The 223,790-nt window shown below is 70.4% G+C and carries 203 protein-coding genes, 4 tRNA genes and 18 pseudogenes (2 of these 225 cut by a window edge); 84 read left to right on the forward strand and 141 right to left on the reverse strand.

Annotated elements, in window-relative coordinates:
* From ACQ86L_RS08835 to ACQ86L_RS08845, 3 genes are all read left to right on the forward strand, one after another.
* Window positions 1–443, forward strand: partial view of a MarR family winged helix-turn-helix transcriptional regulator gene (locus ACQ86L_RS08835; RefSeq protein ID WP_434318549.1) — the 3' portion only. 43 nt of this gene lie to the left of the window's left edge; the window shows 443 of its 486 coding nt (coding positions 44–486); its start codon lies beyond the left edge, outside the window; its stop codon occupies window positions 441–443.
* Window positions 444–694: 251 nt separating this feature from the next.
* Window positions 695–1,246, forward strand: coding sequence for an RNA polymerase sigma factor (locus ACQ86L_RS08840; RefSeq protein ID WP_434318550.1), 552 nt, complete (start codon window positions 695–697; stop codon window positions 1,244–1,246).
* 147 nt (window positions 1,247–1,393) lie between these two features.
* Window positions 1,394–3,028, forward strand: a complete 1,635-nt coding sequence (locus ACQ86L_RS08845) for a glucoamylase family protein (protein WP_434318551.1) — start codon at window positions 1,394–1,396, stop codon at window positions 3,026–3,028.
* Between the two features lie 80 nt (window positions 3,029–3,108).
* On the opposite strand, the gene ACQ86L_RS08850 is transcribed toward ACQ86L_RS08845, so the two are convergent.
* Window positions 3,109–3,918 carry a COG4705 family protein gene (locus ACQ86L_RS08850; RefSeq protein WP_434318552.1) on the reverse strand — a complete coding sequence of 270 codons (810 nt, stop codon included), beginning with the start codon at window positions 3,916–3,918 and terminating at the stop codon, window positions 3,109–3,111.
* A gap of 160 nt (window positions 3,919–4,078) precedes the next feature.
* Entirely contained in the window at window positions 4,079–4,291 is a 213-nt protein-coding gene (locus ACQ86L_RS08855; RefSeq protein WP_434318553.1) for a hypothetical protein, read from the reverse strand.
* Window positions 4,292–4,416: 125 nt separating this feature from the next.
* On the opposite strand from ACQ86L_RS08855, the gene ACQ86L_RS08860 reads away from it, so the two are divergent.
* Window positions 4,417–4,644 carry an RNA-binding S4 domain-containing protein gene (locus tag ACQ86L_RS08860; protein WP_434318554.1) on the forward strand — a complete coding sequence of 76 codons (228 nt, stop codon included), beginning with the start codon at window positions 4,417–4,419 and terminating at the stop codon, window positions 4,642–4,644.
* A gap of 102 nt (window positions 4,645–4,746) precedes the next feature.
* On the opposite strand, the gene ACQ86L_RS08865 is transcribed toward ACQ86L_RS08860, so the two are convergent.
* From ACQ86L_RS08865 to ACQ86L_RS08875, 3 genes are all read right to left on the reverse strand, one after another.
* The gene (locus ACQ86L_RS08865; RefSeq protein WP_434318555.1) at window positions 4,747–5,787 is read right to left on the reverse strand and encodes a LuxR C-terminal-related transcriptional regulator; all 1,041 of its coding nucleotides are present in this window, start codon (window positions 5,785–5,787) and stop codon (window positions 4,747–4,749) included.
* A 335-nt stretch (window positions 5,788–6,122) separates the two neighbouring features.
* Complete coding sequence (locus ACQ86L_RS08870; RefSeq protein ID WP_434318556.1) at window positions 6,123–6,926, reverse strand: hypothetical protein; 804 nt, start codon at window positions 6,924–6,926, stop codon at window positions 6,123–6,125.
* Window positions 6,923–7,558: an ATP-binding protein gene (locus ACQ86L_RS08875; RefSeq protein ID WP_434318557.1), complete on the reverse strand. Its 636-nt coding sequence runs from the start codon at window positions 7,556–7,558 to the stop codon at window positions 6,923–6,925. The genes ACQ86L_RS08870 and ACQ86L_RS08875 overlap by 4 nt, the downstream gene beginning before the upstream one ends.
* 145 nt (window positions 7,559–7,703) lie before the next feature.
* Here ACQ86L_RS08875 and ACQ86L_RS08880 point away from each other — a divergent pair, with 145 nt between their 5' ends.
* The 4 genes from ACQ86L_RS08880 to ACQ86L_RS08895 all read left to right on the forward strand — a co-directional run bounded on the left by ACQ86L_RS08880 (window position 7,704) and on the right by ACQ86L_RS08895 (window position 11,977).
* Window positions 7,704–8,618, forward strand: a complete 915-nt coding sequence (locus tag ACQ86L_RS08880; RefSeq protein ID WP_434318558.1) for an alpha/beta fold hydrolase — start codon at window positions 7,704–7,706, stop codon at window positions 8,616–8,618.
* Window positions 8,619–8,779: 161 nt separating this feature from the next.
* A complete protein-coding gene (locus tag ACQ86L_RS08885; protein ID WP_434318559.1) occupies window positions 8,780–10,000 on the forward strand; it encodes an epoxide hydrolase family protein in 1,221 nt (406 codons plus the stop codon).
* Complete coding sequence (locus ACQ86L_RS08890; RefSeq protein ID WP_434318560.1) at window positions 9,997–10,944, forward strand: alpha/beta fold hydrolase; 948 nt, start codon at window positions 9,997–9,999, stop codon at window positions 10,942–10,944. The genes ACQ86L_RS08885 and ACQ86L_RS08890 overlap by 4 nt, the downstream gene beginning before the upstream one ends.
* The gene (locus tag ACQ86L_RS08895; protein ID WP_434318561.1) at window positions 10,937–11,977 is read left to right on the forward strand and encodes a redoxin domain-containing protein; all 1,041 of its coding nucleotides are present in this window, start codon (window positions 10,937–10,939) and stop codon (window positions 11,975–11,977) included. Before ACQ86L_RS08890 ends, ACQ86L_RS08895 begins: the two co-directional genes overlap by 8 nt.
* A gap of 9 nt (window positions 11,978–11,986) precedes the next feature.
* Here the strand turns inward: ACQ86L_RS08895 and ACQ86L_RS08900 are convergent, their stop codons facing one another.
* The gene (locus ACQ86L_RS08900) at window positions 11,987–12,475 is read right to left on the reverse strand and encodes a response regulator transcription factor (protein ID WP_434318562.1); all 489 of its coding nucleotides are present in this window, start codon (window positions 12,473–12,475) and stop codon (window positions 11,987–11,989) included.
* A 416-nt stretch (window positions 12,476–12,891) separates the two neighbouring features.
* Window positions 12,892–13,964: pseudogene (locus tag ACQ86L_RS08905) on the reverse strand (alkene reductase).
* Between the two features lie 127 nt (window positions 13,965–14,091).
* Between ACQ86L_RS08905 and ACQ86L_RS08910 the strand changes: the two are divergent.
* Entirely contained in the window at window positions 14,092–14,520 is a 429-nt protein-coding gene (locus ACQ86L_RS08910) for a hypothetical protein (protein ID WP_434318563.1), read from the forward strand.
* Window positions 14,521–14,551: 31 nt separating this feature from the next.
* Here ACQ86L_RS08910 and ACQ86L_RS08915 read toward each other — a convergent pair whose 3' ends face one another.
* Complete coding sequence (locus ACQ86L_RS08915; protein ID WP_434318564.1) at window positions 14,552–15,310, reverse strand: PASTA domain-containing protein; 759 nt, start codon at window positions 15,308–15,310, stop codon at window positions 14,552–14,554.
* A gap of 211 nt (window positions 15,311–15,521) precedes the next feature.
* On the opposite strand from ACQ86L_RS08915, the gene ACQ86L_RS08920 reads away from it, so the two are divergent.
* Complete coding sequence (locus tag ACQ86L_RS08920; protein WP_434318565.1) at window positions 15,522–16,166, forward strand: DUF1269 domain-containing protein; 645 nt, start codon at window positions 15,522–15,524, stop codon at window positions 16,164–16,166.
* Between the two features lie 316 nt (window positions 16,167–16,482).
* Here ACQ86L_RS08920 and ACQ86L_RS08925 read toward each other — a convergent pair whose 3' ends face one another.
* Window positions 16,483–18,093, reverse strand: coding sequence for a S53 family peptidase (locus tag ACQ86L_RS08925; protein ID WP_434318566.1), 1,611 nt, complete (start codon window positions 18,091–18,093; stop codon window positions 16,483–16,485).
* A gap of 206 nt (window positions 18,094–18,299) precedes the next feature.
* Here ACQ86L_RS08925 and ACQ86L_RS08930 point away from each other — a divergent pair, with 206 nt between their 5' ends.
* Window positions 18,300–18,611, forward strand: a complete 312-nt coding sequence (locus ACQ86L_RS08930) for a hypothetical protein (RefSeq protein ID WP_434318567.1) — start codon at window positions 18,300–18,302, stop codon at window positions 18,609–18,611.
* A gap of 112 nt (window positions 18,612–18,723) precedes the next feature.
* Here the strand turns inward: ACQ86L_RS08930 and ACQ86L_RS08935 are convergent.
* Window positions 18,724–18,813: transfer RNA gene (locus tag ACQ86L_RS08935), tRNA-Ser, on the reverse strand.
* A gap of 102 nt (window positions 18,814–18,915) precedes the next feature.
* On the opposite strand from ACQ86L_RS08935, the gene ACQ86L_RS08940 reads away from it, so the two are divergent.
* The gene (locus ACQ86L_RS08940; RefSeq protein ID WP_434318568.1) at window positions 18,916–19,680 is read left to right on the forward strand and encodes an SGNH/GDSL hydrolase family protein; all 765 of its coding nucleotides are present in this window, start codon (window positions 18,916–18,918) and stop codon (window positions 19,678–19,680) included.
* Here the strand turns inward: ACQ86L_RS08940 and ACQ86L_RS08945 are convergent.
* The 6 genes and pseudogenes from ACQ86L_RS08945 to ACQ86L_RS08970 form a co-directional block, all read right to left on the reverse strand.
* The gene (locus ACQ86L_RS08945) at window positions 19,677–20,615 is read right to left on the reverse strand and encodes an alpha/beta hydrolase (protein WP_434318569.1); all 939 of its coding nucleotides are present in this window, start codon (window positions 20,613–20,615) and stop codon (window positions 19,677–19,679) included. The genes ACQ86L_RS08940 and ACQ86L_RS08945 overlap by 4 nt on opposite strands.
* 179 nt (window positions 20,616–20,794) lie before the next feature.
* A complete protein-coding gene (gene radA / locus ACQ86L_RS08950) occupies window positions 20,795–22,156 on the reverse strand; it encodes a DNA repair protein RadA (RefSeq protein ID WP_434318570.1) in 1,362 nt (453 codons plus the stop codon).
* A gap of 114 nt (window positions 22,157–22,270) precedes the next feature.
* On the reverse strand, window positions 22,271–22,903 hold the full coding sequence (locus ACQ86L_RS08955) for a hypothetical protein (RefSeq protein ID WP_434318571.1): 633 nt from the start codon (window positions 22,901–22,903) through the stop codon (window positions 22,271–22,273).
* A gap of 45 nt (window positions 22,904–22,948) precedes the next feature.
* Window positions 22,949–23,460: pseudogene (locus ACQ86L_RS08960) on the reverse strand (amino-acid N-acetyltransferase).
* A 135-nt stretch (window positions 23,461–23,595) separates the two neighbouring features.
* Complete coding sequence (locus tag ACQ86L_RS08965; protein WP_434318572.1) at window positions 23,596–26,124, reverse strand: ATP-dependent Clp protease ATP-binding subunit; 2,529 nt, start codon at window positions 26,122–26,124, stop codon at window positions 23,596–23,598.
* A 104-nt stretch (window positions 26,125–26,228) separates the two neighbouring features.
* A complete protein-coding gene (locus ACQ86L_RS08970) occupies window positions 26,229–26,660 on the reverse strand; it encodes a hypothetical protein (protein ID WP_434318573.1) in 432 nt (143 codons plus the stop codon).
* A gap of 41 nt (window positions 26,661–26,701) precedes the next feature.
* Between ACQ86L_RS08970 and ACQ86L_RS08975 the strand changes: the two are divergent.
* From ACQ86L_RS08975 to ACQ86L_RS08985, 3 genes and pseudogenes are all read left to right on the forward strand, one after another.
* Window positions 26,702–27,678: pseudogene (locus ACQ86L_RS08975) on the forward strand (pirin family protein).
* A gap of 102 nt (window positions 27,679–27,780) precedes the next feature.
* Entirely contained in the window at window positions 27,781–28,107 is a 327-nt protein-coding gene (locus tag ACQ86L_RS08980) for a FitA-like ribbon-helix-helix domain-containing protein (protein WP_434318574.1), read from the forward strand.
* Window positions 28,104–28,565, forward strand: coding sequence for a type II toxin-antitoxin system VapC family toxin (locus ACQ86L_RS08985; RefSeq protein ID WP_434318575.1), 462 nt, complete (start codon window positions 28,104–28,106; stop codon window positions 28,563–28,565). The genes ACQ86L_RS08980 and ACQ86L_RS08985 overlap by 4 nt, the downstream gene beginning before the upstream one ends.
* Here the strand turns inward: ACQ86L_RS08985 and cls are convergent.
* Window positions 28,546–30,023 (reverse strand): annotated as a pseudogene (gene cls / locus ACQ86L_RS08990) (cardiolipin synthase). The gene ACQ86L_RS08985 and the pseudogene cls overlap by 20 nt on opposite strands.
* A gap of 86 nt (window positions 30,024–30,109) precedes the next feature.
* Window positions 30,110–30,283, reverse strand: a complete 174-nt coding sequence (locus ACQ86L_RS08995; protein WP_370054798.1) for a hypothetical protein — start codon at window positions 30,281–30,283, stop codon at window positions 30,110–30,112.
* A gap of 113 nt (window positions 30,284–30,396) precedes the next feature.
* Between ACQ86L_RS08995 and ACQ86L_RS09000 the strand changes: the two genes are divergently transcribed.
* Window positions 30,397–31,221, forward strand: a complete 825-nt coding sequence (locus ACQ86L_RS09000; protein ID WP_434318576.1) for a cytochrome c oxidase assembly protein — start codon at window positions 30,397–30,399, stop codon at window positions 31,219–31,221.
* Window positions 31,222–31,311: 90 nt separating this feature from the next.
* Here the strand turns inward: ACQ86L_RS09000 and lysS are convergent, their stop codons facing one another.
* From lysS to ACQ86L_RS09060, 12 genes and pseudogenes are all read right to left on the reverse strand, one after another.
* Window positions 31,312–32,838: a lysine--tRNA ligase gene (gene lysS, locus ACQ86L_RS09005; protein ID WP_434318577.1), complete on the reverse strand. Its 1,527-nt coding sequence runs from the start codon at window positions 32,836–32,838 to the stop codon at window positions 31,312–31,314.
* Between the two features lie 51 nt (window positions 32,839–32,889).
* Window positions 32,890–33,764, reverse strand: a pseudogene (gene panC / locus ACQ86L_RS09010) (pantoate--beta-alanine ligase).
* Between the two features lie 73 nt (window positions 33,765–33,837).
* Window positions 33,838–34,644, reverse strand: coding sequence for a Rossmann-like and DUF2520 domain-containing protein (locus ACQ86L_RS09015; RefSeq protein WP_434318578.1), 807 nt, complete (start codon window positions 34,642–34,644; stop codon window positions 33,838–33,840).
* Window positions 34,641–36,317 carry a PH domain-containing protein gene (locus tag ACQ86L_RS09020; protein WP_434318579.1) on the reverse strand — a complete coding sequence of 559 codons (1,677 nt, stop codon included), beginning with the start codon at window positions 36,315–36,317 and terminating at the stop codon, window positions 34,641–34,643. The genes ACQ86L_RS09015 and ACQ86L_RS09020 overlap by 4 nt, the downstream gene beginning before the upstream one ends.
* Window positions 36,314–36,799 carry a PH domain-containing protein gene (locus ACQ86L_RS09025; protein WP_434318580.1) on the reverse strand — a complete coding sequence of 162 codons (486 nt, stop codon included), beginning with the start codon at window positions 36,797–36,799 and terminating at the stop codon, window positions 36,314–36,316. Before ACQ86L_RS09025 ends, ACQ86L_RS09020 begins: the two co-directional genes overlap by 4 nt.
* Window positions 36,783–37,262: a DUF3180 domain-containing protein gene (locus ACQ86L_RS09030; RefSeq protein WP_434318581.1), complete on the reverse strand. Its 480-nt coding sequence runs from the start codon at window positions 37,260–37,262 to the stop codon at window positions 36,783–36,785. Before ACQ86L_RS09030 ends, ACQ86L_RS09025 begins: the two co-directional genes overlap by 17 nt.
* The gene (folK, locus tag ACQ86L_RS09035) at window positions 37,259–37,807 is read right to left on the reverse strand and encodes a 2-amino-4-hydroxy-6-hydroxymethyldihydropteridine diphosphokinase (RefSeq protein ID WP_434318582.1); all 549 of its coding nucleotides are present in this window, start codon (window positions 37,805–37,807) and stop codon (window positions 37,259–37,261) included. The genes ACQ86L_RS09030 and folK overlap by 4 nt, the downstream gene beginning before the upstream one ends.
* The gene (gene folB, locus ACQ86L_RS09040; protein WP_434318583.1) at window positions 37,804–38,202 is read right to left on the reverse strand and encodes a dihydroneopterin aldolase; all 399 of its coding nucleotides are present in this window, start codon (window positions 38,200–38,202) and stop codon (window positions 37,804–37,806) included. Before folB ends, folK begins: the two co-directional genes overlap by 4 nt.
* Window positions 38,195–38,998, reverse strand: a complete 804-nt coding sequence (folP, locus tag ACQ86L_RS09045; RefSeq protein ID WP_434318584.1) for a dihydropteroate synthase — start codon at window positions 38,996–38,998, stop codon at window positions 38,195–38,197. Before folP ends, folB begins: the two co-directional genes overlap by 8 nt.
* Window positions 38,995–39,588, reverse strand: a complete 594-nt coding sequence (gene folE / locus ACQ86L_RS09050; protein ID WP_434318585.1) for a GTP cyclohydrolase I FolE — start codon at window positions 39,586–39,588, stop codon at window positions 38,995–38,997. Before folE ends, folP begins: the two co-directional genes overlap by 4 nt.
* Window positions 39,589–39,600: 12 nt before the next feature.
* Window positions 39,601–41,604: an ATP-dependent zinc metalloprotease FtsH gene (ftsH, locus tag ACQ86L_RS09055; RefSeq protein ID WP_434318586.1), complete on the reverse strand. Its 2,004-nt coding sequence runs from the start codon at window positions 41,602–41,604 to the stop codon at window positions 39,601–39,603.
* Window positions 41,605–41,714: 110 nt separating this feature from the next.
* A complete protein-coding gene (locus ACQ86L_RS09060) occupies window positions 41,715–42,065 on the reverse strand; it encodes a nuclear transport factor 2 family protein (RefSeq protein ID WP_434318587.1) in 351 nt (116 codons plus the stop codon).
* 116 nt (window positions 42,066–42,181) lie between these two features.
* On the opposite strand from ACQ86L_RS09060, the gene ACQ86L_RS09065 reads away from it, so the two are divergent.
* Window positions 42,182–42,451 carry a type II toxin-antitoxin system Phd/YefM family antitoxin gene (locus ACQ86L_RS09065; RefSeq protein WP_434318588.1) on the forward strand — a complete coding sequence of 90 codons (270 nt, stop codon included), beginning with the start codon at window positions 42,182–42,184 and terminating at the stop codon, window positions 42,449–42,451.
* Window positions 42,448–42,708, forward strand: a complete 261-nt coding sequence (locus tag ACQ86L_RS09070; protein WP_434318589.1) for a type II toxin-antitoxin system RelE family toxin — start codon at window positions 42,448–42,450, stop codon at window positions 42,706–42,708. Before ACQ86L_RS09065 ends, ACQ86L_RS09070 begins: the two co-directional genes overlap by 4 nt.
* Before the next feature lie 18 nt (window positions 42,709–42,726).
* On the opposite strand, the gene hpt is transcribed toward ACQ86L_RS09070, so the two are convergent.
* Both hpt and tilS read right to left on the reverse strand, forming a co-directional pair.
* On the reverse strand, window positions 42,727–43,278 hold the full coding sequence (hpt, locus tag ACQ86L_RS09075; RefSeq protein ID WP_434318590.1) for a hypoxanthine phosphoribosyltransferase: 552 nt from the start codon (window positions 43,276–43,278) through the stop codon (window positions 42,727–42,729).
* A gap of 16 nt (window positions 43,279–43,294) precedes the next feature.
* The gene (tilS, locus tag ACQ86L_RS09080) at window positions 43,295–44,398 is read right to left on the reverse strand and encodes a tRNA lysidine(34) synthetase TilS (RefSeq protein WP_434318591.1); all 1,104 of its coding nucleotides are present in this window, start codon (window positions 44,396–44,398) and stop codon (window positions 43,295–43,297) included.
* Window positions 44,399–44,442: 44 nt separating this feature from the next.
* On the opposite strand from tilS, the gene ACQ86L_RS09085 reads away from it, so the two are divergent.
* On the forward strand, window positions 44,443–44,934 hold the full coding sequence (locus ACQ86L_RS09085) for an inorganic diphosphatase (protein WP_434318592.1): 492 nt from the start codon (window positions 44,443–44,445) through the stop codon (window positions 44,932–44,934).
* Window positions 44,935–45,034: 100 nt separating this feature from the next.
* On the opposite strand, the gene ACQ86L_RS09090 is transcribed toward ACQ86L_RS09085, so the two are convergent.
* Together ACQ86L_RS09090 and ACQ86L_RS09095 are read right to left on the reverse strand one after the other, a co-directional pair.
* A complete protein-coding gene (locus ACQ86L_RS09090) occupies window positions 45,035–46,342 on the reverse strand; it encodes an NlpC/P60 family protein (protein ID WP_434318593.1) in 1,308 nt (435 codons plus the stop codon).
* Window positions 46,335–47,594, reverse strand: a complete 1,260-nt coding sequence (locus ACQ86L_RS09095; protein ID WP_434318863.1) for a M23 family metallopeptidase — start codon at window positions 47,592–47,594, stop codon at window positions 46,335–46,337. The genes ACQ86L_RS09090 and ACQ86L_RS09095 overlap by 8 nt, the downstream gene beginning before the upstream one ends.
* Window positions 47,595–47,936: 342 nt before the next feature.
* Here ACQ86L_RS09095 and ACQ86L_RS09100 point away from each other — a divergent pair.
* From ACQ86L_RS09100 to ACQ86L_RS09110, 3 genes are all read left to right on the forward strand, one after another.
* Window positions 47,937–48,009 (forward strand) — tRNA-Glu (locus ACQ86L_RS09100).
* Between the two features lie 38 nt (window positions 48,010–48,047).
* Window positions 48,048–48,124 (forward strand) — tRNA-Asp (locus ACQ86L_RS09105).
* A 62-nt stretch (window positions 48,125–48,186) separates the two neighbouring features.
* Window positions 48,187–48,262 (forward strand) — tRNA-Phe (locus tag ACQ86L_RS09110).
* Window positions 48,263–48,335: 73 nt separating this feature from the next.
* On the opposite strand, the gene ACQ86L_RS09115 is transcribed toward ACQ86L_RS09110, so the two are convergent.
* Both ACQ86L_RS09115 and ACQ86L_RS09120 read right to left on the reverse strand, forming a co-directional pair.
* Window positions 48,336–49,436: a tyrosine-type recombinase/integrase gene (locus tag ACQ86L_RS09115; RefSeq protein ID WP_434318864.1), complete on the reverse strand. Its 1,101-nt coding sequence runs from the start codon at window positions 49,434–49,436 to the stop codon at window positions 48,336–48,338.
* A gap of 209 nt (window positions 49,437–49,645) precedes the next feature.
* Window positions 49,646–49,960, reverse strand: coding sequence for a hypothetical protein (locus ACQ86L_RS09120; protein WP_434318594.1), 315 nt, complete (start codon window positions 49,958–49,960; stop codon window positions 49,646–49,648).
* Between the two features lie 141 nt (window positions 49,961–50,101).
* Here ACQ86L_RS09120 and ACQ86L_RS09125 point away from each other — a divergent pair, with 141 nt between their 5' ends.
* Window positions 50,102–50,587 (forward strand): MarR family winged helix-turn-helix transcriptional regulator, encoded by a 486-nt coding sequence (locus ACQ86L_RS09125; protein ID WP_434318595.1) that lies wholly within the window; start codon window positions 50,102–50,104, stop codon window positions 50,585–50,587.
* Window positions 50,588–50,701: 114 nt separating this feature from the next.
* Complete coding sequence (locus tag ACQ86L_RS09130; RefSeq protein WP_434318596.1) at window positions 50,702–51,520, forward strand: MIP/aquaporin family protein; 819 nt, start codon at window positions 50,702–50,704, stop codon at window positions 51,518–51,520.
* A gap of 454 nt (window positions 51,521–51,974) precedes the next feature.
* Here the strand turns inward: ACQ86L_RS09130 and ACQ86L_RS09135 are convergent, their stop codons facing one another.
* Genes ACQ86L_RS09135 through ACQ86L_RS09160 form a run of 6 tightly spaced genes read right to left on the reverse strand, consistent with a single transcriptional unit; the run spans window position 51,975 to window position 58,485 of the window.
* On the reverse strand, window positions 51,975–52,700 hold the full coding sequence (locus tag ACQ86L_RS09135) for an alpha/beta fold hydrolase (RefSeq protein WP_434318597.1): 726 nt from the start codon (window positions 52,698–52,700) through the stop codon (window positions 51,975–51,977).
* 44 nt (window positions 52,701–52,744) lie between these two features.
* Window positions 52,745–53,896 carry an enolase C-terminal domain-like protein gene (locus ACQ86L_RS09140; RefSeq protein WP_434318598.1) on the reverse strand — a complete coding sequence of 384 codons (1,152 nt, stop codon included), beginning with the start codon at window positions 53,894–53,896 and terminating at the stop codon, window positions 52,745–52,747.
* On the reverse strand, window positions 53,886–55,715 hold the full coding sequence (locus ACQ86L_RS09145) for a thiamine pyrophosphate-requiring protein (RefSeq protein WP_434318599.1): 1,830 nt from the start codon (window positions 55,713–55,715) through the stop codon (window positions 53,886–53,888). Before ACQ86L_RS09145 ends, ACQ86L_RS09140 begins: the two co-directional genes overlap by 11 nt.
* A gap of 36 nt (window positions 55,716–55,751) precedes the next feature.
* On the reverse strand, window positions 55,752–57,383 hold the full coding sequence (locus tag ACQ86L_RS09150) for a GMC family oxidoreductase (RefSeq protein ID WP_434318600.1): 1,632 nt from the start codon (window positions 57,381–57,383) through the stop codon (window positions 55,752–55,754).
* Window positions 57,380–58,015, reverse strand: a complete 636-nt coding sequence (locus ACQ86L_RS09155; RefSeq protein WP_434318601.1) for a gluconate 2-dehydrogenase subunit 3 family protein — start codon at window positions 58,013–58,015, stop codon at window positions 57,380–57,382. The genes ACQ86L_RS09150 and ACQ86L_RS09155 overlap by 4 nt, the downstream gene beginning before the upstream one ends.
* The gene (locus ACQ86L_RS09160) at window positions 58,012–58,485 is read right to left on the reverse strand and encodes a hypothetical protein (protein WP_434318602.1); all 474 of its coding nucleotides are present in this window, start codon (window positions 58,483–58,485) and stop codon (window positions 58,012–58,014) included. The genes ACQ86L_RS09155 and ACQ86L_RS09160 overlap by 4 nt, the downstream gene beginning before the upstream one ends.
* Window positions 58,486–58,651: 166 nt before the next feature.
* Between ACQ86L_RS09160 and ACQ86L_RS09165 the strand changes: the two genes are divergently transcribed.
* A complete protein-coding gene (locus tag ACQ86L_RS09165; RefSeq protein ID WP_434318603.1) occupies window positions 58,652–59,128 on the forward strand; it encodes a MarR family winged helix-turn-helix transcriptional regulator in 477 nt (158 codons plus the stop codon).
* A gap of 62 nt (window positions 59,129–59,190) precedes the next feature.
* Complete coding sequence (locus ACQ86L_RS09170; protein ID WP_434318604.1) at window positions 59,191–59,511, forward strand: pyrophosphatase; 321 nt, start codon at window positions 59,191–59,193, stop codon at window positions 59,509–59,511.
* 759 nt (window positions 59,512–60,270) lie between these two features.
* On the opposite strand, the pseudogene ACQ86L_RS09175 reads toward ACQ86L_RS09170, so the two are convergent.
* The 5 genes and pseudogenes from ACQ86L_RS09175 to ACQ86L_RS09195 all read right to left on the reverse strand — a co-directional run.
* Window positions 60,271–60,393: pseudogene (locus tag ACQ86L_RS09175) on the reverse strand (IS21-like element helper ATPase IstB); the annotation flags it as partial.
* Window positions 60,394–60,438: 45 nt separating this feature from the next.
* A complete protein-coding gene (locus ACQ86L_RS09180; RefSeq protein ID WP_434318605.1) occupies window positions 60,439–60,735 on the reverse strand; it encodes a transposase in 297 nt (98 codons plus the stop codon).
* A gap of 52 nt (window positions 60,736–60,787) precedes the next feature.
* Window positions 60,788–62,122 (reverse strand): NAD(P)/FAD-dependent oxidoreductase, encoded by a 1,335-nt coding sequence (locus ACQ86L_RS09185; RefSeq protein WP_434318606.1) that lies wholly within the window; start codon window positions 62,120–62,122, stop codon window positions 60,788–60,790.
* Window positions 62,119–63,945, reverse strand: coding sequence for a glycoside hydrolase family 15 protein (locus ACQ86L_RS09190; protein ID WP_434318607.1), 1,827 nt, complete (start codon window positions 63,943–63,945; stop codon window positions 62,119–62,121). Before ACQ86L_RS09190 ends, ACQ86L_RS09185 begins: the two co-directional genes overlap by 4 nt.
* Window positions 63,942–64,709: a glucose 1-dehydrogenase gene (locus ACQ86L_RS09195; RefSeq protein WP_434318608.1), complete on the reverse strand. Its 768-nt coding sequence runs from the start codon at window positions 64,707–64,709 to the stop codon at window positions 63,942–63,944. Before ACQ86L_RS09195 ends, ACQ86L_RS09190 begins: the two co-directional genes overlap by 4 nt.
* Before the next feature lie 293 nt (window positions 64,710–65,002).
* Here ACQ86L_RS09195 and ACQ86L_RS09200 point away from each other — a divergent pair, with 293 nt between their 5' ends.
* A complete protein-coding gene (locus tag ACQ86L_RS09200) occupies window positions 65,003–65,173 on the forward strand; it encodes a hypothetical protein (protein ID WP_434318609.1) in 171 nt (56 codons plus the stop codon).
* Between the two features lie 181 nt (window positions 65,174–65,354).
* On the opposite strand, the gene ACQ86L_RS09205 is transcribed toward ACQ86L_RS09200, so the two are convergent.
* On the reverse strand, window positions 65,355–65,894 hold the full coding sequence (locus ACQ86L_RS09205) for a DUF488 domain-containing protein (RefSeq protein ID WP_434318610.1): 540 nt from the start codon (window positions 65,892–65,894) through the stop codon (window positions 65,355–65,357).
* A gap of 244 nt (window positions 65,895–66,138) precedes the next feature.
* Here ACQ86L_RS09205 and atpB point away from each other — a divergent pair, with 244 nt between their 5' ends.
* The 4 genes from atpB (at window position 66,139) to ACQ86L_RS09225 (ending at window position 71,608) form a co-directional block, all read left to right on the forward strand.
* Window positions 66,139–66,918 carry a F0F1 ATP synthase subunit A gene (atpB, locus tag ACQ86L_RS09210; RefSeq protein ID WP_434318611.1) on the forward strand — a complete coding sequence of 260 codons (780 nt, stop codon included), beginning with the start codon at window positions 66,139–66,141 and terminating at the stop codon, window positions 66,916–66,918.
* Window positions 66,919–67,691: 773 nt separating this feature from the next.
* Window positions 67,692–67,967, forward strand: a complete 276-nt coding sequence (locus ACQ86L_RS09215; protein ID WP_434318612.1) for a hypothetical protein — start codon at window positions 67,692–67,694, stop codon at window positions 67,965–67,967.
* Between the two features lie 653 nt (window positions 67,968–68,620).
* A complete protein-coding gene (locus ACQ86L_RS09220) occupies window positions 68,621–71,233 on the forward strand; it encodes an AAA family ATPase (protein ID WP_434318613.1) in 2,613 nt (870 codons plus the stop codon).
* 87 nt (window positions 71,234–71,320) lie between these two features.
* Window positions 71,321–71,608 carry a hypothetical protein gene (locus tag ACQ86L_RS09225; protein ID WP_434318614.1) on the forward strand — a complete coding sequence of 96 codons (288 nt, stop codon included), beginning with the start codon at window positions 71,321–71,323 and terminating at the stop codon, window positions 71,606–71,608.
* 1,545 nt (window positions 71,609–73,153) lie between these two features.
* On the opposite strand, the gene ACQ86L_RS09230 is transcribed toward ACQ86L_RS09225, so the two are convergent.
* Window positions 73,154–73,870, reverse strand: coding sequence for a sirohydrochlorin chelatase (locus ACQ86L_RS09230; RefSeq protein ID WP_434318615.1), 717 nt, complete (start codon window positions 73,868–73,870; stop codon window positions 73,154–73,156).
* The gene (nirD, locus tag ACQ86L_RS09235) at window positions 73,867–74,238 is read right to left on the reverse strand and encodes a nitrite reductase small subunit NirD (RefSeq protein ID WP_434318616.1); all 372 of its coding nucleotides are present in this window, start codon (window positions 74,236–74,238) and stop codon (window positions 73,867–73,869) included. Before nirD ends, ACQ86L_RS09230 begins: the two co-directional genes overlap by 4 nt.
* Window positions 74,239–74,460: 222 nt before the next feature.
* Here nirD and nirB point away from each other — a divergent pair, with 222 nt between their 5' ends.
* Genes nirB through ACQ86L_RS09250 form a run of 3 tightly spaced genes read left to right on the forward strand, consistent with a single transcriptional unit; the run spans window position 74,461 to window position 78,966 of the window.
* On the forward strand, window positions 74,461–77,058 hold the full coding sequence (nirB, locus tag ACQ86L_RS09240) for a nitrite reductase large subunit NirB (RefSeq protein WP_434318617.1): 2,598 nt from the start codon (window positions 74,461–74,463) through the stop codon (window positions 77,056–77,058).
* Complete coding sequence (gene cobA, locus ACQ86L_RS09245; RefSeq protein ID WP_434318618.1) at window positions 77,055–77,840, forward strand: uroporphyrinogen-III C-methyltransferase; 786 nt, start codon at window positions 77,055–77,057, stop codon at window positions 77,838–77,840. Before nirB ends, cobA begins: the two co-directional genes overlap by 4 nt.
* A 1-nt stretch (window position 77,841) precedes the next feature.
* On the forward strand, window positions 77,842–78,966 hold the full coding sequence (locus ACQ86L_RS09250; RefSeq protein ID WP_434318619.1) for a uroporphyrinogen-III synthase: 1,125 nt from the start codon (window positions 77,842–77,844) through the stop codon (window positions 78,964–78,966).
* 209 nt (window positions 78,967–79,175) lie between these two features.
* Here ACQ86L_RS09250 and ACQ86L_RS09255 read toward each other — a convergent pair whose 3' ends face one another.
* From ACQ86L_RS09255 to ACQ86L_RS09265, 3 genes and pseudogenes are all read right to left on the reverse strand, one after another.
* Window positions 79,176–80,744 (reverse strand): FAD-dependent oxidoreductase, encoded by a 1,569-nt coding sequence (locus tag ACQ86L_RS09255; protein WP_434318620.1) that lies wholly within the window; start codon window positions 80,742–80,744, stop codon window positions 79,176–79,178.
* Window positions 80,741–82,818 (reverse strand): annotated as a pseudogene (locus ACQ86L_RS09260) (molybdopterin oxidoreductase family protein). The gene ACQ86L_RS09255 and the pseudogene ACQ86L_RS09260 overlap by 4 nt, the downstream one beginning before the upstream one ends.
* 59 nt (window positions 82,819–82,877) lie before the next feature.
* Window positions 82,878–84,313 (reverse strand): annotated as a pseudogene (locus tag ACQ86L_RS09265) (MFS transporter).
* Window positions 84,314–84,840: 527 nt separating this feature from the next.
* Between ACQ86L_RS09265 and ACQ86L_RS09270 the strand changes: the two are divergent.
* From ACQ86L_RS09270 to ACQ86L_RS09280, 3 genes are all read left to right on the forward strand, one after another.
* Window positions 84,841–85,536, forward strand: a complete 696-nt coding sequence (locus tag ACQ86L_RS09270) for a DUF805 domain-containing protein (RefSeq protein WP_434318621.1) — start codon at window positions 84,841–84,843, stop codon at window positions 85,534–85,536.
* 108 nt (window positions 85,537–85,644) lie between these two features.
* The gene (locus ACQ86L_RS09275; protein WP_434318622.1) at window positions 85,645–85,854 is read left to right on the forward strand and encodes a DUF1918 domain-containing protein; all 210 of its coding nucleotides are present in this window, start codon (window positions 85,645–85,647) and stop codon (window positions 85,852–85,854) included.
* 11 nt (window positions 85,855–85,865) lie between these two features.
* Complete coding sequence (locus tag ACQ86L_RS09280; RefSeq protein WP_434318623.1) at window positions 85,866–87,194, forward strand: phosphoribosyltransferase family protein; 1,329 nt, start codon at window positions 85,866–85,868, stop codon at window positions 87,192–87,194.
* Between the two features lie 40 nt (window positions 87,195–87,234).
* On the opposite strand, the gene ACQ86L_RS09285 is transcribed toward ACQ86L_RS09280, so the two are convergent.
* Both ACQ86L_RS09285 and ACQ86L_RS09290 read right to left on the reverse strand, forming a co-directional pair.
* Window positions 87,235–87,918: a BON domain-containing protein gene (locus ACQ86L_RS09285; protein ID WP_434318624.1), complete on the reverse strand. Its 684-nt coding sequence runs from the start codon at window positions 87,916–87,918 to the stop codon at window positions 87,235–87,237.
* An 80-nt stretch (window positions 87,919–87,998) separates the two neighbouring features.
* The gene (locus tag ACQ86L_RS09290) at window positions 87,999–89,069 is read right to left on the reverse strand and encodes an alcohol dehydrogenase catalytic domain-containing protein (RefSeq protein ID WP_434318625.1); all 1,071 of its coding nucleotides are present in this window, start codon (window positions 89,067–89,069) and stop codon (window positions 87,999–88,001) included.
* Between the two features lie 197 nt (window positions 89,070–89,266).
* Here ACQ86L_RS09290 and ACQ86L_RS09295 point away from each other — a divergent pair.
* A pseudogene (locus tag ACQ86L_RS09295) lies at window positions 89,267–91,236 on the forward strand (erythromycin esterase family protein).
* A gap of 13 nt (window positions 91,237–91,249) precedes the next feature.
* On the opposite strand, the gene ACQ86L_RS09300 reads toward ACQ86L_RS09295, so the two are convergent.
* Window positions 91,250–91,468 (reverse strand): hypothetical protein, encoded by a 219-nt coding sequence (locus tag ACQ86L_RS09300; RefSeq protein WP_434318996.1) that lies wholly within the window; start codon window positions 91,466–91,468, stop codon window positions 91,250–91,252.
* A 248-nt stretch (window positions 91,469–91,716) separates the two neighbouring features.
* Between ACQ86L_RS09300 and ACQ86L_RS09305 the strand changes: the two genes are divergently transcribed.
* Entirely contained in the window at window positions 91,717–92,250 is a 534-nt protein-coding gene (locus ACQ86L_RS09305; protein ID WP_434318865.1) for a hypothetical protein, read from the forward strand.
* On the opposite strand, the gene ACQ86L_RS09310 is transcribed toward ACQ86L_RS09305, so the two are convergent.
* Both ACQ86L_RS09310 and ACQ86L_RS09315 read right to left on the reverse strand, forming a co-directional pair.
* Window positions 92,204–92,965 (reverse strand): SDR family NAD(P)-dependent oxidoreductase, encoded by a 762-nt coding sequence (locus ACQ86L_RS09310; protein ID WP_434318626.1) that lies wholly within the window; start codon window positions 92,963–92,965, stop codon window positions 92,204–92,206. The genes ACQ86L_RS09305 and ACQ86L_RS09310 overlap by 47 nt on opposite strands.
* Window positions 92,966–92,980: 15 nt before the next feature.
* Window positions 92,981–93,412, reverse strand: coding sequence for an Hsp20/alpha crystallin family protein (locus ACQ86L_RS09315; RefSeq protein ID WP_434318627.1), 432 nt, complete (start codon window positions 93,410–93,412; stop codon window positions 92,981–92,983).
* Between the two features lie 144 nt (window positions 93,413–93,556).
* Between ACQ86L_RS09315 and ACQ86L_RS09320 the strand changes: the two genes are divergently transcribed.
* Entirely contained in the window at window positions 93,557–94,006 is a 450-nt protein-coding gene (locus ACQ86L_RS09320) for a BON domain-containing protein (RefSeq protein ID WP_434318866.1), read from the forward strand.
* A 23-nt stretch (window positions 94,007–94,029) separates the two neighbouring features.
* Here ACQ86L_RS09320 and ACQ86L_RS09325 read toward each other — a convergent pair whose 3' ends face one another.
* Both ACQ86L_RS09325 and ACQ86L_RS09330 read right to left on the reverse strand, forming a co-directional pair.
* Complete coding sequence (locus ACQ86L_RS09325; RefSeq protein ID WP_434318628.1) at window positions 94,030–94,308, reverse strand: hypothetical protein; 279 nt, start codon at window positions 94,306–94,308, stop codon at window positions 94,030–94,032.
* Between the two features lie 558 nt (window positions 94,309–94,866).
* Window positions 94,867–95,313: a DUF4232 domain-containing protein gene (locus ACQ86L_RS09330; RefSeq protein ID WP_434318629.1), complete on the reverse strand. Its 447-nt coding sequence runs from the start codon at window positions 95,311–95,313 to the stop codon at window positions 94,867–94,869.
* 219 nt (window positions 95,314–95,532) lie between these two features.
* On the opposite strand from ACQ86L_RS09330, the gene ACQ86L_RS09335 reads away from it, so the two are divergent.
* From ACQ86L_RS09335 to ACQ86L_RS09350, 4 genes and pseudogenes are all read left to right on the forward strand, one after another.
* On the forward strand, window positions 95,533–97,269 hold the full coding sequence (locus ACQ86L_RS09335) for an ABC1 kinase family protein (RefSeq protein ID WP_434318630.1): 1,737 nt from the start codon (window positions 95,533–95,535) through the stop codon (window positions 97,267–97,269).
* A 90-nt stretch (window positions 97,270–97,359) separates the two neighbouring features.
* Window positions 97,360–98,538, forward strand: a complete 1,179-nt coding sequence (locus tag ACQ86L_RS09340; protein WP_434318631.1) for an epoxide hydrolase family protein — start codon at window positions 97,360–97,362, stop codon at window positions 98,536–98,538.
* Between the two features lie 54 nt (window positions 98,539–98,592).
* Window positions 98,593–99,117 carry a beta-class carbonic anhydrase gene (locus ACQ86L_RS09345; RefSeq protein WP_434318632.1) on the forward strand — a complete coding sequence of 175 codons (525 nt, stop codon included), beginning with the start codon at window positions 98,593–98,595 and terminating at the stop codon, window positions 99,115–99,117.
* Between the two features lie 26 nt (window positions 99,118–99,143).
* A pseudogene (locus tag ACQ86L_RS09350) lies at window positions 99,144–100,027 on the forward strand (alpha/beta hydrolase).
* A gap of 47 nt (window positions 100,028–100,074) precedes the next feature.
* Here the strand turns inward: ACQ86L_RS09350 and ACQ86L_RS09355 are convergent.
* From ACQ86L_RS09355 to ACQ86L_RS09405, 11 genes and pseudogenes are all read right to left on the reverse strand, one after another.
* On the reverse strand, window positions 100,075–101,556 hold the full coding sequence (locus ACQ86L_RS09355; RefSeq protein ID WP_434318633.1) for an FAD-dependent oxidoreductase: 1,482 nt from the start codon (window positions 101,554–101,556) through the stop codon (window positions 100,075–100,077).
* A gap of 169 nt (window positions 101,557–101,725) precedes the next feature.
* Window positions 101,726–101,992, reverse strand: coding sequence for a UBP-type zinc finger domain-containing protein (locus ACQ86L_RS09360; RefSeq protein WP_434318634.1), 267 nt, complete (start codon window positions 101,990–101,992; stop codon window positions 101,726–101,728).
* Window positions 101,979–102,482 (reverse strand): thioredoxin, encoded by a 504-nt coding sequence (gene trxA / locus ACQ86L_RS09365; protein ID WP_434318635.1) that lies wholly within the window; start codon window positions 102,480–102,482, stop codon window positions 101,979–101,981. Before trxA ends, ACQ86L_RS09360 begins: the two co-directional genes overlap by 14 nt.
* Window positions 102,479–105,129: pseudogene (gene clpB, locus ACQ86L_RS09370) on the reverse strand (ATP-dependent chaperone ClpB). Before clpB ends, trxA begins: the two are co-directional and overlap by 4 nt.
* A complete protein-coding gene (locus ACQ86L_RS09375) occupies window positions 105,120–105,437 on the reverse strand; it encodes a chaperone modulator CbpM (RefSeq protein WP_434318636.1) in 318 nt (105 codons plus the stop codon). Before ACQ86L_RS09375 ends, clpB begins: the two are co-directional and overlap by 10 nt.
* Entirely contained in the window at window positions 105,434–105,574 is a 141-nt protein-coding gene (locus tag ACQ86L_RS09380) for a hypothetical protein (RefSeq protein ID WP_434318637.1), read from the reverse strand. The genes ACQ86L_RS09375 and ACQ86L_RS09380 overlap by 4 nt, the downstream gene beginning before the upstream one ends.
* Before the next feature lie 11 nt (window positions 105,575–105,585).
* Entirely contained in the window at window positions 105,586–105,966 is a 381-nt protein-coding gene (locus ACQ86L_RS09385) for a J domain-containing protein (protein ID WP_434318638.1), read from the reverse strand.
* Complete coding sequence (locus tag ACQ86L_RS09390) at window positions 105,939–106,370, reverse strand: DnaJ domain-containing protein (RefSeq protein ID WP_434318639.1); 432 nt, start codon at window positions 106,368–106,370, stop codon at window positions 105,939–105,941. Before ACQ86L_RS09390 ends, ACQ86L_RS09385 begins: the two co-directional genes overlap by 28 nt.
* Window positions 106,371–106,374: 4 nt before the next feature.
* The gene (locus tag ACQ86L_RS09395) at window positions 106,375–106,905 is read right to left on the reverse strand and encodes a nucleotide exchange factor GrpE (protein WP_434318640.1); all 531 of its coding nucleotides are present in this window, start codon (window positions 106,903–106,905) and stop codon (window positions 106,375–106,377) included.
* An 11-nt stretch (window positions 106,906–106,916) separates the two neighbouring features.
* Window positions 106,917–108,803 carry a molecular chaperone DnaK gene (dnaK, locus tag ACQ86L_RS09400; RefSeq protein WP_434318641.1) on the reverse strand — a complete coding sequence of 629 codons (1,887 nt, stop codon included), beginning with the start codon at window positions 108,801–108,803 and terminating at the stop codon, window positions 106,917–106,919.
* Window positions 108,804–108,824: 21 nt separating this feature from the next.
* The gene (locus ACQ86L_RS09405) at window positions 108,825–109,286 is read right to left on the reverse strand and encodes an Hsp20/alpha crystallin family protein (protein ID WP_434318642.1); all 462 of its coding nucleotides are present in this window, start codon (window positions 109,284–109,286) and stop codon (window positions 108,825–108,827) included.
* 133 nt (window positions 109,287–109,419) lie between these two features.
* On the opposite strand from ACQ86L_RS09405, the gene ACQ86L_RS09410 reads away from it, so the two are divergent.
* A complete protein-coding gene (locus ACQ86L_RS09410) occupies window positions 109,420–111,093 on the forward strand; it encodes a PucR family transcriptional regulator (RefSeq protein WP_434318643.1) in 1,674 nt (557 codons plus the stop codon).
* Between the two features lie 2,588 nt (window positions 111,094–113,681).
* Here the strand turns inward: ACQ86L_RS09410 and ACQ86L_RS09415 are convergent.
* From ACQ86L_RS09415 to ACQ86L_RS09425, 3 genes are all read right to left on the reverse strand, one after another.
* Window positions 113,682–114,080, reverse strand: a complete 399-nt coding sequence (locus ACQ86L_RS09415) for a hypothetical protein (RefSeq protein WP_434318644.1) — start codon at window positions 114,078–114,080, stop codon at window positions 113,682–113,684.
* 128 nt (window positions 114,081–114,208) lie between these two features.
* Window positions 114,209–114,517 carry a putative quinol monooxygenase gene (locus ACQ86L_RS09420; protein WP_434318645.1) on the reverse strand — a complete coding sequence of 103 codons (309 nt, stop codon included), beginning with the start codon at window positions 114,515–114,517 and terminating at the stop codon, window positions 114,209–114,211.
* Window positions 114,518–114,680: 163 nt separating this feature from the next.
* A complete protein-coding gene (locus ACQ86L_RS09425) occupies window positions 114,681–114,968 on the reverse strand; it encodes a MerR family transcriptional regulator (RefSeq protein WP_434318646.1) in 288 nt (95 codons plus the stop codon).
* Window positions 114,969–115,396: 428 nt separating this feature from the next.
* Here ACQ86L_RS09425 and ACQ86L_RS09430 point away from each other — a divergent pair, with 428 nt between their 5' ends.
* Window positions 115,397–115,816 carry an Hsp20/alpha crystallin family protein gene (locus tag ACQ86L_RS09430; RefSeq protein WP_434318647.1) on the forward strand — a complete coding sequence of 140 codons (420 nt, stop codon included), beginning with the start codon at window positions 115,397–115,399 and terminating at the stop codon, window positions 115,814–115,816.
* Window positions 115,817–116,079: 263 nt separating this feature from the next.
* Here the strand turns inward: ACQ86L_RS09430 and ACQ86L_RS09435 are convergent.
* A pseudogene (locus ACQ86L_RS09435) lies at window positions 116,080–117,141 on the reverse strand (fatty acid desaturase family protein); the annotation flags it as partial.
* A 166-nt stretch (window positions 117,142–117,307) separates the two neighbouring features.
* On the opposite strand from ACQ86L_RS09435, the gene ACQ86L_RS09440 reads away from it, so the two are divergent.
* Together ACQ86L_RS09440 and ACQ86L_RS09445 are read left to right on the forward strand one after the other, a co-directional pair.
* Window positions 117,308–117,955, forward strand: a complete 648-nt coding sequence (locus ACQ86L_RS09440; protein WP_434318648.1) for a GAF and ANTAR domain-containing protein — start codon at window positions 117,308–117,310, stop codon at window positions 117,953–117,955.
* A 22-nt stretch (window positions 117,956–117,977) separates the two neighbouring features.
* Entirely contained in the window at window positions 117,978–118,694 is a 717-nt protein-coding gene (locus ACQ86L_RS09445; protein ID WP_434318649.1) for a GAF and ANTAR domain-containing protein, read from the forward strand.
* Between the two features lie 22 nt (window positions 118,695–118,716).
* Here the strand turns inward: ACQ86L_RS09445 and ACQ86L_RS09450 are convergent, their stop codons facing one another.
* On the reverse strand, window positions 118,717–119,010 hold the full coding sequence (locus tag ACQ86L_RS09450) for an ATP-dependent DNA ligase (protein ID WP_434318650.1): 294 nt from the start codon (window positions 119,008–119,010) through the stop codon (window positions 118,717–118,719).
* A gap of 299 nt (window positions 119,011–119,309) precedes the next feature.
* Between ACQ86L_RS09450 and ACQ86L_RS09455 the strand changes: the two genes are divergently transcribed.
* Window positions 119,310–120,065 carry a phosphatase PAP2 family protein gene (locus ACQ86L_RS09455; protein WP_434318651.1) on the forward strand — a complete coding sequence of 252 codons (756 nt, stop codon included), beginning with the start codon at window positions 119,310–119,312 and terminating at the stop codon, window positions 120,063–120,065.
* Entirely contained in the window at window positions 120,062–120,820 is a 759-nt protein-coding gene (locus tag ACQ86L_RS09460) for a phosphatase PAP2 family protein (protein WP_434318652.1), read from the forward strand. Before ACQ86L_RS09455 ends, ACQ86L_RS09460 begins: the two co-directional genes overlap by 4 nt.
* On the opposite strand, the gene ACQ86L_RS09465 is transcribed toward ACQ86L_RS09460, so the two are convergent.
* The 4 genes from ACQ86L_RS09465 to ACQ86L_RS09480 form a co-directional block, all read right to left on the reverse strand.
* Window positions 120,796–121,470, reverse strand: coding sequence for a glycosyltransferase (locus tag ACQ86L_RS09465; RefSeq protein ID WP_434318653.1), 675 nt, complete (start codon window positions 121,468–121,470; stop codon window positions 120,796–120,798). The two genes, ACQ86L_RS09460 and ACQ86L_RS09465, sit on opposite strands and share 25 nt — an antisense overlap.
* Window positions 121,467–122,732, reverse strand: coding sequence for a PIG-L family deacetylase (locus tag ACQ86L_RS09470; protein ID WP_434318654.1), 1,266 nt, complete (start codon window positions 122,730–122,732; stop codon window positions 121,467–121,469). Before ACQ86L_RS09470 ends, ACQ86L_RS09465 begins: the two co-directional genes overlap by 4 nt.
* The gene (locus ACQ86L_RS09475) at window positions 122,726–123,739 is read right to left on the reverse strand and encodes an acyl-CoA dehydrogenase family protein (protein ID WP_434318655.1); all 1,014 of its coding nucleotides are present in this window, start codon (window positions 123,737–123,739) and stop codon (window positions 122,726–122,728) included. Before ACQ86L_RS09475 ends, ACQ86L_RS09470 begins: the two co-directional genes overlap by 7 nt.
* 156 nt (window positions 123,740–123,895) lie before the next feature.
* Window positions 123,896–124,465, reverse strand: a complete 570-nt coding sequence (locus ACQ86L_RS09480; RefSeq protein WP_434318867.1) for a Dps family protein — start codon at window positions 124,463–124,465, stop codon at window positions 123,896–123,898.
* Window positions 124,466–124,674: 209 nt separating this feature from the next.
* Between ACQ86L_RS09480 and ACQ86L_RS09485 the strand changes: the two genes are divergently transcribed.
* A complete protein-coding gene (locus tag ACQ86L_RS09485; RefSeq protein WP_434318656.1) occupies window positions 124,675–125,337 on the forward strand; it encodes a DUF1345 domain-containing protein in 663 nt (220 codons plus the stop codon).
* A gap of 60 nt (window positions 125,338–125,397) precedes the next feature.
* Here the strand turns inward: ACQ86L_RS09485 and ACQ86L_RS09490 are convergent, their stop codons facing one another.
* A complete protein-coding gene (locus ACQ86L_RS09490) occupies window positions 125,398–125,718 on the reverse strand; it encodes a hypothetical protein (protein WP_434318657.1) in 321 nt (106 codons plus the stop codon).
* Between the two features lie 522 nt (window positions 125,719–126,240).
* Between ACQ86L_RS09490 and ACQ86L_RS09495 the strand changes: the two are divergent.
* The 8 genes and pseudogenes from ACQ86L_RS09495 to ACQ86L_RS09530 form a co-directional block, all read left to right on the forward strand.
* Window positions 126,241–126,764 (forward strand): annotated as a pseudogene (locus ACQ86L_RS09495) (cupin domain-containing protein); the annotation flags it as partial.
* 204 nt (window positions 126,765–126,968) lie between these two features.
* A complete protein-coding gene (locus ACQ86L_RS09500) occupies window positions 126,969–127,202 on the forward strand; it encodes a helix-turn-helix domain-containing protein (RefSeq protein WP_434318868.1) in 234 nt (77 codons plus the stop codon).
* Between the two features lie 107 nt (window positions 127,203–127,309).
* Entirely contained in the window at window positions 127,310–127,657 is a 348-nt protein-coding gene (locus ACQ86L_RS09505) for a hypothetical protein (RefSeq protein ID WP_434318658.1), read from the forward strand.
* 16 nt (window positions 127,658–127,673) lie between these two features.
* Entirely contained in the window at window positions 127,674–128,162 is a 489-nt protein-coding gene (locus ACQ86L_RS09510) for a hypothetical protein (RefSeq protein WP_434318869.1), read from the forward strand.
* Entirely contained in the window at window positions 128,159–128,800 is a 642-nt protein-coding gene (locus tag ACQ86L_RS09515; protein WP_434318659.1) for a gluconate 2-dehydrogenase subunit 3 family protein, read from the forward strand. The genes ACQ86L_RS09510 and ACQ86L_RS09515 overlap by 4 nt, the downstream gene beginning before the upstream one ends.
* Window positions 128,797–130,425 (forward strand): GMC family oxidoreductase, encoded by a 1,629-nt coding sequence (locus ACQ86L_RS09520; RefSeq protein ID WP_434318660.1) that lies wholly within the window; start codon window positions 128,797–128,799, stop codon window positions 130,423–130,425. Before ACQ86L_RS09515 ends, ACQ86L_RS09520 begins: the two co-directional genes overlap by 4 nt.
* Window positions 130,426–130,438: 13 nt before the next feature.
* Window positions 130,439–132,277, forward strand: a complete 1,839-nt coding sequence (locus tag ACQ86L_RS09525; RefSeq protein ID WP_434318661.1) for a thiamine pyrophosphate-requiring protein — start codon at window positions 130,439–130,441, stop codon at window positions 132,275–132,277.
* Complete coding sequence (locus ACQ86L_RS09530; protein ID WP_434318662.1) at window positions 132,267–133,403, forward strand: enolase C-terminal domain-like protein; 1,137 nt, start codon at window positions 132,267–132,269, stop codon at window positions 133,401–133,403. The genes ACQ86L_RS09525 and ACQ86L_RS09530 overlap by 11 nt, the downstream gene beginning before the upstream one ends.
* A gap of 72 nt (window positions 133,404–133,475) precedes the next feature.
* Here the strand turns inward: ACQ86L_RS09530 and ACQ86L_RS09535 are convergent, their stop codons facing one another.
* The 3 genes from ACQ86L_RS09535 to ACQ86L_RS09545 form a co-directional block, all read right to left on the reverse strand.
* Entirely contained in the window at window positions 133,476–134,891 is a 1,416-nt protein-coding gene (locus ACQ86L_RS09535; RefSeq protein WP_434318663.1) for a DUF1254 domain-containing protein, read from the reverse strand.
* An 86-nt stretch (window positions 134,892–134,977) separates the two neighbouring features.
* Complete coding sequence (locus ACQ86L_RS09540; RefSeq protein ID WP_434318664.1) at window positions 134,978–136,681, reverse strand: SulP family inorganic anion transporter; 1,704 nt, start codon at window positions 136,679–136,681, stop codon at window positions 134,978–134,980.
* A gap of 101 nt (window positions 136,682–136,782) precedes the next feature.
* Window positions 136,783–137,034 carry an SHOCT domain-containing protein gene (locus tag ACQ86L_RS09545; RefSeq protein WP_434318665.1) on the reverse strand — a complete coding sequence of 84 codons (252 nt, stop codon included), beginning with the start codon at window positions 137,032–137,034 and terminating at the stop codon, window positions 136,783–136,785.
* A gap of 140 nt (window positions 137,035–137,174) precedes the next feature.
* Here ACQ86L_RS09545 and ACQ86L_RS09550 point away from each other — a divergent pair, with 140 nt between their 5' ends.
* Both ACQ86L_RS09550 and ACQ86L_RS09555 read left to right on the forward strand, forming a co-directional pair.
* Window positions 137,175–137,630, forward strand: a complete 456-nt coding sequence (locus ACQ86L_RS09550; RefSeq protein WP_434318666.1) for a DUF6153 family protein — start codon at window positions 137,175–137,177, stop codon at window positions 137,628–137,630.
* Window positions 137,631–137,715: 85 nt separating this feature from the next.
* Window positions 137,716–138,312: a DUF305 domain-containing protein gene (locus ACQ86L_RS09555; protein WP_434318667.1), complete on the forward strand. Its 597-nt coding sequence runs from the start codon at window positions 137,716–137,718 to the stop codon at window positions 138,310–138,312.
* A 76-nt stretch (window positions 138,313–138,388) separates the two neighbouring features.
* Here the strand turns inward: ACQ86L_RS09555 and ACQ86L_RS09560 are convergent, their stop codons facing one another.
* The 7 genes from ACQ86L_RS09560 to ACQ86L_RS09590 all read right to left on the reverse strand — a co-directional run bounded on the left by ACQ86L_RS09560 (window position 138,389) and on the right by ACQ86L_RS09590 (window position 144,059).
* Window positions 138,389–138,709, reverse strand: a complete 321-nt coding sequence (locus ACQ86L_RS09560) for a hypothetical protein (protein WP_434318668.1) — start codon at window positions 138,707–138,709, stop codon at window positions 138,389–138,391.
* A 57-nt stretch (window positions 138,710–138,766) separates the two neighbouring features.
* Window positions 138,767–139,087 carry a hypothetical protein gene (locus ACQ86L_RS09565; protein WP_434318669.1) on the reverse strand — a complete coding sequence of 107 codons (321 nt, stop codon included), beginning with the start codon at window positions 139,085–139,087 and terminating at the stop codon, window positions 138,767–138,769.
* A 132-nt stretch (window positions 139,088–139,219) separates the two neighbouring features.
* A complete protein-coding gene (locus ACQ86L_RS09570; RefSeq protein WP_434318670.1) occupies window positions 139,220–140,161 on the reverse strand; it encodes a helix-turn-helix transcriptional regulator in 942 nt (313 codons plus the stop codon).
* 66 nt (window positions 140,162–140,227) lie between these two features.
* Window positions 140,228–141,169, reverse strand: coding sequence for a helix-turn-helix domain-containing protein (locus ACQ86L_RS09575; protein ID WP_434318671.1), 942 nt, complete (start codon window positions 141,167–141,169; stop codon window positions 140,228–140,230).
* A gap of 84 nt (window positions 141,170–141,253) precedes the next feature.
* The gene (locus ACQ86L_RS09580) at window positions 141,254–141,826 is read right to left on the reverse strand and encodes a signal peptidase I (protein WP_434318672.1); all 573 of its coding nucleotides are present in this window, start codon (window positions 141,824–141,826) and stop codon (window positions 141,254–141,256) included.
* A complete protein-coding gene (locus ACQ86L_RS09585; RefSeq protein ID WP_434318673.1) occupies window positions 141,823–143,370 on the reverse strand; it encodes a fibronectin type III domain-containing protein in 1,548 nt (515 codons plus the stop codon). Before ACQ86L_RS09585 ends, ACQ86L_RS09580 begins: the two co-directional genes overlap by 4 nt.
* A 107-nt stretch (window positions 143,371–143,477) precedes the next feature.
* The gene (locus ACQ86L_RS09590) at window positions 143,478–144,059 is read right to left on the reverse strand and encodes an alternate-type signal peptide domain-containing protein (RefSeq protein ID WP_434318674.1); all 582 of its coding nucleotides are present in this window, start codon (window positions 144,057–144,059) and stop codon (window positions 143,478–143,480) included.
* A gap of 304 nt (window positions 144,060–144,363) precedes the next feature.
* On the opposite strand from ACQ86L_RS09590, the gene ACQ86L_RS09595 reads away from it, so the two are divergent.
* Window positions 144,364–144,894: a DUF2127 domain-containing protein gene (locus tag ACQ86L_RS09595; RefSeq protein WP_434318675.1), complete on the forward strand. Its 531-nt coding sequence runs from the start codon at window positions 144,364–144,366 to the stop codon at window positions 144,892–144,894.
* Here the strand turns inward: ACQ86L_RS09595 and ACQ86L_RS09600 are convergent.
* Together ACQ86L_RS09600 and ACQ86L_RS09605 are read right to left on the reverse strand one after the other, a co-directional pair.
* On the reverse strand, window positions 144,860–145,381 hold the full coding sequence (locus tag ACQ86L_RS09600) for a gluconokinase (RefSeq protein ID WP_434318676.1): 522 nt from the start codon (window positions 145,379–145,381) through the stop codon (window positions 144,860–144,862). The two genes, ACQ86L_RS09595 and ACQ86L_RS09600, sit on opposite strands and share 35 nt — an antisense overlap.
* 1 nt (window position 145,382) lies before the next feature.
* Window positions 145,383–146,825 (reverse strand): GntP family permease, encoded by a 1,443-nt coding sequence (locus ACQ86L_RS09605; RefSeq protein WP_434318677.1) that lies wholly within the window; start codon window positions 146,823–146,825, stop codon window positions 145,383–145,385.
* A 137-nt stretch (window positions 146,826–146,962) separates the two neighbouring features.
* Between ACQ86L_RS09605 and ACQ86L_RS09610 the strand changes: the two genes are divergently transcribed.
* Window positions 146,963–147,664, forward strand: coding sequence for a FadR/GntR family transcriptional regulator (locus tag ACQ86L_RS09610; RefSeq protein WP_434318678.1), 702 nt, complete (start codon window positions 146,963–146,965; stop codon window positions 147,662–147,664).
* 12 nt (window positions 147,665–147,676) lie between these two features.
* On the opposite strand, the gene ACQ86L_RS09615 is transcribed toward ACQ86L_RS09610, so the two are convergent.
* Genes ACQ86L_RS09615 through ACQ86L_RS09630 form a run of 4 tightly spaced genes read right to left on the reverse strand, consistent with a single transcriptional unit; the run spans window position 147,677 to window position 150,397 of the window.
* Window positions 147,677–148,195 carry a hypothetical protein gene (locus ACQ86L_RS09615; RefSeq protein WP_434318679.1) on the reverse strand — a complete coding sequence of 173 codons (519 nt, stop codon included), beginning with the start codon at window positions 148,193–148,195 and terminating at the stop codon, window positions 147,677–147,679.
* Window positions 148,192–148,683 (reverse strand): alpha/beta hydrolase, encoded by a 492-nt coding sequence (locus ACQ86L_RS09620; RefSeq protein WP_434318680.1) that lies wholly within the window; start codon window positions 148,681–148,683, stop codon window positions 148,192–148,194. The genes ACQ86L_RS09615 and ACQ86L_RS09620 overlap by 4 nt, the downstream gene beginning before the upstream one ends.
* Before the next feature lie 59 nt (window positions 148,684–148,742).
* The gene (locus ACQ86L_RS09625; RefSeq protein ID WP_434318681.1) at window positions 148,743–149,975 is read right to left on the reverse strand and encodes a serine/threonine-protein kinase; all 1,233 of its coding nucleotides are present in this window, start codon (window positions 149,973–149,975) and stop codon (window positions 148,743–148,745) included.
* On the reverse strand, window positions 149,972–150,397 hold the full coding sequence (locus ACQ86L_RS09630; protein ID WP_434318682.1) for a hypothetical protein: 426 nt from the start codon (window positions 150,395–150,397) through the stop codon (window positions 149,972–149,974). The genes ACQ86L_RS09625 and ACQ86L_RS09630 overlap by 4 nt, the downstream gene beginning before the upstream one ends.
* Window positions 150,398–150,524: 127 nt before the next feature.
* Between ACQ86L_RS09630 and ACQ86L_RS09635 the strand changes: the two genes are divergently transcribed.
* Window positions 150,525–151,211: a hypothetical protein gene (locus ACQ86L_RS09635; protein ID WP_434318683.1), complete on the forward strand. Its 687-nt coding sequence runs from the start codon at window positions 150,525–150,527 to the stop codon at window positions 151,209–151,211.
* A gap of 9 nt (window positions 151,212–151,220) precedes the next feature.
* Here the strand turns inward: ACQ86L_RS09635 and ACQ86L_RS09640 are convergent, their stop codons facing one another.
* From ACQ86L_RS09640 to ACQ86L_RS09655, 4 genes and pseudogenes are all read right to left on the reverse strand, one after another.
* Window positions 151,221–151,541: an alpha/beta fold hydrolase gene (locus tag ACQ86L_RS09640; protein WP_434318684.1), complete on the reverse strand. Its 321-nt coding sequence runs from the start codon at window positions 151,539–151,541 to the stop codon at window positions 151,221–151,223.
* Complete coding sequence (locus ACQ86L_RS09645; RefSeq protein ID WP_434318685.1) at window positions 151,508–152,023, reverse strand: alpha/beta fold hydrolase; 516 nt, start codon at window positions 152,021–152,023, stop codon at window positions 151,508–151,510. The genes ACQ86L_RS09640 and ACQ86L_RS09645 overlap by 34 nt, the downstream gene beginning before the upstream one ends.
* 27 nt (window positions 152,024–152,050) lie before the next feature.
* Window positions 152,051–152,677, reverse strand: coding sequence for an FAD-binding oxidoreductase (locus ACQ86L_RS09650; RefSeq protein WP_434318686.1), 627 nt, complete (start codon window positions 152,675–152,677; stop codon window positions 152,051–152,053).
* A pseudogene (locus ACQ86L_RS09655) lies at window positions 152,659–153,444 on the reverse strand (FAD-binding oxidoreductase); the annotation flags it as partial. The pseudogene ACQ86L_RS09655 and the gene ACQ86L_RS09650, both read right to left, overlap by 19 nt.
* 74 nt (window positions 153,445–153,518) lie before the next feature.
* On the opposite strand from ACQ86L_RS09655, the gene ACQ86L_RS09660 reads away from it, so the two are divergent.
* Window positions 153,519–153,677 (forward strand): hypothetical protein, encoded by a 159-nt coding sequence (locus ACQ86L_RS09660; RefSeq protein ID WP_434318687.1) that lies wholly within the window; start codon window positions 153,519–153,521, stop codon window positions 153,675–153,677.
* Window positions 153,678–153,684: 7 nt separating this feature from the next.
* Here ACQ86L_RS09660 and ACQ86L_RS09665 read toward each other — a convergent pair whose 3' ends face one another.
* Window positions 153,685–154,062, reverse strand: a complete 378-nt coding sequence (locus ACQ86L_RS09665; RefSeq protein ID WP_434318688.1) for a hypothetical protein — start codon at window positions 154,060–154,062, stop codon at window positions 153,685–153,687.
* A 125-nt stretch (window positions 154,063–154,187) separates the two neighbouring features.
* On the opposite strand from ACQ86L_RS09665, the gene mgrA reads away from it, so the two are divergent.
* The 5 genes from mgrA to ACQ86L_RS09690 all read left to right on the forward strand — a co-directional run bounded on the left by mgrA (window position 154,188) and on the right by ACQ86L_RS09690 (window position 161,203).
* Complete coding sequence (gene mgrA / locus ACQ86L_RS09670) at window positions 154,188–155,225, forward strand: L-glyceraldehyde 3-phosphate reductase (RefSeq protein WP_434318689.1); 1,038 nt, start codon at window positions 154,188–154,190, stop codon at window positions 155,223–155,225.
* Window positions 155,226–155,531: 306 nt separating this feature from the next.
* Window positions 155,532–157,124, forward strand: coding sequence for a glycosyltransferase family 39 protein (locus ACQ86L_RS09675; RefSeq protein ID WP_434318690.1), 1,593 nt, complete (start codon window positions 155,532–155,534; stop codon window positions 157,122–157,124).
* 75 nt (window positions 157,125–157,199) lie between these two features.
* Window positions 157,200–158,297 carry a DUF998 domain-containing protein gene (locus tag ACQ86L_RS09680; RefSeq protein WP_434318691.1) on the forward strand — a complete coding sequence of 366 codons (1,098 nt, stop codon included), beginning with the start codon at window positions 157,200–157,202 and terminating at the stop codon, window positions 158,295–158,297.
* Window positions 158,298–158,657: 360 nt separating this feature from the next.
* The gene (locus ACQ86L_RS09685; RefSeq protein ID WP_434318692.1) at window positions 158,658–160,175 is read left to right on the forward strand and encodes a DUF4082 domain-containing protein; all 1,518 of its coding nucleotides are present in this window, start codon (window positions 158,658–158,660) and stop codon (window positions 160,173–160,175) included.
* 101 nt (window positions 160,176–160,276) lie between these two features.
* Window positions 160,277–161,203, forward strand: coding sequence for a glycosyltransferase family 2 protein (locus ACQ86L_RS09690; RefSeq protein ID WP_434318693.1), 927 nt, complete (start codon window positions 160,277–160,279; stop codon window positions 161,201–161,203).
* Here ACQ86L_RS09690 and ACQ86L_RS09695 read toward each other — a convergent pair.
* The 3 genes from ACQ86L_RS09695 to ACQ86L_RS09705 are packed head-to-tail and all read right to left on the reverse strand — an operon-like array spanning window position 161,142 to window position 163,874.
* The gene (locus ACQ86L_RS09695; RefSeq protein ID WP_434318694.1) at window positions 161,142–162,617 is read right to left on the reverse strand and encodes an O-antigen ligase family protein; all 1,476 of its coding nucleotides are present in this window, start codon (window positions 162,615–162,617) and stop codon (window positions 161,142–161,144) included. The genes ACQ86L_RS09690 and ACQ86L_RS09695 overlap by 62 nt on opposite strands.
* A gap of 43 nt (window positions 162,618–162,660) precedes the next feature.
* The gene (locus ACQ86L_RS09700) at window positions 162,661–163,479 is read right to left on the reverse strand and encodes a hypothetical protein (protein ID WP_434318695.1); all 819 of its coding nucleotides are present in this window, start codon (window positions 163,477–163,479) and stop codon (window positions 162,661–162,663) included.
* Window positions 163,476–163,874, reverse strand: coding sequence for a hypothetical protein (locus ACQ86L_RS09705; RefSeq protein ID WP_434318696.1), 399 nt, complete (start codon window positions 163,872–163,874; stop codon window positions 163,476–163,478). The genes ACQ86L_RS09700 and ACQ86L_RS09705 overlap by 4 nt, the downstream gene beginning before the upstream one ends.
* 66 nt (window positions 163,875–163,940) lie before the next feature.
* Between ACQ86L_RS09705 and ACQ86L_RS09710 the strand changes: the two genes are divergently transcribed.
* Entirely contained in the window at window positions 163,941–164,063 is a 123-nt protein-coding gene (locus ACQ86L_RS09710; protein WP_434318697.1) for a hypothetical protein, read from the forward strand.
* 192 nt (window positions 164,064–164,255) lie between these two features.
* On the opposite strand, the gene ACQ86L_RS09715 is transcribed toward ACQ86L_RS09710, so the two are convergent.
* From ACQ86L_RS09715 to ACQ86L_RS09725, 3 genes are all read right to left on the reverse strand, one after another.
* On the reverse strand, window positions 164,256–164,834 hold the full coding sequence (locus ACQ86L_RS09715; protein WP_434318698.1) for a polysaccharide deacetylase family protein: 579 nt from the start codon (window positions 164,832–164,834) through the stop codon (window positions 164,256–164,258).
* Window positions 164,835–164,904: 70 nt separating this feature from the next.
* Window positions 164,905–165,513 (reverse strand): hypothetical protein, encoded by a 609-nt coding sequence (locus ACQ86L_RS09720; RefSeq protein ID WP_434318699.1) that lies wholly within the window; start codon window positions 165,511–165,513, stop codon window positions 164,905–164,907.
* Complete coding sequence (locus ACQ86L_RS09725) at window positions 165,432–165,938, reverse strand: glycosyltransferase (protein WP_434318700.1); 507 nt, start codon at window positions 165,936–165,938, stop codon at window positions 165,432–165,434. The genes ACQ86L_RS09720 and ACQ86L_RS09725 overlap by 82 nt, the downstream gene beginning before the upstream one ends.
* 56 nt (window positions 165,939–165,994) lie before the next feature.
* Here ACQ86L_RS09725 and ACQ86L_RS09730 point away from each other — a divergent pair, with 56 nt between their 5' ends.
* Entirely contained in the window at window positions 165,995–166,732 is a 738-nt protein-coding gene (locus ACQ86L_RS09730) for a hypothetical protein (protein ID WP_434318701.1), read from the forward strand.
* Window positions 166,733–166,734: 2 nt separating this feature from the next.
* Here the strand turns inward: ACQ86L_RS09730 and ACQ86L_RS09735 are convergent, their stop codons facing one another.
* From ACQ86L_RS09735 to ACQ86L_RS09775, 9 genes and pseudogenes are all read right to left on the reverse strand, one after another.
* Window positions 166,735–168,468: an asparagine synthase-related protein gene (locus ACQ86L_RS09735; protein WP_434318702.1), complete on the reverse strand. Its 1,734-nt coding sequence runs from the start codon at window positions 168,466–168,468 to the stop codon at window positions 166,735–166,737.
* Window positions 168,469–168,472: 4 nt separating this feature from the next.
* A complete protein-coding gene (locus tag ACQ86L_RS09740) occupies window positions 168,473–168,727 on the reverse strand; it encodes an acyl carrier protein (protein WP_434318703.1) in 255 nt (84 codons plus the stop codon).
* A gap of 28 nt (window positions 168,728–168,755) precedes the next feature.
* Window positions 168,756–169,982, reverse strand: a complete 1,227-nt coding sequence (locus ACQ86L_RS09745; RefSeq protein WP_434318704.1) for a pyridoxal-dependent decarboxylase, exosortase A system-associated — start codon at window positions 169,980–169,982, stop codon at window positions 168,756–168,758.
* Window positions 169,979–171,535: an acyl-CoA ligase (AMP-forming), exosortase A system-associated gene (locus tag ACQ86L_RS09750; RefSeq protein ID WP_434318705.1), complete on the reverse strand. Its 1,557-nt coding sequence runs from the start codon at window positions 171,533–171,535 to the stop codon at window positions 169,979–169,981. The genes ACQ86L_RS09745 and ACQ86L_RS09750 overlap by 4 nt, the downstream gene beginning before the upstream one ends.
* Complete coding sequence (locus ACQ86L_RS09755; protein WP_434318870.1) at window positions 171,535–172,884, reverse strand: glycosyltransferase family 4 protein; 1,350 nt, start codon at window positions 172,882–172,884, stop codon at window positions 171,535–171,537. Before ACQ86L_RS09755 ends, ACQ86L_RS09750 begins: the two co-directional genes overlap by 1 nt.
* Window positions 172,885–172,898: 14 nt before the next feature.
* Complete coding sequence (locus ACQ86L_RS09760) at window positions 172,899–174,140, reverse strand: rhamnosyltransferase WsaF family glycosyltransferase (protein ID WP_434318706.1); 1,242 nt, start codon at window positions 174,138–174,140, stop codon at window positions 172,899–172,901.
* Window positions 174,141–174,405: 265 nt separating this feature from the next.
* A pseudogene (locus ACQ86L_RS09765) lies at window positions 174,406–175,530 on the reverse strand (glycosyltransferase); the annotation flags it as partial.
* A complete protein-coding gene (locus ACQ86L_RS09770) occupies window positions 175,527–176,987 on the reverse strand; it encodes an oligosaccharide flippase family protein (RefSeq protein ID WP_434318707.1) in 1,461 nt (486 codons plus the stop codon). The pseudogene ACQ86L_RS09765 and the gene ACQ86L_RS09770, both read right to left, overlap by 4 nt.
* Entirely contained in the window at window positions 176,984–177,994 is a 1,011-nt protein-coding gene (locus ACQ86L_RS09775; protein WP_434318708.1) for a glycosyltransferase, read from the reverse strand. Before ACQ86L_RS09775 ends, ACQ86L_RS09770 begins: the two co-directional genes overlap by 4 nt.
* A gap of 174 nt (window positions 177,995–178,168) precedes the next feature.
* Here ACQ86L_RS09775 and ACQ86L_RS09780 point away from each other — a divergent pair, with 174 nt between their 5' ends.
* A complete protein-coding gene (locus ACQ86L_RS09780; protein ID WP_434318709.1) occupies window positions 178,169–178,882 on the forward strand; it encodes an SOS response-associated peptidase in 714 nt (237 codons plus the stop codon).
* A 16-nt stretch (window positions 178,883–178,898) separates the two neighbouring features.
* On the opposite strand, the gene ACQ86L_RS09785 is transcribed toward ACQ86L_RS09780, so the two are convergent.
* The 12 genes and pseudogenes from ACQ86L_RS09785 to pip all read right to left on the reverse strand — a co-directional run bounded on the left by ACQ86L_RS09785 (window position 178,899) and on the right by pip (window position 195,218).
* On the reverse strand, window positions 178,899–179,912 hold the full coding sequence (locus ACQ86L_RS09785; protein WP_434318710.1) for a TolB family protein: 1,014 nt from the start codon (window positions 179,910–179,912) through the stop codon (window positions 178,899–178,901).
* Between the two features lie 95 nt (window positions 179,913–180,007).
* Window positions 180,008–180,619: a hypothetical protein gene (locus ACQ86L_RS09790; protein WP_434318711.1), complete on the reverse strand. Its 612-nt coding sequence runs from the start codon at window positions 180,617–180,619 to the stop codon at window positions 180,008–180,010.
* Entirely contained in the window at window positions 180,616–181,269 is a 654-nt protein-coding gene (locus ACQ86L_RS09795; RefSeq protein WP_434318712.1) for an acyltransferase, read from the reverse strand. Before ACQ86L_RS09795 ends, ACQ86L_RS09790 begins: the two co-directional genes overlap by 4 nt.
* 48 nt (window positions 181,270–181,317) lie before the next feature.
* Window positions 181,318–182,850: a sugar transferase gene (locus tag ACQ86L_RS09800; protein WP_434318713.1), complete on the reverse strand. Its 1,533-nt coding sequence runs from the start codon at window positions 182,848–182,850 to the stop codon at window positions 181,318–181,320.
* 351 nt (window positions 182,851–183,201) lie between these two features.
* A complete protein-coding gene (gene lhgO / locus ACQ86L_RS09805; RefSeq protein WP_434318871.1) occupies window positions 183,202–184,356 on the reverse strand; it encodes an L-2-hydroxyglutarate oxidase in 1,155 nt (384 codons plus the stop codon).
* Between the two features lie 168 nt (window positions 184,357–184,524).
* Entirely contained in the window at window positions 184,525–185,628 is a 1,104-nt protein-coding gene (locus ACQ86L_RS09810) for a DegT/DnrJ/EryC1/StrS family aminotransferase (protein ID WP_434318714.1), read from the reverse strand.
* A complete protein-coding gene (locus ACQ86L_RS09815; protein ID WP_434318715.1) occupies window positions 185,625–186,254 on the reverse strand; it encodes a NeuD/PglB/VioB family sugar acetyltransferase in 630 nt (209 codons plus the stop codon). Before ACQ86L_RS09815 ends, ACQ86L_RS09810 begins: the two co-directional genes overlap by 4 nt.
* Window positions 186,251–187,384 carry a DegT/DnrJ/EryC1/StrS family aminotransferase gene (locus ACQ86L_RS09820; RefSeq protein ID WP_434318872.1) on the reverse strand — a complete coding sequence of 378 codons (1,134 nt, stop codon included), beginning with the start codon at window positions 187,382–187,384 and terminating at the stop codon, window positions 186,251–186,253. Before ACQ86L_RS09820 ends, ACQ86L_RS09815 begins: the two co-directional genes overlap by 4 nt.
* A gap of 14 nt (window positions 187,385–187,398) precedes the next feature.
* A pseudogene (locus ACQ86L_RS09825) lies at window positions 187,399–188,396 on the reverse strand (NAD-dependent epimerase/dehydratase family protein).
* Window positions 188,393–189,466 carry a Gfo/Idh/MocA family protein gene (locus ACQ86L_RS09830; RefSeq protein ID WP_434318716.1) on the reverse strand — a complete coding sequence of 358 codons (1,074 nt, stop codon included), beginning with the start codon at window positions 189,464–189,466 and terminating at the stop codon, window positions 188,393–188,395. The pseudogene ACQ86L_RS09825 and the gene ACQ86L_RS09830 overlap by 4 nt, the downstream one beginning before the upstream one ends.
* 69 nt (window positions 189,467–189,535) lie before the next feature.
* Window positions 189,536–193,966, reverse strand: a complete 4,431-nt coding sequence (locus tag ACQ86L_RS09835; RefSeq protein WP_434318717.1) for a DUF4082 domain-containing protein — start codon at window positions 193,964–193,966, stop codon at window positions 189,536–189,538.
* Between the two features lie 157 nt (window positions 193,967–194,123).
* A complete protein-coding gene (pip, locus tag ACQ86L_RS09840; protein ID WP_434318718.1) occupies window positions 194,124–195,218 on the reverse strand; it encodes a prolyl aminopeptidase in 1,095 nt (364 codons plus the stop codon).
* Window positions 195,219–195,293: 75 nt separating this feature from the next.
* On the opposite strand from pip, the gene ACQ86L_RS09845 reads away from it, so the two are divergent.
* Window positions 195,294–196,274, forward strand: a complete 981-nt coding sequence (locus tag ACQ86L_RS09845) for a malate dehydrogenase (protein WP_434318719.1) — start codon at window positions 195,294–195,296, stop codon at window positions 196,272–196,274.
* A gap of 254 nt (window positions 196,275–196,528) precedes the next feature.
* Window positions 196,529–197,236: a hypothetical protein gene (locus ACQ86L_RS09850; protein ID WP_434318720.1), complete on the forward strand. Its 708-nt coding sequence runs from the start codon at window positions 196,529–196,531 to the stop codon at window positions 197,234–197,236.
* A 70-nt stretch (window positions 197,237–197,306) separates the two neighbouring features.
* Here ACQ86L_RS09850 and ACQ86L_RS09855 read toward each other — a convergent pair.
* From ACQ86L_RS09855 to ACQ86L_RS09865, 3 genes and pseudogenes are all read right to left on the reverse strand, one after another.
* A pseudogene (locus tag ACQ86L_RS09855) lies at window positions 197,307–199,429 on the reverse strand (acyl-CoA dehydrogenase family protein).
* A 184-nt stretch (window positions 199,430–199,613) separates the two neighbouring features.
* A complete protein-coding gene (locus tag ACQ86L_RS09860) occupies window positions 199,614–200,066 on the reverse strand; it encodes a DapH/DapD/GlmU-related protein (protein ID WP_434318721.1) in 453 nt (150 codons plus the stop codon).
* Between the two features lie 160 nt (window positions 200,067–200,226).
* The gene (locus ACQ86L_RS09865) at window positions 200,227–202,032 is read right to left on the reverse strand and encodes a glycoside hydrolase family 3 protein (protein WP_434318722.1); all 1,806 of its coding nucleotides are present in this window, start codon (window positions 202,030–202,032) and stop codon (window positions 200,227–200,229) included.
* Between the two features lie 145 nt (window positions 202,033–202,177).
* Between ACQ86L_RS09865 and ACQ86L_RS09870 the strand changes: the two genes are divergently transcribed.
* The gene (locus ACQ86L_RS09870; protein ID WP_434318723.1) at window positions 202,178–202,753 is read left to right on the forward strand and encodes a dihydrofolate reductase family protein; all 576 of its coding nucleotides are present in this window, start codon (window positions 202,178–202,180) and stop codon (window positions 202,751–202,753) included.
* 2 nt (window positions 202,754–202,755) lie between these two features.
* Here the strand turns inward: ACQ86L_RS09870 and recQ are convergent, their stop codons facing one another.
* Window positions 202,756–204,768 (reverse strand): DNA helicase RecQ, encoded by a 2,013-nt coding sequence (recQ, locus tag ACQ86L_RS09875; protein ID WP_434318724.1) that lies wholly within the window; start codon window positions 204,766–204,768, stop codon window positions 202,756–202,758.
* A 184-nt stretch (window positions 204,769–204,952) separates the two neighbouring features.
* Between recQ and ACQ86L_RS09880 the strand changes: the two genes are divergently transcribed.
* Both ACQ86L_RS09880 and ACQ86L_RS09885 read left to right on the forward strand, forming a co-directional pair.
* A complete protein-coding gene (locus ACQ86L_RS09880) occupies window positions 204,953–205,798 on the forward strand; it encodes an EamA family transporter (protein WP_434318725.1) in 846 nt (281 codons plus the stop codon).
* A gap of 58 nt (window positions 205,799–205,856) precedes the next feature.
* Window positions 205,857–207,404: an amino acid permease gene (locus ACQ86L_RS09885; RefSeq protein ID WP_434318726.1), complete on the forward strand. Its 1,548-nt coding sequence runs from the start codon at window positions 205,857–205,859 to the stop codon at window positions 207,402–207,404.
* 98 nt (window positions 207,405–207,502) lie between these two features.
* Here ACQ86L_RS09885 and ACQ86L_RS09890 read toward each other — a convergent pair whose 3' ends face one another.
* Together ACQ86L_RS09890 and ACQ86L_RS09895 are read right to left on the reverse strand one after the other, a co-directional pair.
* Window positions 207,503–207,961, reverse strand: a complete 459-nt coding sequence (locus tag ACQ86L_RS09890) for a MarR family winged helix-turn-helix transcriptional regulator (protein ID WP_434318727.1) — start codon at window positions 207,959–207,961, stop codon at window positions 207,503–207,505.
* Entirely contained in the window at window positions 207,945–209,687 is a 1,743-nt protein-coding gene (locus ACQ86L_RS09895; protein WP_434318728.1) for an MFS transporter, read from the reverse strand. Before ACQ86L_RS09895 ends, ACQ86L_RS09890 begins: the two co-directional genes overlap by 17 nt.
* A 277-nt stretch (window positions 209,688–209,964) precedes the next feature.
* Here ACQ86L_RS09895 and ACQ86L_RS09900 point away from each other — a divergent pair, with 277 nt between their 5' ends.
* The 3 genes from ACQ86L_RS09900 to ACQ86L_RS09910 are packed head-to-tail and all read left to right on the forward strand — an operon-like array spanning window position 209,965 to window position 212,280.
* Window positions 209,965–211,140, forward strand: coding sequence for a glycoside hydrolase family 27 protein (locus tag ACQ86L_RS09900; protein WP_434318729.1), 1,176 nt, complete (start codon window positions 209,965–209,967; stop codon window positions 211,138–211,140).
* The gene (locus ACQ86L_RS09905; protein ID WP_434318730.1) at window positions 211,137–212,072 is read left to right on the forward strand and encodes an NPCBM/NEW2 domain-containing protein; all 936 of its coding nucleotides are present in this window, start codon (window positions 211,137–211,139) and stop codon (window positions 212,070–212,072) included. Before ACQ86L_RS09900 ends, ACQ86L_RS09905 begins: the two co-directional genes overlap by 4 nt.
* A gap of 19 nt (window positions 212,073–212,091) precedes the next feature.
* Entirely contained in the window at window positions 212,092–212,280 is a 189-nt protein-coding gene (locus tag ACQ86L_RS09910; protein WP_434318731.1) for a hypothetical protein, read from the forward strand.
* Here the strand turns inward: ACQ86L_RS09910 and ACQ86L_RS09915 are convergent.
* The 5 genes and pseudogenes from ACQ86L_RS09915 to ACQ86L_RS09935 all read right to left on the reverse strand — a co-directional run.
* Window positions 212,211–212,969: pseudogene (locus ACQ86L_RS09915) on the reverse strand (aldose 1-epimerase family protein); the annotation flags it as partial. The gene ACQ86L_RS09910 and the pseudogene ACQ86L_RS09915 sit on opposite strands and share 70 nt — an antisense overlap.
* 49 nt (window positions 212,970–213,018) lie before the next feature.
* Window positions 213,019–215,157 carry an alpha-galactosidase gene (locus ACQ86L_RS09920; RefSeq protein WP_434318732.1) on the reverse strand — a complete coding sequence of 713 codons (2,139 nt, stop codon included), beginning with the start codon at window positions 215,155–215,157 and terminating at the stop codon, window positions 213,019–213,021.
* A 5-nt stretch (window positions 215,158–215,162) separates the two neighbouring features.
* Window positions 215,163–216,056, reverse strand: coding sequence for a carbohydrate ABC transporter permease (locus ACQ86L_RS09925; RefSeq protein WP_434318733.1), 894 nt, complete (start codon window positions 216,054–216,056; stop codon window positions 215,163–215,165).
* Window positions 216,053–216,706 (reverse strand): carbohydrate ABC transporter permease, encoded by a 654-nt coding sequence (locus tag ACQ86L_RS09930; RefSeq protein ID WP_434318734.1) that lies wholly within the window; start codon window positions 216,704–216,706, stop codon window positions 216,053–216,055. The genes ACQ86L_RS09925 and ACQ86L_RS09930 overlap by 4 nt, the downstream gene beginning before the upstream one ends.
* A 249-nt stretch (window positions 216,707–216,955) precedes the next feature.
* Complete coding sequence (locus ACQ86L_RS09935; protein ID WP_434318735.1) at window positions 216,956–218,245, reverse strand: ABC transporter substrate-binding protein; 1,290 nt, start codon at window positions 218,243–218,245, stop codon at window positions 216,956–216,958.
* Window positions 218,246–218,497: 252 nt separating this feature from the next.
* Between ACQ86L_RS09935 and ACQ86L_RS09940 the strand changes: the two genes are divergently transcribed.
* Window positions 218,498–219,265 (forward strand): AraC family transcriptional regulator, encoded by a 768-nt coding sequence (locus tag ACQ86L_RS09940; protein WP_434318736.1) that lies wholly within the window; start codon window positions 218,498–218,500, stop codon window positions 219,263–219,265.
* Between the two features lie 34 nt (window positions 219,266–219,299).
* Here ACQ86L_RS09940 and ACQ86L_RS09945 read toward each other — a convergent pair whose 3' ends face one another.
* Window positions 219,300–222,683 carry a DUF5107 domain-containing protein gene (locus ACQ86L_RS09945; RefSeq protein ID WP_434318737.1) on the reverse strand — a complete coding sequence of 1,128 codons (3,384 nt, stop codon included), beginning with the start codon at window positions 222,681–222,683 and terminating at the stop codon, window positions 219,300–219,302.
* 265 nt (window positions 222,684–222,948) lie between these two features.
* On the opposite strand from ACQ86L_RS09945, the gene ACQ86L_RS09950 reads away from it, so the two are divergent.
* Together ACQ86L_RS09950 and ACQ86L_RS09955 are read left to right on the forward strand one after the other, a co-directional pair.
* Window positions 222,949–223,572, forward strand: a complete 624-nt coding sequence (locus tag ACQ86L_RS09950; RefSeq protein WP_434318738.1) for a hypothetical protein — start codon at window positions 222,949–222,951, stop codon at window positions 223,570–223,572.
* Window positions 223,569–223,790, forward strand: partial view of a PspA/IM30 family protein gene (locus ACQ86L_RS09955; protein ID WP_434318739.1) — the 5' portion only. It continues 534 nt past the right edge of the window; only the first 222 of its 756 coding nucleotides appear in the window; it begins with the start codon at window positions 223,569–223,571; the stop codon falls past the right edge of the window. The genes ACQ86L_RS09950 and ACQ86L_RS09955 overlap by 4 nt, the downstream gene beginning before the upstream one ends.

The following is a 223,790-nucleotide window of genomic DNA, read 5'->3' on the forward strand; positions in this document are numbered from 1 at the left end:
TCCGCGTCGTCGCATCGCTGCGGGAGTACCGCACCGCCGAGCAGGCCATGCGCCGCCGCACCCGCGAGTCGATGCGGATGGGCGAGGCCGACCTCAAGGCGCTGCGCTTCCTCCTGAAGGCCGAGGCGGAGGGCCGCCACGCGACCCCGGCCGCGCTCTGCGCGCACCTGAGCATCAAGTCCTCGTCGGTGACGGCGATGCTCGATCGCCTCGCCGCCGCCGGCCATGTCACCCGGCATCCGCACCCGCAGGACCGGCGCAGCCTCACGATCCGCGCCACGCCGGGAGCGGACGAGGAGGTCAGGCACACCCTGGCGGCGATGCACCGCCGCATGCTCGACGTCGCCGCGGGGCTCGACCCGCGGGCGGCGGCGGTCGTCGCCGGATTCCTGGCGCAGCTCACGGTGATCGCGGAGCAGGGCGAGCGGGGCTCGGCCGCCTGACGCCACGGACCGCGACGGCCGGTTCGAACGCCGTGGACCGACGTGTCCGAAACCGGCCATTCCGCTGTCCCGGATCGGCTTTCGAGCGCACGCGTACGGAAATTAGGTTCTTTCCATCCCGTAGCCGCCCGCCCCGCTGAGCACCCGATCCGGTACCCGCTCCGGACCTCTCCGCACCGGAGGGCGGCCTCTCCCGCATCGTCGGGGCGGCCTCCCTGTGTCGTGCATGGCCGTCCCCGGAAGGAACCGCCATGCGCCCGTACGCAGACACCACTGTCGACGACGACCTCGTCACCCGCAGCCGAGCAGGCGACACCGCGTCGTTCGCCGAGCTCTGGCGCCGCCACTCCGACGCCGGCCGCCGGTTCGCGGCCTCCGTGACCTCCGCCTTCGACGCGGACGACCTCGTCGCGGAGGCGTTCGCCCGGATCTTCCGGGCACTCCGTAACGGCAACGGCCCGGTCCGCGGCTTCCGCGCCTACCTCTACACGACCATCCGCAACGCAGCCGCCGCCTGGGGGTCCGCCCGGCAGGAGGTCGCCGTCGAGGACCCGGGCGAGTACAGCGACGAGCCGTGGACCGACGACCACCAGGACGTGGTCTGGGAGCGGTCGCGCGTGGCCGCCGCGCTCGGCGCGCTGCCGGAGCGGTGGCGGAGCGCCCTCTGGTACAGCGAGGTGGAGCAGCTGACCCCGACGGAGGTCGCCGGCGTGCTGGGCATCTCGCCGAACGCGGCCGCCGCCCTGACCTACCGCGCGCGCGATGGTCTGCGCCGCGCGTGGGACGCCCAGCTCGCCGCCTGACGGCCTCGGGCGGCCTGTCCCGATCCGGTTCTCCCAGGGTCTTGCGCGATTGAATGTATGCGCATACGGTGCGCGGGGTGATCGCTCGGCGGGAGTGCGTTCCCGTTCGAGCAGTTGTCGACGATGACACGAAACGGAGACCGTCCCATGAGAAGACCCCATCCGCCGCGGCGTTCACGCCGCACCACCGCGATCGTGCGGGCCGGCGCAGCAGCCGTCCTCGCCGTCGCGTCGCTCGCGACCGCGCAGACCGCGTTCGCGACGACCGCGCCGGGCGATCAGAGCGCCCCGGACCGGAGCGCCCAGAGCGCCCAGGGCATGCAGGGCATGAGCGCCCAGTCGCCGCTCACGCCGGCCCAGAAGGCGAGCCTCCTCCAGGTCGCCACGGACACCTGGGCCTTCTTCGAGAAGGACACCGATCCCGTCACCCACCTCCCGCTCGACAACCTCGGGCCGGGCGCCACCCGGGGCCAGTACAGCTCCGCCGCGAACATCGGCACCTACCTGGAGGCCGTGGTCTCCGCCGGCGACCTCGGCATCATCAAGCGGCCGCAGGAGCGCGCGCTGATCTCCTCCACGCTCGACACGGTGGCCACCCTGAAGCGCTCGCACGGCTTCCTGTTCCAGTGGTACGACACCACGAACGGGCACACCATCCTGAACCCGGGCGCCGCCGATTGCTCCACCGAGACGACCCCGCAGCAGGACAACTGCTCGTTCCTCTCGGCGGTCGACAACGGCTGGTACGCGTCCGGCCTGATGGTCGCGCGCCAGGCGCTCCCCGAGCTGCGCCGGCAGATCGACGCGCTCATCGCCCCGATGGACTTCTCGATCTTCTACGACGACCGGGCGCAGACAGCCTGCAACACCAACCCGGACATCGCGGGCAACCAGCCGACCGGCCAGATGTACGGCGGCTACTACGCCGGCCAGGGCCCGGCCGGCTACCACAACGGCGCAATCTACAGCGACCCGCGCATCGCGATGTACATCGGGATGGGCCTCCACCAGATGCCCGGCGACGTCTGGTGGCGCACCTGGCGCACCCTCCCGCCGAAGCAGTGCCCCACCGACCCGGACTTCTCGTGGCAGGGCCAGTGGCCGGTCGGCGGTGACTGGCAGAAGTACACCGACCCGCAGAGCGGCAAGGTCTTCAACGTCTGGGAGGGCCACTACACCTACCCCGGAACGTCGATGACCTTCCTCCCGACCTGGGGCGGCGGGATGTTCGAGGCGATGCTCGCGAACGAGATCGTCCCGGAGACCACGTGGGGCCAGAACGGCTTCGGCCTCGCGGACGTCCGCACGGCGCAGGTGCAGGAGAAGTACGCCACCCAGACCCTCGGCTACCCGGTCTGGGGCATGTCGCCGTCGAGCACCGCCGACGACACCGGCGGCTACGGCATCTACGGGGCGACCGGCCAGAAGTTCCCGGCCGGCCAGGCGCTCGCCCAGTGCCCCGGCTGCTCGACGGAGGACGTGGTCACCCCGCACGCCTCCTTCACGGCACTCGGCGTGATCCCGCAGGACGCATACGCGAACATCCAGAAGCTGCGCACGCTCTACCCGGGCATCTACACGGCGGACGGCGGCTTCTACGACGCGGTCAACCCCGTCTCGGGCTCGATCGGCCACCGCCGCCTCGTGCTCGACCAGTCGATGATCATGATGTCGCTCGACAACGCCCTCCAGAACGGCGCCATCCGCCAGCACTTCGCGGACGACCCCGCGTCGTGGGCGGCGAAGACGTACCTGGGGATGGAGACGATGACGCTGAAGTAGGGAGCCCCGCGGACCGGACGCCCGGTCACCGCCTGCGTGGCGGCGCCCGGGCGTCCGGTGCGTCCGGGGCCGGGCAGCGCTCAGGCGCGGACGCGCTCGTCCTCGTCGAGGCCGGCAGCGGCAGGCACCGGCGTGCGGTCGCGGCCGCTCACCGTCAGGTACACCACCAGCGCCAGGATCGCCGCGAGGAAGATCAGGCTGGTCACGATCGTCCCGAGCCCGAGACCGCCGTCCGAGGTCGGCTGCGAGAGCAGGTCGCCCAGCGAGGCGCCGAGCGGACGGGTGAGCACGTACGCGATCCAGAAGGCCACGATCGCCCCGAGCCGGAACACGAATTGCGCCACCGCGACCAGCGCGATCGCGACGGCGAACACGACGACCGACACCAGGTAGCCCAGGTCGAGCTGCTCGGCCACGAGGTCGCCGGCCGCCGTGCCGAGCGCGAAGGTGAACAGCACCGCCAGCCAGTAGAACGCCTCCCGGCGCCTGGTCACGATGTCATGGATCGACAGCGTGCGCTCGACGCCGTACCAGACCGCGAACGTGGCGATCAGCGCGACAGCGAAGACGCAGGTCGAGACCACGAGCGGGACACCGAGGCCGTCGGTCAGGTTGTCGGTGATGAGGGTGCCGACGATGCTGATGAGCACCACCGTCAGCCAGTAGACTGCAGGGATGTAGCGGCGGCTCCGGAACTGCACCACGAACACGACCAGGAAGACCGCGGCCATCACGACCGAGGTGAGCTGAGTGCCCAGGTGGAGGCTGGAGGCCAGCAGATCGGCCGCGGTCTCACCGACGGTCGTGGCCAGGATCTTGATGGCCCAGAACGAGGCGGTGGGCTCCGGGACTTTGTTCTCGCGGATGGCGGGATGGTTCGGCTCGGTCATGGGGCTCCCTTTCGGAGGTTCGGATGGATTGATCGGGTCGGACCTCTCGAACGCTAGGGACGGCCGTCCAAGGCTGCACTAAGAATCGTCCCGGCACCCTACGATCCATTGGGATGCTCGATCGGCATCGGCAAGCGCGGGGAGCTGCGCCCCCATCTCCTCACCCCGCGACCTCCGCCCGCCGCGCCAGCGCCCGAGCTCCCATCACGACATCCAGCACCGCGGCCGCGACGAAGCCGGCCGACATCAGGAACGACAACCACGCGCTGCCCGACATCATCGTCCCGACCCCGGCCAGGAAGGTGAGGACGATCACGACGAACGCGGCGAGCGCGGCCCGCTGGGCGACGTGCTCGCGCCGGGCCGTCAGCATGGGGGTCCCTTTCACTGGACGGATCGCAACGTTCGGCCCATCCTCGTGCGGGGCGCGTGCGCTGTCATCCGGCCGGTGGAGTAGCCGCGGTTACTCTCCCGGGAGTAGCGGCTACTCTACGTAACGTGACGAACCAGCCTCGACCAGACGACATCTCGATCGGCGGCGACATGATCCGTCTCGGGCAGTTCCTGAAGTTCGCCGGCCTCCTCGACTCCGGCGGGAACGTCAAGGAGGCCATCATCGACGGCTACGTGACCGTGAACGGCGAGGTCGACCGCCGGCGCGGGCGGCAGCTCCGGCTCGGCGACATCGTCGGCTTCGAGGACCGCCTCGTCCGCGTCTGCCCGTGAGCTGAGCAGATGAAGCTGACGCTCGACCTGCACGACAGCTACAACCGCGGCGGCGACATGTTCGTGCACCTCCGCTGGAAGTAGCGCCCGTCGCCGGCGGGATCACAGCACCCCCAGCCCCCGACCGCGCGACCCCACCGGCGACGTCCGCAGCTCCTTCCGCGTCGTCACGCCGAGCTTGGCGAAGACCTTGCCCAGATGCCACTCGACCGTGCGCGGGCTGAGGTAGAGCTGCTCCCCGATCTCCGGGTTGCTCCGGCCGTCCGCGGCGAGGCGTGCGATGAGCGCCTCCTGTTCGGTCAGGTCCACGACGGTGTCGGGGGTTCGCGCGCGCGCCGTCTCCCCTGTCGCCGCCAGCTCGCGGCGGGTGCGTTGCGCGAACCCCTCCATGCCCGCCTCGCGGAAGAACTCGTGAGCGGCGCGGAGCTGTTCGCGTGCGTCCGTCCGGCGGCCCTGCCTGCGCAGCCACTCGCCGTAGACCAGCCGGGTCCGTGCCAGCGCCACGCGGATGCGGGTGCGGCCGAGCCGCTCGATCGACTCCCGGTACGCGGCCTCGGGATCGTCGTCCCCGGCGAGGAGCGCCCGGCAGCGGGCCAGCACGCCCAGCGCCCAGTCGGTGTCCGCGGCGCGGGCGATCTCGGTCAGGCGCGCCAGCGCATCCGCGGCCCTGTCCGGCTCGTCCAGGCGGGATGCCGCCTCGATCAGCTCCGGGTAGACCCACGTCGACAGCCCCAGCTCGAACGGGTGCGCCGCCGCACGCTCCGTCACCGCGAGTGCCTCCTCGTACCGGCCGAAGGCGTTCAGGAAGACGGCGGTCGTCAGCTCGGTGCCCGCCAGCCAGAGTCCCTCGCCGCGAGCGGAGACGTCGGCGCGGCTCGCGTCGAGCAGTGCCCGTGCGTCGGCCTCGCGGCCTCCCCACGCGGCGCGGAGGAACCCGATGTGCGGGCTCAGCGCGTGGCCGGTCGCGGAGGTCACCGCCTCGGCCTCCGCGGCCAGCGCCAGCGCGGCCGGGAGGTCGCCGACGAAGAGCTCCGCTGTGAAACGCTCGGTCAGCGCGATCGAGAGCGTGCTCAGCGCGCCTGTCCGCCGGGCGAGCTCGACCTGCCGCGCGGTGAGCTCGAGCCAGGCGGCGTCGTCGCCCACGGCGCGGGCGGCGCGGGAGGCCGGCCACAGCCAACGCAGCGCCTCCTCGTCGGAGAGCGGATCGGTCCGTACGGCGTCGAGCGCGCGGTGCAGGACCGGGACTCCGGCGGCGTACCCGCCCGTGACGAGCGATGCGAGGCCGTCGAGCAGCAGGGCGCACCCGGACGGCGCGGCGGCGGCGTGCGTCAGCCCGGCCGCCGCGACCGCAGTCGCGACATCGGCGAGCGCCGCGCCGCCGTCAGCGAGCCGGCCGGCGAACAGGGCTGCCGTGAACGCGTCGAGGTAGGTGTCCCTGGCGACAGCGGCGTCCAGGGTCTCATACCGCTTCGCCGCGCTCAGCAGCAGCGCGGGGGCCTCCCTCCCCGGGTCGACGCGAACGAGAGCCGCGCGCCGAGGAGCTGGGCCCGTGCCTGGTCGGGCTCGCCGAGCGGCCCCGCCGACGCCGCCGCCAGCATGGCGCGGGCGGCGTCGGCGGCTCCCGCCTGCATGCGCGCGTCCGCCGCGTCGAGCGCCCGCCGCGCACGGAGGGCCGGGTCGGGGGTGAGCTCCATCGAGCGGGTCAGGAAGGAGCAGGCCGCCGACCAGCCGCCGCGGGCCCGCGCTCGGCCCGCTGACGCTTCGAGCTCGGCGGCGACCTCCTCGTCCAGGCCGACCGCCGCCTCCGCCCGGTGCCAGGCCCGGTCGTCGGCGTCGGCCTCATCGACGACGGCCTCCGCGAGGGCCAGGTGCGCCGCTCGCCGCTCCTGCGCTGTCGCGTCGCGGTAGACCGCCGACCGCGCGAGAGGGTGACGGAAGCGCACCTGTGCGCCGAGCTCCAGCAGCCCGGCCTCCTGCGCCGGCCCGATCGCGTCCGCAGCGATCTCGGCCTCCGCTGCCGCGCGCCAGACGAGCGCGGCGTCTCCCGACGGCTCGGCCGCCGCGATCAGGGCCAGCCGCCGGGTGTCGCCGGGGAGCAGCTCGAAGCGTCGGGCGAACCCGCGTTCGATCCGCGCGGCGAGCGCGCTGCGGCCCTCGCGCGCTTCCCAGCCCGGTTCGGGCGCATCCACCTCCCGCGGCAGCTCCAGCAGGGCGAGCGGGTTCCCTCGGGCCTCCGCGACGATCCGGCTGCGCACCCGGTGGTCGAGCGGCCGGGCCGTCACCGCGTCGAGGAGCGCCTCCGCGTCGGCGTCGGCGAGTCCGTGCAGGTGCAGCGTCGGGAGGCCAGCGAACGCCTCCGTGGTCCCGCCCCGCGGCTCGCTGCCGTCGCGACCCCCTCATCCCGCACCGCGAACAGCATCGCGACCCGCTCCGCCGCGAGCCGCCGCGCCACGAACGCCAGTGTCTGCGCCGAGTCGCTGTCCGCCCAGTGGGCATCGTCGACGACGCAGAGCAGAGGCGCGCCCTCCGCGGCCTCCGCCACCAGCCCCAGCACGGCGAGCCCGACCAGGAAACGGTCCGGCGGGCCGCCGCTCTGCGTGCCGAGCGCCGTCCGGAGGGCGTGACGCTGCGGCTCCGGGAGCCGGTCGGCGCCGTCGAGGAGCCGGGCGCACACCTGCTGGACGACCGCATTGGCGAGCTCGAACTCCGATTCGACACCGGTCGCCTGCACGACCGCGAACCCGGTCGCACGCTGTTCCGCGAAGCCGAGCAGCGCGGTCTTGCCGACGCCGGCCTCGCCGCGCAGCACCAGGACGCCGCTGCGGCCGGACGACGCCGCCGCCAGCAGCCGCTCCAGCTCTGCGCACTCGTCGCGCCGGCCGCGCAACGGGCCGAGCTCGTCCTCGATCCTCATGGCGCACCCGACCTTAGGGACTGCGGAGGGCGCTGGCAAGGGAGCGGCCCGGGCACGGACCCGGGGGTCTCCCTGGCGCGACGGGCCGCGACGGCGACGAGCATTGCCGTCATCGAAACGAGATCTCTGGAAAGGGGATTCGATCATGAACACCACAACGAACACCACCGCCCGCTCGGCCTTCGGGATCGGGGCCGACCTCCGGGACGGCTTCGCCGAGGTCGGCGACGGCGTGACCCTGCACTACGTAGAGGTCGGCACCGGCCCGCTCGTCGTGCTGCTGCACGGCTTCCCCGAGTTCTGGTACGGCTGGCGCGACCAGATCGCGCCGCTGGTCCAGGCGGGCTACCGCGTCGTCGCGCCCGACCTCCGGGGGTACAACCTGTCGTCGAAGCCGGCGGACTTCACCGACTACACCGCCGACAAGCCGGCGGCCGACATCGCGGCGCTGATCCGTGTGCTCGGCACCGGGACGGCGGCGGTCGTCGGGCACGACTGGGGCGGCTCGATCGCCTGGACGCTGGCGATGAACTCCCCGGAGGTCGTCGAGCGCCTGGTCATCCTGAACGCCGCGCACCCGCGCAAGCTGAACGAGGGACTGAAGAGCCCCCGCCAGCTGGAGCGCAGCTGGTACTTCTTCTACTTCCAGCTCATGGGGACTCCGGAGCGCCACGCCGCCAAGGACGACTGGGCCTTCTTCGCCCGGTTCTTCCGCGACGCCCAGCCGGCCTACACGGCCGACGAGCTGGACCGCTACCGGGAGGCCTGGTCGCAGGAGGGTGCGGCCACCGGGATGATCGACTACTACCGCGCGGCCGTGCGGCTGGGGTCGAAGCAGAAGGTGCTCACCGTCACCGCGCCGACGCTCGTCATCTGGGGAGAGCAGGACCGCTTCCTCGGCTCCGGCCTGGCCGAGCCGCACGCGGAGGACGTGCCGAACCTCGTCGCCGTGGAGCGGCTGGAGAACGCGTCGCACTGGGTGCACCACGACGAGGCGGACCGCGTGAACGGTCTGCTCATCGACTTCCTCGGCGGGGCCGGGGAGGGCGAAGGCCGCTGAGGCGGACACCCCCGGCGCCGCGGTTGGGGGTTTCCCTCAAATCATCCCCTCCGCCTCGCGGAGGTTGAGGGAAGCCCCGAAGCCGCGGCGCCGCCGATACGGAAAGGTCAGGGGCGGCGACGTCTGTTCACCGTCGCCGTCCCACCAGACAGGAGGACCACATGTCCATCAGCGAACACCCCGCACGGACCGGCCACGACGACGAGCACACCGCCGTCCGTCCGTTCACCATCGACATCCCGCAGGCCGACATCGACGACATGATGCGCCGCGTCCGCGAGACCCGGCTGCCGGAGCCCGAGACCGTCGACGACACGTCTCAGGGCGTGCGACTCCAGGTGATGCGAGACCTCATGGAGTACTGGAAGGACGGCCACGACTGGCGCGGCGTGGAGGCGCGGCTGAACAGCCTGCCGCAGTTCGTCACCGAGATCGACGGGCTCGACATCCACTTCATCCACGTGCGGTCGCGTCACGAGGGCGCCCTGCCGATGATCGTCACCCACGGCTGGCCCGGCTCGGTCATCGAGCAGCTCAAGATCGTCGGGCCGCTCACCGACCCGACGATGTACGGCGCGAGCGCCGACGACGCGTTCGACCTGGTCATCCCGTCGCTGCCGGGGCACGGCTTCTCGGCGAAGCCCGACCGGCCCGGCTGGGATCCGATCCGGATCGCCCGGGCGTGGGCCGAGCTGATGCGGCGCCTGGGCTACGACCGGTACGTCGCGCAGGGCGGCGACTGGGGCAACGCGGTCACCGAGCAGCTCGCGCTCCTGAAGCCGGAGGGCCTGATCGGCATCCACACCAACATGCCGGCGACGATCCCGGACGGCATCCAGGCCGCGCTCGACGCGCACGAGGACCCGCCGGCCGACCTGGACGAGGAGGAACGGTATGCATGGGACCAGCTCGCGTTCTTCTACGCGCACGGCCTGGCCTATGCGCAGGAGATGGGCAACCGCCCGCAGACGCTGTACGCGCTCGCGGACTCGCCCGTCGGCCTCGCCGCGTGGATGCTCGACCACGACGCCCGCAGCTACGACCTGATCGCCCGCGTCTTCGCCGGCGAGACGGAGGGCCTCACGCGGGACGACATCCTCGACAACGTGAGCCTGTACTGGCTGACCAACACGGCGGTGTCGTCGGCGCGGCTGTACTGGGAGAGCAAGCTGGCGTTCTTCGCGCCGAAGGGCGTCACCCTCCCGACCGGCGTGAGCGTGTTCCCGGACGAGATCTACGCCGCCCCGCGGAGCTGGGCGACCCGGGCCTACCCGAACCTCATCCACTTCAACCGGCTCGCGAAGGGCGGACACTTCGCGGCCTGGGAGCAGCCCGAGCTGTTCTCCCAGGAGATGCGGGACACGTTCCGCGCACTGCGATGAGCGGGACGCCCGGCGGCCTCGCGCACATCGCGGCGGGCGAACTGGAGGTCGAGTACGCGGAGTCCGGTCCGCAGGACGGACCGGCCGTGCTGCTGCTGCACGGCTGGCCGTACGACCTGCACGCCTTCGACGCGTCGGCGGCACTGCTCTCCGACGCGGGCTACCGCGTGCTCGTCCCGAACCTGCGCGGCTACGGCGGCACGCGCTTCCTCTCCCCGGAGACCACCCGCAACGGGGAGCAGGCCGTGCTCGCGACGGACGCGCTCGCGTTCCTCGACGCGCTCGGGGTGGCCGACGCGATCGTCGGCGGGTTCGACTGGGGCGCGCGCACCGCGAACGTGCTCGCCGCGCTCTGGCCGGAGCGCGTCCGCGGCCAGGTCTCCGTCAGCGGGTACCTGGTCGGGAGCCAGGCGGCGAACGCACAGCCGCTGCCTCCCGCCGCCGAGCTCTCCTGGTGGTATCAGTTCTACTTCGCGACCGAGCGCGGCCGGCTGGGTTACGACCGCTTCCGCGACGACTTCGCTCAGCTGATCTGGCGGACGGCCTCCCCACGGTGGGAGTTCTCCGACGAGACGTTCGCGCGCACGGCGGCGTCGTTCGCGAACCCCGACCATGTGGCGATCGTCATCCACAACTACCGGTGGCGGCTGGGGCTGGCGGACGGTGATCCGGCACTGGCGGAGCTGGAGGAGCGGCTTGCGGCACGGCCGCCGATCGGGGTGCCGACGATCACCCTCGAAGGCGATGCGAACGGGGCGCCGCATCCCGAGCCCGCTGCCTACCGGGACCGGTTCACCGGTCCGTACGAGCACCGGGTCGCCTCCGGCGGAATCGGCCATGACCTCCCGCAGGAGGCGCCGCAGGTGTTCGCGGACGCGGTCGTCGCCGTCGACCGGATGGCCCGCGAGGGCGGGCGGCAGCCGGAGGGGGTGCGCCGTGTCTGACGAGGATGGTCAGCGCCGGCCGTTCCGCTCGCTCCTGCACCGCCGGCCCGACGACGACCGGGACCATCTCCCGGACGAGGGCGCCCTCGCGCCGTTCACCCGCGCGACAGCCTGGCTGAACTCGCCGCCGCTGACCCCGGCCGGTCTCCGGGGCCGGGTCGTGCTGGTCGACTTCTGGACGTTCACCTGCGTCAACTGGCTGCGCACGGCGCCGTACCTGCGGGCCTGGCACGCGAAGTACGCGAGCGCGGGCCTGACCGTGATCGGGGTCCACACCCCCGAGTTCGGCTTCGAGCACGACCTCCCGACGGTGACCGACCGGGTTCGGCGGCTCGGGATCGAGTACCCGGTCGCGGTGGACAGCGACTACGGCGTCTGGGGCGACTTCGACAACCACTACTGGCCCGCCCTGTACGTCGCGGATGCGGACGGGCGCGTGCGCTACCACCGCTTCGGCGAGGGCGAGTACGCGATGACCGAGATGGTCCTCCAGGAGCTGCTGCGCGACGCCGGCGCGGACCTCGACGGCGCCCTCGTCACGCCGGACGCGCACGGCTTGGAGGTCGCGGCCGACTGGCCGACCCTCCGCTCGCCCGAGACCTACCTCGGCTACGGCCAGAGCAGCGGCTTCGTGTCGGAGGACGCCGGCCTCTACGACCTGTCGAGCGTCTACCCCGGCGGCGCGCGGCTGGCCCTGAACGAGTGGGACCTCACTGGCCGCTGGACCCAGACCCGCGCGGCCGCCGTGTCCGGCGGGGCGGACGGGCGCATCGCGTTCACCTTCCACGCCCGCGACGTCAACCTCGTCATGGGACCGCAGGCCGGCCGCGGCGCCGTGCCGTTCAGCGTGCTGCTCGACGGGAGGCCACCGGGCGACGCCCACGGCACCGACATCGACGCCCTCGGGAACGGCGTGCTCGACCGGCAGGACACCTACCAGCTCGTCCGCCAGCCCGGGGCGATCGCGACCCGGCTGGTCGAGCTGGTCTTCCCGGACGGAGGCGCCGAGGCCTACTGCTTCACCTTCGGCTGAGCCGGCCGCTCACACCACCCCGTGCCGCAGCGCGAACGCCGTGGCCTCGCTGCGCCGCGCGACCCCGATCTTGCGGTAGAGGGAGGTGATGTGCCGCTCGACGGTCCGGTCGCTCAGCCAGAGGACGGCCGCGATCTCCTTGTTGCGGAGCCCCTGCGCGAGCAGCCGGAGCACTTCGGCCTCCCGGTCCGTGAGGGCGGGCGAGCCGTCCCGCACCGCGGTCGTGTCCGGCAGTCCGGCATCGCGGATCGTGCGCGCGAGGGCGGCGAGCTCGGGCGCGACCTGGTCGGCGAGCGAGCGCAGGAGCTCCTGCTGGTGGAGCAGGGCGTCCTCGGCCGCCCGCCTCGCCGCCGCTTCCTGATCGAGTCGCTGCGCCGCATGGATCGCGATCGCCGCCTGGCCGACCGCGGCGCGCAGGAGCTGTCGCTCGTCGGCGGTCGGGAAGCCCGGCCGGGAGGCCGAGGCGACCACCACGCCGCTCTCCCACGGCAGCGCCACCGGCAGGGCGACCGTGCGTCGCGAGGCGATCTCCCCGGCTCCGCACCGGCGACCACGATCCCCTCGCCGCGCGCTGCGACGCGCTGCAGCATCCGTGCCAGCTCGCGCGGAGGACGCGGCCCGGCGGGCCGCCACACTTCGAGCGCGTCCCCGCCGACGTCCACGAACCGCGCGAAGGCGCTGTCGAGCTGCAGCACGCCGAAGAGGACGCTCAGCAGCCCGTTCGCGATCTCGCGCGGCTCGCGGTCGACCCACAGCGCCGGAAGCGCCAGGAGCGCGCTCAGGTCCCTCGCCCACCCCCGGGCGTCCGCCTCCAGCGAGTCCGCGCCCATCAGCGCCGTGCACCCTCCCGGGCCGCCGGTGTCGCGGTGCGGCCACAACGGACATCCTGGAGGGTGCGCGGCCGCGCGGCAAGGTTAAGCGCTCAGGCGCGGGTAGTCCGTGTAGCCCTCGGCGCCCGCCCCGTAGAACGTGGCCGCGTTGGGCTCGTTCTCCGGGTGCTCGCCCTTCCAGCGCTCCACCAGGTCGGGGTTCGCGATGGCGAGGCGACCGACGGCCACCGCATCCGCGTGCGCGTCCTCCACCAGCGCGATGGCCTCGTCACGCGAGGTGACCGAGCCGAATCCGCTGTTGACGATGAAAGGACCGCCGAAGCGCTCGCGCAGGTCCTGGACGAGCGGGCCGGTGGGGTCGCCGTGCAGCACGCTCACGTAGGCGAGGCCCAGCGGCGCGAGCCCGTCCACCACGGCCTCGTAGGTGGCGGTGGCGTCGGCGAGGTCGGTCTCGAAGACGTCCTGGATGTTGTGCATCGGCGACAGCCGGATGCCCACCCGCCCGGCGCCCACGGCCTCGGCGATCGCGGAGGTCACCTCGACCACGAAGCGCGCCCGCGCCTCCGGGGACCCGCCGTACTGGTCGTCGCGGACGTTGGAGACCGGCGAGAGGAACTGGTGCAGCAGGTAGCCGTTGGCACCGTGCACCTCCACCCCGTCGAGGCCGGCGGCGATGGCGTTCCTGGCCGCGAGGACGAACTCGTCGCGGACCGTCGCGAGCTCCTCGGTGGTGAGCGCGTGCGGCACAGGGAAGGCGACCTTCCCGGTCGTCGTGCGCGTCTCCCCGTCGATCGCGACGGCGCTCGGGGCGACGACGCGGTCCGTCCCGTTGATCAGCGGGTGCGAGACGCGGCCGCTGTGCATGAGCTGCATGACGATGCGGCCGCCCTCCGCGTGCACGGCGTCGGCGACGGCGCGCCAGCCGGCGATCTGCTCGTCCGTGACGATGCCGGGCTGACCCGGGTACGCACGCGACTCGTGGCTCGGGTAGGTGCCCTCCGTGATGATCAGGCCCACGCTCGCCCGCTGCGCGTAGTGTTCCGCCACCAGCGGCCCCGGGATGCCGGCCTCCCCGAACGCGTGCGGGTGAGCGGCGCCATCACGACGCGGTTGGGAAGGTGGAGGTCGCCGAGCGAAACAGAGGAGAACAGATCCATCGAGGCATGCCTTTCGGTGTGCGGACACGGAGCGGCTGCGCGGTCGGGCGCAGCCTTTGAGGCGAACAGCCGTCGCGGACGCTCTATTCCGATACCGGAGTCGGAATCGAGCCGCTAGGTTCGCACTATGGCGCAGTCGCGATGGAAGGCCCCTCTGATCGCCCTCGCGATCGTCGTCGGACTCGGCGGAACGCTCGTCGGCGGGGTCGCGCTGTGGAGCCTTCCCTCGCCCGCCCCGGCTCCGCACCATCCGGTCCCGGGCCCCGACGCCACGCTCTCCGCGACGGCGCAGGCCTATATGGAGGCGGCGAAGGATAACGACTGCGGCATGACCCTCGCCCTCACGACCTCGAACACGACCGCATGGTGCGACGGCCCACGGCTGCTCTCGTACCGGTTTCTCGGCCGCTCCGGCGACGACGGCGAATGCATGGGGTACTCGATCACCACCGACCGCGGCCTCGACGGCACCGACCAGGGCGGGACGGAAGGCTGGTCGTTCTGCTACCGCCTGACGAAGGCGGGCTGGCGGCTCTGGGATCAGGGCCAGGGCTGATCCCCGAACGGGCAGCGCACCAGGAAGACGACTAGACGACTCCGCGGAGGAGGCCGCTGACGATGCCGAGCGGTGAGACCGGGAGGGTCGGGAGCGTCGGAAGCGTCGGAAGCGGCAAGGGCGGCGCCGGCACGTGGACGACCGGCGGCGGGGCGACCGGCACCGCCGGTGCCGACGGGGCGGGTACCGGCGCCGGTGGGGCGGGCACGGGGCCACCGCTCCCTGCAGGGCCGCCGCCTCCGCTTCGTGCTGCTCCCGGGTTTCCGGTAACGCCGGTGCTCCCGGCTCCGCCCGTGGCCGGCGTCACGCCCGACCCGGCCGGCGCCGAGACGGTTCCCGGGCCCGTCGAGCCGGCCGCATTCTGAGGAGGCGTCGAAACGGTGGATCCCGCCGGTGCGACGGTCAGGGCGACCTTCGCGCCCTTCGCGGCGTGCGTTCCCGCGCCCGGGGACTGCCGGATCACCAGGTCGTCCGCCCGGCCCGTCGCGGGCTCCCCGGACTCGGTGCGGAACACCACCGAGAACCCGCGCTCGCGCAACGTATCCCTGGCGCGGGACTCCGACAGGCCGATCACGTTCGGCACGATCAGAGCGACAACAGGGGAAGCACCAGGCGCTTGAGCATCTGAGTGGGCAGGCGCCGGCACCAGGTCGGCCGTGACCAGTGGCGTGACGACGAGCGCCGCCACCAGCGCGGCGGTCGCGGCGGCACCGGCCCGGAAGGGGTGTTCGGCGATGACGTCGCCGACGCGGCGGAGGGCGCCGGCCCGCGCGCTGTGCCTGCCCGCCATTCTCTCTTCCCTACTGATGATCGAGACGGCGGGCGCAGCGCCAGCCGTCCGCGGCGACAGTACGCCTCGCGCGCCGGATCCGGGAGGGTCGCCCAGGAGGCTGCCAGGTCCGGCGGCCACCCAACAGGTCCCGGATCCGGCATAGCCGAGAGCGAAGCCCCCTCCTATACTTTCGCCCGAAACGGCAGACACCCACCCGAAGGAGACCGACATGACCGACGCAACATCCACTCCCGCCGACGGGACCGGCACGGATGACGAGGCCGTCAGCGTGACGGCAGCGGGCATCAGCGACGGCGCCTACACCCTGATCGCCGCCGATTTCTCGGACACCGACATCGCAATGGAGGCGTACGAGGCACTCAAGACGGTGGAGGACGGCGCGACCGTCAAGATCGACGGGGTCGTCGTCGTCAGACGGGACGCGGGCGGCAAGCTCGAAGTGCAGAAGGCCACCGACCACAGCACCCGCGACGGCCTCACCTGGGGCGCGGTCGGCGGCGCCGTCCTGGGTGTCCTGTTCCCGCCTTCGATCATCGGCAGCGCCCTCGTGGTCGGCGCGGGCGGCGGAATCATCGGCAAGCTGCGCGAGCGCCACCACAAGAAGGAGCTGGCGAAGGAGCTCGAGGACGCGATCGCCCCCGGCCACTCCGGCATCATCGCGCTGGTCTCCGACCCCGGCGAGCTCAAGATCCGCAAGGCCCTCGAAAAGGCCGACCGGATCGTCGAGAAGGCCGTCGACGACGCTGCCGCGGCGGACATCAAGGCGGCGGGCAAGGACGGGGACAGCGCCGCCGACTCCGGTGCCGCGGCGGATGCACGCGCCGCCGAGGGCGACTCCGCCGAAAAGAAGTAGAACGGCGGCGCGGAACCGCACGACACTCGCTCCGTGCCGGCCTAAACTCTCTCCTGGTCCCGCCTTAGTCGCAAGGCGCTCCCCGCTGAGCGGCCACCTGGAGAGGGAGGCAGCCGTTGTTCGAGCCGGGCCGGGATGGGGTGAACGTGAGGCGCGTCTTCCACGAACGCGAAAACCCCCGCGTCCCTGTCAACACAGGGATCGCGGGGGCTTGCACGTGGCGGTACCGGTGGGATTTGACTGCAGCGTTTACCGCGCCGACCTGCTCCAAGCCGTCGGTGCCGAGGCCATGCCTGCGAACCCCGGCCCTCCGCGGTTAGTCAGCACCGACGATCCGGCGGCCGCGCCGCGAAGGGCACGACCGCCGGACGTGTGGGAGAGGACTACTGCGCCGCCACCAGTTGGCCGACGTATCCGGGAGCGTTTGGGCTCCCCAACCGGTCGTCAGGTCGTAACCGGAGGTCGTCGGGTACCCCGGTACCGGGTCGGGCGTGACGAATCCGTCGGATCCGAGGTCCCAGATGCGGTTGTTCTGCAGCACGCCGCTCGGCGTCGTCCCGTAGGTGTGCGGGACGATGTCGTTGAACGCGGCCGACTTGTCGAACGAGGCACCGTAGATCACCGGGTTCAGGAATCCGATCGGTCCCTTGCCCGCTGCTGCGCGCTGCTGGTTGCCGATCGCGGTGATGGCGGCGAACTGCGGTGACGCAGCCGAGGTGCCACCGTACACGCCCCAGCGCGGGCCGCCGTAGAGCGTCGGGAAGTAGGTCTCGTACGTGAGCACGCCACCGTTCACCGCCGCGTTGAACGCCACATCAGGCACGCCGCGCTGTGCGCCGACCACGCCGGACACGGTGCTCTGGTAGGACGGGCGGGCGTAGACGGTCGAGAGGCCTCCACCCGTTCCGATTCCCTCGAAGCTCTCGTTCCAGACGTTCTCCGAGCTGCCACCGCTGGTCCACGACCAGTAAGCCGGGTTACGCGCACCCGATGCGAGGAACGGCATGTCCTGGGTCGGAGCCCACTGCCATCCCGACATCACCTGAGTGCCGCCGACCGACGTCACGTACGGCGAGACGTTCGGGTAGCTCACCTCGGGGGTCGAGCCGACCGTGGTCTGACGGTGCGACCGGGTGACACCGGTCGATCCATTGTCGCCGGCGGAGGAGAAGAACGTGTCGCCCTTTGCCAGGCCGCGCTGGAACGTCTGGTCGAACTTCGCGAACTGCGCGGCCGCGGCTCCCCCGAACGCCTGCTCGTCGGTGCCGAAGGACATCGAGAACACGGTGCCCGACGGGTACGCGCCGACGGCCCAGTCAATCGCTTTCATGAGGTTCGGCAGGCCCTGGACGCCCTGGGTTTCGGCGGGAGGAGTGGCGACGAGCACGATGTGCGCCTTGGGCGCCATGGCGTAGGCCCACTCGATGTCGAGGCTCGCCTCACCGGCCCAGCCCGCGGCCGAGTTCGGGCCGGACTGGCCGACTCCGTTTCCGGTGGGGTTCGTGTAGTTGGGCTGGCCGAGCGGGTACACCGCGCTGAAGTTCGGTGTGGGGCCACCGTAGGTGCTGGCGAAGAACGACAGGTCGTTCGCTCCCGTCGGCGTGCCGTACGCGTCGACCAGCACGATCGTCTGTCCGGCGCCGTCGTTGCTCGACGCGAGCGGACCGAGACCGTAGAACGAACGCAGCTGGTCGGGTCCGTAGCAGTGGAGCGTGGTCGACACCCGGTTGTCGGGTGCGGGCCGCTGGCACGAGACGGCACCCTGGGCGCTCGTCGCGTCGGTGAACGCCGAGTCGGGTGCGCGCAGCGCCATCGGCTGCACGGACGCGGAGGGCGCGACCGGCGGCGGAGTCGGAGCGCTGAACCCGGTGGCGCCGAGGGCAGCGATACCGAGTGCGGCGGCAAGGATTGCGGATCTATTCTTCATCGAACTTCACAACCTCCTCATGAGAGTCGCGCGGGGGCGCTGGCGCTTGTGACGCGGCGTTGCTCGGGCGCGCAATTGGCACGAAAGTATCACCGCTGAGAACGGCCTGTCTACGCCCGATCGAGGGCTTGCTGCCGCGTCCGTGAACCTTCCTCTCACCACCCGTCCTGGGCCACCCGCTTCACAGGTCAGGCCAGATGCGTTGTGTGACTCTCGATCCAGGAGACGACGTCGACGAGCCCGAGCCGGATACCGGCGACCGCCCGAACGAACGCATTGCCTGCCTGGACGGAGTCGGCGACGAGGTCGTGACCGTTGAGGCAAGGAAACCCTTGACCACCAGCCACGACAATCGTTTGTTGCCGTCCGAGAGCGGGTGGTCTCGGTTGATCGCCAGCTTCACGATCTCGGTCTTCGTGCGGCGCTCCTCTTTCGAGAGAGACCCCAACAGCTCCTCGTGGGCTGCATCAAGGCGAAAATTCATCGCCCATGGCCCGAGCGGTGCCAGAGTGACCTGACTCGACTCGACACTCAGTTCACGTGCGGGCAAATCATGGGCAAATCGCCTTTTCTGGGAAAGCGAAAACCCCCGCATCCCTTGTAAAAACGGGGATCGCGGGGGCTTGCACGTGGCGGTACCGGTGGGATTTGAACCCACGGTGGGCTTTCACCCACACAACTTTTCGAGAGTTGCACCTTCGGCCGCTCGGACACGGTACCGCCGACGAGTTTACTGGATGCGCGCGGTCACCGCGAATCGGCGGAGGACCGGGCGCGTCCGAAGCTCAGGGAAGCGCAAGAGGGCCGCAGTACGCTGCCGGGATGGGGATTCTGAAGCCGGTGGTCTGGCTGGGCGGCGCCGTGGTCGTCGCGGCGGGCGCGGTGGCCGGGCGGATGTGGGTCGCGCAGCAGCGCGCGTCGATCGCCGCCGGGAAGGAGCGCATCAACCAGACGCTGCCCGTGCACTCCGCGTGGTGGCGCGACCACGCCAAGGCGGAGGGCGAGATCCTGTACGTGGCCATCGGGGACAGCGCCGCACAGGGGATCGGCGCGTCCGTGCCGCGCAACAGCTACGTCGGCGTGATCGCGGACCACGTCCGCTCCGCGACCGGGCGCAGCGTCCAGGTCGTCAACCTGTCCGTGTCCGGAGCGACCGTCGCGCTGGCCGTCGCCGACCAGCTGCCGCGGCTCGCCGACCACGCACCTGACCTCGTCACCGTCTCCATCGGCGCGAACGACATCGCGGACTTCGACGCCGCGCGGTTCCGGGAGGGCATCCGCCGGGTGTTCGACGCGCTGCCCGCGGACGCGATCGTGGCCGACCTCCCGTACTTCTACCTGCCGCGAAACGAGCGCAAGGTCGCGGTCGCGAACGGCATCCTCCGTGAGGCGGCCGCCGAGCGCGGGCTCGCGGTCGTCCCGCTGCACGAGGCCATGCGGCGTGAGGGGTGGCGCGGGGCGCTGCACCAGTTCGCCGACGACTGGTTCCACCCGAACGACCACGGCTACCGGGTCTGGGCCTCCGCCTTCCTGCCCGCGGTCATCGAGCAGGCGACGGTCAAGTTCCCGCGGCGCGCAGCGCTCTAACCGGCGTCGTGCAGCGGCTCGGGATGCGGCGCGAGGAACGACAGCACCCGCGCCCAGGCCGGCGCGATGACGAGGTGGCCGGCGCCCGGAACCATCTCCATCCGGGCGTCCGGGATGGCCTTGCGGTACCAGGCGGCGTGCGCGTGGCCGGCGATCGGGTCGGCGTCGCCGCCGATGATGAGCGTCTTCGCCTGCACGGCGCCCGGATCGAAGCCCCACGGCCGCGCGGTGTAGCTCAGGATGTCGTCCGCCACGCCGCCGGGACCCTGACGGTAGGCGTCCTTCAGCATCCGGCCGAGCCGGTCCTCCAGGCCGCGGAGGCCGAGCACACCGGCGTCCACCGGCCCGACGCCGAGCGCGTCGAGGGGGACGCCGCTCTCCAGGTCGGCGGCCCGCATGGCGTCGGCCTGACCCTGAAGCATCGCCGAGAGCCGGCTCCTCGCCTCGTCGGGTGAGAGGCGGCCCAGCTCGTCGGACTGCTTCTGCAGCTCGGGAGGGATCCACGGCACGGCCTCGTTCGGAGCGGGCGTCGCGACCACCGCGACCCGGTCGACGAGCTCGGGATGCCGCGCGGCGAAGGCGAGCGCGACCCGGCCGCCGGCCGACCAGCCGGCGATGCCGATCGTCGGAGGACGGTTGACGCCGATCGGCGACTCCAGCCGCTTCATCTCGCGGATGTACTCGGCGATGTCGTCGGCGGCGCCCACGATGCTCGGCCAGGAGCCGGCCGGCCACGGGTCGCTGGAGCCATACCCCGGCCGGTCGAGCGACACGATGTGGACGCCGCGGTTCGCCGACGCGTCCGGGTCGGGGTCGAACACCGACGAGCCGGGGGCGGGATGGCAGAACACGATGACACGAGCGGCGAGCGGGTCGCCCAGCGTGGTGACGCCGACACGTCGGCCCGAACGGAGGGTGAACGTCAGGTTGGCCATGCGGCCCATTGTGGCCCGCGCGCCCCGCGGCGAGAACCCTCGCGTGGCTACGGGAGGAGATTCGGCTCGACACGCCGCGTGGGAGCAGTCAACGGAGGAGCCGCACCGCGTGTCGGGGCTGAACTCCTCCGTTAGCTGCGGGTCGGGGCGAGCGAGGCGGCGGGTGGTGAGGCCGGGGGTCAGAAGGCGGCGTCGAGCTCCCGCTCGCGCGGGGTGGCGGCAGCGGTGAACGCGACCCGCAGCGCTTCGCGGACGGTGGCGGCGCGCTCGTCGATGCGCGTCGAGAAGCCCAGCCGCGTCGCCTCGGTCGCGCGCTGCTTGCCGCTGGTCACCGGGCGGATCTCCCCCGCCAGGCTGATCTCGCCGAAGGCGACCAGCGTGTGCGGGATGGCCCGGTCCGTCGCCGCCGACGCCACGGCCAGCGCGATGGCCAGGTCCGCTCCCGGCTCGGCCAGCCGCACTCCTCCGACGGTGGACACGTACACGTCCTTGTCACCCAGCCGGATGCCGGCCCGCCGCTCCAGGACCGCCAGCAGCATCGCGACGCGCGAGGAGTCCACCCCGTTCGTCACGCGCCGCGGGTTCGGTGCCGTGGTCGCCACGACGAGCGCCTGCACCTCCACCGGCAGCGGCCGCCGGCCCTCCATCGCCACGGTGACGCAGGTGCCGGACACCGGCGTCGCCGTGCGGCTGAGGAACAGTCCGCTCGGGTCGGGCACCTCCGCGATGCCGTCGCCGGCCATCTCGAAGCAGCCGACCTCGTCCGTCGGCCCGAACCGGTTCTTCAGCGCGCGCACGAACCTCAGCGCCGTCTGGCGGTCCCCCTCGAACTGGCACACGACATCCACCAGGTGCTCCAGCAGCCGCGGCCCGGCGATCGAGCCGTCCTTGGTGACGTGCCCGACGATCAGGATGGGGAGGTCACGCTCCTTGGCCACGCGGATGAGCGTGCTGGCGACCTCGCGCACCTGGCTCGGGCCTCCCGCGATCCCCTCGGTTGACCCGCTCGACACGGTCTGCACCGAGTCCACGATCACGAGGGACGGACGCACGGCGTCGATCTGGCCGATGATCGTCGCCAGGTCGGTCTCGGACGCGAGGAACAACTGGTCGTGCATGGCTCCCGTGCGCTCGGCGCGCATCCGCACCTGGCTCACCGACTCCTCCGCGCTCACGTAGAGCACCGGCCGGCCCTCGCTCGCGGCGCGGGAGGCCACCTCCAGCAGCAGCGTCGACTTGCCGACGCCGGGCTCACCGCTCAGCAGGATGGCCGCCCCCGGCACGATGCCGCCGCCGAGCACCCGGTCGAACTCGCCGATGCCGCTCGGCCGGCGCTCCGCCGGCTCCGTGCCGACCGACGTGATCGCGCGCGCCGCCCGGTCCGCGCCGACGACGACCGGCTTCAGCGCGCGCAGTACGCCCGTGGGCGCCGAGGCCTCCGCGACCGTGCCCCACTCCTGGCATTCGCCGCAGCGGCCGACCCACTTCACGGTCGTCCAGCCGCACTCGGTGCAGCGATACGTCACAGCGGCCTTTGCCACGGAACCTCCTCAGTCGCGCTCCACACTACGGTCGGCCACCGTCATCCGCGGCAGGATCGCGGAACTCGTGGAGGAGTCACCGAGGAGCCCGAACCGTGGAGGACAACCACGCACTCAGTTCAGCGCGAACTGCTTCGTCGTCGCCGACGTGATCCCCGCGACCGACACCTGCAGGTGGTACGACGCGCCACCCGCGGGCACCTGCGCACGCTGCGCCTGGCACGTCGTCGGATCGGACCGCGTGCGGTCCCAGGTGATCGGGGTCTGCGACGAGATCGTCTTGCCGGGCTGCAGCAGCACCTGGGCGTCGACCTTCGAGCTCTGGCAGTCCGTCGACTTCCAGTAGACCTCCGAGCCGCTGGTGATCGTGAACACCTGCTGCGCGGTCCCGGCGTCGAGGACGCACGCGTTCGCGCCCGTGTTGGTGAGGGCGACGGAGAGCTGCGGGAGCTGGCCCGCGGAGTAGCTCGCGGCGTCGGTCACGGCCTCCACCTTGACGTCCGCCGGCTTGCACGGCTGGCCGCTCGCACTCGCACTGGAGGTCGGGATGCTCGTGGCGGCGGCGGTCGGGGCCGGCGTGTTCGTCGTCACGGGACCCTTGGCGGGCTCGCCGATCGACGAGCCGGGCCGGACCACGATCAGGACGATGACCACCACGACCGCGACCAGGCCGAGGAGGACGATGAGCCGACGGCGCCAATACACGCCGCTCGGCTTCGGGCCGACTGGGTGCTTGAACGTCGACATGCCCGCAGAGTAGCGCCGACCCGCGACACGCCGGGGCAGGCGCGCTCAGAGACGCTTCAACATGCGCGTGTTTCCCAGGGTGTTGGGCTTCACGCGGGCGAGGTCGAGGAACTCCGCGACACCCTCGTCGTGCGAGCGGACGAGCTCGGCGTAGAGCGAGGGGTCGACGGTCTCCGAGCCCATGTCCACGAAGCCGTTGCGCTCGAAGAAGCCGACCTCGAAGGTGAGGCAGAACAGCCGGCTCAGCCCGAGCTCCGCCGCGTCGTCCTCCAGCCGGCCGAGCAGCGCGCGGCCGACGCCGCGACCGAGCCACGGATCGGCGACGGCGAGCGTGCGCACCTCGGCGAGGTCGCTCCACATCACGTGCAGCGCGCCGCAGCCGATCAGCTCCCCTCCGGAGTCTCTGCGACGCGGAACTCCTGTACCGACTCGTAGAAGGTCACCGCCTCCTTGCCGAGCAGGATGCGTCGCTGCACGAGCGGCTCCACGAGCTCCCGGATGCCGGGCACGTCGCTGGTGCGCGCCCTCCGAACCACATACGCGCCCTCAGAACTCACGCTTCCCACCCTACCGACCCATCGCTTCCGGAGTTCTGCACGCGACACGCCGGCCAGGGGCGTACACAACTCCGGGATTGATTGCGAAAGGGCCGGCCCCGCGAGTGCGGAGGCCGGCCCTGGGACGCGGTGGTGTCAGTCGTTCGCGTTCGCGGCGAGGTCCGGGGTGGCCGGGCCGGTGCCGATGGCGGCGGTGGCGTTGACGCCGGCGCCGACCGACTCCTGGCGGGTGGTCGTGGTGAACACGAAGTCGCCGTCCTTGAAGTCGACGTGCACGTGGTCGCCCGCGTTCAGCTCGCCGTGGAGGATCTTCTCACTCAGCCGGTCCTCGATCTCGTGCTGGACCGCGCGGCGCAGCGGCCGGGCTCCCAGCGTCGGGTCGAAGCCGACCTCGATCAGGCGCTCCTTGGCGGGGACCGCGAGCTCGATCGTCATGTCGCGGTCGAGCAGCCGGTCGGAGAGGCGCTTGATGAACAGGTCCACGATCTGCAGCAGCTCCGCCTTGTTGAGCTGCGGGAACACGATGATCTCGTCCACGCGGTTGAGGAACTCCGGCTTGAAGTTCTTCTTGAGCTCCTCGTAGACCTTGCCGCGCATCCGGTCGTAGCCGGTGGTCGGGTCGCCCTCGATCTGGAAGCCGACGGGGCCGCCGGAGATGTCCTTCGTGCCGAGGTTCGTGGTCATGATGATCACGGTGTTCTTGAAGTCGACCACGCGGCCCTGGCCATCGGTCAGACGTCCCTCCTCCAGGATCTGGAGCAGCGAGTTGAAGATGTCCGGGTGCGCCTTCTCGATCTCGTCGAACAGCACGACGCTGAACGGCTTGCGGCGGACCTTCTCGGTGAGCTGGCCGCCCTCCTCGAAGCCGACGAACCCGGGAGGGGCGCCGAACAGCCGGGAGACCGTGTGCTTCTCGCCGTACTCCGACATGTCGAGGGAGATCATCGCCGACTCGTCGTCGAACAGGAACTCGGCGAGCGCCTTGGCCAGCTCCGTCTTACCGACACCGGTCGGGCCGGCGAAGATGAACGAGCCGGAGGGACGCTTCGGGTCCTTGAGCCCGGCGCGCGTGCGGCGGATGGTCTTCGAGAGGGCCGAGATGGCCTCCTCCTGGCCGATGACGCGCTGGTGCAGCGCCTTCTCCATGTAGACCAGGCGGGCCGACTCCTCCTCGGTGAGCTTGAACACCGGGATGCCCGTGGCCTGCGCCAGCACCTCCGCGATCAGGCCCTCGTCGACCTCGGCCGTCGTCTTCACGTCGCCCGAGCGCCACTGCTTCTCCAGCCGCAGCCGCTCGCCGAGGAGGTTCTTCTCCTCGTCGCGCAGGGACGCGGCCTTCTCGAAGTCCTGGTCCTCGATCGCGGCCTCCTTCTGGGAGCGCACGGCGGCGATCTTGTCGTCGAACTCACGCAGCTCCGGCGGCGCCGACAGGATCGACAGACGCAGGCGGGCGCCGGCCTCGTCGATCAGGTCGATGGCCTTGTCCGGGAGGAAGCGGTCCTGGATGTAGCGGTCGGCGAGGTTCGCCGCGGCGACGATCGCGCCGTCGGTGATGGACACCTTGTGGTGCGCCTCGTAGCGGTCGCGCAGGCCCTTGAGGATGTTGATCGCGTGGGGCAGCGACGGCTCGGCCACCTGGATGGGCTGGAACCTGCGCTCCAGCGCGGCGTCCTTCTCGAAGTGCTTGCGATATTCGTCCAGCGTGGTCGCGCCGATGGTCTGCAGCTCGCCGCGGGCCAGCAGCGGCTTGAGGATGCTGGCGGCGTCGATCGCGCCCTCCGCGGCACCCGCGCCGACGAGCGTGTGGATCTCGTCGATGAACGTGATGATGTCACCGCGCGTGCGGATCTCCTTGGTGACCTTCTTCAGGCGCTCCTCGAAGTCGCCGCGGTAACGGGAGCCGGCGATCAGGGAGCCGAGGTCGAGCGTGTAGAGCTGCTTGTCCTTCAGCGTCTCGGGCACGTCGCCGCGCACGATCGCCTGGGCGAGGCCCTCCACGACGGCGGTCTTGCCGACGCCGGGCTCGCCGATCAGCACGGGGTTGTTCTTGGAGCGGCGCGACAGGATCTGCATGACGCGCTCGATCTCTTTCTCGCGCCCGATCACCGGGTCGAGCTTGTTGTCGCGCGCGGCCTGCGTGAGGTTGCGGCCGAACTGGTCGAGGATCTGGCTGCCTGCCTGCGCGGTCGCCTGATCGTTGCCGCCGACCTGCACCTGCTCCTTGCCCTGATAGCCGGAGAGGAGCTGGATGACCTGCTGGCGCACGCGGTTGAGGTCGGCGCCCAGCTTCACGAGCACCTGGGCAGCGACGCCCTCGCCCTCACGGATGAGGCCGAGCAGGATGTGCTCGGTGCCGATGTAGTTGTGGCCGAGCTGGAGGGCCTCGCGGAGGCTCAGCTCCAGGACCTTCTTGGCGCGCGGGGTGAACGGGATGTGGCCGGTCGGCTGCTGCTGACCTTGCCCGATGATGTCCTGGACCTGCTCGCGGACGGCGTCCAGCGAGATACCGAGCGATTCCAGCGCCTTGGCGGCGACACCCTCACCCTCGTGGATCAGGCCGAGCAGGATGTGCTCCGTCCCGATGTAGTTGTGGTTGAGCATCTTGGCCTCTTCCTGGGCCAAGACGACGACGCGGCGAGCGCGGTCGGTGAATCTCTCGAACATGTCTACTCCTTGGCGACGCCGTTGCAGGGTCGGCGCCGATACATCGAGAGTAACCGCGGCATCCCGTGCCGCGGAGGCATGTTCGCTGGAGGCGTGACGCCGTGTCAGCCGCGGATGGCGGCGATCGTGAGAGTGGTGTCGGGGAGCTTGACGGTGACGTCCGAGCTGGTCGTCACACCGCTGGGCGTGTCGAACACGGTGGTGTGCGGGACGATGTCGTGCGTGCAGACGCCGCCGGACGCGGGCGCGAGCATGGCCTCCAGCTGGTTGGACGCCACCACCTTGACCGACTGCACGGTCGGCGGGCAGGTGGAGCTGCCGTTGAGCACGATCCCGAACTGCTTGCCGTTCTCCAGCCAGGTGGCCCAGGATGCTCCGCCTGCGCTGCTGGCCGGGGGCTGGACGCCCTGCGGCTCGCCCGCGTAGTCCTTCGCGGGTTTCACCTGCGTGCTCGTACATCCCGCGAGCAGCAGGGCCGCCGCGACGAGGGCGGTGGAGGCGGCGACGGAGGTCCGGGAGCGCGCTGCACGATTCACGCGCTCATTCTATGGGCGCGCCTGACGCCTACGATGCCACTATGAGCAACCTCGAACGCGACCCGGTGGAGGTCCTCGCGGGCGACGACGTGGTCGTCGCGGACGCGGGCGTGGAGATCCTGGAGCCGCGCGAGGTCCCGCTCGGCGGCCCGCGCGCGATGACCGTGCGGCGCACCCTCCCCCAGCGCAGGCGCTCCCTGATCGGCGGCTGGTGCTTCGTCGACCACTACGGCCCCGACGACGTCTCGCTGACCGGCGGGATGCAGGTCCCGCCGCATCCGCACACCGGGCTGCAGACGGTGAGCTGGCTGTTCGAGGGCGAGATCGACCACCGCGACAGCGTCGGCAGCCACGCCCTGGTGCGGCCGGGCGAGCTCAACCTGATGACGGCGGGGCGCGGGATCAGCCATTCGGAGGTCTCCACACCCGGCACGCAGCGGCTGCACGGCGTCCAGCTCTGGGTGGCGCTGCCGAGCGCGTCGCGGGAGGTCGCCCCTTCTTCGAGCACCACGTCCCGTCGCCTGCGCGGCTCGGGGACGCGACGGTGCGGACGTTCGTGGGCGCGCTGGCCGGGAGCGGGACGGCGGCGACGGTGTTCTCGCCGCTGGTCGGAGCCGAGCTCGTCGTGCCCGCCGGGACGCGCGTGACGGTTCCGCTCGATCCGTCCTTCGAGCACGGCGTGCTGGTCGACGCGGGGGACGTGACGGTCGCGGGAACGGCCGTGCCGCTCGCGCATCTCGCGTACCTGTGCCCGGGGCGGGACTCGGTGGAGGTGGAGGCCGCGGGGCCGGCGCGCCTCCTGCTGCTCGGCGGCGAGCCGCTGGGCGAGGAGATCGTCATGTGGTGGAACTTCATCGGCCGCAGCCACGAGGACGTCGTCGCGGCGCGGGCCGAGTGGCAGCGGGATGTGATCGACGGGGAGGACCCGGACGGGCGGTTCGGGACGGTGCGCGGGTACGACGGTGGCGCGCTCCCGGCGCCGGTCCTGCCGACGGTGCGACTGAAGCCGCGCGGCTGAGGCCTCAACCTCCTCCACAACGTCCGCTCCCCGACGACTTCTCCACAGATTCCCGCATCGTCCACCTTCGAGGACTCCCACGCCCTCACAATTGATTCATGCATGCACTTCATCTGGTTTTGCATGCGCGATCCATGTACGCTCGAATCTATGGGAGTCACAGTGCAAGTACGAGATCTCGACCCGGCGGTCGACGCCCGCCTGAAGAACGCCGCGAGCGCGAAAGGCCTTTCCTATTCGGAGTACCTCCGCAGGGAGCTGACACGCATCGCGGAGCGGCTGCGGATCGAGGAGCGATGGGCGCAGGTCGTCGCGGCGGATGCGGCGAGAGCGGAGGCCGCCGCAGAGGCCCACGCGCCGTTCACCGGTCTCGGTATCACGAGCGAGGAGATCGTGGAGATCGTCCGTGAGAGCCGGAGCGAGCGATGATCGCGGCGGTGATCGACTGCAGCGCGATGGTCGACCTCCTCGGCTCGACGGGGTCCGCCGGCCCTCGGACGAACGGCGAACTGGCCGACTGCGTGCTCGCGGCCCCGCATCTGATCGATCCGGAGTTCATGAGCGCGGCGCGACGGCTCGCCCGGCAGCATCCCGACCGAACCGAACAGGTGGAGCGATTGCTGACGGAGTTCTCGCAGGTGCCGATCATGCGGTTCGAGCACGGGCCGCTGCGGCACCACGCGTGGAAGTGGCGTCACGACCTGTCGGCGTACGACGCGATGTACGTCGCGCTAGCGCATGAGCTCGGCCTACCGCTGGTCACGAGCGACGCTCGGCTCGCGGCCACAGCTCAGCGGTGGTGCGAGACGAGACTGCTCGCGGAGGTGGTCGGGCAGGAGCACCCGACCGAGTCGACCGTCGCGTCGACTACTGCAGGGCGGACGTGAGGCGGGCGAGGTTGTCGAGCACGGTCGAGCGAAGCGGCTGCTTCATCCACTCGTCCAGGGTCAGCTCGCGGCTGTCGCGGCGGTAGCCGTCCTCCACCTCGCGCATCTGCTCCACGAAGGAGCGTCCGCGGACCATCAGCGAGACCTCCATGTTGAGCAGGAACGAGCGCATGTCCATGTTGCTCGACCCGATGACGGCGACGTCGTCGTCGATCGTGAAGTGCTTGGCGTGGAGGATGTAGGGCGCCTTGTACATCCAGATCCGCACGCCGGCCCGCAGCAGCGCCTCGTAGTACGAGCGCTGCGCGTGGTACACCAGCGCCTGGTCGCCGATCTCGGAGACGAACAGGTCGACGGCGATGCCCCGCTGGGTGGCGGTCGTGATCGCGGTGAGCATGGCCTCGTCCGGCACGAAGTAGGGGAGGTGATGACGATGCGCTCCTGCGCGTAGTACAGCAGTGCGAGGAAGAGCCGGAGGTTGTTCTCGCCAGCGAACCCGGGCCCGGACGGCACCACCTGGGCGTCGAGCTCCTCGGGGTCGCTCGCGTTGCGGGCGTCCTCGTCGGTGATCGGCTCCGTCTCGCGGCGGAGCAGCTCGTCGGTCTCGCTGTACCAGTCGGTGATGAAGATCGCGTTCAGACCGGCGACGATCGGGCCCTCCAGCCGGACGATGAGCTCCTTCCACTTGAGGCCGCGCTTGATGTTCGACTTCTTGTTGTAGCTGCGGTCGATGACGTTCTGCGAGCCCATGAACGCCACCCGGCCGTCCACGATGAGCAGCTTGCGGTGGTTGCGGAGGTCCGGGCGCTGGTACTTGCCCTTGAACGGCTGCACCGGCAGCATCAGGTGCCACTTCGCGCCCATCGCGGTCAGGCGCTTGATCGTCGCCTTGTAGTCGGGCGTGCGCACCGATGCGATGTGGTCGAGCAGCACGCGCACGACGACGCCGCGCGCGACCGCGGCCTCCATCGCCTCGAAGAACGGGGCGGTCGTCTTGTCGAGCGTGAGGATGTAGAACTCGACGTGCACGTAGCGCTTCGCGCTGGCGATCGCGGCGGTCATCGCGGCCAGCGACTCGTCGTAGTGCCCGTTGAGGCTGGCGCGGTTGCCGCCGACGAGCGGCATCGCGCCGAGGTTGCGGTTGAGCTCGACCACCGACTCCAGCCACGCGGGCCACGGGTGGTCCTTGCGCACCCGCTCCATGCCCTCTGTGCTGTCGAGGATGAAGCTGTTGATCTCCTCCTGCTTCTCCCGGCGCTTCTTCGGGAGCTTGTAGCTGCCGATCAGCAGGAAGAACAGCACGCCGATGTACGGGATGAGGAAGATGGCGAGCAGCCACGCGGTCGCCGAGGTGGGCTTGCGGTTGCGCGGGACGACGATGATGGCGATGACGCGGATGACGAAGTCGAGGAGCAGCGCGAGGACGACGATCGTCGTGGTCAGCAAACCCGCGTCCATTCAGCCCCCTCCGGCGTCGAGGACCGGGATCCGCCCTCAGTGCCTACCGTAGTGGGCGCGGAGCCCTGGGAGCGAGACAGCGCGGCTCAGCTCTTCGGCGCGAGGCCGCGACGGGCGCGCTCCTCGTTCTCCATGCGCGAGTACACCTTGCGCTCGGTGCGGTCGGCACGCACGATGGCGCGCATGATCACCCAGAACAGCAGGCCGACGAGCACGGTCGGGGCCAGCGACCAGACGATTCCACCGATGATGTCTCCCATAGCGGGATAATGGTACCTCCCGCACATGTGAAACCCGACTCCCCCGGAGCAGCACCACGCCTCCCTTCCTCGTCTTCCTCACCACCTGGTCGTTCGACCCGGCAGCCGCGATCATGCTCGTCGCGGCAGCCGCCCTCTACCTCGGCGGCGTGCTGTCGCTGCGGCGCCGCGGTCACCACTGGCCCGCGCGGCTGACGTGGATGTACCTGCTGCTCGGGCTCGGCTCGTACGCGGTCATCTCGTTCGGCTTCCTCGGGGCCGAGAGCCAGGTGCTGCGCTGGGCGTTCACGACGCGGATCGCGCTGCTGCTGTTCGTCGTCCCCGCGCTCGTGAGCCTCGGGAGGCCGATCGCGCTCGCCCGCGTGGCCCTGGGCAGCACGGGTCAGGGGCGCACCGACGGGTTCCTGCAGTCACGGCCGGTGCGACTGTTCGGCAACGCGATCTTCGCGACGGTCTTCGCGTGCGCGGCCTTCATGATCTTCCTGACGCCGGTCGCGGCGGTCCTCCGCGACAACCCGTGGTCGGAGTGGACCATCTCCGTGCTGGTTCCGCTCGCGGGCCTGCTGATGGTGCTGCCGATCGCCGCGCACTCGGTGATGCGCACCAGCTTCTTCATCACGGTCGAGTTCCTGCTGGCCTTCGTCGCGCTGCTGCTCGACGCCATCCCCGGCCTGCTGCTGCGGCTCAACGACGCCGTGCTCGACCACGCGCCGGCGGTCGTCGGCCCGTTGCCGCTGTGGTTCCCGAACGCCCTGCACGACCAGCATCTGTCGGGCGACTTCCTGTGGTTCATCGCCGAGGTCGCGGACGTCCCGATCCTGGTCATCCTGTTCATCCGCTGGATGCGCCTGGACCGCCGCGAGGGCAAGAAACTGGACGAGCTCACCGACGAGGAGATGGAGGCGCTCACGCAGGCGCACCTCCACCAGCGCGGCTGAGCGCCCCCGCTATCGCTTCCGGAGTTATGTACGCCCGCACACGGCGTGTCGCGTACACAACTCCGGAACGGATGGAGGGGATGAGCGCGGCTACTTGACGAGGGGGAAGAGGATGGTCTCGCGGATGCCGAGGCCGGTGAGGGCCATGAGGAGGCGGTCGATGCCCATGCCCATGCCGCCCGTGGGGGGCATGCCGAACTCCAGGGCGCGCAGGAACTCCTCGTCCAGGCGCATCGCCTCGTCGTCGCCGGCGGCCGCGAGGCGCGCCTGCTCCACGAAGCGCTCGCGCTGCACGACCGGGTCGATCAGCTCGGAGTAGCCGGTCGCCAGCTCGAAGCCGCGCGTGTAGAGGTCCCACTTCTCCACCACGCCCTCGCGCGAGCGGTGTGCGCGCACGAGCGGGCTGGTGTCGACCGGGAAGTCCATGACGAACGTCGGGCGCACGAGCCCCGACTTCACGTGGTGCTCCCACAGCTCCTCGACGTACTTGCCGGGCAGCGGGTGCGGCACCTCGATCTCGGCTTCCGCGGCCAGCTCGCGCAGCCGGGACATCGGGGTCTGCGGGGTGATCTCCTCGCCGATGGCCTCCGAGAGGCTGTCGTACATGCGGATGCGGTCCCACTGGCCGCCCAGGTCGTACTCGGTGCCGTCGGCCCAGGTGACCACGTGCGACCCGGAGATGGCGACCGCGGCGTCCTGGATGAGCTGCTGGGTCAGGTCGGCGATCGAGTTGTAGTCGCCGTACGCCTGGTAGGCCTCCAGCATCGCGAACTCGGGCGAGTGCGTGGAGTCCGCGCCCTCGTTGCGGAAGTTGCGGTTGATCTCGAACACCCGGTCGATGCCGCCGACGACGGCGCGCTTCAGGTACAGCTCCGGCGCGATGCGCAGGAACAGCTCGGTGTCGAACGCGTTGGAGTGCGTGACGAACGGGCGGGCAGAGGCGCCGCCGTGCATCACCTGCAGCATCGGCGTCTCGACCTCCACGAAGCCCTGCCCGGCGAAGGTGCTGCGGAGGCTGGCGACGGCTGCGGCGCGGTCGAGCACGTTGCGTCGGGCCTGCTCGCGCGCGATCAGGTCGAGGTAGCGGCTGCGGACCCGCGTCTCCTCGTTGAGCTCGTTGTGGAGGTTCGGCAGCGGCAGGATCGCCTTGGACGCGATCTCCCAGCCGCGGACCATGATCGACAGCTCGCCGCGACGGCTGGAGATGACCTCGCCGGAGACGAAGACGTGGTCGCCGAGGTCGACCAGCTCCTTCCAGCGCGCCAGCGACTCCTCGCCCACCTCGGCGAGCGAGATCATCGCCTGGAGGCGCGACCCGTCGCCCGACTGCAGCACGGCGAAGCAGAGCTTGCCGGTGTTGCGCTGGTGGACGACGCGGCCGGCGAGGCCGACGGTCTCGCCGGAGGCCTGGTCGGCCTCCAGGTGGCCCCAGGCGGAGCGCACCTCGGGGATGGTCGTCGTCACCGGGACCTGCACCGGGTAGGCGCCGCCGCCCGCGTCGCCGGCCTCGGCGATGAGGCGCTCACGCTTGGCCAGGCGGACGGCCTTCTGCTCGCTCATCTCGTCGGCGGTGAGGTCGCCGTCGGCGTTGAGGTCGGTGGCGGGCGCTTCGGTCATCGTGTCTTTCCGTTCCGGCGGTTCTGTTCGGGGCGTGCGGCGTGGGGAGGTTCAGCCGAGCGTGATGCGGGCGTTGTCGATCAGGCGGGTGGAGCCGACGCGGGCGGCGATCAGCAGGAGCGCGGGGCCGTGGAGGTCCGCACCCGCATCGAGGAACGTGTCCTGATCGACGATCGCGAGATAGTCCAGTTTAACGACCGGCTCGGCCTCCACGCGCGCGGTCGCGGCTGCGAGGGCGGCGGCCACTCCCCGGACGCCGCGGACGCGCCGGCGGCGAGCGCCTGCGACAGGGTGATGGCGGCCCTCCGCTGGTCTTCGTCCAGGTAGCGGTTGCGGCTGGAGAGCGCGAGGCCGTCCTCCTCGCGCACGGTGTCGACCACGGCGATCGTCACCGGGAGGTCGAGGTCGTCGACCATGCGGCCGACGAGGTGCACCTGCTGGGCGTCCTTCTGGCCGAACACGGCGACGTCGGGCTGGACGATGTTGAGCAGCTTGGCGACGACGGTCAGCATCCCGTCGAAGTGGCCCGGACGCGAGACGCCCTCGAACAGCCGGCCGACCTCTCCCGCGGAGACCCGCGTGGAGGACGGCCCGTCCGGGTACATCTCGGCGGCGGTCGGCGCGAAGACCAGGTCGGCGAGGCCGTCGAGCGCGGCGACGTCGGCGTCGAGGGTGCGCGGGTAGCGGTCCAGGTCCTCGTTCGGCCCGAACTGCAGCGGGTTGACGAAGATGGAGACGACCACGAAGCCGCCCAGGTCCCGGGCCCGGCTCACGAGGCTCAGGTGGCCGCGGTGGAGGGCGCCCATCGTCGGGACCAGCACGACCCGGCCCACGGGGGCGTCGGCGGGACCGTCGAGCGCGGCCTCCCGCCTGGCGTGGGCCACCCGCTCGCGCAGTTCGGCGATGGTGGTCACGACGTCGGGCATGACGGTCCTTCCGGGGTGGTGGCGGTGAGGTCGCGGGCGCCGGCGCAGTGCGGGCGACGCGGCCGCATCCAGGCTACTCGCCGCGGAGGTACCAGCCGCGACCGTCGTCGCCCGGGTCGCCCTCGGCCGGGCCGTGCGCCGCGCCGCCGAGCGCCTCCAGCACGTCGCCGACGTCGAGCGCCGTGGGCGCTCCCGCACGGGTCAGGGCGTTGTCGACGGCCGAACGCAGCAGCGAGCTGAGGAACGATCCGGGGTTCTCCACGCCGATCCCCGCGAGGATGCCGGTGGACTGCTCCACGATCGAGCGCGAGAACGCGGTCGCCGTCGCGATGGCCTCCGCGTAGGCGGGGCGGTCGGCCTCCGCGATCACGACCGGCTCGCCGCCCATCTCGACCACCAGGGCCTGCGCGATCGGGAGCACCGGGGTGGGCGCGGTGACAGCGAACCAGCTCTCCGCCAGCCGGGCGAGGTCGAGGCTGGTGCCGGTGAACTCGAACGCGGGGTGCACGGCCAGCGGGATGGCGCCGGCCTCCGCGGCCGGGCGCAGCACCTCGACGCCGTAGGCCGGAGCAGTGTGCAGCACGAGCTGGCCCGGCTGCCAGGTGCCGGTCGCGGCGAGGCCGGAGACGAGGCCGGGCAGCTCGCGGTCGGGGACGGCGAGGATGACGAGCTCGCTGCGCTCGACCAGGGTCGGGACCTCCAGGATGGGCGCCTGGGGCAGCATCGCCTGGGCGCGCTCGCGGCTCTCGGCGGACACCGCGGAGATGCCGACGATCGCGTGGCCCGCTCCGGCGAGCGCGGCGCCGAGCACGGGTCCGACGCGTCCGGCGCCGATGATGCCGAGGCCGAGGCGGCCGGAGCGGCGGGTGCTGTCGTTCATGCGTCCTCCTCGTCGGATTCGTGCCGAATGTCGTCTTTCGTGGCACTGGAGTCGACATTCTGCACGAATCCCGGGGTGTCCCTCCAGCGGTGGGTGCGGTCGGCGGCGGCGGCCGCCACGGCGCGCACCGCCACGCTCTCGAACAGGCGCTCGCCGGTGGCCGCGTCCATCGCGCCGAGCCGGGGATGCACCGGGCCGGACACGGTGTGGAAGCGCGCCTCCGCCAGTCCGAGCAGCCGGTCGAGCGGGCCCTGCTGCAGCTCCAGACTCTGCAGCCGGGCCAGCGGCACCACCGCGAGGCTCCGCCAGACGAAGCCGCGGCGCAGCAGCACTGCGCCGTCCACCATCCGGAAACCGGTGCGCTGCCACGAGAACGGCCGCAGCCAGATCGCGCGGCGCGGGCTGCCGGTGAACGCGTCGCGGCCGCGGGAGGTCATGCCCTCCATGATCGCGGCGCTGTGCTCCTCGGTGAACGCCGGGAGCACCAGCGACAGCACCTTCGCCACATCGGCCTGGTCGCCGACCGGCAGCATGGTCGTGTTCGGCTGGCCCGCCGCGCCCTTCTCGCGCGTGTGGCCGGCTGTGTCGATGCGGATCTGCCACCAGCCGAACGGCCGCCAGAGCAGCGGCTGCAGCACCTCGACGGCGTGGATGCGGCCGGGCGGCAGGGTCTCGTTGCTCGTCGTGAGCAGGCCGAAGCCCATCCGGACGCCGTCCGGCGTGCCCGCGATCGAGTACCGCAGCGACTTCGTGAAGCGGTTGATGTAGAAGCTCGCCGAGCCGATCAGGCCGGGGAGGACGACGATCAGCAGCCAGGGCGCGCCGCCCGCCGAGCCGATCACCAGCAGGACGATCACGGCGATCACGAACACCGTGAAGCCGCTCAGCACGAGCGAGCCGGCGAGGCGCGCGGGCGGGATCTTCACGACCGACTCCGGAGGCGCCGCGTTCGGGTCGAGCTCCGGCGCGAGGAAGTCGTCGATGCGCCGGCTGACGAAGTCGCCGACCTGGGCGGTGCGCGAGGCCGCGACGGCGACGCCGCCGGCCGGGGCCGCAGCCTCCGCCTCCCGGACACCCGACGCGAGCCGCAGCACGTCCGACCGCAAGCCGTCGGCGAGCACCGACCCGAGGTACGCCAGGGTCACGTTCGCGTCGTGCCCGGCCACGGAGATCTCCAGCTTCGCTGCCCCGAAGATGCGCGCGAGCAGCGGCCGCTGCACGTTGATGCCCTGGATGCGGTCGAGCCTGGCCTTGCGCTGGGTGCGGAACAGGATGCCGCTGCGCACCTCCACCGCGTCACCGGTGATCCGGAAGCTGTGCATCCGCCAGGACACGTAGAACGCGGCGAGGCAGCCGAACAGCACGACGGCGACGCCGAGCAGCGCCCAGCCCTCCCAGCCGTGGTTGTAGATCGCGTCGATCGGGTCGCCGCCGAGGTCCGGCGCTCCGACGAAGAAGCCCACCAGCCGTTCGCGGAGGTTGGACAGCACGAAGCCCAGGACCGCGATGAACACGATGCCGCCCCGCAGCAGCGGCGTCGCGGGGTGGAGCCGGTGCCACTCGCCGTCGGTGAAGCGCTCGGCGGCGCGCTCGGCGGCGTTCAGCGGGCCGCCCGGCAGTGGCGCTCCCGGCGCCCCGCTCTGCGGCACGCCCGTGGGCTCCGGAACGGTCACAGCCCTGCCCGGCGGCTCTCCGCCAGCTCCACCAGCCGGTCCCGCAGCTCCGCGGCCTGCGGCTCCGGGAGACCGGGGACGACGACGTTCGTCGACGCCGCCGCCGTCACGAACTTCAGGTCGGCCAGCCCGAGCATCCGCCCGACCGGCCCGCGCGTGATGTCGATGAGCTGCATGCGCCCGTACGGCACCGACACGAAGCGCTGGAACATGATCCCGCGCCGGAAGAGCAGGTCGTCGGCGCGCAGGATATACCCGATCGAGCGGGTGCGCCGGTTCGCGATGAACAGCCCGATCAGCGTCGCGACCACGACGACCACCAGCAGGGTCCACGCCCACGACCAGCCCGCGACCAGCCAGAGGAACACCGTCCCGGCGCTCAGGACGATCCCGGTGAGGAGGGTGCTGACGACGACTACCACGACGTACTTCGGCGAGACGCGGTTCCACTCCCCGACGCTGAGGTCAATGCGAGCGGGCACGAGCGGCCTCCGGGTCGTCGTCCTTGTCGTCGGGCGGCAGGGTGCAGAAGAACTCGGCGACCAGGCCCGCGACGAGCAGGACCACAGCGCCCGCCGTGCCGAGCGCCGTCAGAAGCACCGCGTTCGAGGCGGGCAGCACGTCCCGGGTGAGGATGTAGATCAGGATGCCGGCGCCCGCACCGGTCAGCAGCGCGCCGCTCAGGCTGCACGCCTTGGCGAGGACGACGATGCGCGTCGCCTGGAACGGGTCGATGCGGCGCGAGCTGCGTCCGCGGACGGCCCGGCGGATCGGGACGGCGAACGCCACGACGATGATCGCGACGGCGACCAGCGTGATCGGCAGCGTCAGGGGCGGGATGAACACCGCGACGCCGGTGCCCGACGCCGCGAGCTCCCCGAGGAAGCCCACGACCAGCCCGAGCACCCCGAGGCCGATCAGGGAGGTGGGACGCGTGCGGTTCATGCGTCGCCCGCCTCGTACAGCGTCACCGGGTCGGTCGCCTGGGCCGCCAGAGCGGCCACCGGCCCGTAGCCCGGCAGCACGGCGTCCGGGTCCACGTCCAGCCACGGCACCAGGACGAAGGCGCGCTCGTGCGCGCGGGGATGCGGGAGGACGATGCGCGGGTCGTCGTCGGCGACGATCCCCTGGTAGTCGACGATGTCGATGTCGATGGTGCGGTCTCCCCAGCGCTCCTCGCGCACGCGGCCGAGGGCGTCCTCCACGTGGTTGACCGCCGCCAGCAGTGCCAGCGGGTCGAGAATCGTGTTGATCAGCGCGACGGCGTTGAGGTAGGCGGGCGCCTCCTCGTCGATGCCCTCCGGCTTGAGCGCGGGCGTCTCGTAGAGCCGCGAAACGGCCTCGACGCGGAGGCCGGGGTCGTCGGCGAGCAGCCGGAGCGCCTCGCGGATGGTGGCGACGCGGTCGCCCAGGTTGCTGCCGAACGCGAGCACCGCCGGCACGCCGACACGCAGGCGCTCGGGCCGCCCGATGCGGTTCGGCGGCGTCATGGCCGGCCCCGCAGGATGCGGACGGCCACGTCGCCGAACGGCACCTCGATCGGGGCGTCCGGCTTGTGCACCGTGACCTCCACCGAGTGCACCGGGTCGTGCGCGAGCACCACCCCGGCCACGCGCTCCGCGACCGTCTCGATGAGGTCGACCGGATCGCGGCGGACGGCGTCGGCGATCTCGTTCGCCAACTCGCCGTAGTGGACGGTGCGGGCGAGGTCGTCGGAGGCCGCGGACGGCGACAGGTCGAGGTACGCGGTCACGTCCACGACGAAGTCCTGGCCGTTCTCGCGCTCGAAGTCGAACACCCCGTGGTTCGCCCGCACGCGCAGCCCGGTCAGCACGATCGCGTCCGTCGGCGTGCGCGAGACGGACACGGCAGCGGAATCAGTCATCGCGTCCAGCTTGCCACGCCTGCACCACATCCAGGGCCATCCGCGTGGACGCCACGTCGTGCACCCGCACGGCCCAGACGCCGGCCTGCGCGGCGAGCGCGGAGATGACGGCGGTCGGCGCGTCGCGGTCCTCGACGGTGGCGCCGTCGCCGAGCAGGGTGCCGAGGAACCGCTTGCGCGACGCCCCGATGAGCACCGGGTAGCCGAGGGTCTCGAACTCGTGGAGGCCGGCGAGCACCTGCCAGTTGTGCTGGGCGTTCTTCGAGAAGCCGAGGCCGGGGTCGAGCACGAGCTTGGCCGGGTCGACGCCGTGGTCGAGGAGGCTGGTGACCCGGGCGGACAGCTCGGAGCGCACCTCCGCCACGGTGTGGCCGTAGACGGCGCGCGAGTCGGCGGCGTCGAGCCGGCCGCGCCAGTGCATGACGACGTACTGGAGCCCGGTGTCCAGCACGGCGTCCGGCATCCCGGCGTCCGCCAGTCCGCCCGAGACATCGTTGATGATCGCGGCGCCGGCATCGGCAGCGGCGCGCGCGGTGGAGGCGTTGAGCGTGTCGACGCTGACCGTGACGCCGTGCTCGGCGAGCGTGCGGATGACGGGCACGACGCGGGCGCGCTCCTCCACCGGGTCGACGCGCAGCGCGCCGGGCCGGGTGGACTCGCCGCCGACGTCGATCAGGTCGGCGCCCTGCGCGACCAGGTCGAGCGCGTGCGCGACCGCCGCCTCCGGCTCCAGCCACAGGCCGCCGTCGCTGAACGAGTCGGGCGTCACGTTGAGGACGCCCATGATGAGCGTCACGCAGACGCCTCGTCGCGCGCGGCGCCGACGCCGATGAGCGCGATCAGCTCGGCGCGGGAGGCGGGCTCGCTGAAGGCGCCGCGCGCGGCCATGGTGACGGTGGTGGCTCGGGTCTGGCGTGCGCCCCGGGTGGTCACGCACTCGTGGGAGGCGTCCAGGACCACGAGCACGCCGCGGGCCTGAGCGCCCTCCTCGATCGTGTCCGCGATCTGCTCGGTGAGGCGCTCCTGGAGCTGCGGGCGCGACGACAGCGTCTCGATCACGCGCGGGATGCGGCCGAGGCCGATCACCGTGTCCCCGGGCAGGTACGCCACGTGCGCGACACCGAGGAACGGCAGCAGGTGGTGCTCGCACACCGACCGAAAGGCGATGTCACGCAGGATCACGGTCTCGGCGCGGGCGTCCTCCAGCGGCACCGGCTCACCGAGCTGCTGACGCGCGTCGACGCCCACGCCCGAGAAGAACTCGGCGTAGGCGTCGGCGACGCGCGACGGGGTGTCGCCCAGGCCCGGACGCGACGGATCCTCGCCGATGGCGGCGAGGATCTCGGCGACGGCCGCCTCGATGCGTGCGCGATCGAATCCGGTCATGCGGTGCGCGGCCTAGGCCGTCGCCGGCCGCGGCTTGATGGCGGGAGCACGCTTCGGCTTCGACGACGGCGGCTCCGAGTCGACTCCGCCGTCCACCGCGCCGGCGTCGATGGGCGCCTTCGGGAACGGGATGGGCGGAAGGTCGGAGATCGGACGCTTGTCGCTGGACAGCCACTGCGGGCGCTCCGGCAGCTTCTTCACGTCGGCGAAGATCTCGGCGATCTGGTTGTGGTCGAGCGTCTCGTGCTCCAGCAGCGCGGCCGCGAGGCGGTCGAGCACGGCGCGGTTGTCGTTGATGACCTCCCACGCCTCGTCGTGCGCCTTCTCGATGAGCGCACGCACCTCGGCGTCGACGCGCTCGGCGATCCGCTCCGAGTAGTCGCGCTGGTGGCCCATGTCGCGGCCGAGGAACATCTCGCCGTTCGCCTGGCCCAGCTTGACCGAGCCGATGTCGGCGCTCATGCCGTACTCGGTGACCATCTTGCGGGCGATGGAGGTCGCCTTCTCGATGTCGTTGGAGGCGCCGGTGGTCGGGTCGTGGAAGACGATCTCCTCGGCGACGCGGCCGCCCATCGCGTAGGCGAGCTGGTCGAGCAGTTCGTTGCGGGTGACCGAGTACTTGTCCTCCAGCGGCATGACCATCGTGTAACCGAGGGCGCGGCCGCGCGGGAGGATGGTGATCTTGGTCACCGGGTCGGTGTGGCGCATCGCCGCGGCGGCGAGGGCGTGGCCGCCCTCGTGGTACGCGGTGATCAGCTTCTCCTGGTCCTTCATGACCCGGGTGCGCTTCTGCGGACCGGCGATGACGCGGTCGACGGCCTCGTCCAGCGCGCGGTTGTCGATGAGCTGCGCGTTGGAGCGGGCGGTCAGCAGCGCGGCCTCGTTGAGCACGTTGGCCAGGTCGGCGCCGGTGAAGCCGGGCGTCTTGCGGGCGAGCACTTCGAGGTCCACGGAGGCCGCCAGCGGCTTGCCGCGGCCGTGCACCTCCAGGATCTTCTTGCGGCCGAGCATGTCCGGAGCGTCGACGCCGATCTGTCGGTCGAAGCGGCCGGGACGCAGCAGCGCGGGGTCGAGGATGTCGGGACGGTTGGTCGCCGCGATCAGGATGACGTTGGTCTTCGGGTCGAAGCCGTCCATCTCGACCAGCAGCTGGTTGAGCGTCTGCTCGCGCTCGTCGTGACCGCCGCCGAGGCCGGCGCCGCGGTGACGGCCGACCGCGTCGATCTCGTCGATGAAGATGATGGCCGGGGAGTTCTCCTTGGCCTGCTGGAACAGGTCACGGACGCGGCTCGCACCGACGCCGACGAACATCTCCACGAAGTCCGAGCCGGAGATGGAGTAGAAGGGGACGCCCGCCTCACCCGCGACGGCGCGGGCCAGCAGCGTCTTGCCGGTTCCGGGAGGGCCGTACAGCAGCACACCCTTGGGGATGCGCGCGCCGACCGCCTGGAACTTGGCGGGCTCCTTGAGGAAGTCCTTGATCTCCTGCAGCTCCTCGATGGCCTCGTCGGACCCGGCGACGTCGTCGAAGGTGACCTTCGGCGTCTCCTTGGTGACGAGCTTCGCCCGGGACTTGCCGAACTGCATGACCTTGTTCCCGCCGCCCTGCATGCCGGAGATCATGATCCAGAAGAACACGCCGATGAGCAGCGCCGGGATGAGGAAGCCGAGGATGTTCACGAACCAGTTGGGCTGCGGGACGGAGTCGTCGTAGCCCTTCGGGAGGTTGGCGTCGTCGATCGCCTTGACGATGTCCGCGCCGCGCGGGGTGACGTAGTAGAACTGCACCTGGTTGCCGTTGGCGCCGTCCGCCTGCTTGAGCGTGAGGTCGACGCGGTTCTCGCCGTCGACGATCTTCGCGCTCGACACCTTGTCCTGCTGCAGGAGGTCGAGCCCCTGCTGCGTGGTGACGGGCTTGAAGCCCGACATGGTGATCAGGCTGGAGCCGATCCACACCGCGATGATCGCGAGCACGACGTACAGGATCGGGCCGCGGAAGATCTTCTTGAGGTTCATGGTGCGACCACAGTACCGCCTGGGCGCTGTGGGTCGGCTGCGTGTTCGCTCTGGGCGCGCTTACCGCGGATGGCCGTGTACGCCAGTCGTCGCGCCGATCCGGGGCCGGATCAGGAGGCCGGGAGGATGGCCGGCCAGTACTCCGCGATGACGCCGTCCTCCACCCGCACGAAGTCGTGCCCGGCGAACGACATCGTCTCGTCCCCCAGGGAGCAGGTGAGCACCCATCGCGCCGCCACGAACCCGTCTCCGACGAGCGGCCCTGCCTGGACGTCGAACTCGACCCGGTCGAACTGGTCGACGGTCTCCGCGATGGCCCGGGCGAACCCGCGCGGCCCGACGACGTCGCCCTCCGGCCAGTGCCCGACGGCGTCGCCCGCGATGATGGGCTCCAGCGCCGCGTGCCGGTCGCTCCACGCGGCGAGCCAGCGTCGGTACAGCTCGGTGGGTTCGTAGGGCATGGGGTCATCGGACCACTCTGTGGAGGCGGGCGCAAGTCGACAGGGTCGAATCGGGCTATTCGGTTGAAATGGTCCATTCAGGGCTTAATAGGTCTATATGGGCTAGCATGGTCGGTATGACCGCACTCATGCCCATTTCCGATGCGAAGCAGCACCTCGGCGCCCTTGTGGACCGCGCGCACCTGCAGCATGAGCTCGTCTCCCTGAGCAGGCGCGGTCGCCGTGTCGCCGTGCTGGTCGACGCCGACGACTTCGACCGCATGGTCGAGCGGCTGGAGGAGCTGGACGACGCCCAGGCCGCCGTCGCCGCCCGCCGGGAGCTGGAAGAGACGGCGGCCGAACCCATCCCGTGGGAGGACGTGAAGGCAGAGCTCGGCCTGGCATGACCTACCGGATCGACGTCGCGCCGGCGGCGGCCAGGGAACTGCGCAAGCTGGACCCACCGGCGCGCCGCCGCATCCAGGCGGCCGTCGAGCTCCTCGCCGAGGCGCCGCGGCCTCCCGCCGCCAAGCCGCTGGCCGACAGCGGCGGCGCGTGGCGGGTGCGGGTGGGCGATTACCGGATCGTCTACGACATCGAGGACGACCGGCTGGTCATCCTCGTGCTGCGGGTTGCCCACCGGCGTGAGGTCTACCGCCGCTGAGGGCGGCCGCGGCGCCGCCTAGCTGTAGACGGCCGGCGCCAGGATACCGACGCCGCGGAGGTTGCGGTAGCGCTCGGCGTAGTCGAGGCCGTAGCCGACGACGAACTGGTTGGGGATGTCGAAGCCGACGTACTTCACGTCGATCTCGACGCGGGCGGCCTCCGGTTTGCGGAGGAGCGCGAAGATCTCGATCGACTCCGGGCCGCGGCTGTGCAGGTTCGCGAGCAGCCACGAGAGCGTGAGCCCGGAGTCGATGATGTCCTCGACGATCAGCACGGTCTTGCCGCTGAGGTCGGTGTCCAGGTCTTTGAGGATGCGCACGACGCCGCTCGACGCGGTGCCGCTGCCGTAGGAGCTGACCGCCATCCAGTCCATCGTGACGGGGATGCGCAGCTCGCGGGACAGGTCGGCCATCACCATGACGGCGCCCTTGAGGACGCCGACGAGCAGGACGTCCTTGCCCGCGTAGTCGGCCTCCACGACCCTGCTCAGCTCGGCGATGCGGGAGCGGATCTGCTCCTCGGTGATCAGAATCTCGGTCAGGTCGTCGTGAACGTCCGTGAGTTCCATGAGGGAGGCGCTGTCCTTAGCTGTCGGGGTGAAACGTGAGCAGGCCGTTCTGCCTGACAACTCTAACGCCTGGCAGGCTGAGCGGTCCCTGGCCGTGCCAGCCCGTGATGAGCTCGGCGACGGCGAGGGTGTGCGCCCTGCTCAGGGACACCCCGAACTCGGCGGAGACGACCAGCCGGATGATGCGCTGGCGGAGCGCTGCGGGGTCGGCGGCGAGGCCGCGGACGTCCAGCGCGACCGCGCCGTCCTCGGTCTGGCTGACCAACTCCTGGGCCCACTCCAGGGCGAGGCCGTCGAGGGCGTCGTCGTCCTCGCGGAGCTGGTCGGCGGTGCGCGCGAGCGCCTCGGCGACACCGGGGCCGAGTTCGTCCTCCAGCGCGGGCAGCAGCCGGGTGCGGACGCGGACGCGCGCGAAGGCGGGGTCGTCGTTGTGCGGGTCGTCCCAGGGGGTCAGCCTGCTGTCGACGCAGAAGGCGCGTGTCGTCCGGCGGCGCAGGCCGAGGAACGGGCGCAGCAGCGTACCGGTGTCGGGGCGCATCCCCTGGAGGCTGGACGGGCCGGAGCCGCGGGCGAGGCCCAGCAGGACGGTCTCCGCCTGGTCGTCCAGGGTGTGGGCGAGCAGCACGCGAGCGGCGCCGGTGTCCGCGCGGGCGCGGTCGAACGCGGCGTGCCGTGCGGCGCGCGCGTCGCCCTCGGGGCCAGCCGCTCCGGGTGCGACGGTGACGGGCTCCACGAGCACCGGGTCGAGGCCGAGGTCGCGGGCCTGCGCGGCGGCGACCGCTGCGACCTCCGCCGAGCCGGGCTGGAGGCCGTGGTCGATCACGATCGCGCCGGCCCGGTAGCCGCGGCGCGGGGCCTCGAACGCGGTCGCGGCGGCGAGGGCGAGGGAGTCCGCTCCCCCGCTCAGCCCGACGAGCACGAGCGCCCCGGGGGCGAGCGGCGCAGGCCGGGCAGGGCCGTGGTCGTCGTGCGGGTCGACAGCGGGCAGGCCGGCCGCGGCGGCCAGGGCCTCCCGCACCGCGCGGCGGGCATCGGCGATCGGCGGCGTCAGCCGCGGCCGGCGTGGAGCCCCGTCCGGCGCTCCACCCGCAGCTTCACCCGAGGACCCGTTGAGGCGCATCCAGTAACGTTAGTGCAGATTTCCAACAGCTAAGGAGCATCGGCATGGCCGCATACGACGTCGTCATCGAGATCCCGAAGGGGAGCCGCAACAAGTACGAGGTGGACCACGAGACCGGCCGCGTCTACCTGGACCGCGTGCTGTTCACCAGCTTCGTGTACCCGACCGACTACGGGTTCTTCGAGAACACGCTGGGCCTCGACGGCGACCCGGTCGACGTGCTGGTGCTGCTCGAGTACCCGGTCTTCCCCGGCGTCGGCATCAAGGTGCGTCCGGTCGGTGTGCTGAACATGTCCGACGAGGCCGGCAGCGACGCCAAGGTGATCGCCGTGCCGTACAAGGACCCGCGCTGGCTGCACATCCAGGACGTCAACGACATCCCCGAGCAGACCCGCAAGGAGATCGAGCACTTCTTCGCTCGTTACAAGGACCTCGAGCCGGGCAAGTTCGTCAACATCGAGGGCTGGGGCGACGCCGCGGAGGCCGAGCAGATCGTCGAGGCCGGCTTCGTCAAGCTCGCCGCCGAGGGCCACTGACGCAACGCAAAGCCGCCGAGTGGGCAGAAGATCTGCCCACTCGGCGGTTTTTTGCGTAATTCGAGCCGTCTCGGCGGCTTGGGTCAGGCGCTGGGGCGGGCTACCTGGCCCCAGGGGAGCCCCAGACGGACTGGATCTTGACGACGTCTCCCTCGGTGGGGGCGGCGATCATCATGCCGCCGCCGAGGTAGATGCCGACGTGGTAGAAGTTACCGGGCGAGTCTCCCCAGAAGATGAGGTCGCCGGGCTGGCGCTGGCTGTACGGCACGATCTGGCCGCGATTGGCCGCGGTGAAGAACTGGTCGTTGACCGAGTGGGAGCCGATGTAGACGCCCGCGTAGGCGTACGACTTCATCGTCAGGCCGGAGCAGTCGTAGCCCGTCGGGCCCTCGCCGCCGAAGATGTACGGCTTGCCGAGCTGCGCCTTCGCATACGAGATGGCGGTGTCGACCACGTTCCCGTTCGGCGGTGCGACCGGGCCGCCCCCGCCGCCGCCTCCGCCACCACCGCCGGACGAGCCGCCGCCGGCCTGTTGCTGGGCCTGCTGCTGTTGCTGCTGCTGGCGGATCTGCGCCTGACGCTGCGCCTCCGCCGCCGCTGCGGCAGCCGCTGCGGCCGCCGCCTGCTCCTGCCGGATCTTCTCGCCCTGCAGGTATGCCGCCTCCACCTGGGTCGAGGTGTTCTTGAGGGTCGCGAGCTGGGCGACCAGCTCGGTCGACTTGTTCTGCTGCTCGACCAGCGCCGCCTGGGCGGCGGACTGCGCGTTCTGCGCGGCGGTCAGCGCCTGGTCGGCGGCGGCCGAGAGCTTCTCGCGCTCGGTCTTGGCCGTCTTGGCCTGGGCGTTCAGCGACTCGGCGGTGTTCTTGTCCTTGGTCGCCTGGTCGTAGACGGCCTTCGACTGCTCGGTGAGCTTGCTCATGGTGCCGAGCTGGAACAGCAGCTTGTCGGCGTTGGAGCCGGAGCCGCCGCCCTTGAGCAGGAGCTCGGTGCTGACGTCGGTGCTGCCGCCGGACTTGGCCAGGTGGGAGGCGAGGAGGCCGGCACGCATCTGCGAGGTCTTGGCCTTCGCCGCCGCGTCCGCCGACTGCTTCTCCAGGTCGGCCTGTTTCGCCGTCGCCTTCGCGAGTGCGTCCTTGGCCTGGAAGTAGGCCTCCGCCGCCTTCTCGGAGGCGATGCGGGCGGCGTCGACGCTGCTCTGGAGGCCGCTGATCAGGGTCGTGATGTTCGCGATCATCGCCTGCTGGTTGGCGACGTTGGCCTTCGCCTGCTGCACGTCGTTCCAGGACGGGTAGTCGACGGCCTGCGCCGGGGCGACGATGCCGATGGAGGCCGTGACGGCGCCCATCACGCCTGCGCCGATCGCGAGGCCGGTGCGGGTACGGGAGTTCTTCGGAGTATCGCTAGCCAAGGGGTGCCTGCCTTGCTCTCATGAACGGGATTCCGTCGATCTTCTGGCCGTTCACCAGCACTTCGTAGTGCAGGTGACAGCCGGTGGAGGCGCCGGTGCTGCCGACGCGGGCGATCGGCTGGCCGGCCCCGACGCTCTGGCCGATGCCGACGAGGATGCCGCCGTTGCGGATGTGCGCGTAGCCGGTCTGGATGCCGCCGCCGTTGTCGAGGAGGACGTAGTTGCCGTGGGTGCCGTCCGGCCCCGCGTAGACGACGGTGCCGCCGTACGCCGCGTAGATGGGTGCGTTGCAGGAGGCGCCGATGTCGATGCCCATGTGGTACGTGCTGCCGATCCCGCCGGGGGACGGGCGGGGGCCGAAGCCGTCGGTGATCGGTCCGGCGGCCGGGACCGCCCAGCCCTGCGGCCCGACGTAGCCGCCGGGGAGGCCTCCCGAGCCCCGCGCCGCCGCCGCCGCGGCCGCTGCCGCGACGCCGGCCTCGTAGCCCGAGACCGTCTTGGCCGTGGTGTCGCGGAGGGCGGCGAGCTGCGCCTGCATGACGACGATCTGCTTCTGCTGCTCGGCGAGCTTGGCCTGCGCTGCCTTCGCGGCGGCGACCGCGGCCTGGAGGGCGGCGGTCGCGGAGACGCGGAGCTTCTCGCGCTCGGCCTTGGCGACCTCCGCCTGCGCCGACAGCGCCTTGGCGGTGTTCTGGGCCACGCGGGCGTCGGTGTAGACCTTGTCGGACTGCTCGGTGAGCTTGGACATGCTCCCGAGGCTGGTCAGCAGCGTCTCGGGGTTCGTCCCGCTGGCGCCGTTGCCGCTGAGGAAGATGTTGGCGGTGAGGTTGCGCCCGCCGGTGCGGTAGAGCTGCGCGGCGAGCTTGCCGGCTTGGGCGCCCGCGGCGTCGGCCTTCTGCTGGCTGGCGGTGGCCTGGGCTTCCAGATCCCTGGCCTTCATGTCGGCCGCGTCGAACGCCGCCACGGCCGCCTGGAGCTCCTCGCCGCGCTTGACCGCGGCCGCCTGGGTGTCGGAGACCTCCTGGTCGAGCTGCGCGATCAGGGTCGTGATGCGGGTCACCTGGGCCGCAGCCGCCGCCTCGTTGGCCTTGGCGTTCTGGACGTCCTGCCAGCTCGGGTACTGGTCGGCGTACGCCGGCGCCGCGATGGAGCCGACGACCCCGGTCAGGGCAATGGCGCCGACGGCGAGGAGGCGCAGCAGCGCCCGGCGCGGCCTGCGCCGGTGCGTGTCGTCTCTCGTCGCGTATCTCATCGTCACCTTCAACCCGTCGGATGGAACATCGGCTGTCACACGATCAACACGGGTCTCGTCATCACCAGGAGCAACATTAGCAACATCACCATACGCCGCCCGGCTCGGGGGAGGGCGGCGGTGCTCGATCGGGACCACGTGCGGCTCGCACGGACGACAGGGAGCCGTCGTTCGCAATCCTCCAGGGCGTCCGGCCTCTCACCGGGCATTTCATCGGGGCGTGGCGGGAACCCGGGGCGATCGACCCGCCCGGGCTGCAACCCCGATTGGCATTCTGTCGGGGACTTCCGTATGCTTATGCGTCGGTGGTCATCGAAAAGCGAAAGCGGTTCGAGACGATCCGGCCCCATCGTTTAGTGGCCTAGGACGCCGCCCTTTCACGGCGGTAGCACGGGTTCGAATCCCGTTGGGGTCACGATGGCATCCTTTACAATTCAATAAGCACCACAGTTAGGCCCTGTAGCGCAGTTGGTTAGCGTGCCGCCCTGTCACGGCGGAGGTCGCGGGTTCAAGTCCCGTCAGGGTCGCCACGGCGACAAGCCCTTCCACTCGGAAGGGCTTCCGTCTAGGTGGGCGCGACTTCGTGCCTCCCGGCTCTGTAGCTCAGTTGGTAGAGCGTTCGACTGAAAATCGAAAGGTCACCGGATCGATGCCGGTCGGAGCCACCAGAGAAACCCCCGGTCCGATGCGGATTCCGGGGGTTTTCTGTAGGCCTAGTGAGGCCGACGAAATGGCGTTTGACTACATTTTGACTACAACTGATTTCGCTGCTTGGGCATCGAGGGCGTTCGCAACGTCATCAAGGTCATCGTCGAAGAGGTCCGCATAGACGTCGAGGGTCATGGCGGCGGACGCGTGGCCGAGCATCCGTTGCACGGACTTGACGTTGGCTCCGGCCGAGACCGCGAGTGACGCTGCGGTGTGCCGGAGGTCGTGAGGTGTCAGCCGCGGAAAGCTGTCGTCCTTGTGCATGCACCGAGCGACCGCAGCGTTGAAGACGCGGTTGCGGAAGTTGCCGGCCCTGAGCACCCCACCGTCGGCGCCAACGAACACCGGCTCGTCTGGGTCGCGACCGGCGCACCGTACCTCTAGCGGAGCGGTCAGCAGATCGGGGAATGGCACAGAGCGCCGCTCGTGATTCTTGGGCGTTCCCCACACGATCACTCCCCGCGGTTCGGAGATCGCTCGAGCTATGTCGAGTCGTCGGCGCGTGAAGTCGACGCGGTTGACTTGAAGACCGGCCATCTCGCCCCAGCGGAGACCCGTGTACGCGAGGAAGAGGACGATGTCGCCGTGCTCGCCGCATTCTGTTGCTAGCGCCCGCACTTGCGCGTGTGTCAGGTAGCCGTGCTCGCGGGAGGACAACCTCGGCAGCTGAACGCCGTCGGAGGCGTTGAGGGTGATGCGCCCATCGCGGATCGCATACTTCAACACGCTCGCCAGCACGAGATGTATCTGCCGCACCATGGACGGGCCGAGGCTGGCCGAGAGCTCGCCCACCCATGCTTGGACGTCGCTGTGTCGAACGTCCACGAGTCTTATGTTGCCCCAGCGAGGAAGCACATATTTGTCAAGGTGGAATCGGTAGCCCGAGCGAGTCGTCGGCTTCACCTGCACCTGGGCACGGAACCATTCTTCGGCCACGTGCGAGACCGGTGTTCTCGCCTTCGTCGGGTCGACCCACTCGCCCTTGGCTTGGGAGACGTTGACCGACGAGAGGAAGAGTTCCGCGGCACGCTTCGTAGTGAAGCCACGCTTCATCGTGTTGCGGTGGTCAGGCGTTCGGTACTGAACCCGATATCGCTTGCCTGCTGCTGTCTCGTAGGACTCAATCGATCCCATGTCCGACACCCCCTGAGTCGATGAGGCGATTGTCCGTCGTACCACTGACGCGCAGGTCTCCCTAATCCCGCAGCGGGCAACGCCGGCGCCGTCGGGGGCGAGGCGGGCCCCGAAACCCTCCCGTCGGCCGACGGACAGATCCGTGCGGACTTGGCGGAGCAGGCAGACGCCCGAGTCCGCCCACTCCGCCAATTGTCGGCGGTCGATTCTCAGCGGCCGGGGTCCATGTCTCCGGCGCCGTCGGCGGTCGGGTCATCGTCGGTTTGCTCGTGCGCGCCGTGCTGATGCGGGGCTCCGTAGTGCTCGGCCTTCGGGTAGTTGCCGCTACGCAGGTGTGAACTGCGCACCAGCGGCTGCTCGCCGGCGCGCTCCGACCCGACATAGGCGCCAACGATGTCCGATTCGGGGCCGGGGTGGCCCTCGGACTCCGTGTACTGACCGTGGACCTCGCGTAGCTCCGCCGCCTCCGGCTCCTTCTGGGTGTAGTGGCCCTCGACCTGGTCACGCTCCTCTTCTTCCGCCATGACCATCGCCTCCTTAGTTGCGGTATCGCAATTGTCTCACCGTGGACGCTGAAGGAGAAGCGTCAGCGTCAACCTCGGAGCCGGTCCGCAACTTGAGCAAATGTTGCCCGGGCGCAAGTGATTCGTTGTACAACTGAAAGAGTGGACGAACAGGGTGAGAAGCTGCAAGATGTGGATGCCGCGCTCCTTGCGGTGGACGTGATGATGCGCGTCGCGGCGCGCTCTGTGCTCGAGGTGGAGGATCTCGTCACGTCGCCGCAGCTGCGCGTGTTGGTAGCGATCGCCACCCGCGGACCGCAAACCCTTGGCGAGATTGCCGCCGAGCTCGGCGTTCACGCCTCCAACGCGACCCGCACATGCGAGAAGCTCGTGCAAGCCGGGCTCATCACCCGCTCCGAGAACCGGGCGGATCGGCGCTTCGTGCACCTCACGTTGACGCAGGAGGGGACCGCGCTCGTGCAGCGCGTGATTGGTCACCGCCGCGCCGCCCTGGCAGAGGTGCTCGCAGCGATGGAGCCTCGCGACAGGGTCACTGCACTGCACGCGTTCCGTGCGTTCGCGCACGCCGCCGGGGAGCGGCCGGCAGCGGACGGGCGATTCGGCCTCGTGCTGCCCGCGATCTCCTGAGGTGGTCAAGGCAGGGCTTCCCAGCCCACAAAGTCCTTCATTGCGCAATCGCAAACATTGCGCGACACTGATCGTATCGACGTGATGACACGCCGCTTCCAATGGAGGTACGGAATGTCCGATGACACGATCCCAGTCCTGTTCCGGGGCTGGGGACTTAAACGTAGGAGCGGCCTGTGGGGCGAGTGCCTCGCGGAGTTCCTGGGAACGTTCGTCCTGATCGCGTTCGGCGACGGCGTCGTGGCGATGGCTGTGGCGGCGCTGCCGGGCTCCGGCCGCACCGAGGGGCCGACAACGTTCTTCCTCGGAGCGGGCGACTGGCTCCTGATCACCTGGGGCTGGGCAATGGCGGTCGTCTTCGGCGTGTACGTCGCCGGCGGCGTCAGCGGCGCGCACCTTAACCCGGCGGTCACGCTGGCGTTCGCGGTGCGGCGCGGCTTCGCCTGGGTGAAGGTGCTGCCGTACATGATCTCCCAGCTGCTCGGCGCGTTCGTCGGCGCCGCGCTCGTGCTCGGCGTGTATGCGGCGGCGATCGGCGCGTTCGACATGGCAAGCAAGGGACCGAAGACGAACGGGCACACGCTTGCCTCGTTCTCGATCTTCGCCACCTTCCCAGCGCCGTACTACAAGGGCAACATGTGGGGGCCGCTGTTCGATCAGATCGTCGGGACGATGTTCCTGATCCTGCTGATCGCGGCCGTGATCGACTTGCGAAACACGGCGGTGAAAGCGAACCTCGGCCCGCTCATCATCGGCTTCGCCGTCGCGGCGATCGGCATGTCCTACGGTGCGAACGCCGGGTACGCAATCAACCCGGCCCGTGACCTCGGTCCCCGGCTGCTGGCCTGGGTCGCCGGCTGGGGAACTTGGCAGTGCCCGGCGACGGCGCCTGGTTCAGCTGGTACATATGGGTGCCGATCCTTGGGCCGCTGATCGGCGGCGTGATCGGTGTCATCCTCTACGACCTGTTCATCGGAGACATCCTCCACGCCCGCCTGCTCAAAGCCGGACCCCGGATACCAGTCACTGGTGGTCCCCCGGCCGATCAGCCTCCCGGACCCGACACCAAGGAGCTATGAAACGTCACCGCACCCGCAGTGCCGAAACGAGGCAACCGACGACAACACTCCCCTCGTTCGTCGTTGCTCTCCGAGTGATCGGCCGGCTCTCACCTGAACCCTCCCAACGGGGACGGCACGAGCCGGCCGTTCACGCGAACCCACACATTGTGATCGAGACGGCGGAGACCGCGGGGTCGGAATTCAGAGGGCGGTGACGTCTTGCCTGCGCGGATCCAGCCTCGATTCGCTGATCGCTATTTCTGGCAGTCGGCGATCCCCTCCACACCGTTCTGCCTTGAACCAGATCTTGGCTCGTACAGGGAGGGCTAGTTGGGTTCGCGTACGAAGCGGAGTACTTCTTCCCATCTGTCGGCGATGGGCCCAATGGCGGCTTCTACGCGTTCGACCTGCGCGTTGGGCATGCCTGCTGCGTACCAGTTGGCGTCCTGGATGGTGGCGTAGCTGTCTCCGGCGCTGTACAAGATCAGGGCAGGCGCGTTGCTCGAAGGGGGTGGCACGTCTTTGAATGCGTTGCGGTCCGCCGTTGCCCCGATCCCGCCGTGCACGTACGCCGCCTCGCGCATGTGGTCGAGGCGATCCTGATAGCCAGGGCGGCTGTTCTTCTCCATCAGCTTCGCGAGCTGTTTGCGTCGGTTGATGACCTCAGGGTCCGTGTCTATGCTGGCTCGTTTCGGCGCGGGTGCACCGACGAGCGCAAGCCTGCTCACGAGGTGTGGGTGGCGGGTGGCGAAGGCCGCCGCGTAGATACCGCCCTCTCGCCAGCCGATGACTGCGATTGGCCCATACTTGGTTCCGGTGGAGGTGATGGCTGTTGATTCGGCGGATCGGAGGTAGCCGGCAAGGTCGTCCACCCACTCGGACACCTGGAGGTTGTCTGGCTCGGTGGCGCCGTACCCGGGGCGGTCGAAGGTGAGGATGTGAAGGCCGGATCGGGCGGTCACGGTCGGGTCGGGGTCGAATCCGGACGCTCCTGGAGTGGGATGGAAGAAGATGGCAAGGTGTCTGGCCGCGGGGTCACCGATGCCGGTCATTCCTACATCGCGACCGCTGGGGAACCTGACCAATCGATATGTCATCAGGCGTGTCCTTTCGTGCCGAGAGCTGTACTGAGCCCGTCCACGAGGTAGGGCTCGACATCGGCTTCGCGCAGCGTGAGACCGTGACCGGGTGCCGCGCGGTCCGGGAGGAGGTCGCCGTGACGAAGGGCCGGAACGCCATCGAAGAACGCGCTTTCGATCCGCACGTGGTCGTGGAAGTACTCGACGTTGGTCACCGCCCGGCAGCCCGCCCCGACGCTCGCGTGCAATCCGGGCGCCGTGTGGGCGCTGAGCGGCAGCCCCCACGCGTCCGCCAGGGCCGCCGCCGCAGTGAATCCGCTGATCCCGCAGCGGGTGGCGTCCGCCTGCAGCACGTCGACGCAGCCGTCGACCAGCAGATCGCGGAAGTCGGCCAGCGTGTAGGCGTACTCGCCCGCCGCGACCCGGATCGGGGCGGGCAGGCGGTCGCGCAGCATCCGGAGTCCTTCCCGGTCGTCGCTGGAGACGGGCTCCTCGAACCAGCTCACGCCGCGTTCGAGGAACGGGTCGGCGAGCGCCAGGGCCTGCTTGCGGGTGTACGCGCCGTTGGCGTCGACGAAGAGGTCGACGTAGGGCCCGATCGCGTCGCGGGCGACCGCGACGCGGCGGGGGTCATCGGCAGGGTCCGTCCCGACTTTGATCTTCACCGCCGACAGCCCGTCGGCCGCCCAGGATCCGAGCTGTTCGATCAGTTCGCCGTCGGTGTAGTCGGTGAATCCCCCGCTGCCGTAGGCGGGGACGCCGTCGTGGGCTCCGCCGAGGAGCTGCGTCAACGAGACGCCCAGCAGCCGGGATTTCAGATCATGGACGGCGATGTCGACGGCGGAGATCGCCGACGCGCTGACCCCGCTCCAGCCGATGTTGCGGACGGCCCGCGCCATCGCCCAGTACAGGCGCTCACTGTCCAGGGGGTCGGCGTCCCCGATGACAGACCAGAGCGTGTCGCGCAGTACATCGAGCGCACCTGCCGACGTGTAGGAGTAGCCGAGGCCGGTCTCCCCTCCCGTGGAGACGCGCACGACCAGCATGTCGGTGTGATCCCATTCGAGCGTCCCGTCGCTCTCCGGGCGTTCCCGTCCGCCGGTGGCCGTCGGCACCCGGTAGACCGCGGCCTGGACGGACTGGATGCGATCGGCGGGACTACTGCTCATCGTCGTCGTCCCGGTGCAGTGCGTGCTTCACCCGCTCGACGCCCTCGGTGAGGAGGGAGGTCGCGGAGTCCTTGATGGCGCCGAGGCCGTCCGGGTCGCCCTTCAAGAGGGCGAGGCCGGTGTTCTTCGCGAACTCGAGCGTGATGTGCGGCGGCAGCGGCGGCACGTTCTTGCTGGTGTGCGCGTCGATCAGGGTGACGCCGGGATGCGCGAGAGCGGCGTCCCAGGCCGCCTCGATCTGGTCGTCGGAGGTGACGGTGATGCCCTGGAAGCCGAGCAGCTGCGCCCAGCCGGCATAGTCGACCGACTCGACGTCCTGGGAGGTGGACCAGACCGGGTTGGCGTCCTCGGTGCGCATCTCCCAGGAGACCTGGGTGAGGTCGTCGTTGTGGAGGACCAGCACGACGAAGTTCGGGTTGGACCAGCGCGAGAGGTACTTCTTGATCGTGATCAGCTCGTTCATCCCGAGCATCTGGAACGCGCCGTCGCCGATCGTGCAGACGACCGTGCGGTCCGGGTAGGCGAACTTCGCGGCCTCCGCGTACGGCATGGCCGCGAGCATGGTCGCCAGGCGCCCGGACAGGTCGCCGCGCATCCCGTCGCGCAGCCGGATGTGCTGGCCGTACCAGTCGGCCGTGGTCCCGGCGTCGGCGGTGACGATCGCGCCGGCCGGGAGGCGCTTGTTCAGCTCGTGGTAGACCCGGCGCGGGTTCACGCCGTCGTCGTAGTGCTGCTCGGCCTGGGCGGCGAGCTCGTCGTCCCACTCGCGCATGCCGGAGGCCGCCTTCTCCTGCCAGGACAGGTCGTCCTTCTGCGTCAGCAGCGGGAGGAGCGCGGCCAGCGTCGTCTTCACGTCGCCCCAGATGCTCACGTCGGTGGGGTAGCGCAGCCCGAGCTGTTCGGGCCGGAGGTCGATCTGCACCGCCTTGGCCTGCCCGGTCTTCGGCAGGAACTGCCCGTACGGGTAGTTGGTGCCGAGCAGCACGAGGGTGTCGCAGTCCTGCATCTGGTCGTAGCTGGGCCGCGAGCCGAGCAGGCCGAGCTGCTGGGTGTGGAACGGCACATCGCCCGGCACGACCTGCTTGCCGCGCAGCGTGGTCATGACGCCGGCGGCGGTCAGGCGCGCGGCCGCGAGGACCTCCTCGGTCGCGCCGACCGCTCCGTGCCCGACGAGGAAGGTCACCCGCTCGCCGGCGTTGATGATGTCGGCGGCCGCCCGGAGCTGCTCCGCCGGCGGGGCGATGGCGGTCGACGGCGGCACCGCGCTCGACCGCGACACCCACATCTCCGCGCCGGGGGCTGCCATCTCCATCCCCTGCACGTCGTGCGGCAGGATGACCACGCACGGCTGCTTGCGGGTGATCGCCGTGCGGAAGGCGGTGTCGATCACGGCCTGCGCCTGCTCCGGCGAGACGATCGTCTGCACGTATTCGGCCACGTCGGAGAAGGTCTGCTCCAGCTTGCTCTCCTGCTGGTTGAACGTGCCGAAGGAGTTCAGCCCCTGCTGGCCGACGATCGCGACCACCGGCTGGTTGTCCATCTTGGCGTCGTAGAGGCCGTTCATCAGGTGGAAGCCGCCCGGGCTGGAGGTCGCGATGCAGACGCCGACCTCACCGGTGAACTTGGCGTGCGCCGTCGCCATCAGAGCGCAGATCTCCTCGTGGGTGGGACGGATGTACTCCAACCCCTCCCCGGCGCTCTCGGCCTTGCCGAGCATCCCGTCGAACTCGCCGATGCCGTCGCCGGGGAAGGCGAACACCCGCCGCACACCCCACTCCCGAAGTCGTCCGATCACGAACTCGCTGACTGTCGTCGCCATTTGTCGTCCCTCTTTCGCTTCTGCGGATGCTGGCTTTCACTTCTCCGGATGCCGGATGAGACGGTCCGCCGCGCGTGCGGCCACCGCCATGATGGTGAGCGCGGGGTTGGCGCTGCCCTGGGTCGGCAACACGCTCCCGTCGGTGATGAGCAGGTTGGGCACGGCGAACGACCGGCAGTCCGCGTCCACGACCCCGCGCGTCTCGTCCGCGCCCATGCGCGCTCCACCGACCAGGTGGGCGTAGCGCTGCACGGTCATGGTCTCCTGAGCGCCCGCGGCCTCCAGGATGCGCTCCATGGTCGCCTGCGCCGCCTTCGCCAGCGCGCGGTCGTTGTCGCACTGCGAGTAGGCGAAGTGGGCGATAGGGAGGCCGTAGCGGTCCTTCTCGTCGGCCAGCGTGACGCGGTTCTCGGCCCGCGGCAGGAACTCGCAGAGCGCTCCAAGGCACGCCCAGTGCACGTAGTCGGTCATGTAGCGGCGCAGGTCCGCGCCCCAGTGGCCCTGCGCCATCACGTGCTCCGCCCAGGTGATCGGCAGCGGCGAGACGGTCTGGATGGAGTACCCGCGCTTGTACGGCTTGGCCGGGTCCGTCTCGTAGAACTCCTCCGTGCTCACCTCGGGAGGCGGCGCCTTCCACATCCGGATCTCCTGCTCGAACCGGCCCGCGGTCTGCGGGGCGCCCTGCACCATGAGGTAGCGGCCGACCAGGTCGAAGTCGTTGCAGAGCCCGTCCGGGAAGCGCGCCGACGCCGAGTTGAGCAGCAGCCGCGGCGTCTCGATGGAGTACCCGGCGATCGCGACCATCCTGGCCTTCTGGAACCGCGGGACGCCGTCCTTCACGTAGTGCACCCCGGTCGCGCGTCCGGTGAACTGGTCGACCTCGATGGAGGTCACCATGCTGTCCGCGCGGACCTCGGCGCCGTGCGCGAGCGCGTCCGGGATGTGGGTGATGAGTGGCGAGGCCTTGGCGTTCACCTTGCAGCCCTGCAGGCAGAACCCGCGATAGATGCAGTGCGGCCGGTGCCCGAACCGGCCGTTCGGGATGGCCACCGGCCCGACCTTCGCCTCGATGCCCGCCGCGAGCGCGCCGCGCAAGAAGGTCTCCCCGTTGCCCGACACCGGATGCGGCCGGTGCGGGTAGCGGTGCGGGTCGCCCCACGGCCAGTCCTCGCCCGCGACGGGGAGCTCGTTCTCGATGTCGTCGTAGAAGGGGCGCAGCTGGTCGTACTCGATGGGCCAGTCCGCGCCGACGCCGTCCGCGCTGAGCGTGTGGAAGTCGCTCGGGTGGAAGCGCGGCACGTAGCCGGCGTAGTGCACCATCGACCCGCCGACCCCGCGGCCCGAGTTGTTGGAGCCGAGCGGCACCGGGTCGTCGCCGCCGATCTGGCGCGGCTCGGTCCAGTAGAGGTGGTGCGAGCCGGCTTCGTCGCTCACCCAGTCGCGGGCGGGATCCCAGAACGGGCCCGCGTCGAAGGCGACGGCGTCCCAGCCGGCGCGCGCGAGGCGCTGCAGCATGACCGAGCCTCCCGCCCCGCAGCCGACGATCGCGATGTCGACCTCGTCGGTGTCGTCGAAGCGCCGCATCTGCTCGGTCAGCCGTGGCTCCGCCTTGGAGCCGTCGGGGGTCAGCAGCCAGGCGGAGTCGTTCCGCTCCCGCACGGCGCTCACCGCTGCGTGCCCGTCCCGGGGAGGTCGTCCGGGTGCGCGTCGGCGACCTCGAACGGCTCGCGGCGGTCGATCCCGAGGTTCTTGTAGCCGCGCGGGTAGGCCGGCCCGGCAAAACCGATCTCGTCCCAGGCGGCCGGGTGACTGTAGAACGCGGTGCACGCGTACCGCGTCCAGAGGCTCCAGATGCGCGCCCGGTCGAAGCTGTGCCAGTCGCCGTCGCCGCTCCTGACCTGTTCGAGCAGGTCGAGTTGCTCCTCCGTGGCGCAGCTCGCGAACCGTCGACCGTGCGCGGCGGCGGCGTCCTCCTCCAGAGCGGCGAGCGTGCGTCGCCACGCCTCCGCGTCCTCGGGCATGGAGTCGTAGTGCCATCCGTCGGTCTGCTGCTCGGCGAGACGCGCGTCCACCATCGCGGTCACGGGGACACGATGCTCCGGATCCTGATCCAGCAGCCGATCGAACAGCGCGGTGGCCGTCGCCTGCTCATCGATGTCGAAGAACCGGATGTCCGGTTGCCGGCCGACGCGAGAGAGCACGACCGAGCGCGTCTCGTCGTCCCAGTGCGCCGCCTGGTCGAGCACGCGGAAACCGGGGAACCGCTCCGGCATGTGGTCGCGCCGACTGCTCACGGTCATTTCTCGCGCCTGAGGACGGCGGCGAGGAGCCCCATCCCGCCGACGAGCGTGACCAGCAGCGGCGCCAGAAGAGGCGGACCCATCTCGAGGTTGTACCGGAGGTTCCGCCAGCCGCCGGGCTTCTGGCCGACCCCGCGGGCGTGCAGCCAGGTCCCCTGCAGACCGTTCGCGACGATGGTCGCGGCGGCGATCGGCAGGACGGTCTTCGCGGCGGTCTTGCTGAACACGCCGGCCACTCCGGCGACGGCGCCGATCGGCCCCAGGATCACCGGAGCCCACATCCACGGGTTGCCGAAGCTCGCCTTGTCGTGCTCAAAGTAGATCTCGGCGGCGGTCACCAGAGCGCCTCCGGCGGTCAGGGCCGACAGCGAGCGCTCGAACCGCCCGGTCTCCACATCGCGGACCAACCGATCGACGCCGCGCACGACCTCCTTCCGCCGCGCCCCGCCACCCCGGCTCTTGTGCGTCATCCCCGTCTCCAATCGATTGCCTTACCGCAAGCGTTGCACTTCGCAAGGGTGTGGGCTAGTCCCTCGGAGTACCTTTTCAGGCTTAAGTCGCGCGCGGTGAGCGGGCGCCTGAATTGCAAATTGCGAGAATTGCGAGTTCGCAATGTCTCAGGGTCATACTTGAACCGTGAAACCCTCTTCGGAACCCGCTGAGGCCGTCGACGCGGCGATCGCTGCCGCGAACGTCCTGATGGGCGTCGCCGCCCGGTCGGTTCAGAGAGTGGAGGACGAGGTGAACAGTCTGCAACTGCGGGTGCTGATGCTGATCGAACTCGACGGTCCGCAATCGCCAGGCGCGATCGCGACGGAGCTGGGCGTTCACCCTTCCAATGCCACACGCACCTGCGACAAGCTGGTACAGGCCGACCTGATCTCGCGGGCAGAGGACCCGCAGGATCGACGCTTCATCCGCCTGGAACTCACGCGCCGTGGCACGGCGCTGGTCGAGAAGGTCATCGCGGACCGACGCGAGACGCTGGCGGGCATCCTGCGTGAGCTTTCTGGTGCTCAACTCGATCAGGTTGTTCTCGGCCTACAGGTCTTCGCCGAGGCTGCGGGCGCCGAGCCCGCGCGCGACGGCCGCTTCACCCTTGGCTCGCGCTGACCGACGCTCGCGGCTAGGGCTTACCGGCCGCAACTGCCCAGCGTGCCTGTGATGCTTGGGGCATGGATGTTGCGGGTCTGCAGGAAGATGTTGAAGCTGTCTCGGCCTCTTATGCCGAGCGTCACGGGATCAACCGGACTGACGATTGGTTCGTGCTCAAGCTGGGGGAGGAGGTCGGTGAGCTGACTCAGGCGTATCTAGCCAAGAACGGTCAGGCTCGCGACAAGGGACGCAGCGACGCGCAGATTGAACAGGACTTTCGCGCCGAGCTTTCCGATGTCCTTGCTCACGTGCTTCTCCTCGCACAGCGATTCGAGGTCGACCTGGTCTCCGAAGTCGAGCGGAAGTGGCTGGTGTGGAAACCTGGGCGTACGAATGCATAACGAGTCGTGGACAAACTAATTGGCGGGAGCCCAGGACCGAGTACTGGCGGAGATTGGTCCCAGCTTGGCGGAACGGACAGTTTGCGTTGGCAGTCGCCAGCAACTTGCACGCTGACCAACTGAACTCTCTGGATAGGAACGGCCCGCGTCAGCGAAATAGGAGCCGAGACGGAGGCTCGCTCACTCCGTGAAGCACCTTCGCGTTTTCATTTCTCGTATCATTCGCGCTCGTTGCGCTGGAATTTCTTGGGACGGTAGTCACCATCGTCGCCCTTGCGGTCACCTCCCCGTCCGGGGACCCCAGCCTGAGGACGCCTCCGCTTCGTTGGTGCGATCCAGGTTACGAGCGTTGAGGCGAGTGTGTTGGCAGGCACGAAGCCTGCACCCGCGTCAGGGGGAAGGAACCGGCCGTAAGCGGGCCGAAATGCCAGTTCGTCGGCGGTGCCACGTTCTCGAACGACATCAGCGCCCACCATCCCTGATCCGCCTCGCCCGCTTCACAGATAGATCTGACCTGCTCCCGGGGTGAATCGCCTTGGGAATAATGGAAACTACCGCTTGCGTCGAGCGATCAGGAACGCCACGACCAGGACCACGAACAGTGTCGTGAATACCGCGACTAGGGCCCCGGCACTGATTCCCATCCGTCCTCCTTGCGAATTCTCGCAAGACGACGGTATCAAAAATCGTCGTTCGAACCTCCAGTCTCGCAGGGGGGTGCTGAATGGGCGTTGCTTGAGGTTTGATTCGACGAGGCTGTCAGATGTGGGTGCGGGGGTGGTTGGGTCGGTACCACTCGGTGCCGGTCTGGATGGTGGTGCCGTTGAGGGTGAGCCGGTCGACGATGGCGGCGCAGAGGCGGGGATCGGTGAAGATCTTGGTCTGCCGAACAGTTACGGATGGCTCCGAGAACGCCGACCTGACCGGTCACGAGGTCGACGAGACCCGTGATTGCGCCTGGACTCGAGCCAAAAGGGCTCCAGGAAATACCCAATGAGGGAGAAGTCCAGACCTATTGCGAAACACCCGCGCCCATACGCCCCGCGCGGACCACCGGTTGAAGTTCTTATAGATCGTGTTCCAGTTCCCAAACCGCTCCGGCACGTCCCGCCACGGCGCCCCGGTGCGGAACCGCCACGTGTCGCCTCGACCACTGTGCGTCGATCCACCGGCGACCGCCCCGTCGACTTCGCCGTCTCTATTAGCGGCCCGATCACCGCTCACGCCTCATCCGAGACTCGCCCACGAGGCGCCCGAGGACGTTTAGCAACACGGCCTAGTCGCTGTGGCCTTGCGCTGCTGCCGCAGCCTGGAAACGCTCCCGCGGATCGCGGGCGAGCGGGGTCGGCGTGGGATCGCGTGACGTCAGGAGGTTGCCGATCCAGCCGAGCACGAGGCGCACGCGGCCTCCTGGGCTCGGCAAAGCAGCGGCGTGATAGAGCTTGTCCGCGGCCCAGGCCGGTGCGCCGCGCAATCGCACACCGCGGATCACCGCCGCGCCGCGCGCGCCGCCGTAGCTGGCGAGCGTCCCCAGCGAGGTGTGCTGGTAGTCGCGTGCCGGCCGCCCGTCGAGGGTGCGGCGAAGGTTCTCTGCGAGCACCCGCGCCTGTCGGACGGCGTTCTGCGCGTTCGGCGGATAGTAGGCGTGCTGCTTCTTCCGGGTCAGGTCGGGGACCTGCGCGTCGTCCCCGAGCGCCCACACCCCCTCGAGCGGAGTGCCGCTGTCGTGGACGGCCTGGAGGCGGGCGTTGCATCGCACATGACCCTTGGGGCCGCGGGGCACGTCGGCATGATCGAGCACCGGGTTGGGTGTGACCCCTGCGACCCAGACGATCGTGTCGGCCGGGTGGGTCTCGCCGTTCGAGAGGGTGACCTGGCCGTTCTCGCAACTCGTCATCTCGGTGTTCAGCAGCACATGGATGTGCCGGCGGTGCAACAGTTGCAGCGTCCAGGTGGACAGCTGCTCCGGGAGCTCCGCGGCGATGCGCCCCGCCGCCTCGACCAGGAGCCACCGCATTTCCTCAGCGGCCAGCCCGGGGAAGCGAACGAACTCGGCGGCCGCCAGGCGTTGGAGCTCGGCGATGGCTTCCACGCCGGTGTAACCTCCGCCGACGAACACGAAGGTGAGTGCCCTGCGGCGCTCCGCGGGGTCCGACGCCGCCGAAGCGAACCGGATACGACCGATAACCTGGTCGTGCAGGAACTCCGCCTCTTCGATGCTCGAGAAGCCGATGGCGTTCTGGGCGAGACCCGGCACGGGCATCGTCTTCGTCACGGCGCCGAGGGCAAACACCACCTGGTCGTAGTGCAGCGGACGCTCGGTCCCGTCCAAGGCGCGGACGATGGCGATCTTGGCCGAGGTGTCGACCGACTCCAGTGATCCGGCGACTAGGTCGGCGTGCTTCAGCCGCCGCCGAAGCGGCACGGCAGTCTCACGGGGCCGCGTCTCGCCTCCGGCGACCTCCGGGAGCAGCGGCTTGTAGGTCAGGTACGGGTCCGGTTCCACGACGGTGAGCCGCATCCGGTTCGCCCGCACGTCGCCGCGAAGCTCCCTCGCGAGGGTGAAGCCGGCAAACCCTGCTCCCAGGATGAGGATGTGCGGTGCGCTCATCGGGCCCTCGCCTTCGTTGCTTGCGTCGTGTCGATCGGGATTCGATCGCGGGTTGTGCCCGCCTCGCCGGCGAGCAGGTGGAAGGCGCTTCGCACTAGCGCGAAGTGGCTATAGGCCTGAGGCATGTTGCCGAGCTGCTGGTCCCGGTGCGGGTCCCACTCCTCGCTCAGCAGGCCGACATCGTTGCGAAGGGTCAGTATCCGTTCGAACAGGTCCTCCGCTTCATCGCGGCGGCCGGCGCCGACCAGAGCGTCGACCATCCAGAATGAGCAGAGGATGAACACCCCCTCGTCGCCCGTGAGGCCGTCGTCGCTCGCACCGGGACGGTAGCGCAAGACGAAGCCGTCCTCGGTGAGGCCCTGTTGGATGGCCTCGATGGTCCCAAGGACACGCTTGTCGTCAGGTGCCAGGAAACCCACCCGAGGGATCAGCAGTAGGGAGGCGTCCAGTTCACTCGAGCCGTATGCCTGCACGAACGTGTTGCGCGAGGCGTCATACCCGTTTGCCAGGATGTCCCGACGAATCGCCGCGCGCGTCCTCTCCCAGCTCCTGATCGGCCCGGGGAGGTCGAAGCGACGCGCCCCTTCGATCATGCGATCGAAAGCCACCCAGGCCATGACCTTGGAGTGCGTGAAATGCCGACGCGGGCCACGCATCTCCCAGAGTCCGTTGTCGGGTTCCTGCCACCGCTCGGTGAGATGGTCGAGAAGAGCGACTTGGAGTCGCCAGACGTCGTCACTGGAACCGATCGTCGACCGCGTGAGCGCCAAGCCGTCGAGGACCTCGCCCCACACGTCCAACTGGAGTTGATCGGACGCCGCGTTGCCGACGCGCACCGGGGTCGAGTCGTCAAAGCCGCGGAGCCAGTCGAGCGTCTGCTCCGGAAGCCGCCTGCGCCCATCCAGCCCGTACATGATCCGCAGCTCCGCCGGGTCGCCGGCGATCGCGCGCACCAGCCAGTCCCGCCAGGCGCGGGCCTCGTCGGTGTACCCGGCGGTGAGCAACGACTGGAGTGCAAGCGCCGCGTCACGCAACCAGCAGAACCGATAGTCCCAGTTGCGCGCGCCTCCCGGCTGTTCGGGCAGGGAGGTGGTGGGCGCCGCGACGATGCCGCCCGTGGGCAGATAGGTCAGCGCCTTGAGCGTGATCAGCGAACGTTGCACGGCGTCCCGGTGCGGCCCGTACACGAGGCTCTGCGCGCTCCACCGGGTCCAGAACAACTCCGTCGACGCCAGCGCCTCGTCGGGATCGGTCGGCGACGGCGGCTGCTCATGGCTCGGATACCAGGTCATGACGAACGACACCCGGTCGCCGGCGGCGACATCGAACTCGGCCACGGTGCGAAGATCACGGCCGGAGAGCGGGACGTCCGAGGCGACGAGGACGGCGTCCGGCCCGGCCACGGCTCGGATTCCCCGCTCGGAGTGCGTCACCCATGGGACGACATGGCCGTAGTCGAATCGCAGCACCAGTTCCGTGCCCATCCGCACTGTTCCCGACAGCCCTTCGACGATCCGCACGAGGTCGGCGCTGCGGTCGCGCACCGGCATGAAGTCGGTGACCCTGACCTGCCCATCCGCCGTCTCCCACTCGGTCTCGAGGATGAGCGTGTCATCACGGTAACGGCGTCGAGTGGAGCGGCCTCCACCGATCGGCGCCACCTGCCACCTCCCGGCCGAAGCGTCGTCGAGAAGAGCGGCGAAGCTGGCCGCCGAGTCGAACCGTGGAAGGCACAGCCAGTCGACGGACCCGTCGACCGAGACCAGTGCAGCCGTATGCAGGTCGCCGATGAGGGCGTAGTCCTCGATCCGTGGCGAGGTCACAGACCGCCGCCGCCGTGCATAATGCCGCCATCAACGAACACCGTCGTGGCGGTCAGGTATCTCGCCTGGTCCGAGATGACGAACGCCACCACCTCGCCGATCTCCGCCGGGTCCGCCACATGCCGCAGCGGGATGGAGTTTTCCAGCTTCTGGCGAAGCGAATCGTCCGTCATCGTCTGCTCGTTGATGGGCGTGTCCACCGCTCCCGGCGCGACGCCGACCACGCGTATCTGCTGGGGGCCGAGCTCGACGCCGGCCGTGCGGGTGAGCATCCGCATCCCACCCTTGGAGACGCAATAGGCGAGGTTGCCGGGCATCGGCCAATCCTCGTGCACGGACGACATGTTGACCACGACACCGGGCGACCCTTGGCGCAGGAACTGCTTCGCCGCCTGTTGCGTGCCGAACACCGCGCTTTTGAGATTGATGGCCACGACCTCGTCCAATACCTCCTCGTCCAGTTCGAGGAGGCTGTGGCGCTTCTCGATACCGGCGTTGTTGACGTACGCGTCGAGCCGGCCGAACTCGTCGACCGCGGAGCCGATCAGCTTGTCTATGCCCTCCGTGGTCGTCACGTCTGCTTCGACCCCAATCGCGCGACCGCCGTCGGCCGTGATCTCCTTCACGAGTTCGGCCGCGTCCTCAGGATGCGCGATGTAGTCGATCACGACGGCTGCTCCGGCCGCGGCGATGGCGCGGACGATCGCCATTCCGATGCCGCTGTTGCCGCCTGTCACGACGACGCTCTTCCCGTTCAGGTCCATTGCTCAGCTACCTCGTTCATGAGCCCCACTGAACACTTTATTTGCGATTATGCAATAGTTGCAAACTAGTAGCACCTGAATGATCCCACGCTCGCCGAGTCTTCGAGGGCGCCATGCCCACACTTTGATGTCAACCCCGTCGACGCCCGTCGCCATGCGGGGCTGCGTTGCACGCGTCCCGTCGACTGCTGCGTTGCACGCGTCCCGTCGACTTCGGAAGGCAAGCCACGACCGCCAAACTGAACCGCACGGCACTCGAACACGCCCGCTCCCTCGTCGGGAAGAGCCGGATCGTGCGCGACGGACGCGACGACTGGAGCGAGCACGCTTCGAGCGCCGACGACGAGAACTTAAACCGGGTGCATCGGTGCGCGGTCATCTCGCTGGAGAGCCGTGCGGCGCAGAACGACCACGACGAGATCGCCCGCGCGGCCAAGCAGCTCCCCGACCAGATCGACGACTGAAGAAACCTCCGTCACGCCAGGCGGGTCAGATCCGCGAGTGGGACTCCGGCGTCGCGCAGCCGGTCGATGCGAATGGGCGCCCGCGAAGCGAGGAGCGCTTTGATGTCGTTGTTCACATTCTTTCCCGCGACGACGCGCTCGTCTCGGATCCAGAAGGCGCTGATACGTGGCGCCGACGACATCAGGGCGGATCGCCCGGGTCGCGAGGGTAAGTGATCTGCTGTCCGTCGACCTGAGCGAAGGACGTGAGCACATGCGGTGTTGCGTTGGTTCTTGAGAAGATGTGCCTGATATTGAAGTGGCGGATGAGCAGGGCATCCGCGATGAGCGAGCGGTGGCATCGCCACGGAACCGCCTCGGCGCACATGACGACAACTACAGTGTCCTCGGCGAACGTGATCAGTTCGTTCAAGCCAGTCAAGAACGAGGGCGTTTGCATGTAATCGGCGTACGCCCGGAACGATGCATTGCGCCACCCGCCATTCAGATCCGTCCGGTTGCCATGTCGGCGGCCGCCGAGTTTCTCGTTGAGCCGGTATCCAAGGTCGACCGCCGCGAGCTCTGTCGGCAGCACGTCGATCGCGTACTGCGGATTGTGCCGCGACTTCGGGATGCTCCGCACGTCAACGACCATCTGGACGCCGTGCGCTCTCACCATCTCGACAAATTCCGGAAACGGATGCGAGGAATGGCCGACCGTGAATATCGGGTTCCCGCTCACCGCATTCCTCCAGGTGTCGCTGCCGCCTTCAGCACATCGACTGTAGTGAGTCCACACTCCCGGCCGGCGTGCATCGAGCGACGTCCCCGGCTACCCTCATCACGGCAGCTGCTCTGTCGCAACCATTGCATCTTCGCAATGAATACTACTACCATAGGGGACTGGTGCTCGGAGACTGCCGCCCGAACAGCACCTCGAAGACTAGCCGGCCGCGCGCCCGATCGCCCCGAAAGTAGACGCCCCATTGCTTCTCGCCGACTCCGGATTCTCCGGGCCGTCCATCAACGACTTCTTCCCGCCTGCACTCTTCTTCGCTGGGACACCATTCGAAGTCAACCGAGTCACCATCATCCGCCTCGTCGCCACACTCGCGATCGTGTTCGTCTTCGGTCTGGGTACGAGGCGCATGAAGGTTGTGCCCAGTCGCTGGCAAAGCATTGTCGAACTCGGGTTGGACTTCGTCCGCGTCAACATCGCTGAGGATCTGTTGGGCAAGAAGGACGGCAGACGCTTCCTGCCACTATTGACCACGATCTTCTTTATGGTTCTGTTCTTCAACCTCACGAGCATCATCCCTGGACTGAATATGGCAGGGTCGGCGGTGATCGGCGTGCCCTTGGTCCTCGCAATCGTCACTTACGGGACGTTTATCTACGCCGGCATCCAACACAGCCCGGCTGGGTTCTTTCGCAACGCGTTGTTCCCGCCGGGAGTTCCATGGCCGTTGTACATCATCGTCACGCCCATCGAGCTGATTTCTATCTTCTTAGTGCGACCGGTAACGCTCATCCTGCGTCTGATGATGAACATGGTGGTTGGGCATCTGCTACTCGTGCTGTTCTTCTCCGGCACCGAATGGTTCTTGTTCGAGTCCCAGGGGTTGTTCAAGCTGTTCAGTATCGGCACCATAACGTTCGCGTTGGCGTTCACCCTGATGGAAATCCTTGTCGCGGTACTGCAGGCGTACATCTTTGCGTTGCTTACCGGCGTCTACATCCAACTCGCGGTCGCCGACACGCATTGATATACAGATCTCCTTGTCGAGAGAGTCGTTCGTCGAGATGGTCCTCGCAAGCCTCGTCGCGGTGGCGAAAGAAACACCCAATTGACACGACTAACTTACGACGGGGTTCTTTCACACTCAGAAGCGGCGATACGGGACAGTCAGAGCGCTGCTCCAAACGCTTAGCGGGAAAGATGCGCGCGACGAGACAAGGCCAGACGACAGGATCCAGGAGCAACGAAGGAAGGCAAGAAGGAGTGAGACCTGAGGGAGGACAAGTGGAGGAGCGAATAGGACTCGACAAATAGGACACGAATCGAAGAGCATAGAGCGGATGCTAAGAGCGGATGCACGCAGGCACTTAAGTGGAACGGCCTGCGCCAGCCGCGGTTTCAATAGGCTCCCGCGTCACCACGACTGCCCCATCTCCTCGCCGTTCGACGCCGAGCGATCCGCATCGCGCAACCCTGATCCCCTGGGACAACGGTGTCTACTTGCGACTGTGCAACGTGGCGACCCGCGTCGTAACCCGAGACTATGACGGGGCCACATTCATGACCGTATGCCGATGGTCGCGGACGCCGCACTCGGCGCAGTGCTACTGAGGTTTGAGGACCCTTTCCGTCGCCCGATCTTAGCTCCCTCCCGGTGCTCCATGCCGGGCTTTCGCGGCGTATCCTCTTCCGCTGCGCTCCCCCGGTACTCCACGGTCCCGGCACTCCGCACCTTCCACTCGCTCTCGATCACCCGCCGGAAAGGCACTCAAAAACGATCGACCCTTGGGAGTGAGTGGGATGCGGGTATTCATCATCGACACCAGCAACATGGCACCGGAACTGCACGGCGGACTCATCGGCGTGGAAGGGACCTCGAACCTAACCGCTGCCGAGAAGCAGGAATGCGTCGAGACCGTTAGCCAGTACGTGATGGACGGGTGGGCGATCTCGGCCGATCCGTCCACGCCGATCGGCTGGCTCGCCGCCCTCACTGCCGAGACGGCGTGCGTGCCCTTCGTCAACCTCACCCGTCTCGCTTCACCTGAACCCGCACTGAAGTCCGCACACGCCTGAGCCACGACTGTCGACTCGGCCACGCGGCCGGGCTGTTTGGCGTGTTGTGAAGCCGGAATGCCCGGCCACGGGATGTGGTCAGGCAGTGACCCGTTTCTGCGAATTTCGGATTTGCGCGTCAAAACCGGCTGGGAAACACAACGTGTAGGTATGAGGGCACCGGTTTCAAGGACCGCACCGCGGCGCAGTTCGCCGTTGGCTGCGCGGGAAGTCTCGCCGAGCTCACAGCAGGGGTGGCCAGCACTTCACTTGTGCACTACTGCCACGGTGCGATCGAACACGCTGAGCTGCAATCGTCTCAGTCTCGGGTCGGTGGTTGGGCGGACGATGATCCCATGTTCTCTGGACACGGCTCAAGACAAGGAGAAACGGCCCGATTCCGATGAGTTTCTGGCGGGTTTCGGACATTTGGGCTGATTGCGCGCCAAAACCGGCCTGGAACCGGAAGTTCTAAGTAGAAGGAGTTTTTTCGAAAGGACAACACTGTCAAGTTTCGAGAAGCCCCAGACGAGGTAAGCGGGAGGTGAGTGCAGGTGCGAGGCGGAGTAGCCAGATGGAAGCGCGGACAGTCCTCCCACGGTGTCAAGCAAGCGGTCAACTACGCCTTCAGCGGTGTCTGTGACGCCACCCTCACTGCTAAGACCGCCGACGGGGTGATCGCCGCCGCCGGCTACGCCGACGCGGTCATGACCCGGTACATCGTCGAGAACGGCGCCATCCGCGACGACCTCCTCACCCGCGACCGGCTCAAAGCCTGGGTCGACGGACTCGACCCGCTCACCGGGGAACGCCGTGGCCGGGACCTGGAGTCCCCCGTCGCTGATCTGATTCTGGATGCGACGATCAACGCGCCGAAGTCGTTCTCGATCGCCACCATGCTCGACCCCGACCTGGCCGCCGCCTACGAAGACCTCCAAGATCGGCTCCGCGACCGGATCATCAAGCTCTGGCAAACGGAGCTCAACGCCCGCCGCGGCAAAGGCGGCGCCATCCGCGAAGACCTTGCCCGGATCGAAGTCGCCGAACTCCGGCATGAGCGCTCCCGCTCCCTGGATCCGCACAAGCACCGCCACCTCTGGCTGAATGTCAAAGTCCAAGGCGTCGACGACAAGTGGTCCAATATCGACACTCGGGTCGCGTTGCGGTTCCAGAACGTGATCAACGCCGAAGGCGACCTCGCCTCCCGCACCGACCCCTCCTGGATCAGTGCTCTCGCCGCCAAAGGGTTCACCCTCAATCAGGACGGGGAAATCGCCCAGCTGCGGCACTTGGTGCGGCCGTTGTCTAAGCGGTCCGCTCAGATCGAAGCCAACAAGATCGTCCGCACGGCGTGGTGGAGGCAAGAGCACCCCGGACAGGAACCGTCCCACGATGTGTTGAACCAGATCGACCGTTGGGCGTGGGCCGCCGGCCGACCCAACAAGCCCGATGATCTGGACGAAGATGATTGGGCGGAGCTGATCCGGCGGGAGCTAACGGCGGCGGACCCGACGCTGGGTCAGGAGCGTGCCCCAGCGCCCATTGCTGCTCTCCCGATCGAGGACCTGGACCTGCAGCTTCTAGCGGCCCGTGCAATCGTTGACGCGGATGCCCGGTCAACCGGCACGGGTGGGCGTTTCAGCGACATGGACATCCGCGCCGGCGCCATTCGCGCGATGGCAGCCTCTGGCGTTCTGGCGGAGCGCGGTGAGATTGCATCAACTGTTGATGCGATAGCCGAAGCAGCCGCTCGCACCTACACGGTGACATTGCTGAACGAGCCAGAGCCGCCAAAGCATGTCAAGCACCGGATGGCAACCGCGACCGTCATCGTGAAGACCGCTCTCGCGAACCGGATCGACGCGATGGCGGCACCTGGAGATGCCGTCTCGACTGGCGAGATCACGGCGATAGCCCACGCGCTCGACCCGGAGCGTGCCCTCGATGACGACCAGACCGACGGTGCCGCCGCACTCGCCGGTACAGCCTCGATCGTCTCCATCACCGGCGCAGCGGGAACGGGAAAGACCACCATGCTCAAGGTCGCCGGGGCGGCGCTTCGCCGGCGAGGTCGCAACCTGATCATCGTCGCTCCCACTAAGAAGGCCTCCACCGTCGCCGGACGAGAAACAAACAGCAGCGCCTCCTCCCTCCACCAACTCCTCTACGACTACGGATGGCGCTGGACAACGAGCTCCTCCGGCGGCGCCGAGTGGACGCGACTGCTCCCCGGGTCAGTCGACGCCACGACAGGTGCCGAGTATCGCGGTCCCCGAATCCCGATACGGCCGGGCGACCGGATCGTCGTCGACGAAGCTGGCATGCTCGACCTCGAAGCGGCCAACGCCCTCATGGATGTCGTCGAGCGCACCCGGTCGACCATCGCGGTAGTCGGTGACGACTACCAAGCCCTCCCCGTTGGACACTCCGGCGCCATGGCGTTGTTCCGATCGGCATCGGTCGGGCGGATCGAACTCTCGAACATCCACCGGTTCCGCGACCCCGACTGGGCCGACCTCACTTTGCGACTCCGCGACGCCGACGGCGCTGAAGAAGGCCGGCGGATCGCTGAGGAGCTGATCGACACCGGACACGCCACGTCCGTCACCACCGAGCTCGAAGCCCAGCAAAGAATGGTCGATGGCTGGTTCGATGCGGCCCGGCACGGGCAGACGATCGCCCTCGTCACCGCCACTCACGCCGAAGCACAGCAAATCAACGACAGCATCCAGACGCAGCGCCTCGCGTCCGGTGAACTAACTGCCAAACGCCACGTGCTTGGTCAGTCCGACCAACCATGTTTCGTGGGAGACGTCGTCCAGACCCGACGCAACGACAGCGCACGCGGAGTGGAAAACCGTCAAACCTGGACCATCAAGAGCATCACCAAAGACCACGTGCTCCTGGCCAGCCTCACCGACTCGTCCCACCTGAGGAAAATTACGCATGAGTACGCGGGCTCGCACTTGCACCTCGGCTACGCCAGCACCGTATACGGCGTCCAGGGAGAGACCACTGAGCGATCCATCGTCGGCCCCGGAGTCGACGCAGCCGGACTCTACGTCGGCCTCACCCGTGGCCGAGGGCGAAACGAAGCCATCGTCGTCGCAGGAACGAAACGCGCCGCAATTGCCGAACTGGCCGACGTCATGCAGCGTCAACCGCGAGAAGAGACGCTCGTGAAGTCGCAGATCGCCGCCCGCCGCGAACTCGCCCACGCATCCCACGCCGACCCAACCCGGCTTTCGGCCACGAACGAAGCCTCCTCGCTGTCCCTGGGTGCCTGACCTGACCGCACCGCTACCCTGACACCAAGCCCGAGGCCAAGATGTTGAGCCCGGGCGGCTCGCGGCTGCCAACGTCGCGTCGACCGCGTGGTACCAGAGGACCGCTACGCCAAGCTCGTCTGCCCGCCGCTGTGCCGCCGGCCGTACGCCCCCGCGCACGAAGATCAACGCCTGCCGGCCATCGGAGGCGGCAAGCCGCGAAGCACTCTCAACGGCATCGAGATCCACATTTCCCCGTCGATTGTCGACCCATACGAGATAGCGAGAACTGTAGAGATCGCAGAGCTGCCGGGCAGGATCTTGCGCTGCGACGGTGTCTACCGCGCCCAGGTAAATCATCCACTGGCGGCACAACTTGACCGCTTCATCGGCTGAGACACCAAACGGCCTCGGCGCCGGAGGCTCACGTTCCACCCCACCAGTCTGCCCGACGCCACGGTCGCTCGACGTCTCGAAGAGATGGCTAACAGCCAGCATCCCGTCCGCAGACGATCTCGACGTCGACCACGGACCTGGCCTGCTCAATCACCTCGGCTACTGCTGGAAACACCTCCGCACGCCACCGGAGCCCGTCAAGAGTTGACGGTTTCTGTCCTCCATATTGAGGACACAACTCATCCAGCCGTAGAGTGTTGCCCACCCAGGGATGCCCGGCCTACGTGGAAACGCATTCATCTCGGATACGTCTCTACCCGACACGATCGGCCGGCATCTCCAGGGCGCATCGCCCGTGCGCAATTCGGCTGGGTCCTACTTTGGTGGCATGCCAGAGGACCCGCGGCGACTCACCAGGGATGCGATCTTCCGCTCACCGAGCGGTCCGATGTCTCGTCGGGTCGATCTCATTGACGGTCGCTGCCTCGGCTTGTCGATCTCCCCACAACCGGACGATCCCGCGTGCGAGATCGCTGCATCCTCGCGCTGAACGATCCGGTCCGGTCCATCTACCACTGATAAGGCCGGCTCCCCGCGGGATCCCACTGGATGAGAACCACCATTCGGTCTAAAGTTTGTATTGAAATCCTAATTCGGGTTTTCGCGTATTCAAAACAAAGGGAAAAGCGGCCGCTATGTACCTGCAGCGCAGCTACTCGGGGAGCTCACATTAACGTTCGAGCGCGACGATTTCGTCGCGCTCATAACTCGCTCCGCGGATCAAGGAATGTCACCAGAAGCGTACGTGGAATCACTAGTGCGAGACGCCTATCGGCATCCGTTGATCACACGCGAAGGCAAGGACCCGGGGGCCCGTACGACAGCCTGAGTCGCGACGCCCTCAGGCCTCCGACGACCGCGACGGACCGTCAACCTGGCAGTGATTTCGTTCGAGGAATGAGGCTGCGAGCCTCTTCGACCGTCTCGAGCGTCCGCTCCAAAGGAAACGGCCTCGGCAGGTCAACACTTGCTCGATCATTTCCGTCACGCAGGAGCAGAACTTCACCGGGGACGCGGCCTTCATCAAATGTGTGACCGACCCGGGGCAGGAAGGTGCTCGAGGCCGCGGGGCTTTAGAAAGCCAAAACACGGCGCGGATTTCGCGAGGACTGACACCGGGACATCCGAAGCGAGTAAACAGTGAGTTTGGCCAAAAACCATTTGACGGGTAGTCCGGGCCGAAGCCTTAGTTCCGTCTGACACGATGAGGCTGGCATCGTCTCATGAATCAGCCCTCTCGAGGGCGAATATGCAGGCGTATTTTGATCACATGTCCGAAGATCGTCGACGCTTGACGAGGGATGCCGTCTTCCGCGCTCCCAGCGGCGCGATCTATCGGCGGGTTGAACTCGTGGAAGGTCGCTTGCCAGTGTTCGTTGACCTCCCGGTCACCGGACGCGCGGGAACTCGAGACCGGTACTTCCTCGCAGTGAACGATCCGATCCGACCCGTGGATCGCCTTCAGGCGCAGCTGCCCCCGAAGCGTCAATGTGACGCGAGAGTCTTCCGATCCGCTAGCACTCGCTCTATGGCCAGCTCTACAATTCCGGCGGATGTTGAAGTCGGGGTGAGCAACGGCGCGGCCACGATGTCAGCGCCCGCCTGCTCGGCCAACGTCCAGAAGTATCCCGGCGCAAGAAGGTAAGTCGCAAGGACAACCCGGGTACCGGGTGCGTACATACGTGCCATCGCAACTGCAGCGGGCAGCGACGGGGACGCGGCCGAGATGAATCCGATGGAGACGGGCCGCTCCAGACGAGCGCTTAGGAGCGCTGACGTGCGGTGGCAGTCGGCGACCGCTCTCCAATCCGACGAGCCGGCTGCCGCGAGCACGACTGCGTCGCCAGGCCGGTATCCGGCCTCCGCCAGCCGATCGGCCAACACCTCGACCAAGCGGGCGTCCGGGCCCAGCGCCGCGGTCACCGTGGTCGGAACTGGGGCTTTTGTAGCTGATTCCGCAAGATCCACGTAGACGTGATAGCCGGCCGAAAGCAGTAGCGGCACGATGACAGCGTTATTGGCTCCTTCGATTCGAGCAGCTTCGGCCAACGCTGTCTGGACGTCGGGCTGCTCGACGTCGACGTGGCAGCCGATGACCCTCACGGGGAGCGCCGCGGCGACCGCGTCGACGAGGCGCCGCACAGCCACGCGGCCTTCCGGCGAGGAGGTGCCGTGCGAGGCGGCCAGGACCACCTCCGTCACCGGCCCTCCAGCTCGATCTCGATGAAACCGCCCACGATCCGGGTGCGGAACGTGCGGAGGGCGAGCGACGGGTCCGTAAAGCACTCGCCGGTGCCGAGGTCGTACACCTCTTTGTGGAGCGGGGACGCGACGGTCGGCCGGTCGCCGTGCGAGCCGACGATACCCCGCGCCATCACGGGTGCGCCGCCGGCGGGGTCCTCGTGTGCCACGGCGTAGACCTCCCGCGGCGAGAGGAGGAACACGGCGATCTGGCGCATCCGCAGCAGCACCGCTTCGCCCCAGGACGGTTCCAGATCATCGAGGCGGCAGGCGCGCACCCACTTGCCGGGCTCGAGGTGCGTTCGCTCGTTCGGCTGCGTGATCGTCATGCTCCCACGGTAGGAAGCGGATGTTTCCGCAGCCGTCGCCGCGTGTAACGTCCGCGTGAATCCGGGCTCACATCTCCGCGGCCGCTCTGTGCGAACCGTGTTAACGCGGGGTTACACGGCCGAAACGGTCGGGAAACCCCGTCCTCCTACGCTTGAAAGGCACCGGCGAGGACCGACCCGACCGGTGCGGCGGCAGCCGCTGCGAACGTGGAAGGGGCCCGGATGACGAGCCGACGCACCGTGATCGTAGGAGGCGGCCCGGCCGCCCACCGGCTGGTGGACGCCCTGGTGTCCCGCCGCGGCGAGGAGGTCGCGCCCCGGTCGATCGTCGTCCTCGCGGAGGAGCCGTACCTCCCGTACGACCGCGTGCAGCTGAGCAAGCGCCTCGCCGACGGAACCGTCGACCTCACCCTGGAACCCGCCTCCCACTGTGAGGACGCCGGCGTGGAACTGCGGGTCGGCGAGGCGGCGACCGTGGTCGACCGCGCGGCCAAGACGGTCACGACGTCCACCGGCGCGGTCCTGACGTACGACGACCTCGTGCTCGCCACCGGATCCTCCGCACCCGTCCCCGACATCCCCGGCGCCGCCGCGTGCCGCGTCTACCGCACCATCGACGACGTCGACGCGCTCGTCGCGGAGGTCGCCGAGCTGCACGAGCGGCTCGGCCGCGCTCCCCGCGTCGCCGTCGCCGGCGGCGGCCTGCTCGGCCTGGAAGCCGCGGGCGGGGTCGCAGCGCTCGGCGCGGAGGCGGTCGTCATCCACTCGGGCGGCTGGCTGATGTCTGCGCAGCTCGACGAGGGCGCCGGCCAGGCGCTGGGCCGGCTGATCTCGGCCCGCGGCGTCGACCTCCACCTCGGCACCCGTCCCCGCGAGATCGTGCTCGGCGACAGTGGCCTCCCGGAGTCGGTGCGCTGCACCGACGGCCGGAGCGTCCCGGCCGACATCGTCGTGTTCGCCATCGGCATCCGCGCCCGCGACGAGCTGGCCCGGGAGGCCGGCCTCGACACCGTCGAGCGCGGCGGCGTCGTCGTCGACGAGGCGTGCCGCACCTCCGACCCGGCGATCTGGGCGATCGGGGAGGTCGCGGCCATCGACGGCCGCACGGTCGGGCTCGTCGCCCCCGCCAACGCGATGGCGGAGACGGTCGCCGACCGGCTGCTCGGCGGCGACGCCGCCTTCACCACCGTGGACGACGCGACCAAGCTCAAGCTCTCCGGTGTGGACGTCGCGAGCTTCGGTGACGCGTTCGCCCGCGAGCCCGGCGCCCTGGAGATCGTCTACGCCGACCCGGCTCGCGGCCTCTACCAGAAGCTCGTCGTCAGCGACGACGCCAAGACCCTGCTCGGCGGGGTGTTCGTCGGAGACGCAGCACCCTACGTCGGGCTGCGCCCACTGCTCGGGCGTGAGCTCGACGCCGAGCCCGCCGCCTACCTCTCGGCCGCCGGGGCCGAGCCTCCCGCCGGCGGCGCGCTGCCCGACGACGCGTACGTCTGCTCGTGCAACAACGTGACGGCCGGGACGGTGCGCGGCGCGGTCGCCGACGGCTGTCACGACCTCGGCGAACTGAAGTCGTGCACCCGCGCCGGCACCCAGTGCGGCTCGTGCGTTCCCCTGGTCAAGAAGCTGCTGGAGGCCGAGCTCACCGCCTCCGGCGCGACGGTGTCGCACGCGCTGTGCGAGCACTTCGAGCTCTCGCGCCAGGAGCTCTTCGAGTCCATCCGGGTGCTGGAGCTGACGAGCTGGGAGGAGACCATCGGCCGGCTCGGCACCGGCCGCGGCTGCGACATCTGCAAGCCCGCCGTCGGGTCCATCCTCGCCAGCCAGCACAGCGCCTACCCGCTCGACGGAGGCCGCGGCCCGCTGCAGGACACCAACGACCGTGCCCTCGCGAACATGCAGAAGGACGGCACCTACTCGGTCGTCCCGCGCATCCCCGGCGGCGAGATCACGCCGCAGAAGCTCGCGGTGATCGCCCAGGTCGCGACCGACTTCGGGCTCTACACCAAGATCACCGGCGGCCAGCGCATCGACATGTTCGGCGCCCGCCTCGACCAGCTTCCCGACATTTGGACGCGATTGGTCGACGCCGGCTTCGAGTCGGGCCAGGCGTACGGCAAGGCGCTGCGCAATGTGAAGAGCTGCGTCGGTTCCACCTGGTGCCGCTACGGGGTGCAGGACTCGGTCGGGATGGCCGTCGCTCTCGAACTGCGCTACCGCGGCCTCCGGGCGCCGCACAAGTTCAAGTTCGGCGTCTCGGGCTGCGCGCGCGAGTGCGCGGAGGCCCGCGGCAAGGACGTCGGCGTGATCGCGACCGACAAAGGCTGGAACCTCTACGTCGGCGGCAACGGCGGCTTCCAACCCGCCCACGCGCAGCTGCTCGCCTCCGACCTCGACGACGAGACCCTGGTGCGCTATATCGACCGCTACCTCATGTACTACATCCGCACCGCCGACCGCCTGCAGCGCACAGCCCGGTGGATGGAGGACCTCGACGGCGGCGTCGACCACGTGCGCGAGGTCGTCGTGGAGGACTCCCTCGGTCTCGGCGCCGAGCTGGAGGCCGCGATGGCCAAGCACATCGACACCTATGAGGACGAGTGGGCGGCGACGCTGCGCGACCCGGAGCGGCTGCGCCGGTTCCGGTCGTTCGTCAACGCGCCGACCGAACCCGACCCGTCGATCGCGCGGGTCGAGGAGCGCGGGCAGCTGCGCCCGGCCACGGCCGAGGAGCGCGCCGCGGGCGCTGTGCTCGTGGCGGGGACCACCATCCCGGTCCGCTCCGCGGCGACCGCCACGAACGATGGAGGCATCGGATGACCGACTCTTACCGCACCGGATCCGTCACCCTGGTGGGCGGCGGCCCCGGCGACCCTGACCTCCTCACGGTCGCGGCCGTCCGCGCGCTCGCGGCGGCCGACGTCGTGCTCTACGACCGCCTCGCCCCGCACGAGGCGCTCGCCGAGCTCGCGCCCGGCGCCGAGCTCATCGACGTGGGCAAGCGGCCCGGCCACCACCCCATCCCGCAGGACGAGATCGAGCGGCTGCTGGTCGCCCACGCCCTGGAGGGGTCGACGGTGGTCCGGTTGAAGGGCGGCGACCCGTTCGTCTTCGGGCGCGGCGGGGAGGAGGTCGAGGCCTGCCGGCGCGCCGGCGTGCCTGTGAGCATCATCGCCGGGGTCACCAGCGCGGTCGCCGTCCCGGCCGCGGCCGGGATCCCGGTCACGCACCGCAGGGCCTCCCGGCTGTTCACGGTCGTCTCGGGGCACGCGCCGCTCTCCCCTGCCGAACTCGAGCACCTGGCCGGGCTCGGCGGCACGATCGTCATCCTCATGGGGATCACCAACCTCCCGTCGATCACCGCGGGGCTGGCACGCTTCGGGATGGACCCGGACATGCCCGTCGCGATCGTCGAGCAGGGCTACACGGCCCGGCAGCGCACCACGTTCGGAGAGCTCCGCACGATCCTGACGGAGTCGGCGCAGGCCGGGGTCGGGTCGCCCGCCGTGGTGGTCATCGGCGAGGTGGTGCGGCTGGCGCGCGGCGGCGACGCGGACGCGACAGCGGCGCTGGCCGACGCCGCCGCGGTGAGCGGAGGCTGACATGAGCGACGAACGCGTCGCGGCCTTCCGTCCCGACCAGCTGACCGGGTTCCGGATCGGCGTGACCAGCGACCGCCGCTCGGCCGACCTCATCGACGCCTTCGAGCGCCGCGGCGCCGCGGTGCTGCACGCGCCGACCGTGCACATGCAGCACGCCGAGGACGACGCCCCCGTCATCGCGGACACCGAGCGCATCATCGCCGCTGCGCCCGACGTGCTGCTCGCCACGACGAGCTACGGGATGCGGCGCTGGTTCGAGGTCGCCGACTCGGCCGGGCTGGGCGAGGAGCTGCAGCGGGCGCTCGCGGCGTCGACGATCCTGGTGCGCGGGCCGAAGGCGCGCGGGGCCGTGCGGGCGGCCGGACTCGACGACTCGGGGATGTCGGACGAGGAGACCACGGCCTCCCTCGTCTCGAAGGTCATCGCGGACTTCCCGCCCGGCATCACCGTCGCCATCCAGCTGCACGGCCAGACCGATGTGGGTCAGCTGCAGCGGCTCCAGGAGGCCGGCGACCGCGTGATCACCGTCGCGCCGTACACCTGGTCGGTGGCCGAGGACGACGACGAGCGCGCCACCCGGCTGGTCGAGGCGATCGCCTCCCGGCAACTCGACTGCGTGACCTTCACGAGCGCACCCGCTGTGGACGGCCTCCTCATCGCCGCCCTCGCGCGCGGCCGGCACGCCGAGGTGGTCGAGGCGTTCCGGTCGGACGTGGTCGCCGCGAGCGTCGGGCCGGTCACCTCCGCTCCGCTCGTGAGCGCTGGGATCGAGCCGCTGCAGCCGGACCGGTTCCGGATGGGCGCGCTCATCCGGCTGGTGTGCGAGCAGCTGGAGGCCGAGTCGACCCGGCGGGTCAGCACCCGGCACGGGGAGGTCGAGCTGCGCGGGAGCGTCGCGGTCGTGGCGGGGACGCCGGTGCGACTGACCCCGACCTCGCTCTCGCTCTTCCGGGCGCTCGTCGCCGCGAATGGAGCCGTCGTATCCCGTCGCGAGCTGTCGGTCGCGTTGGACGGCGGTTGCGATGAACACGCGATGGAGGTGTCACTGAGCCGGCTCCGCCAGAGCCTGGCGACGCCGGGGCTCGTCGCCACCGTCGTGAAGCGCGGCTACCGCCTCGACGTGTGAGGGCTCGGTCGGGTTCGTCCGGAGATCGCGCACGCAGTCCCCGCTCGAGGCCGTAACTCCGGAAATCCCGCGTCGCCCAGCCCAGATCTCCGGAATTGCCGTCCGCGCTTGTTGTCCGTTCCTCCGGAAATCGCGCGCTCGAGCGGCCCGTCGTCCGGAGGAAAGGACGATTTCGGCATTTCCGCGGGCCGATCTCCGGAATTGCAGCGCTAGGCGACGGGCGCCGCGGCGAGGATCGCCGCGATCCGGCCCTTGCAGCCGCCGCATCCGGTGCCCGCGCGGGTGTCGCGCCCGACGCACTCGACGGTGTCGCACCCCGCGGCGACGGCCTCGCCGATGCGACCGGCGGTGACGCCGTTGCACCAGCACACCGTCGCATCCGGGCCGAGCGGATCCTCCACCGGAGCGGCCCCCGCGTCGGCGGCGTCCAGCCGCAGCAGCGCCGAGGGCTCCGCGGGCACAACGGCGCCGCGCTCGAACAACAGCGTCAGCTCCGCTCCCGCATGCGGGAGGCCGACCGCGACGAACCCGGTCAGCGCGCCCTCCCGGGCGACCGTCTTCAGGTACGCACCGCGGGCCGGGTCCAGCCACACGCTCACCTCGACGTCCTCGTCCCACGGCTCCGCCGCGTGGTCGCCGCCGGAGACGACGTCGATCCCGGTCGCCTTGAGCATCACCGCCGTCGGCCGCTCGCGCAGCGCGACCGCCGCATCGGCGCCGGCCACCGCTCCGGCCGCTTCGGCGCGGAACCGTCGCGCGAGCGCCGCCGCCTGACGCCATCCCGGTGCGATCAGCCCGCTGGGCGCGCCGGGAACACGGCCGGCGGGGTCCGCGTCTTCCGGCGTCGCGACCTGCGCGCAGTCCCCGATCGCGAACACGTCCGGGTCGCTCCAACTGCGCAGCTCCTCGTCGACGAGCACGCCGGCGGAGCAGGCGAGTCCCGCGGCGAGCGCGAGCTCCACGCGCGCTCCGACGCCGCACGAGAGCACCAGGAGGTCGCCGGAGATGTAGGTGCCGTCCGCGCAGCCCACCCCGTCGAACACGCGTCCGGACTCGGTGTCGCGGAAGCCGACGTTCTCGGCGCGTGCGTGCGCCGCCATCCCGACCCCGAGGGTCCGGACGGCGCGTGCGAGCATCCGGCCGCCCGGCTCGTCGAGGTTGCGGGCCATCGGCGCCGGGCCGTGGTGGACCACCACCACCTGCGCGCCGTGCTCGGCGGCGAGGAGGGCGAACTCCATCCCGAGCACGCCCGCTCCGAGCACCACGATCGTGCCGCCGCCGGCGACCACCGGCGCGACCGCGTCGGCGTCGGCCAGGTCGCGCAGGGCGACGACCCCGGCCGGCAGGGGCCGCCGTCCGCGGTCGAGTGCGCGAGCCGGGGCGGCGTCCCGCTCGCGCCGGGCGTGCTCGAGGCCGTCCAGCGTCGGGATGTTCGCCCGGGCGCCAGTGGCCAGCACCAGCCGGTCGTAGGGCAGCTCGTCGCCGGCCGAGGTCGTCACCCGCTGCCGGTCCCGGTCGATCGCGACCGCCGTCTCGGCGAGGCGGATGTCGGCGCCCGCGGCTCTGGCCGCCTCCGTGTCGGTGACGTCGAGCCGATCGCGGCGGGCGGCGCCCACGGCGTACTCGGCGACGAGCACGCGGTTGTACGCGTCCTCGTCCTCCGCGCCCACGACGACGAGCGAAGCCTGCCCCGCGGCGATCGCGGGCAGCACCTCCTCCACGAAGCGGGCGCCGACCGGGCCGTAGCCGACGAGGACGATCCGGAGGGGTCTGGTCATGCGATGGCCTCCCGTTGTGCAGTGAGCGCTCCCTCGATGACGGCCTCCACCGTCACCAGCGTGCGTTTGAACTCCGGCATCGCCGAGATCGGGTCGACCGCGGCCTCCGTCAGCAGATTGGCGCAGTGCCTGCCCGCGAAGTGGAAGGGCAGGAACACCGTGTCGATGCGCATCCCCTCGGTGAGCAGGGCGGTGGCCTCGACGGTTCCGCGGAGGTTGCGCACGCGCACCGGCTCGCCGTCGCCGATCCCCAGCCGGGCCGCCGTCGCCGGGTGCAGCTCGGCACGGACGCGCGGTTGCGCGGTCACGAGCTCGGGGACCCTGCGGGTCTGGGCGCCGGACTGGTAGTGCTCCAGGAGGCGCCCGGTGATCAAGGTGAGCTCGCCGGGCGCACGGCCGGACGTCAGCTCGCGGGACCGCACCGCCACGAGCCGCGCGCGCCCGTCGGCGTGGCCGAAGCGGTCCGCGAACAGGCGCGGGGTGCCGCTCGATCCGGACGGGTAGGGCCAGTGCGCCGCCTCGTCGCGCTCGAGCTGCGCGTCGAGGAGCGCGTGGCTGAGCCCGGAGTAGTCGGCGACGCCTCCCGCCGACGCGCGCGCCAGCTCGTCGAACGCCTCCGCAGGATCCGTCGGCCACACCGACGGGGCATCCAGCCGGCGGGCCAGGTCTGCGAGGATGTCCAGCTCGCTCCTCACGCCGGGCGGCGGGTCGATGGCGCGGCGCCGACGCAGGATGCGGCCTTCGAGATTGGTCATCGTGCCCTCCTCCTCCGCCCACTGGGTGACCGGCAGCACCACGTCGGCGAGCTCGGCGGTCTCGGACAAGACGAAGTCGCACACGACGAGGAGGTCGAGCGCCTCCAGCCCGGCTCGAACAGCCCCGGCGTCGGGGCCGGAGACGACCACGTTGGAACCGTGCACGAGCAGAGCGCGCACGCCGTCGGGGCGCCGGCCGAGCATCCCGAGCAGTTCGACGGCGGGGACGCCCGGGCCCGGGAGGATACCCGGGTCGACGCCCCACACGGCGGCCACGGCGGCCCGGTCGGCCGGGTCGGCGATCTTGCGGTAACCCGGCAGCTGGTCGCACTTCTGGCCGTGCTCGCGGCCGCCCTGGCCGTTGCCCTGCCCGGTCAGCGTCCCGTAGCCGGAACCCGCGCGGCCGACCAGTCCGAGGATCAGCGCGAGGTTGATCGCCGCCGTCGCGGTGTCTGTGCCGTCCACGTGCTGCTCGACACCGCGGCCGGTGAGGATGTAGGTGCCGCGGCCGCGCGCGAGCCGCCGGGCGACCTCCCGCAGCTGGGCGACCGGCACGCCGGTGTGCTCCTGCACGCGCTCCGGCCACCACGCCGAGACGCTGCGGCGCACGGCGTCGAACCCGGTGGTCCGTGCTTCGAGGTAGTCGAGGTCGGCCAGGCCCTCGGCGAGTACGACGTGCGTCAATCCGAGCAGCACCACGAGGTCGGTGCCGGGCGCCGGCTGCAGGTGGAGGCCTCCCCGTCGGCCGTGAGCTGAGCGGTCTGCGAGCGGCGCGGGTCCACGACGATCAGGCCGCCCGCGGCCCGCGCCCCGGCCAGGTGGCCGATGAACGGCGGCATGGTCGCGGCGACGTTCGAGCCGAGCAGCAGGATGGTGTCGGCATCGTCGAGATCGGTGACCGGGAACGGCATCCCCCGGTCGACGCCGAAGGCCCGGTTGCCCGCTGCCGCGGCCGATGCCATGCAGAACCGGCCGTTGTAGTCGATGCGGGAGGTGCCGAGCGCGAGCCGGGCGAACTTGCCGAGCAGGTAGGCCTTCTCGTTGGTGAGGCCGCCGCCGCCGAAGACCGCGACCGCGTCGGGGCCGTCCTCCGCACGGATGGCGCGGAGCCGCGCGGCGATCAGGGCGAGCGCCTCCTCCCAGTCCGCCGGTCGCAGCTCGCCGTCGCGCCGGATCAGGGGTGTGGTCAGCCGGCCGGGCGTCGCGAGCAGCTCGGCGGAGGTCCACCCCTTCTTGCAGAGGCCGCCGCGGTTCGTCGGGAACGCCCGGCCCGCCACCGCGACGGGCGTCGCGGCGGCGGGCGTCGGCGTGAGCGTCATGGCGCACTGCAGCGCGCAGTACGGGCAGTGGCTCGGCGCATCCACCGGGGTGCCCCCGCTCAGATCCGCACCCCGCGGCGACGGCCGCGCACGGCGATCGCGACGGTGACCGCCAGCAGCACCACGTAGGCGGCGACGAACCACGACAGCCCGGCTGCATAGCCTCCGGTGGTGGACTTCGACAGCCCCAGCACCTGCGGGATGACGAAACCGCCGTACGCGCCGAAGGCCGACACGATCCCGAGCGCGGCGGCGGCGGTGCGCTGCGACGAGACGTCGCCGGCCGAGGAATGCCCGTCGGCGGCGCCGGAGCGCAGCGCGAACAGTGTCGGGATCATCCGGTACGTCGCGCCGTTGCCCGCGCCGCTCGCGATGAACAGCACGAGGAAGAAGCCGAGGAAGAGCCAGAAGTTGCCCAGCGGCAGGGTGAGGATGACCGCGAGCGCTCCGAGCGCCATGACCACGAAGGAGGCGATGGTCACCACGCTGCCGCCGAACCGGTCGGCGAGCCTGCCGCCGAAGGGCCGGGCGAGCGAGCCGACCAGCGCGCCGAGGAACGCCAGCGACAGCGTCGCGCCCGCCACCGGGAAGGCGCTGAACGCGGGGAACTGGTCGGCGATGAGCTTGGGGAACACTCCGGAGAATCCGATGAAGGAACCGAAGGTGCCGATGTAGAGCAGGGCCATCAGCCACAGCTCCGGTGCGCGGAGGGCGGCGAGCGAGGCTTTCACGTCCGCGCGGGCGTTCGAGAGGTTGTCCATGCGGCGCGAGGCGCCCATCACCGCGACGAGGATGAGCGGGATCCACACGAGTCCGGCGAGCGGGAGCTGCAGCGTGGCTCCGGCGCCGATCGTGATGACGATCGGGACCGCGAACTGCGCGACCGCCGCGCCGAGGTTGCCGCCCGCCGCGTTGAGACCGAGCGCCCAGCCCTTCTTGCGCTGCGGGTAGAAGAACGTGATGTTCGCCATCGAGCTGGCGAAGTTCCCCCTCCGAACCCAGCGAGCGCCGCCGCCAGCAGCATCACACCGAAAGGCGTCCCCGGGTTCGCGACGCAGATCGCGAGTCCGACCGCCGGGAGGAGCAGCAGCGCTGCCGACACGATCGTCCAGTTGCGTCCCCCGAACTTGGGGACCATGAAGGTGTACGGGAACCGCAGCGTCGCACCGACGAGGCTCGGCATCGAGATCAGCCAGAACGTCTGCGACGTGCTGAAGTGGAAGCCGGCGGCCGGGAGTGCGACGACCACGATGGACCACAGCTGCCAGACGACGAACCCGAGGAACTCCGCGAAAATCGACCAGCGGAGGTTGCGCTGCGCGATCGCGGCGCCGGCGGCCTCCCACTGGGCGGTGTCCTCGGCGTCCCAGCCGTCGATCCAGCGGCCGGGACGGAAGACGAGGCCGGGGCGGGTGGCCGCGCCGGCTGGGCTTTCAGGCGAAAGGGTCGTTGCTGTCGTTGCTGTCGTTGCTGCTGCGGAGACGGTGCCGGTCATCTGGGGACCTCCTGCGACGGGAGCGAGTGGATGCCACCACGCTAGGAAGCCGGTGTTTCCGCCATCCGCGCCGCACGTGAAACCTGCGTGACGAAGAACTCTCGCGCCGAGATGGGCCGTGTGAGGTTCCGCGCCCCTTTGTTGCGGCTCACGCCTCTCGAGAGTGATTTGGCCGGGTTAACACGTTGAAAAATGCAATGCTTCAGATCCGGCTGACGACCTCAGGCCACGTTCGCGTGACTACATTTTGACTACAACCGTACGAGATCGTATGAGGTTCTATGTGATCTCAGTAGATCAACTTCCGCGGAAAATCAACGGTTTTGGCGCCTACGTGGTCATATTAGGTCCTAGGATTTCGACTGAAAATCGAAAGGTCACCGGATCGATGCCGGTCGGAGCCACTGGAGAAAACCCCCGGTCCGATGAGGATTCCGGGGGTTTTTGACTTCCGGTGCTGCACTGCTGGGTCGGGGCGCAGTACTCTGACGGCGACCGGCGCACCCGGCGCCGGCTCAGGGGACATCATGATCACGCCGGAATCCCAGGCCCAGCCGCACGTCCCACTCTGGGCGCCGTATTATCGGGCGCCGTTCGGTGAGGCATTCGTTCGCTACTGGAAGAAGTATGCGCGCTTCGATGGGCGCGCCAGCCGAAGCGAGTACTGGTGGTGGGCGCTCATCGATGCACTGATCGTCCTCGCGCTCTACGCGATCGTCCTGACCGGTGCGTTCGTCGGCTCCTCGCGCGACTCGGAGGGAAGTCTCATCCCGGGACCGGGCATCGCGGTCGGCATCATCCTCCTCGCCGCGTGGTGGCTCGGAACGGTCATCCCCGGTCTCGCGCTCGCGGCGCGCCGCCTGCACGATGTCGATCTGAGCGGGCTGCTCCTGCTTCTGCTGCTCATCCCGAGCCTGGGCGGCTTCGCTGTCTTCGTGATGACCCTCCTACCGCCCAACCCGCGCGGAGCCCGATTCGATCGCCCCGACGGCGAAGTCCCCGGCTACGAGGTGCTGGTTCCGGGAGCAGGGTTTCCGCCACGAGACTACGGCTGGCCTCAAACACCCCTCCCGTATGCCGGGCCCGCAGGTGGCCAGCCCCTCTATGCCGCGCCGCGACCGGCGGAGAAGCCGAGCGGCGAACCACCCGCGCCGCCGCAACCGCCCGTGGAACCGGATGCGAAGCCTCCCTCGCCTCCACCGAGTCAGCCCCCGACTTCCTGATCCGCATCGAAGGACCTTCGGCCCGCCCTCTCTTCGGCAGGCCGCGTAGCGTCTGTTGAGCAGAGCCGGTGCTCGCGCGCGGGCGGGCCGATGAAGGAGCTGAGTCCGATGCAGGCGAAAACAGGGGACTTCCTGGTCATAGCTTCGAACCACCTCGAGGAGTCGCCACGGGTGGGGATCATCGAGGAAGTGCACGGCGACGATGGGGCGCCCCCCTATGTCGTCAAATGGGAGGAGGACGGGCGGACGACCATCGTCTTCCCCGGGTCCGACGCGCACATCGAGCAGCGCGGCCATGACACGGCCGGCGCCCGCTAGGGGATGATGACGTGTTCGCGGACCGTTCCGAAGCCGGTCGGCTTCTCGCCGAACGCGTGAGCGCACTCGCGAGCGAGCATCCCGTGGTGCTCGGGCTGCCCCGTGGAGGGGTGCCCGTTGCGTTCGAAGTCGCATCCGCTCTTCACGCACCGTTGGATGTCATCATCGTGCGCAAGCTCGGTGTCCCCTACCAGCCTGAGCTCGCGATGGGCGCGATCGGTGAGAACGGGGTGCGCGTCCTCGACGACCGCGTAGTCAGATCGGCGGGCGTCGACCCGCGAGAAGTGGATGACATCGAACGAATCGAGCGTTCCGAACTCGCCCGCAGAGTCGCGCGACTACGCGAGGGACATCGTCCGATTCCGCTCGTCGGCCGCACCGTCGTGATCGTCGACGACGGCATCGCGACCGGCTCCACGGCCCGAGCGGCATGCCGGGTCGCACGGGCGCTCGGCGCCACTCGGGTCCTCGTCGCCGCACCGGTGGGTCCGGCAGACGCCGCCGAGCGACTGGCCCCGGACGCCGACGACGTCATCTGCCTGACGCAGCCGGCGCATTTCGCTGCCGTCGGGCAGGTGTACCGAGACTTCTCGCAGACCTCCGATGCGGAGGTCGAGCATGTGCTGGCTCGTGCAGCCGCACTCGCCGGCGCGGGTTCCCACGCCTCGGCCGATGCCGACGCCGATCCCGAGGTGTCCGTCCAGGCCGGACGGACGACCCTGTCCGGTTCGCTCGCACTCCCCGATGATCCGAGCGGAATCGTCCTGTTCGCCCACGGCAGCGGCAGCTCACGACACAGCCCACGCAACCGCTACGTCGCGTCGGCGCTCAACAGCCGAGGGATCGCCACGCTCTTGCTCGACCTTCTGACACCGGACGAGGAGCACGACAGGAGGCTCGTGTTCGATATCGATCTGCTCGCCGACCGGCTCCGTTCGGCTACAGCCTGGGTGCGCGAGTACGAAAGCACCGCGGGGCTCAGGGTGTGCTATTTCGGCGCGAGCACGGGCGCCGGCGCCGCCCTCGCAGCGGCTGCGGCGCCGGACGCGGATATCACAGCGATCGTGTCGCGTGGGGGTCGGCCCGATCTCGCCGGACCCGCATTGGCCCAGGTCGAGGCGCCGACCCTGCTCATCGTCGGTGCCGAGGATCTGGAGGTGCTGGAACTCAATCGCCTGGCCCAGTCGCGCATGCGGTGCCCCACGCGACTCGATATCGTCCCGCATGCCACCCATCTGTTCGAAGAGCCTGGGGCCTTGGAGGCCGTGGCACAACTCGCGGGCAGATGGTTCAGCGATCACCTGCCGGTCGAGGCGGAGGCTGCGGCGTTCGGCGCCTGACCGGCGCATCGTGCGCCGGCCCTGAATCCGCGTTCGACGGTCAGTCTCCGAGGTGCACGACGAGTTCGTTGTGCACCTGCGTCACGTTCGGAGACGACCATGCTGTCGTCTCGGCCTCGTGCTTCTCGATCCACGAACGCACGGTGCCGCTCAGGGTGAGTTCCGTGCCGTCGACCTTGACGACGATGTTGCGCGCATCGAGCGCCGCGTTGCGGATGATCGCCTCCCGCACCCGGTGCTCGACATCCTGGGCATCGGGACGCCCGGAGAGCTGGATGCGGTTGTCGATGGCGTGGACGCCGTCGATCCTCCGGACTGCCTTGGCAGCAGCCGTGCGCTGGTAGTTCCAGTCGACCAAGCCGCTGAGGATCACCGAGTGCCCCTGCACCTCGAGATGTATGCGGTCCTCCGGGATCCCGGAGGACCAGCGCAGCACGTCGTTGACCGCCTTCGCCAGCTCCAGCCCGGACGGCTCGGAGAGAATCGGCCGCAGATGAAGCTCGTCGTTGACCGCGAGCACCCCGACCACGCGCTGCGCCGCCATCACGGCGGCGGCCCGCTGACTCAACGAGCCGACTTCGCCGCTCAGGGTGACGACGCCTCCATCGACTGCGACGCCGATGTGCGCGGGATCATCGAGGCCGGGCTGCCAGCCCAACTCGGATTGGACGTCGTGACGGACCTTGAGGTCCTCTGCAGAGTGCGTGACCGTCTTGGTGTTCATACGTCAAGACTGGGGACGTGTGCGGGATGTCACGAGGGGCGAAAGTCCCGCCGTCGGACTTCGAGTGTCGACAGCCGAGGTCATCCGATCTCGGGTGTCCCGGCGGCGTCGCGCTCGTCGAGCTCGACGGGGAGACCCGAGTCGTAGACGAAGACCAGGCGTGCGGGCACCTCGCCGGACAGCACGCTCGCCACCGCCTCGTTGACGTGGCGGATGTCCCGGCGCGCGGCGACCACGCGCGTCCGGCCGACCGCGTGCAGTGCGAACACCTCGGCGAGGTCCTGGCGGGTCCCGACGATGGATCCGATGATCGAGATCCCTTTGAGGACGGTGTCGAACACGGGAACGGTCAGGCTGCCGTCGGCGGGCAGCGAGACGAGCACGAGCCGGCCGCCGCGATTCAGTGAGCGGAACGCCTGGTCGAAGACCGTGTCCGCGACCGCGAGCACGATCGCGACATCGGCGCCGCCCAGGTGGTGGATGACAGTCGCAGGATCGACGTCGCGCGCGTCGATCGCGTGATCGGCCCCGAGCTCGACCGCGAGGTCGAGCTTGTCCTGGTCGATGTCGACGGCGACCACCTGCGCGCCCACGAGCCGGGCGTACTGCACGGCCAAGTGGCCGACACCGCCGATGCCGAAGATCGCGACACGCTCCCCCGGCACGACCTTCGCGGCCTTCACCGCGGCGTAGGTCGTCACACCGGCGCAGGTCAGCGGCGCGGCGTCGATCGGGGACACATCATCCGGCACGGGAACGGCGAACCGGGCGTCGGCGAGCGCGTATTCGGCGTATCCGCCGTCGACCGTATAGCCCGTGTTGTACTGCTGTTCGCACAAGTTCTCGCGCCCGTCGATGCAATAGCGGCACTCGCCGCAGGCGTGTCCGAGCCAGGGCATCGCCACCCTCTGCCCGAGGGTGCGGGAGGTCACGCCCTCGCCGAGCCGCTCCACGATCCCTACTCCCTCGTGCCCCGGCACGAACGGGAGGGCAGGCTTGACCGGCCAGTCCCCGTTGATGGCGTGGATGTCGGTGTGGCAGAGGCCGCACGCCTCCAACCGGACGAGCACCTGTCCCGGTCCCGGCGACGGGATCGGGCGTTCCTCGACGGTGAGGGGCTGATGGAACTGAGTGACGACGGCTGCGCGCATGGCGGTTCCTTCCGGGCCTTGGAGCGTGCGGTTCACGATGTCCGTGATCGACGGCGATACCGTACGTCGGGAGATGGGTCGGACCAGAGGGCCGAAGGTCCTTCCGGTCGCACGTCCGCCCGGGATCACCGGGGGACCTTCAGCCCTACCCGGCCTCGGGGTCCGGCGCTTGTCTGGCGAGGAGGCGAGGAGGAGCCATGTTCACCGATCGACGCCAAGCCGGACACACAATCGCGGATCGCCTCCACGACCTGAAGGGCGGCGATGCGGTCGTGCTCGGCCTCCCGCGCGGGGGTGTCCCCGTTGCCGCCGTCGTCGCCGAAGAGCTCGACCTCCCGCTCGACGTCATCGTCGTGCGCAAGCTCGGCCTCCCCGGGCAGCCGGAAGTCGCGATGGGCGCCATCGGCGAAGGCGGCGCCGAGGTGCTCAACCCGGCGATCGTGGCCCGGGGCTGGATCTCCGAGGAGGAGGTCGCGGAGGTCGAGGCGAGGGAGCGGGACGAGCTCGCCCGGCGACTGGCGCTTCTGCGCGAGGGCCGCGGCCCCATCGATCTGCGCGGCCGGACGGCGATCATCGTCGATGACGGGATCGCGACGGGAGCGACCGCGAAGGTCGCATGCGTCGTAGCCCGCCGGCTCGGCGCGAGCGAGGTCGTCGTTGCCGCGCCGGTGATCGCACCGGCCGCGCTCGACGAACTGGAAGACGCCGACCGCGTCGCCTGTGTTCTGCTGCCATCGACGTTTCAGGCGGTCGGTCAGTACTACCGTGACTTCGGCCAGACCGACGACGCCGAGGTCGTGAGGCTGCTGCACGAGGCCTCCCTGCGTCCGCGACGTCCGCGCACACCCGAGCCCGACCCGTCGGATCAGGCGGCCGTGTCCGAGCTCCAGGCGATGGCGACGCCGCTAGTGTCGGACGCGGATCTCGAGCCCCTGGCCGAACGCGCCCACCGGGCACGTTTCATCTGCATCGGCGAGGCGTCGCACGGCACGCACGAGTTCTACTCCTGGCGCGCCGCCCTCACCCGACTCCTGATCGCACGCGGTGACATCCGCTGGATCGGAGTCGAAGGCGACTGGCCCGACTGCTTCCGCATCGACCAGTGGGTGCGCGGTCGCACGGAGCAGTGGGAGAACGCGCGCCAGCTCCTCTCGGGCTTCGAACGCTGGCCGCGCTGGATGTGGGCGAACACCGACGTCGCCGACTTCCTGGAGTGGCTGCACGGCTGGAACCTCGCTCAGGAGACGAGCCGTCGCGTCGGGTTCTACGGATTGGATGTGTACTCGCTGTGGGAGTCGCTGGAAGCCGTGATCGACTGGCTGGCGGCGAACGCTCCGGATGACCTCCCTACTGCGCTGCGGGCCTGGCGCTGCTTCGAACCGTACGGGGAGGACCCGCAGGATTACGCGTGGGCGACCCGGCTGGTTCCGGCGAGTTGCGAGCCCGATGTCATCGCGCTCCTGACGAGCGTCCGCGAGCATGCCGGGCACGCCGGGGCCGGCTTCGACGAGGACGAGTCCCGGCTCGACGTCCTCCAGAACGCGCTGACCGCAGCGGACGCGGAGCACTACTACCGCGTCATGCTCCGGGGCGACCGCGAATCGTGGAACATCCGGGACATCCATATGGCCGACACCGCGGACCGGCTCGCCGAGCGGGCCGGACCCGACGGCCGGGGCATCATCTGGGCGCACAACACCCACGTCGGCGATGCGAGGGGCACCACGATGGGCAATGAGGGAATGGTCAACATCGGAGAGCTCCTGCGTGAGCGCCACGGCCTGGATCAGACGTGTCTGATCGGCTTCGCGTCACGCGGAGGAACGGTGCTCGCCGGACGGTCCTGGGGGCCACGGAAACGGTCTACCCGCTGCCGACGGCCAAGGCGGGCAGCCACGAAGACCTGCTCGGGCGCACGCTCCCGGACGCGGCCGTACTCCGGTTCTCGACAGCCGAGGGGACGGAATGGCTGACCCGTCAGCGCGGGCACCGGGCCGTCGGCGTGGTCTACGACCCGCGACGCGAGGCCGGAAACTATGTGCCGACCGTGATGGGACGCCGCTACGACGCCCTTCTGTGGATTCCGCAGACGACCGCGCTCACCCCGCTGGCGCACGAGCCGCGCCCGGAGTCGCCCGAGCTGGAGACCGAACCCTCCGGGTTCTGACCCAGTGGCGTACTCAGTGCGCCGTGGTCATCGAGTCCTCCGCTGTGTTCTCCGCTGCGGCGACGTGCGCGACCGTCCGCAGGAAGCTGTCCGGGTTCAGCGAGATCGAGTCGATGCCGTGCGCGACGAGGAACTCGGCGTTGTTGACGATGAACTCCATGCGGGCCAGGCCGACCCCGGCGGCCGGCAGCCGCCACCACCGGAAGGCCGCCTTCGGGCGCGAACGCATCATCGCGTCCGACTTCGGGGCCGCCCGGTGGTCGCGCGGGATGCGGTCGCGCGATCCCGGGACGTGCTGACGCCCACCATCTTCTCTACGACGATCGGCTCGCCCTCGGCGACGTCGACGCCGAGCCCGCGGAACGCGAGCCCGCGCAGTTCCGTGCGACGATCGTCGCCTGCAGAGCCCCGACCCGTGGGTCCGCGTGCGAGACGAGCCTGCGTGACGAGGACCTCGACGCCGGAGTACCCGCCCGCGGACTGCACGGCGAAGCGTACGGCGGCCACGTCTTCTGGGACGAAGTCTTCGTCTACCCACTGCTCACCCTGCGCCGGCCGGCCCTGAGCCGGTCTCTGCTCGGCTATCGCCACCGCAGGCTCCCGCAGGCCCAACGCGCGGCGACGGCCGAGGGACTCGACGGCGCGTTGTTCCAGACCACCGGCGACGCCGACTACCTCGCCGAGCAGGGAGCGGATCTCATCGTCGGCGTCGCCCGACTCTTCGCTTCGCTTGCCGAGTGGGACAACGCCCGCGCCCGGTACTCGATCCACGGCGTGATGGCGCGGCCAGACCCCGAGGCCGGCGAAGGCCTCGCCGTCACGCCCGAGGAACTCCAGCGCTGGGCGCACATCGCCGCCCATCTGCGCACCGGGGACAAGAGGCGGGCCGCGGCACTCGCTCGAGCACCGCGGCCACGCCTGACCGGGCTTCGGGTTCCCGGTCCCCCTTTTTCCCCTTCCCGCGCTCTCAGATCACCGACCAGCCCGCATCCGACGGCAGGATCGCACCGTTGACGTTGGCCGAGTCGTCACTGAGCAGCCAGGTGATCGCCGCCGCCAGCTCCTCCGCCGTCGCCGGTTGCGGCACGTTGGTCTGCATGTACGGAGCCATCCGCTCGCCGGCGAACGCGGAACGGAACTCCGCCTGGATGTTCGTCATCGTCGCGCCGGGAGCGACGGCGTTGCAGCGGATGCCCTTCGCGCCATAGAAGAACGCAGTGCTGCGGGTCAGCCCGTTCACAGCGTGCTTGGACGCGGTGTAGGCGGCGCCGGCGGCCGAACCCCGAAGAGCCGCCTCGGACGAGACGTTGACGATGGTGCCCGCGCCGCGCTCCAGCATTCCCGGCAACACCGCCCGGGTCAGCCGCATCACCGCGGTCAGGTTCACCCGTAACACCCGGTCCCAGACCGCGTCCTCCACCTCTGCGGGCGGGAGGAAATCGTCCATGATCCCCGCGATATTGGCCAGCGAAGTGATGTGACCGTCTGCGGTCTGCATCACTCGGGCGACGACATCCTCATCGCTGACGTCCCCGGCGACGGTCATGAGCCGGTCGGAGCCGTACTCCTCAGCGAGGCTCGCGAGCCGCGGCTCGCTGATGTCCGTCGCGACGACGGTGGCGCCCTCCGCGAGCAGGCGGACAGCGGTGGCCTTGCCGATCCCGGATCCCGCGCCCGTCACAACGACGCGGGAGTCCGAGAAGCGGTCCTCGACGATATGCGTCGACATCCTGCGCGGCCGCCGTCAGGCCTTGGACCCGGTGGTGATCGGGATCTTGGTCGGCGCCGGCAGCTCGGCGAACGGGACGTCGACCTTCAGCACGCCCTTCTCGAACGTGGCGGCGATCTTCGCCTGGTCGCTCTGCTGCGGCAGAAGGATGCGACGGTAGAAGCTCTGGCTGGACTCGCGGACGACGTACTTCTTGTCCTTGTCCTCTTCCTTCTCGTGCTTCTCCGCCTGGATGACCAGGGCCCCCTCATCGATGTTCACGGAGACGTCGTTCTCGTCGAAGTCGGGGAGGTGGACCTCCACGATCATCTCCTTGTCGTCCTTCGTGTAGATGTCGGTCGTCGGCAGCTTCGTGCGGCGCGACCCCAACATCCCGTCCTCGAAGAAGTCCCGCTCCATCCGGCTGAGCTCGGCGAACGGGTCGAAACGGACCAGATTGCGTGCCATGACAGTGTCCTCTCTCATCGGTCTCCGTGAACGACGCTGCTACCGTACGGCGGCGCAAGGGCGCAACACTGGGTCGAAGGTCCCGCGCATCGGAGGGACCTTCGACCCGCAGCCACGACGGCGGCCCGCACCCTGCACGAGCGCATCGCAGCGGTCGACGCCGTCCAGCGTGTCGCGGGGGTCCGCACCGTCGCCGACGAGCTCCGGCTTCCCGATCCGGGATCCGAGCCGCACGACCACCGACTCGCGGCCGCAGTCGACGCAACCCTTGAGTGGACAGCGGGAGTTCCGCACGAGGGCATCCACGCGGATGTTGAGGGCCACGATGTCGTCCTGACGGGCGAGGTCGACACCCGCAGGCCTCAGGCGTCGGCACCCGGATCGCCAGGATCAACGCATGGCTCACCGCAAAGCCAAGCGGTTACCCCTCGCAGGCCGTGTCGCCGCGGTCACGGGCTCCACCCGCGGTCTCGGTCTGGCAATGGCGCGCGTACCGGGGTCGTATCGTCGCGCAGCGACAGTCACGTCAGGACGGCGGTGGACTCGCTCCGGGCCGAGGGCTACATTGATCGGAGTCCCGTCGTCGGATCGTAATCGGCGTGGGTAATGGACCGCAGCTACGTGCTGGACGTTTCGGCGAAGTGATCGTCCGGTGCCGAGTGCGTGTCGATTGCGATCTCGACGAGTCTATTGACCGCCTCGGGAAGCGTGGGGACGATGATCGTGAGTCCCGGCTTCCACCAGGCTGTTACAACGAATCCGGTGTCCGACCGCACGATCGTCCCTATGCCCTCCGCCCCGTCGCCGTCTTCCTCGAACAGGACCAACGAACCACCCTCGTACAGCGTGAACCGCCGCCCCCGCGTCTCGAACTCGTCGACTCTGTTCAGCACCATTTCATTCACCCCGCTCTCAGACGCACGGCTGAGCCTGTGGGGAGGGGACTCTGGCGAGGGTTCGAACCCGAAGGAGACTCGGTCGTGCTACCTGCGTTGCGATGACATGATAAAAGCGCCGGATCAGTATGGAAACACCGGATCAGCGACCATTTCGCCAAACGGATTGCGGGTGCGTGATCTGGCTCATGCGGCCCCCGCATCTCCGAGGTGGCTCGCGTCACGCGACCCCCGTCGCTGTGACGCGAGCCGGCCACCGGTCGCGATCATCCACCCCGCTTCAACCGCAGGTCCAGGTCGCGACGGTGACCGCCGATCCCCGATCAGCTTGCGGACCGCGACGGATCGGCCGTCCATGTTCACAGTGCCACACCAGACCTCGCTCCGATTAGGGCTTAAGGCCCGGCGCACTTCCCGCGACCGCCCGTACCGCACCTTTCGAAACGCAAACTCAGGCCGTCGATTTCGTTGACATGGGTTTCTCCTCCCATAGGGGTGACGGGGAAACGTGAGGGCCCGAGGCGTACGGGACGCCCGGGCCACTTCCCCGGCTCCCGCTCATCCGCCCGTCAACGGGCCGACCTGCAGGAGAGGAGCGGATTCCTCGGTGCACGCTGTGAACGAATGGTCTTCGATGAACAACGAGGTGCGGGATCCGGGTGGGTAGACACGGAAACCGTCCGCGGGCTGAGGCTTGCACGCATCAGTCGGATAGTTCGCAGCGTTGGCCACCATGAGAAGCGCGTGTGCCGTCGCTCCGGGCCGCAACTCGACCACGGGATGCGGCGCGGTCCGCATGAAGACCGCGGCAGCACCCAATTGCGTGCCGTTGCCATTGCCGACGAAGGACACACCGGGCCAACCTTGCAGGGCGCACGTGTTCGTCCCCGTGTTGGTCAGCACCAGCGTGACACCCACATGCCCGGCCGCGCCACCTTCAGCCGGGCCGAGGGTCCCCGTCAGCTTCGCGGTCTCACATTGCCCTAGCGTCGGCGTCGTCGGCACGCCCCCTGTCGGCCCCGGCAACGGCGCGGCGGAGCCGGTGGCGCGCGGGACGGTGCTCGACGGACTCGGGACAGGCTGGACGGAGGCGGTCGACGAGGACGCGGGACCGCTGTTCTGCGCGCAACCGGCGAGAGAGACGACGAGAGCCGCGAGCAGAACTGCGGTACGCGAACGAGACATGATTCCTCCCAACGTCGACTGCACGCTAGCGGACGGAGCATGTCCACGAACGGGGCGAAAGTCCCCCCGCATCACTCCGGCACGACGCTCAGGTCGGGCTTCCCGTTGGTCCGGGATCACGCCGAGAATGAGCGGGTGAGCAGTCATTTGGGCCGATATGAGCAGGTCGGTGAAGTCCTCGCACGCCACGGTCTCGGCTTCCTCGCTGAAGTCATGGGCGTCGGCCGCTGGTTGGGCAACCAGCGCGCGCCCGGCGCTGACCGCCGCGACCGGACGACGACACCGGTACGCGTGCGCCTGGCGTTGGAAGACCTCGGGCCCACCTTCATCAAGCTGGGCCAGCTCCTCTCGACCCGCTCCGACCTGTTGCCGCCGGCGTACCTCACCGAGCTTTCGAAGCTTCAGGACGCAGCACCCGCTGTACCGCCCGGGGACGTCCTCGACACGATCCGAGCAGAACTCGGCGCCGGTGTGGAGGAGCTGTTCGCGGACTTCGACGTCGTCCCCCTCGCGTCGGCGTCCATCGGGCAGGCCCACGCCGGGCACTTGCACGACGGAACGCCGGTGGTGGTCAAGGTGCGTCGACCGGGCGTCGTCGCCCAGGTCGAGGAGGATCTGGAGATCGTGCAGAGCCTCGCCCGGCAAGCGAGCCGGCGGTGGGAGCGCGTTCGCGGCTATGACCTGGAGGGGATCGCGCAGGATTTCGCCATCACTCTCCGGGCCGAACTGGACTACCTGCAGGAGGGGCGGAACGCGGAGAGGTTCGCCACGAACTTCAGTGCCGACCCCGACGTGCTGATCCCTCGTGTCATCTGGGAGAGGACGACCTCCCGGGTGCTGACTCTCGAGCGCATGACCGGCATCAAGATCAACGACCTGGAGCACCTCGATGCGGCCGGCATCGACCGCGCGGCCGTCGCGCGCCGCGGTGCCGACATGGTGCTCACGATGATCTTCCACGACGGTTTCTTCCATGCGGATCCGCACCCGGGAAACCTGTTCGTCGCACCCGACGGCAGCATCGCGCTGATCGACTTCGGCATGGTGGGCGAGGTGAATGAGCAGCTGAAGGACGAACTCGCCGATTTTCTGATCGGGTTCACGCAGGAGAGTCCGTCTCTGCTCGCCTCCGCGCTGTACGCGCTCTCCGTCACCAAGGATGTCGAGAACCGGCCACGGCTCGAACAGTCCCTGGCCGGCTGGGTGTCGCAGTACGCCGGCCGGCCGCTGAGCGAGGTCCGGTTCACACACCTCATCACTCAGCTGCTCGCCATGATGCGCGAGCACCACCTCCAACTCCCGCGGCACATGGCGCTGCTGTTCAAGGTGCTGATCATGGTCGAGGGCCTGGGTGTCCAGCTCGACAAGGACTTCGCGCTGGGCGAAGTGCTCCCGCCGTATGCGCGCCGACTGGTGGAGGACCGGGTCTCTGCAGCCGCCATCGCCCAGCGAGTTCTGCGCGCGTCCGGCGACGCGGCCGAACTCTTCATCGAGCTCCCTCGTCGACTGCGTCGAATCGTCGAGACGCTGGACACGTCCGGGATCCAGATCCATGTGCGCGCCGCCGAATTGGAGCCCCTCGTCGGGCGTGCGGAGCGGATCGGCAACCGACTGGTCGCCGGAATGGTCGTGGCCGCACTCATCAACGGCATCGGTGGTCTCGTCGTCGGAGAGCGCAAGGGACGATCCTGGGTGACCGTGCTGATGACCGCAGGTCTGAGCTCCATCGGATCGCTCGTCGGCTACCTCCTGTGGACCAGCCGACGCCACGACTGAAGCTTTCGAACTTCACCAGGCCGCCGGCGGCATTGTCCTGAGCAATCCTCGGGGGTACGTTGAGCGTTGTTCCAGCGTCAGGAGCCGACTATGAGCTCGAACGACATCCGTCCATTCCGCGTCGAGATTCCCCAAGAGGAACTCGACGACCTGAGACGACGCATTCTGGCGACGCGATGGCCGACCGAAGAGACGGTGAGCGACGCCTCGCAGGGCGTCCAGCTCGAGACGATGCAGGCCCTCGCCGACTATTGGGCCACCGATCACGACTGGCGGAAGGTCGAGGCGCGGCTGAACTCTTACCCGCAGTTCCTGACCGAGATCGACGGCGTCTACATCCACTTCTTGCATGTCCGTTCGAAGCACGAGGACGCGCTCCCGATGATCGTGACGCACGGCTGGCCGGGTTCGGTCATCGAACAGCTGAAGATCATCGAGCCCCTCACTGATCCGGAGTCGTACGGCGGCACTGCCGCAGATGCGTTCCACTTGGTCATCCCGTCCCTGCCGGGCCACGGGTTCTCCGGCAAGCCGACCGGCACGGGCTGGGACCCGATCCGCATCGCGTCGGCGTGGACCGAGCTGATGGCGCGCCTCGGATACACCCGCTACGTGGCCCAGGGCGGCGACTGGGGCAACGCCGTGACCGAGCAGCTGGCGCTGCAGAAGCCGGCCGGCCTGGTCGGCATCCACACCAACATGCCCGCGGCCGAACCCGATGCGATCTCGGCGATCGTGCCGGGCGGTCCCGAGCCGGCCGGCCTATCGCCCGACGAGAAGCAGGCGTGGGATCAGCTCGTCTACTTCTGGCTGCACGGCCTCGGCTACGCACAGGAGATGGCCGGTCGCCCCCAGACGCTCTACGCCCTCGAGGACTCCCCGGTCGGCCTGGCAGCCTGGATGCTCGACCACGACCCCGCCAGCGAGGCGATGATCGCCCGCGTCTTCGCCGGTGGCGCGGAGGGTCTCACCAAGGATGACGTGCTCGACAACGTCGACCTGTACTGGTTCACGAAGACCGCGGTCTCCTCTGCGCGCCTCTACTGGGAGAGCAAACTCTCGTTCTTCGGACCGAAGGGCGTGACGCTCCCGACCGCGGTCAGTGCGTACCCCGACGAGATCTACACGGCTCCCGAGAGCTGGGTCCGCGCCGCGTACCCGAACCTGCTCCACTACAACCGGCTGCCGAAAGGCGGCCACTTCGCCGCATGGGAGCAGCCGGACTCCTTTGTGAGCGAGATGCGCGCGTCGTTCGCGACGCTGCGCTGACAAGCGGCGCGCGCCGAGACGGCGGTGTCCACATTCAGGTGAAGGAGAAAGACGATGAGCATGATCGATGAAGCCTTGGCGGCCAATGCGGTCGCCGCTGCGGACTACGACGCGAGCCACGCGGGGCCGCCGAAGCCCAAGATCGCGATCGTCACCTGCGCGGACCCGCGCCTCAGCGGCGTCCTGCGACTGCTCGGACTGGATGAGGCCGACGTCGACATGATCCGCAACGTCGGCACGGTGATCGACGACGACTCGATCCGTTCGCTGGTGATCTCCACCCGCGTGCTCGGTACCAAGGAGATCATGATCATCAACCACGACGGCTGCGGAATGACCACCTTCACCGATACGGAACTCGAATCGCGGCTGCGTTCGGAGTCCGGCGAGTGGCCGATCGCCCCCGCCCGGTTCTACAGCTTCACCGATCCGGTCGAGAACACGCGCGAGCAGATCCGCAAGACGCGGTCGCATCCGTGGATCGCTGCCGACGTGCCCGTTCGGGGTTTCATCTTCGATGTCAGTACCGGGCTGCTGTCCGAGGTGGTCGCCGACGGCACGACCGCTGACGCCGGGTAAGAGCTCCGATCGTGCCGAGCGAGGCAATGCAGCGACTGCTGCGCGCGCTGAAGCAACGCCAAGCGGAGTCTCCGCCGGCAGCGCCGTCGCTCGCGGACGAGCGCGCGGGTTTCGCCCCGGCCGGTCCGCTGCATCCGATCCCCGACGACGTCCGGGTGACCGCGGTGTCGGCCGACGGGGTGCCGGCTCACTGGCTCGACGCCCCCGGAGCGGACAGGGACCGGGTGCTGCTGTTTCTGCACGGCGGCGGCTATCGACTCGGTTCGCTCCGAAGCGACGGGGAACTGGCGGCACGACTCGGGCGGGCCGCCGGGATGCGCGTGCTGTTCCCCGAATACCGGCTGGCTCCCGAGCATCCGTTTCCCGCTGCCATCGACGACGTGCTGGCCGTTTGGAGGTGGCTCCATACCGGGCCGGGGACAGCTCCGCGCACCGCGGCGGTCGCCGGTGACTCGGCGGGTGGTGGGCTTACGGTCGCGCTGCTCACCGCGACGCGCGACGCCGCCGAACCCGAGGCTCGGGCGGCCGTGCTGATGTCGCCGACCGTCGATCTGACAAGCTCGGGCGCGTCGATGTCGGAGCGGATCGACCAGGACCCGATCTCCACGCCGGAGCTGTTGCAGCAACTCGCGGCCGACTACCTGGCCGGAGCGGACCCGCGAACGCCGCTCGCCTCCCCCTGTTCGCCCCTCTCGCGGGCCTGCCGCCACTGCTGATCCTGGTCGGCACAGCCGACCTGCTGCTCAGCGACTCCCAACGATTGGCCGAGGCCGCCTCGGACGCGGGCGTCGACGTCGAGTTGCACGTCGGCGATGGGCTGCCCCACGTCTATCCGCTGATGCTGGGCACTCCCGAGGCCGCCGCAGCCACGGAACGAATCGGCCGGTTCCTTCGCGAAAGAGTCGCGTGACGCCCGAGCCTTCGGCGCCCGAGTCGAGTACGCCCGCGGGGAGGGCCTCAGAGCCGGCAGCCCCCTGTCGCGAGGTAGTCGTGCACCATCTTCACGACGCTCGCCCCCTCGCCGACCGCCGCCGACATCCGCTTGACCGATCCGCTGCGCACGTCGCCGACGGCGAAGACGCCCGGAGTGGAGGTCTCGAAGGGCTGGGAGCGCGAGTCGTCGGCGCCCGACCGCGGCCCGGTGAGGAGGAACCCATGTTCGTCCCTGCCGATGCCGGGGCCGAGCCACTCCGTCGCGGGCGCCGCCCCGATGAAGACGAACAGGTGCGCGGCGGCGAGCCGATCGCGCGCGCCGGAAGGCCGGTGCTCGACGGTGACGGATTCCAGCATGGTTCCTCCGGCGGCCTCCACGACTTCGGACTCCAGGTGCACAGAGACTCGCGGGTGAGCCTGGACCTGAACGACCAGGTACCGTGACATGTCCTTGCCGAGGTCGTCCCCACGCACGACGAGGTGGACGCGAGACGCGGTACCGGCGAGGAATACCGCTGCCTGCCCGGCAGAGTTGCCTCCGCCCACCACGACGACCGGGTCGACTCCGCACTCGCGCGCCTCGTTGATCGTCGCCGCGTAATAGACGCTCGTGTACTCGAACCGGTCGAGGTTCTTCGCCGCCAGACGGCGGTACTCCATTCCGGACGCGACGACGACGGCCCGGGGGGACACTGTCGTTCCGTCGGAGAACCGGACGGCGAGCCCCTCCCCGGCGGAGTCGAGGGTCTGGGCGAACGCCGGCGCGAAGACGGTCGCCCCGAACTTGACTGCTTGAAGGCGGGCGCGCTCGGCGAGCTCCGCCCCTGATATCCCCGAGGGGAATCCCAGATAGTTCTCGATCCGGGCGGACCGCGCCGCCTGCCCTCCGGTGGCGACGGCGTCGGAGAGAACGACGGACAGTCCGTCGGAGGCCGCATAGACCGTCGCGGCCAGACCAGCCGGCCCAGCGCCCACGACCAGCAGATCACAGGTGGCGCGGGGCCGTGCCCTCCTGATACCGAGGGCGTCCGAGACGTCCGCGACGGAGGGGTTGCGCAGGACACGCGAGCCGGCGAGGATGACGACCGGCAGATCGGCGATGTCGAGGCGCAGCCTCCGCACGATGACCTCCGCCGCCTGGTCGCTCTCCAGGTCGAGCAGCCGGTGCGGTATCCGGTTGCGCGCTGCGAAGTCGAGCAACCGGCGGGTGTCCGGGGAGAATCGCGAACCCACGATGCGAACCCCCGCGCCCAACCCGATCGCCATCGACCGCCGGATGAGATACGCGCGCAGGATGATCTCGCCGAGCAACGGGTCGCCGGTGACGACCCGCTCCAACGCAGGGATCGGCACGGCGAGAACCCTACCGCTCCCCAACGCGGCGATCGTGACGAAGGAGGGCTGACCCTCCAGCAGCCCGATGTCGCCGACGAAACGGCCGGGCCCGTGCACCTGGACCTGCCCAGTCCGATCGCCATCGTCGATGATGACCTTTCCCTCGACCACCGCGAAGAACGATTCGCAGGGCTCGCCCGCGCGCGCGAGGATCTCCCCTCCGCGACGTCTTCGGTGGTGCCGTGTTCGCCCAGGGCCTGCAGCTGAGCCGGGGTGAGCCGAGGGTACGCCCCGAAAGCATCGGGCGTCTCGGCCGCCGACGGGTCGGCACGGGCAGCGCTCACCACACGTAGTCCTCGTCGAAGTAGCACCACCGCCAGTCCTCGCCCGGCTCCAGGGAGCGGACGATCGGATGGACGCCGTGCAGTGCATGCGCCCGGGCGTGCTTCATCGGAGAGGAGTCGCAGCAGCCCACCTTCCCGCACGTCAGGCACAGGCGCAGGTGGACCCACGGCGTTCCGAGCGCCAGGCAGTCCTCGCACGCGCCCGGCGTGCGCGGAGCCACGGGGCGGATGTAGGCGATGTGCGGATCCCTACGAGCGATCACGGTGGCCCCCTCCTTCCTCGGCCTCTCCGGCCTTCCTCTGCGCCCGCCGGCGCTGCAGCATCGCATCATCGAACCAGCGGCGCAGGACAGCGACGGGCGCTGCCCCCGCCTGCCGCGCGATGACCTCCCCGTGATCGAGGATCATCAGGGTCGGCACGGCCTGCACGGAGAACCGGGAGGACAACCGGGGCGCCCGATCGACATCCACCTTGACGAGCTTCACCTCGCCGGCCCGCTCGGTCGCCAGTTCCACCAGCACCGGGCTCACCATTCGACAGGGCCCGCACCAGGTCGCCCACATGTCGACGATGACCGGCGGATCCGCCTTCACCGCGATCTCCGCGAATGTGTCGTCGAGAGCGTCGACGATCCACGGCAGAGGTTGGTGGCAGTTCGCGCAGCGCGGCCGCCCGCTCGCAGCGACGGGAACGCGGTTCTTGCGCCCGCAGTTCGGGCAGCGGATGACGGTGGTCGCCTCGAGGGTGGTCATACGGGGACCCCGGCGTCCGTGTCAGCCGGCGCCGGCGCCTCGACTGCGTCGACGACGATGTCGCCGTCCCGCACGTCGATGCGCACGGTCGAGCCGTCCAGAACCGTGCCGGAGAGCAGCGCCCTGCCCAAGCGCGTCTCGATGTCGTGCGAGATGTACCTGCGCAGCGGCCTCGCGCCGTACAGCGGGTCGTAGCCGCGCTCCGCGATCAGGCGGCGCGCCTCCGGTGTCACTTCGAGCCCGATCTGACGTTCTGCGAGCCGGCGCGCCAAGTCGCCCATGAGCAGGTCGACGATCGATTCGATCTGCTCCAGGCCGAGGGGGCGAAGATGATGATGTCGTCCACCCGGTTGAGGAACTCCGGGCGGAAGCGGCTGCGCAACTCCGCCAGCACCAGCTCCTTGACGTCCTGTGGAATGTCTCCGCCGCTGTCGCGGGAACCGGTCAACAGGTGTTCGGCCCCGATGTTGGACGTCATGATCACGATGGTGTTCCGGAAGTCGACGGTGCGCCCCTGACTGTCGGTGATCCGTCCGTCGTCGAGCACCTGCAGCAACGTGTTGAACACGTCCGGATGCGCCTTCTCGATCTCATCGAAGAGGACGACGCAGTACGGGCGGCGGCGTACGGCCTCAGTGAGCTGGCCGCCTTCGTCGTACCCGATGTATCCCGGAGGTGCTCCCACCAGCCTGCTGACCGTGTGGCGCTCCTGGTACTCGCTCATGTCGAGCCGGATCATCGCGGACTCGCTGTCGAAGAGTGCGCTGGCCAGGGCTTTCGCGAGCTCCGTCTTCCCGACTCCTGTCGGCCCCAGGAAGATGAAGGAGCCGATCGGCCGGCGCGGGTCGCGGATGCCCGAGCGGGCGCGGATGATCGCCTCGGTGACCAGTCGCACCGCCTCCTCCTGGCCGACGACGCGCTCGTGGAGGACCTCGTCGAGCTTGAGCACCTTCGCGCGCTCGCCCTCCTGCAACCGGGCGACGGGGATACCGGTCCAGGCAGCGACGATCTCCGCGATCTCCTCCTCGGTCACGACCTCGCGAAGGAGCCGCTGCCGGCCCTGTTTCGATTGGAGCCTCTGCTCCTCGGCGGAGAGCTGTCGCTCGAGTTCGGCGAGCCTGCCGTAGCGCAGCTCGGCCGCACGGTTGAGGTCGTAGCTGCGCTCGGCGTCCTCGGCCTCGCGACGCACCTTCTCGAGTTCGCCCCTGAGCTCCTGCACCTTGCGGATCGCCTGACGTTCCGCCTCCCACTGGGCACGTTTCGCGTTCGCTTCCGCTTGCAGATCGGCGAGTTCGCGGCGCAACTCCTCGAGGCGGAGCCGGCTCGGCTTGTCCTTCTCCTTCTCCAGGGCGGCCTCCTCGATCTCCAGCCTGGTCACACGCCGGGTGAGCTCGTCCAGGTCGGCGGGCATCGAATCGATCTCCGTCCGCAACCGCGCACAGGCCTCGTCGACGAGGTCGATGGCCTTGTCCGGCAGGAACCGGTCGGTGATGTACCGGTGCGAGAGCGTCGCTGCCGCCACGAGCGCATTGTCCTGGATCCGGACTCCGTGGAAGACCTCGAGGCGTTCGCGCAGCCCGCGGAGGATCGAGATGGCGTCTTCGACGCTCGGCTCATCCACCAGAACGGTCTGGAACCTCCGTTCGAGCGCCGCGTCCTTCTCAATGTGCTGCCGATACTCGTCCAAGGTGGTCGCGCCGATGAGATGGAGCTCACCACGAGCGAGCATGGGCTTCAGCATGTTCCCCGCGTCCATCGCGCCCTCGGTGGCTCCGGCGCCGACGAGGGTGTGGAGCTCGTCGATGAACAGGAGGATGCGCCCCTCGGCGGCGACGACCTCGGCCAGCACCGCTTTCATCCGCTCTTCGAACTCACCGCGATACTTGGCGCCGGCGACGAGTGCCGCCAGGTCGAGCTGGAAGATCGTCTTGTCGCGGAGCCCTTCGGGGACGTCGGTGCGCACGATCCGCTGCGCCAGCCCCTCGACGATCGCCGTCTTGCCGACGCCCGGCTCTCCGATCAGCACCGGGTTGTTCTTCGACTTGCGCGACAGGATCTGGATGACGCGGCGGATCTCGGTGTCCCGCCCGATGACCGGGTCGAGACGGCCGGACCGCGCGTCCGCCACGAGGTCGCGGCCATACTTCTCCAGCGCCTCGTAGGTCTGCTCGGGAGTCGCGGAGTTCACGTGCTGATTGCCGCGAACGGCCGTCAGGGCCCGGAGGAAGCTCTCCCTGTTCACCCCGTTGCTCTGCAAGAGGCGCGCAGCGCCACCGCCGCCGGGATCGTCGGCGAGCGCGAGAAGCAGATGCTCGACCGAGACATAGGAGTCCTTCAGGCGCGTCGCCTCCCGCTCGGCACGGTCGAGCGTGGCCGCCAGGGCTTTGGAGAGGAACACCTGACCGGGCGTCGCCCCTGGGCCGGTGGTGCGCGGTTTCCGTTCGATCGCCTGCTGCACCTCGGTGAGCAGGACGGGCAGGTCGACCCCCGCCGCTTCGAGCAGCCGGGGGATCAGGCCGCCTTCCTGGGTGAGCAGGGCGAGCAGGAGATGCTCGCTCTCGGTCTCCGTCTGCCCGTTCCGGCTCGCGATGCTCTGGGCCTCTTGCAGGGCCTCCTGGGACTTCTGGGTCAGCTTGTTCATCTCCATGGCGGAGTCTCCCTTCCGGAGCGGACGACCGATCGCCGGCCCTCGAGCACGTCGATTCGGGCGAGCAGGTCGATGACGAGTGCGACGCCCGCGTAGTTGAGCGCCAGGTCCGCGTGCAGCCGCACGATCCGCCGGACCTGCTCGGGTGCGTCCGGGGCGAACCACAGCCGTCCTGACGCGTCCGCGCGCGCGGGAACGAGCCCGAGTTCGACGAATCGCCGGACCAGTTCGGGATGCACCCTGGATGCTGCGGCGACCATCCCGAGGTCGAGGCGGGGCGGGAGCACGGGGAGCAGCGGAGAGCTCATGATGACGACCTCGGATCGTAGGAGGATTCGCGCTTCAACTGCTCGAAGAGCTCGCGTTCGCGGTCGGTGGGGTGCGGGGGCACCATGATCTTCACCTTGGCGAACAGGTCGCCGGGCTTCCCACCCGGCTGAGGCATCCCCTGGCCCTTCAATCGCAGCCGGCGGCCACTCGACGAGCCGGGGGAACGCGCACCGTGATCGGGCCGCCGGGCGCCCGTGTCGAGACGCTCGCGCCCAAGGCAGCCTCCCAGGGAGAGACCAGCAGGTCCATCTCGATGTTCTTGCCGTCGAGGCGGAGCCGCCGGTCGGGCCTGACCCTGAGGGTGATGACCAGGTCTCCCGCCCCGCCGTCCTGTCGCCCGGGTCCTCCGCCGCCGGAGACGCGGATGCGCTGCCCATCCAGGGCGCCGGGCGGAATCCGGAGGTCGAACGTCTGACGCTCACCGTCCGGGCCGGCGAGGACGACCGTTCGGGGACCTCCGCGGAACGCCTCTTCGACCGTCAGTTCGAGCTCGGCCTCGGAGTCCATCCCGCGACTGGAGCCGAAGACGTCGCCGAAGAGGTCGTCCCAGTTGACCGAGGCGCTCCCCGGGCCGGCTCCCGCCCGGGCGCTGGACCAGCTGAATCCCGACGCACCCGGCCGGGCTCTGCGCGCGCTCCGCCGCCTGCGCCCCCGGCGGCCTGGGCGGCGTACTCCTGCTCGGCCCCCGCATATCGACGGAAATCCGGTCCGAACCGGTCGTACTGGGCGCGCGACTCGGGATCGCTCAGCACGTGGTACGCCTCGCTGATCTGCTTGAACCGGTCTTCTGCGCCCGACTCCTTGTTCACATCGGGGTGGTACTTACGTGCCAGCTTGCGGTAGGCGCGTTGAATCTCCTTGGCGTCGGCCGTGCGCGAGACGCCGAGCAGCTGATAGTAGTCCTGTGCCACGGCGTCACTCCCGGGTTGCGGTGACGACGACGCCGGCCGGGCGCAGAAGTCGATCGGGAGTCCCGAACCCGAGCCGGGTGACCGCCACGACGGTCCGCGGTTCCAGGTCGTCCCTGTCGGCGACCGACACGACCTCGTGGAGGCGCGGATCGAACGGCACGCCGACCTCGTCGATGCGAGGGTAGCCGAGGCGCTCGAGGGCGGAGACTGCCTGCTCCCGGATCGACTCGATGCCGTCGCCGATGGGGTCGTTGACCTGCTTCGCGTACGTCACCGCATCCGCGAGCCCGTCCACGACCGGAAGGAAGACGGAGGCTGCGCGAGCGCGCTCGGCGTCGCGGGCCAGGGCGAGTTCACGGGCGGCCCGTTTGCGCGCGTTGTCCAGGTCAGCGGCGGCGCGGCGCCAGCGATCCTCGAGCTCCGCAAGGCGGACGTCCCGTTCGTCCTCCGGGGTCGGCTCCGCCGTCGTCTCGGCCCCGTCGACCGACGCGAGCGGCCCATCGCCGCCCGAGTCGCGTGCATCCCGGCTCTCCATGTCCGGGGCCTTCAGTTCCGATCGAACTCGGCGTCGACGACGTCGTCGGAGTCGTCGGTGTCGTCGGCTGCTCCGGCGCCGCCCGAGGGCGACGAATCCTGAGGTGCACGGGCGACGGACAGCGCGGCGTCCATCTGCCGCAGCTCGCTCGTCAGCTCCCGCGCCTCGGATGCGGAGACCTCCCGTTCGACGGCCTCCCTCGCCTGTCCGACCAGCATCTCGGCGCGCGACCGTTCGTGCGCCGGCGCCGTGTCGCCGTGCTCCGCAAGCGCCCGCTCGAGTCGGTAGGCAGCGGCGTCCAGTTCGTTCCGCGCGTCGATGTCCTCACGCAGTCGCTGGTCTTCAGCGCGGTTCTGCTCGGCCTCGCGTATCATCCGATCGATCTCGGCCTGATCGAGGGTCGTGGTGCCGCTGATGGTGATGCCCTGCTCCGCCCCGGTGTCCTTGTCGCGCGCGGTGACGTTGAGGATCCCGTTGGCGTCGATGTCGAACGTGACCTCGATCTGAGGCTCGCCCCGCGGGGCCGGCCTGATGCCGGTCAACGTGAACCGGCCCAGCACCCGGTTGTCCGCAGCGCGTTCGCGCTCCCCTTGGAGCACGACGATCTCGACCGAGTCCTGGTCGTCCTGCGCGGTGGAGAAGACTTCGCTCCGACGCGCGGGGATGGTGGTGTTGCGCTCGATGATCGGCGTCATCACCCCGCCCCGCGTCTCGACGCCCAGCGAGAGCGGAGTCACGTCGAGCAGGAGGACGTCGCTGACTTCGCCCTTCAGCACTCCCGCCTGGATGGCCGCGCCGATGGCGACGACTTCGTCCGGGTTGACGGTCATGTTCGGGTCTTTGCCGCCCGTGAGTCGCTTGACGAGGTTCTGCACGGCCGGGATCCTGGTCGAACCACCGACGAGGATGACCTCGTCGATGTCGTTCTCGGTGACCTTGGCATCCTCCATCGCCTGGCGCACCGGTCCGAGGCAGCGCTCGACCAGGTCGGCGGTGATGTTCTCGAACGTGGCTCGCTTCAGTGTGGTCGTCAGGTGCTTCGGCCCGGCGGCGTCCGCCGTGATGAACGGCAGGCTCACCTGCGTCTGGCTCACCGTGCTGAGCTCGACCTTCGCCTTCTCCGCCGCCTCGAACAGTCGCTGGAGGGCCTGTGGGTCGTTGCGGAGATCGATGCCGTTCTCCTTCTGGAACTCGTCGGCGAGGTAGTCGACCACGCGGCGGTCGAAGTCGTCGCCGCCGAGGTGCGTGTCGCCCGCGGTCGAGCGGACCTCGACGACGCCGTCGCCGACGTCGAGCAGGCTCACGTCGAAGGTGCCGCCGCCGAGGTCGAACACCAGGACCGTCTCGTGCTCCTTCTTGTCCAGCCCGTATGCGAGGGCGGCCGCCGTCGGCTCGTTGATGATCCTGAGCACCTCGAGTCCGGCGATGCGCCCGGCGTCCTTCGTCGCCGTGCGCTGCGCGTCGTTGAAGTACGCCGGAACGGTGATGACGGCCTCGGTGACCTTCTCGCCGAGGAACTTGCCGGCGTCGTCGGCCAGCTTCCGCAGGACGAGGGCGCTGATCTCCTCGGGGGCGTACAGCTTGCCCCGGACATCGAAGCGGGCTTCGCCGCTCGGGCCGGCCACGACGTCGAAGCCGACCGCCTTCGCCTCCGCTTCGATCTCGTCGAAGGATCGCCCGATGAAGCGCTTGGCCGAGGAGATCGTACCCTTCGGGTTCAAGATCGCCTGGCGACGGGCGAGCTGGCCGACGAGCCGCTCGCCCGTGTCGGTGAAAGCGACGACCGATGGAGTCGTGCGAGCGCCCTCGGTGTTCGGGATGACCTTCGCCTCGCCTCCCTCCCACACCGCTATCACCGAGTTCGTGGTGCCGAGATCGATGCCGACTGCCTTAGCCATGTGAACGCTCCTTCTGTCTGATCAATCGCCCGACGGCGGTTCGCTGCTGCGGGTGGGCTCGTCTTCCGCCCGCGACGAGATCTCCACCCGCCGCGGACTGCTCGACTCGTCCACGGGGACGAGCAGCGTCAGCACACCGTTTCCGAGATGGGCGGTCAGTCCCGAGTCGTCGAGGCTGTCGCCGAGGAAGAGCCGGCGGATGAACTCTCCGCGGGGACGCTCGTCGATGAGGACGAGGTCGTCCGGCGCGAATTTCGGCCGGCGTTGGACGGTGATGGTGACGACGTTGCGTTCGACGCGCACGTCGATGTCGCGGATGTCCACACCCGGCGCGTCCGCTATCACGATGTACTCGCCTCCGCGCCGATACGCTTCCAGCGGCACCGCGAAGGTACGCCGGTTGGCGCCGAGCGCCTGCTCGACCGCGCGATCGACATCGCGAGACGTGTCGAACCCCATAAGACTCACGAACTCCTCCTTCACGGACGGACCCCTGCGTGCTCTCGATACGGAGTCTTCGCCTGCGGAGCCGTCGCCTCATCGGCCGAGCGGGGCGAAAAGGAGACCCGGGGGTTGCACTGTCAGAGCAAGCGGATGGGGGCTACCGTTCACCGCGATGGACGCGTCGACTTCTCCGAACGATGTCGCGCAGCCCGGCAGCGCCCCGAAGGCACGCCCCGACCTGTACGACATCTTCAGGGTGGGTTCCGCGATGTTCGAGCATCCGTCCAACCGGCGAACATTCCGCCTCGCAAGGGAAGCGGCAGAGGAGATCGCCGGTTGCGCCGTTCAGGCCGTGTACGTCACCTCGCACGGGCACCTCGTCCGGTATTCGGGCCGCGAGGATCACCGACTCGATCTTCTCGTGGAAGCCAGAATGGGGATCGACGGCGACCTCGCGGACGAGGGGGCGTGGTGCTTCGCGCTCTTCTTCCGCGGGACCGGCAAGGTGAAGGGAGCCTTCGTCCTCCAGGCGCCCGGGAAACCGTCGGGAGCCGAGCTGCGTCTCCTCCTCGCGCTCGCGGAGCCGACGGGCGCCGCGCTCGCGGCGGCCGAGCTCATCGGCCGCGAACGCCACCAGGCCAAGGAATTGCGGCGACTCGGGAAGGCGCACGATGCCTCCAACCGCGCAATGGCCGCCACGATCGTGCAGTTGAACGCGCAGCAGCAGATCCGCGACTCGATCGTCGCTGCGGCGGGCTCTGGAAAAGGAGAGGCGCAGATCGTCGAGACGGTGAGCACCATCACGCGGCGGGCGGTCGTGCTGCAAGACTCCTTCGGCAATGAGCTCGCACTCGTCAACGCCGCAGACGCCACGGAGTCTTCCGCGATGACCGCGTCCGTCGACAACCTCTCGACCGCTGGACGCACGAGTACCGGCTGGCGGTCGACGGTGATCCGCTCCCGAGGTGAGACACTCGGCGTCCTCGGCATCTACGATCCGGACAACAGCAGGAGCGACGACGATCGATTCGCGGTCGAGTACGCCAGCGCAACGATCGCGGTCGAGCTCGCCCACCGGCGGAACGTCGCAGAAGTGGAAATCCGGCTCGGTCGCGATCTGGCGGACGACCTCGTCGCTGGCGGCGACGTGGTCGACGGTCTCGCTCGTGCAGAGGCGCTCCACTTCGACCTCGGCGGCCTCCAGCGCGCGGTGCTCGTCGCCTGGGAGTCGCCCACCCCGAACGGAGTCGATGTCAGTGCCGCTGTTCGCTACCAGCTCGCGGCGATGCATGTGCCTGCGCTGATCTCTCGCCGGCCGGAGGCGACGCTCGCCGTCGTCGCGGACGGCTCCGACCTCTCGAAGCTGTATGGGAGGGTTTCGGCCGCCCTGACCAGCGTGCGAGGCTCGATCGGCGTCGGGGGCCGGTGCACGGCCCAGGAGCTCCCCCGCTCGTTCGCGGAGGCGGGCCGGGCACTCCGCATCCGGGCCGAATCACGGCAGCCGCTGGGCCTCTCGAATCACGACGATCTCGGCCTCCTCCGCATTCTCGACACCTCGGACGACGGGGTCCGGCTCGAACGCTACGTGAGCGAGTGGCTCGGCGCACTCATCGACCATGACCGGGAGCACCGCTCCGACCTCGTCCACACGCTGGGGGTGTATCTCGACTCCGGCGGAAACTATGACCGCACCGCGGCCGCCCTCGTCATCCACCGGAGCACTCTGCGCTACCGCCTCGGCAGGATCCGCGAGCTGAGCGGTCTCGACATCGGCGACCCCGAGTCCCGGCTGAATCTGCACATCGCTGTGCGGGCGCGGGGCGTGCTGACCGGCTACCTCCGCTGAGCATCGCCGGACCCTCGCCCGAAACGGAAGACCCAAGGAGCCTCCCCGGCCAGATCAGGAAGCGTTCAGCGGCTTCGATGCGGACGACGGACTCGTCGATGTCCTCGAGGAACCCGAGCGCTATCGCCGTCCCCTCCACCGGCGAGATACCCTCCCCCTCTTTGGGCGCGCGGAAGGACCGAAGCGTCGTACGCCGATCGAAGAGGATCGCCTCGTCGTCGAGTGCACCGGTTTCGATGCACGTGACGCTGCTCACCGCATCCGCCACATCGTCCGGGTACCCCCGCATCAGCCCTTCGTAACCGCCGTAGGGGACCAGGAGGACGAAATGCCGCGCCGCGCCGCGCAGCGCGTCGAGCGCGTCTCGGACGCCGGGCGCAGTCGGATCGAGCACCTCGCTGTGCAGCGACCGCAGCTCGGCGATGACGGCGCGGTCCTCCGCTTCGGTGAAGCCGTCGGCGATCATCCGACCGAGGGCTCGGGTCTCGGCGGAGGTCCGATCGGTGACCCCGCCGGCGAACGAGCGGCGGGGAATCCGGAAGCTCATTCCGAGGATCGGCAGCGAATCGTGAGCGCTTGCCGGAACCTCGCTATCGGCGGGGAGCCGCTCCGAGACCCGCTCCCGCGCGTTCAGTGCCTCGCGGAGGGCGGCGGCGAGCGACACGATCCGCGACGGCGGCACCGGTTCTCGAAGCGGGCGAGCGTTCTGAGCTGCATCCCGGCTGCTGATCGTCGCCTCGAGTCCTTCTGTAGGCGGGCCCTCTCGTGGGTCGGTCCCGGATGAGCCGTCGAGTGCTTTCAGCTGTGCGCGGTCGATGAAGTCGAGCAGCTCCGCCGACCCGACGCTGCCGGACGCCGAGCTGTTCGTCTCCCACAGGTCCCATCTGCTGAACGGCGTTCCCGCCTGCACGACGTCGCGTGCCGCGAGGATGTCGCGCCAGGATCCGTCCGAGGCCAGGATCGCCTCCAGGCCCGGGTCGGCCGGATAGCGCTGATCGTTCGTACCGGCGAGGTACTGGAGCCATCCGGACAGGACCAGAAGACCCGCCCGGACTTCGCAGCGAGCGGACCCCTCCGGGTCCGATTCGAAGAGCCGGCGGAGCTCTTCCGCCGCCCGCGTCGCGACCTCCGGCCTCTTGGCGTCGAGAGCGAGCTTGACCAGCTCGACCATCGCCCAGATGCCGCGCGATCGCAGACCCTCGCTCGCTGACGTGTCCGGGTATGTGGTGAGGTTCTGGACGCACGCGAGGATGCGAGGCAGCAGCGCGTCGAACTCGGGTCCGCCGTTCCGGAGAATGTCGGACCACTGCCGCGTGAAACTCCGGAGGCATTCGTCGACGTACTCCGTGGACCCCGTGCCCGGTGCTTCCAGAGCCCGAGTCGTCGCTGCGTCGAGGAAGACCTGTGCGACCTGCGGCGACAGCAGGAGGTCCTGCTCGACCTCGACCATGCTCTGGAGGAGTCCGCCTCGCTGGCCCGGGGATGCCCGTCGAGACGCGACCGAATGCTCGTGCTCGGTCATCCACACTCCTCGCACGACATGCCCGAGCAGCTCCAGCGCCCGCTCGGCCGTCGCCAGAGCACCCGACCGCAGGGTGGTTCCGATGGCGTCTTTCAGAGCGGCGATCTCGTGTTCGGTCTCTTCGTACGGGGTGACCGCTCCCGGTGCCTCCAACTCGATGCTCGACTGGAGGAGTCGGACGATCCGTCCTGTCGTGGCCGCTTCGAGGCGGGCCGACGTGACGACGCGGAACGCGGTGTCGCCGAGCCGGGTACGGTCCCCCGGGCGGATGTCGAGCAGGATTCGCGGAGCGACGTAGTCCTCGGCGGGGCCGCGATCCGCCGATCCGCGGCCGATCGCCGGCAGACCGAGCGACGCGATCGCCTGGCGGACGCCCTTGGGCTTGATGGCTCGCACGATGCGCCCCGCCTCGGGAACCGGCACGTTCAGTGTCGAGACCGCGCGCGCGGAGGTCCGTGGAGCCGACTCCGACGCCAGCAACTCGTCCAGTCCCTTCCTCGTGTCGGCATACCGGCGCGCCATATCGTCGAAACGAACGGACAGCGTCTCGATCAGCGAGGACCGCACGACCTCATCGAGCCGGGACGGATGTCCGAAGAGGCGGGTCAGCCGGGAAGTCGAGACCAGCAGCAGGACAGCGGTGGCGACGAACCACGCGAACGCGATGACGACGCCCGTCGCGCTCGGCAGCCAGATGCTCTCGAGAGCCATGACAGCGTTCGCGACCAGCCCGACGGTCACGAACCACCCCGCGCCGATGTACGCGAGGACACGCTTCCTCGACGTTCCGATCGCGAGGGGAGCCTCCGCGAACAACTGTGCCGCGATCGTCAATCCGGCGAAACCGACCGACAAGAACGTCGTCTGGACCTGCCACAGCGCCGTATCGGACCCGGCGACCGGGGAGAGGCTCCGGCGCAGCCAGACCGGATCGCCCCCGTGGTGGACGACGACGAGGACGACCGTGCTGACGAGCAGGGCGCAGGCCACGATGCTGGCCTGGCCCCACCACGGACCACGCGATCCCCGTGAAGCACGATTCTTTTCGCCCATGACGCGACACTACTCAGCCGTCTCGCTTGCGCGTGAACCTCTCCGCCAGCCTCCTGGCCATGCCCTTGGTCTCCGTTTCGACGCGCTGCGCCAGCTGTTGAAGCCTGCGCAACGGATGGAGCTGGGCTGCATGCCGGTGGCTCGACTCTTCGCTGGTCTCCTCGAGCGGCACCACGAACTCGTCATCCGCTACCGTGACCATGAACGCAGAGTCGTCCGGGTTCAGAGCGATGCTCACCGGCACCGCCGCCCCCGTCTCCTGGTCCACGGAGACAGCGGTGATCGACAGGTCGATGTGCTCGCCGTCGTCGACCTCGACGACCTCGACGTCGGTCAGCGGCCCGCTCTCGAGCGCGAGGACGAAGTCGTCCTGGGCGGGCGTCCGGTCTTCATCGTCTCTGTCGGTGTCCACGATGGCTCCTTCGCTACTCGATGGTCCGTATCGGTGAGCACGCTACGCGCGAAGCAACTCCCTCACACGTCCCGGGCAGCCCAAGAGTGTTCCCGGCACTTCACCTCCGAAGGCAGGTGCGTGCGGGCTCAGTCGCCTTCGTGCTTCACGGCGAGAAGGTCGACGGTGCGCAATTCAGGGTCCTTCGCGAGCAAGCGGGGACCCTCCTGGCCGAGAGCCGCGGGAACGGCGCCGTTCAGATGCGCTTGCCGCGCGTCCTCGTCGGCGAAGGTATCGAAGATACCGAAATGCGTTTCGTCGAGGCGGAAGGCGTACCACGTGCGCGTTCCCGGCTCGAGTTCGACCAGGGTTTTGCCGCCGATCAGGAACTCCTCCAGTTCTGCCGCTTTGTCGGGCTTCGCTTCGAGCAGTGCCAGCACACCGAGCTTCAGTTCCATGGGATTCTCCTCGTGGGTCGGTGACGCCCCGCCATCCCGGGTCACTGAGGTGTCGGACCGGACGGTACCCCCGGACGTGCGGGTCCGCCATACCTCGGCTGCCGCGTTCCTCGTCCGACGATGAGGAGTCGAGGGACTCGTCGGCAGGTCCTAGGTCGGGCGGTCAACCGCGTTCGTCAGTTGCGAGGCGACGGTGGAGCTCGGCGTTCTCGGCGAGCAGCTCGCGTACGCGGCCGATGCCGGCGAGGTTGATCCCGTCGCCTTGCAGGACGGCCACCTCGCGGATGGCGGCGATGTCGTCGTCGCTGTATCGACGGGTGCCGCCCTCCGTGCGCGCCGGTGTGACCAGACCCTTCTCCTCATAGAGGCGCAGCGTCGCGGCGGGGAGGTCGGCGAGTTGCGCGGCGACCGCAATGCTGTAAAGGGGCACGTCACCCGGCCGGTCGGTCACACTTAAAGTTTGCTGTTAATCGGAAATATTGTCAAGCTGTGGGTGTATTAAATCTATGTCAACAGCTGTAGGTAATCTCATCCGGATGGCGGAAAGGGAGGCTCCGAGATGCAGACGGCGACCGAGACGACGACGGCAGGGTTCGCAGACCTGATCTGCTCCGACTCGGAATGGCTGGAGGCCGAATTCGCCGCTCTCGTCGCGCGTGCACGCTTGGAGCCTCCCCTGCGCACGGGCAGTACGGGTCCGCGAGCCGAGTCGCTGAGCCGCGGACCGCGCACACCCGTTCGGGTGCGCGTCGGCGCCGGAGACAAGCGGGTACGGGCGGTGGCCCGCTATCCGCCTGAGCCGTGATCCTTACCGCAGCGAACGGCGACGCGCTTCAGCGATCGCACCCACCACGATGAAAGGAGTTCACACCTATGGCCATGTCGTTCGATCCTTTCAGCCAGCTCGACAGGATCGCCCAGAGCGTCTTCGACACGAGCCGCCAACCGCGCATGATGCCGGTCGACCTCTCGCGCGAAGGCGACAAGTACCTGCTCAACGCGGACCTCCCTGGCATCGACCCCGGGTCCATCGACATCGACCTCGACGGCCACCTGCTCAGCATCCGCGCGCAGCGGTCCGCGGGCGATCACTCCAACAGCCGCTGGCTCCTCCAGGAGCGCCCCTTCGGCAGCTACCTGCGCCAATTCACCATCGGCGACGACGTCGACACCGACGGCATCAGCGCCAGCTACGACAACGGCGTGCTGAGCGTCCTGATCCCCATCGCCGAGCGGGCGAAGCCGCGCAAGGTCAGCGTCGGATCGGCCACGGAGCATCACAAGGCCGTCACCGCCTGAGCGGCGGCCGGCGAGCGGGCTCCACGCCGGTGCAGGCCGGACCGCATGATGCGGGCGGCGCGCTTCGCTCGCCCAGACCCACGGGCGGTCGCCCCCGAGACGGGGCGACCGCCCTTCGCGTGCAGTGTGCGGAGGTCAGGTTCAGATCGCGGGGGAGGGAGGCGGCGCGTGCACCACGCCCTCGACAGTTCATCGCGCCCCATCAGTTGATCCCGCGCGAGAGCACTGCGGGGTTCGGCCCGCAGCACCGTCGCAGCGGGAGTCTGCCGCAGCTCCAGCAGCGGACAACTGAACGGATCGGCGTCGCCCAGGCCGACGCGGTTGATGTGGCGGGTCACCAGCGCGTAGGAGGCCAGCAAGCCGGTCTCCGTGTACGGGACGCCGTGCTTCCTGCAGTAGTCGCGGATGGTGGGCGCGGCACGCCTGAGGTGCGGGCGCGGCATCGACGGGAACAGGTGGTGCTCGATCTGGTAGTTGAGGCCGCCCATCAGGAAGTCCAGCATCCGGTTGCCGCGGATGTCACGGCTCATCAGCACCTGCCTGCGCAGGAAGTCGAGCCGGGCGTCGTGCGGCACCAACGGCATTCCCTTGTGGTTCGGTGCGAACGACAGCCCCATGTAGAGCCCGAACAGGCCCAGCTGGACGGCCAGGAAGACCGCCGCTTTGCCCGGCGAGAGCACCCACAGCACCAGGGCCAGGTATCCGACGATCCGGACGGAGAGGAACGCGATCTCCACCGGGCGGTGTTTGACCGGCTCCCGTTGCAGTACTCGCCGCACGCTGGAGGCGTGCAGCGACAGTCCCTCCAGCAGCAGGATCGGGAAGAAGAACCAGCCTTGGTGGCCGATGAGCCAGCGCAACGGGGCGGGGCGGGAGGCCGCCCGCCCGGGAGTGAACGCGATCACCGGCAGGTCGAGGTCGGGGTCGGAGCCCAGCTGGTTGGGGTTGGCGTGATGCCGGGTGTGCTTGTGCTGCCACCAGCCGTAACTCATCCCGACGAACAGGTCGCCGACCACCAGGCTCACCCAGTCGTTCCAGCGGCCGGAGCGGAAGATCTGGCGATGCGCGCTGTCGTGGCCGAGGAACGCGATCTGCGTGAACAGGAAGGCGAACAGCACAGCCGTGAACAGCTGCCACCAGCTGTCGCCCACCAGAACGAAGCCGAGCACCAGCGCGCCGGTGAGCACCGGCACCAGGACGATCTTCGTCCAGTAGTACCCGTAGCGCCGCCGGAGCAGGCCGGACTCCCTGATCACGGAGGCCAGTGCTGTGTACTCGTTGCCGGCCGCCGCCGATCTCGGCCGGCTCTCGGAGACCTCGGACATCGTCGCGCCCTTCCACGCTCATGACGTCAGGGTCCAGGACGACGTACTGCCAGCGTACGCGCGAGCGGTCTGCGCGCCAGTCTGGAGTACTGTGGGCGTGAACGCAGTCCTGGACCCAGGCCGCATCGCGAAACCGGGCATGCGCGGGTGAAAGGGCTGGTAAGACATGGTTCTCGACCACTCTGCTCCCCCGACGCTGTGCCAGCCGTTCCTGGAGTCGCTGCCCATCGCGCGCGCTGCGATCTCCACCCTGCAGGACCCGTTCGACATCGAGACCGTGTGCGCGACCGACGCTCTCGCCGCCCGTCTCGACGAGCTCCAGATCGATCTGGGCCAAGGTCCCTGCTGGCAGGCGCTGAGCACCCGCGCCCCGGTCCTCATCACCGCGGGTTCGCCGGACTCCGCGTGGCCGAGCCTGTCCAGCGCGATCGCCTCGTCCGGGATCCACTCGGTGTTCGCCTTCCCGCTGATCGTCGGCGCCCTCGGGATCGGCGCCGTCGACCTGTATCTGGACACCCCGGAACCGCTCAGCCCCGCGGACATCGGCCACGCCGAGACGCTGGCCGGCATCGCGGCCATGCAGGTCCTCAATCAGGCCGTGGAACGCCGGTCAGCCGAGGACGGCGGTCCCTTCGCGGAGAGCCCGTACTCGCGGCGCGAAGTCCACCAGGCGACCGGCATGGTCGTCGCGCAGGCCAAGGTCAGCCCTGCCGACGCCCTCCTGCTCATCCGTGCCCGCGCCTTCGCCGAGGGCCTTCCGGTGCGCGAGATCGCCACCCGGATCATCGACCGGGAGATTTCCTTCCAGCTCTGACACACGGTTGTAAATTGGAGGAATGGCCAGGTCCTCCGGCAGGGAACAACAGCTTCTCCAGACGTTCGTCGAGCTGGCGGACACTCTGGTGATCGGGTACGACGTCGTCGACCTGCTGCACACCCTCGTGGAACGCTGCGCCCAGATCCTCGATGCGACCGACGCCGGCATCCTGCTCCCGGATCCGACCGGGACGCTCCAGGTGGTCGCGTCGACGAGCGAGCGGAGCCAGCTGATCAGCCTGCTCCAGCTCGAAGCCGACGAAGGCCCCTGCGTGGACGCGTACCAGACCGGTCGGCTGGTGACGGTCGACGACATCGCGGCGTCCTACGCGCGGTGGCCGCGCTTCGCCGTGGAATCCTCCGGCGTCGGCTACCGCTCGATGCACGCCATCCCGCTCCGGCTGCGCAACGAGACCATCGGCTCGCTGAACCTGTTCAGAGACCAGGCCGGCCCGCTCTCCCCCGACGACGCCGCCGCCGCGCAGGCGCTGGCCGATGTGGCCACGATCGGCATCCTTCAGGAGCGGGCCCTGCGGCAGTCCGACATCGCCCGCGAGCAGCTGCAGCACGCGCTGGACAGCCGGGTGCTCATCGAGCAGGCCAAAGGCGTCCTCTCGCAACTGGAGGGGATCGGCTTCGCCGAGGCGTTCGAGCAGATGCGTACGCGCGCCCGTAACTCGGGCACCCGGCTCTCGGTGATCGCCGAGCAGGTCATCCGGGACGCGCAGCGACGCTGAGCACGCCTGGTGCGCGGTGGGGTCAGTTCCCGGCCGGCTCCGCTGCGGACTCCGCCTCCAGGTGCACCAGCTCGGGAGTCTCCTCGCGGGGCTCCTCCGTCACATGCAGCCCGGACTGGCCGGCCGCCGCCTGAAGCATGTCCGCGATCCAGACCCGGTTGAGGTGCGGTGGACGACTCCCGAGGAACTGAAACCTCAACTCGCTCGTGGGAGTGATCCAGATCGTCTCCCGACCCGACCCGTCGCTCATCGGGTGAGCGAAGGTGAACGCGACGCTGTGTCCGTCCCGGAGCAGAGTCAGGATCACGACTTTCACGTGCGCCAACGTTCGATCTTCGATGTTGATCGTGAAATCGGACTGTCCGTAATGAAGAAATCCCATGATCCCCGTCCCGACGTTAAACCGGATGATCCGCGCTGGGCTGCTGCGTCGAGCGCTCGGTGACCGGGTCCAGGGTCAACTACGAGGGTACTGCGCCCGCGCGGCGTGCGCCACGCGCTCGGTCCTCTTAGCACGATCCACGGGGCTTTCAACCCCGAGTCGATGCCCTCCACTTCGCCGTATGCTCGGTCGACCATTCGAACCGAAGGGCGGCAGATGAGCAGGAACCTCCGATGACCTCAGCGCTGAGCGATCGCCGCGCAGGGACGCGTCGACGATGGCACGAGAAGTTCCTCGTCGAGGAGCGGGTCGTGCCGGCCTCCGCGCGGCGGAACCTCTACATCAGTTCGGCCGTCCTCGTGCTGGTCGGGCTGGTCTGCTTCCTCGTGGTCCTGGACTCGGTTCGCGAGAGCGACGGGCTGTCGGCGATCGACCGGCCGATCCAGAGCTGGCTGGAGGGGATGCGGTCACCGACGCTGACGGTCGTGATGGCGGTCGTCGCCACGGTCTTCGGTCCGATCGTGCTGCCGATCATCGTGCTCGTCACGGTGGTGTGGTGGGGCTTCGCGGCACGGCACGCGTGGCGGCCGCTCCTGCTCGCCTGCAGCATGATCGTCGGCGTGGCCACCGTCCAGATCCTCGCTCCGGTCATCGGCCGGCACCGGCCGCCCGTCAGTGCCATGCTGATCGGCGTGGACCACACCTCGTCGTTCCCGTCGGGGCACGTGATGGGTGCAGCCGATTTCCTCGTGATCACGACCTACCTGGTCTTCTCGCGTCGCCGGAACCCGGTGCACACGGTGATCGCGCTCGTCGTCGCGTTCGTCCTGGCGCTCGCGACGGCCGCCTGCCGGGTCTACCTGGGGTACCACTGGCCGACCGATGTGCTCGCCTCGATGTCGCTCTCCCTCATCGTCATCGGCGGCGTGATCGCCGTGGACACCTGGCGCACCGTCCGGGTGCGCCCCGCTACGCAGGAGTCACCGTGAGCAGCGAACGGCACGGGCCGAGCGAAGGGCCGGTGGAGGCCGTCGAAAAGGTCCTTTCCAGCGACGCTCCCGCCGAGGTCAAGATCGCGCGACTGTGGCCGGTCGCCTCCGGTGCGGCGGCGCTCCTGTTCGTCGTGCTGCTCGCGACCGTGATCTTCTACCGGCAGGCCGACAAGCCGTTCCCCTTCGAGCTCGCGTGGATGAACGAGATGGTCACGGTCCGGGCGCCGATCTGGACGATCCCGGCGCTCGTCCTCAACCAGGTGGGCGGCGGCATCAGTTCGATCGTCTTCGTCCCGCTCGTGACCATCGGCGGCCTGCTGATCTGGCGCCGCCCCTGGGCCGCCCTGTACTACGTGATCGCCGCGGTGACGAGCGGCGTGATCGTGACCGTCATCAAGAACCTCGTCGGACGCCCGCGGCCGACGGCGATCCTCGTCCAACCCGACTTCGGCTCCTTCCCCTCCGGGCACAGCGCCACCGCGGCCCTCATCGCGACGACCCTCGCCATCATCTTCTGGCGCAGGTGGGTTCTGATAGCGGGCCTGGTCTACACCCTCCTGATGATGCTCGGCCGCACCTATCTCGGCGCTCACTGGATCCTGGACACCGTCGGGGGCATGCTCGTCGGGGTGGGGGTCGGGATCATCCTCTGGGCGCCCTTCGCGCTGCGCCTGTACCGTGAGCGCCGGCGACCCCATCCGCCCATCTGGGTCAAGGTGGCGCCCCCTCAGATCGTGAGGTCGCGCAGGTAGGCCGCGTACCCCTCGGGGGCACGCCCGGTGAGGCGGCTCGAGGTGGTCACCGGGTGGCGCTCGCTCTCGGCGATCGGGTAGCGGGCTGCGCGCAGCCGGGCCACGAGGTCCACGTCCTCCCCGACGAACAGCGGAAGGAATCCGCCGACCCGCGTGTAGGCGTCCGCCCGCACACCGAGGTTCGCGCCGTGCACGTGGCCGAGGGTGGCGCCGGGTGGGTGGCTCCGCTCCCAGGCACGCTGCCTGGCCTCGTCGAGCTCGTCCAGTCGCGGCACGACGGCGCCGACGTACGCGGCGGAGGTCGCCGCGCCGCTCAGGTGCTCGTCCAGCCAGAGCTGCGGGACCACACTGTCGGCGTCCGTGAACGCGATCCAGGTGCGATCCTCCGGGACCGGCGACGCGCCCAGCCCGGCGACGACGGCGTCGTGACGGCTCCGGCCGACGTTCTCGTGATCGCGCTCGATCACCATGACGTCCGGGAACCCTCGCGCGACGTCGGCCGAACCGTCCGTGCACGCGTCCAGCACGAGCACGACGGTGGAGCGGACCGCGACCGTCGCCCGTGCCGCCTCGATGGACTCCAGGCAGGGGCCCAGTGTCGACTCCTCGTTGCGTGCGGGGACGACGACGAGAACACCGTCGACCGTCATCCGAAGACCTCCAGCAGGAAGTCCTGGTCCTGGTGCTGCACCAGCACGCGGAGTCCAGCGCGGTTGGCGAAGGCGGCATGGGCGTCCCAGCCGGACTGCGCGAAGTCGTCCGCGTGGCCCGTCCAGTGGCAGAGCACGACGTGGCCGCCCTCCGCGAGTGACCCGAGGATGCGATCGACCGTGGCCGCCCACTGATCCGCCGCCAGGTAGTAGGCGACCTCGGAGACCACGATGAGGTCGAACGGGCCGTCGGGCCACTCGTCCGGCACCCGCATCCTCTGGACGGCGACGTTCGGGTGGGCGGCTGTGCGCTCGGTGGCCAGGGCGACCGCCGTCGGCGCGGTGTCGACACTGAGCAGCGCCTCGCACCGCTCTGCGAGAAGCGCGGACATCTCGCCGTTGGAGCAACCGATCTCGAAGCCGCGCGCGTACCGCTCCTTCGGCAGGACCGCGCACGCGATCGCGCGCTTGCGACGCTCGTACCACCGGGTGCGCACGGACCACGGGTCGGCGCTCACCCGGTGCAGTGCCTCGAAATGGTCGCCCGCGACGCTCGCCTCCGGTTCGAACAGGATCTCCCTGCCCTGGACGGCTCGGTCGACGAAGGCTACCGTGAGCACACCGTCGGGATTCTCCGCGGTGTGCATCTGGCTGGCGAACATCGAGAGCGCCACGCGTTTCCGAGCGCGGGCGCACCCGGTCAGCTCGACCTCGCTCACCCGGTCCCGCGGGAGGTCGTCCGGCGAGCCCCACTGCCACATCCAGATCGGGTAGAGCAGGAGGGCGTCGCCGTGCACCGCGCACGCCGAGGAGACCTCCCGGCCGAGGGTGCGATGGTCGCCGTGCCGGTCTCCCGGCCAGGGCGCCAGCACGAGCATGCCCTCGCGTCGGCGAGCGGCCAGAGCCAGCTCCACCGCGTCGCGGAGGAGATCCGCCTCGTGCTTCAGGCCGCCGTCCGTCAGGCCGAGCACGGTCAGGTCGATGGTCGACCCGAGCCGGGACAGCGCGGACGTCAGTTCCGTCACCCGCTCTTCGCGCTCGCTCGTGGCGACGACGACCGAGATGTCGATGCCGAGCTCACCGGCCATGGCGAGGAGGCCGCCGACACCGAGCGTCTCGTCGTCGGGATGCGCGGAGAAGACGACGATCCTGCTGAAACCGGCGACCCAGTCACGGGACCGGTGCGGCACGCCCTCCCAGATCGACGGGTCCTCCCAGGCGTCGAACGGCGTCGTCGCGACGAGCGGGTCGAAGGTCACCACGCGAGGAGCCCTCCCGCCAGGTGGCCGGCAAGCGAGGCGTCGTCGCGGCCGCGATGGTACTGCGAGACGTAGAGCTCGAGGTCGGCGCAGCGGCGGGCCAGTCCCTCGTCGAACGCGAGGGCGGCCGGTCCGAGGACCTCACGGGCGGCGTCGAGCGTGGCTGCGACCGCGTCGGCGACCGTGCCGCGGACGGCGTGGGCGAGGACGGCCGGATCCGGGACCTCGTGCTCGTCGATGCGGGCGGCCGCGTCGTCCAGCGCCAGCCGGCCGGCGTCGAGGCGGCGGTAGAGCTCGCCGGCCCGTGCCGCGAGGATCGTGTCGTCAGGGCGCTTCCTGGCGCGCGCGATGAGGGCGTCCACGATCGGGAGGCAGCCGCCCCACCAGCACGCGGCGACACCGATCGCGCCCCACCGGAAACCGGGGCGGTCCAGGTACCACCCGTCGCCGCCGACGGGGCGCGCGGGCGAATGGTCGAACGCGACCGGCCCGCTCACCACCTCGGCGAGACCACGTGCGACCCACTGCGCCGCTTCGACCGTCACACCGGGAGCACCCATCGAGACCGCGAACATCCGCCGGCCGCCCTCGGGCGTGGATGCGGTGACGAGCGCGCTGGTGAGCCTGCCGGCGAGCGAGCACCACGGCTTGCGACCCCGCAGCACCCAGCGGTCCTGCTCCCGGCAGGCCAGCAGCGCGTCGCCGGGCGCCTCCGCGGCGAACACGCCCCAGGTCGTGCCATGCTCCGGCTCGGGAGCGTCGGCCTCGGCGAGGATCGCCACGGCGTCCAGGTGCGGTTCGATCACGCGCGCGGCCGTGACGTCGACCGCGGCGACCCTGGCGAGTCCGCGGAAGCGTTCGGCCGTGCGCCCCGAGCCGGGCAGCGGCAGCAGGGAGCCCGGGGGCGTCGCGCGCAGCGCCTCCAGCAGGGGCGCGACGCTGCCACCGCAGCGCGCCGCCGCGTCGAGATACGCGTCGATGCCGGTGATCGTGGCGGGAGCGGTGGTCATCCGACGATGATCCGGGCGTTGTGCATACGTGACACTGTCGGCTGCGACCGGGAGTGAGCCAACCCCTTGCGCGGCGACGACAAGCGTGGGTCCGTGCCCGGGGCCGCCGTGCGACGTCGGCGCGCACGGACAGGAGGGCCCCGGCAGCCGGTCCCGCTACTTGACGGCCGGGCGCCGGTTCTCCGCGCTGACCATCCAGGCCAGCTGCTCCAGCCGGCCGATGATCGCGTGCAGCAGATCGGCGGAGGTCGGGTCCTCCTCGTCCACCTCGTCGTGCACCGAGCGCATCGTGCGCACGACGGCCTCCAGCCGGTCCGTGATCAGGTCGACGGCGTCGGAGGTGTCGACCTCGCCGTTCGGGAACTGCGTCAGCGTCGTCGTCTCCGCGACCGTGCGCGACCGGCCGTCCGTTGTCGCGTGCAGCGCGCGCAGCCGCTCGCCCACCGCGTCGCTGAACTCGCGCGCGGCCTCCACGATCTCATCGAGCTGCAGGTGCAGGTCGCGGAAGTTGCGGCCGACGATGTTCCAGTGCGCCTGCTTGCCCTGGAGGGACAGCTCGATCAGGTCGACCTGGACCTGCTGGAGGTCGCCCGCGAGAGCTGCCGGGGCGACGAACCCGTTCTCGGCGTTCTCGCGCCGGGTCTCGTGCTCGCCGGGCGCCGCGCCTTCGCGCGCGCGGTCCGGGGCGCGGCCGCCGCCTTCGTCGCCGTGTTCGAGGTCTTGGATGTCGTAGCCACTGTTGGCCCTCCTTCGGTCCGTGTTCAGCGCGAACCTAGGCTCGGCTCCCCCGCGCGGCCAGCGGGTTGACCTCGCGCCGAATCGTGGTGCGGATCACCCGCGTCCGGTCATCCCCGCACGGCAGGCTCCGGCCGGCGTTGATGAAGACCTGCTCAGGGACCTGGGAAGCGCGCCCTCGCGGTGGGAGCGTCTATGCCATGAACGCAGACAAACAGGCGTCGCGGCACCTCTCCGGCATCCGTACCGCCACCATGATCGCCGCCGGGGTCGTCGCAGCGGCCGTGACGGGACTGTTCGGCCAGTGGGCGTACGCCGCAGCGGTGGGCTGGGCCGTCGCGTGCGCGGTGTACCTCACCTGGGTCTGGATCACCATCTCCCGGATGGGCGGCTCCGAGACCGGGCGGCACGCGGCCGCCGAGGACCCGTCGCGGACGACGAGCGATGCCCTTCTGCTCATCGCCTCGATCGCCAGCCTCGCAGCGCTGGCGCTGCTGTTGGGGCAGACGAAGAACGCTCCGCCGCCGGGCAAGGACCTGATCGCTGCGCTCGGCCTGGCGTGCGTGGCGCTGTCGTGGTTCTTCGTCCACACCCTGTACACCCTGAGGTACGCGGTCCTGTACTACAACGAGCCGGCCGGCAGCGGGAGGCACGGGATCGACTTCAACGAGGATGTCGCGCCGCGGTACCTCGACTTCGCCTACCTGTCGTTCACCGTCGGGATGACCTTCCAGGTCTCGGACACCGACATCTCCAGCCAGCGGATCCGCGCCGCGATCCTGCGGCACATGCTGCTGTCGTACCTGTTCGGGGCGGTCATCATCGCGTCGTCGGTCAACCTCGTGGCGAGCCTGGCGTCCTGAGGCCCGGACGCGCCCACCCGTGCACAGCCGATGCTCCACCTCGCCGGCAGTGACTCGGGCTCAGCGGTGACGGAGCTCCCGACGGAGCTGCAGGTGCGCTCCGGGGGCGCAGGCCAGGTCTTCGAGACCCAGCTCGATCAAGGCGAGGCGCGCACGCAGGACGACCCAGCGAGGGAGCCCCGTGAGCCGTGCGAGTCGCGCATGGCTCAGCGTCGAGACTCCGGTGTCCGAAGCCTGTGACGCCTCGACGTGGGCGACCGTGAGCACGGTCCCACGGTCGAGGGCCTTCGCGGCCAGGAGTGGGAACGCGTCAGCGTGCCGGAGCGCACGATCGACCGCGGCGATCCACTCGTCACGCCCCTCGAAGCGGTTGCGTTCCACCGCCCTACCGCCTGGCGAGGCCGATCAGACGGGCGAGTCCACCGCGGACCCGCGGCGTTGGCCGCGGTTTCGCGGGCTCGCCCGCACGGCTCCCGGTCGGCGCTTTCCCGAGATCCACGAACCCGACGGACTGACACCGTGTGCACGTCCACAGATGGGTGTGGACCGACAGGCCGACACCGTAGTAGGGGTTGCCGACCACTCGTGTGCGGGCGCCGCAGCGCGGGCAGGTGCGCCTCCGCGACGGGGACTCCGAGGCGGTCATCGAGGGCCGGCCGCGCTGTGCCGTGGTGGGTGCATACATTTCCGCCTCTTGTCCAGCAGGATGCGGCGGCCCTCCCCACCCGAAGGGGAGGACCGCCGTTCGTGGCCGACGCAGGCGCGGCTCGGCGACCCATCCACGCTATGCACATCGAGAGACCGTGGATATCCGCCGAGCGCGGCGTCCTGTCCGAACTGCGCGCCACCCGAGCGTTTAGTTAGTGCACATACAATCTCCGAATGCGATCGCAACACGATGAGATGTTCAGGAGCCGCCGCATCGCTTCGGGACGCGACGTCGAGCTGGCCCGTCGCGCCCTCTCCGATGTCTTCCTCCCGGTGGACTTCCCCCATGCGCGATCGACGACCGCCGTCGACCTGACCCTCAACGCCGTGAACGTCGGCCGGATCGTGTGCGGCTTCATGCGCTTCGGGGACGCTGTGCGCCTCGACACCGCCGAGGCCGAGAACTACCACGTGAACATCCCGACCACCGGCGCCGCGACGATGTGCGCGGCGCTCGGCACGCCCGTGTACGGGACCCCCGGACAGCCGGGGTCTTCATGCCGGGGAGGCCGGTCGAGTTCGACTTCAGCGAGCGGTACTCCCAAATCGCGCTGATGATCCCCCGCGACGGGCTGCAGCTCGAACTGGAGGACCTGCTCGGCGGACGCCTCGCTCGCCCGCTCGAATTCGAGGCCGAGCTGAGCCTCGCCGGAGCGGGCGGGCAGTCGATCGTGCACGCCGTCCGGATGATCGACGCCGCCGCGGCGCAGGCGGACGGTCCGCTCGGTCACCCGCTGGCCGCGCAGCGGTTGGAGCAGATGCTGATCCAGGCCCTGCTTTTCGCGCAGCCGCACAATCACACCGCTCTGCTCGCCCGCCCGTCACCGTCTGCGGGCAGCCGCCCGGTGTCGAGAGCGGTGGAGCTCCTGCGCAGCGACCCCGGACACCCGTGGACGGTCGCCGAGCTGGCGGCGGAGGTCTCGATGAGCGTCCGAAGCCTCCAGGAAGGGTTCCGCCGCTCGCTGGAGACGACACCGATGGCGTACCTGCGCGGGCTCAGGCTGGAAAGAGCGCATGACGAACTGTCTGCCGCGGAGCCCGGCACGGTCAGCGTGACCGAGGTCGCCACCCGGTGGGGATTCGTGCATCTCGGCCGCTTCGCGGGGGCGTACAGCGGTGCGTACGGCGAGCCGCCGTCGGCGACCCTGCGGCGCTAGACGCCGATCCTCCGCGGCTCCTGGAGAATCCGGTCAACCCCTTGCGTTCGCGCACAAGCGGGCATTGCATCCGAGGTGAGGCGTCGGGACGACAGGGAGGCACGACCATGACCGTCAAGCTCAACCGGAAGGCGCTCGACCACGCCCGCTCGCTCGTCGGGAAGGGCACCGTGGTCCGCGACGAGCGGGACGACTGGAGTGAGGACGCGCCGAGCGCGGACGACGAGAACGCGTTCATCGAGAAGCACGGCTGGGAGCAGTACGCGCTCTGGCACCTCGGCGAGGACGCCGAGAAGAGCGAGGAGACGAAGGGACGCTACAGCTTCCCGTACGGGGACTTCGCCAAGGTCCATCGCTGCGGAGTGATCTCCTTGGAGAGCCGCGCGGCGCAGAACGACCACGACGACATCGCGCGCGCCTCCAAGAAGCTGCTCGAACAGATCGACGGCGAGTGAGGCCGGCGTGCGACGCATGAAGACGGGGCTGACACGAGTCGCGCCCCGAGCCGCGCGCAAGCGCGCACAGAGCGCCGATGTCGGGATCGACCGCCTCGCGCGGAACGTGGAGACGGGCCGGTTCGAGCGTTCGCTCTCCGCGCTCACGGCCGCGGGCGCCGTGGTGACCGCCGCCGAGATCTACTTCGAGCACGACAAGGCGAGCTTCGGCAACCGGTGGATGTGGGCTCCCGTGATCCTGGGCCCGATCGGAGCGGTCGCCGGGGTGGCGGGGTTCTTCAGCAGGACGGCCGCGAAGACGGCGCTCCCGCTCGCCGCGGCAACGATCGTGGCGAACGGTCTGCAAGGCGTCTGGCTGCACGCCCGCGGCATCGGGCAGAAGCCCGGCGGCTGGCGGAACCTGCGCTACAACCTGGAGATGGGGCCTCCCCTGCTCGCTCCGCTGCTGGTCACCCTGGTCGGCGGGATGGGCCTGCTGGCCGCCGTCCTGAGGCGGGAGAAGTGACCGCGCGCAACCTGGGTGATGAGGTCCCGGAGCGCTTCCCCGCCTTCCACGTGCTCGACCAGGCGACGCACTGGGACGAGGAGACGCGCTCGGTCGTGTTCTCCCGCGTCGGCCGTCCGCCGGACATCCGCTTCTTCGACGCGGTGGAGGAGGCGGCCGCGACCGCCCTGTTCGACCGCCTGCTCGACCAGCATCCCGAGGACCGCCGCGTGCCGGTGACCGCGATGGTGGACGCCCGGCTGGCCGCGAAGGAGACCGACGGCTGGCACTACGACTCGATGGCCGACGACTGGGAGTCGTGGCGGACGAGCCTCGCCGCCCTGGACGCGGAGGCCCACGCGGTGCACGGCCGCGCCTTCGCCGCGTGCGACGAGGAGCAGCAGCTCGGCCTCCTCTCCGGCATCAAAGACGGCGACGGCGAATGGCGCGGCTTCCACCGCGCGCGCATCTGGAGTCTCTGGACGCGTTACGCCTGCACCGCCTTCTACAGTCATCCGGCCGCCTGGGACGAGATCGGCTTCGCCGGGCCGGCGTTCCCCCGCGGCTACAAGAACCTCGGCGTGGACAGCCGCGAGCCGTTCGAGGTCGCCGACGCGCAGCCCGGCGACATACCGCGCACCGGGACGGCCGGCTCATGAGCACGGTCCGCGAGCGCAATGACTCCGCGTGGCTGCTCACGCCCGACGGCTCCCAGGATGAACCCCGGCTGCGGCACCAGATGCGGCGGTTCGCCGACAGCGACGAGGTCGATATCGCCATCGTCGGCTGCGGCGCCGGAGGCTCGGTGATGCTGCAGCGCCTGGCGCGCGCCGGCTGGGACGCCGTCGCCTTCGACGCCGGCCCGTTCTGGGACCCGGCGCGCGACTGGGTGAGCGACGAGGCCGGCTCGCACCACCTCTACTGGACCGAGCCGCGCCAGATCGGCGGCGACGACCCGGTGCCGCTCGGCTCCAACAACTCGGGCCGCGGCGTCGGCGGGTCGATGGTGCACTACGCCGGCTACGTCCCGCGCTTCCATCCGAGCGACTTCCACACCTTCAGCGCCGACGGCGTCGGGGCGGACTGGCCGCTGGAGTACCCCGACCTCGCGCCGTTCTACGACGACATCGAGAACGAGCTCCCGGTCGCCGGCGAGGACTGGCCGTGGGGCGACCCGCACCGCTACCCGCACCGGCCGCATCCGGTGTCGGGCAACGGGGAGACCTTCCTGCGCGGCGCGTACGCGGCGGGCATCCAGGCGAAGGTCGGGCCGGTGGCCATCGCGAACGGGCGCTTCGGGCACCGGCCGCACTGCATCTACCGCGGGTTCTGCCTGCAGGGCTGCAAGGTGAACGCCAAGGCCTCGCCGCTCATCACCCACATCCCGGACGCGCTCGCGCACGGCGCGGAGGTGCGCGCCGACAGCATGGTGACCTCCATCGAGGTCGATCAGTTCACCGGCCGGGCGACCGGGGTCCACTACGTGAAGGACGGCGTCCCGCGCTTCCAGAAGGCGAGGATGGTGGCGATCGCCGGGTACTCCATCGAGACGCCGCGGCTGCTGCTCAACTCGGCGTCGGCCCGCTTCCCCGACGGCCTGTGCAACGACTTCGACCTGGTCGGCCGCTACCTCATGGTGCAGGGCGCGCCGCAGACGGCCGGCCGGTTCGAGCAGGAGATCCGGATGTGGAAGGCGCCGCCTCCCGAGGTGAGCACGGAGGAGTTCTACGAGACCGACCCCGCCAAGCCCTACAAGCGCGGGTACTCCATCCAGACCGTCTCGCCGCTGCCGATCACCTGGGCGGAGCACGTCATGGCGCAGGGCCACTGGGGCGCCGACCTGCGCCGCTACATGTCCGACTACGTGCACTGGGCGTGCCTCGGCGCGCTCTGCGAGTTCCTGCCGCGGGCCGAGAACCGCGTCACGCTGGCCGACGAGAAGGACCGCTACGGCCTCCCCGTCGCGCACTTCGCCTACTCGCAGGGCGACAACGACCGGGCGCTCGCGAAGGCCGCGCAGGCGACCATGGAGCACATCCTGGAGGCCGCGGGCGCTCAGGAGACCATGACCGTGCAGCGTTACGCCCACCTGGTCGGCGGGGCGCGCATGGGCGCGGACGAGACCCTCGGCGTCGTGGACGCGGACTGCCGGACGTTCGCTGTGCCCAACCTGCTCATCACGGACGGGAGCGTGCTGCCCACGCAGGGCAGCGCGAATCCCGCCCTCACCATCATGGCGGTCGCCGCGCGCGCGGCGGACCGCCTGATCCACCGCAACGACTGAAGGAGAGAGACGCATGGCGACGACGGTCAGCGAGTTCGTGATCGGACGACTGCGGGAGTGGGGCGTGCGCCGTGTGTTCGCGTTCCCCGGAGACGGCATCGGCGAGTTCGACGGGATGCTCGGCAAGGCCGAGCGCGCCGGGGAGGGGCTGGAGTACATCCGTCCCACCCACGAGGAGATCTGCGCCCTGATGGCCACGGCGCACGCCAAGTTCACCGGCGAGGTCGGCGTCTGCATCGCCACCTCCAGCCCGGGCGGCTTCCACCTGATGAACGGGTTGTACGACGCGAAGATGGACAACCAGCCGGTCGTCGCGATCGTCGGCCAGCAGGGGCTCAACTCCTTCGGCACCTTCAACCAGCAGGAGAGCAAGCTGGAGCAGACCTTCTCCGACGTCGCGGAGTACGTGCAGACGATCGTCTCGCCCGAGCAGGCGCAGGCCGTCATCGACACCGCCTTCCGGACGGCGATCACCCGCAAGCAGCCGTGCGTGATCATCCTGCCGCACGACGTGCAGGGGATGGAGATGGCGGCTCCGGGCGCGGAGATGTGGGTGTCCCGGTCGAGCGCGGTGCCGCCGTCGACCGCCATCGCCCCGCCGTCGGAGCAGCTCCGGGCGGCCGCCGACATCATCAACGCCGGCGAGCGGGTCACCTTCCTGGTCGGGCACGGCGCGGTCGGCGCGACCGAGGAGGTCCTCGCCGCCGCCCGCCTGACCGGCGCCGGAGTGATGACGACGCTGCGCGGCAAGCAGGTCGTGCCGGGCGACGTGCCGTTCCACACCCAGCAGCTCGGCCTCCTCGGGTCGCGGCCGAGCTACGACCAGATGCAGGACTGCGACACCCTCGTGCTGCTCGGCACCAACTACCCGTACGGGCAGTTCTTGCCGAAGACCGGGCAGGCCAAGGCGGTGCAGATCGACCTCCGGCCCGAGCAGCTCGGGCTGCGCTACCCCACCGACGTGAGCATCTGGGGCGACGTGAAGACGACACTGGCCGGGCTCCTCCCGCTGCTGACCCAGAAGGACGACCTGTCCTGGCAGGAGAAGGCGGCCTCCGGGATGCGGGAGTGGGACGCCGAGCTCGCCGCCCAGGCCGAGCAGCACTACGACGACGGCGTGAACCCGCGCCGCGTGTACCACGAGCTGAACAAGCGCCTCCCGGCCGGCGCGATCGTGACCGCCGACGCCGGCACCACCGCCGACTGGTACGGCCAGCACATCCGGCTGCGCGACGGGATGCGCGGCGACCTCTCCGGGCGCCTGGCGACCATGCTCGCGGCCATGCCGTACGCGGAGGCGGCGAAGTTCGCCTACCCGGACCGCACGGTCGTCTGCACGATCGGCGACGGCGCCTTCCAGATGCTCGGGATGAACGAGCTGATCACGATCAAGAAGTACCTCTCGCGGTGGTCGAACCCGAACTTCGTCGTGCTGGTGCTGCACAACGACGACCTCACCCAGGTCTCCTGGGAGATGCGCACCGAGGACGCCAACCCGGTCTGGTCGACCTCCCAGGACGTCGAGTCGGTGGACTACGCGGGCTGGGCGCAGCTGCTGGGCTTCCAGGGCATCACCGTCACCTCGGACGACCAGATCGAGGCGGCCTGGGATGCCGCCCTCGCGCATCCCGGAGTGACGCTCATCGACGCGCACACCAGCAAGAACGTGCCGCCGCTGCCGCCCCACATCACGTTCGAGTTCGCGAAGAACACCGGACTCGCGCTGCTGAAGGGCGACCCGGACGGCCTCGGGGCGATCAAGGACTCGGCGACGTCGCTCATCACGGAGGGCGTGGCGCGGGTCAAGGGCGCGCTGCACCGCGACTCGGACAGCGGCAGCGATGCCCGCTAGCGGGCGGGAGCGCGTGCGGTCGCTCCACGCCGACGCCTATACGGTGCCGACTGCGACCGAGGATCGGGAACGGCCCGAGAGCGACGGGACGATCCGGTGGGACAGCACCGGCATCCTGGTGGTGACGGTGGAGGCGGGCGACGCCACCGGGCTCGGCTACGCGTACACGGCGCCGGCGAGCAGCCAGGTCGTTCGGGACGTGCTCTGGGCCGTCATCGACGGCGCCGACCCGTTCGACACCGAGCGCCTGTACTGGGAGATGGCCGCGGCCACCCGCAACATCGGCTGGCCCGGTGTGAGCGCCGGCGCCATCGCCGCGGTGGACATCGCACTCCACGACCTGAAAGCCCGGCTGAGCGGGACGTCGTTGACGCAGCTGCTGGGTGGCGCGCACGAGGGCGTCGCGGCGTACGGGAGCGGAGGATTCACCGACTACACCGACGACGAGCTGGCCTCACAGCTGGGCTCGTGGGCCTCCCGCGGCTTCCGCGCGGTGAAGATGAAGGTCGGCTCCCACCCGGACGACGACCTCCGTCGCGTGACGCTGGCCCGCGAGGCGATCGGGTCGGAGGTCGAGCTCTTCGTGGACGCCAACGGAGCGTACGAACGCAAGCAGGCCCTCCGGCTGGCCGAGCTGTTCACGGAGCAGGGCGTGACGTGGTTCGAGGAGCCGGTGTCCAGCCAGGACCGGCACGGACTCCGGCTGCTGCGCGACCGGATGCCGGCGCCCATCCGCGTCGCGGCGGGCGAGTACGGGTACACGCCCGCCGACTTCCGCGACCTCCTCGCCGACGGGTGCGTCGACGTCCTCCAGGCCGACGCCACCCGCAGCGGCATCACGGGCTTCGGGATCGCGGCCTCGCTCGCGACGGCCTACGGCGTGCCGCTCTCCGCGCACACGGCCCCCGCGCTCCACGCCTCCGTCGCGGCCGCGCACCGGCCGGCGATCAACGTCGAGTACTTCCACGACCACGCCCGCATCGAGGCGCAGTTCTTCGACGGGCTGCCCGCGGTGCGCGACGGCCGGCTCGTACCGGACCGCTCCGCGCCCGGCCACGGGTTGACGCTGCGCGCGCCGGACATCGAGGCGCACCGCGTGCAGAGCTTCGCGGTGCAGTCGGGGTAGCAGACCCTTCGGAGCCACAATGAGGAACCCGCCACCGTGCGGAAACCGGGGAGGATTGCGTCGGCCGCGCTCCTATGGAGCGGTCTTGACGAGGTCGTCGGGCTTCCAGGTCTGATCGTAGAAGGCGGTCTCGGTGCCGTAGAGACGGAAGGCCACGATGAAGTCACGGCCCGGCACCGTCTGGACGAACGCGGCGTCCACCACTCCCTCCGGCTGAGCCGGACCGAACCAGAGGTCGATCGAGCCGTCGTCGTTCTCCGGGATGTCGTAGTAGCCGTTGGTGGAGGGCAGCAACTGGTCGGTCTCCGGCATGGTGCCGTCGGTGACGTTGTAGGCGGTCGCCGCCCAGAAGAGGCCGGCGGGGATGTCCGGCGGCAGGTGCAGCCGGTAGGTGTTCGAGCCGTTCAGGAAGGCGCCGTCGGCGTCGCGGTAGGTGAAGGGGTACTTGGAGCCTGCGCCGGTGGAGTGGATGTTCATCGCGGGCGCCGACGAATAGGCGTACTGGAAGAAGCGGGCCCGGGTGTCGATGTCGCGGTAACTCTCCTGCATCCACTCGGCGGTGCCTCCCGCCCAGGCCTGCTCCCACTGCCGGTCGCGGTAGTAGCGGTTGCGCTCATCGTCGCGGCCCAGCTGCGCGAGCGCGAGGATCATGCGCGGCGCCGTCTCCACCGCCCGCTGCAGCTGCTCCTGCTGCCACTCCGACGGCTCGAACGGCTGCCCCTTGATGAGGCCGATCGAGGCCAGGACACCGCGAAGCTCGGGGTCGATCGCGGTCACCGGCTCGTCGTCGATGAACGCCTTCAGCTTCGCCCAGTACGACGCGTCGGTCGGGTACATCATGTCGAGCCGGATGCCCGAGGCGTTCGGGAACTGCATGGGGAGCACGTCCTTCTCCTCCGTCCAGAGCGGGAAGATCCGGGTCTGCTCGGCCACGGCCACACCGGCTGCGGGGTCCGGTCCGCCGTCGCCCTGGCCCATGATGGTGCGGAAGAACAGGAAGACGTTGTAGGTCGAGGACGTGAAGGTGAAGTAGCCGCCGGGGACATGCCCCTCGTAGCCGGGCGGCAGCAGGAGGTAGAGGCCGCCCCGGGCGCGGTCGGGCCCGATCGCGCCGACATCGGTGATGGTGCGCTGGAAGAAGTCGGTGAACATCCCGATCACGTTCGCGGGCGCGTTCACCACCAGAGGCCCGGTCTCCTTCAGATTCAGGTAGTTCATCGAGTAGATGACGTCCGCGTTCGGGGTCGGGACCCAGGTGCGGCTGTCCATCCGGTCCTTCCAGATCGGCAGGATGTTGTACCCGCGGCCGAACCGCGCCTCCGAACCGTCGCGCATCCCGATCACGTTCAGGGCGGGCTGCATTGTGAAGTACGCGTGGATGGCACGCTGATAGAACAGCTCGGCCCGCAGTCGCTCGGCTTCGTCGTGCGGCAGCCAGTTGCCGTCGTTGAGCTGCCGCAGCAACGGCGACGCATGCTCATCGGCCATCGCGATCTCCTTCGGCGATGCATCCCGGCGGATGCTCGGCCACACGCTAGAGGACTCCGCGCGCAACCGGATAGCCCCGATCGGGATCACCGGGGTTCTGCGTCGTTGTGCTCCGCCTCGACGGCCCGATGGATGTTGCCGTGGATGTGGTCCGCCCCGATGAGCTCGATCACTCCTTCCCGCTGGAGCACCGCCCGGGGACCCGGCTTCAGCCGGGTGAGGCGGAGTCGGACGCCGGCGTCCCTGGCGAGGGTCACGACGTCCGCGAGCGTGGCCGCTCCCTGGGCGTCGATGAAGTTGATGCCGCCGCAGTCGAGGACGATCCCGGTCAGCTCCGGGTTGGCCTGGATCACGCTGCGCAGGTGGTCCTCCAGCGCATCCGCCGTCGCGAAGAACAGGCCGCCGTCGAACCGCACCACGGCGACGTCGGGCAGGACCTCGTCGCCCGGGTTCGTGTCGAGCTCGCGGAAGACCTGGGTGCCCCGTTCGCGGCCGAGGGCCGGCATCTCCGGGTGGGTGGCCACGGCCACCAGCCACACCAGGGAGAGCCCGATGCCGATGATGACACCGGAGAGCACGCCGAAGACCAGTGTCGCGACGAGTGCGACGACGGCGATCCAGAAGTCCACCTTCTTCACCCGGAACAGCCGCCGCATCTCCGGGACGTCCATCATGCCGCTGACGACGGCCTCGATGATCAGCGCTCCGAGGACCGCCTTGGGGAGGATGGAGAACAGCGGCGCCAGGACGAGCAGCGTCAGCAGCACCGTGACACCCGACGTGAGCGAGGCCAGGCCGGTCCTCGCCCCCGAGCGGTCGTTCAGCGAGCTCGCCGACAGGCTCGTCGAGACGGGCATCCCCTGGAACAGGCCGGCGCCGATGTTCGCCGCGGACTGGGCGACCGACTCCTGGTTGATGTCGATCTGATAGCGATGCCTGGCCGCGAACGTGCGCGCGTCGCCGGCGGTCTGGGAGAAGCCGATCATGACCAGCGCCACGGCGGCCAGGGCGACCGTGCCCGCGTGCTCCCACAGCTGCTGACCGTTCGGGAGCTGCGGCACGGGCAGGCCGCGCGGCACCTCCCCCACCAACGCCACGCCCTTGGCGCCGAGGCCGAACAGCGCCGAGGCCAGCAGCCCGCCCACGACGAGCACCAGGGCGCCGGGAACCCGCGGAGCGACGGCGCGGAGTCCGAAGACGACCACGAGGGAGATGATCCCGACGAGCACCGTCGTCCCGTGCGCGTCGTTCAGCGTCCCGAACCACGACCACAGCTCCTGGATCGGATTGGCGCCGCTGGTCTCGGTGCCGGTGAGCTTCGGGAGCTCCCCGATCACGACGTCGATGGCTGCGCCGAAGAGGAAGCCGGTGACCACCGCCCGCGAGAGGAACTGCGCGATCCAGCCCATCCGGAAGACGGCGAGCAGGAGGAACAGGATGCCGGACGCGAGCGTGATGCCGGCGACGAACGAGGCGACGTCCTGCTCGCCGGTGATGCCCGCCGCGAGCACGGCGCTGGCCGCCACCGCCGCGAGACCGGAGCTCGGTCCCATCGAGATCTGCCGGCTGGTCCCGAAGACCGCATAGAGGATCGCGCCGGCCGCGGCCGCGTAGAGGCCGTTCTGCAAGGGGATGCCGGCGATGCCGGCATACCCCAGATTCTTGGGGACGATGAGGGCGGCGACGGTGACCCCGGCGATCACGTCGCCGCGAAGCCACGCGCGTCGATAGGAGCGGAGCTGGCCGACGATCGGGATCAGGTTCCGACGCTGTCCGGGTGTCCTGGGCATGCGCTCGTCTTACCGCCGAGTCCCCCTGCGCGACAAGGGTGGGCGCGAGCTAGCGTTCATCCGCCGCGATCATCCGGCTGACCTGGCGGGAGTGGCGGCGGTCAGCCACCCGAACGTCCGAGTTCGCCCCGGCGCCGGACGTATTCCTCATGATCGATCTCTCCGCGGGCGTACCGTTCATCGAGGATCTCCCGTGCGGAGGGACGCGTCGGGGCAGCGGCGCCTCCGCCGGCGGACGGCCCGCTCCGGGTCAGGGTGACGACCAGCACGACGACGACCGCTATGACCAGCACCAGCACCAGCAGCCAGACGATCCACCAGCCGCCCGCGCCGCCCATCATCCACCCGTACACGCCGGCCCCCTTATTCGAGCTCCTCCGCTCAGCATGACTCCGGAGGCGGAGCGGGAATGGGGCATAAGGTCCCGTCGAGCCCGAAACCTCCGGTGGGTATCGAGACTGTGCCGCTAGGGTGTCCGCCGGAAGGAGGAGGCATGCTCGCCGACTGCATCTCCGCGCGGACCCGCACCTGGCGCTGCCTGCTCGTCCTCCTGTTCGCCGTCACGGGCATCGTGACCGGCATCCTCGCCATGCACGTGGTCAGCACACCCGTGAGCCGGTCGCACGATTCCTCCGCGGCAGCTCCTGCGATGGTCGTATCTGCGGCATCGCATTCAGGCGAGTCGCACGCGGTGGCTCCGGCGACGCCGGACATCGGCATGAGCGCGGGATGTGCCGCCGGCGACTGCGACCCGATGCACGACATGACCGCCATGGTCTGCACGCTCGCGCTCCTCGCCGCCACGATCCTCCTGATCGCCCCGGCCCTCAGCCGGGCGCTGCTCGGTCTCGGCTCCCGCGCCGCACCCACGAGCGCGGCCCGGATGATCGCGCACACCGTCGGACCACCGCCACCGTCTCTTCTCGCCCTCTCCGTCGATCGCAGATGACGCACATCGCACCCCCGCGCCTCGCGCGGTGGTGCTTCAGCCTGCCCACCAACTGCAGATTCCCACGACGAAAGAGACCACCACAATGAACATCCGACTGATCGCGGTCGCCTCCGGCGCCCTCCTGACCGCAGCCGCGCTGGCGGGCTGCACCGCCGGCTCCTCCGGCAACGACTCGGGCATGGGCGACATGCCGGGGATGAGCCACAGCGATGCGAACACCGACACCCACAACCAGGCCGACGTCGCCTTCGCGATGAGCATGGTGCCCCACCATCGGCAGGCCATCGAGATGTCCGACACACTCCTGGCCAAACAGGGCGTCGACTCCCGGGTGACCGACCTCGCCCGGAAGATCAAAGCGGCTCAACTGCCCGAGATCGAAACGATGAACGGCTGGCTGACCGCGTGGGGCCAGAAGGCCGGTATGGGCGGGATGGACATGGGCGGCGACGGCATGATGTCGCAGCGGGACATGGACGCGCTCGACAACGCGTCGGGCGCCGACGCGTCACGACTGTTCCTCACCCAGATGATCCAGCACCATCAGGGCGCCATCACGATGGCCGCCACCGAGACCGAGAAGGGGCAGGCGACCGAGGCCGTCCGGCTGGCGAAGAAGATCGCCGCAGCGCAGACCGCCGAGATCGCCACCATGAAGCAGCTCCTCGCGAGCCTCTGACCCTCCGGTCGCACCGGGCACGGGCGTCGTCACCAGTCCGCTCGTGGCGACGCCCGTCGGCCTGTTCAGGAACCGCTTACCGGGGGCTGACGAACTCGAACGCCTCGCCCGTGACGTCGACCCAGTCCAGCTCCGACGTAGCGGCCACGGCCAGCCATTCCCGCATCGGCCGTCCGCGGCTGCCGTCGTACTGCTCGCCGAGCCCCTCGATCTCCAGTTCCCGGATCCGGTCGGCGGGCAGCTTCACGACGAGTCGGTCGTGGGAGAGGAACGCGAAGATCTTCCCGTTCCGGCGGAGGCTGGCCGACCCGAATCCGCCCCCGCCGTGCGGAACGGTCACTTCGGGGACGGCGACGTACAGCGCGACGATCTCGGCGAACCGCTCCTGTGGGTCCATACGACAAGGATGCCCCACCGGCTTGTCGTCCCGACGCTCAGTAATCGCAGCGACGCCTCAGCCGCGGGTCCGTGTCCCGCCGACTGCCTCGACTCCGGTCAGGAGTGGGGGCTGAGCCTCCTCGTCCTCCTCGTCGGCCACGACTGGCGGCGCGTCGCCGATGAGCAAGTGCTCGACCGCCGCGTCGAGCGTCTGCACGATGATCATCGGACCCGGCCTGGCCCATCCCGACACGATGAACCCGAGTCCCGACTTGATGATCGAGCCGACGCACACGGCTCCGCCGGAGTGCTCCCGGAACAGCAGCCAGCGCTCCCCTTCGTAGAGGCTGTACCGTCTGCCGTCCACCTCGAACCGCTCCGCCAGAGCGAGCACCATCCCGATCACCCCGTCCCCACATGGCCGAAGGCGCGCCTACTACAGCCACATGGTAATCAAACCGCGCACGCTCGCAAAACGTCCGGTCGCGAAACTCTGCGCGGAGGGGATCACCGCCGCGCGATCCGGCTCTCAGCCGCGAAGCGTCTCCCCCGGGTTCTCGCCGAACGCCTCCCGGTACGCGGCCGCGAAGCGCGGGACGTGGGCGAAGCCCCAGCGGTGCGCGATCGTCGCGACCGTGTCGCCGGGCCCAGCCGCGCGGAGGTCGGTGCGGGCCGCCTCCAGCCGGAGGCTGCGCAGGTAGCGGGTGGGGCTCGTCCCGAGGATGCGGGCGAAGGCATCCTGCAGCCCGCGCGATGACAGCCGGGCCGCCCGGGCGATGTCCTCCAGCCGGAGCGGTTCGCTGAGGTTCTCCTCCATGAAGGCGATCGCGCGGCGCACGGCGGCGGGAGTCGCGCGCAGTCCGTCGCGGCCGGGCGTGAGGTCGAGCGTGTTGTTGGGGAAGGCGACGAGCAGACAGGAGATCAGGACCTCGAAGGCGCGGTCGCGGATCAGGCGGTTGCTGAGCAGCTCGTCCTGCGCCACGACGCTGTCGCGCACGAACGCGGTGGTCGCCTCCCACGATCGCTGGAGCGACATCGAGACGGGAGCGCTTCCACTGAACGCGACGCGGAGGCCGGGGGTGGCGAAGTGCTCGGCGGCGAAGGCGTCGATCTCGCGCGCGTCGAGCTGCGTGCCGTTGACGGCGAAGGAGTCCCGCCACAAGGCCGCGGCCGGGACCGGCGGGAACAGGCTCGGACGGGTGGTGTCGACCGGCGTGCGGCCGATGCTGCAGTCCCAGGCGCCGTCCGTCACCTCGACCACGATGACGATCGGCTGCGGCTCCATCCGGAAGCGGCCGCTCGACGTCCACTCCTCGTGGAGGATGGCGAAGCGCTCGTCGCCGGCGGCGGAGAGATCGAGGGCGAACCTCTCCGGGTGCGGGTCCATCTCCACGCCGGAGTACATGTCGCTGAGGAACGCCATCGCGTAATCCGAGTCCGTGGTCGAGACGGCTGTGCGGAACGTGCCCATAGGAGCCTCCTCTCGACGAGGGCGAGTGCCTTCCAGTGTCCGCTCTCCTCGCGCTCGCGGCTAGCGTCAGTCCTCGCCGTCGAGGATCCATTGCGGGTTCACGCCGTACCTGTCGAGGAAGAGCGAGGCGAACTGCCGCACGGAGCCGAACCCCCAGCGATGGGCGACCTGCGCGACGGTCATCCCGGTCGCCGGGTCACCGGCGCGGAGGTCCGCGAACGCCGCGCCGAGTCGCACGCTCCGCAGGTAGACGGTGGGGGATGTCTGGTCGGGGTGCAGCGCGTGGAACGCCTCCACCAGCTCGGACACGGACGCGCCGGCGGCCTCGGCGGCGTCATCGATGGTGATCGGCAGGGGCGCGTACTCGCGGAAGAACTCGACCGCGGAGTGGTAGATCCGCTGCCGGCGCTCCGCCGAGGCGCGCAGCGCCGCCCGGTCCCCGTCGAGGCGGAAGACCTCCAGTGCCGAGACCGACAACAGCCGGAACGCGCTCGACCGGATCAGCTCGTGGGCCAGCACGCCCGTGTCCCGGTACGCCAGGACGATGCCGAGGACACGCAACCAGGTGGCGCCCGCCCGCGGGGTCGCAGGGTGCGGGCCGTCGAAGACCACCGCCAGGTCGTCGCGCCCGTACAGGAGGCGGGCCGTCCGCTCCAACGCGGCGGTCTCCAGGTTCACCGATCGCCGTTCGGTGTTCAGGGTGTAAGACGTGAACGGCGTGCCAGGGCGGAACAGCACCGGCTCGACGCACATGTCCCCGCTGTCGCGGCCCTCCTCCCAGCCGCTGCGCGAGGTGGCACTGGCCACCACGAACGCGTCCATCTCCGCGGCGGCGGTGTGCTCTCCGTCGAAGGCCATCGACGCGAGCTGGAAGCGCTCGTCGCCGACGAGCCGCATGCCGATGCGGCCGAGCCAGCCCTTCAGCGCGACCTTGCCGTAGCGACCCGAGAGGAACTGCTCGGTCTCCTCGGCGTCACCGGACGTGAACCCGAACTCGTAGAACGACATCGTCCAGCCTCCTTGAATCTGCGCCGGAGGATTACTCACACAAGCATCCGCGCAGACCCTGGCGCCGTCAACGGCAACACGGCGTCAGCCCTCGCCGTCCTCGGCGCGCGAGGTCCGCCGCCGCACCGACGACGCCGTGCCGCGCAGGAACATCCATGCCGCGTAGAGGATCAGCAGCACACCCACCGCCGGCAGCACCCACGAGCGCTGGCTCTGGTCGAGTGCGCTGTTGACGTAGCCGATCAGCGGGACGCTGTACCAGACCACGCCACGCACCTGGGCGGGCACCACGGGAGGGTCGGCCTCCGCGTTGTTGTCGCCCTTCGTCGTGAAGGTCATGCCGTTCGTGGTTGAGGTCGTGATCGCGATCACCCGGTGCGAGATGACGGCCGGGTCGCCCGACCGGATCTGGTACGTGATCACGTCGCCGACGTGGATGTCGTGGACGGCCTTCGGCTTCACCACGACGAGCGTCCCCGGCGGGAGGGTCGGCTCCATCGAGGAGGTCAGCACCGTCACCGGGGTCGCGCCGGCGGCCCGCGGGATGACGATGACCACGGCCGCGACGAACAGCACCAGGCCGAGCAGGCCGACGCTGAGCCCGGTGGCGAGGTATTGCAGCAGCGACTTCGCCGGTCGCACGTCGGATTCGCTCATGGTGTCACCTGCCTGAGGAGGAAGGACTGGGTCGACGCGCCCGCCGTGCAGGTGGTCGTCGTGAGCTGGCCGCCTCCGGCCGCCGCCGCGGTGGCGCACAGGGTCGTCGTGTTGCCGTAGCCGTTGCCGTTCCCGTTGCCGTTGTCGCCGGTGATCGTGTTGGCGATGGTGAAGGACCCGTCGGCCTGCACCGTGAACGTCCAGAGCGTCGACCCGTTCGTGGCGGTCCGCGAGGAGGTCACGCTCACGGGCGCGGTCCGGGAGCCGGCCCACAGATACTGGCCGCTCACCAGCGACGGGAGGGCGGAGGTCACGGTCGCCGTGGTCCCGGACGAGGTGGTGAGCAGCCACTCCTGGCCGCCGCTCGCCGGGCTCGCGCACGCCGACTGGGTCAGCACGCTCCCGTTCGCGATGGCCGTGGGGATGGTCACGCACTGGCCGCTGGCGACGTTCACGAGCTGGAACCAGGAGCCCGAGCTGTAGGAGCCGGTGGCCGAGACCGGCGCGGAGGGCGCGGAGACGTTCCCGGCGGCGTCGGAGGCCGTCACGGTGTAGCGGTGCACGCCCGTGGTCAGGCCGGTGTCGGTGTAGGTCGTGGTCGCTCCGCCCACGGTGGCGATCGCCGTGCCGTCCCGGTAGACGGTGTACGCGCTCACGCCGACGTTGTCGGTCGCCGCGAAGGACAGCGTGGCGGTCGATCCCGTCGTGCCCGTCAGGGTCAGTGTCGGCGTTCCGGGCGCGGTCCGGTCGGCGAGCACGGTCGCGGCCGGGGAGCTGAGCCCCACGGCGTCGCGCGCGACGATCGAGTACGTGTAGGAGGTGTTCGCCGCGGCGCCCGTGTCGGTGAAGGAGGTGGAGGCGGTCGAGCCGATCGGGGCCGTGGTCCCGGAGCGATAGACGTCGTACGCGACGACACCGACGTTGTCGGTCGCCGCCGTCCAGGAGAGCGCGACGGAGGCGGACGTCCCGGAGCGGACGGTCAGCCCGGTCGGCCCGGACGGCGCGATGTCGTCGACGAAGGTCTGCGCGAGGCCGGCGGAGGCGGTGCTCGTCCACACCGTCCCTGCGGTGACCGTGGCGGTGAAGAGGGGGTTCACGACCGACCCGCTGGCGATGCCGTGCGCCGAGGTCACGTCCATCGACTCCCGGACGCAGAAGACGTAGGAGGCGCCGGCGGCGAGCGCTCCAGTGGTCGGCGCGGCGGCCGCGAGCGTTGCGGGAGTCCCGGTGACGGCGCCCGCGGGGACGGTGGCCGCCGCCGTGCACATGGAGGCCGCGGCGACCGGCCAGAGTCTCACCGTGACGGCGGCGGCCAGCGCGGGCGACGTCCCGGCCGCCAGCCCGAAGGAGGAGCTGAAGGCGGTGTCGACGTTGCCGGTGTTGGTGACCACCACGCCGCCGGTCGTGGAAGTGTGGCCGGTCCTGAAGGCGGTGTCGAACGGCTGCGGGATGGTCACGCCCACCGAGACGGTGGCGGCGGTGATCGCCCCCGCCTGCGCGGCGGCGACGCCGTTCCACAGCGCGTAGGTGCCGGCTCCCGGCATCAGCAGGAAGGTGGCGAGCGCGGTGCCGGCGGCGGTCAGGGGAGGGCGAAGCGCTTCATGTCTCTCCGCACCTCCCCCGGCTCCGCTCGTCTGCTGGACCGCGGGTGTTACTGCTGGGCCAGCTTGAACCCGAGCGCGCTCAGGTTGACGGTGCCGCCCTGCGCGACCGTGCCGGTCGTCGTGGGGTCGAACGGCAGCGTCACAGAGACGGTCAGCACCGTGGTGCCGGTGGTCCCGCTGACGGTGTAGGTGTTCGCGGCGGAACCTGCGGTGACGCCGGTCGGCAGCGGCGCGCCGACGACGACGGTCATCCCGCTCGTGAGCGCCGTGACGAGGGCTGCGCTGGCCGCGGAGGCGTCTCCGGCCTTGATCGACGTCGGGTCGACGCTGAGGATGGCGGAGAGGTTGTCGCCCGTGGCGGTGACGTCCACCTTCTGCGTGAAGGTCAGCACGTCGCCCGGGATGGCGCGGAAGTTCGCGATGTTCGGGATCGCGGTGGCCGAGCCGGAGCCGTGCACCACACTCCACGTGCCGGCGGCGGCGTCGGCCGCGATGGTCATCGTTCCGGACTGTACGGAGCCGGCCGCGGCGCTGGCCGAGCCGTTCCACAGCGCGAAGGTGCCCGCGCCGCTGAGGAGAAGGAGGATACCGGCCGCGCCGGCGATCGCGCCCTTGGCGAACCTGTTCATGGGACGTGCTCACAATCTGTTCGGGACGTCGTCCCGCGCGCAGGGTGAGCACACGTGCGACGACGCACGTGTGTTGCGGCCCCGACGTCGCTAGGTCGACGTTCGAGCTGAAGCCCCCGGTCTCCCGGAGGGTGGTGCACGAGGGGAGGGTCGGGTTCCACTCGGTGGGCCACCCGCGACCAGATTTTCGGGTAGGTCACGTCGGCCCACTTCGGACAATAGTGGTCCTCATATTGGAGGACAAGAATGTCCCCGCACCCAGATCAGGGGTCACGCCGGGTAGCATGCGGCGCGGGAGGTCGCGATGCGGGAACGGGTGCTCGACCTGGTGTTCCTCGTCGGCGTGCTGTTCAAAGGGCTCGACGGCCTGGTGGAACTGGTGGGCGGGGTCCTGCTGCTGTTCGCCACGCCGGCCACGCTGCTCAGCGCCGCGAACCGGGTGACCGCGGAGGAGCTGTCGGAGGACCCGCACGACCTCATCGCCAACCTGATCGTCCACGGCGCGGCCCACCTGCACGCCGGCGGCGTGCTGTTCGTCGCCGCGTACCTGCTGCTGCACGGCGTCGTGAAGGTGGCGATCGTGGTCGCGCTGCTGGTCGGGTCGCGCCGGGTCTACCCGTGGGCGATGGCGGCGCTCGGCGTGTTCCTGATCTTCCAGCTCTACGAGCTGGTGACGAAGCCCTCCGTCGGGGTGGCGGTCCTGACCGCCATCGACGCAGTCATCATCTGGCTGACCTGGCGGGAGTGGCGGCGCGGTCGCGAGCTGCGGACGACGTGGCGCGGGACGGTCGACTGGGTGTTCAGGCGGCCGCCGCCGCCAGACCCAGCTCGCTGAGGATCCCGGCGACGATCGCCTCCGGCTCCGCGGCGACGTCGACCGTCACGGCCGCCTCGTCCGGCTGCGGCGGCTCGAGCGTGCGGAGCTGGGAGTCCAGCATCCCCGGCTTCATGAAGTGGCCGCTGCGCGCGGCGATGCGGCTCTCGAGCAGTTCGCGCGTGCCTGCCAGGTGGGCGAAGACCACGCCCTTCCCGCGGAGGACGTCGCGGTAGCGCCGGGCGAGCGCCGAGCAGGCGACCACCAGCGGCCTCCCGGCCGCGGCGCGGTCGCGGACGCGGTCAGCGATCGCCGCGAGCCAGGGAGCACGGTCGGCGTCGTCGAGCGGGACGCCGGCGCTCATGCGCTCGACGTTGCGGGCGGGGTGGAGGCTGTCGCCCTCCAGCAGTTCCCAGCCCAGCCGGTCGGCGAGGAGGGCGGCGACAGTCGACTTGCCACAGCCCGCGACACCCATGACGACGATCGTGCTCACCTGGCTCGCGGTCATGTCAGCCTCCGATGACCAGGGCGATCACCAGCGTCCCGGCGAGGCCGACGACCGAGGCGATGCACTCGAGGACGGTCCAGCTCCGCAGCGTCTGCGGGACGCTGAGGCCCAGGTACTCCTTGACCAGCCAGAACCCGGCGTCGTTGACGTGCGAGAGGAACAGCGAGCCGGAGCCGATGGCCAGCACCAGCAGCGACACCATCGGGGTCGACAGGTGGGCGGCGAGCGGCACCATGATGCCGGCCGCGGTGACCGTGGCGACCGTCGCCGAGCCGGTCGCGACGCGGATGAGCGCCGCGATGAACCAGGCGAGCAGCAGGATGCCGATGCCGGTGCTGCCGTGTGCGAACGAGGCGATGACCTGGCCGATGCCGGTGTCGATGAGCACCTGCTTGAAGCCGCCGCCCGCGCCGACGATGAGCAGGATGCCGGCGATCGGAGGCAGGGACGAGGTGAGGCTGTCCTGCAGCGACTTGCGGTTCATTCCGGCCGGGAGGCCGAGCAGGAAGAAGCCGGCGAGCACGGCGATCGTCAGCGCGATGGCGGGCGTTCCGAGGAAGTCGAGGATCATCTTCCACTCGGCGGTGGACTTCGAGGCGGTGATGTCGGCGAGCGCCTTGCCGAGCATGAGCACGACGGGCAGCAGGATGCTGATGAGCGCGAGCGCGAACGACGGGCGCTTGCGCTCGACCGCGGCGTCGGCGTCGCCCTCGTCGCCCTCGGTGCCGAGGAACAGGCCGGGGACGTCCACGGGCACCCACTTGGCGGCGAAGCGGCTGAACACCGGGCCGGCGAGGATGATGACCGGGATGGCGACGAGCACGCCGAAGGCGAGGGTGACGCCGAGGTTCGCGCCGAGCGCGCCGATGGCGACGAGCGGGCCCGGGTGCGGCGGGACCAGGCCGTGCATGGCCGAGAGGCCGGCGATGGCCGGGAGCGCGACGCGCATCAGCGGCAGCTTGGACCGGCGGGTGACCAGGATGATCACCGGGATGAGCAGCACGAGGCCGATCTCGAAGAACATCGGGAGGCCGATGATCGCGCCGACGAGGCCCATCACCCAGGGCAGGGCGCGGACGCTCGTGCGGGACACCAGCGTGTCGACGATCCGGTCGGCGCCGCCGGAGTCGGCGAGCAGCTTGCCGTACATAGCGCCGAGCGCGATCAGGATGCCGACGCTGCCCGAGGTCGCGCCGAAGCCGGTGATGAAGCTCGTGGTCGCGGCGTCGGCGGGCATCCCGGCGACCAGGCCGGTGACGAGCGAACCGAGGAGCAGCGAGAGGAACGGGTGGATCCGCAGCCACGTGATGAGGACCACGATGACGGCGACGCCGACGACGGCGGCGAGGATCAGCTGCGGCTCGGAGGAGGCCGGGTGAGGCGGCGGCGGTGCGGCGGCCGTGGCGACGCGGAGCGCGCTGGACAGGAAGGTGATCATGAGCATCCTTGGTCAGTGATGGAAGTGTGCGCGGCCACTTTACAGATAAATCAGATAAATAAGAAGTTGCCATCGTTTTCGTAGGCATTAATTCGATCATTTTCAGGTTTGATCGCACGTAAGGAATCCTCGATAATGAGGGGATGTCTCCATCGGACTCCCTCCACGAGCTGGCCATCGAGTCCGTCGGCAGCCGCATCGTCACAGGCGAGATCGCGCCCGGCTCGGTCCTCACGCCCGAGAGCCTCGGCATCTCGCGCACCGTCCTCCGCGAGTGCATCCGGGTGCTGGAGGCCCTCGGCCTCGTACAGGCCCGGCGGCGCCGCGGAACGGTGGTCCAGCCGGAGACCGAGTGGCGCGTGCTCGACCCGCGGGTGATCGCCTGGCGCCTCGCCGGCCCCGACCGCCTCGCCGCGCTCGGCACCCTGAGCGAGCTGCGCCTGGCGATCGAACCGGTCGCCGCCCGCCTCGCCAGTGCGCGCGCGACCCCCGAGCAGTGCGGCGCGCTCACCGAGGCCATCGTCGGCATGGCGTCCACCCAGCGCGCGGCCGACCACGGCGAGTACCTGGCCTACGACCAGGCCTTCCACCGCATCCTGCTGGAGGCCTCCGGCAACCCGGGGTTCCGCGCACTCAGCAAGGCCGTGGTCGAGGCGCTGTCGGGCCGCACGGCGCACGCGCTGATGCCGCACACGGCCAACCCCGAGGCGATCCGGCTCCACGAGGAGGTCGCGGGGGCCGTGCGCGCAGGGGACGGGGCGCGAGCGGAGGCGGCGATGCGGGCGATCGTGGAGGAGGCGGACGCTGCGGTGCAGGGGGTGGCGCGGGAGGGGGCCGACGGGTAGGCGGCTGCGGGGTCAGTCCACGAGGGCGTGGGTCAGCTCATCGGCGTCGCCCGGGATGCAGCCGCCGGACATGTGGATCACGGCCGAGAAGTCCGTGACGCCCGCCTTGAGGTAAACACGATCGGAATCCATCGGATAGGTGACGTCGAAACCGTTACCCGTCGGACTGCGCTCGACGGTCACCCCGTCATAGCCACGGGACTCCCACAACTCCGCGATCTGATTCGACACCGCCACGGAATCGATCGTCGCGCTGCTGAGACCATCCTGGCGAACGTACTCGGCCCCCGCGCTGCCGTCAGGCAGCGTGCATGTCCCGAACCACTCACCGTGGATGTGCCAGTCGGTTCCGCCTATCCGCTCACGGGTTGTCTCGAACAACTCCAGAGTGGCCGCCCGCGATTCGTCAGGAGTCGGATGTGTAGCTGTCATCGAAGGAACTGCCTTTCCAGTTGGGGGTGCCGTCGCACAACCGCTCAGCGACAGAACGGACGAAACGATGACGACGGCCTCGACGATGCCTCGGCTCATTTCGCCACCGCCTCCGGGTGGCCCATTGTGTGCGCGGCCATGTTGTAGAGCGACGTCGTGCCCTGGTCGTAGTACCCGTACTTGGTGGAGTCGCTGGCATGGACCGTCGCCGCGTGATCGGTCGTCCCCGCGGTCGTCTTCCCGTCGGGTGTGCGGGCGTTGTCAGTGCTGAACGGCACAGCCCCGTGTTCGGACGGATCGGCACGTCCGCCCGACAGCCTCCCCAGCGTCGCCACGAAATCACTGCTGGCCTGCCCCGAGGCCACCCCGCCGTCAGGAACGTTCAGCGGCGCTCGATACGGCGTCCGGCCGGCCACGTTCGTCGGGATACCCGCAGACCCGACCGACACGAAGGCGCCAGCCGACGCCCGTTTCAAAGCCTCGCCGGCAACGGCCGACCCGTAAGAGAACCCGACGACGGAGAGCCGCTCCGACTGCGCCGCCGTCGCAGCGCGCGCGTCATCGGGCCTTACGTCGATCTCCGCCATAGCGGAGAAATGTTACACGAAACCATCTACGCGTTAAGCGTCACACGCAGCCCTCGGAGTCACGGCCCGGAGTTCGAGACGTCGTGCTCCAGCTGCTTCAGATGGTCGCCGAGCGTGCCCCCGACCGCCGGGTACGACTTCACCGGATCCGGCGCCGGCTGCCCTCCCCCGATCATGGCGCCGAGGGCGATCCCGATGACCACCACGATGAGGGCGGCGCAGGCGAGGACGATGCCGACGATCCCGCGGCGGACGCCGCGCAGCGGGCGGGGCATCCGGGAGGTCGTGGCGCTCGTCCGCGGAGCGGCCGGCTCCGGGCGGGTGCCGGGGAGGATGGAGGTCGCGGCGGTGGGCTCGTGCGACTCCCGCGCCTCGGTCGCTTCGGTCGCTTCGGGCGACGGAAGCAGCAGCGTGCGTTCCAGCCCCTCGTCGGCGCCCGCCGGGGACGCGTCGCGCGCCAGCAGCCCGGCCAGCTCCTCCGCCACCTCCGCAGCGGTCGGCCGGTGGTCCGGCTCCCTGGCCACCATCGAGCGGATCAGGCGGCGCCACTCCGGGTCGAGCGTGTCCGGCACGTCCGGGTCGCGGGACAGGCGCGCGACGGCCGCCTCCACACCGCTGCCCGGGAACGCCCGCGCGCCGGTCAGGCACTCCAGCAGCACGAGGCCCAGCGAGTACACGTCGCTCGGCGGGCCCACCGGCCGGCCGGCCGCCTGTTCGGGGCTCAGGTAGCTCGCCGTGCCGATCACGAAGCCGGTGGAGGTGATGCGCGCGTCGTCGATGAGGCGGGCGATGCCGAGGTCGGTGAGCTTCGCGTGGACGCCGGAGGACGTCGCGCTGGGGAGCAGGATGTTGGCCGGCGCGATGTCGCGGTGGACCACGCCCCGGCCGTGGATGTAGGCCAGCGCTCGGGCGACGTCCACGGCGAGCGCGGCCACGACGGGAGCGGGCAGCGGCCCCTCCTTCAGGCGCGCGCCCGCGTCGGTGCCGTCGACGAACTCCAGCACCAGGACGCCGCGGCCCTCGTCGTCCGACGTGGTGTCGAACAGGGTGACCAGTGCCGGGTGCGACAGGTTCGCGAGGAGCCGGACCTCGCCCTTCTGCCGGCGCAGGTCGTCAGCGGACGCGAACTCGCGGCGGAAGACCTTGAGGGCCACGTCGCGGCCGAGGAGCTCGTCGTGGGCGCGGAAGACCTCCGCCATGCCGCCCGAGCCGATGCGCTGCAGGATCCGGTAGCGGTCGGCGATCCGGCCGGCGTCAGGCGCCGCGGCCGGCGTGCGACCCGTCGCGCTCATCCGCCGTCACCCCCGTCGCCGCCGCCCTTCTTGTCCTTGCCCTTGTTGTCCTGGCCCTTGTTGTCCTGCTGCTTCTGCTGCTGCTGCTGGAGCTGCTGGAGCTGCTGCTGCAATTGCGCGCGGTCGGCGGCGACCTTGAGCTGGGTGAGGTCGGCCTTGACGGCCGCGAGGGACGCCGCGACGGCGTCGTGGCGGTCGGCGCCGATGGCGCCGGCCTTGAGGGCGGCGTCGTTGCGCTGCTGGAGGGCGGCCAGCTGCGTCAGCGCGCCGGCGTAGTCCTTCCCGCTCGCGGCGGTGGCCACGCTCAGCACGCCGTGCTGCAGCGTGCTCGCCGTGTCCGCTGAATACGTCCCGCCCCCGGCGCAGCCGGTCAGGCCGAGCGCGAGGGCGACGCCGGCGGCCGCGATGGGTAGTCGTCTCATAGCCAGGAGCACAGTAGCCGCTGAAGGCCCGGATGTCGACCCGGGCGGCGTCGCACCGGGTGAACTGCGGGTGGTTTCCCTGGAATCCGGTATCCATGACACGACCGCCGGGAGCACACTCGCGGACATGCGCACTCGAACCCTCGTCCCCGCCGTCCTGGGCCTCACCGCACTCGCGGCGGTCGCCGTCGGCGCCGGCCCGGCCTACCGCGCCCTCACCGGCGGCGCGGACCTGGTGCTCGGCGCCGACGCGGCGGGGTTCTTCGCTCCGTCGTCCTCCACCGAGATCGGCGCCCTGGACCTGGTCACCGTCGACCCGCGCGGCGTCGTGTCGACAGGGGTCGCGGGCGCTGCGGACTTCGTCCCGATCCCCGGCGACGCCGAGACCCCGGGGCACACGGTCCGGCTGGACGTCGGCGTCGCGGACAACGATCCTGACACCGCCGCGGGCGTGGCGGTGGCCGTGCTGCCGCTCGGGGACGACGGCACCGGACGCGTCGGCACGGCCCCGAATCTCACGCCGCTGCTCCGGGTGACCGTCGTGGACACCACCACCGGGCGCCTCCTGATCGGCGGCAGCGCCACGGACCCGAGCCGGGGCGCCCCGGTCGCGGACGCGTCCGCGATGCTCGACCGCCTGGCTCCCCGCGGCGCCGACCCGCTCCCCGACGGCGCGGACTGGACGCCGGGCGCGGCGGGCAGCCGTCACGACCTGGCCGTCGAGGTGTACTGCCCGGACACGCCCGCGGTCCGGGCGCTCAGCGGGCCGGACTCCGACCTATTGCTGATGCTCTCCGGGGCCGCCGTGCCCTGACGTGCCGGATCAGCGCGCGGCGATCCACTCCAGGACGGCCCGGTTGAACGCCTTCGGCTGCTCCATGTTCGCCGCGTGGCCGTCGTCGTCGAGCACGACCGCCGTCGCGTCCGCGGCAAGCGCCGCCGACGCCGCCGCGTGCCCGCTGGGCCAGTACTCGCTCTCCGCGCCCGCCACGAACAGCAGCGGGATGCCGGCCGCGGCGATCGCGGGACGCCAGTCGGCGACGGCGTGGTCGTGCAGCAGGGCGAGCTCGCCCGGCGTGAACTCGCGGCTCATCCCCTTCATCGCCGTCATCAGCCGCACCAGCCGCAGCCCGCGCTTCGCCATCGGCGTGCCGTGGCCGGTCTCCGGGATGCCGGTTGCGAAGTAGCTGTCGCGGTTGGCTGCGCGTACCCGTAGAACCCGAACGGCCAGCCCTCGTCGTTGAGCATCTTGGGCGTCTGGTCGATGGAGACCGCCGCGGCCACGCGGTCGGCGCCGCACTGCGCAAGGAAGGACCAGATCGTGTTCGCGCCCATCGAGCCGCCGACCAGCACCGCGTCACGGAGGTCGAGCCCTTCCAGCACGGCCGCGACATCCCGGCCGCGGCGTGCCATGTCCACCCCGTCCTCCGGGCGGTCACTGGTCCCGTGGCCGCGCAGGTCGACGGCGAGGACGCGGCGGCCGGCGTCGGCGAACGCGGGCACCTGGTAGCGCCACGTCGTCGCGGGGGCCTTGAAGCCGGCGAGCAGGACGACGGGACGGCCGGCCGGGTCGCCGTACTCGGTGTAGTCGAGGCGGACGCCGTCGTCGGCGGTGAGGGAGGGCATGGGGGCGCCTTTCACATCGGTGGGCGGTCAGGATGCGGCGGCCGGAGCCGGGAACGCCTTCCCGGGGTTGAGGATGCCCTGCGGGTCGAGCGCGTGCTTCACCGCCGCGTGCATGCGCAGCACGACCGGGCTCAGCTCCGCCGCCGCCCCCGGCAGCTTGAGGAGGCCGACGCCGTGCTCGCCGGTCACCGTGCCGCCGAGCTCGCGGCATGACGCCACGATGAGGTCGAACGCCGCCTTCGCGCGCTCCTTGGCGGCGTCGTCGCCCTCCGGCGCGATGATCAGCGGGTGCAGGTTGCCGTCGCCCGCATGCGCGATGTTGGCGATCACCACGTCGGCGTCGGTCGCGATCCGCTCGATGCGGGCCAACATCTCCGGCACGGCCGAGCGCGGCACGCACACGTCCTCGGTGAGCACAGGGCCGAGCCGCTCCAGCGACGGGTAGGCCAGCCGTCGGGCCAGGAACAGCCGGGCGACCTCCTCCGGGTCGGTCGCGCGCTCCACGTCCGCTCCGCCCGCGGCGAGGAACAGCTCGGCGACACGGCCGGCGAGCTCCTCCCCGACGCGCCGACCTCGTCGACCGAGGCGAGCAGGAGGGCGTTGGCATGCTCCGGGAGCCGCCAGCCCTGCCACTCGGCGACGGTGTGCAGGCACATCCGGTCGATGAGTTCGAGCGCAGACGGCACGATCCCCGCGGCGGAGACGGCGGCGACCGCCCGACCGGCGTCGGTGAGCGACCGGAAGTAGCCGATGACGGCGCGCTCCTCCCGGCCGCCGATGGGCCGGAGCTTGACCGTCACGTCCACCACGATGCCGAGGGTGCCCTCCGAGCCGACCATGAGTGCCGTCAGGTCGTAGCCGGTCACGCCCTTGGCGGTCGTGCGGCCGAGCCGGGCGATGGAGCCGTCGGCGAGCACGACGGTCATGCCGAGCACGTAGTCGCGGGTGACGCCGTACTTCACGCAGCAGATGCCGCCCGCGTTGGTGGCGACGTTGCCGCCGATCGTGCTGATGGCCTGGCTGGCCGGGTCCGGCGGATACCGGAGGCCGTAGGCGGCGACGTGGCGCCGGAGGTCGTCGTTGATGACGCCGGCCTCCACGACGGCGTACCGCTCCTCGACGTTCAGCTCGCGCACCGCGGTCATCCGCTCCAGCGACACGACGACGCAGCCCGCGATCGCGTTCGCCCCGCCGGACAGGCCGGTCCCTGCACCGCGCGGGACGACGGGGACGCCCCACTCGGCCGCGACCCGCACGGCCGCGGCGACCTCCTCGGCGGAGGCGGCGAGGACGACCGCGGCGGGGGTGGCGGAGTCCGCCCACTCGGCGTCGTCGTGCCGGTAGCGCTCCAGCCCGGCGGGCTCGGTGAGCAGCGAAGCGGGAGGGAGCACCTCGCTCAGGGCGGCGACGACATCGTGCATACCGGGGATGCTATCCCCACGGACAGGGCGCCCGGCCCGTTGACGAACCCTCGTGCGAGGAGTTCGGTGTGATCATGATTGCTCTGATAATCGTCCTGCTCGTGATCTGGCTCGTCCTGGCCATCCTCGGCTTCGCCGTCAAGGGACTCATCTGGCTCGCGATCCTCGGGATCGTCTTCTTCATCATCACCGCGATCGTCGGATGGATGCGGCGCGGGGCGTCGAGGAGCTAGCGCCGCCTCAGCCGATCGCGGCGACCGCCGAGAGCACCACCCCGGCGAGCGCGACCCCGGCCATCGCGCAGAACAGCAGTCCCAGCGCGATCAGCCGCACGCGCCCGGAGGGGACGGCGGCGCGCGCGACGCCCATCCCGAGCAGGAACAGCAGCACCAGCCCGGCGGCGCCGAGCGCGACGCCCGCCTGCATCCCGCTCAGCGGGACGAGGACGGCGAGCGAGACGGCGGCGAGCAGAGCGCCGAGCCCCAGCCACTCCCGGCCGGGGGTCAGATCGCCCGCCGGGGTCTGCTCCCGGCCGGGGGATCGCACGGGAGCGTGCTGGACGTCGTCCCGTAGGGGGTCGGGGCGACGGATGCTGCTGTGAATCTGGTCCACCTGCATTCCACGATTGTCCGCGCCCGGGAAAGGTCCATTGACCCCTTGACATTCGACTCATCCGCGGATCGGCACAATCGCATCGCCGTCCCGTGTTGGACGAACCCGCTCCCGTCGGCAAGGCTGGTGACATGACGTACGTACCGAACCCGTCCCGCTACGACCGGATGCTGTACCGCCGCACCGGTCGCAGCGGTCTCGACCTGCCCGCGCTGTCCCTCGGACTCTGGCACAACTTCGGCGACGACCGCCCGTTCGAGACGCAGCGCGCGATCGTCCGCCGCGCGTTCGACCTCGGGATCACGCACTTCGACCTGGCCAACAACTACGGGCCTCCCTACGGAGCCGCCGAGATCAACTTCGGCCGCATCCTGCAGGAGGACCTGCGCCCGTACCGCGACGAGCTCATCGTCTCGTCCAAGGCCGGCTGGGACATGTGGCCCGGCCCGTACGGCCAGGGCGGCGGCAGCCGCAAGTACGTGCTGGCCAGCCTGGATCAGTCGCTGTCCCGGCTCGGCCTCGACTACGTCGACATCTTCTACTCTCACCGGCCCGACCCGAGCACGCCGCTGGAGGAGACCATGCAGGCGCTCGACACCGCCGTCCGCAGCGGGAAGGCGCTCTACGTCGGCATCTCCTCCTACGGCGAGGAGGACACCCGGCGCGCCGCGGAGATCCTCCGCGAGCTCGGCACGCCGCTGCTCATCCACCAGCCCAGCTACTCCATGCTGAACCGCTGGATCGAGACCGAGGGACTGCTCGACGCCGCCGGCGAGCTGGGCGTCGGCGTGATCGGTTTCACCGCGCTGGCCCAAGGGATGCTGACCGGCAAGTATCTGGACGGCGTGCCGGAGGGCTCCCGCGCCGCGGCCGGCACCTCGTTCGACGCGGACTGGCTCACCGACGAGGCGGCTGAGCGCCTGCGCGGGCTCAATGCGATCGCCGAGCGCCGCGGGCAGTCGCTCGCCCAGCTCGCCCTGGCCTGGGCGCTGCGGGACCCGCGCGTCACCTCACTGGTCATCGGCGCCAGCAGCGTCGCCCAGCTCGAGCAGAACGTCGGCGCGCTGGAGTCCCTGGAGTTCTCGGCGGAGGAGCTCGCCGCGATCGACGACCTCGCCGTCGACGCGGGCGTCGACCTCTGGGCCGGCGCGCGGCGCGGGGAGCTGTAGCCCGTACCACCACTGGAGCGCGGCGTTAATCCCCTGCCCCGGATTCGCGCGGCCACGTACTGTTCCCTTCAGCACGCTGGATGCGGCGGAGCGTGGATCACGGACACCCCGTCTTCCCGGCGTGTGTGGGCGGATCCCGGGCGGCAGGGCGAGTGCGCCCGCCACCCGGGATCCAGATTCCGCCCCTTCCACCTGGCGGAAGGTCGATCCGGTGAAATATGTGGTTCCGCAGCGGACCCTCAGGGTCTCCCCGGACAGGTCTGGTTGGCTGGTTCCGGTACATGCGTGGAGAGAGGCGGGGGTGGGATGAGCGCGCTGACAGCGACAGAGCGCGAGACCGCCGCACCGCCACTGGACGCCGTCCGGCCGCGGATCGTCGCCGTGGCGTTCGGCCTGGTCGCCACCGTGATCTGCGCGGCCGGGAGCTGGATCCCGTCGCTCTGGGGCGACGAGGCGGCCACGCTGCTGTCGGCGAGGCGACCGGTGTCCACGCTCATCCCGATGCTGTTCCACGTGGACGCGGTGCACGGGCTCTACTACCTCGGCATGCAAGGCTGGATCCGGCTCGCGGGTGAGAGCCCGTTCGCCCTGCGCCTGCCGAGCGCCGTGGCCATCGGCTTCGCGGTCGCGGCTGTCACGCTGCTGGCCGGGCGCCGGGGCGGCCCGACGGCGGCGATCGTCGCCGGGCTCGTGGCCTGCGTCCTCCCGCGCATGACCTACGCGGGCGAGGAGGCGCGGTCGTTCGCGTTCACCGCCGCCGCCGCGGCCTGGCTGACCCTGCTGCTGGTCTGGCTGATCGACGGCGGCGGACGCACGGCGCCATCGTCGGTGCGCCGCGCCTGCTGGGCGGTCTACGCGGCCGGCATGGCCCTCACCTCGTACCTCTTCCTCTATACGGCGTCGCTGCTGCTCGCCCACCTCGGCATCCTGCTCCTGTCCCGGGCGTCCCGGCCGACGCTGCGGGCCTGGCTGATCGCCACCGGCTGCGTGCTGGTGGCACTCGCGCCGCTCGCCCTGCTCGCCTACTTCGAGCGCAGCCAGATCGGCTACCTGGCCGACCAGCCCCAGGACCCGGCGAGCCTGGTGTGGCAGCCGTGGTTCGACAACGGCTGGCTCGCGCTCGTGGCCTGGGCGCTGATCCTGCTCGCGATCGGCGCGTGGGTGCGCAGCCGCTGGGGACGGGAGTCGCGGGCTTCGCGGCCCGTCGGCCCCGTACCCGTCGGCCCCGTACCCGTCAGCGCCACGCTCGTCGGAGCGACGTGGCTCATCCTGCCGACCGGGGCGATGCTGCTGATCAACCTCGTCTTCCCGATGTACACCGGGCGCTACTCCACGTTCGCCGCCCCGGCGGCGGCGCTGCTCATCGCCGAGGGTCTGCTCGTCCTCGGCCGGTTCGTCGCGCGACGCGGCCCGATCCCGGCCGTCGCGGCGACGGGCGCAGGCGCGCTGCTGTTCATCGCGATCAGCACCCCGGCGTACCTGGGTCAGCGCGGACCGTACTCCAAGAACGACTCGGACTGGTCGGAGGTCAGCAGCGCGATGGCGTCGGTGCGGCAGCCGGGCGACGCCGTCGTCTTCGACGAGTCGACCCGCCCATCGCAGCGGCCTCGGCTCGCCATGCGCACCTACCCCGCCGGCTTCACAGGGATCGGCGACCCGACGCTCCGGACCGCATACACGCACAACATCGGCTGGGCCGACAGGGTCTGGACCGTCCCCCAGGCCGCCGAGCGGGGCCGCTTCGACGGCGTCACGCGGGTGTGGCTGATCGAGAACGACGTGGACGGCCGCCTGCACAGCTACAGCCTGGGCGATCTGGAGGCGCTCGGCTTCCACACGACGGGACGCACCGTCCCGACCCACCGGAGCATGCTCATCGAGCTGACCCGCTCGAACTGAGGGTGCTTCGGCTGAAGGCGCGGGTGCGCAGACCAGCCCCTGACCAGGGCGGTGACCGCTGCCTAAACTCAGACCATGAGGGAAGCCGTCTCGGAACACGGCGTCGGCGAGCACGGCGCAGCGGATCGACTCTCCCGCCGGCTGCACGCGGCCTCCGTGGAGTCGCTGGCGCTGGGCGCGGGAGGTGTCGCGTTCGTGGCCGTCTGCCTGATCGCCTTCTTCGTCTTCGCCGGCCACAACCTCTCCATCGCGGGTGCGGGCTCGGTCGGCCAGTTCGCGGCGATCGCGTGCTGCGCCGTGACGCTGGTCGTGTACGGCGGCGGTCGGGTCGCGACTTGGAGCATCCCCTGGTACAGCCGCCCCAAGGAGCACCGCTCCCGGATCGGCGCCGCGATCGAGGTCTTCGACTCGCTCGCCATCGCGGTCGCGCACGCCGTCGTGGTGCTGCTGCTCTGGACCGTGCTGAGCGACGTGCTCTCCCGCAGCTTCCAGGACGCCCAGGTCTTCGCCATCCCGGCCACCCTGCTGGTCGGCACGGCGGCCGCGGTCACCGGCTACTACGTGTTCCTCGCGGCGGCGAACATGAACCCGCTGCTGCTCTCGGCGGTGCTGGCGGTGTTCCTCGTCGTCGGCGCGCTGACGAGCATGCTCACGGCCTCCAACCCGCACTGGTGGAAGCAGAACCTCAGTGTGCTGGGCATCACGGACGACTGGTCGTCGGCGACCTTCAACATCACAGTGATCGTGGGCGGCATCCTCGTCACCGCCATCGCCCGGTACGCCACCGACAGCGGGACCCGCCGGCGCCCGTCGCGCGGCGAGCTGCAGGTCCGCGCCGCGCTGGTGATCGTGGGCGCGATGCTCGCCTGCGTCGGGCTCTTCCCGGTCAACCACTTCTTCCTGCTGCACAACACGGCGGCGACCGGGATGGCCGTCGTCTTCTGCGTGCTCGCGGTCGGCATCCGCTGGGCGATGCCCCACCTCCCCCGCACCTTCTACGTGCTCGGCTGGGTGTTCATCGGCGTCATCGTGCTGGTCACGCTGTTCTTCGCTGTGGGGTATTACAACCTGACGGCCGTGGAACTGGTCGCGGCGGTGCTGATCTTCAGCTGGATCATCGTGTTCCTTCGGGTCAGCGTCGCCGCCGGGAAGGAGAGGGAACCGGCGAACTGAGGGGTGCACATCCGGGGAATCCCATGTTAATCGAGTCGCTCGAGATCCTGCCGCCGGTGGTCCGCGACCGCCGGGCTCGGACGCACGCCCTCCGCTGGGCCATTGGCGCCACCTCCCCGTCCCCGCCTCCGGCGCCGGAGCATCCCCGAACTGGGGTCGATCATTCGGTCTGTTATCCGTTTGCGACCTGATATAGCGGCCCCTACTATGGCCTCAACCGGCGTCCCGACACGCCGGGAAAACCCCCACCCGCCCAGACGACAGAAGTGAACCCCGTGCGGTTCACCCAATCGAACGGAAGATCCCCCTATGTCCGACATGCCACGGCACAGACTGTCCGCGCGCAAAAATCGAGGATTGATGGCCGGTGCAGCAGCACTCGCCACGATCGCGGTCACCGCAGGTGCCCTCGCGATCGGCTCCGCAGCTGCGAAAGCCGATACGACCGGTATCTTCTCGGATGACCTGAGCCCCCGCATCGCTGCGGCCTCCGACACCAACTCCGTGGTGCTCGGCGTGAAGTTCTCGCCGAACCAGGCGGGCAACATCACCGCCCTCCAGTACTACCAGGGCCCGAAGGACTCGGGCATCACGACGGCCACCCTGTGGTCGGCGTCCGGAGCGGCGCTCGCAACCGCCTCCGTTCCGACCGACCGCACGGTCGGCTGGCACACGGTCCCCCTCGCCAAGCCGGTCGCGCTGACCAAGGGAACCACCTACGTCGCCTCGTACCTGGCCACGAAGGGTTCGTACGCGGTCACCCAGAACACGCTGAACGCTGCGCGCGTCAGCGGCGGCTTCTCGCTGCCGGCGAACGCGGGCGTCTTCACCTACAGCCGGACCAACGCGCAGCCGACGAGCACCTACAAGGGCTCCAACTACATGGCGGACATCGTGTTCTCGCCGACCGGTGCGGCCGCGGCGACGTCCAGCTCGACGCCCGCCGCCACCGCCACCCCGCGGCCGACGCCGACGCAGACGACCGCGCCCGCTCCGGTGAACACGCCGACGCCGACACCGACGCCGACCCAGACGGCCACGCCCACCCCGGCGCCCACGGCTGGAGGCACGACCGTGCTCGGCCGGAGCTTCCCGTCGGCGGCGACCACGGGCGTTCCGACCGGGACCGCGCTGACGCCCTACACCGGGCCGTGCACCATCCAGACCGCGAACACGGTCATCGACGCCAAGACGATCAACTGCACCCTCACCGTCCAGGCGAAGGGTGTCGTGATCTCGCGCTCGCAGATCAACGGGACGGTCTACTCCGACTCCGCCGGCTCCGGATCGTTCACCATCAGCGACAGCTCGGTGAACGTCGGCAACCAGGCGGGAACCGGCATCGGTGACGCGAACTTCACGGCGACGCGCGTGAACGTGACCGGCGGCAACCGGTCGATCAACTGCTACGCGAACTGCACCGTGCAGGACTCGTACGTCGCCGGTCAGTTCACCGACAAGACGGGCGTCTACCACGAGTCCGGAATCCGCTACAACACCAACAGCCACCTGATCCACAACACCATCGCGTGCACCGCACCCGATGTGGCGCCGGACGCGGGTTGCTCGGCGGCGATCACCGGATACCCGGACTTCGACCCGGTCACGAACGACGTGATCCAGAACAACCTCATCATGGCCGGTTCGGGCGGCTACTGCTCCTACGGCGGGTCGACGGGCGGCAAGCCGTACTCCGGACAGACCGCGAACATCACGTTCACCGGCAACATCTGGCAGCGCGGCGCCCAGCCGGGCAGCAACGGCCAGCGCGTCTGTGGCTGGTGGGGCCCGATCACGGCCTTCGACACCGCTGCTCCCGGCAACGTCTGGTCGAACAACCAGTACGACGACGGGACGCAGGTCGCCGCTGCCAACTGAGCAGGGGGTCGCGAGACCCTTCTCAACATTGCCGAAACGTGAGAGATTTCTGGTATTCGCCCGTCCCCGGTCGGGCGGCCAGGTCTCCACAGGAGGAATGAATGCCCGAGCCGCGCATCGCGCTCTGCGTGGTCACCTATAACAGCGGGCCCCTGATCGAGGAGTTCGTCGCCGCCGTGCCCGAGGGCACGGCGGGGACGGACTCCTCTCTCGTCTTCGCGGACAACGGCTCGCAGGACGACACGCTGGAGCAGATCGCCCGCTGGGCGCCCGAGGCGCTGGTCGTCCGGACCGGCGGGAACCTCGGCTACGCCGGCGGCGTCAACGCGGCGGTCCGCGCCGCCGGCGATCAGGACGCCTACCTCATCCTCAATGCGGACGTGCGCCTGGGTCCCGGGTGCGTCAGGACGCTGTTCGAGGGCCTCGGGAACGGGGTGGGGATCGTCGTCCCCCGGCTCGTGGACCAGCACGGGGAACTGATCTGGTCGATGCGCCGCGAGCCGTCGGTTCTGCGGACCTGGGCCGACGCCCTGGTCGGCGCGGAGCACGTCGGCCGCATCGCGTCCCTCGGCGAGGTGGTGACGGATCCCGCCGCCTACACGACCGCCCAGGCGACGGACTGGGCGGAAGGCTCGACCCAGCTCGTCGGGGCGGAGTGCTGGCGTGTGTGCGGCGAGTGGGACGAGTCGCTGTTCCTGTACTCCGAGGAGACCGAGTACGATCTCCGCGCCCGGGACAACGGCCTGATGACGTGGTACGAGCCTGCGGCTGTCGCCACCCACTTGGAGGGCGGGTCCGCGACCTCCCCGCGGCAATGGTCGCTGCTCGTCGCGAACCGTCTGCGCCTGTTCCGGATGCGGCACGGCCCTGCGGCGACCGGCCTGGTCTGGCTGGCCCTGGTGGTCCGCGAGGGCAGCCGCGCGCTTCTGGGCAAGCCCACCAGCCGCGCAGCGATCCGGGACCTGGTCAACCCGATCCGGATGCGTCAGGCGCGCGGTCCCGAGTGGCTCGAGGGCGTTCGGCTCTGAGGACCTGTTCGTCCGCTGCCGGGACGCGGCTGCCCTCGGCCAGGTCCCGGCGCGGCCGTCCGTCCGCGTTGAGCCACGCGTCCGTCGCGCCGATGTTGCGCAGACTGCCGCACAGTCCGGCGACCAGGAAGAACATGCCCGCGCTGATCGGGAAGGACAGTCCGTCGAAGAACGTGAACATGACCGCCATCGCCAGCATCGAGACGGCGAGCGAGTAGCCGAGCAGGCTGACGTCGTCGTGGCCCGACTGTCGGCGGGCGACCCAGGCGCTCCAGACGGACGACAGCACCACGCCGGCGAGCGCCGCCACGCCGAGGACGCCGAGCTCGACGGTGATCAGCACCCAGGCGTTGTCGAAGATGTAGTACCGCGGGAGGAATGTGCCGAACCCGACGCCGTACAGGGGCGATGCGCCGATGAACTCGGGCGCGCGGTCGAGTCCGCCGACCCGGGACTGGGTGCTCGGGTCCGTCCCAGCGCCGGTGAAGAGCGCGACCGTCTGGGAGAGGAGTCCGGGGAGCGAGGCGATCACCACGGCGATCAGGAGCACGGCCGCCGTCACCACGCCTGCCCGGTAGCGCCGCGGGATGGCCGGGATCATGGCGAGCGCGGCGATGAAGAATCCGATGATCGCCGAACGGGACACCCCCACCAGCGCCGAGATCACGATCGCGGCGACGGGCGCCCACCAGCGCAGCATCACCTTCGTGTGGTGCCAGCGGAAGCCGTGCGAGATCGCGGCGGCGATGACGAGCGGGAAGGCGCCGATCAGGGTGGTCGCGTACTCGAGCGGATGGATCGCGGTGCCGGACGCCCGGGTCACGCCGCCGCGCTCGACGACGCCGCCGCCGGAGCTCGACAGCCCGGGGATCAGGTTGAAGAAGTCGACGATCGTCTGCTTGGTGAGGAACTGGAGGATTCCCAGCGCGGCGAGCAGTCCGGCCGCGATCGCGATTCGCCGGGTAATGCGGACGAGGTCGGTCATCGTGCGGATGCCGTCGACGGCCACCAGCACGACGCCGGCCCACGACATGAGGCGGACCAGCGCGGTGAAGGCCGGGCTGACCTGGTCGGCCGGCTGGCCGCGCAGGAGGGCTGCCGTGAAGCTGACTAGGGCGATCACGAAGAGCAGCGCGAACGCGAAGCGCACGGGCTGGCGGATCGGCCGCGGGTCGCCGCGTCGGCGCTGCAGCCGGGAGAGCGTCCAGAAGACCATCAGGACGACTCCCCACAGCAGCGACGGGCGGCCGAGCGAGTTGAGGGCGTCGATCGTCACGTTCGAGGGAATCGCGAAGAGCAGGACCAGGTAGACCGTGAGCAGCGTGACCGCGCCGAACCGGTCGCGGCCGCGGGGCGGCTGCTGCGCCCGCCCGCGGCGCGACGCGTTCGTCCTGCGCTCCCCGATGGCGGTCATCGCGGGTGGGGCTCTGAGACGTCGCCGCGTGACGGCGGGACCGTCACGCTCTCCGCGTCGTCATGGACGGCGCCCGCGACCGATCGGCGGCCGAGGGCCGGCTCCTCCGGCGCGTCGGGAAGCCGGACGACGGCCGGACCGTCGGCAGAGGGGCGGCGACGGCCGGGGCGTCGTCGGCGGGGCCGGCGTCGACCGGGCCGTCGTCGGCGGGGCCGTCGTCGGCCAGGCCGTCTGCAGCGGACGCCTCCACGGCATCCGCGCGACGGCGGCGCTTCCGCGACAGCCCCTCGGTCAGGGCAGCGATGAGCAGGGCCAGGGCGGCGAGCGCCGCGCCGGCGGCCACCGTCAGCACGAGGCGCGTCCGCTGCTGAAGGGTGCTCTTCGTGGCCACCGTGATGGGCTCGACGGTGATCCGGTCGGTCGTCTTGATGTGCTGGCTCTCCTGGAGGGCCGACAGCTCGCTCGCCGTCCTGGCCACCATCGCCGACAGCACGTCCCGCGCGTCGGCGTTCGTCTTCGACGTCACGGTGATCACGATGAGCGGCGTGCTCGTGGACCCGTCCCGCTGCACGGTGACGTCGGTTCCCGGATGGTCCTTGGTCACCTCTTTGAGCACGTTGTCCGCGCTGACCGCGCGGGTGAGCACATCCGCGGAGGAGGTGAGGCCCCCGACGTACAGCAGCGGGTTGGAGCCGACAGGGTAGTCGTTCTTGCCCGGCAGCAGCAGCTCCGTCGCACTGCGCTCGTAACTGGGCGGCACCGTGTACCAGATGCCGGCAGCGCACAGGCCGGCCAGGAGCAAGCCGGGGAAGGTGATGTACCACCGATGCCACAGCATGCGGAGGGTAGCGATCAGGCTCATGTCGGGGAGCCTCCCATCTTTGCCTTCTGATAACGCGGAATCCGGACGCTCGGCGAGCGACGGCGGAGACGGCGGTCCACGGTCACGGAGGTCCAGGCGCTCACGATGACCACGGCGAGCAGCATCGCCGCGACGGCCTCGACCTGATCGCTGCGCGTGGGCGACACCCGCGTGATCGCGAGGGTCAGCGGCGAGACCGCCACGCTGATGTACCCGGCCGGCTTCGCGCCGAGGGCCTCCTGCAGGCGCCGGGACGAGGCGAGGATGCCCTCCACCGCCGCGGTCTGCTGCTGCTCGACCCACTCGCGCGTGCGGCCGACGATCTGCACGTCGATCTCCGCACGCGTGTAGCTCGCGTACCACTGGTTGCCGTCGTTCGGGACGTCCAGCAGCACGCCCTGACGGATACCCGCACCGTAGTAGGGGAGTCGTCGGAGGAGTAGCTCGTCGACTCGTCCCCGTTGTTGACCTCCGCCGCGACCGCACGGGCGAAGGTGATGACACTGGTGTCCCTCGCTCCGTTGCTCGGCGAGAGGCTGGTCGCGGCGGGCAGCAGGAACGTGACGATGGTCTTCGTGGTGTAGCCGCCGCCGTCACGCGCGAAGAAGGCGACCAGCAGGACTCCCACGACGAGGACGCCGAGGGGCGCGTACCAGCGGCGGCCCATCGCCGAAAGGACTTCCCGGATCGTCACGAGCCGGCACCCCCTTGAGCGTGCGGCGACGCCGGGGTGGCCCCCGGATCGCTCGTTGGTCTTGTATATCGCATCGGCTGTCCTACCGCACTCGCTTCGCGAGGCTCGAAGCGATCTGCCAGGCGTCCCGGAGACCCGGGGTGTGCGTGAAGATCCGCCTCGTCCCGTCCACTGTCGAGTCCGTGGTCGCGCTGTACCGCGCCTGCATCCACGATTCGGGCTTCGCGGGGAAGCGGTCGCTCGTGTAGATCACCGAGTAGTCGGCGCGGCCGAGCCGCTCCAACAGCCGCCGGTCATAGCGTCCGAGCGGCAGGGCGGCCTCGTCCACCGGCCCGTCGCTGGCCTCGGCGAGCACGAGTCGCGCCTCCCCCACCTCCCGCTCCGTGTCGGCGGCGGACAGCCGTCGCCAGGGCACGTGACGCCAGCCGTGGCTGCCGATCCGCATCCCGGCCGCGCGCAGCGCCCGCAGGTCCGCCGGGCTGAGGCTCGCCGGATCGTCGAGCCTCCCGGCCAGGGCGAAGAAGGTGGCGGTGAGCCCGCGGTCGACGAGCGCGGGGAGCGCGATCTCGACGTCGGAGCGGTTGCCGTCGTCGAAGCTCAGCCGGACGTTCGGGTGCAGCACCACCTCGTCGAGCAGGTCGAGGAACATCCGCTGGGACACCCAGTAGCCGCTCTCACCCGACTCGCGCTCCTGCGCGGGGAGCCGATTCCGTGGAAGCAGAAGTTGATGATCATGAGGAGCGCCCTCCCCCGTCCGTGCCGGGCGACCGGCGCGTGCTCTCGTCGCGTCCCCACGCGTCGGCGCGCGGCGCCCTCCGCGCCCGGAGGGACGCGTACACGGTGATGGCCGCGTAGGGGATCGCCGCGAGCCAGAGCCGGGGGTGCGGCGCGACCACCTCGCGCAGCCACGCCCAGCGATCCGGCGGCCGGACCGCCCCGTCGACGGTGCCGTCGACGGCGGCGGAGCGGAGCTGGCGATTGCCTCTGCGCACCCGGACCAGGCGGGCGATCAGCTGCCGCGTCGAGTAGGGCGCCTCGACCACGACGGTCGTCTCTGCGGCCTCCCTTTTCTCGGCGGCGCCGAACTGCGCGTCGAGGAAGAGGTCGTCGGCGACCAGCTCGGGGAATGTCGCGAACCGAGCCCGCCCCTCCTCGGAGACGGCGATCATCCCGCGCCCGAAGAGCCCATCGCGGAACACCGGCAGACGCTCGTTGATCGAGAAGTAGGCCCGCACCGGCCAGGGCCGCCCTGCGACGTTCAGCCGCCGGCCGGGGAAGGTCGCCAGCACGCCGGGGACGAACGCGGCGACGAGCGCCGCGAGCGAACCGGCGGGCGGCACGATGTCCGCGTCCAGGTAGATCCGGGGAAGCCGTGGGCGACGGCGTCCCCCGCATTGAGAGCTGCGGCCTTGCCCGGCTCCTCCCGCTCCACGACGACGACGCCGTGGTCGCGGGCGACCTCCGCCGTCCGGTCGCTGCACCCGTTCGCCACGACGACGATCCGGTCCCTCTCGACGCCCTCGCTCAGCAGCGAGCGCAGGCACGCGCCCAGCACGGCCTCCTCGTCGTGGGCGGCGATCACGACGCTCGGCAGCTCGGATCCCTCGCGGAACTGCGGGCGAGCGGACGCCGGAGCGTCCTGCGGACCCGGAATGCCGGCCGGCGGCACCGGGGTGCCGGTACGATACGGGCCATGCCAGCCGAACGCGCCGAGCTCCGCCCGATCGAGGCGGACGACGCCGCCGCTGTCGCGTCGTTCCTGCACGCGAACCTGAACCCGGGGGTGCCGGTCGGCACGTGGCTCACCCTGCTGTCGCCGCCGTGGCAGGTCGACGCGCCCAATCACGGGTTCCAGCTGGTCACTCCGGCCGGGATCGTCGGCGCGTACGTCGCCGTCTACTCCGAGCGCGAGCTGCGGGGGAGTCCAGGCGCTTCTGCAATCTCGCCGCCTTCTGCGTCCTCCCCGACTTCCGGGCCGACAGCCTCCGGCTGATCCGCGCCCTGCTGCGTCAGCCCGGCTTCGACTTCACCGACCTGTCGCCGAGCGGCAACGTCGTCGCGCTCGACGAGCGGCTCGGATTCGTCCACCTCGACACAGCGACCCGGATCGCGCCGAACCTGCCGGCGTTCGGGCGTCGCGCCGTGCGGGTCAGCAGCGACCCCGCGCTCGTCGCCGCGACGCTGCGCGGCGCCGACGCGGTCACCTACCGCGACCACCGGGACGCTCCGGCCTCCCGCCACATCGTGGTCATCGAGGACGGCGCCTACGCGTACCTCATCGTCCGCCGCGACCGCCGCAAGGGCCTGCCACTGTTCGCGACCCCGATCCACGCCGGAGGGGACACCGGGCTGCTGCGCAGGCACTGGGCGCGGGTCGGCGCCCACCTGCTCGTCCGGCACCGCCTCCCGCTGACCCTGGCCGAGCGCCGGACGCTCGGCTTCCGCCCGCGACTCGGCGTCGACCAGCGCAGCCCGCGTCCGAAGATGTTCCGCAGCCGCGACCTCGAGGCCGGCGACATCGACTACCTGTACAGCGAGCTGACGCTTCTGGAGTGGTGAGGTCATCGGCCCGCCCCCTCCATCGCGACGATCACGTTCGTGAGGAAGCCCACGGAGCTCGGACGCGGCGTCACCGTCGCGGCGATCATCCCGTCCAGCCACTCGTCGCTCACGAAGTCGCTCCTCCGCAGCGGGTCGACGATTGCCGGGTCCGCGCGCCAGCGCTCGACGACCTTCTGGGCGAGGACGTCGCCGCCGGCCGGGGGCCGGTTGCCGCGGCTCGCGACCTGGAGGGCCTTCCGGGCGAACCGGCGGCCGGTGCGCAGCGTCTGGGCGACCGGATCCCACACCGACGGGTGGGCCAGCGCTGCGGGGCTCGCCCGGCCCTCCAGGGGACGCTTGCCCAGCTCGGGGTCCAGCTCCAGCTGCAGCGCAGCGAGGAAGCGGGCGTGCGCCTTGTCCTGCGGCGTGAGGCGGCCGCAGATCCGGAGGAACTCGTGGTCCAGCATCGGGTTCACGACGACCCTCTGGTATCCCACCGCGGTGTCGGTCGCCCCGGCCCAGCGCTGCATCCGATCGCGGAGGTAGAGGGAGTCGGTCGCACGGAACCACTCGTCGCCCCCGCGCCGGAGCGCCGCGTAGACCTCGCGGTTCGCGGCCTGCCTGGCCCACGCCGAGAAGTCCTCGGTGAGCAGGCCGGGTTCGACGGCCTCGTTGGCGAACATGCGCCACGACGCGAGCTGCTCGGCGTCCGCGCGCGTGTACTTCCGGTCCCGCACCCTGCCCACGTAGTAGAAGCCGCGGGCGACCTCGCCGCCGAGGCCGGAGATGCGCACGCCCTGGTCGAACGCCCGCTCGGCCACTCCGAGGGCGGCGTAGGCGACCGGGTCCGACATCCCGTCCAGGCGCAGGGCCGCCACCCGGCACAGCTCCCACGCCTCCACGGGATCGATCTCCCCGAGGTCCGTCAGGCCGTGCACCTCGTGGACCATGCCGTAGCTGGCGCAGATCTCCCGGGCGATCGGGACGTCGCCGCTGCCCGGCACGCTGAGGGTCATCGCGTGCAGCCCACTGCGTCGGGAGGCCGGGATGGCACTCAGCAGCAGCCGGGAGTCGAGGCCGCCCGTGAGCTGCAGCACGGCGTCCGGCTCGTCGTCGAGCAGCGCGGCGAGCGAGGTGCGCAGAAGGTCCGCGGCCTCGGCGACCGCACGCTCGAACGGAAGGGGATCGACGGGCTCGCGATCGGGCGGCGTCACGGCGACGCCCTCCGCCCCGAGGTGCGCCGTCGCGCCGGGAGCGAGCTTGAGGACGCCCTCGAACAGCGTCCGCTGGCCCAACTGCCAGCCGAGCAGGGACTGCACGGCGAGGGCGACCCGGTCCGGCTCGGCGCCGCGGGTCCATCCCGCCAGCAACGCGGAGGTCGAGAGCACCCCGGGGCCACCGGCCGCCGGGTCGCTGTGGAAGAGCTGCCGGAACCCCATCGAGTCGGCCACGACGACCACGCCGTCCTCGCGCAGGCCCTGCGCGGCGAACGGAGGCAGCAGCCGGGACAGGGCGCCGGGGTCGCCGGCTACCAGCTCCGCGACCTCGTGTTCGGGAACGGCGCCTGTGGCCCGGCGGGACACCCGGGAGAGCACGATGGTCGAGCTCCCGTCGACGGGCCGCAGTCCCCAGTACGCCACGCGCGCCGCGCCGGCGTCGGTCTCGGCCGATCCCGCGAGGGTCGTCCGCACCGCGGCAGGCAGCTCGCCGGAGGCCCAGGCGAGCACTCCGGGAAGGACGGCAGGGGTGGCCATGATGCTACGCGGCGAGCTTCGCGTCGACGAAATCGGTCAGCGAGCCGACGGTCTCGAAGAGGTCGGCGCCGAACTCGTCGTCGTCGATGACGATGTCGAAGCGCTCCTCGAGCGCGACCACGAGGTGGACGACGCCGAAGGAGTCCAGTTCGGGCAGCGCGCCGAACAGCGCGGTGTCGCGGGTGAGGTCGGCGGGGGCCTGGTTGAGTTCGAGGGTCTCGATCAGGACTTCGCGGACGGCGTTCTCGGTGTCGGGCATGAGTGGTTCTCCTTGTGGTCGGGCGGTGTCAGACGAGGACCTCGGCGGGTGCGGGATGGCCGAGGAAGGCGGTCGGGCTCGCGGTGAGCCCGTACGCGCCCTGCTGGAAGACGACGATCAGGTCGTCGATCGCCGCGGCGGGCAGGACGATGTCGTCGCCCAGCAGGTCGAGGGGCGTGCACAGGCAGCCGACGACGGTCACGCCGTCGTCCTCCGTCGCCTCGACGCGGTTGCCGACGGCCAGGGGGTAGTTGCGGCGGATCGCCTGCCCGAAGTTCCCGGAGGCGGCGAGCTGGTGGTGCATCCCGCCGTCCACCACCAGGTAGGTCCTGCCGCGCGAGACCTTCCGGTCGAGGACGCGCGTGATGTAGACGCCGCACTCGCCGACGAGGTACCGGCCGAGCTCGATCACCGGGACGGCCTCCGGCAGCCGGTCGCGCAGCGGCCCGTCGACCAGCTCGTGGAGGGCGGAGGCCACCGTCTCGAGCTCCAGCGGCCGGTCGCGCTCCGTGTACGGGATGCCGAACCCGCCGCCGAGGTTGACGTAGCGCACGGGCGAGGCCAGGTGCTCGGCGAGGTCGCTCACGAGATCGACGGTGCGGCGCTGCGCCTCGGCGATGATCGCCGCGTCGAGGTTCTGCGAGCCGGCGAAGACGTGGAAGCCGCGCACGTCCAGCCCGGCCGACGCGTACTCCGCCAGCACCCCGGGGACCTGCTCGGCGTCGATGCCGAACTGCTGGGGGCCGCCGCCCATCCGCATCCCCGAGCCCTTCACGGCGAAGTCGGGGTTGACCCGGATCGCGACGTGCGGCGTCAGCCCGAGCTCGTCCGCCGCCGCGATCACGCGCTCGATCTCGGTCGGCGACTCGACCTCGACGATGATCCCGGCGGCGACCGCCTGCCGGATCTCCGCCGGCGTCTTGCCCGGACCGGCGAAGCTCACGGACGCGGGACGGATGCCGGAGTCGAGCGCCGTGCGCAGCTCCAGCCCCGACGCCACGTCGATCCGGTCCACCCGCGAGGCGAGGTGCTGGACGACGGCCGGCATCGGGTTGGCCTTCATGGCGTAGCTGAGCTCGACCCGCGCCGGGAGGGCGGAGCGCAGCTGCTCGACCCGCGCGTCGAGCAGGCCGCGGTCGTAGGCGAAGAACGGCGTCGAGCCGACGCGCGCGGCCAGGCGCGAGAGCGGGACGCCTCCCACGCGCAGCTCACCGTCGATCGTCCCGAACGCGGCGACGTGCTCCTGCGGCTTCATGCGGACACCTGCGCCTTCATCAGGACCCGGTCGAACTTGCCGTTGGGCGAGCGCGGCAGCTCGTCGCGCAGGTCGATCGACGACGGCACCATGTACAGCGGCAGCACCTGCCGCAGGGCGGTGGAGAGCGCCGACGACTCCAGCTCCGCCGCCGCCGAGGTGGCCACCAGGACGATCCGGTGGCCGAGTCCCGGCTCCTCGACGCCGAGCGCGACCGCGTCGCGCACCAGCCCCGTGGCGTAGGCGGCCTCCTCGATCTCCGACGGGCTCACCCGGTAGCCGGAGGTCTTGATCATCTCGTCGGTGCGTCCGACGAAGTAGAGGAAACCCTCCTCGTCGGAGACGACCGTGTCGCCCGACCACACCGCGAGCTCCGGTGCGCGCCACTCCTGTCCCGGGCGTTCCACCGGCCGGTACCGCTCGGCGGTGCGCACCGGGTCGTTCCAGTACCCGAGCGCGACGAGGGCGCCGCGGTGCACGAGCTCGCCCTCCTCCCCCGGTGCGCACGGGGTCCCGTCGGGGCGCAGCACGAGCACCTCCGCGTTGGGGATGGCCTTGCCGATGGAGTCGGGGCGCCTGTCCACTTCTGCGGGGTCGAGGTAGGTGGACCGGAACGCCTCGGTGAGCCCGTACATCAGGTAGGGGTCGGCCGCGGTGAAGATGGAGCGCAGGCGGTCGAGGATCGTGCGCGGCATCCGGCCTCCGGTGTTGGCCCAGTAGCGCAGGCGCGCGGCCGTCCCGTCCGGCCAGGGCACCTCGACGAGCTGCAGCCACAGCGGCGGCACACCTGTGATCCCGGTGACACCGTGCTTGGCGCACAGCCGCGGCACGTCGCGCGGCAGGAGGTAGTTCATCAGGACGCAGTGGGCGCCGACCGCGAAAGCGGTCGTGACCTGGCTGAGTCCCGCGTCGAAGCTCAGCGGGAGCACGCTCAGGATGACGTCGTCCTGCGTGTTCCCGAGGTAGCTGCTGACGCTCTCCGCGCCGACGATCAGGTTGCGGTGGCTGAGCACGACGCCCTTCGGCCGGCCGCTGCTGCCCGAGGTGTAGAGGATCGCCGCCGGGTCCACGTCGATCGCGCGGGCGGAGGGCGTCTCCCCCGACGGCTGCTCGCCCGCCCACTCGTGCACGCGGAGCCCGTCGAGCGGCCCCGTCCGGGGCTCGCCGACGACGATCACGTCCGCGAGCGCGGTCCCGTCGAGGCTGTCCGCGAGCTGCCCCAGCCGGTCGGCCGAGGTGACCAGGACGCGCGCCCCGCTGTCCCGCAGGATGTGGCCGACCTGCGCGGGCTTCAGCACATGGTTGATCGGCACGAAGACGGCGTCCGCGACGGAGGCGGCGAAGAGGGCGACCACCGTCTCGACGCGCTTCTCCAGGTAGATCGCCACCCGGTCCCCCCGCTCGAGTCCGAGCCCGGCGAGCTGGGCGCCGGCGGCCAGCGCCCGCTCCCAGAGGTCCCCGTACGCGACGGTCGTCTCCTTGTAGGTGAGCGCAGGACGGTCGGGGACGGACCCCGCCGCCTCGGCCAGGAGGTCGTGCACACGTGTCCTCATCAGGGGGCCCTCCGTTCCCGGAGGTAGCGGTCGAACTCGTCGCCGCCGTCGAGATCGACGTAGCGTCGCCCCTGAGCGTCGACCGCCGGAGCGGGGCCGTCGTCGTCGGGGACGGCGGGTCCCGGGCGTGAGAAGCCGGACACCTCGTCGAAGACCGAGACGTAGGCCTCGGCCTGCGGGCGCCAGTCCAGCTCCGAAGAGACGCGCTCCCGGCCCGCCTTGCCGAGCTCCACGCGGAGCCCCGGGTCGTCGATCAGGCGCTCCACCGCGTCAGCGAACGCCGCGATGTCGCCCGACGGGACGTAGAGGAGGCTGTCGCCCCCGGAGACCCTGGTCTCCGCCAGGTCGAAGGACACCGACGGCAGTGCGTAGGCCATGTACTCCATCGTCTTGTTCATCGTGGACAGGTCGTTCAGCGGCGTCTTCAGGTCCGGGCACAGGCCGATGTCGGCCCGGCTGAGGTACTCGGCGATGGCAACCCGGTCGACGCGGCCCGTGAAGGTGACGTGGTCGTCGAGGCCGAGCCGGGTGGACTGCGCCTTGAGGTCCTCCAGGCAGTCCCCGAAGCCCAGCAGCGTCGCCGTCACGTTCGTGCGCCCGCGCCGATGCACCAGCTCGTCCATGACGAGCAGCACCTGGTCGACGCCGTCCTGCGGCCCCATGATCCCGAGGTAGGCGAGCACGATGCCGTCGGCCGGCCGCGGATCCTCCGGATAGACCGGACGCATCCTGCGCGTGTCGGGACCGCTCCGGACCACGGTGACGTGACCGGGCCGGCGTCCCCCGCGCCGCAGCGCGATCGCCTTGTAGGACTCGTTCGTGGAGATGACGCGCTCGGCCGTGTGGAAGGTTCTTCGCTCCAGCCACAGCAGGCCGCGGAACTCCAGTTTCTGCGCGAGGCCGCGCGGCCTCCCGAAGCGCGAGACGAACAGCTCCGGGTTCAGGTCGTGGTGGTCGAACACGAAGCGCACGCCGCGCACGCGCCACAGCAGCGCGAGCAGCCAGTAGATGTCCGGCGGGTTGCAGGCCTGGATGATGTCGAAGCGGCGGCGGCGCCAGGCCGCCAGCGACAGCCGGGCCGTGTGCACCCAGCAGTAGGCGAACTCCCACGCGAACCCGAGGAAGCCTTCCGCCTCGGGAGGCGGCGCGTACTTGTAGATGTCGACGCCGTCGAGGTGCTGCCGGGCCGGGTCGCCCGGTCCCTTCGGGCAGATGACGCTCACGTGGTAGCCGCGCGCGACGAGCGCCTGGCATTCCAGCCAGACCCGGCGGTCCAGCGGCACCGGCAGGTTCTCCACGATGATGAGCACGTGCGGCGCCCGCGACCGGGCGTCTGCGCCTCCGGACATTCCCTCTCCCCCGTTCATGACCCGTAGACCTCGTGCTCGACGATGCGGACGACGTCCGCCTGGGCTCTGCTCCAGCCGAACCGGCGCACGGACTGCGCGGCCGCGGCGGCGCGGGTGTCGATGTCCGGCCGGGCCACCGCCTCCGCGAGTGCGGCGGCGATGCCCTGCGGTGTCGGCGTCGCCCACGCCACGTGCTCGTTGACCAGGTCCGCCCGCGAGTGCGGCGAGTCGTTGACGATCGGGATGGTGCCGGCCGCGAGCATCTCCTCGGCCACGAGCGAGATGTTCGTGAACGACATCGCGAGTCCGGCGACGCTCTCGTTGTAGAGCTCGTTGAGCTCCGCCGGGGTCAGCCGCCCGTGCTGGATCGCGGGGAAGGTCAGCCCCTTCACCCGCTCGCCGTAGAGGTGGATGTCCACGTCGGGCCGCAGTTCGTGGAACCGCTCCAGCGCCAGGCGGGCCAGCCAGTATCCGCGGCGGGGGATCGCGGGCCGCGCATAGAGGACGACGCCGGTCCGTCTGCGCTCGGGCAGGAGCCGGTAGACGGAGGTGTCGCAGCCGAACTCGGTGACGTCCGCCTCGACGCCGACCTCGGACCGCAGCAGGTCGCCGACCATGTCGCCGAGCGCGATGCAGCGGAAGCCGAACCGGTAGGTGTCCTCGGCGAGCGAGTACATCGAGCCCCTGGCGTAGAAGAACGGCTCGTAGTCCTGGATGAAGTAGAGCCGACGCATCGGGGCGGCGCTCCGCTTGGCGACGATGTGCGCGGTGTCCCACGACGAAGCGACGACCGCGTCGACCCCGGCGATGCCGTCGGCTGCGTCGTGCACGCCGGCCCGCAGGCCCGGCCACCACTGGCGGATGACGCGCTCCTGCTGCCGGAGGTCGCCGCCGTAGCGGTCGTAGAGGTAGAGCTCGCAGGTGTGCCCGGCCTGTTCGAGGGCCTCCACCATCCGGAACAGGGTGGTGTGGCCGCCCGACCCGGGGCTCGGCGGGATCGTGACCCAGCCGATCCGGAGCGGAGACGGCCGCTGCGGCCGCGTGTCCGGAACCGGGAGGTCGAGCAGCGTCGAGTCCGCGATGTCCGCGTCCCGCAGCGGTTCGGCGAGCACACCCGCGTCGAGCCGCGTGTACGCGAACCTCGTCGCCCGCTGTGCGAGCACGAGCGGGCCGTCGTCGCGCATGATGGCGGCCGCCTTCGCGGCGTTCGAACCGAACCGCCGGACGGACCGGCCCAGCGCGCCCACAGCGCTCATCGGGATCCCCCATCGAGTCGACACGTCGTGCCGAGGCCCGCCGCAGAGCGGCCGCGTGCCCGTCGACCATCGCGGCCAGCAGCGCGCCCGCTGCCGGGGGCCGCGGGCGCGAGCCCGCGCGCGCCCGCTCGGCCACGGCGTCGATGGCCGCACCCAGCTCCGTCGCGTTCGCCTGGTGTCGGCAGTGGCGGCGCGCCCGCGCCACGACCGCGTCCGAGACGCCCTCCGGCGACCCGCACGGGTTGGGCACCAGAACCGAATGGGAGGCGTCCCTGGCGACGAGCTCGCGTGCTCCGCCGAAGTCGGCCAGCACGAGTCCGAGCCCCGCTGCCGCCGCCTCCGTGGCGGCGACCGGCCAGCCTTCGAAGAACGAGTCGAGCACGAAGCCGTCCGCCGCGGCGAGGAGGGTGCGGGCGTCCGACCGGCCGAGGAGGCTCACCCGGTCCGCCCGGGCCGAGCTGCGCCGGATCACGTCGGCCCGGCGTAGCTCCGCCCAGTCCGACGGCTCGCCGGCCACGACGAGACGGATCCGCTCGTCGCTCACGGCGGCGAGGAACGAGGAGACCAGGCCGGCGACGTTCTTCTGCGCGTCGTAGCGGGTGAGGCTGACCACGACGACGTCGTCGCAGAGGTCGGCGCCGAGCGCCCCCGCGAGCGCGACGCGCGCGGCGCGGCGCTCCGCGTCGTCCGGCGCCGCCTCCCACGGCGCGGCATTGGGGACCACCACGATGCGGGCGGCCGACTCGGGGTCCACGTGCGCGGCGTGGAACGCGCGCACCGACTCGCTCACGGCGATCGCGAGCGGGGCGGCGTCGAGCACGCGGGCGAAGCGGCGCCAGCGCGCGCGGGAGTAGTGGATCTCCGTGTTGTGGAGCACTGGGACGCTCGGGATCCCCGACTCCAGAGCGGCGGCCTCCAGCGGCTCCGGCGCGCCGTGCAGCTGGATGACGTCCGGCGCCGTCTCCTGCAGCGCGCGTGCGGCGTCGGCCTCGGTCGGCGCGACGACCACATCGATGCCGCACGAGCGCAGCGCAGCAGCGCGCGCGCCGTCCTCCGAGCAGACGACCACGGTGGCCATCCCGGCGCCGGGCAGCGCCGTGGCGAGCAGTTCCACGACCGACCCGATGCCGCCGATGTCGATCGCGCCGGTGAGCAGCGCGCAGCGGAGGGTGGGCGCCTCCGTATCCGTCGGCGCGGGCACGACAGGCGCGGTGGGACGGGTCCCCGCCGGGGCCAGGGTCGCCAGCGGGCGTTGGAACAGCCGCGCGGTCACCGGATGGACGTAGCCGTACCGGACACGCGGGGGCAGGAGGTCCGTCGCCGACACGACGGCTCCGAAGAACGTCGCCTCCAGGCGGGCGATCCGCTCGCCTCGCCGCCGCGCGGTCATGACGCGCCCTCCGCGGCGACCGAGGGCGCGCGCAGCACCCGCAGCTGCTTCCGGAGCCAGGGCCAGACCAGGAGCGCGTAGAGGACGACCGCCGCGCCGCCCCCGACGAGCAGCGCGACGATCGGGTCATGGATGTACACCGCGGAGACGATGGCCGCAGCCACCGCGGGGATCGCCGCGACGGTGGGCAGCCACGCCGCGCGGGCGAGGTCGAGGAGCCGGATGCCGGCGAGCTTCAGGGCGATCAGGTACGCGGGAAGGATGACGACGACCGCGACGAGCACGTGCGCCCACCCGGCGCCCTGGATCCCGAAGGCCCGGGTCGCCACGATCATCACGCCCACCAGGGCGACCAGCCACACGATCTGGATCCAGAGCACCGGCCGCGACCGGCCCTGGGAGTACAGGTACCCGGCGGAGATGTCGAACGCCACCCGGAGGCTCCCGTACAGGCCGAGCGCGGCGAGAACGGGCGCGCCGGGAAGCCAGCGTGCGCCGTACAGCACGTCGATCAGCGGGAAGCTCAGCGCCGCGAGCACCGTCCCGGCCGGCAGCGCTCCGGCCCACGCGACGGCGGTGACGACAGCGAAGGCATGGCTGCCGCCGCGCGACCGTGCGAAGAACGGCAGCGAGATGGAGCGCACGACCTGGGACAGCGCGCTCATCGGCCAGCTCGAGATGTTGAAGGCGAGGACGTAGTACCCCAGCGCGGTCGCGCCGGCCACCCGGGCCAGGACGATGTTGTCCACGTTGAGGAGGGTCCACGACAGGAGGTTGGCCGCCGCGACCGGCAGGCCGAACGCCAGCACGCCTCTCACGACCGTCCGGTCGATCGAGTACCGGGGCACCACCCGCGCCAGGAGGAACTGCATGGTCGAGGACACGCACTGCGCGGCCACGCGGCCGAGCGCGAGGCCCATCACACCGAAGCCGAGCGCGACGAGAACCAGTGTCACGGTGGTGGAAACGACGAAGTCCGCCACCCCGACGAGGAACAGCTCGCGCTGCTGGAAGCGCCGCTGCAGCATCGCGATCGGGACCACGGTGCCGCCCGCCAGGAGGAGCGTGACCGAGAGCACGGCGATGGCAGGCCCGGCCTCCGGGCTCCCCAGCAGCGTCGCCAGCCCCATGCTGGAGGCCGCTGTCGCGAGCATCGTGATCGTCCCGGCGGTGAGGCCCAGCGTCGCGACGGTCGGTGCGATCCGGTCCGGCTCGTTCGAGCGGATGAGATCGGCCGAGAGCCCGAGATCCGCGACGGTGATCAGGATCCCCTGGACCGTCAGCGCGACCGCGTACGCGCCGAACTGCTCCGGGGCGAGCAGCCGGGCGAGGACGATGCCCACGACCAGGCCGCCCAGCCGGAGGACGATCGTGCTGACGCCGCTCCAGGCCGCGCCGCGCGCCGCACGGGAGCGGAGCGTGGGCTCGGTGTCGGCCATCCCGGTGCTCTGGCTCACAGTCCCACTGCCGTCTGTCGGCGCGACCGGATCTTCCAGCGCGTGTTCTCGACGGCGCGGACCAGTCGCGGGGAGTCGAAGGACCCCTTCTTGTCGGAGGCGAGGCTGCTCCACCGCCACGCCGCCGACCCGACCGCCGCCGGGTAGGTCGCGCGGGCGAACGCGCGCAGCTCGGCGGACACGGACCGCGGAGCCCCCGTGCACTCGAGCAGCGCCGCACGGAGGAGGGCTTCGCGTGCGACGGATCGCCGGGCGGCCTCCCGCCACCGGGCAGCCTGCGGCAGCCCGGCGCCGTCGCTCGTGAAGAAGCGGTCGTAGACGTCGCGGACCTGGGTCATGTCGTCGGTGGCTCCGGCGAAGTCGGTCGCGTGCATGTTCTCGCCGTGGTCCCGGTAGTAGGCCTGCCGGGGGCCGCCGACGAACCCGATGCCGGAGAAGGACGCGGCCTGCAGCCACATGTACATGTCGGCGGCGTGCGGGAAGTCGAGGTCGTAGCCTCCGGTCCGCTGGTAGACGGAGCGGCGCATGACCACCTCGGGGTTGACGATGGAGTTCCTGCCGCGGTGCACGATCCGGCTCAGCCACTCCTCGCCGGTCCAGGTCTGCCACCAGACGCGGGCGTCGCCGACGGCGGGGAGGTCCCCGTGGAACCACTCGACGGCGCCGTACACCAGCCCGACTTCGGGGTGCGCCTCCAGCAGTGCCACGGACCGCGTCAGGGAGCCGGGCGTGAGCGCGTCGTCGGCGGAGAGGAGCACGACGTAGTCGCCGGTCGCCCGCGACAGCCCGTCGTTGTAGGTGCGGATGTGCCGCTGGTTCACCTCGTGCTCCACCAGGGCGATCCTGTCGTCCGTCGCGGCGAGGCGCCGAGCGACCTCGAGGCTGCCGTCGGTGGAGGCGTCGTCGACGATGATGACGTCGACGTCGACGCCGTCCTGGGCCAGCACCGACTCCACCGCGATCGGCAGGTACCGGCCGTAGTTGTAGTGCGGGACGACCACCGTCACCCTCGGGCGCCGCGTCAGAGGGCGCGGTCGGAAGATCCTCACGTCACTTTCCCCCAGACTGAGTCTTACTCACCTTTGAACAGTGCCATAGCGCATGGAGAACCGTAAGACCCTCATTGGAGGGGTGAACGGCCGGGTGAACCGCACGTCGGTGGCAGCGGGTACGCTGCCGTCATGTGCGGACGCTTCGCCCTCGACTCGGAGACCGATGAGCTGATCCAGGAGTTCGTCGCGAGCGGCGGCGACTTCCGGGACTGGCGACCGAGTTACTCCCTCGCGCCGACCGACGCCGTGCCCATCGTGCGGGAGCGCGTGCGCAGCGGCACCGGCGAACTGGAACGCACCGTGGACGCGGCCGCGTGGGACTTCCACCCCGCCTTCATCCGCGAGACCAAACGGCCGAACTTCAACGCGCGCCTGGAGACCGTGGCCAGCAACGGGATGTGGAAGGGCGCGTTCGCGTCCTCCCGCGCTCTCGTCCCGATGCGGGGCTACTACGAGTGGACGGGAGAGGCCGGCCGCAAGGACGCGCACTTCCTTCACGCGGCCGACGGCGGCCTGCTCGCCGCCGCCGGCCTGTACACGGCCCGGAAGGTCGGCGACGAGTGGCAGGTCTCCGCCGCCATCATCACCCGCCCGGCACGCGACGCCTCCGGCGAGATCCACGACCGGATGCCGGTCTTCCTCGAGCGCTCCGCGTGGGACGACTACCTGGACCCGGCCAAGCTGGACGAGGCCGGAAAGGCGCGGATGGTCGACTTCCTGAGCAGCGAGTCGGAGACCGTGGCGGCCACCATCACGAGCTACGAGGTGGACCGCAGGGTCAACAACTCGCGGACGATCGACCCGTCCGACCCGACCCTCATCGAGCCGCTCGCGGAGGACTGACCGCGCGGCGCCGCGCTCAGCGCACGACCGACGGCGACCAGGCATGGGCGAGGAACAGCGCGGGCGCAGCCGACCCGTCCGCCTTGACCGAGTACACGTTGCTGTCACCCGGCGCCGCCGGGTCGGCGAGGCCGTAGAGCAGCGTCCCGTCGTCGAGCCACTCGGCCTGGTCGTCCACGCTGACGGAGGGCGGGATGGGCAGCTCCTTCTCGACCCCGGTCGCGAAGTCGAGGACCGCGAGCGTCCAGTGCTTCGTCGCGGTGGTCGAGATGTTCTTCTTGTACGCCACCCTCGTGCCGTCCGGTGAGAGCGAGGGGCACTCCGCGCCGTCCTTGACGGCGACGAGCGTCCGCCCGCGCAGGTTGCCCCTGACCAGCCAGATCCGGCCGCCGGACATCGCCGTCGCGAAGAACGTGTTGTCGTCCGAGGCGAACGTCACGCCCCAGATCTCGTGGTCGGCGGTCAGCTTCTGGCCGTCCACCAGCAGTGTGAACGCCTCCAGGCTGCCGTAGTCGATGCCGTTCACCGCCGAGATCGTGGTCTCGGTCGAGAACGCGGCCGACCCGTAGGAGGACCCCGTGACGAAGGAGGTCTGGGCGACCAGCGTCGAGTCGGGCGAGATCCGCGTGCGGCTCGGGAAGCCGGGGAGCGGCCACGACTTCAACTGGTCGCCCGCCGCGTCGTAGAGCGTCGCGGTGAAGCTGGTGACCGTCCCGCTCCGGGTGCGGAGGCACATCAGGTTCTCGTGGGTGGCGTAGACCCGGTCGCAGACGAGGCCCGTGGAGGTGCGCGCGGCCGCCGGGTCCGCCAACGGCACCGACGCCACCTGGCCGTAGTGCGCGCCGGGGGACGTGTCGCGGAAGACCAGCAGCGGACCGGAGGGGAGCGTCGGCCCGGGCGTGGGCGCGCCGACCGTGGCCGTCGCGCGCGACTGGTACCCCGCGATCGCGACGCCCGCGTAGGCCACCGCGCCGCCGAGCACCAGGACGGTGGCGGCAGCGAGCAGCCAGTTCCGCCGCAGTGCCTTCATGCGGTCATTCTGCACGATGGCCCGTCAGCCCGCAGCAGTGAACGCCGCGTAGAGCACGTACGTCGTTCCGCCCGTCGCCGGCGTGACGGTGAGCGTCACCGAGTTCCCCCGCGGACGAACAACGCGGAGGTGGACCCGGCGAGCGCGGGCGCCGCACTGTCGTACATCCCGTACTTCGCGAGGATCCCGCGGTAGAAGGCGACGATGTCCGTGACCTGCTGCGTCGAGCCGGCGGTCAGTGTCACCTGCAGGTGGTTGCTCTGGGAGGCGATCGAACTGGTCTTGATCGTCGATCCCGGCGCCTGCGGCAGGACGCTCGCCGGGTAGCCTGCGGCGAGCGCGCCCACAGCCGCGGCCGATTTCGGAAGCGGAGCACTCACCGGGTACGGAAGCGGGTTCGTGGGGGGCAGGGCCGGCGCCGTCGCGGGCGCGGCAGGGAGCACCTCCGTGGTGTAGCGCTTCGTCGCCGCCGGGGGCGTGGCCGGGGCTTTGGGCGCGTCCGTCGAGCCGGTCGAGCCGGTCGAGCCGGACGTCGAGCCGGATCCCGTCCCTGCCGCCGCCGAGTGCGAGGCGGACGGCGTCGAGCCCACGGCCACCGGCGCCTGCGACGGCGCGGGCGCCTGCGAGATCGCGAACGCGCCTGCGGCGATGACGGCGGCGGCCGAGAGGCCCAGGATGACCCAGGTGCGCTGGGATGGCCGCTTCATGCCAGGTCCTCCTCCCGGATCAGGATGCCGTCGTGCTCGCGGTAGCCGTGCCGGGTGCGCGGGCAGCGCCACCGGCCGTCGCCCTCGTCCACCAGCGGGAAGCCGGCCTCCCCGACCCAGCCGATGCGGCGGGCGGGCACCCCGGCCACCAGCGCGAAGTCGGGGACGTCCGACCGCACGACGGAGCCGGCCGCGACCAGCGCCCAGCGCCCGATCCGCACCGGGGCGATGCAGACGGCGCGCGCGCCGATCGATGCGCCGGTCAGGACGGTCACGCCGACCGCGTCCCAATCGTCCGCGGACTTGAGAGAGCCGTCCGGGTTCACCGCCCGCGGGAAGACGTCGTTGGTGAAGACCGCCGCCGGGCCGACGAAGACGCCGTCCTCGAGCACGGCCGGCTCGTACACGAGGGCGTAGTTCTGCAGCTTGCAGTTGTCGCCGATGCTCACGCCGGGGCCGACATACGCGCCGCGCCCGACGACGCAGTCCGCACCGATCGTGGCGTCCTCGCGCACGTGGGCGAGGTTCCACACGCGCGTCCGCGCGCCGATCCGCGCGCGCGCGTCGACCTCCGCGCCCGGCGCGATCGTCGGCGCGGCCGCGACGTCGGGCGCCGCCTCCGCGCTCGCTGTGCTGGTGATGGTGGTCATCGGCGTCGCCCCCAGGTCGTCGCTCGTGTTCGGTCGGGTGGTGGCGCCTCAGTAGGCGCCGGTGGGATGCAGGAGCACGCGAGCCGTGCGCCAGAGGATCACCAGGTCGCCGGTGAGCGACCAGTTCTCGACGTAGTAGAGGTCGAGCCGGACGCTCTCCTCCCAGGAGAGGTCGGAGCGGCCGTTGACCTGCCACATCCCCGTGAGACCCGGCTTGATGTACAAGCGGCGGTGGACGTGGCTCTCGTAGCCGTCGACCTCGCGCCGCAGCGGCGGGCGCGGACCGACGAGACTCATGTCGCCGACCAGGACGTTCCACAGCTGCGGGAACTCGTCGATGGAGAACTTCCGGATGACGTGCCCGATGCGGGTGACGCGCGGGTCGTCCTTCAGCTTGAACAGGAGCCCGTTGCCCTCGTTCTTGTCGTTCAGCTCGGCCAGCCGCGCTTCAGCGTCGACGACCATCGAGCGGAACTTCAGCATCTTGAAGGTCGAGCCGTTGCGGCCCACCCGGTCCTGGCGGAAGAGCGCGGGCCCGGGCGAATCCAGCCGGACCAGCAGGCCGACGATCAGCATCGGGACGGCGAGGACCACCAGCGCGGCTCCCGCGAGCACGATGTCGAGCATCCGCTTGAGGACGTGCTTGCCGCCCTCGAACTGCGGGATCTCCACGTGGATCAGGGGCAGCCCCTCGACCGGCCGGAAGTGGATGCGCGGCCCGGCCACATCGGTCAGCCGCGACGCCAGCACCAGATCGGTCGCGGTGCCCTCCAGCGCCCACCCCAGGTCGCGGATGTACCGGCTGCCGCCGCGCGGCTGCCCGGCGACGATCACCGTGTCGGCGCCGAGGCGGCGTGCCGCGTCCGTCACGTCGGACAGCCCGCAGACGACCGGGAGCTGCTCCGTGCCGATGTCGATCCGGTCGCGCCCCGCGTTCTCGGTCGCAACGCCGACCACGTGGTAGGCCGCTCCCGACTTCGCCTGGATCTGCGCGGCCACATAGCCGACGTCGTCGCGGTCGCCGACCACGAGGGCGCGGGAGAGGTAGTGGTCGTAGCGCTGCTGGCCGACGAGCCAGCGCCGCCACATCCAGCGGCTGCCGAGCAGCGCGACCGCGCCGGCGGGCAGGGCCAGGATGAAGTAGCCGCGGGCGACCTCGACGTCCCCGACCAGGAAGACGATGGCCAGAAGGCCGAAGGTAAGAGCGCTGGCGGACGCCACCCGGCGGTACTCGGTGAGACCGGTTCCGCAGACCCGCGCGTCCCTCGTGTGCCCCGCGGAGAGGGCGATCGACCAGCTGAGTGCGATCAGGAGGGAGATCAGCGCGTAGGGCACGGGGAAGCCGGCCACGTTGGCGGCGACGTCGTGAGGGCCGAAGCGCATGACGAAGGCGGTGCCGATCGCCGCGAGGATGATGACGGAGTCGGTGATCCGCAGCCGCACCAGGTAGGAGTGGGCCCACGGGCGGCCGTCGCCGGGGCGGAGGCTCTCGACTTCTGCGGAGGCGCCGTAGCGCCGCCACGGGCGCTGGACGCGCCCGCCGACGGCGCCTCGGACGGCGCGGGGGCGGACGACGGTCATCACCGGTCCCCCCGCGCTGCGGCGCCGCGGCGGGCGCGATGGACAGAACCGGCGGCAGCTGGGGGAAAGCCGTGGTCTCGAACGACTTTGCCGCCGCCGGTCCCGCTCAGGGGGACGGCCGTGTGGACGCTGACCGGGCGGACCGTCCCGGCGCGTTGACTCGGAGTTCTCGGGTGCATCACGACTCGTCCCTGCTCATCGGGTTTCACAGGTGTATTCGGCTTCGCAGGGCTGGGGTCCGACCAGAAACTGATTGTTCCTCACCTCTACAAAAATGAGGATACATCGGCTTTCGAAGCCGGCCCTATCCCCCGTCCGGGGGGTGCCAGAGGGGTCTCGCCGGGGGGCGGCTCAGGCCGAGACGCCGGTCTCCGCGAACAGGTACGCCGCGATCTCCAGGGCGCTCGTGGCAGCCGGGGACGGCGCGTTCAGGACGTGCAGCTGATGACGCGAGCGCTGGATCACGAAGTCGTCGGCGAGCGTCCCATCGCGCCGCACGGCCTGCGCGCGGACGCCCGCGCCCGCCCGGACGATGTCCCTGGCGTCGATCCTCGGAACCAGACGCGCGAGGCTCGCGGCGAACGCCGAGCGGCTCAGCGAGCGGGCCACCTCGCGCACACCGGTCTCGAGGTTGCGCGAAGCCATCCGCAGGAATCCGGGATAGGTCAACGCGTCCACCGCGTCGCGGAGGTCGATGTCGCGCCAGCGGTAGCCCTCGCGCTTGAGCGCGAGCACCGCGTTCGGCCCGGCGTGGACCGAGCCGTCGATCATCCGGGTGAGGTGCACGCCGAGGAACGGGAGCTGCGGGTCGGGGACCGGGTAGATCAGGCCGCGCACGAGGTCCCTGCGCTCCGGGCGCAGCTCGTAGTACTCGCCGCGGAACGGCACGATGCGCACCTCGGGTTCGACGCCGGCGAGCAGGGCGACCCGGTCGGCCTGCAGCCCGGCGCAGTTGACCAGGATCGACCCACGCGCCTCTCCGCCCTCGTACTCGACGACGACGCCCTCCGCGGTGTCGTGGATGGCGGCGACCCGTGCGCCGGTGCGCAGCTCGGCGCCGTGCCGGATCGCGATCGCGGCGAGCTCGCGACAGACCGCCGGATAGTCGATGATGCCCGTCGTCTCCACCCGGAGGGCCTCCACGGCGTAGACCTCCGGCTCGTACTCCGAGGCCTCGATGCCGTCGATGAGGCGGCACGGCACCCCGTTGGCGTCCGCGCGCCTGTGCAGCTCATGGAGGCCGTCGAGCTCGTCCTCGTCGGTGGCGACGATCAGCTTGCCCGGCACGGCGTAGGGGATGCCGTGGTCCTGCGCGAAGGCGATCATCGACGCGTTGCCCGCGGCGCACATCCTCGCCTTGAGCGAGCCCGGGCGATAGTAGGGCCCCGCGTGGACCACCCCGCTGTTGTGGCCCGTCTGGTGGGCGGCCCAGGTCTGCTCCTTCTCGAGGAGCGTGACATGGGTCCCGCGCTGCGCCGCGTGCGCCGCGAACGCGAGGCCGAGGATCCCACCCCCACGACGACGACGCTCGGGCCCATCGACTCCTCCAGCACGACTCGGTGACGCAGCGTTCGCCCCGACATGGGGAACTGAGTAGTTCTCATGATCGCGACCCGGGAGGCGAAAGCCCAGCCCGTCGGGCGTAAATGAGGGAAAATCACCCCCGCTTTGGGGTCAGCGAAGCACCGCCGCGAGCTCCTCGGCCACGAACTCCTGCTGGTCCGCCGTGATGTGCGGATAGATCGGGAGCGAGAGGATCCGGCCGGCCGCGGCCTCCGCCACGGGGAACGATCCCCGTCCGGGCCCGCCCGCCCGGTACGCGGCGGTCAGATGGAGCGGCGTCGGATAGTGGATGGCAGCGCCGACGCCGGCCTCGTTCAGGCGTGCCAGCACTCGGTCGCGGTCGTCCACGCGCACCACGTAGAGGTGCCAGACGTCGAGGTTGCCCGGCGCGCTCGACGGCAACCGCACGCCGGCCACCTCCTCCAGGAGGGCGGCGTAGCGCGCTGCGGCGACCCGGCGGCGCCGGTTCCAGTCCGCGAGGTGACGCAGCTTCACGCGCAGCACGGCCGCCTGCAGCGAGTCCATCCGCGAGTTGAAGCCCACCAGCTCGTGCTCGTACTTCTTCTCGCTGCCGTGGGAGGCGATCAGCCGCACGGTGCGCGCGATCTCCGCATCGCCGGTGGTCACCGCGCCCGCGTCGCCCGCCGCCCCGAGGTTCTTGCCGGGGTAGAACGACGTGGAGGAGACCAGGCCCAGGCTGCCCGCCCTGCCGTCGGCGCTCTCCGCACCCTGCGACTGCGCGCCGTCCTCCACAATCGGGATGCCGCTCGAGCCGAGCGCCCTGCGGATGGCCCCCACCGGCGCCATCTGCCCGAACAGGTGCACGGGCACGACCGCCTGCGTGCGGGACGTGACCGCCGCGGCCGCCGCGGAAGGGCTCAGCAGCAGGTGCTCGTCGTCCACGTCCGCGAAGACCGGGACGGCGCCGATGCGCGAGACCGCCTCCGCCGTCGCGATGAACGTGTTCACGGGGAGCACGACCTCGCCTCCGGCCGTCACCCCGGCGGCGCGCAGCGCGAGCTCCAAGGCGTCGGTGCCGTTGCCGACGCCGACGCAGTGGCCGGCGCCCGTGGCCTCGGCGTACTCCCGTTCGAACGCCCCGACGTCGCTGCCGCCGATGTAGGAGGCCGTCTCGAACACGTGGTCGACCGCCGCGCGGATGTCGCCGGCGGTCTCGGTGTTCTGAGCGACCAGATCGACCAATGGGACTCTCACAGCCGTACCCCCAGTTCTCGTGCGGGCACTCCGGCCCAGGTCTGCCCGTCCGGGACGTCCGAGAGCACGACGGCCCCCATCCCGATTGTCGCGCCCGCGCCGACGGAGACCCGCTGGCGGATCGACGAGTTCATTCCGAGGTAGGCGGCCTCGCCGAGCCGGACCACCCCGCCGACGGCGACACCCGCCGCCAGCGTCACGTAGTCGTCCACGATGTCGTCGTGGGTGAGCGTGCAGTTCGGCATCACCACGACGTGACGCCCGAGGACGATGTCGGCCGTCAGCACCGAGCCCGCCAGGATGATCGACCCCGCGCCCACCCGGCTGCTCTCGGCGAGGTGCGCCGCGTCGTCGACCACGGTGGCGTAGCGCTCGGGTCCGACGCCGAGCGCCGCCAGCCGCTGCACGATCGCCCGCCGTGCCGACCCGCTGCCCACGCAGACCGTCAGCGAACCGGGCAGCTCAGCGGCCAGCTCCAGGCCGCCGAGCACCTCCGCGGTGCCGATGCCGTGCCCGTGCAGGCCGGGGTCGTCGTCGAGCACGCCGATCACGCGCATCGCCGACTGCCGCATGGCCATCACCTCGCGGGCGAGGCCGCTGGCGCCGATCAGGACCAGGTCCCTCATGCCGCACCCCGCAGTTCCGCGGCATCGCGGAGGGCGTCCACGACGCGCTGCTGCTCTTCGTCGGTCAGCTCGTGGAAGAGAGGGAGGATGAGCGTGCGGTCGGTCAGTCGCTCGGTCACGGGCAGCGGGACCGACCCCGTGTCCGCGTCGCGGTACGCCGGCTGCCGGTGGGCGGCCATGATGCCGCGCCGGGCGGACACTCCCGCCTCGGCCAGGACCTCCATCGTGCGCTCCCGCGTCGCGGCGAACGACGGCTCGACCTCCACCCAGTAGGACTGGAAGTTGCTGGTGCCCCACTCAGGGTCGACGACGGGGCGCAGGCCGGGGATGTCGGCTATCAGCTCGGAGTAGCGCGCCGCCAGCTCCCTGCGCCGCCGGACGATCTCCGGCAGGCGGCCGAGCTGCACGATCCCGACCGCCGCCTGCAGGTCGGTCATCCGGTAGTTGAAGCCGATCTCGGTGTACTCCTCCTGCGGCGCGAGGATGCTGGCCTGCCGGTCGGCGGCGGAGACGCTCATCGAGTGCTCGCGCAGCCGGCGGGCACGGTCGGCCCAGGCGCGGTTCGGCGTGGTGAGCATCCCGCCCTCCCCTGTCGTCAGCAGCTTGCGGGGGTGGAAGGACCAGGCGGTGACGTCGGCGCCCGCTCCGACCGGACGGCCGCGGTAGGTCGAGCCTGCGCCGCAGGCGGCGTCCTCGATCACGACGATGCCGCGGGGCTCGCACACCGCGCGGATCGCGTCGAGGTCGGCGGGCACGCCGCCCTGGTCGACGACGATCACGGCGCGGGTGCGCGGGGTGAGTGCCGCCGCGACGGACTCAGGGGTCAGGTCGCCCGTCGCGGCGTCCACGTCGGCGAACACGGGTCGCGCGCCGACGTACGTCGGTGCGTTCGCCGTGGCGATGAACGAGAAGGACGGGACGACCACGTCGTCGCCCCGCGCGACGCCGGCAACGACCAGCGCGAGGTGCAGCGCCGTCGTGCAGTTGGAGGTGGCGACCGCGTACGGTGCGCCCATCGCCGCAGCGAACTCCTCCTCGAAGCGGGCGACCCGCGGTCCCTGAGCGACCCAGCCGGAGGCGATCACCTCCGTGACGGCGGCGATCTCCTCCTCGCCGAGCCACGGCTTCATGACGTTGATCCGGCTCATGAGCGCACCAGGTCCGCCCGGCCCGCCGCGATCTCCTCGCGCAGCGGGCGCCACCACTCGACCAGCTCGCGCAGCCCGTCCTCCAGGGGATCTCCGCGGTGAAGCCGAGGTCGCGCTGCGCCGCCGTGATGTCGGCCAGCCGGCGGGTGACGCCGTTGACCGCGCGCTCCGGGCCGTGCTCGACCTCCAGGGTGGAGTCCATCGCCGCCAGGAGGGCCTGGGCCAGCTCCAGCAGGCTCGTCTCCGTCCCGCTCGCGATGTTGTAGAACCCCTCGTGCACATCGGCGGTCGCCGCCAGCAGGTTGGCCCTGGCGATGTCGCGCGTGAACACGAAGTCCATCGTCTGGAGGCCGTCCCCGAAGATCAGCGGCGGCTTGCCGTCGGCGATCCGCTCCATCCAGCGCACCAGCACCTCGGTGTACAGCCCGTGCACGTCCATCCGCGGCCCGTAGACGTTGAAGTAGCGGAGGATGACGTAGTCGAGGCCGTTCATCGCGCGGAAGCTGCGCAGCATCCCCTCGTTGAACGACTTGGCCGCGCCGTAGAAGGTGTCGTTGTTGTGGTGGTGGTGCCGCTCGGAGGTCGGGAACTCCTCGGCCAGTCCGTACACGGACGCCGACGACGCGGTGATCAGCTTGTCCACACCGTGCTCGACCGCCGCCTCGTAGACGTTGAACGTGCCGTCGACCAGCACCTCCAGCGCGAGCCGGGGCTCCTCCGCGCACTGCGTGATGCGGATCGCGGCCTCGTGGTAGACGAGGTCCTTGCCGCGGGTCACGTCGTGCACCAGATCGCGGTCGCGGAGGTCGCCCTCCACCAGCGTCACCCGCCCGGACGCGAGCGCGTCGTCCAGGTTGGCCAGGCGACCGCGGACCAGGTTGTCGAGCACGTCGACATGCGCGACTCCTGCGTCGAGGAGCTGGTCGACGATCTGCGAGCCGATGGTGCCGGCGCCACCCGTGACGAGGACGTCGGCGCCGTCCAGCGCGGTCACCGCACACCCGCCAGCTGCTGCTGGGCGCTCGCGGCGTCCTCGACGTCGACGACCGCGCCCGCCTCGGCGAGGCTGCGGGAGGCGGCCTCGAGGACGGACAGGACCCGCAGGCCCGCGGCGCCGTCGGTGCGCGGCGCGCGCTTGGACCGGATGCTGTCGGCGAACTCCGCCGCCATCTGGCCCAGGGCCTCCCGCTCGGGCAGTGCGGGCGACCAGGTGTCGCCGAGCCGGTACGAGACGGTGGCCGCTGTGCGTTCGACGCCGTCGGCGGCCTGGAGGCCCAGGTCGACGCCGCGGTCGTACACGCTGAGGCGCTGCTGCGGGTTCAGGTCGTCCCAGACGAGGGTGCGCTTCGTGCCGCCGATCACCATCTGGCGGATCTTCGTGGGGCTGAGCCAGTTCACGTGCACGTGCGCCATCGCCCCATTCTGCAGCGGAAGCACGAGATACCCCACGCACGACTTCCCGGCGCCGAGCGGATCGGCGCCGTGGGCCGCCAGCGTCTTCGGCCGCAGCCCACCCGGGAGGATGAAGTCGATGATCGACAGGTCGTGCGGGGCCAGGTCCCAGAACACGTCCACATCGGGCTGGATCAGGCCGAGGTTGATGCGCGTGGAGTCGATGAAGAGGATGTCACCGAGGGCGCCCTCATCGATCAGCTCGCGGATCTTCAGCACGGCCGGGGTGTAGCAGTACGTGTGGTCCGCCATCAGCACGAGGCCTTCGGCCGCCGCGGCGGCGACCATCGCGCGCCCGCGGTCGCCGGCGTCGGCGAGCGGCTTCTCCACCATCACGTGCTTGCCCGCGGCGAGTGCCTTGATGGCGAGCCCGTGATGGGTCCGGGCGGGAGTCGCGATGGCGACGGCGTCGATGTCGTCCCTCGCCAGCAGCGCGTCGACGTCGGTCTCGACGTCGACTCCGCCGACGCGGGCGGCGAGACCCTCCGCCCGTTCGCGATCCAGGTCGCAGATGGCGACGAGCCGCCAGTCCGGGCCTGCCGAGAAGTTCCTCGCCAGGTTCGGGCCCCAGTAGCCGGCGCCGATCACCGCGATTCGCAGTTGTTGTTCCATGAGTGCCCCCAGCACCTTTCTTGTCGACGGGGTCGCCTTCGGGTGACGACCCCGGGTTGTGTGGAACCCCTACTGACTCGCCACGAAGTTGACGTCGACCCAGTAGTTGTTCGAGACCGTGTTGCTCGGGAAGCCTGTCGAGTACGCGTACGCCCCGCCGGTGGCCAGCGTCGAGAGCGGGCCGTTCACGATCGGGTTGGACAGCGTCCCGACGTCGGCCGCGTAGGCGAGATTGGTCGTGTAGTACGACGCCCGGTACTCGGTGTTCGCCGTGATGGTCACCGGCGTCGTGAAGAACACGTCCTGCCAGCCGCTCGCCGTCTCCCCTGTCGAGGCCGCGGTCGCGAGCTGCGTCCCGCTCGCCGACCACAGGGAGACGGTGTGGGTGCCGGCGTCTCCCGCGCCCTTGTAGAACCGGATGCCGGTGATCGTGCCTGCCACGGACGAGGTGAACCTCACTCCGAGTTGGACGGGTGCGCTGTCCTGCACCGCGGGGTTCGCCGGGACCGCCGTGCTCGAGAAGATCGAGACGCCCGCCGCCGGGTTTCCGGACCCTCCTGTCCCGCCGCCGCCGGTCGAGCCGGACGCCGGCGAGAACACCACATCCACGTAGTAGTTGGTCGAGCTGTACGAGTAGGTCGGGAATCCGCCGGTGCTGGTGTACAGGTAGAGGCCGTTGCTCCCGCTGGGAGCCGAGAGCGGTCCGGCGGTCTTCGCCGCCGCGAAGTAGTTCGCGGTGTACGAATAGTTGCCCTGGGGCGCCAGGTACGACACCACATAGGCCGACCCGGCCGTCACCGTCAGCGGTGTGGAGAGCTGCGCCGTCTGCCAGCCGGTCGACGTCTCACCGGTGAAGGTCACCGACGCGAGCTTCGCGCCCGCCGAGGACCAGATGGAGCCGACATGGGTGCCGAGGTTGCCCGCGCCTTTGAAGAACCGGATCGCGGTGATCGTCCCGTCCTGGCTGGGTGCGAACTTCATCCCGAGCTCGACGGAGGAGGAGTCGTTCGTCGCGTCGACGACGGTCGGCGACTCGCTGCCGAGCAGGGTGTACTGCGCTGACGTGGAGGACTGGACGGTGAACGACCAGGTCTGCGTGGCGAGCGACGCCCCATCGGTGGATTTCGCGCCGGACAGCGTCGCCGTCACCACGGCGCCCGCCGGCAGCGCCGACGACGGGGTGAACGTGATCGTCGTCCCGTCGCTCGACTGGGAGACTGTTCCGGCCACGGCGCTGCCGCCCACGGTGACTCCCATCGTGTATCCGGCGGCGATCGCGGTGGACAGCGTGATGGAGACGGCGGAGGTCGGCGCGACGCCGACGGCGCCGGAGGCCGGGGACTGCGACACCACGGACACCGGGGACGGAGCCTTGGTGAAGACGACATCCACCAGGTAGCTGGTCGTCGACGCCATGTTCGGGAACCCGTTCGCGTACGTGTACCGCCCCATCGAGGCGCCGGCGACGAGCGGCGGGTTGCTCACCCCGGAGCCGGTGAACACGCCGGGCGTCGCGGAGTAGGTGCCCGTCGTCGTGCGGTAGGAGACCACGTAGTCCGTGTTCGCCGTGATGTTCACCGGCGTGGTGAAGGTGAGCGTCTGCCACCCTGCGGTCGACTCGCCGGTGAACGTCCCGGTCGCGAGTTGCTGCCCGGTGCTGCTCCAGAGCGTGCCGACGTGGGTGCCGGTGTTGGTGGAGTTCTTGTAGAACCGGATGCCGGTGACCGCGCCGGCCGCGGTGCTCGCGAACTGCACGCCGAGCGTGACCGGCGAGTCGTTCACCTGGAGGATCGACGGGACGGTGGAGTCGGAGAACAGACTGCACGGGCAGACGCCCGGCGCCGGATCGGGTTTGACGGTGGTGAAGCTCCACGAGCCGCCCGAACTGAGGGCGTTCCCGTAGGTGTCCGCCGCTGTCATCGTCACCGAGTACTTCACGAAGCCGTTCAGGGGCGACGTCGGAGTGAAGACGGCCGTCCGCGTCGAGGCGGTGTAGCTCACAGCACCGGCCACCGGATTCCCGAGGGAGTCCTTGACCGTGAAGGCGATGCTCGCCGGATTGACGGCCTTCGACATGACGGCGCCGATCGTGGTCGCGAGCGGTACGCTCGACGACCCCGGCAGCGGCGACTGCCCGGTCGCGACAAGGGGCGAGTTGTCGACCGCGGAGAAGAGGGCGTCGACGAAGTAGTTCGCGCTCTCGTACGATGCCTGCGGGAAGGTGCCCACCGAGGTGGAGTACACCCCGGGCGCAACGGCGCCGAAGCCGCCGGCGACCGAGAAGACGCCGTCGGTCGGGCCGCGGTACGAGAACGCGTAGGCCTGGGCGGAGTAGTGACCGGCCGGGGCCGAGTACGACACGACGTAGGTCGTGCCTGCGGAGACGGCGACCGGCGAGACGAAGTTCGCCGTCTGCCAGCCGGAGGCCGTCTCACCGCTGAACGAGACGGTAGCGAGCCGGTTTCCCGAGGTGTCCCAGAGCGAGCCGGTGTGCGTCCCGGTATTCGCCGTGCTCTTGTAGAAGCGCACCCCCGTGATGAAGCCGTTCTGCTGCGCCGTGAAACGCAGCCCCAGCTCGACGGCCGACGCGTCGCCGGCATCGGCGACCGCCGGCGCCGTCGAGCCGTAGATCGACGCGAGGCCGGTCACCGTGACCGGGCGCGAGGTCGGCGTCGACGTGTTGGCGCTGTCGTCGGTCGCCCTCACGGCGATCGCGGCGGTGCCGAGTCCATGCTGGACGTACGTGTACGACCAGAAGGTCGTTCCGCTCGCGGGGTGCCAGCTCGTCCCGCCGTCGGTGGACACCTCGACACCGGCGACCACGCCGCCGACATCGGACGCCGTGCCGGTCACGGTGACGGACGCGCCGTTCGCGATCGTCGCACCGGAGGCCGGCGAGGAGATCGTCACCGTCGGGGGTGTGGTGTCCGTGCTGGCCGTCGTCGCGACCAGGCCCGACTGGAGGGAGCCCGGCTGGGCGCCCATGTCGGCCATCAGGTTGACCTGGGCCTGCTGCATCCGTGGGTCGGCGGCGGCGCCGGCGCCGTCATGCGTCGCGTCGAGACCCCACGACCATTGCACCGAGCCCGCGGAGAAGACGAGGGCTCGGGAAGACGCGCGGTAGAGGGTGACGTGGTGGGTGGTCACCCCGGTGCCGGTGGTGTTGCCGAAGTCCAGCATGTATGACGGGACCGTCCCGGTCACCGTGGACAGGTCGATCAAGCCGGCCGGTCGGAACCCGTTGTCGACGTCCTCGTCGGACTCGTAGCCCACCGTGTGCGGCGCGAGGGCCGCCGTCGTCCCCGCGGCGAGCGAGGACAGACTGGTATTGCGCCACAGTCTGGTCTTGCCCTGCGCGGCCGTGACCGTGATCGGGAGGTCGGTCAGGTTGGAGACGTACATCGTCCCCGAGACGCCGTTCTCCGGAAGCCCGGCACCGTTGGCCTGGGAGGCGAAGCGCGGGTCGCGCCAGGTGCCGGTCCACTCGGCCTTCGGGTCGATCTTCGCGTTCGACCAGGTCTCCTTGTAGGACACCAGGGTGCGGTAGTTCGTGGATGTCCCGGCCACGGACGGTTCGTACCGGGTGTGCCAGTACATCTCGTTGCCGGAGAGGAACTGCACGTTCACCCCGGCGTTGATCGCCGCCTGGACATTGGCCCGCTGGTTCGCCGACCAGTACTCGTCGTGCCCGACCGAGAGGAAGACCTTGTGGTTCAGCAACTGTGAACCGTACCGATCGGTGTCCACCCCGGAGAAGTACGACATGTTGTAGCCGTTCTTCTCCAAGAAGCGCACCTCGGGATACTCAGCGCTGAAGTAGAAGTCCCGGCCCGAGTTCTGGCCCCGAGTGGTGATCGGGCGGTTGTAGCTGATCTTGTAGGCCCGGCCGTTCGCCGCGCCCTGGTAGAAGTCCGAGCCGCCGTAGGTGTTGTACGCCTGCCAGGTCGGGTCCGACGTCTGGTAGAGGATGTCCGAGTGGCTGGCGTCGTTCCGGACGACGAATGTGATCTGGCTCTCGTCGCCGTTGTCGTTGCGGTGGAGGAGCGCGATGTAGACGCCGGAGACCGCCGAAGGCGGGACCGTCCACGATGCCGACTGCGCCCAATTGCCGCAATCGGTGAGTTCGACTGTCGGGTCCCAGTAGCAGGCGGGCTGCGTCTGCGGAAGGGTTGCGGACGGCGTGACGTCCGCGATCTTGCGCGCCCCGAGACCCTGGTAGTAGCCGGTGCGGAAGATCTGGATCGTGTAGGACTTCGCGGTCGTGTTGACCTTGAAGCCGATCGTTCCGCCGATGTTGACGCTGATGTCGGTCGAGAAGCCCTGGATGTCCGAGTCTCCCGAGCCGCTGACGTCCCACACCGAGGGGTCGGTGCCGGCGAGGGCGTTCTCGCAGACGATCGGATTCGCCGCGGCGTTGCAGCCCTGGTCCGCTCGTGCGGGCTGGCTCGTCGCGAGGCTGACCCACGCGAACAGCACGACCACCACCGCGCAGGCGGTCACGAACAGCGCATTCCGCCGGCGGCTCGGCCGCCCGACGTGCATACCCACAGATTGAGCTTTGCTCATATGTGAGAGATTGTCACAAATTCGGCGCGATCGCTCACCCCCTAATAGGGGGGCGAACCACTAGGCGACCCGGCCGCGGGGGCCGGACGGCTCACTCCTCGGAGCCGACCTCGGCTTCGTCGTCGGCGCTCTCCTCGGCTTCGTCGTCGGCACTCTCCTCGGCTTCGTCGTCGGCGCTCTCCTCGGCGTCGGCTTCCGCACGCTGCTCGGAGTCGTCCGCCGTGTCCTCTTCCGCCGCGAACCGGTCGGTCGCCTCGATCAGCGCGTCCAGGATGCCCGGCTCGTCGTACGCGTGCCCGGCGTCCGCCACGATGTTCAGCTCGGCCTCCGGCCACGCCCGGTGCAGGTCCCACGCGGTCATCGCCGGCGTGCAGACGTCGTAGCGGCCCTGCACGATGACGCCGGGGATGCCCTCCAGCTTGTACGCGTCGCGGATGAGCTGGTCCTCCTCGAACCAGCCGCCGTTCATGAAGTAGTGGTTCTCGATGCGCGCGAACGCCACCGCGTACTTCTCCTCGGTGAACGTCTCGACGACCTCCGGCCGCGGCAGGAGCGTGATCGTGGAAGACTCCCAGCGCGACCAGGCGATGGCGGCCGGACCGTGCACGGCCGGGTCCTCGTCGGCCAGCAGCCGGCTGTAGGCGCGGATCAGGTGGCCGCGCTCCGCCGGCGGCACCGGCTCCACGAAGCCCTCCCACAGGTCGGGGAACAGCGCAGCGGCGCCGCCCTCGTAGAACCAGTCCAGCTCGGCCGGGCGCAGCGTGAAGATGCCGCGAACGATCAGCTCGGTCACCCGCTCGGGATGCGTCTCGGCGTACGCGAGCGCCAGCGCGCTGCCCCACGAGCCGCCGAACACCTGCCAGCGCTCGATCTCCAGGTGCTCGCGCAGCTTCTCCAGGTCGGAGACGAGATTCCAGGTGGTGTTCGCCGACAGGTCGGCGTCCGGGTCGCTCGCGTGCGGCAGGCTGCGACCGCAGTTGCGCTGGTCGAGCAGGACGATCCGGTACCGCTCGGGGTCGAACAGCCGGCGGTGGGAGGGCGTGCTGCCGCCGCCGGGGCCGCCGTGCAGGAACACCACGGGCTTGCCGTCCGGGTTCCCGCTGGTCTCGAAGTACACCTGCTGGCCGTCGCCGACGTCCAGCATCCCGCTGTCGTACGGCTCGATCTCCGGGTAGAGAGTGCGCATGGTGCGACTGTAGCGGGCCGCCACCCGCTCCCCCACGCGCCGCGCCCACCCCCACGCCCGCGCTAGGCTCGCCGCATGAGCACCCCCGTGACCGTCGCCGTCACCGGCGCCGGTGGACAGATCGGCTACGCCCTCCTCTTCCGGATCGCCTCCGGGCAGCTGCTCGGGCACGATGTGCCGGTGCGGCTGCGGCTGCTGGAGATCCCGGCCGGGCTCGGCGCCGCCGAGGGCACCGCGCTGGAGCTGCAGGACGGCGCCTTCCCGCTGCTGCACGGAGTCGACGTGACCGACGACCCGCGCGCGGCCTTCGACGGCGCGAGCGTCGCCCTGCTCGTCGGCGCCCGTCCCCGCACCGCCGGGATGGAGCGCGCCGACCTCCTGGAGGCCAACGGCGGCATCTTCGGCCCGCAGGGCGCCGCGCTCAACGACGTCGCCGCCGACGACGTGCGCGTGCTCGTCGTGGGCAACCCGGCGAACACCAACGCGCTGATCGCCAGCGCGCACGCTCCCGACATCCCGGCCGAGCGCTTCACCGCGATGACCCGGCTCGACCACAACCGCGCCGTCGCGCAGCTCGCGGCGAGGCTCGGCGTCCCGGTGCGCGCGATCGAGGGCGTCATCGTGTGGGGGAACCACTCGGCGAGCCAGTACCCCGACCTCAGCCACGCCACCGTGAACGGCCGGCCCGCGACCGAGCTCGTGGAGGAGGGCTGGCTCGCGGAGGAGTACATCCCGCGGGTGGCGAAGCGCGGCGCCGAGATCATCGCGGTGCGCGGCTCGTCGTCCGCGGCCTCCGCGGCGAGCGCCGCCATCGACCACGTCCGCGACTGGGTGGACGGCACCGGCGAGCGCTGGACCTCCGCCGCGGTCGTCTCGGACGGCTCCTACGGGGTGCCGGAGGGCCTGATCTCGTCGTTCCCGGTCCGCGCCGTCGGAGGCCGCTGGGAGATCGTCCAGGGCCTCGCGATCGACGCCTTCTCGCGCGAGCGCATCGACGCCTCCGTCGCCGAGCTCGTGGCCGAGCGCGACGCGGTGCGCGCCCTCGGGCTGTTGTAACAGCGCGTCACCCGCCCTTGGTGAACGCACGGGTGAAGCCGGTCGAGCACTCGCGTGAGACATGTAACCTGTGTAGATGTTGGGAAACGTCACAATCTTCACAGCGTTGGCACTCATACTCCTGGGCTGTGGCCTTGCCTGGCTTCTAGTATGGTTTCTGCCCGCACGTCGCCGCCGTCGTTTGAACGAGCGCCGCGAGAACGCATCGACTAATGAGACGTCGTGATCGGCACCTGAGAAGACTCATAGGTTGAATGCGGATTCCGTCACCGGGATCCCGCAACAAAGGAGTTCTCTTGAAAACCAAATCGACGTTGTTCACGGCCGCTCTACCGATCCTCGCTTTGCTGAGCGTCGGCCTGGCCGCACCCGCCCAAGCAGCCTCGCCGCAGTCTCCCACCCCGTCCGAGCTGGACCGTGTGCGCGCGACAATGACCTCCGTCGGAATCGACTCGTCCACTCAGGACTCGCTCATCGGAAAGCTCGAAGCCCATCAGCCGCTCGACTCGATGACCGGCGCGACCCCTGTCCGCACCTATACCGAGGAACTCGCCACCTCGACTCGCACGATCAAGGTCTTCGCTGACGGTTCGCGAAGCTGGGTCGATCTTGAAAGAGCGCCAGAGGCCGGAGTCCTCACGAGATCGGCGATGACGAACTGCGCCACCTCGGGCGCCTGGAAGGTCAACTGCAGGATCGACATCAGTGACCTGGTCAGCTCGGCCTGGTTCGTCATCGACTACAAGGCCGTCGCGCCAGCCCAGTTGCGTGACTTCCGCGGCAAGGGGTGCCAGATCCTCGGCGGCACGTGCAACGTCAACGGCAAGATCGAACGCGCGACGCAGAACAGCGCCGGACCGGCCTGGGCGTACCTGAACTACAACGTGTCCACCTGGACCTGGATCGGCGCAAGCGGTCAGTTCGGCATCCGCGTCTCCAACGGGGGCGTCAGCACCTACTAGCCGCATGACGAGAGGGCGCAACACGCCGCTCGCGTGCGCCTGCACGCGGCGTGTTGCGTCCCCTCGATGCTCAGCGGTGCTTCGCCGGCGCCTTCTCCGGCGTCGGCAGCGTGCCGTCCGCGCGGCGCGCGGCGTAGTACGCCCGCGCCTCCGCCTGGCGCTCGGCCTCCGCGCCGCTCGCGATCTTCGCGCGCACCAGCTCCGGGCCGTAGCCGAAGGCGTCGACCAGGTCGACCGCGTGCGGGCGGATGCGGGTCAGCAGCCGGTCGATGTAGGCCGACACCGCCTGCGCGCGCTGCGGCGAGAGGCGGCCGTGGATGAGGTACCAGGCCAGGTGCTTCTCGATCAGCCCGAAGCCGAACAGGTCGCGCAGCCAGGTCAGCACCTGCTTGGTGGCGGCGTCCGGAGCCTGCTCCAGGGCCTCCGTGAAGGCCTCCACTGCAGCAGCTCGCCGTGGGCGCGGGCGGCCTCGATCAGCTCGTTCTGCTGCGAGTTGAACAGGTCGGCTGCGGCCTTCTTGCCCAGCTTGGAGGCCGGGCGCAGTCGTCCGCCGATCTCCGAGATCATCGTCTCGACGCGGTCGGTGAGCAGCTCCCGCTGGGTCGCGGACTCCTGCAGCCAGTTGACCGCGCGGGCCGTCGAGCCGAAGTCGCGCACGGTCTGGCCGACGCTGCGCAGGCCGGAGCCGTGGTACGCCCGGCCGGCCGCCTGCACCACCACGTACCGCGCGAGCGCGCCGGCATCGGCCTTGGCGAACTTGCGGCTGAAGTCGGTCAGCAGGCGCTTGGCGACGAGCTGGAGGAGGACGTTGTTGTCACCCTCGAAGGTCACCCAGATGTCGAGGTCCTGGCGCAGCGAGGTGATCCGGTTCTCGGTCAGGAAGCCCGCGCCGCCGCAGGCCTCGCGCGCCTCCTGGAGGGTTTCCAGCGCGTGCCAGGTGCTGAGCGGCTTGAGCGCCGCCGCGATGGTCTCCAGATCCTGGCGGTCGGCGTCGGTGTCGGTCTTGCCGCTGAACACGTCGTCGAACTTGTGCAGGAACATCTCGTGCGCGAAGCTCTCCGCGTACGTGGTGGCCAGCAGCGGGAGCAGCCGGCGCTGGTGGCGCTGGTAGTCGAGCACGACCTCCTCGTCGGTGTCGCTGCCCGCGGTGAACTGGCGGCGCTGGTCGCCATAGGTCAGCGCGATCTTCAGGCCGATCTTCGCCGCGATGGTCGCGGAGCCGTCGAGCGAGACACGGCCCTGGACGAGCGTGCCGAGCATCGTGAAGAAGCGGCGGCCCGGGCTCGCGATCGGCGAGCTGTAGGTGCCGTCCTCCGCGACGTCGCCGTAGCGGTTGAGGAGGTCGGTGCGCGGGATGCGGACGCCGGTGAAGTGCAGCCGGCCGTTGTCGATGCCGTTGAGGCCGCCCTTCTGGCCGTCGTCCTCGCCGCCGATGCCGGGCAGGAAGTCGCCGTTCGCGTCGCGGATCGGCACGTAGAAGGCGTGGACGCCGTGGTTGACGCCCTTCGTCACGAGCTGCGCGAAGACCACAGCGGCCGTGGCGTCGACCGCCGCGTTGCCGAGGTAGTCCTTCCACGCCCCGCGGAACGGGGTGTCGAGGACGAAGTCCTTCGTGTCAGGGTCGTAGGTCGCGGTGGTCGCGATCGCGGCGACGTCCGAGCCGTGGCCGGTCTCCGTCATGGCGAAGGCGCCCGGCACGTCGAGCGACATGATCGCCGGCAGGTAGGTCGTGTGGTGGTACTCGGTGCCGAGGTGCAGCACGGCCGCGCCGAACAGCCCCCACTGGACGCCGGACTTGATCTGGAGCGACGGGTCCGCCGCGACGAGCTCCTCGAACGCGGCGATGTTGCCGCCGTGGTCCTCCAGGCCTCCGACCGCCTTCGGGAAGGCGCGATGCACCTGGCCGTGGTCGACCAGCAGCTTGAGCTGCCCGAAGACGCGCTTGCGGTGGTCGGCGACGGAGAGGCCCTCCACCTTCTGCAGCTCGGGCCGCGACGAGAGCGCTCGGGAGGCCAGGCGGACCTCCGCCCAGGTGCCCAGCAGCTGGCGGCCCAGCGCCTCGACGTCGACGTGCGGCGCGGCGCCGGCCGGAGCGGTCGCGGCTGCTGCGGCGGCCGCTTCGTTCTCGGCGGCGTCGACGACGGGGGTGGAGGTACGGGGCTTCTCGGATGCGCGCTCTGCGGTGTCAACCATGAGGTTCCTCTTCGATGTCTCGGGGTCATCGTCACGCTACGACCGGGCGGCGACGAGGCGAAACCGTCGGTGCGGAGGCGACAAAAACGGCCCGCGAGGTCCGCGGGCCGTTTGTGGGAAGCTCCAAATCGCCGTCCCGAACATCATCGGGTATGGACAAGACCGGCTGTTCGCCGGTAGTGGCTCAGGCGGCCCGGCGGGTCGGGCGCGCCTCGCGGGGCAGGGCCGCGAGGGCCGCGCGCGCAGCGGTCGCCCCGCGCAGCTCGATGACGGTCCCGGCCGCGATCTGCTCGTCCCGGTCGACGCGCGCGCCGTTGCCGATCATGGCGTTGTCGCCCACCTTCACGTTGCTGCCGATGCGTGCTCCGCTGCCGACGACGCAGCCCTTGCCGATGTGGACGTTGGCGCCGACGAACGTGCGGTCGCCGATCGTCGCACCGGAGTCGATCCAGCTCCCGGCGCCGATGTAGGCGTCCAGTCCCACGCGGGCGTCGGCCTCCACGTAGGCGGTCGGCTCGATGCGGGCCGAGTCGGCCACACGGGCCGAGGGGGAGACGAGTCCCTTGCCGTTCGCATGCCGCCTGTACTTGATGATTGCGCCGGTCTCGTCCTCGAGCTCTTCTATCCTCCGTGCCATTTCATCCCTCCTTCGAGATCGTCGCGAGATTATGCCACCTGACATAACCGTGAACGGGGGTGAAAGATTCCCTGATCGCCCCACGGAACGGGCACTGTACGCCTGCGATCCGGGGGCGACCAGGGGGATGCTCGGAAGGTGCCGAGTACTCGGCACCTCGCTAGTAGCTCAGGCCGTGGCCGAACCGGTAGAGCGGGTCGGCTGTGTCGAAGGGCACGTCCGGACGGTTCTCAAGCACGGCGGCCATCGAGGACGGCAGGTCCATCGGGAGGCGGCCCTGGGGCACGGCCTCCCCGAAGAGCACGTCGAGCAGGGCCGCAGAGTTCGCACCGAAGTCGGCCGCGAGGGCGCGGACCTCGCCCGCGAACGGCGTCAGGATGGCCGGGCGGTCGAGGAACACCTCCAGTACGGTCGGCACCGCGCGGGCGACGGCGAGGATTTCGTCGATCGTCTCCTGCGGGAAGTCGAGCGAGCCCGCGTGGAAGAAGTTCTCGAACATGGTGGAGCGCTGCTCGTACGGCGCGTGCAGGCGCACCAGCGCGACGTCGGCCTCCTCCGGGGTGGCGACGACCGTCGCGTAGCCGGCCACGGCCTCCGGATCGAAGCCGTGCACGAACACCTTGGCGCCGCGGGCGAGCGGGAGGACGTCCTCGTTCTTCAGCAGCGTCACGGAGGCGCGCTGGGCGGCCTCCCCCGCAGCGACGAAGTCCGCATTGCCGACCACCTCGGCCGCGCGGGCCGGGTCGACCGTCGGCGCGTCGAACAGGCCGAGACGGAACTTCTCGCGGAGCAGGCGACGCGCGGAGACGTCCAGGCGCTCCTCCGGCAGGTCGCCGCTGCGCACGAGCTCGATGAGGAGGTCCGGGATGGCCTCGCCGCCGAACTGGTCGGCCCCGGCGTCCAGGATCTTCCGCATCCGCTCGCGCGTCGACAGGTGCTCGACGCCCCACGCGCGGGCCGGGAACGGCTGGCCGCCGATCTCCGCGTCCGTGAGGAGCCCCCAGTCGGTGCAGACGATGCCGTCGAAGCCGTAGCGCTCGCGCAGCAGGCCGGTGACGACGGACTTGTTGAAGCCGAAGCCGACCTCCTCGTACTCGGTGCCGACCGGCATCCCGTAGTACGGCATGATCTGGCTGGTGCCCGCCTCGAACGCGGCCTCGAACGGCTTCAGGTGCGTCTCGAACTCGCCGCCCGGGTAGACCTGCTCGCGGCCGTACGGGAAGTGCGGGTCCTCGCCGTCCTTCTGCGGGCCGCCGCCCGGGAAGTGCTTGGTCATCGTCGCGACCGAGTCGGGCCCGAGCTCGGCGCCCTGGAAGCCGCGGATGTACGCGGCGCCGAGCCGCGAGGTGAGGTCGACATCCTCGCCGAACGTGGCGACCTGGCGCGCCCAGCGCGGCTCGGTCGCGAGGTCGATCTGCGGGTGCAGGGCGACGCGGATGCCGACGGCGGTGTACTCCTGGCGCGCGATGTCGGCGAAGCGCTCCACGAGCTCCTCGTCGCCGATCGCCGCGAGGCCGAGCGTCTCCGGCCACTGCGAGAACGGCCCTGCCATGATCGCGGCGCCCGGGTTGTCGCTGAACGAGTGCCGCGGGTCGGTGGAGAGCGTGACCGGGATGCCGAGCCGGGTGCTCGCCGCGACCTCCTGGACGCGGTTGTGCCATTCGGCCATCTCGGCGGCCGAGCTGGCGGCGCCGAACACGTTGAAGTGCGACATGTGCCGGTCGCGGATCATCTCGGCGCTGTCCGCGATCCCGAACAGCGGGTTCGGGCCGGCGACCGTGCCGCCCTCGCCGATGGTGATCATGGTCTGGAAGAACAGGCCGGCCTTCTCCTCCAGGGTCATCTGGCCGAGCAGGTTCTCGACGCGCTCGTCGAGCGGGAGGCTCGCGTCGCGGTAGCGCGGGTCGACGGGGAGGCCGGCGGCGCTGTCGTGGTCGGTGGTCTCGGTGGTGGTCGTGTCGGTCATTCGCACTCCTTCGGGCGTCACGGGTTGACGGTTCCGATCATAAACCGACTAACGCTTGGTTTTTGCCGTGAGTCCGGCCCGGACGGGAACGCCTTGACCGTGCCGTTTCGCCGGTCCTAGGGTGGCGGCGTCGAAGGGGGACGGGATGGCGCGGCTCATCGTGGAGCAGATCGTGTCAGCGGACGGGACAGCGGAGGACGCCGAGGGCGGCATGAGCTTCCTGACGCCGGAGTCCACCGGCGGCGAGGCCGACCACGAGCAGCTCCGGCGGCTCGCGGGCCTCTCCGCGATCGTGCTCGGCGCGAACACGTACCGGATGTTCGCGTCCTACTGGCCGACCGCCTCCGAGGAGGAGGACCCGATCGCCGGGCTGATCAACCGTGTCCCGAAGCACGTGCTCAGCAACAGCCTCGACGCGGCGCCGTGGGGCGACCATCCGGCGGCGACGGTCGAGCGCGGAGACGTGGTGGAGTCGCTGCGGCGGCTGAAGGCGGCGTATCCGGGCGAGATCATCCTCTGGGGCAGCCTGCGACTGGCGGACGCGGCGTTCCTCGCCGAGGAGGTCGACGTGCTGCGGCTGCGCATCCTGCCGAGCATCCTCGGCGGCGGGCGCGGCATCGTGCCCGAGTCCCTGCCGGTCACGGTGCTGAGGCTCGTGTCGTCGAGCATCCACCCGGGTGGGCAGGTGGCGTTGGAGTATGAGGTGGGGGCGCCGGATTAGGCCTACCCCTCCCCCGCCACCACCTCCAGCAGCGCCTCTCCGTACGTCTCCTTCTTCTTCGCGCCGATGCCGCTGATGCCGTCGAGGTCGGCGAGCGTCGAGGGGCGGGCGGAGGCGACCGCGCGGAGGGTCGCGTCGCCGAACACGATGTAGGCGGGGACGCCCTGCGTCTTCGCCTCGCCCGCGCGCCAGGCGCGCAAGGCCTCGAACAGGCCGGCGTCGGCCGGGGCCAGGTCGGAGGGCGCCGCCGACCGGCTGCCGCGGGAGGAGCGGGCCGCGCGCTCGGGCTCGCGGCGGAGGACGACCTCCCGGCCGCCGGACAACACCTCGGCGCTCGCGGGGGTGAGCGCGAGGACGCCGTACTCGCCCTCGGGCTTCAGCAGCTCCTGGGCGATCAGCTGGCGCACCACGCCGCGCCACTGGCTCTCGCCGAGGTCGTCGCCGATGCCCCAGGTGGAGAGGCGGTCGTGGCCGTACTGGTCGACGCGCGGAGTGCGCTTGGCGCGCAGGATGTCGATGAGGTGGCCGGCGCCGAAGCGCTGGTTGCGCTCGCGCTGCAGCCGGACCACCGTCGAGAGCAGCTTCTGGGCCGGCACGGTGCCGTCCCAGGTCTCGGGCGGGGTGAGGCAGGTGTCGCAGTTGCCGCAGGGCGTCGCGCGCTGGCCGAAGTAGTTCAGCAGGTTCACGCGGCGGCACTGCACCGTCTCGCAGAGGGCGAGCATCGCGTCCAGGTGCTGCGTGAGGCGGCGGCGGTGGGCGAGGTCCCCCGGGGAGTCGTCGATCATGCGGCGCTGTTGCACGACGTCCTGCAGCCCGTAGGCGAGCCAGGTCGTCGACGGGAGGCCGTCCCGGCCCGCGCGGCCGGTCTCCTGGTAGTAGCCCTCGACCGACTTGGGGAGGTCGATGTGCGCGACGAACCGCACGTCCGGCTTGTCGATGCCCATGCCGAACGCGATGGTCGCGACGACGATGACGCCGTCCTCGCGGAGGAATCGCGACTGGGTGCGCGACCGCGTCTGGGCGTCGAGGCCCGCGTGGTACGGCAGGGCGGTGAGGCCACGACTCGCCAGGAACTCGGCGGTGCGCTCCACCGAGTTGCGGGACAGCGCATAGACGATGCCCGCCTCGCCCGGGTGTTCGCCGGTGATGAAGTCGAGGAGCTGCTTGCGCACCTCCACCTTGGGGACGATGCGGTACTGGATGTTCGGCCGGTCGAAGTCGGAGACGAAGTGCTCGGCGCGGTCGAGCCGCAGGCGTTCGGTGAGCTCGCGGTGGGTCGCCTCGGTCGCGGTCGCGGTCAGCGCGATGCGCGGGACCCCGGGCCAGCGATCCGCCAGCTCGGAGAGGGCGAGATAGTCGGGCCGGAAGTCGTGGCCCCACTGGGAGACGCAGTGCGCCTCGTCGATGGCGAACAGCGCGACGCGGCCGCGCTCCAGGAAGCGCTTGGTCGCCTCGCTGGAAAGCCGCTCCGGCGCGACGTAGAGGATGTCGAGCTCGCCCGCGAGGTAGGCGCGCTCGACCGCGGAACGCTGGCCTGAGTCCTGGGTCGAGTTGAGGAACGCCGCCCGGACGCCGACAGCGGTCAGCGCGTCCACCTGGTCCTGCATGAGCGCGATGAGCGGAGACACGACGACGCCCGTCCCCTCGCGCACCAGCGACGGGATCTGGTAGCAGAGCGACTTGCCGCCGCCGGTCGGCATGAGCACGACGGCGTCGCCTCCCGCCACCACGCGGTCGATGATCTCGGCCTGCTGCCCGCGGAAGGAGTCGTAACCGAACACGGTGCGCAGCGCCTCGGCAGGCGAGGCGAAGCGGGCGGGCGTCGCCTGCGGGGTCCGCGGCGCGGCGGCAGAGGCGCCCGCCGAAGGAGCCGGCGCATCGGAGAGCGGCGCATCGGAGAACGGCACGTCCCCATACGGGTCGTCCCCGAAGTCGGGCAGCGGGGGCTCGGCGTCGAAAGGCGGCTCGTCGAAGGGCGGCGCCTCCCGGTCGTCGGGCTCCCATGTGTTGCTCATCCCTCGATCGTAACGACCGCCGCCGACCGCGCGTCCCGCTCGGCGAATCTGTGGAGAACTCGCCCCGGCAGCGTGGCCGTGGAGGACGAACAGCCCGCAGAAACGCCCTCCGCTACGATCGGCCCATGCGGACGCACCCCCAGCCCGGCACCGCGTCCCTCTCCCACCCGGCAACGGCGGCCTGATGCCGTCCGCGATCCTCGGCCTGCTCAGCGCGCTCGTCTACGGCTCGGCCGACTTCGTCGGCGGCGTCGCCGCGCGCGCGATCGGCCCGCTGCGCACCACCGCCCTCGGAGCGGTCGGCGGCCTCGCGCTCCTCCTCGTCGCGCTACCGTTCGTCGGCGGCGTCTGGTCGGCTGCCGCCCTCGGCTGGGGTGCGGCCTCCGGAGTCGTCGGCGCCGCCGCGGTCGCCCTGCTCTACGCCTGCCTCGCGATCGGGCCGATGAGCATCCTCTCGCCCTTGACCGCGCTGGTGTCGGCGGTCGTCCCGATGGTGTGGGGCCTCGCCGGAGGCGACCGGTTCGCCCCGATCGGCTACGTCGCGCTCGGCCTCGCGCTGGTGGCGGTCGTGCTGGTCGGCTTCGTCCCGGAGCGCGGCGCCGTGCGGCCCAGCGGCCGCGCGCTCGGGATGGCCGTCGCCGCGGGCGCGCTGATCGGCGTCTTCCTCATCATGCTGAACCAGACGCCCGCCGACTCGGGGCTCGTCCCGTTGGTCGCCAACCGCACGGTCAACGCGGCGATCATGTGGACGATCGTCGGCCTCCTGGCCGTGCGCGGCTCCGCCCGGCGGCTCACCCGGCGCGGCGTGCTGCTCGCGCTCGGCTCCGGGCTGCTGGACGCCTCCGCCAACGTGCTCATCCTGCTCGGGCTGCGGGCGGGCGACCTGACCACGATGGCCGTGCTCGTGGCGCTCTACCCGGCCGGCACGATCGTGCTGGCGGCCCTGGTGCTGCGCGAGCGGATCGCGCCGGTGCAGTGGGTCGGGCTGGTCCTCGCCGTCACCGCCGCCGGCATGCTCGCCGTCGCGTGAAGCCTGGCGGCTCCGCCAGCACCAGGTACTGTAGGTCGCCGGACCACGGGAGGCGCCGATGACGCAGAACACACCGCACGATCCAGCAGACGACCTGGAGAACCGCCGAGAGCACCTGGGCGACGTGTCCCAGGCGGTGCAGGACTTCTCCAGCGAGCAGGAGGGCTACCGCAAGGCGCTGTCGTCGCGGCAGCTCCAGATGATCGCGATCGGCGGCGCCATCGGCACCGGGCTGTTCCTCGGCGCGGGAGGCCGGCTCCAGCAGGGCGGGCCGCTGCTCGTCCTCGTCTACGCGGTCTGCGGGTTCTTCGCGTTCCTGGTGCTGCGCGCGCTCGGCGAGCTGGTGCTGCACCGGCCGTCGTCCGGCTCCTTCGTCTCGTACGCGCGCGAGTTCTACGGCGAGAAGATGGCGTACGTCGCGGGCTGGATGTACTTCCTCAACTGGGCCATGACGGCGATCGTGGACTCCACCGCGGTCGCGCTCTACGTCAAGTACTGGCAGCTGTTCTCGTCGGTGCCGCAGTGGCTGCTCGCGCTGATCGCGCTGGTCGTCGTCGTGAGCCTCAACCTCATCTCGGTGAAGGTGTTCGGCGAGATGGAGTTCTGGTTCGCGATCATCAAGGTCGGCGCGCTCGTCGCCTTCCTCGTCGTCGGCATCGTCGTGCTCTCCGCCGGCTGGCCGACCGACCAGGGGCCGACCGGACTCGCGATGCTCGCGCAGAACGGCTGGCTGCTCCCGCACGGCGTCGCCACCATCGGGATGGCGATCGTGCTCGTGCAGGGCGTCGTCTTCGCGTACGCGGGGGTGGAGCTGGTGGGCATCGCGGCGGGCGAGACCGAGAACCCGGAGAAGATCATGCCGCGCGCGATCAACAGCGTGGTCTTCCGCATCGCGGTGTTCTACTGCGGGTCGGTGCTCCTGCTCGCGCTGCTGCTCCCGGCGAGCGTCTACAGCGGCAGCGAGAGCCCGTTCGTCACGTTCTTCAGCCACCTCGGCGGCCCGCAGCTCAGCGCGATCGTCGGCTCGGTGATGAACTTCGTCGTGCTGACGGCCGCGCTGTCGAGCCTGAACGCCGGGATGTACTCGACCGGCCGCATCCTCCACTCGATGGCGCAGACCGGCGCGGCGCCCGCCTTCACCGCCCGGATGAACGCGCGCGGCGTGCCGTACGGCGGCATCCTGCTGACCGCGTCGATCGGTGTTCTCGGCGTGTTCCTCAACCTGATCGTGCCCGCGGAGGCCTTCAACATCGTGCTGAACGTGGCCGCCCTCGGCATCGTCACGAGCTGGGCCATGATCATCCTCTGCCAGATGCAGCTGCGGCGCTGGTCGCTGCAGGGCAAGCTCGCGCGGCCGTCGTTCCGGCTGTTCGGCGCTCCCTTCACCGCGTACCTCACGCTGGCGTTCCTGGCCGCGGTGATCGTGCTGATGGCGTTCGACTACCCGACCGGGACGTACACCGTCGCGTCGCTGGTGGTCATCATCCCCCTGCTGGTCCTCGGCTGGTACGCGCAGCGCTCGCGCATCCTCGCCATCGCCCAGGCCCGCGAGGGCTACACCGGCGCCCACCCCGTCGTCGCCGCCCGCCGCCCCCGCCGCCGCTGACCCACCCCTCCACAGACGCCGAGGGGCACGTTGTTGTCACTTACGGGCGCGAAAAGTGACAACGACGTGCCCCTCGGCTGAAGGGTGACGAGCGCAGGTCAGGTGGGGCGGGTCTGGGCGGCCTGTTCGAGGGCGGGGAGGGCGGCGCGGAGGGCGGCGACGTCCTCCGGGGAGAGCTCGGCGAGGATCGCGGCGACGGCCTGCGCGCGGTCGGAGCGCGCGGCGAGCAGGAGGTCGTTCCCGGCCTGCGTACCGGAGACGAAGAACGACCGGCCGTCCGCCGGGTCGGGCGTGCGCTCGACGAGCCCGCGCGCCTCCAGGTCGGAGACCACGCGCGTGATGGTGGGGGCGGCGACGATCTCAATCGCGGCGATCTCGCTCGGCCGCAGCGGCCCGCGGCGCACGATCGTGGAGAGCGCCGAGAGCTGCCCGTGACTGAGGCCTCCCGTGGCCGACCGGATGCGGCGGTTCAGCCGCCCGACGGACAGGGCCAGGCGGCCGGGGACATCGTCGTCACCGGTCGCCGGCCGCTCGGAATGCTCACGCTCGTCCTGCACCGACTTCCTCGCCTTCCACAGCGACCGGCCGCGCGGTCGCGACGGCCTCCTCATGAACATACTTGGATCCGCCGAGGAACGAGGCGACAGCGCCGATGATCGACATCACCGCGGCGGCGATGAACACCACCACGAGGCCGTCGTGGAAGGGCCCGGAGATGAGCTGCGGGAAGAACTCCTTGCCCGTCAGCGTCGCCGCATCCACGTGCGGGGACTGCAGGAGGCCGGTCGGCCCGAGCAGGCTCGCGATCGGGTTGTAGCCGAGGAACGCCGCGAACAGGCTGCCGACCGGAGGGGTCGCGCCGATCTGCGCCGCCACGTTCTGCGGCACCCCGTGCGACGTCAGCCCGGTGGTCAGTGCGGTCGGGAGCGCGACCGACAGCCCCGCGATCATGAGCGAGAAGAAGATGCCGATGGAGAGCGAGCTTCCGGCGTTGAGGGCGACGCCCGCCATCCCGGAGGCCGCGCCGCGCTCGTTCGGCGGCACGCTGTTCATGATCGCCGTGCGGTTCGGCGACGAGAACAGACCGGAGCCGATGCCGTTCAGGCCGGTCAGCAGCGCGAACTGCCAGTACTCGAAGTTCACCGGGATGAGCAGGAGGCCGATGAAGGTGAGCGCCACCAGCACGAGCCCCACGGTCGCGAACGCCCGCGAGCCGAACCGGTCGGAGAGCGCGCCCGAAATGGGGCCGGCGATGAGGAAGCCGATCGTGATCGGCAGCATGTAGATGCCCGCCCAGAGCGGTGTGGACTCGTAGCTGTAGCCGTGCAGCGGCAGCCAGATCCCCTGCAGCCAGATGATCAGCATGAACTGGAGTCCGCCTCGCCCGATCGCGGCGAGGAACCCCGAGAAGATGCCCGACGAGAACGCGCGGATCTTGAACAGCCGCATGTCGAACATCGGCGACGGCACCTTCAGCTCCACGAACACGAACGCGATCAGCAGCAGGATGCCGCCGATGATCGAGCCGAGCACCCACGGGTTGCCCCAGCCCTGCGACGAGCCGCCGTAAGGCTGGATGCCGTAGGTGATGCCGGTGAGGAGAGCGATCAGGCCGATGCCGAAGGTGACGTTGCCGAGCCAGTCGATCCGCCCGGGGTTCTTCTGCCCGACCTCGTGCAGCGACTTGTAGGACCAGATGGTGCCGACGATCCCGAACGGGACCGAGACGAAGAACACCGCGCGCCAGTCGATCTCGGCGAGCACGCCGCCGAGGATGAGGCCGATGAAAGACCCGGCGATCGCGGCGACCTGGTTGAGGCCGAGCGCGAAGCCGCGCTTGTTGGCCGGGAACGCGTCGGTGAGGATGGCGGTCGAGTTGGCGAACAGCATGGCGCCGCCGACACCCTGGACGAACCGCCAGGCGATCAGCCACATGGCGCCGGGGCCGCCCGTGAACGGGTCGAGGCAGAGCGCGATCGCGGCGATCGTGAAGATCACGAAGCCGAGGTTGTAGATGCGCACGCGCCCGTACTGGTCGCCCATCCGGCCGAACATGACGACGAGGACGGCGGTGACGAGCATGTAGCCCATCAGCATCCAGAGCAGGTACGAGACGTTCCCCGGCTCCAGCGGGTTCAGCTTGACGCCGGTGAAGATGGCGGGCAGCGAGATGATGACGATCGAGGAGTTGATCGTCGCCATGAGCATGCCGAGCGTGGTGTTGGAGAGCGCCACCCAGCGATAGTGCGGGTGGTCCTTGGTGAAGATGCCGGTGCGGGCCAAGAGAGTCCTTCGTGCGTTTCGTGTCGTATGTCGTGGGTCGCCGGCCCAGGCAGAGGTGCGCGCCGGGGCGGGAAGCGCGTCGGCGCGCTGATGATTTATATGCGTTAACTATATATCCGGGTGTGATGTTCCCGGAACCCGGACGGTCGGCGATCGTCGACTTGTCCAGGTATTCAGGCGTCCGCTGCCTTCCGGCCTCCCCACGCCGCGCGGTCTCATGGGGGTGCCCGGCGCTCGCCCGGGCGAGGACGAACTGACGAAGAAGTCTGGAGCTTTCATGTTGACCAAACGCTTACTGGGGCTCGGCGTCGCGGCGCTGCTCAGCTTCACAGCGCTCACCGCCACGGCACTCCCGGCCGCCGCCGCCCCGAAGGCCGCCGCCGCGCGCGTGGCCGCGGTGGCGACACCGGCGCCCGCACCGCTCGCCGCCACCCCGTACGCCGGCTGGAACACCTACTTCGGCCTCGGCGGCGACTACACCGCGACGCAGGTGCTCGACGTCGCCGACCACCTGGTCTCCAGCGGGCTCGCCAAGGCCGGGTACGACATCGTGTGGCTGGACGGCGGCTGGCAGGCCTCCACCCCGCGGGGCGCCGACGGCCTGCTGCAGGGCGACCCTGCGCGCTTCCCGCAGGGGATGGCCGCCCTCGCCGCCGCCATCCACGCCAAGGGGCTCAAGGCCGGCATCTACACCGACGCCGGTCCGTACATCCCGGGCTCCTGCGGGCTCGGCAGTTACGGCCACTACCAGACCGACGCCGACACGTTCGCGAAGTGGGGCTTCGACGCGGTGAAGGTCGACTTCCTCTGCGGCATCACCGCGAACCTCGACCCGAAGACCGTCTACACGCAGTTCGCGGACGCGCTCCGGCACAACAGCAGCGGGCGGCCGATCATCCTCAACATCTGCAACCCGGTGACCTCGCCCGATTGGGGCAATTATCCGGAGTCGCAGCAGTCGACGAACACCTGGAGCTACGCTCCGGCCATCGCGCAGTCGTGGCGCACCTACACCGACGTGGGCTTCGTGAACTCGATCAAGTACACCGACGTGCTCCGCAACTTCGACGCGAACGCGCGGCACCCGGAGGCCGCCGGCCCCGGCCACTGGAACGACCCGGACTACCTGGGCCCGCAGCTCGGGATGACGGACGAGGAGTTCCGCTCGCAGATGGCGCTCTGGTCGATGTCGGCCGCGCCGCTCGTCGTCGGCAGCGACCCGCGGACCTTCACCCCGGCGACCGTCGCGACGCTCACCAACCCCGACCTCCTCGCCATCGACCGCGACCCGCTCGGCAAGCAGGCCGTGCGCGTGGGGGCCGCCGGCACGACCGAGACGTGGACCAAGCCGCTCGCCGACGGCTCGACCGCCGTCGCTCTGGTCAACCGGGGCGACGCGGCCGCGGACATCGCGACGACCCCTCCGCGGTCGGCGTCGACGCCACCCGCGTGACCATCACGGACGCCTGGACCCACGCGCTCAGCGAGGCGAAGGACAGCATCCGCTCCAGCGTCCCGGCGCACGGCGTGTCCGTGCTGATCGTGAAGAAGGGCACCGGTCAGCCGCAGAGCCCGCGCGTGCTGGTCGGCGCGCCGTCCTTCACCGCGGTGAACGGCCCCGCGATCACCCCGACGGGTGACCTTCTCGCCGCCGCAGGCTCGAAGCTCGCGGTCGCGGTCGCCGTCCGCAACGACGGCACCACCCCCGCCCGGTCGGCGACGGTGTCGCTCACGACGCCGGCGGGATGGACGAGCTCGGCGGACGGCGGACAGCAGCAGGTGATCGTGCCGGGCGGGACGGCGACGGCTCGGTTCACGGTCACGGTACCGGCCGGCACCCCGGTCGGGGCCTCCTCGATCGGCGCGGTGGTCGCGTTCTCCGGCATCCGGGGCGCGGTCACGGTCTCCTCGCCGGTCGCCACGGTGACCGTCGCGCCGGCTCCGCCGTCCGGCGCCGACCAGCCGCTCTCCCACCAGCCGTGGGTCTCGGCCACCAGCGGCTGGATGACGCCGGCGATCGACCAGAGCGTCGGCGGCGGCAACCCGATCCGCGTCGCGGGCACCACGTACGCGACCGGGCTCGGCGTGGCCAGCCCGTCGGACATCCGCTATTACGTCGGCGGGATCTGCACGAGGCTGACCGGCACGGTCGGCATCGACGACGTGGTGGACAACGTCGGGCCGGAGGGCGGCACGGCGACGTTCTCGCTGGTCGCGGACGGCAAGACCGTCTGGGACAGCGGGGTCGTCACGCGCGGCCACGCGGTCGCCTTCGACGTGAACCTCACCGGTGCGCGTGAGCTGGTGCTCCACGTCGGGGACGCCGGCGACGGCGGATACAACGACCGCGCCGACTGGGCGGCTCCGCTGATCAGCTGCAGCTGACCAGCGGAGGAGGAGGGGCGTGCTCAGCGCACGCCCCCTCCTCCTCGTCCGGCCGCGGTCGATGCCCCAGCTCAGCACCCAGCTCGACGACGGCGGCAGCCAGTGGAGGTCCGCCCCCGAGTTGAGCGCGTCAGGCGGCGCTGTCATCGGCTCCAGCGCCACTGCGACGCCCCCGGCCGGCAGCCCCGGCAGTTCGCCGGTGACGTAGACCTGCGCCCAGCGGAAGCGCTCGTCCGCCCACACCGAGACGCACTCGGCGCTGCGCGCGTCGCTGAGCCGCAGACGCGTCCGGCCGTCGACAGCACGGAGGCGGGCGTACGCGGCGTGCGACGGCGCCACCGGCACCGGGGTCGGCACGCGGAGATCGAACGCCGTCCCGCCGACCGGCATCTCCCGGGACGGGAGGTTGTCGTCCCCGAGAAGCAGCGTCCGCTCGGCGGGGACCTCCAGCAGCAGGTCCGACGCCGGCGCCCCGCCGACCCGGACGTACGGGTGCACCCCGGCCGCGACCGGCGCCGCCGTGTCCCCCCTGTTGACGACAGCGAGGGACGAAAGCACACCGGTCGGCGCCAGCCGGTACGGCACGGCCACGTCGAGTTCGAACGGATACCCCGGCGGCCGGCGCACCGCCGCCGTCAGCGTCACCGAGGCGTCGTCGCGTGCGACCACCGCGAACGCCGTCGCGGCGACCAGCCCGTGGAGGGCATTCCCCGACGCAGGCTCGGTCACCTCCAGCTGCTGCGGCTCCCCGTGGAGGGTCCAGCGCCCCGCCCGGACCCGGTTCGGCCACGGCACGAGCACCGCCCCCGACGAGACAATCGGGCCGGCCGGGTCGCCGCAGACGAGGTCAAGCCCGTCCACGCGGAGCGCCTGGAGGCTCGCGCCGACCGGCGACACGACGGCGTCGACGCGCCGTCCGGCGAAGCTCTGCGAGAGTGCGACCGGGTCAGACCGCGCGGACCTGCAGCAGCACGGACCGGTCCGGGTCGAGCGACGGCAGCTCGATCCCCACCAGCCGGAGCACCCGGCCGCTGAGCACCGCTCCGTCCGCCAGCCACGGCGGCTGGTCGCCGCCGGGACGCTCCCCGGCGGGGTACACCGCCTGCACCTCGTACGTCAGCGAATCGTCCAGGCCGGGGAGTCCAGCGCGCCCGACCGGCCACGTGCGCGGGCGCTCGGTCAGCGAGTACGCGTAGAGCGCCTCCGACCCGTCCGGGGCGACCACGCCCTCCAGCCGCGCTGCGGCCTCGGACAGGTCGGCGTGCACGACGACGCCCGAGTGCAGCAGGGCGCGGTGGGCCTTGTGGAACGCGATCCAGTCGGCCAGCGCCCTCTTCGTGTCGTCCGAGGCCGTGAGGAGGTCGATCTCGACGCCGAGGTGGCCCCAGAGCGCCTTCTCGCCGCGGTACGACAGCGGGTGGCTGCGGCGCGTGGTGTGCGACTCCTCCGCGCCGATATGGGTGCCCTGCAGCTCCGGCGGGACGAGCAGCCCGGTCCAGCGCTGGATCTCCAGCCGCTCGTGCGGGTCGTTGCAGTCGCTCGGCCAGACGCGCTGCGTGCGCTCGAGCACGCCCAGGTCGATCCGGCCGCCGCCGCTCGCGCACGACTCGATCTCGAGGCCGGGATGGCGGGAGTGCAGCTCGTCCATCAGCCGGTACGCGGCGAGCGTCTGTGCGCGCAGCCCGGGCCTCCCGCTCGGGGTGTGGCCGGCGTCCAGGAGGTAGCGGTTGTGGTCCCACTTCACGTAGGCGATGCCGAGCTCGGCGATGAGGGCGCTCATCCGGTCGAGCACGTACCCGTACGCCTCCGGATGCCCCAGGTCGAGGACGTGCTGCTGCCGGGACGGGAGGCCCGGGCCGTGCCCGGCGTCGAAGACCCACTCGGGGTGCTCGGCCGCGAGGCGCGAGTCGAGGTTGACCATCTCCGGTTCGAACCAGAGGCCGAAGTCCATGCCGAGCTCGCGAACGCGCTCGGCGATCGGACCGAGGCCGTCCGGCCAGCGCTCGGGGTCGACATCCCAGTCGCCGAGCGAGGTGGTGTCGTCGCGACGGCCGGTGAACCAGCCGTCGTCGATCACGAAGCGTTCGGCGCCGATCGCGGCTGCCTCCTCGGCGAACCGGGTGAGCGCGGCGGGGTCGTGGTCGAAGTAGACGGCCTCCCACGTGTTGACGAGCACCGGGCGCGGCGCCGCTGGGTACGAGGCGGCGGCGCGCAGGTGCCGGTGGAAGCGCGCGGCGAGCGCGTCGAGCCCGACGCCCCACGAGCCGTACTGCCACGGCGTGACGTACTCGTCGCCCTGCGCGAGCTCGACCTCGGCGGCGGCGAGGCCTTCCACGACGGAGAGACGGCGGATGTTCGCAGGAGTCCGCTCGGCGGCGAGGGCCTGGTTGCCGCTCCAGGCGAGGTGGGTCGCCCACACTCGGCCGGAGCGGAAGCCGAAGCCGCGCTCTCCCGCGGCGAGCAGGAGGGTGTGCTCCAACCCGGGCTTGCCGCCGCGGGAGGTGCGGACCCACTCGCCGACGTCGAAGGCGCGGCGCTGCGGCACACGCTCCAGCGCCCAGCGGCCGGTGAGGTCGAGCAGCTCGTCGGCGTCGCCGGGCACGGGGAGGGCGAGCTCGAGACCGTCGACACGGAACGGCTCCGGCCCGTCGTTGCGCAGCCGCGCCCGCTGGCGGACGAGGCCGCTGGCGTCGAGGACGGAGAGTTCGAGCCCCAGCGCGAGACCGTAGGCGTCGTCGGCCGCCGACACGGTGAGCGTCACGCCGTCCGGGGAGCGGTCGACCGACGCCGACGAGACCCGGAACACCGGCGCCCACCGGCGCCCCGCCGAGTCACCGACCAGCCCTGGCCTCCCCAGCCACCCTTCGGGCAGCTGAGCGAGCACCGGCACGGGCTGCGGGTACGTCACGACGCTGTCGCCGACCGCGGGCCGTGCGGTGCGCGCGACGGCGTCCAGCTCCTCCGCGGTCAGCTCGCCGAGGTCCTCGCCCCAGTGCAGGATGCGCGGCAGGCGGCGGTCGTCGAGGAGGACCACGACGCTCGTGCCTCCCGCGCGCAGGTGTACCAGGTCCGTGTCGACGTGCATGTGTTCTATTTCACCGATCCGAGGGCGAGGCCCCCGATGAAGCTGCGCTGGAAGAGCAGGAAGACGATGGTGGAGGGGACGGCCGCGACGACGGTCGCCGCAGCGATGACGGACCAGCTCGAGACGTACTCGCCCTGCAGCGAGAGCACCGCCGCGGTGATCGGGAGCTTCTCGGAGGTCTGCAGCAGAGTGATCGACCAGAGCAGGTCGTTGAAGACCCAGGTGAACGACAGCGCGCCGAGCGCGGCGAGCGCCGGACGGGTCAGCGGCAGGATCACCTGCAGGAAGATCCGGGTGGTGCTCGCGCCGTCGAGGGTCGCGGCCTCCTGCAGTTCGTGCGGGATGGTGCGCATGAAGCCGTAGAGCACGAACGTGTAGAAGCCGATGCCGAAGGCGACCTGCACGGCGACCAGGGCGCCCAGGGTGTCGTAGACGTTGAGCTGCTGGGTCAGGCGCGCCACCGGGATGAGCAGCATCTGCACCGGAAGGAGGTTGCCCGCGAGCATCATCAGCAGGATCGTCCGGCGGAACGGCACCTTGTAGCGGCTGAGCCCGAACGCGGCCGCGGCCGAGAAGAGCAGGGTGAGGATGACGGTCGGGACGGTCACGATCATGCTGTTGACCAGCGCCTGGAAGAGCCCGCCCTGGTTCCACGCCTGCGCGTAGGTGCCGAGCGTGAAGGTGTGCGGGAGGCTGGCGATGCCATTGGCCGAGATGTCGTCGAACGTCCGGAACGAGGTGACGACCACCACGAGGATCGGCGCGAACCAGGCCAGCGAGATCAGGATGCCGGTGGTGTGGAAGCCGACGGTCGCGGCGGTCCTGCGGCGGCTGCGCCGGCGGACGGCGGTCACCGGCCGGGCGCCGGCGGTGCGGGTCTGGGCTGCGGTCGCGGTCATGCTTCCTTCTCCTCGGACAGTGCGCGGACGAGGTACGACACGATGACGGCGATCGCAAGGACGAAGATCACGACGGCGATGGCCGAGGCGTAGCCGAGGGCGTGCGAGCCGAACGCGGTGGAGAACATGTACGTGCTGAGCAGTTCCGTGGAGTGGTACGGGCCGCCCCTGGTCATCGCCCAGACGATGTCGAAGGAGCGCAGCGAGTCGATGATGAGCACCGACAGCACCACGAGGTTGACGCTCCGCAGCTGCGGCATGGTCACGTGCCAGAAGCGCTGCCAGGCGGTGGCGCCATCGACGCGGGCGGCCTCCTGGACCGCGGGGTCGAGCGCCTTGAGGCCGGCGATGAACAGCACCATCACATAGCCGATCTCGCGCCACAGGGCGGCGACGATCACCGCGTAGAGCGCGGTGCTCGAGTCGCCGAGCCAGACGTGGGTCCAGCTGTGCAGGCCGACCGCGTCCAGGACGTTGTTCAGGACGCCGTTCGGCTGGAAGAACGCTCCCCAGATCAGCGCGGTGACGACCAGCGAGAAGACGATCGGCAGGAACAGGGCGGTGCGGTAGATGCCGACACCTCGGCGCTCCGACTGGAACAGCAGCGCGACGCCGAGACCGGCGGCGAAGGAGATGCCGCCGAAGAGCACGATCCAGATCGCGGTGTTCTTCAGCGCGGTGAGGAAGATCGGGTCGGAGAAGCAGGTCGACGTAGTTCTTCACGCCCACCGGGGTGGCCGGCCCGATGCCGTTCCAATGCAGGAAGGAGAGGCTGATGCCCTGGAACGCCGGCCAGAAGACGCCGACCGCCTCCACGAGGAACGGGACGAGGACGAGGGCGAACACGATCGGCGGCGGAATGGAGATCCGCCGCCGACCGCGAACAGAGGTGAGAGTGGTCACGAAGTCGCCCGGATCTTGGCGGACGCCGCGTCCCAGTCCTTGAGGATCTGGTCCAGGTTCTCGGGATGGGCGATGAAACTGGTCAGCGCGGTGTCGGCCGGCGTCTGCTGGGCGTCGCCCGCGTCCCGGTTGTAGAACTGCGTGACCTGCTTGGCGGACTGCAGCATGTCCTTGCCCTGCTTGGAGAGCGCGTCGAGGTTCAGCGACGCCTTGGAGTTCGCCGGCAGGTAGGTGCCCTGCTGGCTCGCCGCGAGGTCCGTCTGGGCCTGCGGGCTGGCGACGTAGTCGAGGAACTTCTTCGTCAGGTTCGGCTTGTCCGTCTTCACGCTCGCGATGAACCCGTCGGTCGGGCCCTCCTCCGCGACCGGCACAGAGGGGTCGATCGTCGGGAACTGGAAGAAGCCGAGGTCGCTCTGCTTGTCGGCCGGGACCGAGGGCTGGGCCCACGCGCCGAGCAGGTACATGGCGACCTTGCCCTGCGAGAAGTCGCTCATCGCCTGGTTCTGCGTGGTGCCGAGCACCGCGGGGTCGAAGTACGGGAGCACCTGCTTGAACGCGGCCATCACCTTGCGCATCTGCGGGCTGTCGTACTTCTCCTTGCCCGAGAGCAGCTTCAGGTGGAAGTCCGCTCCGTTGATGCGCAGGTCCAGGTAGTCGAACCACGCCGAGGCGAGCCAGGCGTTGTCGCTGAGGCCGGCGGTGAACGGCGTCACGCCCTGGCCCTTGATCTTCGCCGCGTCCGCGAGGAACTCGTCCCAGGTCTTCGGCGGGGTGATGCCGAGCTTCTGGAAGTCGCTCTTGAAGTAGTAGACGCCCCACCAGTAGTAGCCGGTCGGGACGACGACCTGCTTGCCGGAGGAGTCCTGGCTGAGGCTCTTGAGCGAGGACGGGAAGTCGCTGCCGTGGTCCTTCCACACGCTGGACAGATCGAGCAGGAGGTTCTGGTCGGCGAAGTCGCGCGTCGCCTGGCCGGCGTACCAGGTGTAGACGTCCGGCGGGTTCTTGGCGGTGAGGTAGGACGGCAGCTGCTGGTTGAAGGTGGTGGTCGGGATGGTGTTCACCTTGACCTGGCCTTCGCCCTTGGCGTTGAAGTCCTTCACCAGCTTGTCGAGCCCGCCCTTCTCCGCGTCGGTGAAGCGGGACTGCAGGATCAGGGGTCCGGAGGCGTCCGGTCCGCTCTTGGCCTGCTGCGCTTCACCCGACGTGGAGACGCAGCCCGCGAGCAGCGCCGTCGCGGCGACGGCGCTGCCGAGCGCCGTCAGCCATCGGGTGGTCTTTCGGGTCATCTTCGACTCCATTTCGTGGGTGTGATCGCGAGGGGTCGACCGAAGGAGAATCCTACGTCCGACGACATCAACGGTAGGCTCGTCCACCCTGTCGCCGTAGCAGAATCCGGCGACGTATCTGGACATTTCGACGACTGTGGCGCAGAATCGTGCGGTGCTCATCCCCGACGGATTCCCCGGCCAGCGCATGCTGGTCCTCCCCGTCCGCGCGTCCGGGAGTTCCTCCAGCAGCCGGGAACGACGCGACTCGTCGTGACGGACAGCGGGTATTTCCCGAAAGCCGACTCCCACGGACGCCGCCGGACCACGCCGATCGCGCAGGCCATCGTGATCGCCTGCGTCGACGGATCGGGCTGGTGCGAGACCGAAGCTGGACGATTCCCCGTGCACCAGGGGCAGGTCGTCGTGATCCCGCCCCGGCAGCCCCACGCGTACGGAGCCGACGTGGACAATCCGTGGACGCTCTGGTGGTTCCACGCCGCCGGACCCGATGTGGAGCCGTTCCTGGCCGCCGCGGGCATGACCGCGGAGAACCCCGTCCGCCGGCCCAGGGACCTCTACCCGGTCGTCTCGCTCATGTCGGAGGTGCTGGCCTGGACGGAGCGGGACAGCACGACGACGAGCCTCAACGCCGCTGCCGGCGCCGCCTGGCACGCCCTCACCCTGCTGGCCTCCGAGCGGTCGCGCACGGACGAGGCGGGCGATGTGATCGACCACGCGACCGAGTACCTCCGCGCGCACATCGCCGACCGGGTGACCGTTCCCGAGCTCGCCGCGATGGCCTCCCTCAGCACCTCGCACTTCAGCGCCCTGTTCAAGCGGCACGTCGGCTATCCGGTGCTGCAGTATCAGACCATGCTGCGGATGTCGCGCGCACGCGAGCTGCTCGACACCACGTCCGCGACGGTGGCGGCCATCGCGGCCGAGGTCGGCTACCCGGACTCGTTCTACTTCGCCCGGCAGTTCAAGAAGGTGCACGGCATGACGGCGCGGGAGTACCGGGAGCAGCACAAGGGCTGATCCCGGTCGCCCGGCTCTCCGCTCGCGCGAGCGGTCAGTTGACGTACGCGCTCTCCGCCTCTGCGAGCAGTTCGCGCACGAGCGGCGCCGCAGGGTCGCGCTCGGCGAGCCCGGTGAGGATCGCACCGGCGCGGGCCGCGTCGCCGTCGAGCAGGGCGAGCTCGGCGTCCATGACCGCGACCAGCTCCCGGTGGGTCTGCTCGACGTCCTCCGTGAAGATCAGCATCGTCGGCAGCGAGGTCGCGAAGTAGTCGATCGTGGCGTGCTGCCTCCGGGCGACCTCCACGTAGTTCGCGAACTCCGCCGTGAGCCGGGCCGCCCGGTCGAGGTCGCCGAGCCGTCGGGCGGCGAGCACCGAGTAGTACGTCATCGGCGAGTGCGGCACGGCCGACATCGTGGTGAAGTCGCCCGCGCTGCTCGCCGCCGCCCGCCAGGCGTCCTCGGCCGCCGAGGTCAGCCCCGCGGCCTGGCTCGCGTCGCCGAAGGCCAGCAGGAGGTCGGACCGGTTGGCCAGTGGATGCGGCGCCTCGCCGAGCGACGCGGGGACGTCGACGGCCGTCGCCAGCGCTGCGACCGCGCGGCCCGGGTCGCCCAGCGCGAGCGCCTCGCCCGCGACCGCGCGCTGGGCCAGCGTCCACACCCGGATGGTCTCGCCTTCGCCGCCCTCCCAGGGGCTGAAGCGCCGCGCCGAGAGCAGCGCGGCCGCCTCGTCGTGGCGGCCGACGAGCACGAGCAACTCGGCGTAGGCGAGGGCCAGGTCGTCGCGTTCGGCGATGAGGTCGGCCGCGTCGGCCAGGGCGTCGAGCCTGTCCTGCGGGGAGGCGCCGACCCGGCGCGCGAGCTGGTCCGCCTCGTACCGCAGCTTGGCGTCGCCCGCCGCGGCCTGCACCGCCTGCCGGTAGCGGCGGACTGCCTCCTCGGGCCGGCCTTGCACGTTGTAGGCGGCGAGGCCGAGGCCACGAAGCGACACCGCGTCGCCGGGGTCCTGCTCGACCGCGCGCTCCAGGTGGGCGATCGCCTCCTCGTAGCGACGGTGGAAGTACAGCCAGTGGCCGAGCAGCGCGTACGCCCGGGCGTCGCCGGTACCCTCGATGCGCCGTTCGAGCAGGCGGGCGTCGTCCCTGCCGCCGGCGAAGCAGCGATCGGCGGAGACCGCGCGGGCGGCCTGGAGGGCGGCAGCGGCCTCCTCCGGCCGCACCAGTTCGTCGAGAAGCTCGGCTCGGGCGTAGTGGATGAGCGCGAGCGGGTCGCCGGCGCCGGGGACGGGACGGCTGACCGCCGCTTCGGCGGCCGCGTCGAGGATGCGGAGCGCGTCGGAGGGCAGGCCGAGCGAGTGGTACTCCGCCGCGAGGTCGCGCAGCGTCCCGGCGTCCGTGTCGGGCCGTGCGCCGGTGAGGTCGTTCAGCCACGCGTCGAGCGGGTCGAGGGCGCGTGCGGCCGCGAGCGCGGCCTCCGCCTCCGTCGCCCGGCCCAGCGCGCGCAGCGCGATCACGCGCACGGCGACGGCCTGAAGCTGGTCCGGGTCGAGCCGCGCGGCCTGGTCGGCGTGGCCGAGGGCGTCCTCCCAGCGGCCGGCTCGCGCCGCGATGCGCGCCCGGGCGACCGCCGAGGCCGGGCGCCAGGCATAGGCCCATCCTGCCTTCGCGAACGCGTCGTCGGCCTCCCGGTCGCGGCCGGTCTCGGTCAGCACCACACCGAGGAGGTACGAGGCTTCGCCGTCGGCGGGGTTGGGGTTCCTGCGCGTCTGCCGCCGGAGCGCCGAGCGGAGGTGCGCCTCCGCCTCGGCCAGGCGGCCGGCGGCGAGCCGCGCGGACGCGACCGCGATGTTGGAGCGCGAGTCCCCGGGATCACGGCGCAGCGCCTCCTGCCAATACGGCTCAGGCGAGCGCGTCGCGTGCCGGTACTGCGCGAGGTGCACGCCGGTGAGGTAGAGCTCGTCGATCGAGTCGATCTCGGCGGGGGCGGGAGGCTCGGTCGCGGTCTCGAAGCCGTCCGCGGCGGCGTCACGATAGCGCGTGGTGGAGCGCAGCCGCTCGACGCCGTCGATCTCGGCGACCAGGTCGAGGTCTCCGGCGGCGACCGGCACCGTCGCCCGCGCCGGCTGTCCCGGCGCGACCGGGAAGCGCTCCGACCAGACGGTCGCCCCTTCCGCGTCGAGCAACCGGAGGGCGACCTCCGCGAACACCCGGGTGGCCGCGATCCCGACGCTCGCCGTCCGCTCCGCCCCGTCGCCCGCGACGACCAGGCTCAGCGCGAGCTCGGTCGACGCCTGCGTGAGCGGGCCGATGCCGTGGTACGGGAACCAGAACTGGCTGAAGGTCTTCGTCTCACCCGGCGCGAGGTAGGAGAAGTCGGGCTGGTTGTCGGTGTAGACGCCGGCCATCAGCTCGACGTAGGCGCTGCCGTCGTCGCTGAGGTTCGCGTCCCACGCCCAGCCGAACGGCGAGTTGCCCCACGTCCACTGCTTCTTGCCCGGGGCGATGTGGTGGTCGGCGACGTGGGCGAAGCCGAGCGCCGTGGAGTGGTCATAGCCGCCGAAGAAGTCGTCCTCGCTCGCGACGCACATGTAAGACGTCGGCACCGGGATGTTGCGGTACCAGTCGATGCGGTCGGCGTCGTCGGCGACGTACGTCGGGTCGTCCCGGTCGGCTCTCGCCGCGTAGTCGATCCCGTAGTAGGGCCGGTCGGCCGCCGGGAACGCGGTCGCCGCGCGCTTCGCGTGATCGGCGACGATGTGCACGTCGGTCGGGAAGAACGACTGGTACTCGTCGTGCACGCGCACCGCCACGTTCGCCCACCAGAGGAACGTCTGGGTGGTGTCCGTGCGGTTGAACAGCCGCACCCGGGCCTCCAGCACCGCGCTCCCGGGGCGGACCCGGATGCCGTGCATGCCCTTCATGCGCGAGAACGGGTCGTGGTCGGAGCACCACACCGTCGCCGAGCCGTCGGCCTCCCGTTCGATCGTCCAGTCCATCGGCAGGAACGTCGCCGGGCGGTGGTGCTGCGGCCAGTTGAACTCGATGCCGCCGGAGATCCACGGGCCGGCCAGGCCGACCAGGGCAGGCTTGATGACGTCGTTGCGGTAGAAGAAGTCCTGGCCGGTCGTCTTGTCCACGGCGATGTGGACGCGGCCGCCGAGCTCGGGCAGGATCACCAGGCGCAGGTACTCGTTCTCGAGGTGCACCGCCTGCCAGGTGCGCTCGGTCGCGTCGTGGCTGACCGATTCGACGAACGGCAGCGGGTACACCCGGCCGGACGAGCCCTGATACACGCGGGACTCCAGGAAGGCCGGCAGGCGGCCGGGTTCGCCGGGCTCGTAGGTGCGGACGGCGACGGGCTCGCTCCACGCGGCGACGGCGTCGTCGCGCTGGCTCTCCGGGATGGGCGGAAGGGGGAACGAGGCGGGAAGTTCGGACATATGCAGGACCCTATTGGCCCGGCTTCCGCCGGAGAATATGCGTTCCCACGCATCATCTGGACATTTCTATTGCCCTGTTCGGCGAGCTGAGTGCCACAGCGCCGAACCTGAACCTTCTCTGGATGCACTTCCGCCGCAATCGGCGTAGCGTGTCGCAAACGCGATACATCGCGTTTGGAACCACGACCCACCGACGAAGGGGACAGATGGACGTGAACACGAAACACAGTCTCCGAGTCCATATTCACCCGGGAGCGACGACGGGGTGGCGACGGTCATGGGCGTGATCGCCGGCATCCTCCTCGGCTTCCTGCTGATCGCCGTGGCGGGCATCGTGACCGGGGTGCTCATCATCCGGGCGCTCTACCGGAGCATCCGGCGCAATCGCACCGTCAGGGAGGTCGCGCTCCGGACGCGCGCGGCGGTGACCTACGGCCCGCAGCACCAGGTGCTGAAGCTGCGGCTCCGGCTCGCCGACAGCCTCGAGAGCGGCAGGACCGCCATCCAGTTCGCACAGCACGGTGCGGGGCCGCACGGGGAGGTCGCCCGGCTGTTCCGGCGCATCCAGGCGGAAGGCGCGACCGTCGAGTCCCAGCTCCGCCTGCTCCAGAGCGAGACCGATGCGACAGTGCTCGCGACGGAGGTCCCGATCGTCCGGGACCGCGTCGAACAGGTCGAGGCCCTCGTCCGCAGCCTCCGATCGGCCGTGGCCTCCGGGCTCGGCGGCCCGAGCGACGACGCGCTCGCCGCGCTCCGGGCGGACGTCGACCGCGAGGTCGCCGCCCTCCATGCCGGAGTGCAGGAGCTCCACACCCTCCACTCCTTCGACGCGGGTCAGGAGCCGCGTCGCCAGAACACCACCCATCTCACCAGGGGGAACGAATCATGAGCGACAACACCGCGCGCATGCGCAACATCTTCCGCATCAAGACCTCGCGTGCACTCGACAGGATGGAGGACCCGCGCGAGGCCCTCGACGACAGCTACGACCAGCAGGTCCGGATGCTCCAGCAGGTGCGCCAGGGCCTCGCCGAAGTGGCGACGGCCCGCAAGCGGATCGAGCTGCAGGGCCAGGAGCTGGGCGCACGCTACCAGCGGCTCACCCAG

Source organism: Leifsonia sp. P73, assembly GCF_051059105.1.
Taxonomy (GTDB): domain Bacteria; phylum Actinomycetota; class Actinomycetes; order Actinomycetales; family Microbacteriaceae; genus Leifsonia.

Bases quoted from the DNA above. Each gene is read 5' to 3' on its own strand.
- ACQ86L_RS08840 (WP_434318550.1), top strand. From the start codon at position 695: ATGCGCCCGTACGCAGACACCACTGTCGACGACGACCTCGTCACCCGC.
- ACQ86L_RS08845 (WP_434318551.1), top strand. From the start codon at position 1,394: ATGAGAAGACCCCATCCGCCGCGGCGTTCACGCCGCACCACCGCGATC.
- ACQ86L_RS08850 (WP_434318552.1), bottom strand. From the start codon at position 3,918: ATGACCGAGCCGAACCATCCCGCCATCCGCGAGAACAAAGTCCCGGAG.
- ACQ86L_RS08855 (WP_434318553.1), bottom strand. From the start codon at position 4,291: ATGCTGACGGCCCGGCGCGAGCACGTCGCCCAGCGGGCCGCGCTCGCC.
- ACQ86L_RS08875 (WP_434318557.1), bottom strand. From the start codon at position 7,558: ATGAGGATCGAGGACGAGCTCGGCCCGTTGCGCGGCCGGCGCGACGAG.
- ACQ86L_RS08880 (WP_434318558.1), top strand. From the start codon at position 7,704: ATGAACACCACAACGAACACCACCGCCCGCTCGGCCTTCGGGATCGGG.
- ACQ86L_RS08885 (WP_434318559.1), top strand. From the start codon at position 8,780: ATGTCCATCAGCGAACACCCCGCACGGACCGGCCACGACGACGAGCAC.
- ACQ86L_RS08890 (WP_434318560.1), top strand. From the start codon at position 9,997: ATGAGCGGGACGCCCGGCGGCCTCGCGCACATCGCGGCGGGCGAACTG.
- ACQ86L_RS08910 (WP_434318563.1), top strand. From the start codon at position 14,092: ATGGCGCAGTCGCGATGGAAGGCCCCTCTGATCGCCCTCGCGATCGTC.
- ACQ86L_RS08915 (WP_434318564.1), bottom strand. From the start codon at position 15,310: ATGGCGGGCAGGCACAGCGCGCGGGCCGGCGCCCTCCGCCGCGTCGGC.
- ACQ86L_RS08920 (WP_434318565.1), top strand. From the start codon at position 15,522: ATGACCGACGCAACATCCACTCCCGCCGACGGGACCGGCACGGATGAC.
- ACQ86L_RS08925 (WP_434318566.1), bottom strand. From the start codon at position 18,093: ATGAAGAATAGATCCGCAATCCTTGCCGCCGCACTCGGTATCGCTGCC.
- ACQ86L_RS08940 (WP_434318568.1), top strand. From the start codon at position 18,916: ATGGGGATTCTGAAGCCGGTGGTCTGGCTGGGCGGCGCCGTGGTCGTC.
- ACQ86L_RS08945 (WP_434318569.1), bottom strand. From the start codon at position 20,615: ATGGCCAACCTGACGTTCACCCTCCGTTCGGGCCGACGTGTCGGCGTC.
- ACQ86L_RS08955 (WP_434318571.1), bottom strand. From the start codon at position 22,903: ATGTCGACGTTCAAGCACCCAGTCGGCCCGAAGCCGAGCGGCGTGTAT.
- ACQ86L_RS08965 (WP_434318572.1), bottom strand. From the start codon at position 26,124: ATGTTCGAGAGATTCACCGACCGCGCTCGCCGCGTCGTCGTCTTGGCC.
- ACQ86L_RS08980 (WP_434318574.1), top strand. From the start codon at position 27,781: ATGCACTTCATCTGGTTTTGCATGCGCGATCCATGTACGCTCGAATCT.
- ACQ86L_RS08985 (WP_434318575.1), top strand. From the start codon at position 28,104: ATGATCGCGGCGGTGATCGACTGCAGCGCGATGGTCGACCTCCTCGGC.
- ACQ86L_RS08995 (WP_370054798.1), bottom strand. From the start codon at position 30,283: ATGGGAGACATCATCGGTGGAATCGTCTGGTCGCTGGCCCCGACCGTG.
- ACQ86L_RS09000 (WP_434318576.1), top strand. From the start codon at position 30,397: ATGCTCGTCGCGGCAGCCGCCCTCTACCTCGGCGGCGTGCTGTCGCTG.
- lysS (WP_434318577.1), bottom strand. From the start codon at position 32,838: ATGACCGAAGCGCCCGCCACCGACCTCAACGCCGACGGCGACCTCACC.
- ACQ86L_RS09015 (WP_434318578.1), bottom strand. From the start codon at position 34,644: ATGAACGACAGCACCCGCCGCTCCGGCCGCCTCGGCCTCGGCATCATC.
- ACQ86L_RS09030 (WP_434318581.1), bottom strand. From the start codon at position 37,262: ATGAACCGCACGCGTCCCACCTCCCTGATCGGCCTCGGGGTGCTCGGG.
- folK (WP_434318582.1), bottom strand. From the start codon at position 37,807: ATGACGCCGCCGAACCGCATCGGGCGGCCCGAGCGCCTGCGTGTCGGC.
- folB (WP_434318583.1), bottom strand. From the start codon at position 38,202: ATGACTGATTCCGCTGCCGTGTCCGTCTCGCGCACGCCGACGGACGCG.
- folE (WP_434318585.1), bottom strand. From the start codon at position 39,588: ATGACCGGATTCGATCGCGCACGCATCGAGGCGGCCGTCGCCGAGATC.
- ftsH (WP_434318586.1), bottom strand. From the start codon at position 41,604: ATGAACCTCAAGAAGATCTTCCGCGGCCCGATCCTGTACGTCGTGCTC.
- ACQ86L_RS09060 (WP_434318587.1), bottom strand. From the start codon at position 42,065: ATGCCCTACGAACCCACCGAGCTGTACCGACGCTGGCTCGCCGCGTGG.
- ACQ86L_RS09065 (WP_434318588.1), top strand. From the start codon at position 42,182: ATGACCGCACTCATGCCCATTTCCGATGCGAAGCAGCACCTCGGCGCC.
- ACQ86L_RS09070 (WP_434318589.1), top strand. From the start codon at position 42,448: ATGACCTACCGGATCGACGTCGCGCCGGCGGCGGCCAGGGAACTGCGC.
- hpt (WP_434318590.1), bottom strand. From the start codon at position 43,278: ATGGAACTCACGGACGTTCACGACGACCTGACCGAGATTCTGATCACC.
- tilS (WP_434318591.1), bottom strand. From the start codon at position 44,398: ATGCGCCTCAACGGGTCCTCGGGTGAAGCTGCGGGTGGAGCGCCGGAC.
- ACQ86L_RS09085 (WP_434318592.1), top strand. From the start codon at position 44,443: ATGGCCGCATACGACGTCGTCATCGAGATCCCGAAGGGGAGCCGCAAC.
- ACQ86L_RS09095 (WP_434318863.1), bottom strand. From the start codon at position 47,594: ATGAGATACGCGACGAGAGACGACACGCACCGGCGCAGGCCGCGCCGG.
- ACQ86L_RS09115 (WP_434318864.1), bottom strand. From the start codon at position 49,436: ATGGGATCGATTGAGTCCTACGAGACAGCAGCAGGCAAGCGATATCGG.
- ACQ86L_RS09120 (WP_434318594.1), bottom strand. From the start codon at position 49,960: ATGGCGGAAGAAGAGGAGCGTGACCAGGTCGAGGGCCACTACACCCAG.
- ACQ86L_RS09130 (WP_434318596.1), top strand. From the start codon at position 50,702: ATGTCCGATGACACGATCCCAGTCCTGTTCCGGGGCTGGGGACTTAAA.
- ACQ86L_RS09135 (WP_434318597.1), bottom strand. From the start codon at position 52,700: ATGACCGGCATCGGTGACCCCGCGGCCAGACACCTTGCCATCTTCTTC.
- ACQ86L_RS09140 (WP_434318598.1), bottom strand. From the start codon at position 53,896: ATGAGCAGTAGTCCCGCCGATCGCATCCAGTCCGTCCAGGCCGCGGTC.
- ACQ86L_RS09145 (WP_434318599.1), bottom strand. From the start codon at position 55,715: ATGGCGACGACAGTCAGCGAGTTCGTGATCGGACGACTTCGGGAGTGG.
- ACQ86L_RS09155 (WP_434318601.1), bottom strand. From the start codon at position 58,015: ATGACCGTGAGCAGTCGGCGCGACCACATGCCGGAGCGGTTCCCCGGT.
- ACQ86L_RS09160 (WP_434318602.1), bottom strand. From the start codon at position 58,485: ATGACGCACAAGAGCCGGGGTGGCGGGGCGCGGCGGAAGGAGGTCGTG.
- ACQ86L_RS09170 (WP_434318604.1), top strand. From the start codon at position 59,191: ATGGATGTTGCGGGTCTGCAGGAAGATGTTGAAGCTGTCTCGGCCTCT.
- ACQ86L_RS09185 (WP_434318606.1), bottom strand. From the start codon at position 62,122: ATGAGCGCACCGCACATCCTCATCCTGGGAGCAGGGTTTGCCGGCTTC.
- ACQ86L_RS09195 (WP_434318608.1), bottom strand. From the start codon at position 64,709: ATGGACCTGAACGGGAAGAGCGTCGTCGTGACAGGCGGCAACAGCGGC.
- ACQ86L_RS09215 (WP_434318612.1), top strand. From the start codon at position 67,692: ATGCGGGTATTCATCATCGACACCAGCAACATGGCACCGGAACTGCAC.
- nirD (WP_434318616.1), bottom strand. From the start codon at position 74,238: ATGACGATCACGCAGCCGAACGAGCGAACGCACCTCGAGCCCGGCAAG.
- nirB (WP_434318617.1), top strand. From the start codon at position 74,461: ATGACGAGCCGACGCACCGTGATCGTAGGAGGCGGCCCGGCCGCCCAC.
- cobA (WP_434318618.1), top strand. From the start codon at position 77,055: ATGACCGACTCTTACCGCACCGGATCCGTCACCCTGGTGGGCGGCGGC.
- ACQ86L_RS09250 (WP_434318619.1), top strand. From the start codon at position 77,842: ATGAGCGACGAACGCGTCGCGGCCTTCCGTCCCGACCAGCTGACCGGG.
- ACQ86L_RS09255 (WP_434318620.1), bottom strand. From the start codon at position 80,744: ATGACCAGACCCCTCCGGATCGTCCTCGTCGGCTACGGCCCGGTCGGC.
- ACQ86L_RS09270 (WP_434318621.1), top strand. From the start codon at position 84,841: ATGATCACGCCGGAATCCCAGGCCCAGCCGCACGTCCCACTCTGGGCG.
- ACQ86L_RS09275 (WP_434318622.1), top strand. From the start codon at position 85,645: ATGCAGGCGAAAACAGGGGACTTCCTGGTCATAGCTTCGAACCACCTC.
- ACQ86L_RS09285 (WP_434318624.1), bottom strand. From the start codon at position 87,918: ATGAACACCAAGACGGTCACGCACTCTGCAGAGGACCTCAAGGTCCGT.
- ACQ86L_RS09290 (WP_434318625.1), bottom strand. From the start codon at position 89,069: ATGCGCGCAGCCGTCGTCACTCAGTTCCATCAGCCCCTCACCGTCGAG.
- ACQ86L_RS09300 (WP_434318996.1), bottom strand. From the start codon at position 91,468: ATGATGCGTTCGCGCCCGAAGGCGGCCTTCCGGTGGTGGCGGCTGCCG.
- ACQ86L_RS09310 (WP_434318626.1), bottom strand. From the start codon at position 92,965: ATGTCGACGCATATCGTCGAGGACCGCTTCTCGGACTCCCGCGTCGTT.
- ACQ86L_RS09315 (WP_434318627.1), bottom strand. From the start codon at position 93,412: ATGGCACGCAATCTGGTCCGTTTCGACCCGTTCGCCGAGCTCAGCCGG.
- ACQ86L_RS09325 (WP_434318628.1), bottom strand. From the start codon at position 94,308: ATGGTGCTGAACAGAGTCGACGAGTTCGAGACGCGGGGGCGGCGGTTC.
- ACQ86L_RS09335 (WP_434318630.1), top strand. From the start codon at position 95,533: ATGTCCACGAACGGGGCGAAAGTCCCCCCGCATCACTCCGGCACGACG.
- ACQ86L_RS09340 (WP_434318631.1), top strand. From the start codon at position 97,360: ATGAGCTCGAACGACATCCGTCCATTCCGCGTCGAGATTCCCCAAGAG.
- ACQ86L_RS09345 (WP_434318632.1), top strand. From the start codon at position 98,593: ATGAGCATGATCGATGAAGCCTTGGCGGCCAATGCGGTCGCCGCTGCG.
- trxA (WP_434318635.1), bottom strand. From the start codon at position 102,482: ATGACCACCCTCGAGGCGACCACCGTCATCCGCTGCCCGAACTGCGGG.
- ACQ86L_RS09375 (WP_434318636.1), bottom strand. From the start codon at position 105,437: ATGAGCTCTCCGCTGCTCCCCGTGCTCCCGCCCCGCCTCGACCTCGGG.
- ACQ86L_RS09380 (WP_434318637.1), bottom strand. From the start codon at position 105,574: ATGCCTCAGCCGGGTGGGAAGCCCGGCGACCTGTTCGCCAAGGTGAAG.
- ACQ86L_RS09385 (WP_434318638.1), bottom strand. From the start codon at position 105,966: ATGGACTCCGAGGCCGAGCTCGAACTGACGGTCGAAGAGGCGTTCCGC.
- ACQ86L_RS09395 (WP_434318640.1), bottom strand. From the start codon at position 106,905: ATGGAGAGCCGGGATGCACGCGACTCGGGCGGCGATGGGCCGCTCGCG.
- dnaK (WP_434318641.1), bottom strand. From the start codon at position 108,803: ATGGCTAAGGCAGTCGGCATCGATCTCGGCACCACGAACTCGGTGATA.
- ACQ86L_RS09410 (WP_434318643.1), top strand. From the start codon at position 109,420: ATGGACGCGTCGACTTCTCCGAACGATGTCGCGCAGCCCGGCAGCGCC.
- ACQ86L_RS09420 (WP_434318645.1), bottom strand. From the start codon at position 114,517: ATGGAACTGAAGCTCGGTGTGCTGGCACTGCTCGAAGCGAAGCCCGAC.
- ACQ86L_RS09430 (WP_434318647.1), top strand. From the start codon at position 115,397: ATGTCGTTCGATCCTTTCAGCCAGCTCGACAGGATCGCCCAGAGCGTC.
- ACQ86L_RS09440 (WP_434318648.1), top strand. From the start codon at position 117,308: ATGGTTCTCGACCACTCTGCTCCCCCGACGCTGTGCCAGCCGTTCCTG.
- ACQ86L_RS09445 (WP_434318649.1), top strand. From the start codon at position 117,978: ATGGCCAGGTCCTCCGGCAGGGAACAACAGCTTCTCCAGACGTTCGTC.
- ACQ86L_RS09455 (WP_434318651.1), top strand. From the start codon at position 119,310: ATGACCTCAGCGCTGAGCGATCGCCGCGCAGGGACGCGTCGACGATGG.
- ACQ86L_RS09465 (WP_434318653.1), bottom strand. From the start codon at position 121,470: ATGACGGTCGACGGTGTTCTCGTCGTCGTCCCCGCACGCAACGAGGAG.
- ACQ86L_RS09475 (WP_434318655.1), bottom strand. From the start codon at position 123,739: ATGACCACCGCTCCCGCCACGATCACCGGCATCGACGCGTATCTCGAC.
- ACQ86L_RS09485 (WP_434318656.1), top strand. From the start codon at position 124,675: ATGAACGCAGACAAACAGGCGTCGCGGCACCTCTCCGGCATCCGTACC.
- ACQ86L_RS09500 (WP_434318868.1), top strand. From the start codon at position 126,969: ATGAGCGTCCGAAGCCTCCAGGAAGGGTTCCGCCGCTCGCTGGAGACG.
- ACQ86L_RS09505 (WP_434318658.1), top strand. From the start codon at position 127,310: ATGACCGTCAAGCTCAACCGGAAGGCGCTCGACCACGCCCGCTCGCTC.
- ACQ86L_RS09510 (WP_434318869.1), top strand. From the start codon at position 127,674: ATGAAGACGGGGCTGACACGAGTCGCGCCCCGAGCCGCGCGCAAGCGC.
- ACQ86L_RS09520 (WP_434318660.1), top strand. From the start codon at position 128,797: ATGAGCACGGTCCGCGAGCGCAATGACTCCGCGTGGCTGCTCACGCCC.
- ACQ86L_RS09525 (WP_434318661.1), top strand. From the start codon at position 130,439: ATGGCGACGACGGTCAGCGAGTTCGTGATCGGACGACTGCGGGAGTGG.
- ACQ86L_RS09530 (WP_434318662.1), top strand. From the start codon at position 132,267: ATGCCCGCTAGCGGGCGGGAGCGCGTGCGGTCGCTCCACGCCGACGCC.
- ACQ86L_RS09535 (WP_434318663.1), bottom strand. From the start codon at position 134,891: ATGGCCGATGAGCATGCGTCGCCGTTGCTGCGGCAGCTCAACGACGGC.
- ACQ86L_RS09540 (WP_434318664.1), bottom strand. From the start codon at position 136,681: ATGCCCAGGACACCCGGACAGCGTCGGAACCTGATCCCGATCGTCGGC.
- ACQ86L_RS09550 (WP_434318666.1), top strand. From the start codon at position 137,175: ATGCTCGCCGACTGCATCTCCGCGCGGACCCGCACCTGGCGCTGCCTG.
- ACQ86L_RS09555 (WP_434318667.1), top strand. From the start codon at position 137,716: ATGAACATCCGACTGATCGCGGTCGCCTCCGGCGCCCTCCTGACCGCA.
- ACQ86L_RS09560 (WP_434318668.1), bottom strand. From the start codon at position 138,709: ATGGACCCACAGGAGCGGTTCGCCGAGATCGTCGCGCTGTACGTCGCC.
- ACQ86L_RS09565 (WP_434318669.1), bottom strand. From the start codon at position 139,087: ATGGTGCTCGCTCTGGCGGAGCGGTTCGAGGTGGACGGCAGACGGTAC.
- ACQ86L_RS09570 (WP_434318670.1), bottom strand. From the start codon at position 140,161: ATGGGCACGTTCCGCACAGCCGTCTCGACCACGGACTCGGATTACGCG.
- ACQ86L_RS09575 (WP_434318671.1), bottom strand. From the start codon at position 141,169: ATGTCGTTCTACGAGTTCGGGTTCACGTCCGGTGACGCCGAGGAGACC.
- ACQ86L_RS09580 (WP_434318672.1), bottom strand. From the start codon at position 141,826: ATGAGCGAATCCGACGTGCGACCGGCGAAGTCGCTGCTGCAATACCTC.
- ACQ86L_RS09585 (WP_434318673.1), bottom strand. From the start codon at position 143,370: ATGCCGGGAGCCGGCACCTACGCGCTGTGGAACGGCGTCGCCGCCGCG.
- ACQ86L_RS09590 (WP_434318674.1), bottom strand. From the start codon at position 144,059: ATGAACAGGTTCGCCAAGGGCGCGATCGCCGGCGCGGCCGGTATCCTC.
- ACQ86L_RS09595 (WP_434318675.1), top strand. From the start codon at position 144,364: ATGCGGGAACGGGTGCTCGACCTGGTGTTCCTCGTCGGCGTGCTGTTC.
- ACQ86L_RS09600 (WP_434318676.1), bottom strand. From the start codon at position 145,381: ATGACCGCGAGCCAGGTGAGCACGATCGTCGTCATGGGTGTCGCGGGC.
- ACQ86L_RS09605 (WP_434318677.1), bottom strand. From the start codon at position 146,825: ATGCTCATGATCACCTTCCTGTCCAGCGCGCTCCGCGTCGCCACGGCC.
- ACQ86L_RS09610 (WP_434318678.1), top strand. From the start codon at position 146,963: ATGTCTCCATCGGACTCCCTCCACGAGCTGGCCATCGAGTCCGTCGGC.
- ACQ86L_RS09615 (WP_434318679.1), bottom strand. From the start codon at position 148,195: ATGAGCCGAGGCATCGTCGAGGCCGTCGTCATCGTTTCGTCCGTTCTG.
- ACQ86L_RS09620 (WP_434318680.1), bottom strand. From the start codon at position 148,683: ATGGCGGAGATCGACGTAAGGCCCGATGACGCGCGCGCTGCGACGGCG.
- ACQ86L_RS09625 (WP_434318681.1), bottom strand. From the start codon at position 149,975: ATGAGCGCGACGGGTCGCACGCCGGCCGCGGCGCCTGACGCCGGCCGG.
- ACQ86L_RS09630 (WP_434318682.1), bottom strand. From the start codon at position 150,397: ATGAGACGACTACCCATCGCGGCCGCCGGCGTCGCCCTCGCGCTCGGC.
- ACQ86L_RS09635 (WP_434318683.1), top strand. From the start codon at position 150,525: ATGCGCACTCGAACCCTCGTCCCCGCCGTCCTGGGCCTCACCGCACTC.
- ACQ86L_RS09640 (WP_434318684.1), bottom strand. From the start codon at position 151,541: ATGGCGAAGCGCGGGCTGCGGCTGGTGCGGCTGATGACGGCGATGAAG.
- ACQ86L_RS09645 (WP_434318685.1), bottom strand. From the start codon at position 152,023: ATGCCCTCCCTCACCGCCGACGACGGCGTCCGCCTCGACTACACCGAG.
- ACQ86L_RS09660 (WP_434318687.1), top strand. From the start codon at position 153,519: ATGATTGCTCTGATAATCGTCCTGCTCGTGATCTGGCTCGTCCTGGCC.
- ACQ86L_RS09665 (WP_434318688.1), bottom strand. From the start codon at position 154,062: ATGCAGGTGGACCAGATTCACAGCAGCATCCGTCGCCCCGACCCCCTA.
- mgrA (WP_434318689.1), top strand. From the start codon at position 154,188: ATGACGTACGTACCGAACCCGTCCCGCTACGACCGGATGCTGTACCGC.
- ACQ86L_RS09675 (WP_434318690.1), top strand. From the start codon at position 155,532: ATGAGCGCGCTGACAGCGACAGAGCGCGAGACCGCCGCACCGCCACTG.
- ACQ86L_RS09680 (WP_434318691.1), top strand. From the start codon at position 157,200: ATGAGGGAAGCCGTCTCGGAACACGGCGTCGGCGAGCACGGCGCAGCG.
- ACQ86L_RS09685 (WP_434318692.1), top strand. From the start codon at position 158,658: ATGGCCGGTGCAGCAGCACTCGCCACGATCGCGGTCACCGCAGGTGCC.
- ACQ86L_RS09690 (WP_434318693.1), top strand. From the start codon at position 160,277: ATGCCCGAGCCGCGCATCGCGCTCTGCGTGGTCACCTATAACAGCGGG.
- ACQ86L_RS09695 (WP_434318694.1), bottom strand. From the start codon at position 162,617: ATGACCGCCATCGGGGAGCGCAGGACGAACGCGTCGCGCCGCGGGCGG.
- ACQ86L_RS09700 (WP_434318695.1), bottom strand. From the start codon at position 163,479: ATGAGCCTGATCGCTACCCTCCGCATGCTGTGGCATCGGTGGTACATC.
- ACQ86L_RS09735 (WP_434318702.1), bottom strand. From the start codon at position 168,468: ATGGCCACCCCTGCCGTCCTTCCCGGAGTGCTCGCCTGGGCCTCCGGC.
- ACQ86L_RS09740 (WP_434318703.1), bottom strand. From the start codon at position 168,727: ATGCCCGACACCGAGAACGCCGTCCGCGAAGTCCTGATCGAGACCCTC.
- ACQ86L_RS09745 (WP_434318704.1), bottom strand. From the start codon at position 169,982: ATGAAGCCGCAGGAGCACGTCGCCGCGTTCGGGACGATCGACGGTGAG.
- ACQ86L_RS09750 (WP_434318705.1), bottom strand. From the start codon at position 171,535: ATGAGGACACGTGTGCACGACCTCCTGGCCGAGGCGGCGGGGTCCGTC.
- ACQ86L_RS09755 (WP_434318870.1), bottom strand. From the start codon at position 172,884: ATGTCCGGAGGCGCAGACGCCCGGTCGCGGGCGCCGCACGTGCTCATC.
- ACQ86L_RS09760 (WP_434318706.1), bottom strand. From the start codon at position 174,140: ATGAGCGCTGTGGGCGCGCTGGGCCGGTCCGTCCGGCGGTTCGGTTCG.
- ACQ86L_RS09780 (WP_434318709.1), top strand. From the start codon at position 178,169: ATGTGCGGACGCTTCGCCCTCGACTCGGAGACCGATGAGCTGATCCAG.
- ACQ86L_RS09785 (WP_434318710.1), bottom strand. From the start codon at position 179,912: ATGAAGGCACTGCGGCGGAACTGGCTGCTCGCTGCCGCCACCGTCCTG.
- ACQ86L_RS09790 (WP_434318711.1), bottom strand. From the start codon at position 180,619: ATGAAGCGGCCATCCCAGCGCACCTGGGTCATCCTGGGCCTCTCGGCC.
- ACQ86L_RS09795 (WP_434318712.1), bottom strand. From the start codon at position 181,269: ATGACCACCATCACCAGCACAGCGAGCGCGGAGGCGGCGCCCGACGTC.
- ACQ86L_RS09800 (WP_434318713.1), bottom strand. From the start codon at position 182,850: ATGACCGTCGTCCGCCCCCGCGCCGTCCGAGGCGCCGTCGGCGGGCGC.
- ACQ86L_RS09815 (WP_434318715.1), bottom strand. From the start codon at position 186,254: ATGAGGGACCTGGTCCTGATCGGCGCCAGCGGCCTCGCCCGCGAGGTG.
- ACQ86L_RS09820 (WP_434318872.1), bottom strand. From the start codon at position 187,384: ATGAAGCCGTGGCTCGGCGAGGAGGAGATCGCCGCCGTCACGGAGGTG.
- ACQ86L_RS09830 (WP_434318716.1), bottom strand. From the start codon at position 189,466: ATGGAACAACAACTGCGAATCGCGGTGATCGGCGCCGGCTACTGGGGC.
- pip (WP_434318718.1), bottom strand. From the start codon at position 195,218: ATGCGCACTCTCTACCCGGAGATCGAGCCGTACGACAGCGGGATGCTG.
- ACQ86L_RS09845 (WP_434318719.1), top strand. From the start codon at position 195,294: ATGAGCACCCCCGTGACCGTCGCCGTCACCGGCGCCGGTGGACAGATC.
- ACQ86L_RS09850 (WP_434318720.1), top strand. From the start codon at position 196,529: ATGCGGATTCCGTCACCGGGATCCCGCAACAAAGGAGTTCTCTTGAAA.
- ACQ86L_RS09860 (WP_434318721.1), bottom strand. From the start codon at position 200,066: ATGGCACGGAGGATAGAAGAGCTCGAGGACGAGACCGGCGCAATCATC.
- ACQ86L_RS09865 (WP_434318722.1), bottom strand. From the start codon at position 202,032: ATGACCGACACGACCACCACCGAGACCACCGACCACGACAGCGCCGCC.
- ACQ86L_RS09870 (WP_434318723.1), top strand. From the start codon at position 202,178: ATGGCGCGGCTCATCGTGGAGCAGATCGTGTCAGCGGACGGGACAGCG.
- recQ (WP_434318724.1), bottom strand. From the start codon at position 204,768: ATGAGCAACACATGGGAGCCCGACGACCGGGAGGCGCCGCCCTTCGAC.
- ACQ86L_RS09880 (WP_434318725.1), top strand. From the start codon at position 204,953: ATGCCGTCCGCGATCCTCGGCCTGCTCAGCGCGCTCGTCTACGGCTCG.
- ACQ86L_RS09885 (WP_434318726.1), top strand. From the start codon at position 205,857: ATGACGCAGAACACACCGCACGATCCAGCAGACGACCTGGAGAACCGC.
- ACQ86L_RS09900 (WP_434318729.1), top strand. From the start codon at position 209,965: ATGTTGACCAAACGCTTACTGGGGCTCGGCGTCGCGGCGCTGCTCAGC.
- ACQ86L_RS09920 (WP_434318732.1), bottom strand. From the start codon at position 215,157: ATGCACGTCGACACGGACCTGGTACACCTGCGCGCGGGAGGCACGAGC.
- ACQ86L_RS09925 (WP_434318733.1), bottom strand. From the start codon at position 216,056: ATGACCGCGACCGCAGCCCAGACCCGCACCGCCGGCGCCCGGCCGGTG.
- ACQ86L_RS09935 (WP_434318735.1), bottom strand. From the start codon at position 218,245: ATGACCCGAAAGACCACCCGATGGCTGACGGCGCTCGGCAGCGCCGTC.
- ACQ86L_RS09945 (WP_434318737.1), bottom strand. From the start codon at position 222,683: ATGTCCGAACTTCCCGCCTCGTTCCCCCTTCCGCCCATCCCGGAGAGC.